At 64.0% G+C, this 228,968-nt stretch carries 196 protein-coding genes and 8 pseudogenes (1 of these 204 running past the window's edge); 110 read left to right on the forward strand and 94 right to left on the reverse strand.

Going from position 1 to position 228,968, the window contains the following annotated elements:
* Together ACFPTO_RS14585 and ACFPTO_RS14590 are read left to right on the forward strand one after the other, a co-directional pair.
* Positions 1-1,218 (forward strand): NAD(P)(+) transhydrogenase (Re/Si-specific) subunit beta (locus ACFPTO_RS14585; protein WP_377712131.1); only part of this gene is annotated, 1,218 nt, incomplete at its 5' end.
* Positions 1,219-1,339: 121 nt separating this feature from the next.
* Complete coding sequence (locus tag ACFPTO_RS14590) at positions 1,340-1,546, forward strand: hypothetical protein (RefSeq protein WP_377712133.1); 207 nt, start codon at positions 1,340-1,342, stop codon at positions 1,544-1,546.
* A gap of 687 nt (positions 1,547-2,233) precedes the next feature.
* Here ACFPTO_RS14590 and ACFPTO_RS14595 read toward each other — a convergent pair.
* Entirely contained in the window at positions 2,234-3,070 is an 837-nt protein-coding gene (locus ACFPTO_RS14595) for a response regulator transcription factor (RefSeq protein ID WP_377712627.1), read from the reverse strand.
* Between the two features lie 173 nt (positions 3,071-3,243).
* Here ACFPTO_RS14595 and ACFPTO_RS14600 point away from each other — a divergent pair, with 173 nt between their 5' ends.
* Entirely contained in the window at positions 3,244-4,089 is an 846-nt protein-coding gene (locus ACFPTO_RS14600) for a carbon-nitrogen hydrolase family protein (protein WP_377712135.1), read from the forward strand.
* Between the two features lie 138 nt (positions 4,090-4,227).
* Entirely contained in the window at positions 4,228-5,568 is a 1,341-nt protein-coding gene (locus ACFPTO_RS14605; RefSeq protein WP_377712137.1) for an APC family permease, read from the forward strand.
* A 123-nt stretch (positions 5,569-5,691) separates the two neighbouring features.
* On the opposite strand, the gene ACFPTO_RS14610 is transcribed toward ACFPTO_RS14605, so the two are convergent.
* From ACFPTO_RS14610 to ACFPTO_RS14645, 8 genes and pseudogenes are all read right to left on the reverse strand, one after another.
* Positions 5,692-6,378, reverse strand: a complete 687-nt coding sequence (locus tag ACFPTO_RS14610) for a helix-turn-helix transcriptional regulator (RefSeq protein ID WP_377712139.1) — start codon at positions 6,376-6,378, stop codon at positions 5,692-5,694.
* A 97-nt stretch (positions 6,379-6,475) separates the two neighbouring features.
* On the reverse strand, positions 6,476-6,865 hold the full coding sequence (locus tag ACFPTO_RS14615) for a VOC family protein (protein ID WP_377712141.1): 390 nt from the start codon (positions 6,863-6,865) through the stop codon (positions 6,476-6,478).
* A 381-nt stretch (positions 6,866-7,246) separates the two neighbouring features.
* Complete coding sequence (locus ACFPTO_RS14620; protein WP_377712143.1) at positions 7,247-8,554, reverse strand: THUMP domain-containing class I SAM-dependent RNA methyltransferase; 1,308 nt, start codon at positions 8,552-8,554, stop codon at positions 7,247-7,249.
* A gap of 163 nt (positions 8,555-8,717) precedes the next feature.
* Positions 8,718-10,889 carry a site-specific recombinase gene (locus ACFPTO_RS14625; RefSeq protein WP_377712145.1) on the reverse strand — a complete coding sequence of 724 codons (2,172 nt, stop codon included), beginning with the start codon at positions 10,887-10,889 and terminating at the stop codon, positions 8,718-8,720.
* 86 nt (positions 10,890-10,975) lie between these two features.
* Positions 10,976-11,818: a PqiC family protein gene (locus ACFPTO_RS14630; protein WP_377712147.1), complete on the reverse strand. Its 843-nt coding sequence runs from the start codon at positions 11,816-11,818 to the stop codon at positions 10,976-10,978.
* Complete coding sequence (locus ACFPTO_RS14635) at positions 11,815-13,452, reverse strand: PqiB family protein (RefSeq protein WP_377712149.1); 1,638 nt, start codon at positions 13,450-13,452, stop codon at positions 11,815-11,817. The genes ACFPTO_RS14630 and ACFPTO_RS14635 overlap by 4 nt, the downstream gene beginning before the upstream one ends.
* Positions 13,445-14,119 carry a paraquat-inducible protein A gene (locus ACFPTO_RS14640; protein ID WP_377712151.1) on the reverse strand — a complete coding sequence of 225 codons (675 nt, stop codon included), beginning with the start codon at positions 14,117-14,119 and terminating at the stop codon, positions 13,445-13,447. Before ACFPTO_RS14640 ends, ACFPTO_RS14635 begins: the two co-directional genes overlap by 8 nt.
* Before the next feature lie 17 nt (positions 14,120-14,136).
* Positions 14,137-14,793: pseudogene (locus tag ACFPTO_RS14645) on the reverse strand (paraquat-inducible protein A); the annotation flags it as partial.
* Between the two features lie 343 nt (positions 14,794-15,136).
* On the opposite strand from ACFPTO_RS14645, the gene ACFPTO_RS14650 reads away from it, so the two are divergent.
* Positions 15,137-15,703, forward strand: coding sequence for a cytochrome b (locus ACFPTO_RS14650; protein ID WP_377712153.1), 567 nt, complete (start codon positions 15,137-15,139; stop codon positions 15,701-15,703).
* A complete protein-coding gene (locus ACFPTO_RS14655) occupies positions 15,700-16,287 on the forward strand; it encodes a YceI family protein (protein WP_377712155.1) in 588 nt (195 codons plus the stop codon). Before ACFPTO_RS14650 ends, ACFPTO_RS14655 begins: the two co-directional genes overlap by 4 nt.
* An 85-nt stretch (positions 16,288-16,372) precedes the next feature.
* On the opposite strand, the gene secF is transcribed toward ACFPTO_RS14655, so the two are convergent.
* The 5 genes from secF to queA all read right to left on the reverse strand — a co-directional run bounded on the left by secF (position 16,373) and on the right by queA (position 22,836).
* Complete coding sequence (gene secF, locus ACFPTO_RS14660; protein ID WP_377712157.1) at positions 16,373-17,323, reverse strand: protein translocase subunit SecF; 951 nt, start codon at positions 17,321-17,323, stop codon at positions 16,373-16,375.
* Between the two features lie 15 nt (positions 17,324-17,338).
* Positions 17,339-19,408 carry a protein translocase subunit SecD gene (gene secD / locus ACFPTO_RS14665; RefSeq protein WP_377712159.1) on the reverse strand — a complete coding sequence of 690 codons (2,070 nt, stop codon included), beginning with the start codon at positions 19,406-19,408 and terminating at the stop codon, positions 17,339-17,341.
* A gap of 143 nt (positions 19,409-19,551) precedes the next feature.
* Entirely contained in the window at positions 19,552-19,881 is a 330-nt protein-coding gene (yajC, locus tag ACFPTO_RS14670; protein ID WP_377712161.1) for a preprotein translocase subunit YajC, read from the reverse strand.
* 347 nt (positions 19,882-20,228) lie between these two features.
* The gene (tgt, locus tag ACFPTO_RS14675) at positions 20,229-21,434 is read right to left on the reverse strand and encodes a tRNA guanosine(34) transglycosylase Tgt (RefSeq protein WP_377712163.1); all 1,206 of its coding nucleotides are present in this window, start codon (positions 21,432-21,434) and stop codon (positions 20,229-20,231) included.
* 133 nt (positions 21,435-21,567) lie between these two features.
* Positions 21,568-22,836 (reverse strand): tRNA preQ1(34) S-adenosylmethionine ribosyltransferase-isomerase QueA, encoded by a 1,269-nt coding sequence (queA, locus tag ACFPTO_RS14680; RefSeq protein ID WP_377712165.1) that lies wholly within the window; start codon positions 22,834-22,836, stop codon positions 21,568-21,570.
* 87 nt (positions 22,837-22,923) lie between these two features.
* Here queA and recG point away from each other — a divergent pair, with 87 nt between their 5' ends.
* From recG to ubiA, 5 genes are all read left to right on the forward strand, one after another.
* Positions 22,924-25,317, forward strand: a complete 2,394-nt coding sequence (gene recG, locus ACFPTO_RS14685; protein ID WP_377712167.1) for an ATP-dependent DNA helicase RecG — start codon at positions 22,924-22,926, stop codon at positions 25,315-25,317.
* Positions 25,318-25,485: 168 nt separating this feature from the next.
* Positions 25,486-26,445, forward strand: a complete 960-nt coding sequence (locus ACFPTO_RS14690; RefSeq protein WP_377712169.1) for a LysR substrate-binding domain-containing protein — start codon at positions 25,486-25,488, stop codon at positions 26,443-26,445.
* Positions 26,446-26,784: 339 nt separating this feature from the next.
* Positions 26,785-26,961, forward strand: coding sequence for a hypothetical protein (locus tag ACFPTO_RS14695; RefSeq protein ID WP_377712171.1), 177 nt, complete (start codon positions 26,785-26,787; stop codon positions 26,959-26,961).
* 194 nt (positions 26,962-27,155) lie between these two features.
* The gene (locus tag ACFPTO_RS14700) at positions 27,156-27,644 is read left to right on the forward strand and encodes a Dps family protein (protein ID WP_377712173.1); all 489 of its coding nucleotides are present in this window, start codon (positions 27,156-27,158) and stop codon (positions 27,642-27,644) included.
* Positions 27,645-27,851: 207 nt separating this feature from the next.
* Positions 27,852-28,718 carry a 4-hydroxybenzoate octaprenyltransferase gene (gene ubiA, locus ACFPTO_RS14705; RefSeq protein WP_377712175.1) on the forward strand — a complete coding sequence of 289 codons (867 nt, stop codon included), beginning with the start codon at positions 27,852-27,854 and terminating at the stop codon, positions 28,716-28,718.
* 206 nt (positions 28,719-28,924) lie between these two features.
* Here ubiA and proC read toward each other — a convergent pair whose 3' ends face one another.
* From proC to ACFPTO_RS14735, 6 genes are all read right to left on the reverse strand, one after another.
* The gene (gene proC, locus ACFPTO_RS14710) at positions 28,925-29,740 is read right to left on the reverse strand and encodes a pyrroline-5-carboxylate reductase (protein WP_377712177.1); all 816 of its coding nucleotides are present in this window, start codon (positions 29,738-29,740) and stop codon (positions 28,925-28,927) included.
* A gap of 34 nt (positions 29,741-29,774) precedes the next feature.
* Complete coding sequence (locus ACFPTO_RS14715) at positions 29,775-30,473, reverse strand: YggS family pyridoxal phosphate-dependent enzyme (protein WP_377712179.1); 699 nt, start codon at positions 30,471-30,473, stop codon at positions 29,775-29,777.
* 165 nt (positions 30,474-30,638) lie between these two features.
* A complete protein-coding gene (glcF, locus tag ACFPTO_RS14720; RefSeq protein WP_377712181.1) occupies positions 30,639-31,868 on the reverse strand; it encodes a glycolate oxidase subunit GlcF in 1,230 nt (409 codons plus the stop codon).
* 18 nt (positions 31,869-31,886) lie between these two features.
* On the reverse strand, positions 31,887-32,975 hold the full coding sequence (gene glcE, locus ACFPTO_RS14725; protein ID WP_377712183.1) for a glycolate oxidase subunit GlcE: 1,089 nt from the start codon (positions 32,973-32,975) through the stop codon (positions 31,887-31,889).
* A gap of 162 nt (positions 32,976-33,137) precedes the next feature.
* The gene (locus tag ACFPTO_RS14730; protein WP_377712185.1) at positions 33,138-34,631 is read right to left on the reverse strand and encodes an FAD-linked oxidase C-terminal domain-containing protein; all 1,494 of its coding nucleotides are present in this window, start codon (positions 34,629-34,631) and stop codon (positions 33,138-33,140) included.
* Between the two features lie 81 nt (positions 34,632-34,712).
* The gene (locus ACFPTO_RS14735; RefSeq protein ID WP_377712187.1) at positions 34,713-36,128 is read right to left on the reverse strand and encodes an FAD-binding oxidoreductase; all 1,416 of its coding nucleotides are present in this window, start codon (positions 36,126-36,128) and stop codon (positions 34,713-34,715) included.
* Between the two features lie 165 nt (positions 36,129-36,293).
* Between ACFPTO_RS14735 and ACFPTO_RS14740 the strand changes: the two genes are divergently transcribed.
* Positions 36,294-36,875: a cob(I)yrinic acid a,c-diamide adenosyltransferase gene (locus ACFPTO_RS14740; RefSeq protein WP_377712189.1), complete on the forward strand. Its 582-nt coding sequence runs from the start codon at positions 36,294-36,296 to the stop codon at positions 36,873-36,875.
* A 180-nt stretch (positions 36,876-37,055) separates the two neighbouring features.
* Entirely contained in the window at positions 37,056-38,261 is a 1,206-nt protein-coding gene (hmpA, locus tag ACFPTO_RS14745; RefSeq protein ID WP_377712191.1) for an NO-inducible flavohemoprotein, read from the forward strand.
* Positions 38,262-38,377: 116 nt separating this feature from the next.
* Here hmpA and aroG read toward each other — a convergent pair whose 3' ends face one another.
* From aroG to ACFPTO_RS14765, 4 genes are all read right to left on the reverse strand, one after another.
* Positions 38,378-39,451, reverse strand: a complete 1,074-nt coding sequence (gene aroG, locus ACFPTO_RS14750) for a 3-deoxy-7-phosphoheptulonate synthase AroG (protein WP_377712193.1) — start codon at positions 39,449-39,451, stop codon at positions 38,378-38,380.
* 419 nt (positions 39,452-39,870) lie between these two features.
* The gene (gene tldD, locus ACFPTO_RS14755; protein ID WP_377712195.1) at positions 39,871-41,364 is read right to left on the reverse strand and encodes a metalloprotease TldD; all 1,494 of its coding nucleotides are present in this window, start codon (positions 41,362-41,364) and stop codon (positions 39,871-39,873) included.
* A gap of 108 nt (positions 41,365-41,472) precedes the next feature.
* Positions 41,473-42,312 carry a carbon-nitrogen hydrolase family protein gene (locus ACFPTO_RS14760; protein ID WP_377712197.1) on the reverse strand — a complete coding sequence of 280 codons (840 nt, stop codon included), beginning with the start codon at positions 42,310-42,312 and terminating at the stop codon, positions 41,473-41,475.
* A 127-nt stretch (positions 42,313-42,439) separates the two neighbouring features.
* Entirely contained in the window at positions 42,440-46,915 is a 4,476-nt protein-coding gene (locus ACFPTO_RS14765) for a YhdP family phospholipid transporter (RefSeq protein ID WP_377712199.1), read from the reverse strand.
* Between the two features lie 323 nt (positions 46,916-47,238).
* Here ACFPTO_RS14765 and glnE point away from each other — a divergent pair, with 323 nt between their 5' ends.
* Positions 47,239-50,025 (forward strand): bifunctional [glutamate--ammonia ligase]-adenylyl-L-tyrosine phosphorylase/[glutamate--ammonia-ligase] adenylyltransferase, encoded by a 2,787-nt coding sequence (gene glnE / locus ACFPTO_RS14770; RefSeq protein ID WP_377712201.1) that lies wholly within the window; start codon positions 47,239-47,241, stop codon positions 50,023-50,025.
* A gap of 90 nt (positions 50,026-50,115) precedes the next feature.
* Here glnE and recN read toward each other — a convergent pair whose 3' ends face one another.
* A complete protein-coding gene (gene recN, locus ACFPTO_RS14775; RefSeq protein ID WP_377712203.1) occupies positions 50,116-51,810 on the reverse strand; it encodes a DNA repair protein RecN in 1,695 nt (564 codons plus the stop codon).
* 58 nt (positions 51,811-51,868) lie between these two features.
* On the reverse strand, positions 51,869-52,780 hold the full coding sequence (locus tag ACFPTO_RS14780; protein WP_377712205.1) for an NAD kinase: 912 nt from the start codon (positions 52,778-52,780) through the stop codon (positions 51,869-51,871).
* 275 nt (positions 52,781-53,055) lie between these two features.
* On the opposite strand from ACFPTO_RS14780, the gene hrcA reads away from it, so the two are divergent.
* From hrcA to ACFPTO_RS14795, 3 genes are all read left to right on the forward strand, one after another.
* Complete coding sequence (hrcA, locus tag ACFPTO_RS14785; RefSeq protein WP_377712207.1) at positions 53,056-54,075, forward strand: heat-inducible transcriptional repressor HrcA; 1,020 nt, start codon at positions 53,056-53,058, stop codon at positions 54,073-54,075.
* Positions 54,076-54,219: 144 nt separating this feature from the next.
* Positions 54,220-55,287 carry a ferrochelatase gene (gene hemH / locus ACFPTO_RS14790; RefSeq protein ID WP_377712209.1) on the forward strand — a complete coding sequence of 356 codons (1,068 nt, stop codon included), beginning with the start codon at positions 54,220-54,222 and terminating at the stop codon, positions 55,285-55,287.
* Positions 55,288-55,329: 42 nt separating this feature from the next.
* Positions 55,330-55,737, forward strand: a complete 408-nt coding sequence (locus ACFPTO_RS14795; RefSeq protein WP_296652346.1) for an RNA-binding S4 domain-containing protein — start codon at positions 55,330-55,332, stop codon at positions 55,735-55,737.
* On the opposite strand, the gene ACFPTO_RS14800 is transcribed toward ACFPTO_RS14795, so the two are convergent.
* On the reverse strand, positions 55,709-55,870 hold the full coding sequence (locus ACFPTO_RS14800) for a hypothetical protein (RefSeq protein WP_293036992.1): 162 nt from the start codon (positions 55,868-55,870) through the stop codon (positions 55,709-55,711). The genes ACFPTO_RS14795 and ACFPTO_RS14800 overlap by 29 nt on opposite strands.
* A 353-nt stretch (positions 55,871-56,223) precedes the next feature.
* Between ACFPTO_RS14800 and grpE the strand changes: the two genes are divergently transcribed.
* From grpE to pabB, 4 genes are all read left to right on the forward strand, one after another.
* Positions 56,224-56,778, forward strand: a complete 555-nt coding sequence (gene grpE, locus ACFPTO_RS14805) for a nucleotide exchange factor GrpE (RefSeq protein WP_377712211.1) — start codon at positions 56,224-56,226, stop codon at positions 56,776-56,778.
* Between the two features lie 226 nt (positions 56,779-57,004).
* Positions 57,005-58,951 carry a molecular chaperone DnaK gene (gene dnaK / locus ACFPTO_RS14810; RefSeq protein ID WP_377712213.1) on the forward strand — a complete coding sequence of 649 codons (1,947 nt, stop codon included), beginning with the start codon at positions 57,005-57,007 and terminating at the stop codon, positions 58,949-58,951.
* 276 nt (positions 58,952-59,227) lie between these two features.
* The gene (dnaJ, locus tag ACFPTO_RS14815) at positions 59,228-60,361 is read left to right on the forward strand and encodes a molecular chaperone DnaJ (RefSeq protein ID WP_293036988.1); all 1,134 of its coding nucleotides are present in this window, start codon (positions 59,228-59,230) and stop codon (positions 60,359-60,361) included.
* Between the two features lie 101 nt (positions 60,362-60,462).
* The gene (gene pabB, locus ACFPTO_RS14820; RefSeq protein WP_377712215.1) at positions 60,463-62,409 is read left to right on the forward strand and encodes an aminodeoxychorismate synthase component I; all 1,947 of its coding nucleotides are present in this window, start codon (positions 60,463-60,465) and stop codon (positions 62,407-62,409) included.
* Between the two features lie 119 nt (positions 62,410-62,528).
* On the opposite strand, the gene panB is transcribed toward pabB, so the two are convergent.
* The 7 genes and pseudogenes from panB to ACFPTO_RS14855 all read right to left on the reverse strand — a co-directional run bounded on the left by panB (position 62,529) and on the right by ACFPTO_RS14855 (position 69,619).
* Positions 62,529-63,347: a 3-methyl-2-oxobutanoate hydroxymethyltransferase gene (gene panB, locus ACFPTO_RS14825; protein ID WP_377712217.1), complete on the reverse strand. Its 819-nt coding sequence runs from the start codon at positions 63,345-63,347 to the stop codon at positions 62,529-62,531.
* Between the two features lie 46 nt (positions 63,348-63,393).
* Positions 63,394-64,083, reverse strand: coding sequence for a deoxynucleoside kinase (locus tag ACFPTO_RS14830; RefSeq protein ID WP_377712219.1), 690 nt, complete (start codon positions 64,081-64,083; stop codon positions 63,394-63,396).
* A complete protein-coding gene (gene folK, locus ACFPTO_RS14835) occupies positions 64,080-64,634 on the reverse strand; it encodes a 2-amino-4-hydroxy-6-hydroxymethyldihydropteridine diphosphokinase (RefSeq protein ID WP_377712221.1) in 555 nt (184 codons plus the stop codon). Before folK ends, ACFPTO_RS14830 begins: the two co-directional genes overlap by 4 nt.
* Before the next feature lie 107 nt (positions 64,635-64,741).
* Positions 64,742-66,421, reverse strand: coding sequence for a polynucleotide adenylyltransferase PcnB (pcnB, locus tag ACFPTO_RS14840; RefSeq protein WP_377712223.1), 1,680 nt, complete (start codon positions 66,419-66,421; stop codon positions 64,742-64,744).
* Positions 66,418-67,104 (reverse strand): histidinol-phosphatase, encoded by a 687-nt coding sequence (locus ACFPTO_RS14845; RefSeq protein WP_377712225.1) that lies wholly within the window; start codon positions 67,102-67,104, stop codon positions 66,418-66,420. The genes pcnB and ACFPTO_RS14845 overlap by 4 nt, the downstream gene beginning before the upstream one ends.
* Positions 67,105-67,832: 728 nt before the next feature.
* A pseudogene (gene hda, locus ACFPTO_RS14850) lies at positions 67,833-68,513 on the reverse strand (DnaA regulatory inactivator Hda); the annotation flags it as partial.
* Between the two features lie 29 nt (positions 68,514-68,542).
* Positions 68,543-69,619 (reverse strand): AI-2E family transporter, encoded by a 1,077-nt coding sequence (locus ACFPTO_RS14855; RefSeq protein WP_377712227.1) that lies wholly within the window; start codon positions 69,617-69,619, stop codon positions 68,543-68,545.
* Between the two features lie 159 nt (positions 69,620-69,778).
* Here ACFPTO_RS14855 and purM point away from each other — a divergent pair, with 159 nt between their 5' ends.
* Positions 69,779-70,840, forward strand: coding sequence for a phosphoribosylformylglycinamidine cyclo-ligase (gene purM / locus ACFPTO_RS14860; RefSeq protein ID WP_377712229.1), 1,062 nt, complete (start codon positions 69,779-69,781; stop codon positions 70,838-70,840).
* 172 nt (positions 70,841-71,012) lie between these two features.
* Here the strand turns inward: purM and kynA are convergent, their stop codons facing one another.
* The 3 genes from kynA to kynB all read right to left on the reverse strand — a co-directional run bounded on the left by kynA (position 71,013) and on the right by kynB (position 74,021).
* Positions 71,013-71,981, reverse strand: a complete 969-nt coding sequence (gene kynA, locus ACFPTO_RS14865) for a tryptophan 2,3-dioxygenase (protein ID WP_377712231.1) — start codon at positions 71,979-71,981, stop codon at positions 71,013-71,015.
* Between the two features lie 57 nt (positions 71,982-72,038).
* The gene (gene kynU, locus ACFPTO_RS14870) at positions 72,039-73,313 is read right to left on the reverse strand and encodes a kynureninase (RefSeq protein WP_377712233.1); all 1,275 of its coding nucleotides are present in this window, start codon (positions 73,311-73,313) and stop codon (positions 72,039-72,041) included.
* Between the two features lie 69 nt (positions 73,314-73,382).
* Positions 73,383-74,021, reverse strand: a complete 639-nt coding sequence (gene kynB / locus ACFPTO_RS14875) for an arylformamidase (RefSeq protein WP_377712234.1) — start codon at positions 74,019-74,021, stop codon at positions 73,383-73,385.
* A 133-nt stretch (positions 74,022-74,154) separates the two neighbouring features.
* Between kynB and ACFPTO_RS14880 the strand changes: the two genes are divergently transcribed.
* A complete protein-coding gene (locus ACFPTO_RS14880) occupies positions 74,155-74,661 on the forward strand; it encodes an Lrp/AsnC family transcriptional regulator (protein ID WP_377712236.1) in 507 nt (168 codons plus the stop codon).
* Between the two features lie 22 nt (positions 74,662-74,683).
* Here the strand turns inward: ACFPTO_RS14880 and ACFPTO_RS14885 are convergent, their stop codons facing one another.
* Positions 74,684-75,196: a flavin reductase family protein gene (locus ACFPTO_RS14885; protein WP_296652371.1), complete on the reverse strand. Its 513-nt coding sequence runs from the start codon at positions 75,194-75,196 to the stop codon at positions 74,684-74,686.
* Positions 75,197-75,380: 184 nt separating this feature from the next.
* On the opposite strand from ACFPTO_RS14885, the gene msrA reads away from it, so the two are divergent.
* On the forward strand, positions 75,381-75,929 hold the full coding sequence (gene msrA / locus ACFPTO_RS14890) for a peptide-methionine (S)-S-oxide reductase MsrA (RefSeq protein ID WP_377712237.1): 549 nt from the start codon (positions 75,381-75,383) through the stop codon (positions 75,927-75,929).
* A 132-nt stretch (positions 75,930-76,061) separates the two neighbouring features.
* Here msrA and ACFPTO_RS14895 read toward each other — a convergent pair whose 3' ends face one another.
* Positions 76,062-77,420: a DUF72 domain-containing protein gene (locus tag ACFPTO_RS14895; protein WP_377712239.1), complete on the reverse strand. Its 1,359-nt coding sequence runs from the start codon at positions 77,418-77,420 to the stop codon at positions 76,062-76,064.
* A 124-nt stretch (positions 77,421-77,544) separates the two neighbouring features.
* Entirely contained in the window at positions 77,545-78,186 is a 642-nt protein-coding gene (pdxH, locus tag ACFPTO_RS14900) for a pyridoxamine 5'-phosphate oxidase (RefSeq protein WP_377712241.1), read from the reverse strand.
* A 194-nt stretch (positions 78,187-78,380) separates the two neighbouring features.
* On the opposite strand from pdxH, the gene ACFPTO_RS14905 reads away from it, so the two are divergent.
* Positions 78,381-79,244, forward strand: a complete 864-nt coding sequence (locus tag ACFPTO_RS14905) for a tRNA threonylcarbamoyladenosine dehydratase (RefSeq protein WP_377712243.1) — start codon at positions 78,381-78,383, stop codon at positions 79,242-79,244.
* Positions 79,245-79,367: 123 nt separating this feature from the next.
* Here the strand turns inward: ACFPTO_RS14905 and trxA are convergent, their stop codons facing one another.
* Positions 79,368-80,216: a thioredoxin gene (trxA, locus tag ACFPTO_RS14910; RefSeq protein WP_377712244.1), complete on the reverse strand. Its 849-nt coding sequence runs from the start codon at positions 80,214-80,216 to the stop codon at positions 79,368-79,370.
* A gap of 176 nt (positions 80,217-80,392) precedes the next feature.
* On the reverse strand, positions 80,393-81,274 hold the full coding sequence (locus tag ACFPTO_RS14915) for a pirin family protein (RefSeq protein ID WP_377712246.1): 882 nt from the start codon (positions 81,272-81,274) through the stop codon (positions 80,393-80,395).
* Between the two features lie 189 nt (positions 81,275-81,463).
* Here ACFPTO_RS14915 and ACFPTO_RS14920 point away from each other — a divergent pair, with 189 nt between their 5' ends.
* Entirely contained in the window at positions 81,464-82,366 is a 903-nt protein-coding gene (locus tag ACFPTO_RS14920) for an EamA family transporter (RefSeq protein WP_377712247.1), read from the forward strand.
* Between the two features lie 116 nt (positions 82,367-82,482).
* Here ACFPTO_RS14920 and ACFPTO_RS14925 read toward each other — a convergent pair whose 3' ends face one another.
* Entirely contained in the window at positions 82,483-84,069 is a 1,587-nt protein-coding gene (locus ACFPTO_RS14925; RefSeq protein ID WP_377712249.1) for an N-acetylmuramoyl-L-alanine amidase, read from the reverse strand.
* Entirely contained in the window at positions 84,051-84,656 is a 606-nt protein-coding gene (gene tsaE, locus ACFPTO_RS14930) for a tRNA (adenosine(37)-N6)-threonylcarbamoyltransferase complex ATPase subunit type 1 TsaE (protein ID WP_377712251.1), read from the reverse strand. The genes ACFPTO_RS14925 and tsaE overlap by 19 nt, the downstream gene beginning before the upstream one ends.
* A 17-nt stretch (positions 84,657-84,673) precedes the next feature.
* Between tsaE and queG the strand changes: the two genes are divergently transcribed.
* From queG to ACFPTO_RS14970, 8 genes and pseudogenes are all read left to right on the forward strand, one after another.
* Complete coding sequence (gene queG, locus ACFPTO_RS14935; protein ID WP_377712253.1) at positions 84,674-86,113, forward strand: tRNA epoxyqueuosine(34) reductase QueG; 1,440 nt, start codon at positions 84,674-84,676, stop codon at positions 86,111-86,113.
* A gap of 77 nt (positions 86,114-86,190) precedes the next feature.
* Positions 86,191-86,664, forward strand: a complete 474-nt coding sequence (locus ACFPTO_RS14940; RefSeq protein WP_377712255.1) for a methylated-DNA--[protein]-cysteine S-methyltransferase — start codon at positions 86,191-86,193, stop codon at positions 86,662-86,664.
* The gene (xerD, locus tag ACFPTO_RS14945) at positions 86,661-87,641 is read left to right on the forward strand and encodes a site-specific tyrosine recombinase XerD (protein WP_377712257.1); all 981 of its coding nucleotides are present in this window, start codon (positions 86,661-86,663) and stop codon (positions 87,639-87,641) included. Before ACFPTO_RS14940 ends, xerD begins: the two co-directional genes overlap by 4 nt.
* Before the next feature lie 107 nt (positions 87,642-87,748).
* Entirely contained in the window at positions 87,749-88,240 is a 492-nt protein-coding gene (gene ybaK / locus ACFPTO_RS14950) for a Cys-tRNA(Pro) deacylase (RefSeq protein ID WP_377712259.1), read from the forward strand.
* A 171-nt stretch (positions 88,241-88,411) separates the two neighbouring features.
* Complete coding sequence (gene plsY, locus ACFPTO_RS14955) at positions 88,412-89,035, forward strand: glycerol-3-phosphate 1-O-acyltransferase PlsY (RefSeq protein ID WP_377712261.1); 624 nt, start codon at positions 88,412-88,414, stop codon at positions 89,033-89,035.
* Positions 89,036-89,350: 315 nt separating this feature from the next.
* Positions 89,351-91,150, forward strand: coding sequence for a methyl-accepting chemotaxis protein (locus ACFPTO_RS14960; RefSeq protein WP_377712263.1), 1,800 nt, complete (start codon positions 89,351-89,353; stop codon positions 91,148-91,150).
* A gap of 24 nt (positions 91,151-91,174) precedes the next feature.
* A pseudogene (locus tag ACFPTO_RS14965) lies at positions 91,175-91,273 on the forward strand (aminotransferase class III-fold pyridoxal phosphate-dependent enzyme); the annotation flags it as partial.
* Positions 91,274-91,433: 160 nt separating this feature from the next.
* The gene (locus tag ACFPTO_RS14970; RefSeq protein WP_377712265.1) at positions 91,434-91,901 is read left to right on the forward strand and encodes a YaiI/YqxD family protein; all 468 of its coding nucleotides are present in this window, start codon (positions 91,434-91,436) and stop codon (positions 91,899-91,901) included.
* Positions 91,902-91,991: 90 nt separating this feature from the next.
* On the opposite strand, the gene infA is transcribed toward ACFPTO_RS14970, so the two are convergent.
* The 3 genes from infA to ACFPTO_RS14985 all read right to left on the reverse strand — a co-directional run bounded on the left by infA (position 91,992) and on the right by ACFPTO_RS14985 (position 93,781).
* Complete coding sequence (gene infA / locus ACFPTO_RS14975) at positions 91,992-92,258, reverse strand: translation initiation factor IF-1 (protein WP_296652404.1); 267 nt, start codon at positions 92,256-92,258, stop codon at positions 91,992-91,994.
* Between the two features lie 457 nt (positions 92,259-92,715).
* Entirely contained in the window at positions 92,716-92,919 is a 204-nt protein-coding gene (locus tag ACFPTO_RS14980; RefSeq protein ID WP_293036946.1) for a cold-shock protein, read from the reverse strand.
* 376 nt (positions 92,920-93,295) lie between these two features.
* Positions 93,296-93,781 carry a YajQ family cyclic di-GMP-binding protein gene (locus ACFPTO_RS14985; protein ID WP_377712268.1) on the reverse strand — a complete coding sequence of 162 codons (486 nt, stop codon included), beginning with the start codon at positions 93,779-93,781 and terminating at the stop codon, positions 93,296-93,298.
* Positions 93,782-94,104: 323 nt separating this feature from the next.
* Here ACFPTO_RS14985 and murB point away from each other — a divergent pair, with 323 nt between their 5' ends.
* A complete protein-coding gene (murB, locus tag ACFPTO_RS14990; protein ID WP_377712270.1) occupies positions 94,105-95,163 on the forward strand; it encodes a UDP-N-acetylmuramate dehydrogenase in 1,059 nt (352 codons plus the stop codon).
* Positions 95,164-95,242: 79 nt separating this feature from the next.
* On the opposite strand, the gene ACFPTO_RS14995 is transcribed toward murB, so the two are convergent.
* Both ACFPTO_RS14995 and ACFPTO_RS15000 read right to left on the reverse strand, forming a co-directional pair.
* A complete protein-coding gene (locus ACFPTO_RS14995; protein WP_377712272.1) occupies positions 95,243-96,070 on the reverse strand; it encodes an EAL domain-containing protein in 828 nt (275 codons plus the stop codon).
* Between the two features lie 231 nt (positions 96,071-96,301).
* A complete protein-coding gene (locus ACFPTO_RS15000; protein ID WP_377712274.1) occupies positions 96,302-97,525 on the reverse strand; it encodes a phospholipase D-like domain-containing protein in 1,224 nt (407 codons plus the stop codon).
* Positions 97,526-97,779: 254 nt separating this feature from the next.
* On the opposite strand from ACFPTO_RS15000, the gene ACFPTO_RS15005 reads away from it, so the two are divergent.
* From ACFPTO_RS15005 to ACFPTO_RS15030, 6 genes are all read left to right on the forward strand, one after another.
* Positions 97,780-98,193 (forward strand): ExbD/TolR family protein, encoded by a 414-nt coding sequence (locus tag ACFPTO_RS15005; protein ID WP_377712276.1) that lies wholly within the window; start codon positions 97,780-97,782, stop codon positions 98,191-98,193.
* Positions 98,194-98,199: 6 nt separating this feature from the next.
* Positions 98,200-98,952, forward strand: coding sequence for an energy transducer TonB (locus ACFPTO_RS15010; protein ID WP_377712278.1), 753 nt, complete (start codon positions 98,200-98,202; stop codon positions 98,950-98,952).
* A gap of 58 nt (positions 98,953-99,010) precedes the next feature.
* The gene (locus ACFPTO_RS15015; protein ID WP_377712280.1) at positions 99,011-101,389 is read left to right on the forward strand and encodes a TonB-dependent receptor; all 2,379 of its coding nucleotides are present in this window, start codon (positions 99,011-99,013) and stop codon (positions 101,387-101,389) included.
* A 53-nt stretch (positions 101,390-101,442) separates the two neighbouring features.
* A complete protein-coding gene (locus tag ACFPTO_RS15020) occupies positions 101,443-102,120 on the forward strand; it encodes a MotA/TolQ/ExbB proton channel family protein (RefSeq protein ID WP_377712282.1) in 678 nt (225 codons plus the stop codon).
* Positions 102,121-102,381: 261 nt separating this feature from the next.
* The gene (gene hmgA, locus ACFPTO_RS15025) at positions 102,382-103,719 is read left to right on the forward strand and encodes a homogentisate 1,2-dioxygenase (RefSeq protein ID WP_377712629.1); all 1,338 of its coding nucleotides are present in this window, start codon (positions 102,382-102,384) and stop codon (positions 103,717-103,719) included.
* A gap of 192 nt (positions 103,720-103,911) precedes the next feature.
* Complete coding sequence (locus ACFPTO_RS15030; RefSeq protein WP_377712284.1) at positions 103,912-104,178, forward strand: hypothetical protein; 267 nt, start codon at positions 103,912-103,914, stop codon at positions 104,176-104,178.
* A 116-nt stretch (positions 104,179-104,294) separates the two neighbouring features.
* Here ACFPTO_RS15030 and ACFPTO_RS15035 read toward each other — a convergent pair whose 3' ends face one another.
* Positions 104,295-106,079, reverse strand: a complete 1,785-nt coding sequence (locus ACFPTO_RS15035) for a winged helix-turn-helix domain-containing tetratricopeptide repeat protein (protein WP_377712286.1) — start codon at positions 106,077-106,079, stop codon at positions 104,295-104,297.
* 168 nt (positions 106,080-106,247) lie between these two features.
* Positions 106,248-107,060, reverse strand: coding sequence for a crotonase/enoyl-CoA hydratase family protein (locus tag ACFPTO_RS15040; RefSeq protein ID WP_377712287.1), 813 nt, complete (start codon positions 107,058-107,060; stop codon positions 106,248-106,250).
* A 130-nt stretch (positions 107,061-107,190) separates the two neighbouring features.
* Here ACFPTO_RS15040 and ACFPTO_RS15045 point away from each other — a divergent pair, with 130 nt between their 5' ends.
* Positions 107,191-107,712, forward strand: a complete 522-nt coding sequence (locus ACFPTO_RS15045) for a plasmid fertility inhibition factor family protein (RefSeq protein ID WP_377712288.1) — start codon at positions 107,191-107,193, stop codon at positions 107,710-107,712.
* A gap of 52 nt (positions 107,713-107,764) precedes the next feature.
* Here ACFPTO_RS15045 and ACFPTO_RS15050 read toward each other — a convergent pair whose 3' ends face one another.
* The 3 genes from ACFPTO_RS15050 to ACFPTO_RS15060 all read right to left on the reverse strand — a co-directional run bounded on the left by ACFPTO_RS15050 (position 107,765) and on the right by ACFPTO_RS15060 (position 111,411).
* Positions 107,765-108,994, reverse strand: coding sequence for an MFS transporter (locus ACFPTO_RS15050; protein WP_377712289.1), 1,230 nt, complete (start codon positions 108,992-108,994; stop codon positions 107,765-107,767).
* A 155-nt stretch (positions 108,995-109,149) separates the two neighbouring features.
* The gene (locus ACFPTO_RS15055) at positions 109,150-109,803 is read right to left on the reverse strand and encodes a 2-hydroxychromene-2-carboxylate isomerase (protein WP_377712291.1); all 654 of its coding nucleotides are present in this window, start codon (positions 109,801-109,803) and stop codon (positions 109,150-109,152) included.
* Positions 109,804-109,956: 153 nt separating this feature from the next.
* Positions 109,957-111,411: a TAXI family TRAP transporter solute-binding subunit gene (locus ACFPTO_RS15060; protein WP_377712293.1), complete on the reverse strand. Its 1,455-nt coding sequence runs from the start codon at positions 111,409-111,411 to the stop codon at positions 109,957-109,959.
* Positions 111,412-111,781: 370 nt separating this feature from the next.
* Between ACFPTO_RS15060 and ACFPTO_RS15065 the strand changes: the two genes are divergently transcribed.
* Entirely contained in the window at positions 111,782-112,042 is a 261-nt protein-coding gene (locus ACFPTO_RS15065) for a hypothetical protein (RefSeq protein WP_377712295.1), read from the forward strand.
* Positions 112,043-112,098: 56 nt separating this feature from the next.
* Here ACFPTO_RS15065 and ACFPTO_RS15070 read toward each other — a convergent pair whose 3' ends face one another.
* A complete protein-coding gene (locus ACFPTO_RS15070; RefSeq protein ID WP_377712297.1) occupies positions 112,099-112,887 on the reverse strand; it encodes a sulfite exporter TauE/SafE family protein in 789 nt (262 codons plus the stop codon).
* Positions 112,888-113,243: 356 nt separating this feature from the next.
* Between ACFPTO_RS15070 and rarD the strand changes: the two genes are divergently transcribed.
* Both rarD and ACFPTO_RS15080 read left to right on the forward strand, forming a co-directional pair.
* Positions 113,244-114,134: an EamA family transporter RarD gene (rarD, locus tag ACFPTO_RS15075; protein WP_377712299.1), complete on the forward strand. Its 891-nt coding sequence runs from the start codon at positions 113,244-113,246 to the stop codon at positions 114,132-114,134.
* 282 nt (positions 114,135-114,416) lie between these two features.
* Positions 114,417-114,797, forward strand: a complete 381-nt coding sequence (locus ACFPTO_RS15080) for a DUF5594 family protein (RefSeq protein WP_377712301.1) — start codon at positions 114,417-114,419, stop codon at positions 114,795-114,797.
* Positions 114,798-114,957: 160 nt separating this feature from the next.
* On the opposite strand, the gene ACFPTO_RS15085 is transcribed toward ACFPTO_RS15080, so the two are convergent.
* The 4 genes from ACFPTO_RS15085 to ACFPTO_RS15100 are packed head-to-tail and all read right to left on the reverse strand — an operon-like array spanning position 114,958 to position 117,825.
* Positions 114,958-116,562, reverse strand: a complete 1,605-nt coding sequence (locus ACFPTO_RS15085) for a bifunctional protein tyrosine phosphatase family protein/NAD(P)/FAD-dependent oxidoreductase (protein WP_377712303.1) — start codon at positions 116,560-116,562, stop codon at positions 114,958-114,960.
* A gap of 27 nt (positions 116,563-116,589) precedes the next feature.
* Entirely contained in the window at positions 116,590-117,012 is a 423-nt protein-coding gene (locus tag ACFPTO_RS15090) for a DUF6691 family protein (protein WP_377712305.1), read from the reverse strand.
* Position 117,013: 1 nt separating this feature from the next.
* Positions 117,014-117,454 carry a YeeE/YedE family protein gene (locus ACFPTO_RS15095; RefSeq protein ID WP_377712307.1) on the reverse strand — a complete coding sequence of 147 codons (441 nt, stop codon included), beginning with the start codon at positions 117,452-117,454 and terminating at the stop codon, positions 117,014-117,016.
* Positions 117,451-117,825: a metalloregulator ArsR/SmtB family transcription factor gene (locus ACFPTO_RS15100; RefSeq protein WP_377712309.1), complete on the reverse strand. Its 375-nt coding sequence runs from the start codon at positions 117,823-117,825 to the stop codon at positions 117,451-117,453. Before ACFPTO_RS15100 ends, ACFPTO_RS15095 begins: the two co-directional genes overlap by 4 nt.
* A gap of 258 nt (positions 117,826-118,083) precedes the next feature.
* Here ACFPTO_RS15100 and ACFPTO_RS15105 point away from each other — a divergent pair, with 258 nt between their 5' ends.
* The gene (locus tag ACFPTO_RS15105; protein WP_377712311.1) at positions 118,084-119,052 is read left to right on the forward strand and encodes a quinone oxidoreductase family protein; all 969 of its coding nucleotides are present in this window, start codon (positions 118,084-118,086) and stop codon (positions 119,050-119,052) included.
* A 90-nt stretch (positions 119,053-119,142) separates the two neighbouring features.
* On the opposite strand, the gene ACFPTO_RS15110 is transcribed toward ACFPTO_RS15105, so the two are convergent.
* A complete protein-coding gene (locus ACFPTO_RS15110) occupies positions 119,143-119,598 on the reverse strand; it encodes a host attachment protein (protein WP_377712313.1) in 456 nt (151 codons plus the stop codon).
* 299 nt (positions 119,599-119,897) lie between these two features.
* Here ACFPTO_RS15110 and ACFPTO_RS15115 point away from each other — a divergent pair, with 299 nt between their 5' ends.
* Entirely contained in the window at positions 119,898-120,593 is a 696-nt protein-coding gene (locus ACFPTO_RS15115) for a pyridoxamine 5'-phosphate oxidase family protein (RefSeq protein WP_377712315.1), read from the forward strand.
* A 50-nt stretch (positions 120,594-120,643) separates the two neighbouring features.
* On the opposite strand, the gene ACFPTO_RS15120 is transcribed toward ACFPTO_RS15115, so the two are convergent.
* Positions 120,644-121,750 carry an MraY family glycosyltransferase gene (locus tag ACFPTO_RS15120; RefSeq protein ID WP_377712317.1) on the reverse strand — a complete coding sequence of 369 codons (1,107 nt, stop codon included), beginning with the start codon at positions 121,748-121,750 and terminating at the stop codon, positions 120,644-120,646.
* A gap of 210 nt (positions 121,751-121,960) precedes the next feature.
* Here ACFPTO_RS15120 and ACFPTO_RS15125 point away from each other — a divergent pair, with 210 nt between their 5' ends.
* On the forward strand, positions 121,961-123,076 hold the full coding sequence (locus ACFPTO_RS15125) for a PLP-dependent cysteine synthase family protein (RefSeq protein ID WP_377712319.1): 1,116 nt from the start codon (positions 121,961-121,963) through the stop codon (positions 123,074-123,076).
* A 72-nt stretch (positions 123,077-123,148) separates the two neighbouring features.
* Here the strand turns inward: ACFPTO_RS15125 and ACFPTO_RS15130 are convergent, their stop codons facing one another.
* From ACFPTO_RS15130 to ACFPTO_RS15155, 6 genes are all read right to left on the reverse strand, one after another.
* Complete coding sequence (locus tag ACFPTO_RS15130) at positions 123,149-124,126, reverse strand: DnaJ C-terminal domain-containing protein (RefSeq protein WP_377712321.1); 978 nt, start codon at positions 124,124-124,126, stop codon at positions 123,149-123,151.
* A gap of 403 nt (positions 124,127-124,529) precedes the next feature.
* On the reverse strand, positions 124,530-125,777 hold the full coding sequence (locus ACFPTO_RS15135; RefSeq protein ID WP_377712323.1) for an NRAMP family divalent metal transporter: 1,248 nt from the start codon (positions 125,775-125,777) through the stop codon (positions 124,530-124,532).
* Between the two features lie 115 nt (positions 125,778-125,892).
* Complete coding sequence (gene tatA / locus ACFPTO_RS15140; RefSeq protein WP_377712325.1) at positions 125,893-126,144, reverse strand: Sec-independent protein translocase subunit TatA; 252 nt, start codon at positions 126,142-126,144, stop codon at positions 125,893-125,895.
* Positions 126,145-126,367: 223 nt separating this feature from the next.
* Entirely contained in the window at positions 126,368-127,108 is a 741-nt protein-coding gene (locus ACFPTO_RS15145; protein WP_293045598.1) for an ABC transporter permease, read from the reverse strand.
* On the reverse strand, positions 127,105-128,091 hold the full coding sequence (locus ACFPTO_RS15150) for an ATP-binding cassette domain-containing protein (protein WP_377712327.1): 987 nt from the start codon (positions 128,089-128,091) through the stop codon (positions 127,105-127,107). Before ACFPTO_RS15150 ends, ACFPTO_RS15145 begins: the two co-directional genes overlap by 4 nt.
* 54 nt (positions 128,092-128,145) lie before the next feature.
* Complete coding sequence (locus ACFPTO_RS15155) at positions 128,146-129,207, reverse strand: FAD:protein FMN transferase (RefSeq protein ID WP_377712329.1); 1,062 nt, start codon at positions 129,205-129,207, stop codon at positions 128,146-128,148.
* Positions 129,208-129,904: 697 nt separating this feature from the next.
* On the opposite strand from ACFPTO_RS15155, the gene nosZ reads away from it, so the two are divergent.
* From nosZ to ACFPTO_RS15230, 15 genes are all read left to right on the forward strand, one after another.
* Entirely contained in the window at positions 129,905-131,875 is a 1,971-nt protein-coding gene (gene nosZ, locus ACFPTO_RS15160) for a TAT-dependent nitrous-oxide reductase (protein WP_377712331.1), read from the forward strand.
* 99 nt (positions 131,876-131,974) lie between these two features.
* Positions 131,975-133,222 (forward strand): nitrous oxide reductase family maturation protein NosD, encoded by a 1,248-nt coding sequence (locus ACFPTO_RS15165; RefSeq protein WP_377712333.1) that lies wholly within the window; start codon positions 131,975-131,977, stop codon positions 133,220-133,222.
* A gap of 1 nt (position 133,223) precedes the next feature.
* Positions 133,224-134,132, forward strand: coding sequence for an ABC transporter ATP-binding protein (locus ACFPTO_RS15170; protein WP_377712335.1), 909 nt, complete (start codon positions 133,224-133,226; stop codon positions 134,130-134,132).
* A complete protein-coding gene (locus tag ACFPTO_RS15175) occupies positions 134,129-134,962 on the forward strand; it encodes an ABC transporter permease (RefSeq protein ID WP_377712337.1) in 834 nt (277 codons plus the stop codon). Before ACFPTO_RS15170 ends, ACFPTO_RS15175 begins: the two co-directional genes overlap by 4 nt.
* Complete coding sequence (locus ACFPTO_RS15180) at positions 134,959-135,483, forward strand: nitrous oxide reductase accessory protein NosL (protein WP_377712339.1); 525 nt, start codon at positions 134,959-134,961, stop codon at positions 135,481-135,483. The genes ACFPTO_RS15175 and ACFPTO_RS15180 overlap by 4 nt, the downstream gene beginning before the upstream one ends.
* Positions 135,484-135,493: 10 nt before the next feature.
* A complete protein-coding gene (locus ACFPTO_RS15185) occupies positions 135,494-135,760 on the forward strand; it encodes a hypothetical protein (protein WP_377712341.1) in 267 nt (88 codons plus the stop codon).
* A 2-nt stretch (positions 135,761-135,762) separates the two neighbouring features.
* Positions 135,763-136,113, forward strand: a complete 351-nt coding sequence (locus ACFPTO_RS15190; RefSeq protein WP_377712343.1) for a toxin-antitoxin system TumE family protein — start codon at positions 135,763-135,765, stop codon at positions 136,111-136,113.
* Positions 136,114-136,188: 75 nt separating this feature from the next.
* Positions 136,189-136,680: a c-type cytochrome gene (locus ACFPTO_RS15195; RefSeq protein ID WP_293036409.1), complete on the forward strand. Its 492-nt coding sequence runs from the start codon at positions 136,189-136,191 to the stop codon at positions 136,678-136,680.
* A 99-nt stretch (positions 136,681-136,779) separates the two neighbouring features.
* A complete protein-coding gene (locus tag ACFPTO_RS15200) occupies positions 136,780-138,912 on the forward strand; it encodes a 4Fe-4S binding protein (RefSeq protein ID WP_377712345.1) in 2,133 nt (710 codons plus the stop codon).
* Between the two features lie 329 nt (positions 138,913-139,241).
* Positions 139,242-139,892, forward strand: a complete 651-nt coding sequence (locus ACFPTO_RS15205; protein ID WP_377712347.1) for a c-type cytochrome — start codon at positions 139,242-139,244, stop codon at positions 139,890-139,892.
* A gap of 244 nt (positions 139,893-140,136) precedes the next feature.
* The gene (gene petA, locus ACFPTO_RS15210) at positions 140,137-140,757 is read left to right on the forward strand and encodes a ubiquinol-cytochrome c reductase iron-sulfur subunit (RefSeq protein WP_377712349.1); all 621 of its coding nucleotides are present in this window, start codon (positions 140,137-140,139) and stop codon (positions 140,755-140,757) included.
* The gene (locus tag ACFPTO_RS15215) at positions 140,758-142,137 is read left to right on the forward strand and encodes a cytochrome b (protein WP_377712351.1); all 1,380 of its coding nucleotides are present in this window, start codon (positions 140,758-140,760) and stop codon (positions 142,135-142,137) included.
* Positions 142,138-142,158: 21 nt separating this feature from the next.
* A complete protein-coding gene (locus ACFPTO_RS15220; protein ID WP_377712353.1) occupies positions 142,159-142,923 on the forward strand; it encodes a cytochrome c1 in 765 nt (254 codons plus the stop codon).
* Between the two features lie 834 nt (positions 142,924-143,757).
* On the forward strand, positions 143,758-145,563 hold the full coding sequence (locus ACFPTO_RS15225) for a methyl-accepting chemotaxis protein (protein ID WP_377712355.1): 1,806 nt from the start codon (positions 143,758-143,760) through the stop codon (positions 145,561-145,563).
* An 86-nt stretch (positions 145,564-145,649) separates the two neighbouring features.
* Positions 145,650-147,632, forward strand: coding sequence for a methyl-accepting chemotaxis protein (locus ACFPTO_RS15230; protein WP_377712357.1), 1,983 nt, complete (start codon positions 145,650-145,652; stop codon positions 147,630-147,632).
* Here the strand turns inward: ACFPTO_RS15230 and ACFPTO_RS15235 are convergent.
* Positions 147,572-148,075, reverse strand: a complete 504-nt coding sequence (locus ACFPTO_RS15235; protein WP_377712359.1) for a hypothetical protein — start codon at positions 148,073-148,075, stop codon at positions 147,572-147,574. The two genes, ACFPTO_RS15230 and ACFPTO_RS15235, sit on opposite strands and share 61 nt — an antisense overlap.
* A 17-nt stretch (positions 148,076-148,092) precedes the next feature.
* Here ACFPTO_RS15235 and ACFPTO_RS15240 point away from each other — a divergent pair, with 17 nt between their 5' ends.
* On the forward strand, positions 148,093-149,661 hold the full coding sequence (locus ACFPTO_RS15240; RefSeq protein ID WP_377712361.1) for a methyl-accepting chemotaxis protein: 1,569 nt from the start codon (positions 148,093-148,095) through the stop codon (positions 149,659-149,661).
* Between the two features lie 140 nt (positions 149,662-149,801).
* On the opposite strand, the gene ACFPTO_RS15245 is transcribed toward ACFPTO_RS15240, so the two are convergent.
* Both ACFPTO_RS15245 and ACFPTO_RS15250 read right to left on the reverse strand, forming a co-directional pair.
* Complete coding sequence (locus ACFPTO_RS15245) at positions 149,802-150,410, reverse strand: Spy/CpxP family protein refolding chaperone (protein ID WP_377712363.1); 609 nt, start codon at positions 150,408-150,410, stop codon at positions 149,802-149,804.
* A gap of 11 nt (positions 150,411-150,421) precedes the next feature.
* Positions 150,422-150,754 carry a hypothetical protein gene (locus ACFPTO_RS15250; protein ID WP_377712365.1) on the reverse strand — a complete coding sequence of 111 codons (333 nt, stop codon included), beginning with the start codon at positions 150,752-150,754 and terminating at the stop codon, positions 150,422-150,424.
* Positions 150,755-150,876: 122 nt separating this feature from the next.
* Here ACFPTO_RS15250 and ACFPTO_RS15255 point away from each other — a divergent pair, with 122 nt between their 5' ends.
* Positions 150,877-151,251 (forward strand): hypothetical protein, encoded by a 375-nt coding sequence (locus ACFPTO_RS15255; protein ID WP_377712367.1) that lies wholly within the window; start codon positions 150,877-150,879, stop codon positions 151,249-151,251.
* A gap of 725 nt (positions 151,252-151,976) precedes the next feature.
* Here ACFPTO_RS15255 and ACFPTO_RS15260 read toward each other — a convergent pair.
* Positions 151,977-152,152, reverse strand: a pseudogene (locus tag ACFPTO_RS15260) (IS3-like element IS407 family transposase); the annotation flags it as partial.
* A 129-nt stretch (positions 152,153-152,281) separates the two neighbouring features.
* Between ACFPTO_RS15260 and ACFPTO_RS15265 the strand changes: the two are divergent.
* Positions 152,282-152,518 (forward strand): annotated as a pseudogene (locus ACFPTO_RS15265) (hypothetical protein); the annotation flags it as partial.
* Between the two features lie 55 nt (positions 152,519-152,573).
* Here ACFPTO_RS15265 and rffA read toward each other — a convergent pair.
* From rffA to ACFPTO_RS15310, 9 genes and pseudogenes are all read right to left on the reverse strand, one after another.
* Positions 152,574-153,734 (reverse strand): dTDP-4-amino-4,6-dideoxygalactose transaminase, encoded by a 1,161-nt coding sequence (rffA, locus tag ACFPTO_RS15270; protein ID WP_377712369.1) that lies wholly within the window; start codon positions 153,732-153,734, stop codon positions 152,574-152,576.
* Positions 153,731-154,600: a class I SAM-dependent methyltransferase gene (locus ACFPTO_RS15275; RefSeq protein ID WP_377712370.1), complete on the reverse strand. Its 870-nt coding sequence runs from the start codon at positions 154,598-154,600 to the stop codon at positions 153,731-153,733. Before ACFPTO_RS15275 ends, rffA begins: the two co-directional genes overlap by 4 nt.
* A complete protein-coding gene (locus tag ACFPTO_RS15280) occupies positions 154,597-155,037 on the reverse strand; it encodes a GtrA family protein (protein ID WP_377712371.1) in 441 nt (146 codons plus the stop codon). Before ACFPTO_RS15280 ends, ACFPTO_RS15275 begins: the two co-directional genes overlap by 4 nt.
* Before the next feature lie 7 nt (positions 155,038-155,044).
* A complete protein-coding gene (locus tag ACFPTO_RS15285) occupies positions 155,045-155,716 on the reverse strand; it encodes an acetyltransferase (protein WP_377712373.1) in 672 nt (223 codons plus the stop codon).
* A gap of 6 nt (positions 155,717-155,722) precedes the next feature.
* Positions 155,723-156,676, reverse strand: a complete 954-nt coding sequence (locus ACFPTO_RS15290) for a glycosyltransferase family 2 protein (RefSeq protein ID WP_377712375.1) — start codon at positions 156,674-156,676, stop codon at positions 155,723-155,725.
* A 2-nt stretch (positions 156,677-156,678) separates the two neighbouring features.
* The gene (locus ACFPTO_RS15295; RefSeq protein ID WP_377712377.1) at positions 156,679-157,368 is read right to left on the reverse strand and encodes a WbqC family protein; all 690 of its coding nucleotides are present in this window, start codon (positions 157,366-157,368) and stop codon (positions 156,679-156,681) included.
* Positions 157,369-157,394: 26 nt separating this feature from the next.
* Positions 157,395-159,455, reverse strand: a complete 2,061-nt coding sequence (locus tag ACFPTO_RS15300; RefSeq protein ID WP_377712379.1) for a hypothetical protein — start codon at positions 159,453-159,455, stop codon at positions 157,395-157,397.
* A gap of 360 nt (positions 159,456-159,815) precedes the next feature.
* Positions 159,816-160,302, reverse strand: a pseudogene (locus tag ACFPTO_RS15305) (NUDIX domain-containing protein).
* Between the two features lie 303 nt (positions 160,303-160,605).
* A complete protein-coding gene (locus ACFPTO_RS15310; protein WP_377712380.1) occupies positions 160,606-160,737 on the reverse strand; it encodes a hypothetical protein in 132 nt (43 codons plus the stop codon).
* 557 nt (positions 160,738-161,294) lie between these two features.
* Here ACFPTO_RS15310 and ACFPTO_RS15315 point away from each other — a divergent pair.
* The 3 genes from ACFPTO_RS15315 (at position 161,295) to groL (ending at position 164,514) form a co-directional block, all read left to right on the forward strand.
* Positions 161,295-161,585 carry a nucleotidyltransferase family protein gene (locus tag ACFPTO_RS15315; protein ID WP_377712382.1) on the forward strand — a complete coding sequence of 97 codons (291 nt, stop codon included), beginning with the start codon at positions 161,295-161,297 and terminating at the stop codon, positions 161,583-161,585.
* A gap of 953 nt (positions 161,586-162,538) precedes the next feature.
* Complete coding sequence (groES, locus tag ACFPTO_RS15320) at positions 162,539-162,829, forward strand: co-chaperone GroES (RefSeq protein ID WP_296655354.1); 291 nt, start codon at positions 162,539-162,541, stop codon at positions 162,827-162,829.
* Positions 162,830-162,873: 44 nt separating this feature from the next.
* Positions 162,874-164,514: a chaperonin GroEL gene (groL, locus tag ACFPTO_RS15325; RefSeq protein WP_296655356.1), complete on the forward strand. Its 1,641-nt coding sequence runs from the start codon at positions 162,874-162,876 to the stop codon at positions 164,512-164,514.
* A 103-nt stretch (positions 164,515-164,617) separates the two neighbouring features.
* Here groL and ACFPTO_RS15330 read toward each other — a convergent pair whose 3' ends face one another.
* Positions 164,618-165,769: a branched-chain amino acid ABC transporter substrate-binding protein gene (locus ACFPTO_RS15330; protein WP_377712383.1), complete on the reverse strand. Its 1,152-nt coding sequence runs from the start codon at positions 165,767-165,769 to the stop codon at positions 164,618-164,620.
* 417 nt (positions 165,770-166,186) lie between these two features.
* On the opposite strand from ACFPTO_RS15330, the gene ACFPTO_RS15335 reads away from it, so the two are divergent.
* The 5 genes from ACFPTO_RS15335 to ACFPTO_RS15355 all read left to right on the forward strand — a co-directional run bounded on the left by ACFPTO_RS15335 (position 166,187) and on the right by ACFPTO_RS15355 (position 170,788).
* Complete coding sequence (locus tag ACFPTO_RS15335; protein ID WP_377712385.1) at positions 166,187-167,146, forward strand: 4-hydroxyproline epimerase; 960 nt, start codon at positions 166,187-166,189, stop codon at positions 167,144-167,146.
* Positions 167,146-168,300, forward strand: a complete 1,155-nt coding sequence (locus ACFPTO_RS15340; protein WP_377712630.1) for an NAD(P)/FAD-dependent oxidoreductase — start codon at positions 167,146-167,148, stop codon at positions 168,298-168,300. Before ACFPTO_RS15335 ends, ACFPTO_RS15340 begins: the two co-directional genes overlap by 1 nt.
* Entirely contained in the window at positions 168,293-168,568 is a 276-nt protein-coding gene (locus ACFPTO_RS15345; RefSeq protein ID WP_377712387.1) for a 2Fe-2S iron-sulfur cluster-binding protein, read from the forward strand. Before ACFPTO_RS15340 ends, ACFPTO_RS15345 begins: the two co-directional genes overlap by 8 nt.
* Complete coding sequence (locus ACFPTO_RS15350; protein ID WP_377712389.1) at positions 168,565-169,854, forward strand: FAD-dependent oxidoreductase; 1,290 nt, start codon at positions 168,565-168,567, stop codon at positions 169,852-169,854. Before ACFPTO_RS15345 ends, ACFPTO_RS15350 begins: the two co-directional genes overlap by 4 nt.
* Positions 169,855-169,993: 139 nt before the next feature.
* Positions 169,994-170,788, forward strand: a complete 795-nt coding sequence (locus ACFPTO_RS15355; protein ID WP_377712391.1) for an AraC family transcriptional regulator — start codon at positions 169,994-169,996, stop codon at positions 170,786-170,788.
* A gap of 84 nt (positions 170,789-170,872) precedes the next feature.
* On the opposite strand, the gene ACFPTO_RS15360 is transcribed toward ACFPTO_RS15355, so the two are convergent.
* From ACFPTO_RS15360 to ACFPTO_RS15370, 3 genes are all read right to left on the reverse strand, one after another.
* Complete coding sequence (locus tag ACFPTO_RS15360) at positions 170,873-171,817, reverse strand: dihydrodipicolinate synthase family protein (protein WP_377712393.1); 945 nt, start codon at positions 171,815-171,817, stop codon at positions 170,873-170,875.
* Between the two features lie 318 nt (positions 171,818-172,135).
* A complete protein-coding gene (locus ACFPTO_RS15365; protein WP_296658029.1) occupies positions 172,136-172,819 on the reverse strand; it encodes a GntR family transcriptional regulator in 684 nt (227 codons plus the stop codon).
* 195 nt (positions 172,820-173,014) lie between these two features.
* Positions 173,015-173,887 carry a hydroxymethylpyrimidine/phosphomethylpyrimidine kinase gene (locus tag ACFPTO_RS15370; RefSeq protein WP_377712395.1) on the reverse strand — a complete coding sequence of 291 codons (873 nt, stop codon included), beginning with the start codon at positions 173,885-173,887 and terminating at the stop codon, positions 173,015-173,017.
* 251 nt (positions 173,888-174,138) lie between these two features.
* Here ACFPTO_RS15370 and ACFPTO_RS15375 point away from each other — a divergent pair, with 251 nt between their 5' ends.
* From ACFPTO_RS15375 to ACFPTO_RS15410, 8 genes are all read left to right on the forward strand, one after another.
* Positions 174,139-174,309: a rubredoxin gene (locus tag ACFPTO_RS15375; protein ID WP_293040836.1), complete on the forward strand. Its 171-nt coding sequence runs from the start codon at positions 174,139-174,141 to the stop codon at positions 174,307-174,309.
* A gap of 228 nt (positions 174,310-174,537) precedes the next feature.
* Positions 174,538-176,127, forward strand: coding sequence for a hypothetical protein (locus ACFPTO_RS15380; protein WP_377712397.1), 1,590 nt, complete (start codon positions 174,538-174,540; stop codon positions 176,125-176,127).
* Positions 176,128-176,455: 328 nt separating this feature from the next.
* Positions 176,456-177,034, forward strand: coding sequence for a YqgE/AlgH family protein (locus ACFPTO_RS15385; protein WP_377712399.1), 579 nt, complete (start codon positions 176,456-176,458; stop codon positions 177,032-177,034).
* Positions 177,031-177,474 carry a Holliday junction resolvase RuvX gene (gene ruvX, locus ACFPTO_RS15390; protein ID WP_296657627.1) on the forward strand — a complete coding sequence of 148 codons (444 nt, stop codon included), beginning with the start codon at positions 177,031-177,033 and terminating at the stop codon, positions 177,472-177,474. Before ACFPTO_RS15385 ends, ruvX begins: the two co-directional genes overlap by 4 nt.
* Positions 177,471-178,001: a bifunctional pyr operon transcriptional regulator/uracil phosphoribosyltransferase PyrR gene (gene pyrR / locus ACFPTO_RS15395; protein WP_377712401.1), complete on the forward strand. Its 531-nt coding sequence runs from the start codon at positions 177,471-177,473 to the stop codon at positions 177,999-178,001. The genes ruvX and pyrR overlap by 4 nt, the downstream gene beginning before the upstream one ends.
* A gap of 119 nt (positions 178,002-178,120) precedes the next feature.
* Positions 178,121-179,134, forward strand: coding sequence for an aspartate carbamoyltransferase catalytic subunit (locus ACFPTO_RS15400; protein WP_377712403.1), 1,014 nt, complete (start codon positions 178,121-178,123; stop codon positions 179,132-179,134).
* 25 nt (positions 179,135-179,159) lie between these two features.
* On the forward strand, positions 179,160-180,437 hold the full coding sequence (locus ACFPTO_RS15405; RefSeq protein ID WP_377712405.1) for a dihydroorotase: 1,278 nt from the start codon (positions 179,160-179,162) through the stop codon (positions 180,435-180,437).
* Between the two features lie 62 nt (positions 180,438-180,499).
* Positions 180,500-181,273, forward strand: coding sequence for a lysophospholipid acyltransferase family protein (locus tag ACFPTO_RS15410; protein WP_377712407.1), 774 nt, complete (start codon positions 180,500-180,502; stop codon positions 181,271-181,273).
* A gap of 36 nt (positions 181,274-181,309) precedes the next feature.
* On the opposite strand, the gene ACFPTO_RS15415 is transcribed toward ACFPTO_RS15410, so the two are convergent.
* Positions 181,310-182,161, reverse strand: a complete 852-nt coding sequence (locus tag ACFPTO_RS15415; protein ID WP_377712409.1) for a symmetrical bis(5'-nucleosyl)-tetraphosphatase — start codon at positions 182,159-182,161, stop codon at positions 181,310-181,312.
* 392 nt (positions 182,162-182,553) lie between these two features.
* Here ACFPTO_RS15415 and rfbB point away from each other — a divergent pair, with 392 nt between their 5' ends.
* The 6 genes and pseudogenes from rfbB to ACFPTO_RS15445 form a co-directional block, all read left to right on the forward strand.
* Positions 182,554-183,615, forward strand: coding sequence for a dTDP-glucose 4,6-dehydratase (gene rfbB / locus ACFPTO_RS15420; protein WP_377712411.1), 1,062 nt, complete (start codon positions 182,554-182,556; stop codon positions 183,613-183,615).
* A gap of 10 nt (positions 183,616-183,625) precedes the next feature.
* On the forward strand, positions 183,626-184,519 hold the full coding sequence (gene rfbA / locus ACFPTO_RS15425; RefSeq protein ID WP_377712413.1) for a glucose-1-phosphate thymidylyltransferase RfbA: 894 nt from the start codon (positions 183,626-183,628) through the stop codon (positions 184,517-184,519).
* Positions 184,504-185,055, forward strand: a complete 552-nt coding sequence (gene rfbC, locus ACFPTO_RS15430; protein WP_377712415.1) for a dTDP-4-dehydrorhamnose 3,5-epimerase — start codon at positions 184,504-184,506, stop codon at positions 185,053-185,055. The genes rfbA and rfbC overlap by 16 nt, the downstream gene beginning before the upstream one ends.
* 9 nt (positions 185,056-185,064) lie before the next feature.
* Positions 185,065-185,964, forward strand: coding sequence for a dTDP-4-dehydrorhamnose reductase (gene rfbD, locus ACFPTO_RS15435; RefSeq protein WP_377712417.1), 900 nt, complete (start codon positions 185,065-185,067; stop codon positions 185,962-185,964).
* Positions 185,933-187,996 carry a glycosyltransferase gene (locus ACFPTO_RS15440; RefSeq protein WP_377712419.1) on the forward strand — a complete coding sequence of 688 codons (2,064 nt, stop codon included), beginning with the start codon at positions 185,933-185,935 and terminating at the stop codon, positions 187,994-187,996. Before rfbD ends, ACFPTO_RS15440 begins: the two co-directional genes overlap by 32 nt.
* Positions 187,997-188,044: 48 nt before the next feature.
* Positions 188,045-188,289 (forward strand): annotated as a pseudogene (locus ACFPTO_RS15445) (integrase core domain-containing protein); the annotation flags it as partial.
* A 64-nt stretch (positions 188,290-188,353) separates the two neighbouring features.
* Here the strand turns inward: ACFPTO_RS15445 and ACFPTO_RS15450 are convergent.
* The 5 genes from ACFPTO_RS15450 to ACFPTO_RS15470 form a co-directional block, all read right to left on the reverse strand.
* On the reverse strand, positions 188,354-189,787 hold the full coding sequence (locus ACFPTO_RS15450) for an ABC transporter ATP-binding protein (protein ID WP_377712421.1): 1,434 nt from the start codon (positions 189,785-189,787) through the stop codon (positions 188,354-188,356).
* Positions 189,777-190,601, reverse strand: a complete 825-nt coding sequence (locus tag ACFPTO_RS15455) for an ABC transporter permease (protein WP_377712423.1) — start codon at positions 190,599-190,601, stop codon at positions 189,777-189,779. Before ACFPTO_RS15455 ends, ACFPTO_RS15450 begins: the two co-directional genes overlap by 11 nt.
* Before the next feature lie 68 nt (positions 190,602-190,669).
* Positions 190,670-192,118: a class I SAM-dependent methyltransferase gene (locus tag ACFPTO_RS15460; RefSeq protein WP_377712425.1), complete on the reverse strand. Its 1,449-nt coding sequence runs from the start codon at positions 192,116-192,118 to the stop codon at positions 190,670-190,672.
* Between the two features lie 90 nt (positions 192,119-192,208).
* A complete protein-coding gene (locus ACFPTO_RS15465; RefSeq protein WP_377712427.1) occupies positions 192,209-193,273 on the reverse strand; it encodes a glycosyltransferase family 2 protein in 1,065 nt (354 codons plus the stop codon).
* A 4-nt stretch (positions 193,274-193,277) separates the two neighbouring features.
* Positions 193,278-194,150 carry a glycosyltransferase family 2 protein gene (locus ACFPTO_RS15470; RefSeq protein WP_377712429.1) on the reverse strand — a complete coding sequence of 291 codons (873 nt, stop codon included), beginning with the start codon at positions 194,148-194,150 and terminating at the stop codon, positions 193,278-193,280.
* A 505-nt stretch (positions 194,151-194,655) separates the two neighbouring features.
* On the opposite strand from ACFPTO_RS15470, the gene ACFPTO_RS15475 reads away from it, so the two are divergent.
* The 7 genes from ACFPTO_RS15475 to ACFPTO_RS15505 all read left to right on the forward strand — a co-directional run bounded on the left by ACFPTO_RS15475 (position 194,656) and on the right by ACFPTO_RS15505 (position 202,343).
* Positions 194,656-195,753, forward strand: coding sequence for a hypothetical protein (locus ACFPTO_RS15475; protein WP_377712431.1), 1,098 nt, complete (start codon positions 194,656-194,658; stop codon positions 195,751-195,753).
* Positions 195,656-195,976, forward strand: coding sequence for a GtrA family protein (locus ACFPTO_RS15480; protein WP_377712433.1), 321 nt, complete (start codon positions 195,656-195,658; stop codon positions 195,974-195,976). Before ACFPTO_RS15475 ends, ACFPTO_RS15480 begins: the two co-directional genes overlap by 98 nt.
* Before the next feature lie 74 nt (positions 195,977-196,050).
* The gene (locus ACFPTO_RS15485; RefSeq protein ID WP_377712435.1) at positions 196,051-196,896 is read left to right on the forward strand and encodes a glycosyltransferase; all 846 of its coding nucleotides are present in this window, start codon (positions 196,051-196,053) and stop codon (positions 196,894-196,896) included.
* On the forward strand, positions 196,893-197,870 hold the full coding sequence (locus ACFPTO_RS15490) for a UDP-glucose 4-epimerase family protein (RefSeq protein ID WP_377712437.1): 978 nt from the start codon (positions 196,893-196,895) through the stop codon (positions 197,868-197,870). Before ACFPTO_RS15485 ends, ACFPTO_RS15490 begins: the two co-directional genes overlap by 4 nt.
* A complete protein-coding gene (locus ACFPTO_RS15495; RefSeq protein ID WP_377712439.1) occupies positions 197,863-198,894 on the forward strand; it encodes an MraY family glycosyltransferase in 1,032 nt (343 codons plus the stop codon). Before ACFPTO_RS15490 ends, ACFPTO_RS15495 begins: the two co-directional genes overlap by 8 nt.
* Before the next feature lie 5 nt (positions 198,895-198,899).
* Entirely contained in the window at positions 198,900-200,783 is a 1,884-nt protein-coding gene (locus ACFPTO_RS15500) for a polysaccharide biosynthesis protein (RefSeq protein WP_377712441.1), read from the forward strand.
* A gap of 480 nt (positions 200,784-201,263) precedes the next feature.
* A complete protein-coding gene (locus tag ACFPTO_RS15505; RefSeq protein ID WP_377712443.1) occupies positions 201,264-202,343 on the forward strand; it encodes an acyltransferase family protein in 1,080 nt (359 codons plus the stop codon).
* 109 nt (positions 202,344-202,452) lie between these two features.
* On the opposite strand, the pseudogene ACFPTO_RS15510 reads toward ACFPTO_RS15505, so the two are convergent.
* From ACFPTO_RS15510 to ACFPTO_RS15520, 3 genes and pseudogenes are all read right to left on the reverse strand, one after another.
* Positions 202,453-202,572 (reverse strand): annotated as a pseudogene (locus ACFPTO_RS15510) (glycosyltransferase family 1 protein); the annotation flags it as partial.
* Between the two features lie 236 nt (positions 202,573-202,808).
* Complete coding sequence (locus ACFPTO_RS15515) at positions 202,809-204,734, reverse strand: acyltransferase family protein (RefSeq protein WP_377712445.1); 1,926 nt, start codon at positions 204,732-204,734, stop codon at positions 202,809-202,811.
* Between the two features lie 151 nt (positions 204,735-204,885).
* Entirely contained in the window at positions 204,886-205,854 is a 969-nt protein-coding gene (locus tag ACFPTO_RS15520; protein ID WP_377712447.1) for a glycoside hydrolase family 16 protein, read from the reverse strand.
* A gap of 333 nt (positions 205,855-206,187) precedes the next feature.
* On the opposite strand from ACFPTO_RS15520, the gene ACFPTO_RS15525 reads away from it, so the two are divergent.
* From ACFPTO_RS15525 to ACFPTO_RS15585, 13 genes are all read left to right on the forward strand, one after another.
* A complete protein-coding gene (locus tag ACFPTO_RS15525) occupies positions 206,188-207,726 on the forward strand; it encodes a hypothetical protein (protein WP_377712449.1) in 1,539 nt (512 codons plus the stop codon).
* Positions 207,727-207,918: 192 nt separating this feature from the next.
* Positions 207,919-209,391 carry a flippase gene (locus ACFPTO_RS15530; protein ID WP_377712451.1) on the forward strand — a complete coding sequence of 491 codons (1,473 nt, stop codon included), beginning with the start codon at positions 207,919-207,921 and terminating at the stop codon, positions 209,389-209,391.
* A gap of 54 nt (positions 209,392-209,445) precedes the next feature.
* On the forward strand, positions 209,446-210,672 hold the full coding sequence (locus ACFPTO_RS15535) for a glycosyltransferase family 4 protein (RefSeq protein ID WP_377712453.1): 1,227 nt from the start codon (positions 209,446-209,448) through the stop codon (positions 210,670-210,672).
* A 325-nt stretch (positions 210,673-210,997) separates the two neighbouring features.
* A complete protein-coding gene (locus ACFPTO_RS15540; protein WP_377712455.1) occupies positions 210,998-211,354 on the forward strand; it encodes a hypothetical protein in 357 nt (118 codons plus the stop codon).
* 176 nt (positions 211,355-211,530) lie between these two features.
* Positions 211,531-212,595 (forward strand): sugar transferase, encoded by a 1,065-nt coding sequence (locus tag ACFPTO_RS15545; RefSeq protein WP_377712457.1) that lies wholly within the window; start codon positions 211,531-211,533, stop codon positions 212,593-212,595.
* A 473-nt stretch (positions 212,596-213,068) separates the two neighbouring features.
* Positions 213,069-214,334: a polysaccharide biosynthesis/export family protein gene (locus ACFPTO_RS15550; protein ID WP_377712459.1), complete on the forward strand. Its 1,266-nt coding sequence runs from the start codon at positions 213,069-213,071 to the stop codon at positions 214,332-214,334.
* A gap of 90 nt (positions 214,335-214,424) precedes the next feature.
* A complete protein-coding gene (locus ACFPTO_RS15555) occupies positions 214,425-216,653 on the forward strand; it encodes a GNVR domain-containing protein (protein WP_377712461.1) in 2,229 nt (742 codons plus the stop codon).
* Positions 216,650-217,690 (forward strand): glycosyltransferase family 2 protein, encoded by a 1,041-nt coding sequence (locus tag ACFPTO_RS15560; protein WP_377712463.1) that lies wholly within the window; start codon positions 216,650-216,652, stop codon positions 217,688-217,690. The genes ACFPTO_RS15555 and ACFPTO_RS15560 overlap by 4 nt, the downstream gene beginning before the upstream one ends.
* Positions 217,691-217,707: 17 nt before the next feature.
* Complete coding sequence (locus ACFPTO_RS15565; RefSeq protein WP_377712465.1) at positions 217,708-218,808, forward strand: glycosyltransferase family 4 protein; 1,101 nt, start codon at positions 217,708-217,710, stop codon at positions 218,806-218,808.
* Positions 218,796-220,019, forward strand: a complete 1,224-nt coding sequence (locus ACFPTO_RS15570; RefSeq protein WP_377712467.1) for a glycosyltransferase family 4 protein — start codon at positions 218,796-218,798, stop codon at positions 220,017-220,019. The genes ACFPTO_RS15565 and ACFPTO_RS15570 overlap by 13 nt, the downstream gene beginning before the upstream one ends.
* Positions 220,020-220,213: 194 nt before the next feature.
* A complete protein-coding gene (locus ACFPTO_RS15575) occupies positions 220,214-220,966 on the forward strand; it encodes a glycosyltransferase family 2 protein (RefSeq protein WP_377712469.1) in 753 nt (250 codons plus the stop codon).
* Between the two features lie 175 nt (positions 220,967-221,141).
* On the forward strand, positions 221,142-222,281 hold the full coding sequence (locus ACFPTO_RS15580) for a DegT/DnrJ/EryC1/StrS family aminotransferase (RefSeq protein ID WP_377712471.1): 1,140 nt from the start codon (positions 221,142-221,144) through the stop codon (positions 222,279-222,281).
* A gap of 153 nt (positions 222,282-222,434) precedes the next feature.
* The gene (locus tag ACFPTO_RS15585) at positions 222,435-223,412 is read left to right on the forward strand and encodes a glycosyltransferase (protein ID WP_377712473.1); all 978 of its coding nucleotides are present in this window, start codon (positions 222,435-222,437) and stop codon (positions 223,410-223,412) included.
* 36 nt (positions 223,413-223,448) lie between these two features.
* Here the strand turns inward: ACFPTO_RS15585 and ACFPTO_RS15590 are convergent, their stop codons facing one another.
* Positions 223,449-224,510: a glycosyltransferase gene (locus ACFPTO_RS15590; protein WP_377712475.1), complete on the reverse strand. Its 1,062-nt coding sequence runs from the start codon at positions 224,508-224,510 to the stop codon at positions 223,449-223,451.
* A gap of 216 nt (positions 224,511-224,726) precedes the next feature.
* Between ACFPTO_RS15590 and ACFPTO_RS15595 the strand changes: the two genes are divergently transcribed.
* Entirely contained in the window at positions 224,727-226,136 is a 1,410-nt protein-coding gene (locus ACFPTO_RS15595; protein ID WP_377712477.1) for a flippase, read from the forward strand.
* A gap of 220 nt (positions 226,137-226,356) precedes the next feature.
* A protein-coding gene (locus ACFPTO_RS15600; RefSeq protein ID WP_377712479.1) for an acetoacetate--CoA ligase crosses the window boundary here: on the forward strand, positions 226,357-228,968 show its 5' portion. It continues 568 nt past the right edge of the window; the window shows 2,612 of its 3,180 coding nt (coding positions 1-2,612); the start codon lies at positions 226,357-226,359; its stop codon lies beyond the right edge, outside the window.

The raw sequence follows: 228,968 nt of genomic DNA on the forward strand, positions 1-228,968 counted from the left end.
GGCGCGTATGTCGCCGCGCGCGTCGAGATGACGAAGATGCCGGAACTCGTCGCCGCCATGCACTCACTGATCGGTCTTGCAGCGGTGTGCATCGCGTATGCGGTCGTCTCCGAACCCGCCGCGTTCGGACTCGTGACCGCCGATGCGCCGTACCCGGACTTCCTGCCGTACGGCAACCGCGTCGAATTGTTTATCGGCACGTTCGTCGGCGCGATCACCTTCAGCGGCTCGGTGATCGCGTTCGGCAAGCTCTCGGGCAAGTACAAGTTCCGGCTCTTCCAGGGCGCGCCGGTGGTGTATGCGGGCCAGCATCTGATCAACCTGATGCTCGCGCTCGGCATGATCGGCTTCGGGGCTCTGTTCTTCCTCACGCAGTCGTGGCTGCCGTTCATCATCATGACGGTGATCGCGTTCGCGCTCGGCGTGCTCATCATCATTCCGATCGGCGGTGCAGACATGCCCGTCGTGGTGTCGATGCTGAACTCGTACTCGGGCTGGGCGGCGGCGGGCATCGGCTTCTCGCTGAACAACGCGATGCTGATCATCGCAGGGTCGCTTGTCGGCTCGTCGGGTGCGATCCTCTCGTACATCATGTGCCACGCGATGAACCGTTCGTTCTTCAACGTGCTGCTGGGCGGCTTTGGCGCGGAAGCGAACGGTGCGGCGGCGGCGGGCGGTGCGAAGGAACAGCGTCCGGTGAAGTCGGGTTCCGCCGACGACGCCGCGTTCATGCTCGGCAACGCCGAATCCGTGGTGATCGTGCCGGGTTACGGCTTGGCTGTCGCGCGCGCGCAGCATGCGTTGAAAGAACTGACCGACAAGCTCGTGGACAAGGGCGTGGATGTGCGCTACGCGATTCATCCGGTCGCCGGGCGCATGCCGGGCCACATGAACGTGCTGCTCGCGGAAGCCGAGGTGTCCTACGACATGGTGTTCGAGATGGAGGACATCAACAACGAGTTCGGCCAGACCGACGTCGTGCTCGTGCTCGGCGCGAACGACGTGGTCAATCCGGCGGCGAAGAACGATCCGAAGTCGCCGATTGCGGGCATGCCGATCATCGAGGCGTACAAGGCGCGCACGGTCATCGTGAACAAGCGTTCGATGGCGTCGGGCTATGCGGGACTCGATAATGAATTGTTCTACATGGACAAGACGATGATGGTGTTCGGCGACGCCAAGAAGGTGATCGAGGAGATGGTGAAGTCGGTTGAATGATGGTGTTGTAGTGCTTTATTGCGGCAGGGAAAGCGCGCAGCGATGCGCGCTTTTTTTTGGTTCGTTCCAGCGAATTTCCTATACTGCTCCCACTACAACAAAGAACGACCGGGGTGCACGAGTGGACAACAAAGACTTTGTCGATGATATTGCGACTCGATTGAGCGAGATACGCCGGAAGAAATATCGCGAAGACCTCGATCTATTGTCGATGGCGCTCACGGCGCTGACGATTCTCACGGGGTACTGGGCCTTGACCGGTGATCGGTTGATGCTGCCCGTTTCGGTCGTGTTCCTGCTGAGTTCGGCTATTACCTGGTGGTGGTGATCCTGGTGTCGAAATCATGCTGCTTCATCCGGTTCATCCAGGCGTATTTCAGTTTGGGACGTCTCCGAATCCCGACCTGCTCTCCGGCTCCTCGTATGCGCATGGGCCGGTGTGACGATGGTCGGGTTTTTCGCATACTTCGGGGGCTTTTCGCCAGCGCCCTCTTTATATCCCGTCATCGCGGTATCGGGAATTGTCTGGACGGGTGCGTTCCTTCTTCTCGTACGCTCCTCGGTGCCGACGCTTCGGACGGCGCACTCGATGTCGTTCCTGATCTTCTTTATAGCGTTCTTCCTCGCAAGCTCAGGACTCGGCACCGGATACACCCTTGGGTGGGCCTATACGCTGAGCTATGGTGCCGCCACTTTTCAGGATCGCACGGTCAGAAATAAGTGGGAGTCAGTGGGCAGGTATATGTGCAGATATCGCATCTCTTTAGTCGCGGACACTCTGCTCGCACCCGTCCACTGCGTTTCAAGATCAGCCTGGGAGCAACTCACGCCCGGCTCGATAGTTCAGGTAAGGCAGGTGAGTTCGGCTTGGGGCAGTGCGACTCGGGTCATCGACTCGCCGAAAGAGTAGTTGCCGCAGCGTCGCCCGGACGGGAATGCCAATGCGCGTCACTCCGGCGTGCGCGCGGGCAAAGCGCACATTCAGCTTGCACGGCTGCCCCGACGCCCCGGCACATCACTCAGCCTCACCCGCTTTCCCCGGCTCGTAGAACAGGGCGAACAGTTCGGACTGTGAGCCGATCCCGAGTTTTGCGTAGATGTGTTTTCTGTGTGCGCGCACGGTCTCGAATGAAATAGACAATTTCTCCGCCATCGCACGCGACGAGAATCCGCTCAACGACAGCATGGCCACTTCGATTTCGCGCGTCGTCAACGCGCCGCGTCCGCTCTTGTCCGTCAACATCCCAAAGCGCGCCTGCGGGTCTGGCCCCACACTTTCGGTGGCCCGCGCCTCTCGTGCCTCTTGCGGCGCTGCTTTCACCGCGAATTTTTCGAAGCGCAAACGCTGCTGCATCAACGCCCGCACCCAGGGCGAGTACAGCGTGAGCATGGCGATTTCGCGCTCCTCATACCTGCTCGTTTTGCCGAGCGAAAACCCCATTGTGTGATCTCGATCAATCACGACGTTGAAATGCACTTCGTCGCCGACGATATTTTTCTTGAAGTACCGTTCGTAGTATTCGGTCATCCGGAAATTGTCCGGTGCGACATCGGCGAGCGTGTAGAAACCCGACTCCTGCGCTTCGAATGCGGTGAGATAGAACGGATCGAGCTGATAGAGCGCAGCCAGATAATCCTGGAACATCAGATCAATCTTGCCGTCGGGCATCGCCTGCTCGGCGAGTACGATCGGCGCGGCATCGCGCACGAAACACAGCGCAACCCAGCTGTCGAATTCGATATGTCTTTCGAGCACGCGCGTGAGGCGCGCCCAGAAGTGCGGGCCATCGAGGGCATCGATGACCGAACCGATCTCCCGATGAAACGCGAGATCTCGCCACTCCAGGTCCATCATGTCCTCCGGTGAGGGTACCCCTCGTGGGTAATTCCAGGAAAAAAATAATACCTCGATAATCCATCATATTACGAGGCAGTGGCGCAATCCGTTTCGTGCGGCGAAGAGTCGTGCGAACGTGCGTACGCAAGTGACATGCTGCCGAAAGGTGTTTGGAAGGAGACGTTTTCATGCAGGTAGAACTGGCACAACTCGCGCTCATCGATGGCGACGTCGCGCACAACACGCGCAAGGTGATCGAGGCGATCGAACGGGTTGATGCGACGGGCGGCACGAAACTGATCGTGTTCCCCGAAACGACGTTGTCGGGCTTCCCGACGCGCGAAAACGTCGCCGATATTGCACAAACGCTCGACGGTCCCGCATTATCCTCGGTGCGCGACGCGGCACGAAAAAAAGGTGTCGCCGTTGCAGTGGGCCTCGCGGAACGCGACGGCAACGCGTTCTACAACACCTCCGTGCTCATCGATGAAAGTGGCGCCATTGCGTTGCGCTATCGCAAGACGCATCTGTGGGCATCGGATGTCGGCGTGTTCACGCCGGGTGATCGCTTCGTGACCGGCCAGTGGAACGGCCTCACGGTAGGTCTCCTGATTTGCTACGACATCGAATTTCCTGAAACGGCGCGCGCGGTCGGTGCGCTCGACGCCGATCTGCTGATCGTCACGAACGGCAACATGGATCCGTTCGGTCCGGTGCATCGCCGCGCAATCGCGGCGCGCGCGATGGAAAACCAGATGTGCGCGCTGATGGTGAACCGTTGCGGTTCCGGCGACGACAACCTCACGTTCGCGGGCCTTTCCGCAGTCGTCGATCCGTTTGGCGAGACCGTCATCGAACTCGGTCGCGACGAGATGGTTGCGAAGGCGAAGATCGATCTCACGCGTATCGAAGCCAGCCTCGAACATTACAACTATCTGCACGACGCACGCGTGCCGCTCGGTCTCGTGCCGGTCGAACAAGCAGACGGGAATCGCGCGTTGTTGATCGAAGCGACTCGCCGCCGCTACACGTAAGCACGTAAGCCCTTTAGCCGTTCTTCCGCGACATCGCGCAAGGCCATGTGCCCTGCGCGTGTCTGCTTACTTTCATTAAATGCCGGCTGTACGACAAAAAGGCATTCGTATCGGCCTCCCAAAGGCCAAGGAGACATAATGCAAACGTCGTCATCTTCTGAACCGTCTCGCCTTAAGCGCACGCTCGGCTTGCCGTCCGTGCTGCTTTTCGGTCTCGCCTACATGGCGCCGCTGATCGTCTACGGCACCTACGGCGTGCTCGCCAAGGCCAGCGACGACACCGCCGCTCTCGCCTATCTGCTCGCACTGATCGCGATCGGATTCACCGCACTCAGCTACGGCAAACTCGCGCGGCTATTTCCGGTCGCGGGTTCCGCTTACACGTACACGCGCAAGACGTTCAACCCGCACCTCGGCTTCATGATCGGGTGGGCGACGCTGCTCGATTATTTCTTCCTGCCGATGGTGATCTGGCTGATCGGCGCTGCGTATCTCAACGCCGCGTTTCCGCATGTGCCGACCTGGATCTGGATCGTTGCGTTTATCGTGCTGACGAGCGTTTTGAATATCGTCGGCATCGAACTGGCCGCGCGCTTCAATATCGTGCTGATGATCGTGCAGCTGGCAATCACCGCCATGTTCGTCGTGCTGTGCTGGCATTACGCGTCGGCGGCGGCTGGCCCTGGCGGCATCGCGATGGCCGAGCCGTTCTTCAAGCCGCACGTGCCGTTCGGCGCGACGATGGCGGGCGCCGCAATTGCAGCCTATTCTTATCTCGGCTTCGACGCGGTTTCTACGCTCACGGAAGAAACCATCGATCCGACCAGAAACATGCCGCGCGCGATCCTGCTGATTGCGCTGATCGGCGGCGCGATCTTCGTGATCGCGGCGTACACGATGCAGCTCGCGCACCCGGGCGTCGAATTCAAGGACACGGATTCGGCCGCATTCGAAGTGGCGAAGATGATCGGCGGCGATGTGTTCGTGACCGTGTTCCTCGCAGGCCTGATCCTCGCGCAGTTCGCGTCGGGCATCTCGGCGCAGGCGAGCGTCGGCCGGTTGCTCTACGCAATGGGCCGCGACGAAATTCTGCCCAAGCGCGTGTTCGGTTTCATTCATCCGCGCTTTAAGACGCCCGCGTTCAACATCGCACTCGCAGGCATCGTCGGATTGATCGCGCTGAAACTCGATGTCGCCACATCGACCTCGTTCATCAACTTCGGTGCGTTCCTCGCCTTCACGGCTGTCAATCTGTGCGTGGTTCGCGTGTACCTCTCGGGCAATCACGGCGGGCTCAAGATCGGCCTGATCGGCGGCATGATCTTCCCGCTGATCGGCGCGGTGGCCGATATCTGGCTGCTCGCGAGTCTGGAGAAGACTGCGCTCGTGCTCGGCGCCGTGTGGTTCGTGCTCGGGCTTGCGTATCTGTGCTGGATCACGCGCCTGTTCCGCCAGGCGCCGCCCGAAGTGGCAATCTGATCTGAAATCCAGAATCGCTTCGGCGGATCTCGCGATGTGAGCGCGCCGGGTGCACGTGATACGTGCACCCGGCGCATGCGCTTCACGTCCCGGCGCTAATGCCCAGCCTTTAACGCACAGCCTCTAACGCGCAGGCGCATTCACGCGCCGCAAGTAGTCGGCGAGCCTGCGTCCGCTCATGTCGGGAAACGGCTCGAGCACTTCGACGCCGGTCATGTGCGCGATGTCGAAATTGCGGAAATCCTCGCGCAGTTCGCACCACGCGCCGACGGTCCAGCGCGCCCCCCAGTAGACGAGCCCGAGCGGCCACACGCGCCGTTCTGTGTGCGCGCCGAGCCGGTCGCAATAGGCGAAGCGCACGACGAGCCCCGTGTCGACGGCGCGGTGCAGCGCATCCACTTTCTCCGAAAATGCCCGGTCGACGTGATACGACGGCGCGAACACGGCGAGGCGTTCGAGCACCACGCGCTTGTCCGCCGGCATGGCCGCGGCGATTTTCGCGAGCGCGCCGCGTGCGCCGCCCGCGAGCGCTGCGCCGCCCCACGATTCGGCCATGCGCGCGCCGACGGCGAGCGCGGTGAGTTCGTCGGCGGTAAACGTGAGCGGCGGCAGGCTCGCGGTGCGCGCAAGACGGTAGCCGATGCCCGCTTCGCCTTCGATCGGTACGCCGGACAACTGCAGGTCGCGCACGTCGCGGTAGACGGTGCGCGGCGAGACTTCGAGCCACTCGGCGAGTTGCTGCGCGGTGGTGAGACGCCGTCCGCGCAATAGCTCGGCGATGCGGAACAGCCGGTCGGCACGACGGGACATAAGGGCGCGAGGAATCGACGGAGAAAGGGACGGATGGCCGTCTGGCCGCTTTTCTACGGCCATCCGCCCATGGCGCGATCATAGCGCCGCGCGTGCGTTAGCCGAGTTTCGGTGCGTGCAGCCCGACGCGGTTGCCTTCGGTGTCGATAAAGAAGCCGATATAGCCGAAATTGTTCGGTAACTCCTGCGCCGGGCCTTGCTTCTTGCCGCCGGCCTTTTCGATGCGGTCGAGCACCGCTGTCACCGAAGGCTGTGCGTTCAGATAGACGAGCACGCCCTTGGGATCCGGCTTCGAGTCGCGCGGATTGAACACGATGCAGCCGCCCGTGTGGGCTTCGGCGTGGGCGAACAGCGCCATCGGCACGCCGCCGACCACGTCGCGCTGCAACGGCGTATCGAGCGCTGTTTCGTAGAAGCGGGCGGCGCGCTCCAGATCGTACGCAGGGATTTCGAACCACGAGATGACATGGGACATTTCGGTCGACATGATGCGTTCCTCGATTGCGGACTGCTGACGGTGAGTGTTGCGGCTTCGCCAGATGGCGTAAGCGAAGTGTGCGGGGGCGCTGCTGACAACGTACTGTCAGCAGAGGGGCGGGCGGCTGGCAGTATCCATCCGGTTTATTGAGGCTGGGCTTTGCTACGTAGCTACGTAGCGATGGTTCGACGCCGCGCCGGTCACGGGCACGATTCGATATCGGCGGTTGCTACGGGAAAATAAAGTGTGGAGTACGAAACGAAGCGGGCGGAAGCCGCAGCGATCTTTGCAACTCCAAGTACGCTGCGCCGCGCTCAGGCGGGCCAGCGTGCGGCGCGCATCCTTTGGGGATGCGCGCCGCCGTTGAATCGGGCGCTAATCAAGCGCTAATCAGGCGTTCCCGCCCGGGTTCGCATTGTCCTGCACGGGACGCTGACGCACGCTGCCCGCGATCAGATCGAAGCGGAACAGGCGGCATTCGAGTGCGCCGTTGTAGAGCGGCGTCTTCGCCGATTCGCGCAGGCGCAGCTGGCCCGGCAGCTTGCGGTCCGAGGTCAGCACGAACGCGCGCCAGCCGGTGAAGCGCTGCTTGAGCGCATCGCCGAGCGCCTGGAAGAATTCGGCGTCGGGTGCGTCGGCGTCGGTCTGGGCGCGGCGAAAGCCTTCTTCGGCGTCGTCGCGGTCGCGCGACGTAGGCCGCGCTTCGCCGCGCGCGTTGCGCCCGCGCACTTCGATACGCTCGCCATACGGCGGATTCGCGACGAGGATGCCCGGCGCGTCTTCAGGCGGCGTCATGTTGCGCGCGTCGAGCTGCTTGAGCGGCACATTGCCGAAGCCCGCGCGCGCGAAGTTGGCGCGCGCCTTTTCCAGCATCACGTCCGAAATGTCGCTGCCGTAGATGTGCAGACCGGACGTGCGGCTTTGCGCGGTGTTGCGCGCCGTGTTCGCCTCGCTCTTCAGATAACGCCAGGCGGCCGTGTCGACTTGCTTGAGGCGCTCGAAGCCGAAGCTGCGGGAGAGTCCCGGCGCGATGTCGAGCGCGACCTGCGCCGCTTCGGCGAGGAACGTGCCGCTGCCGCACATCGGGTCGTAGAGCGGCGTGCCGGGCGTCCAGCCCGTGAGACGCAGGATGCCGGCGGCGAGGTTCTCGCGCAGCGGCGCCGCGCCCTTGTCGAGACGCCAGCCGCGCTTGAAGAGCGGCTCGCCCGACGTGTCGAGATAGAGCGTGCAGTCGCTGGCGGTGAGGAACGCGAATACGCGCACGTCGGGATACGCGGTGTCGATGCTCGGACGCGCACCCGTTTTCGAGCGCATGCGGTCGCAGATCGCGTCCTTCACGCGCAGCGTGGCGAATTCGAGGCTGCGCAGCGGCGATTTGATCGCGGTGATGTCGACGCGCAGCGTTTCGTTCGGCGTGAACCACTGCTCCCAGCGCTGCTCGGCGGCGAGCGCGTAGATGTCCTGCTCGCTGCGATACGGGCGCTGGGCGATCTTCAGGAGCACGCGGCTCGCGATGCGCGAATGCAGATTCGCGGCCATGCCGCCGGCCCAGTTGCCGCGGAAGTGCACGCCGCCAGGCACATCGGCGCCGACCTCCAGCGCACCGGGCGGCAAGCGCCGTTGCGCGGTTTCGGCCAGTTCGGCGGCGAGCGCGGTTTCGAGCCCGCGCGGGCAGGGAGCAAAGAATTCGAAGGACATGAAGAAAGACGGGACGCTGCGGGGAAGGCGCTATTGTACGCGGGTTGCGGCGGCGGGCCGCCCGGATGTCGGGCGGCGTGGCCGGACCGCCTACCGCGCTCCTAAACGGTGCTGCACTGCCGTGCGTCAGTGCGGCACCTCAGTGCCGCCCTCAGTGCCGCCCTCAATGCCGCCCCGCCTTCGCGCCGTCCCGGCTCTTGCGCATCGGCCAGAAGAGGTCGATCGGACGGCGCACCACGCGCCGCTGCAGCGCGCGCATGAGCGGCCGCACGTCCTTGTGCCGCAGGCCGCGCGAGCGCAGCGCCATCTGCATTGCGAGCCCGAAGCTCACCGTCACGTTGAGCACCGCCATGCTGGCGACGCCCGCGGCGGCCCACCAGAGTTCGGCGGTTTCGAGCGTCGCGGCGCCGAGCACGCCCATCGCGACGCCGATCGCGCCCGCCGAGAGCGTCACGTGGCGCACCTCGAACTGGAACGCGAACGCGGACACGATGGCCGGAACCAGCCCGAGCAGCATCCCGAGCACGACGTTGCCCCAGACACCTCCGGCGTTCGCGCGGCAGAAGCGGGCGAAGCGCGCCGCGCCCGAGGTGCCGAGGGTGAGGCGCAGACGCCGGTTCCACGCGAGCGCGTCCTCGACGCGATGCAGCACGAACCAGTTGTCGGCCCAACCGGCGAACACGCTCGATGCCCACAGCAGCACGCCGGTCAGCGCGGCGTAGAGCGGCGTCGGGCCCGCGAGCGAGAACGACTGCAGCGTACTGTGCGCTTTCTCGGGCGAGATCAGGCTCGCATCGAAAAGCCAGCCGAAGACGAGCTGGATCGCGAGGCACGCCGGAAACACGATCAGGACGTTGCCGAGCACCGCCGCCGCCTGGGTGCGGATCAGCGCAACCACCGACGAAACGAAGCGCGCGCGCCCCGGTGCCTTGCCGGTGCCGTCGAGTTCGCGTGCGAGCGTCGGCGCGGTCATCGCGGGCTGCTTGGTCGCGAGCGAGAAGTGGCAAAAGTGGATCGCGAGAAAGCTGAGCGCGTAGTTGAGGCCCGCGAACACCCCTTCGACAATCGACGGCAGGTGCGCCCCCGTGATGCCGAACTTCACGTACACCGTCACCGCCGTGACGAGTCCGCCGCCCGCGGCCATGCGCAGCATGGTCAGATACTCGGCGCGGTTGCGGGCGATGTAGTGTTCGCCGGTGTCGGCGCTCAGCTCGACGACCTTGCGCGAGAGCAACGCGAAGTTGCTGCGCAACAGGTGCGAGACGCTCTGGCTGGCCTGGTTCGCGCTCACCAGATCGGCGACGAGGCGCGCCTGAAGGCGCACGTCATGCGACGCCATCCATGCGTCGAGCAGCCGCTCGGCGCGCTGTACCCGCATGCGCATGCGATCGACCTGGAACACCGTGTCGACGCGCACGCCGTGACGATAGAGGTGGGCGAACACGTCGTCGGTGGCCGCGCGGCAGCTGTCGAGCAGCAGGCGCAGCCAGCGCACTTCCTGGAGCAATCGCTCCGGTTCGCCCGCGTCGCGGGCGTTCTCCACGGCGAGCATCGCGCGGTTCAGGCGGTAGAACGGCAGGCGTTCGACGTCCGCCGGGGCATCGTCGTCCAGCAGGCGGCTGCGGACCGTCGACGAAAGGCCCGTCGAGCTGATCTGGCTCGTGAGGTTGTGAAGCGCCGTCAACAGATCGACCGGGAAGTCGCTGCGCTGCCGCCCGCGCGGCGTGGTTGCGGCCGCATCGGGTTCGTCTCCCGCAAGGGCGGTGCTGGGAAGCGGCGCGCGCGCTTCCTCCGGTTCGACGATCAACGCGTGCAGCCGGGTCAGCAGATCGAGCGGCAGCGTCGCAATCCAGTCGGGATCGTTGTCGTTCGGAAACATCAGCGTGAAGAGCGCCGCGAGGTCGCGCCGGCTCGGCGCGGGCGGGATCAACTGCGCCTGGATGCGCTCGACGAGCGCGCCGGTCAGGCCCGAATGCACGGGCATGCCCGCGTCGCAGAGCAGCGAAATGCTGTCGCTCTCTCGCAGCAGCTTGCGGATGATCGCGCCGACGTTCGCCCGCCACGCGGGATTGCGCTCGAGCACGTGCAGCAGGTAGCGCACGCGAGCGTGCTCGGGCGGTGCGGAGCGCGGTTCGTCGTCGGAAGCCGCGCGCGCGAGGTCCGTGGCGTCGAGCGTGCCGCGCCGGTGAATCCAGTGCATCAGCTCGATCAGCCAGTCGCTGCGTTCGGCGTAAGGGGCGTCGGCATCGGCGGTGGCGAGCAGCGCGTCGAGTTGCTGCACTGTGCCGCGCGATGCGCGCCATTTCTTCCAGAGAGATTTGAACGAATGAATCATGGGGCGTAACGTGCCTGCGTTGCGCCTCGGGAGGAGGCAGGTGGCACCTGCGGCACGGTCTGTCCCGTGCAGCAGGCGTGGTGGGATTAGCCGGGCGTCGTGCCCGGCGCGGCGGAAGAGGTGGACGATCCGGCTGCGGCAGCGGGTGCCGTGGCCGGGCAGGGGATGAGGGCGGCGGGCTGTGTGTGGCGGGTGTGCTTCGCGCCGCCAGGAGCCGGTTGCTGTTGTGTCTGCGTCTGCGCTTGCGGCTGGGCCGCGAGCGCGCGCACGCCGCTCGCGATTGCCGTCGACAGCGCCGCGACCGCGCGCCGGTGCCCGGTGACGAGCGCGTCGTAGCCGTCGCCGACCGGTTCGTTGAGCACGCTGCGGCAGGTCATGACCGTCTGCGTCGCGAGTGAGCGCACGCTCCATACGGCGTCGACGAGCGCGTGCGAGCCGGGCCACGATTCGAAGCGCTGCACGTTGACGCTCACACGGTAGACCGGCACGCCTTCGGGATGCGGCGAGCCGTAGACGTCGATGGTGCGGAGCTGCTGCGTGAGGTCGCCCGACAGCGCGCGGCGGATCTCGTCGCCCGGCATCGACGCCCAGCGCTGCTGTTCGAGCACGAGGACCCGGGTCGCGTCGGTCTGCACGACGAACTGCGGTTTCGCGACTTGCGGCGGCACGTTGACCGGCGCGAGTTCGATCAGCCACGCGGGGTTGCCTGCGGTGACCGATGCTGCCGCAGGTGCGGCGTCGTCGCTCGGGCTCAGCGTGTAGAAGTGGCTCGGCGGCGAGGCGCAACCGGCCAGCAGTGTGGCCGCCGCCGCCGCGGTGGCGAGCACCGCCGCGCGGGCGGCGTGCGTGGCGATTGCTGCGATTGCGGCAGTTCCAGCGCGGCGGCCGGTCCTGCCGGCGTGCCGGGGAGGGAGCCGGTCGAACGTCATGGCTTGTCTCCTGATTTGCCGCGCAGCAGCGATTCGGGATGGCGCTCCAGATAATCCGAGAGCGAGTTGAGCGACTGCAGCGTGCGCGTCAGTTCCTGCATCGCCTGATGCACGTCGGACTGCAGCGGCGAATCCTGCTGCAGCGTCGCCTGGGCCGCGCTGAAGGTCTTCTGCGCTTCGCCCAACGTGCCGCGCAACTGCGGCAGCAGTTCGGTGTTCACCTGGGCGAAAAGCTGGTTGGCGCTCTTGAGCGAATCGTTCAGGTTCGAACCGATCTGGTCGAACGGTATCTTGTCGAGCTTCTTCGCGATGTCGGCCACCTGGAGCTGCAGTTCTTCCAGCGAGTTCGGAATGGTCGGCAGTTCGAGCGGGTCGTGATCGAGATCGGTGTGCGACGGCGCGGCCTTCGGGAAGATGTCGAGCGCGACGTAGAGCTGGCCCGTGAGCAGGTTGCCGGTGCGCAACTGCCCGCGCAGTCCGCGTGCGACGAGGCGCTTCATCAGTTCGTGGGCCTGCGGCGTATGCGGCGGGGGCGGCTGGCCCCGGCCGCGACGCGACAGACGCAGCGGATACAGATCCATCGCGACCGGCATCGTGAAGTTGTGCTCCTTCGCGTCGTATTCGATGCCGATGTCGGTGACCTGGCCGAGCACGATGCCGCGGAAGTCCACGGGCGCGCCGACCGCGAGCCCGCGCAGCGACTGGTTGAAGTACATGACCACGTGCAGCGGCGCGCCGTCGGGCTCGCGCATCGCCTCGACTTCATCGGAGGCGAGCGTGAACACCGAACTGTCGGGTGCCTGCGGCCCCGCCGACTGACCCGGCGGCGCCTGGAACGCGAGGCCGCCCACCACGACGGTCGCGAGCGACTGCGTGTTCACCTTGATACCGTTCGAATCGAGTTGCACGTTCACGCCGCTCGCGTGCCACCAGCGCGTGTTGGTGCCGACGTACTGGTCGTACGGCGCGCTCACGAACACGTGCACCGTGACGCCGGTGCCGTCCTTGTCGAGCGAGTAGCCGGTCACCTGGCCCACCTGGATGCGCCGGTAGAAAATCGGCGTGCCGATGTCGAGCGAGCCGAGCGTTTCGCTGTGCAGCGTGTAGCGGTGGCCTTTCTGGTCGATCGTGACGGCGGGCGGCGCGTCGAGCCCGACGAAGTCCGTGGCGGATTCGGTCGAGCGGCCCGCGTCGGCGCCGATATACGAGCCCGACAGCAGCGTCGAGAGCCCCGTAACGCCGCTCGCGCCGATGCGCGCGCGCACGACCCAGAAGCGGCTGTCCTTCACGGCGAACGCTTCGGCGTCCTTGGTCAGCTCGACGGTGACGAGCACGTGCGAGAGGTTCGGCGAGAGTTTGATCGCGCGCACCGAGCCGATGTCGACGTCCTTGTACTTCACCTTGGTCTTGCCGGGTTCGAGGCCTTCGGCGTTCGCGAAGCTGATCGTGATGGTCGGACCGCGCATGGCCACCGACTTCACCACGAGCGCCACGCCGATCAGCGCCGCGACGAGCGGCACGATCCAGACGAGCGAGGGCAGCCAGCGCTTCGGTCTGACGATTTCCGGCTCGGGCAGATCGGGCGGGAGCGGGCCGCCCCCGCTGGGTGGGGTCGGTCCTTTCGGGTCACTCATGAGGATGATCCTGAGTAGATGGCTCGGGTGTGTGCGTGCCTGTTTGCCTGTCTTCGTCGACGGGGTCCCAGATCAGGCGCGGATCGAACTGCATCGACGCCATCATGGTCAGGACCACCACCGAGCCGAACGCAATCGCGCCCGGACGCGCCGTGATCACGGCCAGCGACTGAAAACGCACGAGCGCGACGGTCAGCGTGACGACGAAGACGTCGAGCATCGACCAGCGGCCGATGAACTCCACGAGCCGGAAGAGCTTCGCGCGCTCGACAGGGCGCCACTTCGAGCGGCGTCCGGCGGTGAGCGAGAGGAGCACGAGCACCGTGAGCTTGAGCATCGGCACGAGGATGCTCGCTATGAACACGATGATCGCGAGCGGCCATGAGCCCGAGGTCCAGAAGTAGACGACGCCGCTCATGATCGTGTCGTCTTCTTCGCCGACGAGCGTGGCCGTGTGCATGACCGGCAGCAGGTTGGCGGGAATGTACAGCACCGCGGCGGCGATGAGGAGCGCCCACGTGCGCGTGAGGCTGTCCGGGTGGCGCTCGTGGAGCGTTGCGCCGCAGCGCGCGCAGGGTGACGGGGCGGCGCTGCGCGGGCGTGGCTGGACGCGCCCGCAGGAGCGGCACGAAACGAGCCCGGCAACGGAAGCGGTCAGGTATTTCATCGGTCGCCTCAGTGCGGGGACGCGCCCGTCGGGTTCGGACGGGGGCGCGGCGGCCTGGGCGCGGCGGGGGCGCGCAGGGCGTCGGCGATATCCCAGAGCGTGCGCGCGTCGAACGTGACGACCACGGTGAACATCAGCGTGAGCGCGCCGAATGCGAAGAGCGCCGTTTCCGGAATCACGCGCGCGAGGCTCACCATCTTTACGATCGTGATCAGCACGCCGAGCATGAACACTTCGAGCATGCCCCAGGGCCGCACGAATTCGATCGCGCGCAGCACGCGGTTGAAGCCCGGCGGCACGACGCCGCGCCGCACGGGCAGCAGCACGTAGAGCAGGGCGACGAGTTCGGTGAGCGGAAAGAGGATCGTGGCGCAGAACACCATCAGCGCGACGATCTGCATGTCCTCGCTCCACAGCACGAGGAGCGCGCCGAAGAGACTCGATTCCGTCGTGATGCCGTTGGCGTCGAGTTCGAGGATAGGAAACGATTGGGCGATGATGAACGTGACGAGCGCGGCGAGCGTCATCGCGCAGATGCGGTCGAGCTGCGCGGAGCCGCTGCTATAGAGGGTCGCACCGCAGCGGGAGCAGCGCGCGGTCTGCCGGCCGAGCAGACGCGGCTTGCGATAGAGCGCGTCGCAGTCGTGACACGCGATCAGGTGTTCGTAGGCCATGCTCGCAGATGACGCAAATCGACGTGAATGGGACGAACGGCGCGGGTGCGCGCGAAACAGGTTCGGGGTTCGCCGCAGCTTCGTGCAATGTTACCAAACGCGGGCTGCGGCGTGCCGTGGCGCTCTCCGCCCGCGCCCCGTCTGCAGAACGTGCCGCCGGGCGCTGCTGGAGTAGCATGACGGGCCAGGAGTGTGCCACGTTTAGGCGTTTGACGCTTGTAACCCTCGCAGGCGAGCCGCGTACGAGGTCCGCAACTTGCGAATGCGTGGAATGGTGCAGCCCGCTGCCGCGTTAAATGACAATAACCGATCAACAAGCTGGCTGGAACGGCTAACGATCCCTATGTCGCACGATTTGGCCCCGCCCGAAGACTACACCCGCACCGCGATTGCGCTGCACTGGGTCATGGCGCTCCTCATGGTGTGCGCGTTCGCGCTCGGCTGGGTGATGACGGGTATTCCCGGGATCACGCCCAACAAACTCCGTTATTACGCCTGGCACAAGTGGATCGGCGTCACGATATTCGGCCTCGCCGTGCTGCGCGTGGCCTGGAGCGCGACGCACCGCGCACCCGCGCTGCCGCCGGGCATGTCGCGCTGGCAGCGCGCGGCGGCGCAAGGGGCGCACGTGCTGCTGTATTTCCTGATGTTTGCCGTGCCGATCACCGGCTACCTTTTCAGTTGCGCGGCCAACGTACCTGTCGTCTATCTCGGGCTCGTGCGCCTGCCGATGCTGATCGGCCCCGACCCGGTGCTGAAGCCGATCCTGCGCCTCGTGCACGTCGCGCTGAACTACACGCTCGCCGCGCTCGTGGCGGTGCATGTGGCGGCGGCGCTCAAGCATCATTGGCTGGACCGCGACGGGTTGCTTGCGCGGATGATTCCTGTGCTCAGACGAGGGCGATCATGAATGCGAGCTTCGGAGGGACAAGATGCCGTCCTGCAGCCGTGCTGGCGCTCGCGGCGGGCTGTGCCGCGGCGCTTGCCTGGGAGGGCGACGCGCAGGCGCAGATCGATGCGGCAAAGAGTACGTTAGTCGCCGTCTCGCGGCAGATGAGCGTGCCGGTGGAAGGCCGCTTCACGAAGTTCGACGCGCAGATCGCCTTCGATCCCGCGAAGCCGCAAGCGGGCACGGCGCGCATCACGGTCGATACCGGCAGCTACGATCTCGGCGACGCGAGCTACAACGATTCCATTCGCGGTCCTGAATGGTTCGATGCGAAGGCCTGGCCGCAGGCCACGTTCGTTTCGACTTCGGTTGCGCCGACCGGGCCAAACCAGTTCCGCGTGAACGGCAATCTCACGATCAAGGGGCACACCGAGGCCGTGGTCGTGCCGATTGTGCTCACGCAGCAGGGCACGACGAAGATATTCGACGGCACGCTGCCCATCCATCGGCTCGCGTTCAACGTCGGTACCGGCGAGTGGAAAGACACGTCCACCGTCGCCGACGAAGTGTTGATCAAGTTTCACATCGTCGCCGCGCCGAAATAGCGTGGCGGCGCGCAAATGAAAAAGCCGGTTCGCGAGAACCGGCCTTTTCGTTGATCGAACCGAACGGGCTTAAAACCGAACAGGCTTAAACCTGCGCGCCCGCGTTGGGATCGTTCGGATCGTACTTGTCCTTCTTTTCCTTGACGAGGTCTTCGCGCTTCACGCCGAGCCACATTGCGATTGCCGCCGCGACGAATACCGACGAGTAGATGCCGAAGAGAATACCCACCGTCAGCGCAAGTGCGAAGTAGTGGAGCGTCGGGCCGCCGAAGAAGAACATCGAGAGCACCATCATCTGCGTACAGCCGTGGGTGATGATGGTTCGCGACATCGTGCTCGTGATCGCGTGGTTGATGACCTCGGCAACGGTCATCTTGCGTTCGCGCCGGAAGGTTTCGCGGATCCGGTCGAAGATAACGACCGATTCGTTCACCGAGTAGCCGAGCACCGCGAGCACGGCGGCCAGCACCGAGAGCGAGAACTCCCACTGGAAGAACGCGAAGAAGCCGAGAATGATCACGACGTCGTGCAGGTTCGCGATCACGCCGGCCACGGCGTACTTCCATTCGAAGCGGAACGACAGGTAGATGATGATGCCCGCCACCACGCACGCGAGCGCAAGCAGGCCGTCGGTGGCGAGTTCCTTGCCGACCTGCGGGCCGACGAACTCCACGCGCTGAAGCTGCACCTGCGAATCCGCGGCCTTGAGCGCGCCCATGACCTGGTCGCTCTGCTGCGCGGATGTGAGCCCTTGCTTGAGCGGCAGGCGGATCAGCACGTCGCGCGAGGTGCCGAAGTTCTGCACCTGGGCGTCGCCATAGCCGAGCTTCGTGAGCGTGCCGCGCACGGGCTCGAGTTCGGCCGCCTGCGGATACTGCACTTCGATGACCGTGCCGCCCGTGAACTCGATCGACAGATGCAGGCCGCGGTGGAACAGGAAGAACACCGCCGCGATGAACGTGATGAGCGAGATCGCGTTGAAGATCAACGCGTGCTTCATGAAAGGGATGTCTTTGCGGATGCGGAAAAATTCCATGATCTTGACTCCGTATCAGCGGGACGAGCCCGGGTTGCCTGGGCCGCTCGGCCCGTTTCTGCGGCGCACGACCGGTTTGGCGCGCGCCGGGCCGCTCGCGCTGCCTGCAGCCTTCGCGGCCTTGCCGGCCTTGGCGGTCTCACGGGTTTGGGTGGCGCCGACGATGGCGCGGCCCGTGTCGGTGTCCGCGTCGTCGTCGCTGGTCAGCGCGGCAGCGCCCGCCATCTCCGGCTGCGGACGCCACACTTGCCCCACGGCCAGCGACTTGAGCTTCTTCTTGCCGCCGTACCAGAGGTTCACGAGCCCGCGCGAGAAGAACACGGCCGAGAACATCGACGTCAGAATGCCGATCACGTGCACGATCGCGAAGCCGCGCACCGGACCCGAGCCGAACGCGAGCAGCGCGAGACCGGCGATGAGCGTGGTCACGTTCGAGTCGAGAATCGTCGCCCAGGCGTGCGCGTAGCCGTTGTGGATCGCGAGCTGCGGCGGCGCGCCGTTGCGCAGTTCTTCACGGACACGCTCGTTGATGAGCACGTTCGAGTCGATCGCCATACCGAGCGCGAGCGCGATAGCCGCGATGCCAGGCAGCGTGAGCGTGGCCTGCAGCATCGAGAGCACCGCGACGAGCAGCAGCAGGTTCACCGAGAGGCCGATCACCGAGATCAGGCCGAACAGCATGTAGTAGCCGATCATGAACACGGAGATCGCGGCAAAGCCGTAGATCACCGAGTCGAAGCCCTTGCGGATGTTGTCGGCGCCGAGGCTCGGGCCGACCGTGCGTTCTTCGATGATGTCCATCGGCGCCGCGAGCGAGCCGGCGCGCAGGAGCAGCGCGAGGTCGGCGGCGGCCTGCGCCGTGGGCTGGCCCGTGATCTGGAAGCGGTCGCCCAGTTCCGACTGGATCGTCGCGACCGTCAGCACTTCGCCCTTGCCGCGCTCGAACAGCACCATCGCCATCGGCTTGCCGATGTTGTCGCGCGAGACGCTGCGCACGGCGCGCCCGCCCGCCGAGTCGAGACGGATGTTGACGGACGGACGCTGATGTTCGTCGAAGCCCGCCGACGCGTCGATGATGCGGTCGCCGGTGAAGATCACCTGCTTTCTGAGCAGCACGGGCGCCTGGTTGCCCTGCGTGAAGAGTTCGTCGCCCGGCGGGACCGGCGCGTTCGGATCCGGGTGCAGGCCGAGCGGGTCGGCGAGGCGCGCTTCGAGCGTCGCCGTGCGGCCGATGATGTCCTTCGCCTTCGCGGTGTCCTGCACGCCCGGCAGCTCGACCACGATGCGGTCGTTGCCCTGCTGCTGGATCACGGGCTCGGACACGCCGAGTTCGTTCACGCGGTTATGCAGCGTCTGGATGTTCTGCTTGAGCGCAGCCTCCTGAACCGCCTGCCTGACCGTGGGCGTGAACGTGCCGACGAGCTGCACGCCGCCTTCCGGCGCGGTTTGCGTGGCCCACTGGAGTTCGCTGACGCCGCCTGCGAGCACCTTGCGCGCGCCTTCGGCGACTGCCGGATCGGCGAAATTGATCACCACCGACTGGCCGACGCGGTTCACGCCGCCGTCGCGGATGTTCTTCTCGCGCAGCAGCGTGCGCGCATCCGATGCGTCCGAATCGAGCTTCTTGCTGAGCGCGCCGTTCATGTCGACCTGCAGCAGGAAGTGGACGCCGCCGCGCAGATCGAGGCCGAGATACATCGGCAGCGCGCGCATGCCGGTCAGCCAGCGCGGCGAGGCGCTTTGCAGGTTCAGCGCGACGATGTACTGCGGATCGGTCGGGTCGGCGTTCAGCGCCTTCGTGAGCACGTCCTTCAGGCGCAGCTGCGTGTCGGTGTCGGCGACGCGCACGCGGATGTTCGCGTTCATCGCCGAGTTGTCGAACGTGACGTCGGCGGCGGCGATGTTGTTCGCGGTGAGCGCGGCCTGCACCTGGGCGAGCGTGCCGCTGTCGAGCTTGACGGTGGCCTTGCCGCTCGACACCTGGACTGCGGGCGCTTCGCCGAAGAAATTGGGCAATGTGTACACGAGGCCGATGGCGAGCGCCACGACCATCACGACATATTTCCAGAGGGGATAACGGTTCATTGGTTGACCCAACGGGGGAGGGGAATTGCGTGCTCGATGCGCGCGCGTCCGGCAGGGTCTGGGCTGGAGGAATTCAGCCGGGACAGTGCCGGACGCTTGAGGCTGCTTTAGGCTTGCGGCTTGCGGAGTTCGCCAGCGAGCGCTTACAGCGACTTGATCGTGCCCTTCGGCAGGATCGTCGAAACCGCCGACTTCTGCACGGTGACTTCGGTGCCGTCCGCCACTTCGACGCCCACGTAGGCTTCGCCGACCTTGGTCACCTTGCCGACGATGCCGCCGCTCGTGACGACTTCATCGCCCTTGGCCATGTTCGCGAGCATGTTGCGGTGTTCCTTCTGACGCTTCATCTGCGGACGGATCATGATGAAGTACAGCACCGCGAACATCAGGATCAGCGGCAGGAAGCTCATCAGACTGGATTCCGCGCCACCCGCTGCGGAGCCTTGTGCGAAGGCATTGGAAATGAACGACACGTTGGTCTCTCCGTTTGTACGATCGAAAATCAAGCCGGTTATTCTACCACCGGCGCCCGGCGCGACGGCTACCCAAAATTGGCTTTCCTATCAAGCTCTTAATGCGACAAATGCGCATTGCGGGCGGTGATGGGAGCGGCCGATCCTGGTTCAGCGTGGTTCGTCGGCGCTTCGCGCTTGTTGCGTCGCGTCGCGCGACGAACCGGTCCGTCCGCTTTGTGTTGGTGAAAGCTGATTGTAATGTACTCCGGGTGCATGCGGTGCACGGTCAACGGCGGTCAACGGCGACCGGGGCGCACAACGCCGTGCCGCCGCGTCTTGCGCCCTTATTGCGCTCTTACGCGCCCTTATGGCTCCACGCCGCGCGCGCGGTTCTCGTGAAAACGCTGACGGAACGCCGCGAACGTCTTCGTCTCGATCGCCTGGCGGATCTCGCTCATCAGTTCGAGGTAGTAGTGCAGATTGTGGATCGTGTTGAGCTGCGCGCCGAGAATCTCGCCCACGCGATGCAGGTGATGCAAATAGCCGCGCGTGAAATTGCGGCAGGTGTAGCAGCCGCACTGCTCGTCGAGCGGACGCAGCGAGTTGCGGTGCGTCGCGTTGCGGATCTTGATGTCGCCGAAGCGCGTGAAGATCCAGCCGTTGCGCGCATTGCGCGTCGGCATCACGCAGTCGAACATGTCGATGCCCGACGCCACGCCCGCCACGAGATCCTCCGGCGTGCCGACGCCCATCAGGTAGTGCGGCTTGTCGGCGGGAAGCTTCGGCGCGATGTGCTCGAGCACGCGCATCATGTCTTCCTTCGGCTCGCCGACTGAAAGACCGCCGATCGCAAAGCCGTGAAACGGCATCTCCGAGAGGCCGGCGAGCGACTCGTCGCGCAGGTCCTCGAACATGCCGCCCTGCACGATGCCGAAGAGCGCGTTCGGGTTGCTCAAGGCGTTGAACTCGTCGATCGAGCGCTTCGCCCAGCGCATCGACATGCGCATGGAGTCGGCGGCATCCTTGTGCGTCGTCGGCACGCCGTTGGTCGCGTAGGGCGTGCACTCGTCGAACTGCATGACGATGTCCGAGTTCAGCACCTTCTGGATCTGCATCGACACTTCGGGCGAGAGGAACAGCTTGTCGCCGTTGACGGGCGACGCGAAGCGCACGCCGTCTTCGGAAATCTTGCGCAGGTCGCCGAGCGAGAACACCTGGAAGCCGCCCGAATCGGTGAGGATCGGACGGTTCCAGCCCATGAAGCGATGCAGGCCGCCGTGCGCCTCGATCGTTTCGAGCCCCGGGCGCAGCCAGAGGTGGAAGGTGTTGCCGAGGATGATCTGCGCGTTCATCTCGACCAGTTCGCGCGGCTGCGTCGCCTTGACCGTGCCGTAGGTGCCCACGGGCATGAAGATCGGCGTTTCGACGACGCCGTGGTTGAGCGTGACGCGCCCGCGCCGCGCGAGGCCGTCGGTGCCGAGCAGTTCGAATTTCAGGCCATTTTGCGGGCGTTCGCCAAGGTAGGCGCCGTGTTCGGCGCGTGCATCGTTTTGTTGATGACCGTCGGTCATGCATGAGCTCCTGTGCCACCGGAAAACAGTCCGGCGCAGATGGTGGTGACCGTCGCGTTCGTGTTCGCGCTTTTGATCGCGTTTGTGTTCGCGTTCGTGCGCGGCGGTCGAGGGAAATTTGTGTGAGTGTTGGTTACTCGTCGAGCGCGTTCTCGCTTCGGGTGAGCAGCATGGCGTCGCCGTAGCTGAAGAACCGGTAGCGCGCCTCGATTGCGTGACGATACGCCGCGCGGATCGTTTCGACCCCCGCGAACGCCGACACGAGCATGAGCAGCGTCGACTTCGGCAGGTGAAAGTTCGTGACGAGCCGGTCCACCACGCGGAATTTATAGCCCGGCGTGATGAAGATGTCGGTTTCCGCCGAAGTCGCCGCGAGTGCGAGGCCTTCGCGCTCGGCGTCGCGCGCCGCCGCTTCGAGCGCGCGCATCGACGTCGTGCCCACCGCGATGACGCGGCCGCCGCGCGCACGCGTGGCCGCGATCTTGTCGACGAGCGACTGCGGCAGCTGGTACCACTCGCTGTGCATCTTGTGCTCGGCGATGTTGTCCACGCGCACCGGCTGGAACGTGCCCGCGCCGACGTGCAGCGTGAGCGTCGCGTGCTCGACGCCCATCGCGTCGAATTTGGCGAGCAGCGCGTCGTCGAAGTGCAGGCCCGCCGTGGGCGCGGCCACCGCGCCCGGATTTTGCGCGAATACGGTCTGGTAGCGCGTCTCGTCGGTCGAGTCGGCGTCGTGCGTGATGTAGGGCGGCAACGGCAGGCGGCCGTGCTGCTCGATCAGCGTCAGGCAGTCGTCGGGGAAATGCAGCGTGTAGAACGGCTCGACGCGCTCGCCCACCGTCACGTCGAACGCGTCGGCCAGACGCAGCGTCGTGCCCGGCGCCGGGCTCTTGCTCGCGCGGATCTGCGCGAGCGCCGTGCGCGCGCCCGTGAGACGCTCGACGAGCACCTCGATCTTGCCGCCGCTCGCCTTCTGGCCGAAGAAGCGCGCCTTGAGCACCTTCGTATCGTTGAAGACGAGCAGATCGCCGGGCGCGAGGCACTCGGGCAGTTCCGCGAAGCGGCGGTCGGTGAGGCGCGCGGGCTGCACGCGGTTGTCGACTTCCAGTAGACGGCTCGCGCTACGCTCGGGTAGCGCGGTCTGCGCAATCAGTTCTTCGGGGAGGTCGAAATCGAAATCGGAAAGCTTGAACATGCGGCCTGATGAAACGGAAATGCGGCTGATGGCTTTAGGCGGCGCTTGCGCGAGAGGCGGCTTGCGTGCCGCGATCAGAACCACGATGCCCGCCGCGGTGCGGCGAGCGGCTATGATGGCGGGACCGTTCGCGCTCGCGTTCGTGCTTGTGCAGCACGCGTTGCGTGCCACGCGCTCGCGCGCGAGCGGCAGTGGGTCTTGTCGCACAACGCGCGCCTGGGGCCTGCTGCGCCACGCCGGAAAGCCGATATTGTACTTGCGAAGCCGCCTATGCCCTCATCTGTGAGCCGTCCGATGCCCGAAACCGATTCGTCCGCCGACGCGCGCGAGCACGTCGGCGCGAGCGTTGCGGCTGCGGACGGCAAGCACGCGGCTGCGGAACGCTCCGCTGAGCGCGCTGGCCGCACTGAACGCGGCAGGCGCGCGGCGAGCGAGCCAGCAGACAGCGAAAGTAACGACGGCAGCGAGAGCAGCGAGACCACCGAAGGCGGCGAGAGCAGCGAAGGCAGCAAAAAGCGCGGCGCAACGGCCGAGGTTCCGAAGGGCAAAAAGAGCGCGCGCGCGAAAGAGAAAGAGAAAGGCAAGCCCGCCGTCACGAAAACGGCCGACCGTCTCGCCAAACTCGGCCTCTCGCGCGACATCGACCTCGTCCTGCATCTGCCGATGCGCTACGAGGACGAAACCACGCTCACGCCGATTGGCGAGCTGCTGCCCGGCGGCATCGCGCAGACGGAAGGCGTCGTGTTCGACAACGAAATCGCGTACCGTCCGCGCCGCCAGTTGCTGGTGAAACTGCGCGACGAGGGCGGCGACGAACTCGTCCTGCGCTTTCTGAACTTCTACGGCTCGCAGGTCACGCAGATGGCGGCGGGCCGCCGCCTGCGCGTGCGCGGCGACGTGCGCGGCGGGTTCTTCGGCATGGAAATGGTGCATCCGGCGGTGCGCGTCGTCGACGACGACACGCCGCTGCCGCAGGCGCTCACGCCGGTCTATCCGTCGACGGCGGGCGTGAGTCAGGCGTATCTGCGCAAGGCGATCGACAACGCGCTCGCTCGCGCGTCGCTGCCCGAGCTGCTGCCCGAGGCCGTCGAGCGCGAATTCATGGCGCCGCTTGGCCTGCCCCCGCTGATGCAAGCGGTGAAGACGCTGCACCATCCGCCCATCGACGCCGACGAGGCCGAGCTGATCGACGGCACGCATCCGGCGTGGACGCGCATCAAATTCGAGGAACTGCTCGCGCAGCAACTGTCGCTCAAGCGCGCCCACGAAGAGCGCCGCACGCGCGCCGCACCGGCCATGCCGTTGCGCGAAACGGCTGCGCAGGATGCAGCCAGTGCGCCGCTTGTCGAGCCGCTTGTCACCCGCTTACGCGCCTCGCTGCCGTTCCAGTTGACGAACGCGCAGCAGCGCGTCGTCGCCGAGATCGCGCGCGAACTCGAACTGCCGCATCCGATGCAGCGTCTCCTGCAGGGCGACGTAGGCAGCGGCAAGACCGTGGTGGCGGCGCTGGCGGCGGCGCAAGCCATCGACGCGGGTTATCAGGCGGCGCTGATGGCGCCCACCGAAATCCTCGCCGAGCAGCACGCGCGCAAGCTGCGCGGCTGGCTCGAACCGCTCGGCGTGCAGGTGGCCTGGCTCGCGGGCAGCCTCAAGGCAAAGGAAAAGCGCGCCGCGATTGAAGCCGCGGCGCTCGGCACCGCGCAGCTCGTGATCGGCACGCACGCGATCATTCAGGATAGCGTCGAATTCGCGCGGCTCGGCCTCGTGATCGTCGACGAACAGCATCGCTTCGGCGTCGAGCAGCGGCTCGCGCTGCGCGCGAAAGCGAAGAACACGAGCGCCGCCGCGCCCGCTGGGCAGGCGTTCCAGCCGCATCAGCTGATGATGTCGGCGACCCCCATCCCGCGCACGCTCGCGATGACGTATTACGCGGACCTCGACGTATCCACCATCGACGAACTGCCGCCTGGCCGCACGCCGATCCTCACGAAGCTCATCTCCGACGCGCGCCGCGCAGAAGTCATCGAGCGCGTGCGCGCGGCGGCGCTCACGGGGCGCCAGGTCTACTGGGTTTGCCCGCTGATCGAGGAGAGCGAGACGCTGCAGCTGCAAACGGCGGTGGAGACATACGAGACGCTCGTCGCCGCGCTGCCGGAATTGACGGTCGGGCTCGTGCACGGGCGCCTCTCGTCGACGGAGAAGGCCACCGTGATGGACGCCTTTTCGCGCGACGAAGTGCAGTTGCTCGTGGCGACGACCGTGATCGAAGTGGGCGTGGACGTGCCCAACGCCTCGTTGATGGTGATCGAGCACGCCGAGCGCTTCGGCCTCGCGCAGCTGCATCAACTGCGCGGACGCGTGGGGCGGGGCAGCACGGCGTCGGTGTGCGTGCTGCTCTACAGCGGACCGCTTTCGCTGACCGGCCGTGCGCGGCTGCAGACGATGCGCGAAACCACCGACGGTTTCGAGATTGCGCGCCGCGATCTGGAGATCCGCGGCCCCGGCGAATTCCTCGGCGCGCGTCAGTCGGGCGCGGCGATGCTGCGCTTCGCGAACCTCGAAACGGACGGCTGGCTCATCGAACCCGCGCGCGGCGCCGCCGACTTGCTGCTGCGCGACTGGCCGCACGTCGTCGCGCAGCACCTGAACCGCTGGCTCGGCGCGCGCGAGCAGTATCTGAAGGCCTGAACGAAGGTCTTCAGTCGGGCTCCGATGCGCTATGGAACCCGCACGCTCCGGCATCGTCTGAGGAATGCCGTTCCTGCCCGACGATGTATGTTGAATATTGGCGAATCGCTGCCATAGGTGTATAAGTACAAACTATCGAATTATCTATTCTGATTGGTCCCCAAAGAAATGACGCTCACTGAATTGAAATACATAGTCGCGGTTGCCCGCGAGCGCCACTTCGGACGGGCTGCAGAAGCGTGTTTCGTGAGCCAGCCGACCTTGTCGGTGGCGATCAAGAAGCTCGAAGACGAACTCAACGTGCAGATTTTCGAGCGCGGCACGAGCGAAGTGAGCGTCACGCCGATCGGCGAGCAGATCGTCACGCAGGCCCAGCGTGTGCTCGAACAGACGCTGGCCATCAAGGAAATCGCCAAACAGGGCAAGGATCCGTTGATCGGACCGCTGCGGCTCGGCGTGATCTACACGATCGGGCCGTACCTGCTGCCGACGCTCGTCAAGCAGATGATCACGCGCTTCCCGCAGATGCCGCTCATGCTGCAGGAGAACTACACGCTCAAGCTCATCGAACTGCTCAAGCAGGGCGAGATCGACGTGGCGATCCTGGCGCTGCCGTTTCCCGAGACCGGCCTCACGCTGCGCCCGCTCTACGACGAGCCGTTCGTCGTCGCGCTGCCGTCCGGCCACGCGTGGGAGAAGCGCGAGAAGATCGACGCGGGCGACCTCAAGCAGGAAACGATGCTGCTGCTCGGCAGCGGGCACTGCTTCCGCGATCACGTCCTCGGCGTGTGTCCCGAGTTGATGCGCTTCTCGCAGAACGCGGACGGCATCCAGAAAACCTTCGAAGGCTCGTCGCTCGAAACCATCCGCCATATGGTGGCGAGCGGCGTCGGCATCACGGTGCTGCCGCGCATGTCGGTGCAGGAGGTGAAACCGCACGCGGGCGGCGTCGATTCGGGGCTGCTCTCGTACGTGCCGTTCGATGAGCCTGTGCCCGACCGGCGCGTCGTGCTCGCATGGCGCAAGAGCTTCACGCGCATGCCGGCAATCGAGGCGATCGCCGACGCAGTGCATGCCTGCGATCTGCCGGGCGTCAAGAAGATCGAGGTGTCGGCCGAACCGGCCTGACGTCTTTTCGGGCTCATTCGCCGCTTATTCGGCACTCATCTGCCGCTTCGCTTCCACTTCGCTGCCACGTCGCTGCCGCCCGCTGATGCTGGCGGCGGTGTCCATCTTCCCTCTGGATTGTCTGCTCCGCGTTCCCGTTTGACGACGGGAGCCCGATAGCGGAAGACTATTTGATAGATTTCATTAATCAAATATCTTCCATCAATAGCTGTTGATATAGTCCCTCCCATGCGTCGCGCCCCGGAACCACGGGGCGCTGTGAAGTCACCGCCACTGCGGCGGCAACGGCGGTGCGTAAGGACGCTCCACCGTCTTCAGGACCAGTCAAGGAGAACGATCATGACGAGGATTGCAACGATGACGCTCGACGCCATCGGCATCGCCCGCCCAGGCGATACGGGGCAACGGTTCGCTCGCGCGACGTTGGCGCTGCGCCGCGCGAGCGGCTTCACGATCTTCACAGGCGGGCTCATCGTGCTCGCGAGCCAGGCGCTGACGCGTCTGGCTGGCGGTTGACTGCAGGCTGCCGCGCGCTGTGGTTTCGGTGCGGTTTCACCGTCCGACAGACAGGGCCAGATGAGCGTGGCCGCCGTTCCATCTACGCTAAACTGACACCCGTCCGATCATTTGCGGTTCGCTGCCGATGCGGCGCGACCGGCCCCGACCCGACTGGCATCGACGGTTCGTCTCACTTCAAACAAGGAGTCGCCATGGCTAAGAAAGCAAACGTGCAGCATCTGAATATCGGCATCAGCGACAAGGATCGCAGGAAGATCGCGGAAGGCCTCTCGCACCTGCTCGCGGACACGTACACGCTGTACCTGAAGACGCACAATTTCCACTGGAACGTCACGGGGCCGATGTTCAACACCCTTCATCTGATGTTCGAGACGCAGTACACGGAACTGGCGCTGGCCGTCGATGCGATCGCCGAGCGTATTCGTGCGCTGGGCGTGAACGCGCCGGGCAGCTACAAGGAATTCGCGAAGCTTTCGTCGATTGCGGAAGCGGACGGCGTGCCGGCGGCGGAAGAGATGATCCGCCAGCTGGTGGAAGGCCAGGAAGCGGTGGTGCGCACGGCGCGCGAGATTTTCCCGGCGACGGAAGCGGCCTCGGACGAGCCGACCGCCGACCTGCTCACGCAGCGCATGCAGACGCATGAAAAGACGGCGTGGATGCTGCGCTCGCTGCTGGCGTAACGGTTGATTTGCGGTTGAATTGCAGCGCGGTGCGCTGCGAAACGATTCTCAAAGGGCCTGCCGGAACCTCCGGCGGGCCTTTTTTTGCGGCGTGCACCGATGTTTTGCCTCGCGCGCCTGGGTTCACGTCGCGGCGGCATGAAAGCTGGGCGGTGGGTGGTGTGCGCGCTGTCCTACAATAGCGGCATTGTTTTTCCCACACCGATCATGTTCGCCCGACTCCCGCTTTATCTGCGGCTCGTCCGCATGGACAAGCCGATCGGCAGCCTGCTGCTGCTCTGGCCGACCCTCAACGCGCTGTGGATTGCCTCGAATGGCCGTCCGTCGCTGTCGCTGCTCGTGATTTTCACGGTTGGCACCGTGCTCATGCGCTCGGCGGGCTGCGCGATCAACGACTACGCGGACCGCGACTTCGACCGTTACGTGAAGCGCACCGCCGAGCGGCCCATCACGTCGGGCCGTATCCGCGCATGGGAGGCGGTGGCGATTGCGGCAGGGCTCGCGCTCGTTTCATTTCTCCTGATCCTGCCGCTCAACACGCTCACGAAGCAGCTTTCGGTGGTCGCGCTTTTCGTTGCGGGCTCGTATCCGTTCACGAAGCGCTTCTTCGCGATTCCGCAGGCGTATCTGGGCATCGCGTTCGGGTTCGGCATTCCGATGGCGTTCGCCGCCGTGCAGGATCATGTGCCGCTGCTTGGCTGGATCATGCTGGCCGCGAACGTATGCTGGTCCGTCGCCTACGACACCGAATACGCAATGGTCGACCGCGACGACGACATCAAGATCGGCATCCGCACCTCCGCACTGACGTTCGGCCGCTTCGACGTGCTCGCCATCATGCTGTGCTATGCGGCGACGCTCGGCATTTACGTCTGGGTGGGCATTGCGCTCGGCCTCGGGCTGCTTTACTGGATCGGCTGGGCGGCTGCGGCAGGCTGCGCGGTATACCACTACACACTCATCAAGGACCGTGAGCGTATGCCGTGCTTCGCCGCCTTCCGCCATAACAACTGGCTGGGCGGAGCGCTGTTCGCGGGCATCGCCGCGCATTACGCGTTCGCTGCGGCGATGTAACGGTGCGGGCGGGCGCTGGAACGCGGCCCGCTACGCCCGTGCGATTCCCTCGGTGAAAGCGGAAACGGTCGCGCAACGTGCGTGACGTGCTGCGCACGCGGGAACGCGCGGCGCTTCACGTAGTGTCGGTGGCAGCACGTCGCACGACATCGGCCACTTGACCGGCGCACAACCCGCACACAACCCTGCGCGAGCCGTCCGGCTCGCTACTGCTTGCCGAACTCTTCGCCCATTTCCTTCGCGCGCGCATCAGCGGCCAGGGCGCCGCGCACGATCGCATCCTTCACGCCCGAATCCGCGAACGATGTAAGTGCCGCAGCCGTTGTTCCGCCCTTCGACGTCACACGCTCGCGCAGCACCGCGGGCGATTCGTTCGATTGCAGCGCGAGTTGCGCCGCGCCCGTGAAGGTGGCGACAGCGAGCGCGCGGCTTTGCTGCTCGTCCATGCCGAGCTGGCGTGCCGCCTCTTCCAGCGCTTCGATGAAATAGAACACGTAGGCCGGGCCGCTGCCCGAAATCGCGGTGACGGCGTCGATCTTCGCTTCATCGTCGAACCAGACCGTCTGGCCGACTGCGCCGAGCGCGTCGGAGGCGAGCTGGCGGCCGGTTGCATCGACGCCTTCGCTCGCGACGAGCCCCGTTGCGCCCATGCCGATCAGCGCGGGCGTGTTGGGCATCGTGCGGACGACGCGCGCATGGCCGTTGAGCCAGCGCGACAGATCGGCGATCCGGATGCCGGCCATGATGCTGATGACGACCTGATGCGGCGCGAGATGCGGCGCGAGCCCTTCGGCGACGGCCTTGGCGACCTGCGGCTTGACCGCGAGCAGCACGGCGTCGTACTGCGCGAGTGCCGTGTCCGCGCTCGCGCCGGTGCGCACGCCGAACTGTTCGCTGGTGCGCTTGCGGGCATCCTCGTTCGGATCGACCGCGTACAGATTGGCGGCGGGCACGCCTTTGCGGATCAGTCCGCCGATGAGTGCGGCGGCCATGTTGCCGCCGCCGATGAATGCGATTTTCATGGTGAGGGAGAGCGTGAGTGGTTCAGCGGGAATATCAGTGGGAATAAGCGCGCGCGCCGAAGACCGCCGTACCGATTCGCACGATGGTCGCGCCTTCCAGCACGGCGGCTTCGAGGTCGGCGGACATGCCCATCGACAGCGTATCGAGCGCAAGACCGCTCGCGCGCAGCGCGTCGAACAATTCGCGCAGCACGCGGTGCGGCGCTCGCTGCGCTTCGAGGGTGGTTTCGGGTTCGGGAATCGACATCAGCCCGCGCAGCCGTAGATTGGGCAGCGCCGCGATTTCATGCGCGATCCGCGCCGCTTCCTGCGGCGCGACACCGCTCTTGCTGGCTTCGCCGCTCACGTTGATCTGCAGGCACACGTTGAGCGGCGCCATGCTCGCGGGGCGCTGTTCCGAGAGACGCTGAGCGATCTTCAGGCGGTCGACCGAATGCACCCAGTCGAAGCGTTCCGCGACGGGCCGCGTCTTGTTCGACTGCAGCGGCCCGATGAAATGCCATTCGAGGCTCGCCCGCAGATCGGCCAGCGCGTCGATCTTCTCGACGGACTCCTGCACGTAGTTCTCGCCGAACGCACGCTGCCCGGCAACGTGTGCCGCGCGCACGTCCTGCGCGGGGAAGGTTTTGGAGACCGCGAGCAGCGCGACCGATTGTGGATCGCGGCCGGCGTTACGGGCGGCGGCGGCAATGCGTTGCTGGACGGCTTCGAGATTGTGGGCGAGATCGGTCATGGGACTTGTAGCGAGCCGCGCTGCATTGCAGGCGGCCATTGAATCGAACCGGAAAGAACGAGGGCAATTATACGGACTGCGCCGGACGCGAAACATAGGCCGAACGGCCAGCTATTTTCGCGTCCGGCGTTTCGCTAAGCTGGCCCGACGTTCAATCTTTCTCGTTCAGTTCGCTGCCAGCATATGTTCGACCAGCTCGATCCAGTGTGTCACCGGAATCGTCGTGCCGCTTTGCAGATGCGCGATGCAGCCGATATTCGCCGAAACGATCAGTTGCGGCTCAAGCGCCTTGAGGCGCTCGATTTTCTGGTTGCGCAGCGTATAGGACAGGCGCGGCTGCGTGATCGAATACGTGCCGGCCGAGCCGCAGCACAGGTGGCTGTCGACGGGCAGGCGCACGTCGAGGCCGAGCGCGCCCAGCACCTTTTCCACGCCGCCGCGCAATTGCTGTCCATGCTGGAGCGTGCAGGGCGGGTGCCACGCCACCGTCTGGATGCCGCGCCGGCGCGTCGCCGCGACGAGCTGTTCTTCGAACGCGGGCAGGATTTCCGAAAGATCGCGCGTGAGCTCGACGATGCGGCGCGCGCGCCCGCTATAGGCCGGATCGTTGCGCAACAGGTACGCGTATTCCTTCACCGTCGCGCCGCAGCCCGAGGCGTTCATCACGATCGCCTCCACGCCTTGCTCCACATACGGCCACCAGGCATCGATATTGGCGCGCGCGTCGTCGAGCGCGTCGTCGACGTAGCCCAGGTGCAGGCGGAACGCGCCGCAGCAGCCGGCGTCGGGCGCCACGATCGTTTCGATACCGAGCGCATCGAGCACACGCGCCGTCGCGATGTTGATGTTGGGCATCATCGAAGGCTGCACGCAGCCCGAGAGCATCAGCATCCTGCGTGCGTGCTTCTCGGTCGGCCAGGCGAGCGGGCGCTGGCGCACGGGCACCTTGTCGCGCAGGCGCCGCGGCAGGAGCGGGCGGACCTGCTGGCCGAGCCGCATCACGGGCGAAAACAGCGCACGGCGCGGCAGCACGGTGGCGAGCACCCGGCGCAGCGCGCGCTGGCGCAGCGGCCGTGCGACCTTCTCTTCGGCGTGCTTGCGGCCGATCTCGACGAGCCGGCCGTACTGCACGCCGGACGGGCAGGTGGTTTCGCAACTGCGGCAGGTCAGGCAGCGGTCGAGGTGCGTCAGCGTGCTCCTCGTCACGGGCGCGCCTTCCACCATCTGCTTGATCAGATAGATGCGCCCGCGCGGGCCGTCGAGTTCGTCGCCGAGCAGATGATAGGTCGGGCAGGTCGCCGTGCAGAAGCCGCAATGCACGCATTTGCGCAGGATGGCGTCGGCTTCGTCGCCGTCTGCCGTGTTCCGGATGAAGTCCGCGAGATTCGTCTGCATTGCGGCGTGTCGATGGGTTCAGAAATCGGAGTACAGGCGGCCGCGATTGAAGATGCGGGCTGGATCGAATGCGGCCTTCAGACCGCGGTGGATCTTCATGACCGGCGCGGGCAGCGGGGTGAATACGCCCGCGCTGCGGTCGTAGTCGCGGCCGGTGCGGAACATCGTCGCGTGGCCGCCCGCCTGCCTGGCCGTGATGCGCACGGTTTGCGCGTCGGTTTCGGTGATCCACCAGCGTTGCGCGCCGCCCCATTCCATCAACTGGGTGCCGGGCAACTGCAGCGTTTCGGCGATCGAGGGCAGCGCAACGCGCCAGAGCGCCGCGTTCGGCGCGATGGCCGAGAAGAACGGATCGGTCTGCTCGCGCAGACCCGCCCAGAAGCGCTCGGCTTCCACCGCGTCCACGACCTCGCCGCCGAGTGTCGTGCGCGCGGCCTTCACCGCGGCTTCCGCGCCCGCGAGCCTCACCGCGAGTGTGCGGTTGCGCCAGGCGCTTGCCGTCATAGGCAGCGGGCGGCCGCCCCATTCGTTGAGCTTGCGTACGGCGTCGCTGCCGCTCATTTCGAACTTGAGCGTCGTTTCGGCTTGCGGCGCGGGCAGCACTTTCACCGAGAGTTCGAGTATCGGCCCGAGCGTGCCGAGCGAACCCGCGAGCAGGCGCGACACGTCGTAGCCCGCCACGTTCTTCACGACCTGGCCGCCGAAGTGCAGCACGTCGCCGTGGCCGTTCATGATCACCGCGCCGAGCACGAAGTCGCGTACGGCGCCCGCGGCTACGCGGCGCGGTCCCGCGATGCCGGCCGCGATGCAGCCGCCGAAAGTGGCCTGCGCGCCGAAGTGCGGCGGCTCGAACGCGAGCATCTGATCGTGTGCGGCGAGCGCCGATTCGATTTCGGACAGCGGTGTGCCCGCGCGCGCCGTGATGACGAGTTCGGCCGGATCGTAGGAAATGACGCCGCGATGCGCGCGCGTATCGAGCACGTCGCCCTCGAGCGCCTGGCCATACCAGTCCTTCGTGCCGCCGCCGCGTATGCGCAGCGGGCGGCCGTCGGCGGTCGCCGCGCGCACGCGCTCCGACCAGACGGCGACGATATCGTCCTCTTTCATGACCTGAGTGTCGCTCTCGCTGACGTTTTCGTTGTGGTTCGTTCGATTGTACTGACCGGACCCGTGCTGGCAACCCGGAGCGGACCCGTAGCTCCGGGTGAAACGGGTGGGCCGGATGCCCCGGCGCACAGCGGTGGCCGTGCGCAACGGGGCGCCGGATCGTCAGAAACGGGGCAGCTCGGGATGCGGCAGCAGGTTGCCGCGTACGCGCAGCTTGCCGTACTCGGCGCAGCGTGCGCGCGTCGGAATGCCCTTGTCGGGATTGAGCAGCCCGGCGGGATCGAATGCGTGTTTCACGGCATGGAATGCCTCGCGTTCCTGCGGCGAGAATTGCACGCACATCGAATTGATTTTTTCGATGCCCACGCCATGCTCGCCCGTTACCGTGCCGCCCAGCTCGACGCAGGTTTCGAGGATGTCCGCGCCGAACGCTTCGGCGCGGTGCCATTCGTCGAGGTCGTTCCCGTTGAAAAGAATCAGCGGGTGCATGTTGCCGTCGCCCGCATGGAATACGTTGATGCAACGCAATCCGTATTGCGTCTCCATCTCGTGGATGCGCGCGAGCAGCGGCCCGATGCTGCGGCGTGGCACGGTGCCGTCCATGCAGTAGTAATCCGGCGAAATGCGGCCTGCCGCCGGGAACGCGTTCTTGCGGCCCGACCAGAAGCGCAGCCGCTCCTCCTCGGTGCGCGAGATCTGGATGCGCGTCGCGCCGTGCTGGCGCAGCACGGCCGTCGTGCGCGCCACTTCGTCGGCGACTTCCTCGGGCGTGCCGTCCGACTCGCACAACAGGATCGCCTCCGCGTCGAGGTCGTACCCCGCGTTCACGAACTCTTCCACGGCGCGCGTGGCCGGTTTGTCCATCATTTCGAGACCGGCTGGAATGATGCCCGCAGCAATGATGGCCGCGACGGCCTCGCCGCCCGTCACGACATCGTCGAAGCTCGCCATGACGACTTGCGCGGTTTGCGGGCGCGGGATCAGCTTGACGGTCACTTCGGTGACGATCGCGAACATGCCTTCGCTGCCGATCATCACCGCCAGCAGGTCGAGCCCCGGCGCATCGGGCGCGAGCGAGCCGAACTCGATGATTTCGCCGTCCATCGTCACCGCGCGCACGCGCATGACGTTATGCACGGTGAGGCCGTACTTCAGGCAATGGACGCCGCCCGAATTCTCGGCGACGTTGCCGCCGATCGTGCAGGCGATCTGCGACGAAGGATCGGGTGCGTAGTAGAGCCCGTAGGGAGCGGCCGCCTCCGACACCGCAAGGTTGCGCACGCCGGGCTGAACCGTCGCGGTCCGCGCGTACGGGTCGACTTCGATAATGCGCCGGAAGCGCGCAAGCGAGAGGACGATGCCATGGCGGATCGGCATCGCGCCGCCCGAAAGACCTGTACCCGCGCCGCGCGGCACAACTGGCACGTCGAGCCGGCGGCAGATCTGCACGATGCGCTGCACCTGCGATTCCGTTTCCGGCAAGGCGACCGCGAGCGGCAGGCGCCGGTAGGCGGCGAGGCCGTCGCACTCGTACGCGACCGTGTCCTCCTGCCGATACAACAGGCAGTGCGCGGGCAGTACCGCCATCAAGGCCTGTACCACTTCGCGCTGGCGCTGCGCGAGCAATTCCGGCGACATTTCTGCCGGTTCGTCCATGTCTCCTCCCGCTGGTCTGTCGTGCCGCTGGGCGGCGGGCCGTGGCTTTCGCTATTCGGACGGTCAGGCCTGTCAGGCCTGTCAGGCCGTCCACGCAAATATTTTGCCCGGGTTCATCAAGTTATGCGGATCGAGTGCGTGCTTGATTGCGCGCATTGTGTCGACGGCATCGGCACCGTGTTCTTCCGCGAGAAAGTCCATCTTGTGCAGCCCAACGCCGTGCTCGCCCGTGCAGGTGCCGTCCATGGCGAGCGCGCGCTCCACGATGCGGCGGTTCAGCCGCTCGGCTTCCTCGATCTCCTCGGGCTTGCCCGGGTCGAGCAGCATGAGCACGTGGAAGTTGCCGTCGCCCACATGGCCGACGATCGGGCAGAGCAGCGGCGAGGTCTTCAGGTCGGCTTCCGTTTCGATCACGCATTCGGCGAGGCGCGAGATCGGCACACAAACGTCGGTCGTCACGGCGCGGCAGCCGGGCTGCAGTTGCAGCATCGCGAAGTACGCATTGTGGCGGGCGTTCCACAGGCGGCTGCGCTCTTCGGGGCGGGTTGCCCATTCGAAACCCTCGCCGCCGTTGTGCGCGGCGATCTCCTGTACTTGTTGCGCCTGTTCCTCGACGCTCGCGGCCGTGCCATGAAATTCGAAGAAGAGCGTCGGCGCTTCACGCAGTGTCAGATTCGAATGGCGGTTGATCGCGCGCACGGCGAGCGAATCGATGAACTCCACACGCGCGATCGGCACGCCTGTCTGGATCGTCTCGATCACCGCGCGTACGGCATCGGCCATCGAATGAAACGCGCAGACCGCCGCCGACACCGCTTCCGGCTGCGGGTAGAGCCGCACGGTGATTTCGGTGATGACGCCGAGCGTGCCTTCGGAGCCGACGAACAGGCGCGTGAGGTCGTATCCCGCCGACGACTTGCGCGCGCGCGTGCCGGTCTTGATGACGCGGCCATCGGCGAGCACGGCAGTGAGGCCGAGCACGTTCTCGCGCATCGTGCCGTAGCGCACGGCGTTGGTGCCGGAGGCGCGCGTCGCGGACATGCCGCCGATGCTCGCATCCGCGCCGGGATCGATCGGGAAGAAGAGGCCGGTGTCGCGCAGCGATTCGTTGAGCTGCTTGCGCGAGATGCCGGGTTCGACGGTCGCCGTGAGGTCTTCCGCGTTGATCGACAGCACGCGGTTCATCCCCGAGAGGTCGATCGACACGCCGCCCTCGACAGCCAGCAGGTGGCCTTCGAGCGACGATCCGCTGCCGTAGGGGATGATCGGTGCGCCATACTGCGCGCACAGCTTGACCGCGGCCAGGACGTCTTCGGTGCTGCTCGCGAACACGACGGCATCGGGCAGTTGCGGGTCATAGCGCGACTCGTCGCGGCCATGGTGGACGCGCACGGCTTCAGAAGTGGAGAAGCGGTTGCCGAACGCTTCACGCAGCTTGTCGACGAGTTCGGCGGCGAACGGCCGGCGTGCGGCTACCGGTGGCGCAGGGTGATTCACGCGGAGGTCTCCTTCGTGTGTAGACGTCGCTCTATGCCCGGGCCATTCTACGCTGAACGATCGTGCACGGCCGTCGCCGCCATGCGCGAAACGCGGCGAAATCTATAATGTCGGCCACGCGCAGCGGCGCGGTAAAACACGTTTCAGGATTCAGGAGGACACATCATGGGCAATCGGCTGAGCAAGATCGCGACGCGAACCGGTGACGACGGCACAACCGGACTTGGCGACGGCAGCCGCGTGCGCAAGGACGACTTGCGCATCGCTGCGATCGGCGACATCGACGAACTCAATTCGCAGATCGGCGTACTGCTCTGCGAGACGCTGCCCGACGACGTGCGCGCAGCACTCACGGCGATCCAGCACGATCTTTTCGACCTTGGCGGCGAACTCTGCATTCCCGGCCACACGCTCGTGACCGATGCGCATCTGGCGCGGCTCGATGGCTGGCTGGCCGACTACAACGCGGCGCTGCCGCCGCTCAAGGAATTCATCTTGCCGGGCGGCTCGCGCGCAGCGGCGCTCGCGCATGTGTGCCGAAGCGTGTGCCGGCGTGCCGAGCGCGCCGTGGTCGCGCTGGGGGCGCAGGTTGCATCGGCGGGACAGAGTGCGCCCCTTGCCGATACGCCGCGCCGCTATGTGAACCGGCTCTCGGATCTGCTGTTCGTGCTGGCGCGTGTGCTCAATCGCGTGAACGGTGGAGACGACGTGTACTGGCACCACGACCGTGGCGCATCGGCGGGTTGATGAGTTGAAATGCGCGGTTGAAACGCGGGGGCGAAGGCCGGCTCGGGTGCCCCGACAAAAAGGGGCGAATCCCTTAGCATAGTCGGGGTCGGAGCGGGTGGGACATGTGCGGCAAAATGCCCTGATATTGAGCCACGTCAAAGAAGTATCCTATTCGCATCTTTCACGCGGAGAAACTGAATGACTGCGCTTACCGCCGACCAGATGGCCCTCGTCAAGGCCACGGCACCTGTATTTGCCGAGCACGGCGCCACGATCACCAAGCATTTCTACAAGCGGATGTTCAATGCGCATCCCGAGCTGAAGAACCTCTTTAACCAGACGCACCAGCAAAGCGGCACTCAGCCCGAGACGCTTGCGCGCGCCGTCTACGCGTACGCGGCGAACATCGACAATCTGGGCGCGCTCGGCGGCGCGGTCACGCATATCGCTCACAAGCACGCGAGCCTGAACATCCGTCCCGAGCACTATCCGATCGTCGGGCGCCATCTGCTGGGCGCCGTCGCCGACGTGCTGGGCGACGCCGTCGATCAACCGACGCTCGACGCCTGGACGCTCGCTTACGAACAACTCGCGCAGATCATGATCGGCACCGAGGCGAAGCTGTACGACGGCGCGTCGTGGAGCGGCTTCCGTCCGTTCAAGGTGATCCGCAAGCATGTGGAAAGCAGCGAAATCACGTCGTTCTATCTCGCGCCCGCCGACGGGTCGTCCGCAGGCGGCTTCCAGCCCGGCCAGTACGTGAGCGTGAAGCGCTTCGTCGACCAGCTCGGCGTCGACCAGCCGCGTCAGTACAGCCTCTCGGATGCGCCGCACGGCCGCTGGCTGCGCATCTCTGTCAAGCGCGAAGCGGGCCGCGCCGACACGCAGCCGGGCCACGTTTCGAACCTCATGCATGACGGTGTCGAGGTGGGCACCGTCGTTCACGTCAGCGCGCCGATGGGCGAATTCACGCTCGACCGCTCGAACGACACGCCGGTCGTGCTGATGAGCGGCGGCGTCGGCATCACGCCGATGGCGTCGATGCTCGCCACGCTCATGATCGAAAGCGACACGCGCCCCGTCACGTTCGTGCACGCCTGCCGCAATGCGAGCGTTCACGCGTTCCGCGACTGGCTGCACGAAGTTGCCGATGGCCATCCGAACTTCCGTCGCGCGGTGTTCTACGAGAACGCGAGCGCGCAGGATCGTGCGGGCGTCGATTACGACTTCGAGGGCCGGCTCGATATCGGCCGCATCGAAGAGGCCGTGCTCGTGCCCAACGCCGACTACTATCTGTGCGGCCCGGTCGCCTTCATGCGCGAGCAGCGTGAAGCGCTCGTCGCGCGCGGCGTCGACGAGCAGCGCATCCACACGGAGATCTTCGGCTCGGGCATGCTCGATTAAACGCCGTTCGTAGCAGCACAAAAAACGAAAGCCCCGGCGCGAGCCGGGGCTTTTGCACATCTCATTGCCGTGCCGGGCAAAACACCGGCAAAACACGGGTGAAAAGGATCCGCGGCTCAGTTGCCGCTGCCGCGCGCGACGCGCCGCAGCTTGACGCTTTGCGCGAGCCCTTCGAGCAGCGTCACGCTTTCGTCCCAGGCGATGCACGCATCGGTGATGCTCTGGCCATAGGTGAGCGTGCAACCTTCTTTCAGATCCTGGCGGCCCGCCACGAGATGCGACTCGACCATCACGCCGATGATGCGCTCGTCGCCCTCCGCAACCTGGCGGCCGATCTCGGCGCACACGGGAATCTGGTTCTCGTGCTTCTTCGAGCTGTTCGCGTGGCTCGCGTCGATCATCAGGCGCGTGGCGAGCCCGGCCTTGCCGATGTCGGCGCAGGCGGCGTTCACGCTGTCGGCGTCGTAGTTCGGAACCTTGCCGCCGCGCAGGATCACGTGGCAATCCTCATTACCGGCCGTCGAGACGATGGCCGAATGGCCGCCCTTCGTGACCGAGAGGAAATGGTGCGGCTGCGAAGCGGCCTTGATCGCATCGACGGCGATCTTCACATTGCCGTCCGTGCCGTTCTTGAAACCGACCGGGCACGACAGCCCCGAAGCCAGTTCGCGGTGCACCTGCGACTCGGTCGTGCGCGCGCCGATGGCGCCCCACGAAACCAGATCGGCGAGGTACTGCGGGCTGATCATGTCGAGATATTCGGTGGCGGCGGGCAGGCCCAGGTCGTTCAGGCGCACGAGCAGTTCGCGCGCGGTGCGCAGGCCGTCGTTGATCTTGAAGCTGTTGTCGAGGTACGGATCGTTGATGAGGCCCTTCCAGCCCACCGTCGTGCGCGGCTTTTCGAAGTACACGCGCATCACGATTTCCAGTTCGCCCGCGAAGCGCGAGCGCATCGGCAGCAGCTTTTCGGCGTATTCGACCGCGGCCTTCGTGTCGTGGATCGAGCACGGGCCGATCACGACGATCAGGCGATCATCCATGCCGTGCAGGATGCGGTGCAGCGCCGCGCGCGTGTCGTGAATCAGGTTCGATGCGGTCTCGGAGCACGGGAACTCGCGGATCAGGTGCGCGGGCGGCGTGAGTTCTTTGAGTTCCCGAATGCGGACGTCATCGGTATTGTGCGGGGGCATGGCGGTTTCTCCTGATCCTGTGCGTAGCGTGCCGGCGGTCGAGCTTTGGCCTGCGGCGAAATCGGTTTAGATGAAAATTGCTGCTCGGTTGCGTGATAGCTAAAAATGCGGAGTAAAAAAAAACCGCCAGGTTCGCTGGCGGTTTTTCGTGTATTCGGGTCTTGCACGTGCAATCAACCCTCTCGATCCGCCAGCGGTCTGAGATGCCAGTAAAAGCTAAAGTAAAACTGGTTGGCGAACATGGCGGACTGCGTTCCGGAACGTAAGGTTCGTCGAAAAGGTTAATCGACTTTATAACCCGATCGAGTTGGCACTGACAAGTGCTGCGGCGAAAAAACGCGGCATTCGCGCGGCAATTGTGAACCAGATGCGGAATTCTCGCATCCGGATGCGCAATTTCCGCGTTACCGTGCATGGACTCAAACGGTGCCGCCGACAGTCATGCGGTCGATGCGCAGCGTCGGCTGGCCGACGCCCACCGGCACGCTCTGGCCTTCCTTGCCGCACACGCCCACGCCCGAGTCGAGTTTCATGTCGTTGCCGATCATGCTCACGTACTTGAGCGACTCGGGGCCGCTGCCGATCAGCGTCGCGCCCTTCACCGGATAGGTGACCTTGCCGTTCTCGATCATGTACGCCTCGGAGGCCGAAAACACGAACTTGCCGTTCGTGATGTCGACCTGACCGCCGCCGAAGTTCACCGCATAGAGGCCGTTCTTCACCGAAGCGATGATCTCCTGCGGGTCCTTGTCGCCGTTGAGCATGTAGGTGTTCGTCATGCGCGGCATCGGCAGCGCGGCGTACGACTCGCGGCGCGCGTTGCCGGTCACCGGCATCTTCATCAGGCGCGCATTGAGCGAATCCTGGATGTAGCCCTTCAGGATGCCGTCCTCGATGAGCGTCGTGCACTGCGTCGGGTTGCCTTCGTCGTCGATGTTGAGCGAGCCGCGGCGGTTCGGCAGCGTGCCGTCGTCCACGACCGTCACACCCTTGGCGGCGACCCGTTCGCCGATGCGGCCCGCGAATGCCGACGAGCCCTTGCGATTGAAATCGCCCTCCAGCCCGTGGCCGATCGCCTCGTGCAGCAGCACGCCGGGCCAGCCCGGTCCGAGCACGACGGTCATCGCGCCCGCAGGCGCCGGGCGCGCCTCCAGATTGACGAGCGCCGCGTGAACGGCGTCGTCCACGTACTTCGAGAGCACGTCGTCGGAGAAGTAGCCGTAGTCGAAGCGGCCGCCGCCGCCGCCGTTGCCGATTTCGCGGCGGCCGTTCTGCTCGGCGATCACCGTCACCGACACGCGCACGAGCGGGCGGATGTCCGCCGCGAGCACACCGTCGCTGCGCGCGACGAGCACCACGTCGTATTCGCCCGCGAGCGCCGCCATCACCTGCGTGATGCGCGGATCGCGGCTGCGCGCCATCTGCTCGACGCGTTCGAGCAGCTTGACCTTTTCGGTGGCTTCGAGCGAGCTGAGCGGATCGGCCGGCAGATACAGATCGCGGCCCGCGATGCCCTTGAGCGACGTCGCCACCTTGATCTTCTGCTTGCCGCCGCCCGCCTTCGCGATCGAGCGCGTGGCGATGGCGGCCTGGCGGATCGCCTCGGGCGTGAGGTCGTCCGAATACGCGAACGCCGTGCGCTCGCCGGACACGGCGCGCACGCCGACGCCCTGGTCGATGCTGAAACTGCCCGATTTGACGATGCCTTCTTCGAGGCTCCACGCTTCGCTGCGCGTGGTCTGGAAGTAGAGGTCGGCGTAGTCGACGCGATGCGTGAAGATCTCGCCGAGCGTGCGCGTGAGCACCGCCTCGTCGAGGCCGTAGGGCGCGAGGAGCAGGTCCTTCGCGGTCGCCAGATTGCGAGCGCCCTGGAGGAAATCCCCTCGGGGGAGGCCGGGTTCGATGATGTTCATGCGTGCGGTATGGATGGTCCGATAGGGTAGATTCGGGCGGGGCGCCGCTTTATCAAGCCGGGCTGCCGGTGCGCCGTTTGTCTGGTCGTTTTTGTCGTTTCAGTGCGCTCAGTTGCAATCGAGCACGCGATGCCGCCACGCGGGCAGGCTGGCGCGCACGGCGGCGATGCGCTCGAGGTCGATGTCGCCCGCCACGACGCCGCAGCCCTCGTCGAGCACGTCCATCACTTCGCCCCACGGGTCGATCAGCATGCTGTGACCCCAGGTGCGGCGACCGTTCTCGTGCTGCCCGCCTTGCGCGGCGGCCAGCACGTAGCACTGGTTTTCGATGGCGCGGGCGCGCAACAGCGTCTGCCAGTGGGCGCGGCCCGTCGTATACGTGAATGCCGACGGCACCACCACCAACGCGCAATCGCCCATGCGGCGGTATAGCTCGGGAAAGCGCAGATCGTAGCAGACGGACAGGCCGACACGGCCAAAAGGCGCATCGAACGTGCGCACCTCGTTGCCGGGGCGGATCGTGCGCGCTTCGTCGAACGATTCCGCGCCTCTTTCGAAGCTGAACAGGTGGATCTTGTCGTAGCGCGCGACTTCCTCGCCGCGCGGGTCGAAAACGAGCGTCGTGTTGAGCACGCGGTTTTCGTCCGGAGCCGGGTCGGCCGCGAGGAGCGGCAACGTGCCGCCGATTATCCAGACCCGATGTTGCGCCGCCATAGCGGCGAGAAAACGCTGGACCGGTCCGTCGCGATAATGCTCGCGGACCTTCAGCTTGTCGCTGTCCTTGTAGCCCATGAAGCAGAAATATTCGGGCAGCAACACGAGCTGCGCGCCGTTTGCGGCCGCCTCGGCGATCAGGCGCTCTGCCTCGGCGAGATTGCGCTCGGGCTCGGGCGTGCTGACCATCTGCAGTGCGGCGACGCGAAACGGCGAAATGCGGGAAAGACTCATCGACGGATCTTGAACTTGCTCTGAAACGAGGCCGCGCAAGGCGGCCGGATGGCTGACGGCGCGGCCGGGCGCCACGTCGGCCGGCACGGCAGGCGTGGCGCCCGCACGGCTTCGGCCGCGGCGCGGATCACTTCGCGGTGGCGGGCGTCAGCGGGTTCATCTTACCCTGATCGCCGCGCAGCCGCTCGACCTGAGGTTTGGACCATGGCCCCGTTATCGTGTAGTCGAGCGTGAACGCCGTTTCGATCGTCCGCGACAGCGCGAAATCGGCCACCAGGGCGCCGAGGCCGATCAGCGGATTGACCACCGCCGCCGCGACGACCCCCGCACCCGCGCTGAGCGTCGGTACGACATGAACATGCAGATCCTGGGTCTGGTGCACGAGGTCCACGGTGCCGGTCATCCGGGCGCGGGCCGGCGCGGCGACGAGCTTGAAATCGTCGGTGCGGCCGATGCCGTCCTCGACCCGGCTCGTTCCCGTGACGCTCGTGAAGGGCAGGCCTTCGCCGATCACGTCGCGGAAATCCATGGTCGCGAAGCGCGCGACACTTTGCAGGCTCAGCACGCCGAGCAGTCTCGCCAGGCCCGGATTGACGCGCAGGATCTGGCCGTGGCGCAGATCGACCGCGAGGCTGCCGTTGAGTGACGGGTAATCGATCTTCGTTGGCCCGCCGTGCCAGGCCACCTTGCCCGAGAGCGTGCCTTCGCCGCCCTTGAGCGTGCCCGGCATGCCCGCGCGTTCGAGCAGCGCGCCCCCGTCCGTGACGTCGAGGCGGAAGTCGAGCGCGGTGCGGCGCGGCGTCGGCATCTCCATGTCCGGGCCGATGTCGCCGACCGTGCGCCAGTTCCCCGTGGCGCTCAGGTGCGCGGCCGGGTTGGTGATGTCGAGTGCGTCGAGCTGCCAGACCGGCACGCCGTTTTCGTCGAAATTGTGCGCGTTGACCTGCAGGCGGCCGAAGTCGTGGCCGCGCACGATCAGCTGGTTCACGATGAGGTCGACCGCGGGCATGTTCTGCACCGGCGCCGAAATCGCCTGGCCGAGCAGATCGTTTTCGGTGGCGGCGGGCACGACGAGGCGCGCGAGGCGCGCTTCTAGCGTGCCGGGCGAGCCGCGGACGGCGCCGGGTTTCCACGAGAGGTGGCCGGAGACCTGGTTCGACGCGAGGTTCGCCTGCCAGTCCCGGCCGCTGCGCGTGGCGCCGACGACGACGTTTTCCCAGTGGCGCTTGAGCAGCGTGAGCGTGCCGACGTGGACGGCGAAGCGCGACGGCACGTATTGCGCGAACGCGCCGCCCGGCATGAGCTGGGCGACGGCTGACGAAGCGGCGTCCGCAGGCGCCGCGGCAGCGGAGGTGGCTGGAGCCGTCGTGCTTCGTCCTGCTGCCGGGGGGCGGATGGCGGCCGGGTTTGTCTGCGCTGTGGCGGGATTTGGCGAAGCGCGGCGCTCAGGCGCTGCGCCGCCAGCGGACTGGCGCGCAGCCGTGGCGCTCGCGGCGGGGAGCGTGCCGGTGCCTGGCCCGCTGGACGTAGCCGCGTTCACGCCCGCAGCACCAGTCGCAGCAGCAGCGCCCGCACCCGCACCAGATGCCCCGCGAATCTCCAGTACGACACGCCGCCAGGCATCGGCATCGAAGGCGGGCGTGTCGATGGCGGCGATCACCCCTTCCTGAGGCAACTCCAGAGGCCGGTTCATCGCGATCGCCCCGCGCACCACGTCCGGCACATGCCCCGGGACGCGCCGCAGCACGTAGCGCGCGACGAGCGGACCGAGCGTCACGTCCGCGTGCTCGAACGGCGCCGGATTCCCCGCGTCGCTGCCGTCGCCCGCGCCGGGCTGCAGTTCGGCGCGCAGCGGCATCGGCGTTCCGGCGGTCTTGCCGAACGGCGCGGGCAAGTCGAGCGCGAGGTCGGTCAGATCCGAACTCGCCTTCACGTCCGGCAGATGGCCCCGCGCGCCGCGCACGGCGAGCGTATACGGCGCCTGTCCGCTCATGCGGCCGAGCACGGCCGCCGCCGTGCCGTGCAGATCCAGCCTGCGCGCGGCATCGACGGCGACGTTGCCCGCCACATTGAGCGCGTAGCGGCCGTTTTCGCGCAGCCCGCCATTCGCGCTCAGCGCGCCGCCGAGAAAGCGTGCCGTCAGCCGGTCGGACTGCACGCTGCGGTTGGTGAAACGCAGACGCCCGGTGAGGTTCGAAACCGGCGGGATGTTCTCGAACGCAAGCTGGTTGCCCTCGAAACCGATCGCGCCCTGCGCGCGCACCTGCGGCCTCGGCAAGCGCGGGATGGTCAGCGTGAGCGCGAGCGTCGCCGGTCCTTGCGCGCGCACCTTCTCGCCCACGTGTTTCGACATGTAGCCAAGCGAGCTCTTGTTCGCGTAGTCGAGCAGGTCGGCGAGCGGCCCGCGGCCATCGCCCGCGATGATGAGATCGGAGCCTTTCGTGCCGAGGTCGTCGATGCGGCCGTTCACGTCGCGCAACACGAAGTTGCGATAGCGGCCGCGCGCGACGTCGAAGCGCAGCTTGTTTTCGTGCAGCCGGAACACGCCGTCGATGTCGGTGAACGTGGGCCACACGTTCGGCATGCCGTTGTGCAGCCTGCGCGGCGGGAACGGCGACGGGTCGAAGCTGCCGCCGGTAAACGGCGCGACGATGCGGAACTGGCCCGCGTCGGGCACGCGCGAATAGGGGAACTGCGTCAGGTCGCCGTGGACCTCGATCGTGGCGCCCCGCGAGATGCCCGCTTGCAGACCATGGCCGAGATAGTTGCGCGTGTGCTCGCTCATGCTCGTCGGCAGGTAGCGCGGAATCGCCTTGACCTGCGCCCGCGCGAAATCGGCCTTCAGGTCGAGCGCGCCGCGTCCGTGGCCCGGATTTTCGTAGCGCGCCGTCATTGTCGCGCTCGCGTCTTCGTTCTCGACGCCGAGCCTGGAGACATCGACTTCGAACCCCTTGTGCTTGTCGCCTGGCTTGCGCTGGTCCGCGACCGTCCACTTCGCCGCGCCGTAGAGCCGGTCGAAGGTGAGGCGCGGATTGTCGAACACGCCCGGCAGCGTCACGGCGGCGCTCGCGGCGTCGAGCCGGATCGTGCCGTGCTTTTCGTCGGCGTCGATATGGCCCCAGAGATTCTCGAAACCGGGCAGGCCCGCGCGCGGGTGGCCGCGCGGCGTGAGGCCCGGCCCCGGCTCCTGGGCCGCCACGCTGATGCCCTGCAGGTCGGCCTTGAAGCGGTAGCGGATCACCGGCTCGACGCCCTTTGCGCGCTGCTCGGCGGCGGCTTCGCCCGATTCCGGCGCGGCGCGCTCGAGCGCCAGGTCGTAGTCGGCGACGAGCCCCTGCGGATTGAAGCGCAGCAGCGCATCGAGCACGCGGCCCGGCAGTGGCAGCGCGCGCATGAATTCGGCGAGGATGCCGAGGTCGATGCGGTCGCCCGACACGCTAATCAACTGGCCGTGCTGGAGTGATTGCTGGCGAAAGCGTCCGTCGAGCGTCGTGAGTGCGAGCGTGCGCACGAGCGGCGTGCCGTCGTCGAGCGGCGGCTGGCCGAGTTCCGCGTGGAAATCGCGCAGTTGCAGCGTGAAGTCGTTGGGCGCCACGTCCGCGCCCACGCGCCACTCGAAGTGCGCGACCGGCAGATCGAGGCGCGGCTGGGTCGGACGCACCTGCAACGCGACGTCGGTGCCGTCGAGCACGCCATTCGCGAAGACCAGCCGCCCCGAGCCGAAGTGCGCCCAGATCGCGTTGTCGATGCGGCCCGCGAAGGTGGCGATCGGCAGGTGGACGTAGCGGGCGAGCGTCGGCAGATCGACCGGCCCGGTCGAGAGGTACGCGTTGCCGCTCCAGTCGGCGGGTTTGCCGGCCTGCGAGTAGCGCGCATGCGTGAAGTGCGCGCGGAAGTCGAGCGGACCGTGGAACACCGTGCCCTCGCTCGGCGCCTGGAGTGCGATGCGGTGGTCGTAGCCGTCGTTGAGAATCGCGAGGCGGATGTCGTGCAACGCGAGTTCGGGCACGTCGCGCGTCGCATCGTGCCAGCGCAGCGTGCCGCCGCGCAGCACGATGGCCTGCTGGCGCATGAGCCAGGTCGTGAAGGTGGCGTTGCCCGTGTGCGCGGTCGGCACGGGCACGCCCGCGACCGTGAGCGTGCCGTCGTCCTCGCGGGCGAGCAGCACATCGGGACGCTCGACGATGACGCTCGACAGCAGCGGCTCGAAGCTCACGAGCGAGCGCCACGAGACCGTCGCGGTGGCGTGCGGGACGTTGAGCGCGATGGCGCCGTGGCGGTCCCGGATCGTGAGGCCGGTGATGTCGATGCCAGGCTGGAAGCCGAGCCAGTGTGGCCCGAGCTTGCCGATGCGGAAATCGGCGTGGATCTTCTCGGAGACGAGGGCTTCGATGCGCGGCCGGAAATTGTCGACCTGCGGCAGCACGATGTAGCGCAGCCCGAGCAGCAGCGCGGCGACGATGAAATAGAGGACGAGCGCCACCGCTGCGAGCACGCGCAGCGTGTGGCGAAGCACCGGGTGATGGTGCGCGGGCGCATCCGGGGGTGTCCGGCTGGCATGTCCGGTTTGACGCGGACCGGCGGGATCGTTTCGCTCGGACATGCTGCTGCGGGTGCGGTATGGTAGCGTTGCGTTCTAACCACGAAATGTATCACAAGGGGCAGTCGCGCCGACCATCCGGAGATGCCTGGAGACCGGTATCGCGACTTGTTTGCAGTCTTGCAGGCGGTCTTGCCAGCACGCTTGCAGACGCGCACTTGCGCCGGGTTTTGCGGCTCGCGTCGATGAGCCGCGCCATCGGGCCGTGCGCCTGCACCGCGCGCGCCGCTGCCGCGCTCTTATCGAGCGTCTGCGATATCGAGCGTCAGCGCGCCCCGGCGAGACCTGACCGAGCCCCGAGCAAGCCCCCACCGAGCCAAGCATCCATGACCGACACGCCCCTTCTCAGTGCCAGCTATTCCCGTTACGCGGCGCGCGCGTACGCGGCCCGTCCCGGACTCGCGGAGCAGGTCGCGTCGCTCGCCGCCGAACCGCTTGCGCGCGAGCGCATCGTCGCGCGGCTCGATGCGCTTTGTGCGCAGGCGGGAGGCGGGTCCGGCGCGCCGCTCACCGACGACCAATTGAAGAAAGCGCTGCGCCAGTTGCGCGTCGAGGTGATCTGCGCCGTGATGGAGCGCGACCTCGGGCGCATGGCCGACGTCGGCGAAGTCACCGGCACGATGACCGATCTGGCCGAAGTCGCGATCCAGCGCGCGCTCGCGGTCGTCAGCGCCGACCTCGAAACGCTTTTCGGCGAGCCGCGCGGGCCGAACGGCGAGCGTCTCACGCTCGGCGTGGTCGGCATGGGCAAGCTCGGCGGGCGCGAGCTGAACGTTTCGTCGGATATCGATCTCATCTTCGTCTACGAGGACGACGGCGAGACCACGGGCGGCGAGCGCTCGCCCATCGCGACGCAGGACTTCTTCACCCGCGTGGGCAAGCGCCTGATCGGCGCGCTCAGCGACGTGACGGCCGACGGCTTCGTCTTTCGCGTCGACATGCGGCTGCGGCCGAACGGCGATTCGGGGCCGCTCGTGTGCAGCCTCGGCATGCTCGAAGAGTATTTCTACGTGCAGGGCCGCGAGTGGGAGCGCTACGCGTGGATCAAGGGGCGAATCGTCTCGGAGGAAGAGAGCGAGAGCGCGCTGCGCCTCGTCTCGCAACTCGAAGCGCTCGTGAAGCCGTTCGTCTACCGGCGCTATCTCGACTTCGGCGTGATCGGCGCGATCCGCTCGCTGCATGCGCAGATCCGCCAGGAAGCGCAGCGCCGCGCGCGTATGCGTCCCGACAAGGCCGACGACATCAAGCTCGGGCGCGGCGGCATCCGCGAGATCGAGTTCAGCGCCCAGGTGTTCCAGTTGATTCGCGGCGGCCAGGACGCGGGCTTTCGCGTGCGGCCGACGCTGGCCGTGCTCGGCTACGCGGCGGCGCGCGGGCTGATCGCCCCGGAAGTCTGCACGGATCTCACGCGGGCGTACAACTTCCTGCGCGAACTGGAGCACCGGCTGCAATACCGCGACGACGCGCAAACGCACGCCATGCCGGTCGATCCGGCCGAGCGCGCGGCACTCGCGGGCGTGATGGGCTCGAGCGACTACGCGGCGCTGATGGAGACGCTCAACGCGTATCGCGACACGGTGGAGCGCCAGTTCGACCAGATCTTTGCCGACAAGCTGAACGGCGAGAACGGACGCGCCGAGGACAGCGCGGCCGCCTGGGTGTGGAGCAGCGTGCTGGCCGAGGACGGCGCCGACGACGAACTGCTCGAACGCCTGAACGAGCTTGGCATCGACGACGCCGCGCCGCTGCTGGTGCGGCTGCGCGGGCTGTGGAGATCGTCGCGTTATGCCGGGCTGCCGGAGAAGAGCCGCGAGCGCTTCGACACCGTGGCGCAGCGCGCGCTCGAAGCCGCGCGCACGCTGGAGCCGCGCGCGCGGCGCGGCGACACGCTCGCGCGCATGTTCGACCTGCTCGATTCGGTGGGCCGGCGCGGCGCTTATCTGGCGCTCCTCACCGAATACCCGGACGCGCTGAGCCGCGTGCTCAAGGTGCTCGGCGCGTCGCGCTGGGCGGCGGGTTATCTGATCCGCCATCCGCAACTGCTCGACGAACTGCTCGACGACGAAGCGATCGCGACGCCGTTCGACTGGCCCGAGTTCTCGCGCCAGTTGCGCGCGCGGCTCGCCGCGGCCGCCGACGTCGAGCAGCAGATGGACCTCCTGCGCCACGCGCACCAGGCCGAAGTGTTCCGCATCCTGTTGAACGACCTGGCGGGGCGGCTTTCGGTGGAGCACATGAGCGACCGGCTCTCCGAACTCGCCGATGCCGTGCTCGACGTGACCATCGAAACGGTCTGGCAGCAGTTCTCGAAGCGTCACTGCGACGTGCCGCGTTTTGCGGCGATCGCGTATGGGAAGCTGGGCGGCAAGGAACTCGGCTATGCCTCGGATCTCGACCTGATCTTCCTCTACGACGACCAGGACGAGCGCGCCTCGGAGATTTACGCCATGTTCGCGCGCCGCCTGATTTCGTGGCTGACCACGGCGACGGGCGCGGGCACGCTGTTCGACGTCGATCTGCGCCTGCGCCCGAACGGCGAATCGGGGCTGCTCGTCACCGATCTGGACGCGTTCCGCCGCTACCAGTTGCGCGAGGGCGACGCGGCGAACACGGCGTGGGTGTGGGAACACCAGGCGCTCACGCGTGCGCGCTTTTCGGCAGGCGATGCGGCAATCGGCCAGGCGTTCGAGGCGATTCGCGTGCAGGTGCTCACCACGCCGCGCGATGCGGCGCCGCTCGCGAAAGAGATCGTCGAGATGCGTCAGCGCGTGGGGGACGGCCATCCGAACCGCACCGAACTCTTCGACCTGAAGCACGACCGCGGCGGCATGGTCGACATCGAGTTTCTCGTGCAGTACTGGGTGCTGCTGCACGCTGCTCAGGACGCCGAACTGATCCGCAACACGGGCAATATCGCGCTGCTGCGCGAGGTGTCGCGCTTCGGGCTGATGAGCGAGGAAGAGGCCGATACGATCGGCTCGGCGTACCGGCTCTATCGCAAGCTGCAGCACCAGTTGCGGCTCGACGGCATGGAGGTGGCGCGCGTCGAGCCGGAGCGCGTGGAGGGCGAGCGCCATGCGGTGCTCGCGTTGTGGAAGCGGGTTTTTGGCTAGTGTGGTCGACTGCTTTCGACGCAACTGCAGTCGACCACGGCTGACGCGGCGTGCGTTGGCGCCGCAATGGAGCCCAACGCTCGCAAACGCTTACGCCGCGAGCATTTCCTTGGCGTGACGCCGTGTCGTGGCGGTGATTTCGAGCCCGCCGAGCATGCGCGCAACTTCCTCGACGCGCCCGGGCTTGTCGAGCGGCGTGACGAGCGAGAGCGTGCCGCCGTTGCCGTCGCCGGACTTCGAGACCTGGAAGTGGTGATCGCCGCGCGCGGCCACTTGCGGCAGGTGCGTGACGCACAGCACCTGACGCTCGCGCCCGAGCTGATGGAGGAGCCGTCCGACCACTTCCGCGACGCCACCGCCGATGCCGGTGTCGACTTCGTCGAAGATCAGCGTCGGCGTGAGGCTCGCGGCGCTCGCGATCACGGCGAGTGCGAGACTGATCCGCGCGAGTTCGCCGCCCGAGGCGATCTTGGCGAGCGGCCGCAGCGGCACACCCGCGTGGCCGGCAACGCGAAATTCGATCTGCTCCAGACCGTGCGCGCCGCCGCCCGCGCTGCGCGTGCCGTCGGCGGCATGCGCCGCATTGGTGATTGGCACGAGCGCGACTTCGAAACTGCCGCCCGCCATCGAGAGTTCCTGCATGCCTTGCGTGACCGCTGCACCGAGCGCGTGCGCGGCGTGCGCGCGCGCCTTCGATAACTGCTTCGCTTCGATCAGGTACGCCTCGTGGGCGCGATCCGCTGCCGCGCGCAGGCCGTCGAGGTCGGCGGCGGCGTCGAGCGTCGCGAGTTGCGCGCGCCGCGCGGCGTGTTCCTCGGGCAGCGTCTCGGCCTGGAGCCGGAACTTGCGCGCCGCCGAGTGGAGCGCTTCAAGACGCTTTTCCACCTGCGCGAGCCGGTCCGGGTCGAGTTCGAGCCGCTGCGCGTAGTGCGAGAGCGAGTAGGCGGCTTCCTGCAACTGGATCGCCGCCGGTTCGAGCGCGGCGAGCGCGTCGCCGAGCGCCGGGTCGATCTCCGCGAGATCGCGCAGCTTCGAGACGACCGAGTTCAGGTGCGAGATCATCGCCTCGTCCGACTCGGAGAGCGCGCCGAGCGCGCCCTGGACGCCGTCGATCAGATTGGCCGAATGCGAGAGCCGCCGATGCTCGGCGTTGACTTCCTCCCACTCGCCCGGCTGCGGCGCGAGCTTGTCGAGTTCCGCGAGCTGCCAGGCGAGCCGTTCGCGTTCGAGCTGCAGTTCGCGGTCGCGCGACTGCGCGGTTTCGACGGCCTGGCGCGCGTCGCGCGCGGTGCGCCACGCGCGCATGACGGCGGCGGCGAGGTCGGTGAGTCCCGCGTGCGTATCGAAGAGTTCGCGTTGCGCGTCGGGACGCATCAGCAACTGGTGCGCGTGCTGGCCGTGGATGTCCACGAGCATCTCGCCCACTTCACGCAACTGCGTGAGCGTGGCCGGCGTGCCGTTGATGAACGCCCGCGAGCGTCCGCCGCTGTCCACCACGCGCCGCAGCATCACGATGTCGTCGCCGTCGGGGCTCGCGAGCGCGTGCTCGTCGAGCCAGGCGGCGACCTGCGGCGGCGCGTCGAATTCGGCGGTGATGTCGGCGCGCGTCTCGCCCGTGCGCACGACGCCCGCGTCGGCGCGCTCGCCGAGCGTGAGCGCAAGCGCATCGATCAGGATGGATTTGCCCGCGCCGGTCTCGCCGGAAAAGACGGAAAAGCCGTTGTCGAATTCGAGGTCGAGCGCCGCGACGATCACGAAGTCGCGAATCGAGAGATGGCGGAGCATGGGTGCGCTGGATTCCGGCTGCTGGCGGTGTGAGTGGGTTGGGCGGATTGTCGGGCGCTCAGTCTTCGGCGTCGTCCTGCAGTGACGGATGTTCGTTCCAGTGGAGCTTTTTGCGCAGCGTCGCGTAATAGCTGTAGCCGACCGGATGCAGGAACGGCACGATGTGGCGCGAGCGGCGCACCTCGATCACGTCGCCGAGTTCGAGCGCCGTGAACGATTGCATGTCGAAATTCACGTTGACGTCGCGGCCCGCGACGATCTGGATGCTGACCTTGCAGTCGTCGGGCAGCACGATCGGGCGGTTCGAGAGCGCGTGCGGTGCGATCGGCACGAGCACGATGCCGCGCAGCGTCGGATGCAGGATCGGCCCCTGCGACGAGAGCGCGTAGGCGGTCGAGCCCGTGGGCGTGGCGACGATCAGGCCGTCCGAGCGCTGGTTGTACATGAAGCGCCCGTCGACGTTGACGCGCAGTTCCGCCATGCCCGAGAAGCCGCTGCGGTTCACGACGACGTCGTTGAACGCGAGCGCGTGGTAGATCGGTTCGCCGTCGCGCGTGATACGCGACTCCAGCAGCGCGCGCTCCTCGCGTTCGTAGTGACCGGCGAGCAGCTGCGGCACGATTTCCTGCATGTCCGAGAACGGAATGTCGGTGATGAAGCCGAGCCGCCCGTGGTTGATGCCGATGAGCGGCGTGTGGAACGGCGCGAGCTGGCGGCCGATGCCGAGCATCGTGCCGTCGCCGCCCAGCACGACGGCGACGTCCGCGCGCGCGCCGATCTCGGCGGGCTGGAGCGCCGGGTAACCGCTTGCGCCGATCTCGGCGGCCGTCTGGGCTTCGAATACCACCTCGGATCCAAGCTTCGCGATGGTCTGTGCGAGCGCGATCAGCGGCTCGCCGATGCCCTGCGTGTTGCTGCGGCCGACGAGCGCAACGGTCTTGAACTGGTTGTGAATCTTCTGGGTCTGCATGGCGGCATTACACCATAGTCAGGTTACGAAAAGAACATGGCGGCGCGGGTGTCGGACCCGTGTCAGCCCCGGTGGCAGCCCCGGTGGCAGCCCCGGGGCGGGTGCGCCAGGGGCTTGCAGGCAGCGGCGCCTCGCGGATTTCCCGATGAAATCGGTGACGCCCTGATGACAGCGCTGCACGCCGCTGCACAGACGTCGCGCGGGCGACATGCCGGGGCGGGCGCCGCCGGGCGCGCACTCGCCGTCGGAGCGCCATTAGGCTAAAATTTTCCGTCATGCTAGATCCTCGCGCACAAACCCTCCTCAAGACGCTGATCGAGCGCTACATCGCCGAAGGCCAGCCGGTCGGTTCGCGCACGCTTTCGCGCTACTCGGGCCTGGAGTTGAGCCCGGCGACGATCCGCAACGTCATGTCGGATCTGGAGGAGCTGGGGCTGGTGTCGAGCCCGCACACGTCGGCGGGGCGCGTGCCCACGCCGCGCGGCTACCGTTTGTTCGTGGACACGATGCTCACCGTCGAGCACGCCGCCGACGACGAGGCCGTCACCCGCGCGGTCAAGACGACGCTGCGGCCGGGCGAGCCGCAGAAGGTGGTGGCCGCCGCCGCGAGCGTGCTTTCGAATCTTTCGCAGTTTGCGGGCGTCGTGCTGACGCCGCGGCGCAGCCACATATTCAAGCAGGTCGAGTTCATGCGCCTGTCCGACAAGCGCATCCTGCTCATCATCGTGACGCCCGAAGGCGACGTGCAGAACCGCATCATGGCGACGCAGCGCGACTTCACGCCGTCCGAGCTCATCGAAGCCTCGAATTACATCAACGCACATTTCGCGGGCCTCTCGTTCGACGAAGTACGCCAGCGCCTGCGCGAGGAAATCAACGCGCTGCGCGGCGACATGACCACGCTCATGCACGCGGCGGTGACGGCGAGCACCGACATCACCGACACCGGCGAGACCGTGCTGATCTCGGGCGAGCGCAACCTGCTCGAAGTGGCCGACCTGTCCTCGGACATGGCGCGGCTGCGCAAGCTCTTCGACGTGTTCGACCAGAAAACGAGCCTGCTGCAGCTGCTCGACGTGTCGAGCCACGCGCAGGGCGTGCAGATCTTCATTGGCGGCGAGTCGAACCTCGTGCCGATCGAGGAAATGAGCGTCGTCACCGCGCCGTACGAGGTGAACGGCAAGATCGTGGGCACGCTCGGCGTGATCGGCCCGACGCGCATGGCGTATAACCGCGTGATTCCCATTGTCGACATTACCGCGCGCCTCCTTTCGCTCACGCTCAGCCAGAACTGAGCACGTATTCATCATCCGGCAAGCGCGCGCCGCGCGCCATTGGCCGAATGGCCGGGTGGGCGGGTGGGCGGGCACGACCCGGCCGCTATAATGTTTGCTTTGTGCAACTGTTGCTGCGCTCGCGCGCGGCGCAACTGATCGCCTATGCGTTTCGATCTGGAACGGCCGCTGCAGTCCGCGCTCGCGCATCGTGTCGCGGTGCTGCTCATCAATCTGGGCACGCCCGACGCGCCCACGCCGCGCGCCGTGCGCCGCTACCTGGTGCAGTTCCTGTCCGATCCGCGTGTGGTCGAAATTCCCGCGCCCGTCTGGCAGGTCATCCTGCGCACGATGATCCTGCCGTTTCGCAGCAGTGCGTCGGCGAAGAAATACGCCACCATCTGGACGCCCGAGGGCTCGCCGCTGCGCGTTCACACGCAGAAGCAGACCGACGGCTTGCGCCATCTGCTGCACGCGAACGACTACCCGGTGATCGTCGATCACGCGATGCGCTACGGCGCGCCGGATATCCCCGCGATCCTGAACCAGCTCAAGCTCGCAGGCGCGGAGCGCATCCTGCTCGTACCCATGTATCCGCAGTATTCGTCGTCCACCACGGCCACCGCGTTCGACGCCGTGTTCGCCGCGCTGCGCCGCATGCGCAACCAGCCGGAAATCCGCACGGTGCGCGCGTATTACGACCATCCTGCCTATATCGCGGCGCTCGCCGCCCAGGTCCACCAGTACTGGCACGCGCATGGCCGGCCCGATTTCGCGGCTGGCGACCGGCTCGTGCTGAGCTTTCACGGCGTGCCGAGCCGCACGCTCGACCTTGGCGACCCGTATCACGACCAGTGCCAGCAAACCGCCTCGCTGCTCATGCACGCGCTCGAACTGACGCCGGTGGAGTGCCGCGTCACGTTCCAGTCGCGTTTTGGTCGTGCGAAGTGGCTCCAGCCCTATACCGCGCCCACGCTGCGCGAACTCGGCCAGGGCGGCGTGCGCCGCGCGGACGTCTTCTGCCCCGGCTTTACCGCCGACTGCCTCGAAACGATCGAGGAAATCGGCATGGAAGTGCGCGACGAGTTCCTCGGCGGCGGCGGCAAGGAGTTTCACCGTATTCCGTGCCTGAATGCGTCAACAGCCTGGATTGCGGCGCTCGGCGAAATCGTTGCGCAGAACCTCCAGGGCTGGCCGGTTCAGACCGCTTTGCCCGCGGGCGCGGTTGCCTGAGTTATTGCATGAGCGCGCAAACGTCTGCTGCGGATTCCTCGTATGAACTACAAGATCTCGACTGACCCGTCCGCCCGGCTGCGCATCGACAAGTGGCTGTGGGCGGCCCGTTTCTTCAAGACGCGCTCGCTCGCGTCGGACGCGTTAGGCAAGGGCCGCGTGCGGATCGGCGGCGAGGTCGTGAAGGCGTCGAAGGACGTGCGCGTGGGCGACCTCGTCGAAATCGAGATCGAGCACGTGGTCTGGGAAGTTGAGGTGCTGGGCCTGTGCGATCTGCGCGGCCCGGCGAGCATCGCTCAGACGCTCTATGCGGAGACCGAAACCGGGCGCGCGCGGCGCGCGGCCGAACAGGACCGGCGGCGGCTCTTTCGCGAGCCCGCGTCGGCGCTGCACGGCAGACCGACGAAGCGCGATCGCCGCACTATCGACAAACTTGGGCGTGGGAGTTGAACAACGCGTCCATCGTGGCGTGAATGGCACCGTATTCCGTCGTGTTGTCGGTCACGGCGCCGGACATGCAGATGGTGGTGGTTCCGGCAATGAGTACCAGTGCGACCACCGCAGTTGCAAAGGTCAGTTTCACGGTACTCCCCCGGGAGATTGCACGGCGAAACGGCTGGATTGCAGCCAACTCGGTGTGGTGCCTGGCTCGGCAAAAACGTGCTTTGCGCAGGACCTGTTCCTGAGTTTAGGTCAGTGCTGTCGCCCACTCAATTTCATTCGTGCGGCACTGCGTTAATGGTTGTAACGGCGGGTTTCCGTTGCCTTTCGGCGGCGGAAAAAACCCGCGAGAAGCCCTTGAAATCGGCGATCCGGCATCCATGTGCATCTGCGATGCGCAAAGCGGATGTCGCGCCGGAGCAACATGGCGCGAGTCGCCGGGCCGGTGGTCCGAGGCTTTGCTCCCTTTTTTAAATTTCAACGACGTTCAGCGACATGGAAAACACGCAAGAGAACCCGACGAGCCAGAACCCCACGCCCGCGGACGATCCGTCGCAAGCCGCCGGGGCGGCTGCTGCAGACGCGGCGACGCAGGGCGGCGTGGACGCCGAACTCGCACAGGCGCAGGCGAAGGTCGCCGAACTGCAGGATGCGTTCGTCCGTGCGAAGGCGGAAACCGAAAACGTGCGCCGTCGTGCGCAGGAAGACGTCCAGAAGGCGCACAAGTTCGCTATCGAGAGCTTCGCCGAGCACCTGCTGCCGGTCGTGGACAGCCTCGAAGCAGCCGTCGCTCACGGCTCGGACGACCTGGCGAAGGTGCGCGAGGGCGTCGAGCTCACGCTCAAGCAACTGACCGGCGCGCTGGAAAAAGGCCGCGTCATCGCCATCGATCCGGCTGGCGAGAAGTTCGATCCGCACCGCCATCAGGCGATTTCGATGGTGCCGTCCGAGCAGGAGGCGAACACCGTCGTCAACGTGCTGCAAAAGGGCTATGTGATCGCCGATCGCGTGCTGCGTCCGGCGCTCGTCACGGTTTCACAGCCGAAGTAAGCAGCTGAAGTAAGTGTAATGAAAGCGTCCGTGCCCGCCGCGATGGCCGCCGCACGGACGATTGAAAAAAATTAATGACCGGATAGCGCCCGGGGTCTTGAAAACGCCGCAGTGGCACTTATTTGGGCAGCAGTTCCGGATTGAAGCGGATGGCCGGCGCAGCAGGCGAAAGCCGTAGCGCGAGCGGCGCTCCGCACAGCGACCAAACATTGGAGATTAGATAAACATGGGCAAAATCATCGGTATCGACCTCGGCACCACCAACTCGTGCGTGGCGCTGATGGAAGGCAATCAGGTCAAGGTGATCGAGAACTCGGAAGGCGCCCGCACGACGCCGTCCATCATCGCCTACATGGACGACAACGAAGTGCTGGTCGGCGCGCCGGCCAAGCGCCAGTCGGTCACGAACCCGAGGAACACGCTGTACGCGGTCAAGCGCCTGATCGGTCGCCGCTTCGAAGAAAAGGAAGTGCAGAAGGACATCGGCCTGATGCCCTACAAGATCGTCAAGCACGACAACGGCGACGCGTGGGTCGAAGCGCACGGCTCGAAGCTCGCACCGTCGCAGGTTTCGGCTGAAGTGCTGCGCAAGATGAAGAAGACCGCTGAAGACTATCTCGGCGAGCCGGTCACCGAAGCCGTGATCACGGTTCCCGCGTACTTCAACGACAGCCAGCGCCAGGCAACCAAGGACGCGGGCCGCATCGCCGGTCTGGAAGTCAAGCGCATCATTAACGAGCCGACGGCAGCCGCGCTCGCGTTCGGTCTGGACAAGGCCGAAAAGGGCGACCGCAAGATCGCCGTGTTCGACCTCGGCGGCGGCACGTTCGATATCTCGATCATCGAAATCGCGGACGTGGACGGCGAAATGCAGTTCGAAGTGCTCTCGACGAACGGCGACACGTTCCTCGGCGGCGAAGACTTCGACCAGCGCATCATCGATTACATCATCGGCGAGTTCAAGAAGGAGCAGGGCGTCGACCTCTCGAAGGACGTGCTCGCGCTGCAACGCCTGAAGGAAGCCGCTGAAAAGGCCAAGATCGAACTGTCGTCGGGCCAGCAGACCGAAATCAATCTGCCGTACATCACGGCGGACGCCACCGGTCCGAAGCACCTGAACCTCAAGATCACGCGCGCCAAGCTCGAAGCGCTGGTCGAAGAGCTGATCACGCGCACCATCGAGCCGTGCCGCGTGGCGATCAAGGACGCGGGCGTGAAGGTCGGCGACATCGACGACGTGATTCTCGTCGGCGGCCAGACGCGCATGCCGAAGGTCCAGGAAACCGTGAAGGAGTTCTTCGGCAAGGAACCGCGCCGCGACGTGAACCCGGACGAAGCCGTGGCCGTCGGCGCAGCGATCCAGGGCCAGGTGCTCTCGGGCGACCGCAAGGACGTGCTGCTTCTCGACGTTACGCCGCTCTCGCTCGGCATCGAGACGCTCGGCGGCGTGATGACGAAGATGATCAACAAGAACACCACGATCCCGACGAAGCACGCGCAGGTGTATTCGACGGCGGACGACAACCAGTCGGCCGTGACGATCAAGGTGTTCCAGGGCGAACGCGAAATGGCGGCGGGCAACAAGCTGCTCGGCGAGTTCAACCTCGAAGGCATTCCGCCGTCGCCGCGCGGCGTGCCGCAGATCGAAGTGACCTTCGACATCGACGCGAACGGTATTCTGCACGTCGGCGCGAAGGACAAGGCGACCGGCAAGGAAAACAAGATCACCATCAAGGCGAACTCGGGCCTGTCGGAAGCCGAGATCGAGAAGATGGTGAAGGACGCCGAAGCGAACGCGGAAGAAGATCACCGTCTGCATGAGCTGGCCGACGCGCGCAACCAGGGCGACGCGCTCGTTCACAGCACGAAGAAGGCCGTGGCCGAGTACGGCGACAAGATCGATGCGGGCGAGAAGGAAAAGATCGAAGCCGCGCTGAAGGACCTCGAAGAGACGCTGAAGAGCTCGTCGGCGGACAAGGCGGGGATCGACGCGAAGGTCGAGGCACTGTCGGCGGCGTCGCAGAAGCTCGGCGAGAAGATGTACGCCGACATGCAGGCGCAGCAGGCGGGCGCTGCCGGTGCTGCGGGCGCGGCGGCGGGCGGTGCGCAGGAAAGCGCGCAGCAGGCCGACGACGTGGTCGACGCCGACTTCAAGGAAGTCAAGAAAGACTGACGCCAGAGGTTCCCGACCGCGGCGATGAAGTAGCTGTAAAGCGCGGCGGGAACCGGCCGCATCGGTTACGATGCGCGCAGTATTTGCACACGCCTGGCGAGCCTCGACGGCTCTCCGGGCACATTTGTTTTTTGGAGCCTGCTCTCGACGGGGGCCGCAGGAGGTGCCGCAACGCGGCGCCACGGCGATCGACGGGAGTGGCATACGGGTCACAGACTCCAGCATTCACGAGGAGCCGGTGCGCGCGACCTGACGCGTGACCGGCGTTGAACCGATATGGCGAAACGGGATTACTACGAGGTTCTGGGCGTTGCGAAGAACGCGAGCGACGACGAAATCAAGAAGGCGTATCGCAAGCTGGCGATGAAGTATCACCCGGACCGCAATCCGGACAGCAAGGATGCGGAAGAGCATTTCAAGGAGGTGAAGGAAGCCTATGAAATGCTGTCGGACTCGCAAAAGCGCGGCGCGTACGACCAGTACGGGCACGCAGGCGTCGATCCGAGCATGGGCGGTGCGGGTGCGCAGGGCTTCGGCGGTTTCGCGGATGCATTCGGCGACATCTTCGGCGACATCTTCGGCCAGGCCGCGGGCGGCGCACGCGGCGCGCGCAGCGGCCCGCAGGTGTATCGCGGCGCGGACCTGCGCTACAGCATGGAGATCACGCTCGACCAGGCGGCGCACGGCTACGAAACGCAGATCCGCGTTCCGGGCTGGAGCGGCTGCGAGGTCTGTCACGGCTCGGGCGCGAAGCCCGGCACCAAGCCGGAAAGCTGCCCGACCTGTCACGGCTCGGGTTCGGTGCGCATGTCGCAGGGTTTCTTCAGCATCCAGCAGACCTGCCCGAAGTGCCACGGCACCGGCTCGTATATTCCCGAGCCCTGCACGAACTGCCACGGCGCGGGCAAGGTGAAGGAAACCAAGACGCTCGAAGTGAAGATTCCGGCGGGCATCGACGACGGCATGCGGATCCGCTCCGCCGGCAACGGCGAGCCGGGCATCAACGGCGGGCCGTCGGGCGATCTCTACGTCGAGATTCACATCAAGTCGCACCCGGTATTCGAGCGCGACGGCGACGACCTGCACTGCCAGATGCCGATTCCGTTCACGACGGCGGCGCTCGGCGGCGAGATCGAAGTGCCCACACTGGCGGGCCGCGCGAGCTTCACGGTGCCCGAAGGCACGCAGTCGGGCAAGACGTTCCGTCTGCGCGGCAAGGGCATCAAGGGACTGCGTTCGAGCATCGCGGGCGATCTTTACGTGCATGTGCAGGTCGAAACGCCGGTCAAGCTCACCGACCAGCAGCGCGATCTGCTCCAGCAGTTCGAGAAGTCGCTGGTGGAAGGCGGCGCGCGTCACAGCCCGCAAAGCAAGAGCTGGTTCGACCGCGTGAAGAGCTTCTTCGACTGAGTTTCAATCGAGCAGGGCACTGAACCGGCGGCTGGCAGCAGCGCCGCTGGCCAGGCCTCGCCAGGCTGGGTTAGCCCGTAGGTAGCCGGTAGGTGGCGTTTATGGCAGTGAACGACGGCGGCGCGGTGTTCGCGCTGCTCGACGATGGCAATTCCGATGGTGACTCAGGCGCGGCGCGCCGCACGAGTCGCCTGTACACGGGGTTCGTGCGTGAGCGCGTGTGTGCCCGGGCGCAGGATCTCGACGCGGTGTGCCGCGATGTCGACGACGATCTGCGCGCGGGGCTCCACGCGGTCGTACTGGGCGATTACGCGTTCGGCCGCGCCCTGCAGTTTGCCGCACCCTCCGATTGCGACTCCCACGAAACGCAGCATGGCGACGCCGTGCTGCGTTTTTTATTGTTCGAACGCTGCGAGCGCTTCGCGCGCGAAGAAACCGATGCGTGGCTCGCGGCGCGCGAAGGCGCCGACGCGCCCGCACCGGCCGGTATCGCGGGCGTTGTGTCCGGCGTCGATCGCGCACGGTTCGAAGCGGATATCGAAGCCGTGCAGGCCGCACTACGCGCGGGCGAGTCGTATCAGATCAACTACACGTACCGGCTTCAATTCGAGGCGTTCGGCGCGCCGCTCGCGCTCTATCGGCGCTTGCGCGCGCGCCAGCGCGTGCCGTATGGCGCGCTGATCGCGCTGCCGGGCGACCGCTGGGTGCTTTCGTGTTCGCCGGAACTGTTTGTCGAGAAGCACGGCGACACGCTGCGTGCGAAACCGATGAAGGGCACCGCCGCACGCCCCGCCGATCCCGAAGCTAATCCCGCAGCCGATCGCGCCGCAGCGCAGTTCCTCGCGAACGACCCGAAGAACCGCGCCGAAAACGTCATGATCGTCGATCTGCTGCGCAACGACCTCTCGCGCATTGCGCAGACGGGCTCGGTGCGCGTGCCCGCGCTCTTTTGCGTGGAGCCGTATGGGGCCGTGTGGCAGATGACGTCGACCGTCGAGGCGAACATGCGCGCGCACACGACGTTCGCCGATATGATGCGCGCGCTCTTTCCGTGCGGATCGATCACGGGCGCGCCTAAGCACCGTACGATGGAACTCATCGATGCGCTGGAGCATGGTCCGCGCGGACTCTACACCGGTACGATCGGCTGGCTGGAGGCTGCGGGTGCTGCGGGTGCTGCGGACGCAGCCGCGCGCGATGAAGGACGTGCCTTCGCCGTAGATGCATGCGGGGACTTCTGCCTCTCGGTCGCGATCCGCACGCTGACGCTCGACGCGCCCGCTGCGCGAGGCGGCATGCGGCGCGGAGCAATGGGCGTCGGCGCGGGCATCGTGCTCGATAGCGTTGCCGCCGACGAATACGAGGAGACCCGTTTGAAAGCACGTTTTCTGACCGGAGCCGATCCCGGCATCGCGTTGTTCGAAACGATGTACGCGACGCGTGCCGACGGCGTACGCCACGTCGAGCGGCATCTCGCGCGGCTCGCGGGCAGTGCCGCGTGGCTCGGTTTCCCCTGTGACGCCGATGCGTTGCGCGCGCGTCTTGCGGCGACCTGCGCCGGTCTGCCCGAGGGTGTGCCGCATCGCATGCGTCTTGCGCTCGGCAAGGACGGCGTGGCGCAACTGACCTTCGCGCCGCTTGCAGTGCTGGCCGGGCAGCCGGTCGGCGTGATGCTTGCCCCCGATCACGGCTTCGCGCCGGTCGAATCGGCCGATGCACTGTTGCTGCGCAAGACTACGCGCCGGGCCGAATTCGACCGCGCCTGGCGCGAAGCCGAAGCGCACGGCGCGTTCGACATGCTGTTCTTCAACGAGCGCGGCGAACTGACCGAAGGCGGGCGGTCCAACGTGTTCTTGAAGCTCGATGAGAAGTGGTGGACGCCGCCGCTGTCATCGGGCGTGCTGCCGGGCGTGATGCGCGGCGTGCTGCTCGACGATGTGTCGCTGGCTGCGAAAGAGCGCGTGCTCACGCGCGAGGATGTCGTGAATGCCGAGGCGCTGATGCTCACCAACGCACTGCGCGGTGCGGTGCCAGCGCGGCTTGTCTGATGGTTTTCTGAGGATCCCGGGCGGTCGCTGCACCGGAAGAAGGTGCGCGGTCAACGAAAACGAAAGAGCAAACAAAAAGGGCGCGGCGCTTCAAGCGCCGCGCCGTTCTTCAAAGGCGCTTACTGAAACCCGTGCTCGGCGCCGGGGAACGAGCCGTCCTTCACGGCCTTCACATACGCGACAACGGCCGATTCGATATTCGGCTGTCCCTGCATGAAATCCTTCACGAAGCGCGGACGCTTGCCGGGGAAAATACCGAGCATGTCGTGCAGCACGAGCACCTGGCCCGAGCAGCCCGCACCGGCGCCGATCCCGATTGTCGGCACGCGCAACTGGTTCGTGACCATCGCGCCGAGCGAAGACGGCACCGCCTCCATCAACACGATCTGCGCGCCTGCGTCCTGCAGCGCCTGCGCGTCGCGCAGCAGCTGCGCCGCGCCGCTCTCGGTCTTGCCCTGCACCTTGAAGCCGCCGAACGCATGCACCGACTGCGGCGTGAGGCCGATGTGCGCGCACACGGGCACCGCGCGTTCGATCAGCATCTTCACAGTGGGCGCGAGCCATTCGCCGCCCTCGATCTTCACCATCTGCGCGCCCGCACGCATGAGCTTCACCGAGCTTGCGAACGCTTCTTCGGGCGTGCCGAACGTGCCGAACGGCAGATCGGCCATGATGAGCGCGGACGGCTGCGCGCGCGCGACGCACGCCGTGTGATACGCGATGTCGTCGAGCGAGACGGGCAGCGTCGTCGTGTGCCCCTGGAGCACATTGCCGAGCGAATCGCCGATCAGCAGCACGTCGACGCCCGCGCGGTCGCACAGCGACGAGAAGCTCGCGTCGTAGCAGGTCAGCATGGCGATCTTTTCGCCAGCATCGCGCATGGCCTGGAGTTTGGGCACGGTGACGGCGCTGCGGCTCGTTTCCTGCAGGTAAGTCATGGAGCAGTCCGTTGGAAAGCAAGACAGAAAGGGAAAGGGTCGCAGCTTACAGCAGCGTGCCCTGGACGTTGGACTCCTTGCGGCCGCGCATGGTCTCGATGCGTTCGGCGATGAGCGCAAGGTCCGCGTCGGAGTCGAGCGGATTCAGGTTTTCTGCGCCGACGGTCAGCACCGGCGCGTGGTCGTAATGATAGAAAAATTCGTTGTAGCTGTCGCAGAGGGCGCGCAAAAAGGTGTCGGAAATCGGCAGTTCGGCGGGATTCGCGCGTTTCTGGATGCGCGCGTAGAGCGCCTCGGGGCTCGCCTGCAGATAGACGACGAGATCCGGCGGCGGCACCCGGGCGACGAGCCGTTCGGCGAGCGCCTCGTAGAGCGGCAGTTCGTCCGGGGCGAGCGTGAGGCGCGCGAACAGATCGTTGCGCGCGGCAAGGAAGTTGGTCACGATCGGCGTGCCCGCCGCCCGGCACGCGGCGATGTCTCTCGACATATGCTCGCGGCGTAGCGCGAAATGCAGCTGCGCGGCGAGGCCGTGACGCGACGTGTCGCGATAGTAGCGTTCGAGAAACGGATTGGCCGCGCTCGATTCGAGCAGTGTGTGCATCGACCAGCGGTCGGCGAGACGCGTGGCGAGCGCCGACTTGCCCGCGCCGATCGGCCCTTCGATGGCGATGTGGGACAACGGCGGACGCGCCGTGCGTGCGGTGCGCGTGGTCGCGAAGAGCGAAGGCGCGTTCATCGGCCGATGCCGTCCGGCGCCGGGTTGTCCTGTGCGCGGTCGATGGCCGGTGCCGCGCCGAAGCACTGGCACAGCGGTTTCAGCTTCTCGATGCGCTGGTCGGCCACGGCGGGCAGCAGCGCGCTGGCCGGACCGTGGCCGGGAATCACGAGATCGGGCTCGATCTCGACCGCCGGCACGAGCACGAACGCGCGCGCCGTCATGCGCGGATGCGGCACGGTCAGGTCGGCCGTGTCGATCACGGCGTCGCCGAACAGCAGGATGTCGATGTCGAGCGTGCGCGGGGCGTTGCGAAAGGGACGCTCCCGGCCGAAGTGGTGTTCGATGCGCTGGCACAGCGCCAGCAGTTCCGGCGCGCCGAGGCTCGTGTCGAGCTTGACCACGCAGTTCAGGTAATCGTCGCCGTCCGCGTCGATGGGGGCGGTGCGATAGATGCTCGACTTGGCGAGCACCGCGAGGGTGTGCTGCTGTGCAAGGCACACCACCGCGTCTTTGAGGGTCTGGCGCGCATCCCCCAGATTCGCGCCGATTCCCAGCCAGGCAACCGTCATGGCTTCACTTCCTGCGACTGTCGTTTCCGGTTCGTCAAAATCGCGTCATGCGCGAGGCGCCGCGCCGTTCTCGCCCGGTCCTCGCTCAATCCTTGCTCAGTCCTTGCTCAGTCCTCGTACTGACCGTCGTGGCCGGCACGCTCCGGCGCACCGGCGCTTTCGCCGCCTGCGTCGCCCGAGTCGCCTGGATCGCCAGCGTTATGTCCGGCTTCACCGGCAGACTTGCGGTTCTTCGCACCGCCGCGGCGGCGGCGCTTGCGCGGCGCGCGTTCCTTGCCGCCCGCGGCGAGCAGCGTTTCGCGCGCGGCCGGGTCGCCGCTGATGAAATCCGTCCACCAGGCGCCGACCTCTGCGTCGAGTTCGCCCGACTCGCAGCGCAATAGCAGGAAATCATACCCCGCTCTGAAACGAGGGTGTTCCAGCAGCTTGATCGCGCTGCGGCCGCGCTTTTCGAGGCGCTGCTGCAGGCTCCAGATCTCGCGCATGTCCGACGAATAGCGGCGGTGGATCGCGAGCTTTTCGGTTTGCGCCTCGATCACGTCGTCCATCGCGTGATGGATCGCGGGCACGGGGAATTCGCCCTCGGCCGTGTATTGCTGCCAGCGCTGCTGGACGTCGTGCCAGAGCAGTGTCGCGAACAGGAAGCCGGGCGACACAGGCTTGCCCGCGCGCACGCGCGCGTCGGTGCTCGACAGCGCGAGCGAGATGAAGCGCTCGCCTTGCGGCTGTTCGAGGATCACGTCGAGCAGCGGCAAGAGGCCGTGATGCAGACCTTCCTTGCGCAGCCACTTGACGCAGTCGAGCGCGTAGCCCGACAGCAGCAGCTTGAGCATCTCGTCGAAGAGACGCGCGGCCGGGACGTTGTTGATGAGGTCGGCGAGTTCCTTGATCGGCTCGCGCGTGCGGTCCTCGATCTCGAAGCCGAGCTTCGCCGCGAAGCGCACCACGCGCATCATCCGCACCGGATCCTCACGATAGCGCGTGACCGGGTCGCCGATCATCCGCAACAGGCGGGCGCGCATGTCGGCCATCCCGTTGTGATAGTCGAGCACGGTTTGCGTGGCCGGGTCGTAGTACATCGCGTTGATCGTGAAGTCGCGGCGCGTGGCGTCTTCGTGCTGCTCGCCCCAGACGTTGTCGCGCAGCACGCGGCCGCTCGCGTCCACCGCGTGCGTGCGGCGGTCGAGTTCGTCGCGGTGCAGGCGTCGCGCGGGCGCGGCGCTCGCCGACGGTGCAGAGGGCGCGGGCGGATCGACCAGCGCGCGGAACGTCGAGACTTCGATGATTTCCTGGCCGAACTGCACGTGCACGATCTGGAAGCGCCGGCCGATGATGCGCGCGCGGCGAAAGAGCTTCTGCACCTGGTCGGGCGTGGCGTCCGTGGCGACGTCGAAGTCCTTCGGCGCAACGCCGAGCAGCAGGTCGCGCACCGCGCCGCCCACGATGAACGCGCGAAAACCGGCTTGCTGGAGCCCTTCGGTCACGCGGACCGCGTTCTTCGAGATCAGTGCGGGGTCGATGCCGTGAATGTCGGCGGGAAGGACGACCGGCACGACCGGATCGGCGTTCCTGCCCGATCCCTTCGCGGCTGTGCGGGACCGGGAATGCTTAGTCGCGGCTTCGCCAGCGGCGGTGGTGGCAGTGGCAGCAGCGGCCGGCTTGCGGCGGGTGCGGGGAGCGGTGTCGTCGTGCGCCGGCGCGGACGCCGCGCCGGTCGATGCATCGTCGGCGGCCGTGGCGGACGTGCTGTCCTGGCCGAATAGCTTGCGGATGAGTTTTTTGATCACGATGCCTGGAACAAATCGAGGATGCGCCAGCCGGCCGTCTGTGCGTGCGCGCGCAGCGTGGCGTCGGGATTGGTCGCGATCGGGTCGGTCACTTTTTCGAGCAGCGGGATGTCATTATGCGAGTCGCTGTAGAAATAGCTGTGCTCGAAGTCCGACCACGTCTTGCCGAGCGACGCGAGCCACGCCTCGGTGCGCACGATCTTGCCTTCGCGGTAGCTCGGTGTGCCGGTCGGACGGCCCGTATAAGGCGAGTCCGGATGGCCGTCCACCGTTTCGGCCTCGCAGGCGATCAGCTTGTCGACGCCGAACACCCCGGCAATCGGGCCCGTGATGAATTCGTTGGTCGCCGTCACCATGCAGCAGAGGTCGCCCGCGTCCTTGTGCTGGCGCACGAGTTCGATGGCCGCCGGAACGATCGCCGGCTTGATGACTTCGTGCATGTACTGATCGTGCCATTCCTTGAGCTGGGCGCGCGAATACTTCGAGAGCGGCGTGAGCATGGCGACGAGATACGCGTGGATGTCGAGCACGCCGGCCTTGTAGTCGGCGAAGAAGCGGTCGTTCTGCTCGTTGAAGCGCTCGGCGTCGACAATGCCGAGCTTCACCATGAAGCGGCCCCATTCGTGGTCGCTGTCGGTTGGGATCAGCGTGTGATCGAGATCGAAAAGTGCAAGGTTAGCCATGGGCGCTCATTTTACTTGAAGCGGATAAAGCCGTTGGCCGCCGCCGGTTTGCCTGCTTGCTGCGCGTCGGAGGCGGGTCCGGCTGACGGGCTGTCGCCGACGCGCGTGCGGGGCTCGGCGGGCGCGTGCGGCGTGCTTTGTGCTGATGCTTCGGTTGCTGCTGCGTCGGGGCCGCCGCCGGGTTCCGCGCTCAGGTCACCGCTCGGTTCCCCGCCCGGTTCGCTGCCCGGTTCGCCGCCGAGTTCGCTGCCCGGTTCGCCGCCCGGTTCGCCGCCCGGTTCGCCGCCCGATTCTCCGCTCAGTTCGCCGCCCGATTCTCCGCTCAGTTCGCCGCCGAGTTCGCCGTTCATTTCGCCGCTGACGTCGGCTTCGACTTCGCCCGTGAGCTCGCCGCCCAGTTCGCGCTCGACCACGTCGCGAAAGCTCGCGCCGAGTTCGCCGTCGACGCTGTCGGTGGGGGTGGCAAACGGCGCCGGTTGCGGCGCGCGCGGCTGCGAGGCCGGTGCACGCGCCGGTTCGTAGGGTGCAGCGGGGCTGGCGGGAGCGTCGGCTTGCGCGGATGGCGTGCGCTCGCCGGGGCTGTCATCGCTTGCCGTGCCGCTTTCCACGCCCGGAACCAACGCTGGATCGACGGAGAACAGGTCGAGTTCGCCGTCGATGCCGTCATCGAAACCGCCTGCCGCTGCTGCCGCCGCGGCGACGGCCGCACCGCCGTCCGTGGGCAGCCCTGCCGCGAGCATCGTGCGCAACAGCGGCAGCGTCACCGCGCGCTTCTGTTCGAGCGAAAAGCGGTCGAGCGCGTCGAGCAGCGCCATCAGGCTCGGCATGTCGCGCCGGAAGTGCGTGAGCAGGTAGACGGGCACGTCGTCGGCGAGCGCGATGCCGCGCTCGCGCGCCGCGCGCTTCAGCACGCTCGATTTGTCGGCGTCGGCGAGCGGCGCGAGGTGGAACACGAGCCCCCAGCCAAGCCGCGTGCGCAGGTCCTCGCGTACCGCGAGACCCATCGGCGCCGCGCTGCCGGTCGCGACGAGCGCGCTGGTCGGGTGGGCGCGCACTTCGTTGAACAGGTTGAAGAGCGCGATCTGCTGCGCGCCCGAGAGCGCGTCGCAATCGTCCACGGCGTAGATCGCCACGCGCGGATCGAAGCCGAACGCCGCGAGCGCGCTCTGCGGCCCGAGATACCGCGCCCCGCCCGACGGCGTTTCGTGGACGAGCGCGTGCAGCAGATGGCTGCGCCCGCTGCCGGGCTCGCCCCAGACGTAGAAGGTGCGGTCGGCGACGGGACCGGCTGCGAGCGCGCTGTCGAGCCCGCGCAGGCGCGCGACCAGCTCCGTGTTGGCGCCGGTGTGGAAGTTGTCGAAGGTCGATGGCGGCGGGGTGCCGAGATCGAGCGTTAGCTGTCGCTGCACGGTGGGACGAGGCGTAAATCAGTTCTTGATCAGTTCTTGTAGAGCGCGCTATCGAGGTAACTGCGGCGCAGCTCGCGCAGCGCGACCGAGAGGATCGCGCTTGCGGGCAGCGCAAGCAGCACACCGAAGAAACCGAAGAGTTGCCCGAATGCGAGCAACGCGAAGATCACCGCGAGCGGATGCAGCCCGATGCGCTCGCCGACGAGGCGCGGCGTGAGGAAGAACCCTTCGAGGATCTGTCCGATGCCGTAGACGAGCGCGACCGCGCCGAAGCCGTACCAGTTGCCGAACTGCAGGAGCGCGGCGATCAGCGCGAGCACGAGGCCGGTCGCGTAGCCGAGATAGGGGATCAGCACGGCGAGGCCCGTGAAGATGCCGACCGGCAGCGCGACTTCGAAGCCCGCGATGGAGAGCGTGATCGCGTAGAACGCCGCGAGAATCGCCATCACGAGCAACTGGCCGCGCAGGTATTGCGCGAGCATGCGGTCCATTTCACCCGCCAGTTCCAGCGTGCGCGCGAGCCAGCGGCGCGGGATGATGGCCTGGATGCGCGCGAGCATCGCGTTCCAGTCGTAGAGCAGATAGAACAGCACGAGCGGCACCAGCACGAGGTTGCTGACGAGCGAGATCATCACGTCGCTGCTGGTGCGCACCGACGCCCACGCGTAGAGCGCGATCGACTGTGCGCTGGCTTCGAGCTTGCTCGTCGCGAGATCGCGCAGGCTCTGGAAGTCGAGCGTGTCCTGCATGCCGAGCAGCGCGAGCTTGGGCGTGAGCCAGTCGTGCAGGTGGTTGAGCATCACCGGCACCTGTTGCTTCAACTGTGGCCCTTCTTTCTGGATCACGGCGAGCAGCAGCACGACCAGCATCGTCACGGCGAGCGCGAACAGCAGGATCATGACGAGCGCGGCCAGGCTGCGCGGCACGCGGCGGCGCACGAACCACGCCACGCCCGGCTGCAGGATGTAGGCGATGATCGCGCCGAGCAGGAACGGCGTGAGGACCGGCCGCAGCAGCCACAGCACGATGCCGAAGGCGAGTGCCAGCCCGGCCCAGATGAGGGCCTGGCGCTGGTACGGCGTCAAAATCGGTGTATTCGGTGACAAAGGATGGCTTTCCGGTCGTTGGGCGGGCCGCGATGGGACTATTCGGGCCATTCTGGTCATTCGGGACGCTGCCGCGCATGCAATTTGCGGCCAGGCAGCGGCGGCGAGGTGCCGTCAATCGGTTAAAATCGCATTTTACCGACCTTCTGGCACTTCCCCATGAATCAACCGAAATCCGACCAGGCCGCCGGCGCCCAGGGCCTCTCGTACCGCGATGCCGGCGTGGACATCGACGCGGGCGACGCGCTCGTCGATCGCATCAAGCCCTTCGCGAAGAAGACGCTGCGCGAAGGCGTGATGGGCGGCATCGGCGGGTTCGGCGCGCTGTTCGAAGTGCCGAAGAAGTACAAGGAGCCCGTGCTTGTGTCGGGCACCGACGGCGTCGGCACGAAGCTGCGCCTCGCCTTTCATCTGAACAAACACGACACGGTCGGCCAGGATCTCGTCGCGATGAGCGTCAACGACATCCTCGTGCAAGGCGCCGAACCGCTCTTCTTCCTCGACTATTTCGCGTGCGGCAAGCTCGATGTCGACACGGCCGCGACGGTCGTGAAAGGCATCGCGCACGGCTGCGAGCTGTCGGGTTGCGCGCTGATCGGCGGCGAAACCGCCGAAATGCCGGGCATGTACCCGGACGGCGAATACGACCTCGCGGGCTTCGCGGTCGGCGCGGTCGAGAAAAGCAAGATCATCGACGGCAGCACGATCACCCCGGGCGACGTGGTGCTGGGTCTCGCTTCGAGCGGCATCCATTCGAACGGCTTCTCGCTCGTGCGCAAGATCATCGAGCGCGCAAATCCGGATCTCAACGCCGACTTCCACGGCCGCTCGCTCGCCGACGCGCTGATGGCGCCCACGCGCATCTACGTGAAGCCGCTGCTCGCGCTGATGCAGCAGGTGACGGTGAAGGGCATGGCGCACATCACGGGCGGCGGGCTGGTCGAGAACATTCCGCGCGTGCTGCGCGAAGGTCTGACCGCAGAACTCGATCACCAGGCCTGGCCGCTGCCGCCGCTCTTCTCGTGGCTGCAGCAGCACGGCGGCGTCGCCGATGCGGAAATGCATCGCGTGTTCAACTGCGGCATCGGCATGGCCGTGGTTGTGTCCGCTGATCAGGCCGATCAGGCCGTCGCGCAGCTTGCCGCCGCAGGCGAGCAGGTGTGGAAGATCGGTGTCGTGCGCGAGAGCAAGGCAGGCGAAGCGCAGACCGTGGTGGTCTAAAACAGCCAGGCCGCGGCGCGTCCACGCGCCATCGGCCCGCTGAAATCGCCGAATTCGCTTGATCGGCTCGAAAAAAATTCGCGCCGGTGAGGTTGGCCCATCAGGGCTTGCCTCACCGGCGCGAAGTCGTTTCAGGGCGTTTCGGGACGTCTAAGAGCCCGCGCTGGCTGCGTTACAGCACGGTGCGCACGTGCCAAAGCTCGGGGAACAGCACGATATCGAGCATCTTGCGCAGATAAGGCGCACCGCTCGTTCCGCCCGTGCCCTGCTTGAAGCCGATGATCCGCTCGACGGTCGTCACGTGGCGGAAGCGCCACTGCCGGAACGCGTCTTCGAGATCGACGAGTTCCTCGGCCATCTCATACAAGTCCCAGTACTGCGAAGGGTTGCGATAGATTTCGAGCCAGGCCGCTTCGACGGACGGATCGTGCGCGGTGGGCAGCGTCCAGTCGCACGTGAGCCGCTCCGGCGCGATGGCGAATCCGCGCCGCGCGAGCAGGCGGATCACTTCGTCGTAGAACGACGGCGCTTCCAGCGTGTCTTTCACCTGCTTCAGAATCTCGGGCCGGTGCTCGTGCGGCTTGAGCATCTGCACGTTCTTGTTGCCGAGCAGAAATTCGATCTGCCGGTACTGGTACGACTGAAACCCGGAAGAACTGCCGAGGTAAGGCCGCATCGCCGTGTACTCGGAGGGCGTGAGCGTCGACAACACGCTCCACGCCTGCACGAGCTGCTCCATGATCCGCGACACGCGCGCCAGCTGCTTGAAGGCGGGCGGCAGTTCATCGCGATGCACGTTCGCGAGCGCCGCGCGCAGTTCGTACAGCGCGAGCTTCATCCATAGCTCGCTCGTCTGATGCTGCACGATGAACAGCATCTCGTTGTGGTCGGGCGAGAGCGGATGCTGGGCGTTCAGCACCGCATCGAGCGAGAGATAGTCGCCGTAGCTCATCGACTTCGAAAAGTCGAGCTTTGCGTCGTGCCAGCCAGCTTCGCCTGCTTCTCCTGCTGTGCCCGCTGCACCCGCCGTACTCGCTGCGGCCGCCGCCGCCGGAGCGCTCGCGACGGGGCAAGTGCCGCGCGGCGCAGCCGCGGCGTCGATGGCGTCCGGCATACCGGGAATCTGCATGTGATCGGTCAAGTTCGTCTCCTCTCGACGGGATCTGGCGCTTCGGCGCCACGTCCCATTCCATGTCAATCAGGTCACCGCGCCGCGCGCGGCGAATTCGGGCTTGCGCCAGGATTCGGTCGTGAGCACGTCGCGCAGCGTCTCGACGGCGTCCCACACATCCACGAAGCGCACGTAGAGCGGCGTGAAGCCGAAGCGCAGCACGCGCGGCTCGCGATAGTCGCCGATCACGCCACGCGCGATCAGCGCCTGCATCACCTCATAGCCATGCGGGTGCTCGAAGCTTACGTGCGAGCCGCGCTGCGCGTGCTCGCGCGGCGTGACGAGCGCGAGGTCGAGACCCGCGCAGCGCGTCTCGACCAGTTCGATGAAGCGATCGGTCAGCGCCAGCGACTTGCGGCGCACCGCTGCCATGTCGGTCTGCAGGAACACGTCGAGGCCGCATTCGACGAGCGCCATCGAAACGATCGGCTGCGTGCCGCACAGGAAGCGGCCAATGCCGTCGTCCGGGCGGTAGTCGGGGCTCATCTCGAAGGGCTTCTTGTGGCCCCACCAGCCGGATAGCGGCTGCGAGAAGGCGTTCTGGTGCCGTTTGGGCACCCAGACGAACGCGGGCGAGCCCGGGCCGCCGTTAAGGTACTTGTAGGTGCAGCCCACGGCGTAATCGGCGTTCGCGTCGTTCAGCGCGACGCCGACCGCGCCCGCCGAATGTGCGAGATCCCACAGCGCGAGCGCGCCGCGCGCATGGATCAGTTCGGTGAGCGCGGCCATGTCGTGCATGTAGCCCGTGCGGTAGTTCACGTGCGTAATCATCGCGACGGCGACATCGTCGGTGAGCGCGGCGGGCAGCTCGGTGGGATCGTCGACGAGGCGCAGTTCATAGCCGCGGTCGAGCTGTTCGATGAGGCCCTGCGCGATATAGAGGTCGGTCGGGAAGTTCGCGCGCTCGGAGACGATCACGCGGCGCTTCGGATCGCGCTGCGCCTGCACGCGCAGCGCCGCCGAGAGCACCTTGAAGAGATTCACGGAGATCGTATCGGTGACGACCACCTCGTCCTCGCCCGCGCCGATCAGCGCGCCCAGCTTGTTGCCGAGCCGGCGTGGCAGCGCGAACCAGCCTGCGGTGTTCCAGCTGCGGATCAGGCCGTTGCCCCATTCCGCGCCGATCACGGCCTGCGCGCGCGCGGCGGCGGCTTTGGGCGGCACGCCGAGCGAGTTGCCGTCGAGGTAGATCGTGTCGGGCGCGAGCGCGAACTGGTCGCGCAGGGCGGCGAGCGGGTCGGCGCGGTCGAGTGCTTCGGCTTCGGTGCGCGTTTCGTTCCGCGCTTCGTTCCTGTTAGTCATGGGTGGTTGCGTTTGCGGTTGGGCGGTTGGCAATGTGGATGAAACTCAGGGATGGTTCGTGCAGCGTGTTTATGCCGTGCGAGGCAGCGCGCGCAGCACGGCGCGCACGGGGCTCGCATCGAGCGTGGCGAACTTGAGCGGCAGCGCGATCAGCTCGTAATCGCCCGGCGCGACGGCGTCGAGCACGATGCCTTCGAGAATCGCCATGCGATGCGCGCGGATCCGGTGGTGCGCGTCCATCGTCTTCGAATCCTGCGGATCGAGCGACGGCGTGTCGATGCCGATCAGCCGCACGCCGCGCGCGGCCAGCAGGTCGATCGTCTCGGGCGCGACGGCGCAGAACGCGCTGTCCCAGCGCTCGACGCTCGCCTGCGCATAGGTGCGCAGCAGCACGCGCGGCGGCAGATCGTCGAGTGCATGTGCGATGTGCGCGGGCTGCACGAGCGGCGCCGCGCCGATGCAATGGATCACGCGGCATGCGCCGAGATAGGCGTCGAGCGCGACCGCGCCGATCGGCGCGCCGTCCTGGTCGTAATGCAGCGGTGCGTCGGTGTGCGCGCCGGTATGCGGCGAGAGCGTCACGCGTGCGACGTTCACAGGCGAACCAGCCTCCATGCGCCAGATGCGTTCCACGCCGACCGGCGTATCGCCGGGCCAGACGGGCGTGCCGGGATGGATTGGCGGGGAAATATCCCAGATATTGTTCATGACATTGATCGATATGCGCGGCCTATGCTATCGAATGATAGGCAAGCTGGAGTGAAATGTGCTTGCTTAAAAAACGCCGCCGACTATAACTGTTGGCAGATAATTCAAAACAAGTCGGGAATGGGGACCAAATATGAATGCAATCTCGCTCGATGCTACCGATTGCCGTATTCTCGCCGTGCTGCAAAACGAGGGCAGAATCAGCAACCTCGATCTTGCCGAACGCATTTCGCTCTCGCCATCGGCGTGCCTGCGCAGGCTGCGGCTACTTGAAGAACAGGGAGTGGTGGAGCGCTATCGCGCGTGCCTGAACCGGGAGATTCTCGGCTTCGAGATGGAGGCGTTCGTGCAGGTCTCGATGCGCAACGACCAGGAAAGCTGGCACGAGCGTTTCGTGAGCGCGCTGCGCGACTGGCCGGAGGTGGTGGGCGCGTATGTCGTGACGGGCGAGACGCATTATCTGCTGCGTGTGCTCGCCCACAATCTCAAGCACTATTCCGATTTCGTGCTCAACAAGCTGTACAAGGCGCCGGGCGTGATGGACATCCGCTCGAACATCGTGCTCACGACGCTGAAGGTGGAGTCGGGCGTCCCCGTCGATCTGATCCAGCAGCGCGAGCCGAAGAGCGCCGCTGCGTGAGGCCGGCCGTACCCGCGTGCGCTCAGAGCGGCTCGATCTGGTGGAAGCCGCCGCCGTGGTAGACGAGCGGCGGCGCATGGGCGAGGTCCTCGCGCACGCCGCAGCGCTCGACCTCGCCGACGAAGATCACGTGGTCGCCTTCGTCGTAGCGGCTGCGGTTGTGGCACTCGAACCAGGCGAGTGCGCCGTCGAGCACGGGCATGCCGCTGTCGCCGGCCGCGTGCGCGACGCCTTCGAACCGGTCGCCCTTCACTGTCGCAAAACGCTTGCACAGGTCGAGCTGCGACGCGGCGAGCACATTCACCACATAATGGCTGTTCGCGCGGAACACCGACATCGAAGCCGAACGCGTGGCGAGGCTCCACAGCACGAGCGGCGGATTCATCGACACGGAGTTGAACGAACTCGCGGTGATGCCGATCAGCGGGCCGTTGGGCACGCGTGTCGTGATCACCGTGACGCCGGTCGCAAACTGGCCGAGCGCGCGGCGAAAGGCGGCGTCGTCGAAATTGGGCGGGCTGGCGCGGCGGGTCATCGGAGCGCGGCTCCGTTTGCGGGGCGCGCACGCGGCGCGATGGAAGCGAAAGTCGGAATCAACATCATGTGAAAGAGCGGCGAATTGTCGCAATTCTAGCGGAAGCAGCCGATGGCCGCCCGGCTGGCACGGCTGTTTCCAGCCCCGGTCGCGTCTGGCGGACCGCATTCAAGGAGTGAGCAGCATGAATCAGACAGTCGAAACGGCCACGCTTGGCGGCGGATGTTTCTGGTGCCTCGAAGCCGTGTATCTGCGCGTGGAAGGCGTGCTTGCGGTGGAGTCGGGCTATGCGGGCGGCCACGTCGCCGACCCGAGCTACGAGCAGGTCTGCGACGGCCAGACGGGGCATGCGGAGGTCGTCAACGTGACGTTCGATCCGGTGAAGATCGGCTACCGCGAGATCCTCGACATCTTCTTCGGTATCCACGATCCCACCCAGCTCAACCGGCAGGGCAACGACGTCGGCCAGCAGTACCGCTCGGTGATCTTCACGCACTCCGAGGCGCAGCGCGAGACGGCGCTGCAGGCGATCCGCGAGATCGCGGCGGAAGGCGTGTTCGACGGGCAGATCGTCACCCAGGTGCTGCCGCTCGACGGCAACTATTTCCCTGCCGAGGCGTATCACCAGAACTACTTCGCGCAGCACGCGGATCAGGGCTATTGCGCGGCGGTGGTCGCGCCGAAGGTCGCCAAATTCCGCCAGAAGTTCGTGCACCGGCTCAAGCCGGAGTGACGTGATGTGATGTGACGCTGCGCTTTGCGCGGCGTTCGCGGGTCCGAAGGAGCGGGGCGCATGGGCGTTTCCCGCTCTTTTTTTGTGCCGACGCGGGGTGCGCGTGCAGCCGCACTTGTCGGTCGCCCGTTTTCAGTCGTCTGCCGCGCCCGGCTCGTCGTGGCCGGGCCGCGCGGTCGCGTGGTGCTCTTCTTGAGTTGCGTCGGCGTCGCCGCTTGCCGTTTCCCCCTGTAACCGCAAAAACTCGTCGGCGATCGATTGCGCCAGCTTCGCGCACGACAGCGGCGACGAGCCCTCCGCCTTGTTGTTCGTCGAGATCAGCACGCTCTGCCCCGCAAGCGCGTAGCGCGCGGCCAGTTCCGCGAGCGCGTCGCGCGTGTGCGGGTCTTCGTCGACGAGCTTGTCGAACGGTTCGTAACGCGCCTTCGCCTGTTCGTAGCGAAAGCCGCTGTGCAGGCTCCAGCGCACGATCAGCGGACCGGCGGGCGTTTCGCCGTCCATCAGCGCGAGCGCCGCGGCCTGTCGCAGCGGGTCCGGCATGCGCGCGTGCAGCCCCACGCAGTAACGTGCGCCTGCCGCGCGCAGCATGCGCACGAAGCGCGGCGTGAGCAGGCTCGCATCGCGGATCTCGACGGCGTAGCACGGGCCGTCGGGTGCGGATCGCAGCGGCGGCAGCGCCATCAGGAACGCTTGGAGGCGCTCGACGAACGCGGCTGGATCGGCGAGCAGCTGATCGGGCAGCGGCGGGAACTGGAACACGAGTGCGCCGGCCTTTGCGCCGAGTCCCGTGAGACAGGGCTCGACGAACTCGCTCGCCGCCAGTTGCGCGTTCAGGAAGCACGGGTTTGCCGCGACCGGTTCGCCGCGCTCGCCGCGCACGCTGGCGTCGGTGATCGAGGCGGGCGCCTTCACGATGAAGCGGAAGTCGTCAGGCACCTGCTGCGCGTAACGCAGATATTCGGCGATGGAGAGCGGTGCGTAGAACGACCGGTCGATGCTGACGGATCGCAGCAGCGGATGCACGGCGTAGGCCGTCAAACCGTCGCGGGCCAGTTTGGCGTTGCTGTAGTCGTCGCTGTAGACAATGCCGCGCCAGCCCGGAAACGACCACGACGACGTGCCGAGGCGCACCTGCGGCGGCAATCCGGCGGCGAGGGCGAGCGTGGCCTCGTCGGCCACGACCGGGAGGACGCCGCGGGCGCAGCGCTTCGGGGCGGCCGGCGCGGCCGGGCGGGTTGCGCTCGCTGCGGGAAATCCTGAGAATTCGGCGAATTCAGCGGTTATGGGCGCGGGCTCAGGGTCGCGCTTCGCGCGCGCGGGCCGTGGCGCGGGCGTTTTAGGCGCCGGTTCGGGCGCGACGAAGCCGAACAGATCGGCTTGCGGCTTATCCGACGTGTTGGCCGCGTTGGCCCTGTTGGCCTCGGCGGCGCTATACGCTTCGGCCGTCGTGTCGATGGTGGCTGCCGGGGCCGGGGCGTCTCGGTCGTTCATACGTGTGCGCTTCGAAGTTCTGCGCCCAGATGTCGAGCGTGTGCGCATGGTGCGGTCGTGTGCGTCCGGCGTCAACCGCCCGTGGTTCGCCGGATTGCGCGGCCAGCCCGCCGATGCCGGGCGCTTACGGCGCGAGGCGCTCGATGCGCCACGCAGCGCCTTCGCTCTCACGCGAGTAACGGATGCGGTCGTGCAGCCGCGACGGGCGGCCCTGCCAGAATTCGACGGTATCCGGCACGAGCCGGAAGCCGCCCCAGTGCGGCGGGCGCGGCGGATTCTCGCCGAACTTCGCGCCGAACTCGCGCTCGCGCGCTTCAAGCTCCGCGCGGCTGCCGATCACCGTGCTCTGTTGCGACGCCCACGCGCCGATGCGCGAACCGAGCGGCCGGGAGTGGAAATACTCGTCGCTTTCGGCGTCGGTGGTCTTCTCGACCTTGCCGTTGATGCGCACCTGGCGCTCCAGCTCGATCCAGTAAAAAAGCAGGCACGCGTGCGGATTGGCGGTGAGATCGTGGCCCTTGTGGCTCTCGTAGTTCGTGTAGAACACGAAGCCGCGCTCATCGACACCCTTGATGAGCAGAATGCGCGCGCTCGGGCGGCCTTCGGCGTCGACGGTCGCGACGGTCATCGTGTTGGGCTCGGGCAGCTTCGCGTCGAGCGCCTGGGCAAGCCAGGTCTGGAACTGGCGGATGGGATCGGGATCGACATCGGCGGCGTCGAGCGAGCCGAGCGAGTAGGTTTTGCGGAGGTCGGCGAGAGTCGTCATGTTTTAGGCAGGCACTTCCATGCGGACAAATAGGGCGAAGGACGCAAAACACTGCGCACCGCTGCGGCGTGACATGCAAGGCGCGGGGCCAGGCAAGTACCGGTGCTCAGCGAATCGCGTCCGATCAGGCAAAATACGGGTCTCGCATGGACCGCGGCAGTATGCGTGCGGTCCGCTTTTGAACTGCTACCGACATGTCCAGTACCCCGATTTCGCCGCAAACGGATCTTACCGCGCTCCCGGCGGCTGAAGAAGCCGACCGTGCCCGCCGCTTCGGCGGCGTCGCGCGGCTTTACGGCGCACCGGCGCTCGCGGCGTTCGAGCACGCGCACATCGCCGTGATCGGCATCGGCGGAGTCGGGTCGTGGGTTGCCGAGGCGCTCGCGCGCAGCGCGATCGGCACGCTCACGCTGATCGACCTCGACAACGTCGCCGAAAGCAACACCAACCGCCAGATCCACGCACTCGACGGCAATTACGGCAAGCCGAAGGTCGAGGCCATGGCCGAGCGCATCAAGCTGATCGACCCGGCCTGCGACGTGCGGCTCGTCGAGGATTTCGTCGAGCCGTCGAATTTCGATGCGGTGCTCGGCGGCGGCTTCGACTACGTGATCGACGCCATCGACAGCGTGCGCACGAAAACGGCGCTGATCGCATGGTGCGTGGAGCACCGGCAGCCGCTCATCACCGTGGGCGGCGCGGGCGGCCAGCTCGACCCGACGCGCATCCGCATCGATGATCTCGCGCTGACGATCCAGGACCCTCTGCTCTCCAAGGTGCGCGGCCAGTTGCGCAAGCACCACGGCTTTCCGCGCGGGCCGAAGGCCAGGTTCAAGGTGAGCGCCGTGTATTCGGACGAGCCGCTCATCTATCCCGAAGCCGCGGTGTGCGACGTCGATCCCGAGGCCGAGCACGTCGTGACGTCGCCGGGGCATCACGCGCCGGTCGGCCTGAACTGCGCGGGTTTTGGATCGAGCGTCTGCGTGACGGCGAGTTTCGGTTTCGCGGCGGCGGCGCACGTGTTGCGCACGCTTGCGCACGCCGCGTCGGCGCGCTGATCGCGCTGACCGGCCGCGCCGTTTCCTCGCGCGCAAAAAAACGCACAAAAAAACGCACGGCCCGTGCAAGGCCGTGCGTGTTTCGTTTCGACTGAGTGCCGTGCTGCGCGGCGGTGCTTCAGTTCAGTTGAGCACCGCGCTCAGCTTACGGCGCCATTCGCTCACGAGCTGCGGCTGATGCGCCGCGAGATCAAACACCGAAAGCATGGTCTTGCGGCCAATGTCGTCGCGGAACGTGCGGTCGCGCTTCACGATTTCCAGTAGCTGCTCGAGCGCGCCCGGAAACTTGTGCCGCGCGATCAGCGCGTTCGCGAGGTCGAAGCGCGCCTCCAGATCCGCCGGATGCGCGGCCACCTGGGCTTCGAGCGCGTCGGTGGGCGGCAGGTCGAGCGCGGCGTCGAGTGCGTCGAGGCGCGTCTTGATCGCGTTGAAACGCGGATCGATGCCCTGCGTGATCTTCGGCGAAAGCAGATCGACTTCCGCGCGCGCTTCGTCGCCGCGATTGTCGGCGAGCAGTAGCTCGATCAGGTCCATGCGCGCTTCGTCGTGGCCCGGATCGTAGGCGAGCGCGGCTTGCAGCGCTTCGTAGGCTTCGTCGCGGCGGCCCTGCGCGAGCGCTTCCTGCGCCGTGCGGCGCTCGGCTTCGGCGGCGTTCGGGATCAGCCCGTCGATGAACTGGCGCAACTGGCCTTCGGGCAGCACGCCGATGAACTGGTCGACGGGCTGTCCGTCGACGAATGCGACAACGTGCGGAATGCTGCGCACCTGAAAGTGCGTGGCGAGTTCCTGGTTTTCGTCGACGTTGACCTTCGCAAGCTTCCATTTGCCCGCGTATTCGGCTTCGAGCTTTTCGAGCATCGGCCCGAGCGTCTTGCACGGGCCGCACCAGGGCGCCCAGAAGTCGATCAGCACCGGCGCGAGCGTCGATGCCTCGATCACGTCTTTTTCAAAAGTGGCCAGCGTGGTATCCATTGCGTCCTCGTTGGGTGGAATCTGTCTCGCCTTCAGTTGGGGACGAAACGTTCGAGTTCAATCGGCACCCTGCACCTGTACTCTGCACCCGGCAACTGGCGCGCGCACGCGCGCCGTTCGTCCTGCGGTTGTCCAGCCCTCCATCTAGCCCTCCATCTAGCCCTCCGTCCGGCCATTCACCGCGGCTTCTTTTCCGGCAGCGGAATCCATTCGGTTTCGCCGGGGACCTGTCCCATTTCCTGGCGCGTCCACGCGGTCTTCGCGGCCTCGATCTTCTCGCGCGAGCTGGCCACGAAGTTCCACTCGATGAAGCGTTCGCCCTCCAGCCTTTCGCCGCCGAGCAGCATCACGCATGCCCCGTTCGCGCTCGCGAGCGTGACGGTCTCGTCCGGTTCGAGCACGGCCATCGTCGTGGCTTCGAGCGGTATGCCGTCGATCGACAGATCGCCCTCGACCAGATACACGCCGCGCTCCTCGTGCTCAGGTTCGAGCGCGATGGCGCTGCCCGGCGCGAAGTCGGCGGCGACGTAGAGCGTGCCCGAAAAGGTCTCGACAGGCGATGTTGCGCCGAACGCCGTGCCCGCGATCACGCGCAGCGTGACGCCGTTGCGCCGGATTTCGGGCAGCGTGGCCGCGGCGTGATGGAAGAACGACGGATCGGCGTCCTCGTGATCGAGCGGCAGCGCCACCCAGGTCTGGATGCCGTGGATGGTCGAGCCCTTCGCGCGATCTTCCTGCGGCGTGCGCTCCGAGTGAACGATGCCGCGCCCGGCGGTCATCCAGTTCACATCGCCGGGGACGATCTTCTGCTGCGAGCCGATGCTGTCGCGATGCATGAACGTGCCGTCGAAGAGATAGGTGACGGTGGCGAGGCCGATGTGCGGGTGCGGCCGCACATCGACGCCCGCGCCCGCTTCGAGCGTGGCCGGGCCCATGTGATCGAAGAAGATGAACGGCCCGACGAGGCGCGCAGCCAGTGCGGGGAGCACGTGTCGAACGAGCAGGTTGCCGATGTCGCGCGTGTGAGGCTTGAGGACCACTTTGATCGATGAGGACATGAAAGCTTCCTTGACGGTCGGACAGCACGGAAAGGGGAGACGGCGGCTGGCGCGCCTTGCGCGCGGGCGCGGCCATGCGGGCGAGTCCACATTCTAGCGCCCGCCCATACAGGCTGCTGCGGGGATGCTGCGGGGCTGCGCCGCTCCCGGTACACTCGCCAATCCGGCTGGAATGACTTGGAGCGCGCGATGTCGCCGAAGGATCTGTTGCTTGCGCTGGTGGTGGTGCTGGCGTGGGGCGTGAATTTCGTGGTGATCAAGGTCGGGTTGCACGGCGTGCCGCCGATGCTCCTCGGCGCGCTGCGCTTCTTGCTGGCGGCGTTTCCGGCCGTGCTGTTCGTCAAGCGTCCGAATGTGCCGCTGAAGTGGCTGCTTGCCTACGGCGCGACGATCTCGTTTGGCCAGTTCGCGTTTCTGTTCTCGGCGATGTTCGTCGGCATGCCGGCCGGTCTTGCCTCGGTCGTGCTCCAGGCGCAGGCGTTCTTTACGCTCGGCTTCGCGGCGCTCTTTCTGCACGAGCGTTTTCACGCGCGCAACGTGATCGGCCTGTCGATCGCGGCGCTCGGCCTTGCGCTGATCGGCATGCAATCGACGGCGGGCGGCGGCGCGCAGGCCATGACGATCGCGGGCTTTGTCCTCACGCTTTGCGCATCGGTCATGTGGGCGCTCGGCAATATCGTCACGAAGAAAGTCGGGAGGGTCGATCTGGTGGGGCTCGTCGTCTGGGCGAGCCTGATTCCGCCGCTGCCGTTTCTCGTGCTGTCGTACTTCTTCGAGGGGCCGCTGCGCATCGGGCACGCGCTGGAGGGCATCGGCATGTCTTCCGTGCTCGCGGTCGTCTATCTCGCCTTTGTTGCGACCGTGCTCGGCTACAGCCTCTGGGGGCGACTGATCTCGAAGTATCCCGCAAGCCAGGTCGCGCCGTTCTCGCTGCTCGTGCCGATCATCGGGCTCGCTTCGGCATCGCTCATGCTCGGCGAGCGCCTCACCGTCGCCGAAATCGGCGGCGCCGCGCTCGTCATGATCGGGCTCTTCGTGAATGTTTTCGGCGGCTGGGTGCGGCAGCGCTTTGCGGCCGCGCGGGAGATTTGAACGGCGGGTGTTAACTGCGGGTGTGAGCTGCGGCGCGGGCGCTTTTGTGGACGTTTTCGCGGCGAGGCGGGGCGCGTCGGTTTCGCGCCCCTCGTGTACCTCGCGCCCCTCGCGCCTCAGGTCATGCGGCTTTTCGCGAGCGGCGGATTCGCCGCGAAATAGCGCTTGATGCCCTTGAGAATCGCGTTCGCCATCTTGTCGCGATAGGCATCGTCGTTGAGCTTCGTCTCTTCTTCCGGGTTGCTGATGAACGCGGTCTCGACGAGGATCGACGGAATGTCGGGCGCCTTGAGCACCGCGAAGCCCGCCTGTTCGACCGAGCCCTTGTGCAGCTTGTTGATGTCGCCGATCTCGTTGAGCACGAAGCCGCCGTAGCGCATCGAATCGCGGATCTGCGCCGTGGTCGACATGTCGAAGAGCGCGCGGTTCACAGCCGCGTCGGCGGTCTGCACGTTGATGCCGCCGATCTGGTCCGACGAGTTTTCCTTGTTCGCCATCCAGCGCGCCGCCGCGCTCGACGCGCCGTGCTCGGATAGCGCGAACACCGACGAGCCGCGCGCGGCCGGCGTCGTGAACGCGTCCGCGTGAATCGACACGAAAAGGTCCGCGCCCACGCGCCGCGCCTTCTGCACGCGCACGTTCAAGGGCACGAAGAAGTCGGCGTCGCGCGTCATCATCGAGCGCATGTTGGGCTGCGCGTCGATCTTCGCGCGCAGCCGCTTCGCGATGTCGAGCGCCACGTGTTTTTCGTAGGTGCCCGCGCTGCCGATCGCGCCCGGATCTTCGCCGCCGTGGCCGGGGTCGATCGTCACCGTCAACAGACGCACCGTGCCGCTCTTGCCGGATTTCGGCGCGACGAAGCCGTAGTTGTCGTCGCCGCTCTGTGCGCCGTCCTGGGCGAGCGCGGGCGCCGCGGGTGACGTGGGTGCGGCGGGCGACTTTAGCGCCGACTTCGGCGTGCGTTGCGCGACGACCGGCGGCGCGGACGGTGCAGGGCGCGCAGCGTGTACGCGAGGCGCAGCGGGTGAAGGATTTGCCCCGTCGTTTTGCGCGTAACGCTCGAAGAACGCGTCGCTGTTATCGGCCGACGGTCCGTTTGGCGCGGCCGAGGGGCCCGCGAGCGTCGAAGGCGGCACGTCGTGCCGCATCGTCTCTCCCGCGTCGAGCTGTTCCTGCTTCTTCTCGGTCTGCGCGAGCAGTTCCATCAGCGGATCGGGCGCGACGGCGGGGTACAGGTCGAAGACGAGCCGGTAACGGTACGTGCCGACCGGCTGCAGCGTGAACACCTGCGGCTTCACCGAGCCCTTGAGATCGAACACCATGCGCACGACGTGCGGCTGATACTGGCCGACGCGCACGGACTGGATCTGCGGATCGTTCGGCGCGATCTTCGAGACGAGATTCTTCAGGGCGTCGTCGAGGTCGAGACCGTTGAGGTCCACGACGAGACGGTCCGGGCCGCGCAGCGTCTGCTGCGTGGTCTGGAGCGGCTGATCCGATTCGATCGTGACGCGCGTGTAATCGCGCGCGGGCCACACGCGCACGCCGACCACCGAGGTCGCGAAGGCGAGGCGCGGCGCCGCGAGGCCCAGCACCAGCGTGGACGCGCCCGCCTTCAGGATCTGCCTGCGCCGCCAGTTGTGCGTGGCGGTGGCGGCCGATTCGATCGTGCGGAACGGTTTGATTAACAACTTTCTAGACATGCCTTTCCCGATGCGCTGTATGCATAGGCGGTGAGTACGCGGCCCTCGCCGTAGTTCCCGGGTTCGAGCGAGAACACGAGGTCCGGTACGCCGAGCAGGCCACCCGCGCGTTGCGGCCACTCGACGAGACACACCGCGCCGGCCGCGAAATACTCGCGAAAGCCGGCGTCGGCCCATTCGGCCGGATCGCTGAACCGGTACAGATCGAAGTGATAAAGCTGAAGTTCGCCGCTCGCCGTCTCTACCGTGTAGGGCTCGACGAGCGTGTAGGTGGGGCTGCGCACGCGTCCGGCGTGGCCGAGCGCGCGCAGCGTGGCGCGCACGAGCGAAGTCTTGCCCGCGCCCAGCTCGCCCACCAGTTGCACATGCAGGCCGTCAAAGCGTGGTGTCCGCGCGTCTTGCGCGTTCTGCGCGGCTTGGGCTGCCTGGGATGTTTGTGAGCGGTGCACTTCGAGCGCATGGGCAAAGCGTGCGCCGAACGCATCGGTGGCGGCTTCGTCCGCGAGGTCGAAGCGGCGCTCGAGCAGGATGGCAGCGAACGGTTGCTGTGCGTGTTCGAAACCGGACGTGACGGACTTAAGGGACATTCTCGTAAAATGACGTGATGAACCGCAGTCCTCAGCCTTCCTCTTCAGACTCCGCGCCCGGCTTCACGGACGCGGCAGATCCTTCATCCGGCGCGGCAGATGCTGCAGCGTCGTCGTGCGAAGCGCACGCGAGTGCTTTGCCGCATTCATCGTCTTCGGCGCCGCTCGATGCAGCGGCGCTTGCCGCGCTTGCGACGCGCATCCGGACATGGGGACGCGAACTGGGGTTCGGTGCGATCGGCATCAGCGACACGGATCTGTCGCATGCCGAAGCGGGCCTCGCCGCGTGGCTCGAAGCGGGCTGCCACGGCGAAATGGATTATATGGCCAAACATGACATGAAACGTGCGCGGCCAGCCGAGCTTGTGGCCGGTACGCGACGCGTGATTACCGTGCGGATGTCTTATTTGCCGGCGGCGGCGCTCTCGCCCGACGCGGCCAGCGCAGGCGCGTCGGCGGCTGCAAGCGGGACGCAAGATTCAGTCCAGACCGCACAAACCGTGCAGACCACACACGGCGACTGGCGCGCACGCGAGCGCGCTCGGCTCGCCGATCCGCAGGCCGCTGTCGTGTCGGTCTACGCGCGTGGCCGCGACTATCACAAGGTGCTGCGCGCGCGCTTGCAGCAGCTTGCGGAGCGTATCGAGGGCGAGATCGGATCGTACGGGCATCGCGTGTTCACCGATTCGGCGCCGGTGCTCGAAGTCGAACTCGCGCAAAAGGCGGGCGTGGGCTGGCGCGGCAAGCACACGCTGCTCCTGCAGCGCGACGCGGGCTCGCTCTTTTTCCTCGGCGAGCTCTATGTCGACGTGCCGCTGCCCGTCGATGACCAAGCGGACGACGAAGCGAACGACAAAGCGGACGACAAAGCCGCAACGACGTCCGGGCCCGCGAAGGAAACGGCGGGCGCGCATTGCGGCAGTTGCACGCGCTGCATCACCGCGTGCCCGACCGGTGCGATTACAGCGCCGTATCGCATGGACGCGCGGCGCTGCATTTCGTATCTGACGATCGAATTGAGGGGCAGTATTCCCCTGGAAATGCGCGAGCTGATCGGCAATCGTGTGTATGGCTGCGACGACTGCCAGCTCGTGTGTCCGTGGAACAAGTTTGCGCAGGCCGCACCCGTCGCCGATTTCGACGTGCGGCACGGACTCGATCGCGCGACACTCGTCGAGTTGTTCGCCTGGAGCGCCAAAGAATTCGACGAGCGCATGCAGGGCAGCCCGATTCGCCGCATCGGCTATGAGTGCTGGTTGCGCAATATCGCGGTCGGAATGGGCAACGCGTTGCGTGCGCCGCGCGTCCCCGCCGGGCAGCACGAGGGCGTGTTGCGCGCGGACAAGCCACTCGACGCCGAAGCACGCGCGGCCATCGTCGCGGCGCTGCGGGCGCGCGAGCACGACGAATCGGAACTCGTGCGCGAGCATGTGCAGTGGGCGCTCGAGGCGGCGTAGATTACACAACGCAGCGAAAACGAAGTGGCGAACGAGCCGCGCGCTGCACCCGCGCCGCGGCGCAGACGGAGGCAAGCATGTTTAATGCAGTAATCGACGCACCGTTCGGCAAGGTCGGCATCCGCACCGGCGGTGCGACGGTGCGCGAGATCGTCTATCTGCCCGAAACGGCCGCGAACTATGCGCCCGACTGCGCGCTCGCGGCGCGCACGGCCGCGCAGATCGTGCGCTATTTCGAGGACGCGTCCGCGGGCTTCGACTTGCCGCTCGCCGCACTCGGCACGCCGTTCCAGCGGCGCGTGTGGCACGGCATCTGCGCGATCGGGCCGGGCGCGGTGCTCACCTATGGCGAACTGGGCAGGCGCATCGGCAGCGAGTCGGCGCGCGCGGTCGGTCAGGCGTGCGGCTCGAATCCTTTTCCGCTCGTGATCCCGTGTCACCGCGTGGTGTCCGCGAGCGGCATCGGCGGCTTCGCGCATCACGGCGGCGACGGGTTTTTCCGCAACGTGAAGCGCTGGCTGCTCGCACACGAAGGCACGTCGATCCGATGACCGGTGCGAACCCGCAGGCCGACGCGCTGGCAACCGGGGCCGCTGCCGATACAGCCGACACCTCGACGCCCGAAGCTTCCGCCGCGCTCAACACGAGCCTCCTGTGCATCGACACGTTTTGCGACGCGCTGTGGCTCGAACACGGCCTCTCGCGCAACACGCTCGATGCGTACCGGCGCGATCTGCGCCTGTTCGCCGAGTGGCTCGCGAGCGCGCGCGCGGGCACGCTCGATACCGCGCGCGAAGACGATCTCTTTGCGTACAGCGCGCGCCGCAAGGAAGACAAATCGACGTCGGCGAACCGGCGGCTTTCGGTCTTTCGCCGCTACTACGGCTGGGCGCTGCGCGAGCAGCGCGTGCATGCCGATCCGACCGTGCGCATCCGCTCGGCGAAACAGCCGCCTCGGTTTCCCTCGACGCTCAGTGAGGCGCAGGTCGAGGCGCTGCTCGGCGCCGCCGACGTCACGACGCCGCTTGGCCTGCGCGATCGCACGATGCTCGAACTGATGTACGCGAGCGGCCTGCGCGTGACCGAACTCGTGACGCTGAAGACCGTCGAGGTCGGGCTGAACGAAGGCGTCGTGCGCGTGCTCGGCAAGGGCGCGAAAGAGCGGCTGATTCCGTTCGGCGAGGAGGCGCATGCGTGGATCGAGCGCTATCTGCGCGAGGCGCGGCCCGTGCTGCTCGGCGCGCGCACGGCCGACGCGCTGTTCGTGACCGCGCGCGCGCAGGGCATGACGCGCCAGCAGTTCTGGCACATCATCAAGCGCCACGCGGCGGCGGCGGACGTGCATGCGCCGCTCTCGCCGCATACGCTGCGCCACGCGTTCGCGACGCACCTGCTCAATCACGGCGCGGATCTGCGCGTCGTGCAGTTGCTGCTTGGCCACAGCGACATCTCGACGACGCAGATCTACACGCACGTCGCGCGCGAGCGCCTCAAGCTGCTGCACGCGAAACACCATCCGCGCGGGTAACGTGACGCGGCGGCTCGGCAACGCGGCGACGCGGCGACGCGCCGTCCCCGCATCGATGTAGCCCTGCATCGATGCAGCCCTGCACGCGTGCGCATTACAATGCGCCGATGAGCAAATCGAAACACGTCTCCGAAACGCCCGCCACGCAGATGCTGCGCCGCGCGGGCGTCGCCTTTGGCGAACATCCCTACGAATACGTCGAGCATGGCGGCACATCCGAATCGGCGCGTCAGCTTGGCGTGGACGAGCACCGCGTCGTCAAGACGCTCGTGATGGAAGATGAGCACGCGAAGCCGCTGATCGTGCTGATGCACGGCGACCGCACGGTATCGACGAAGAATCTCGCGCGCCAGATCGGCGCGAAGCGCATCGAGCCCTGCAAGCCTGAAGTCGCGAACCGGCATTCCGGATATCTCGTCGGCGGCACGTCGCCGTTCGGCACGAAGAAAACGATGCCGGTCTACGTCGAATCGTCGATCCTCGAACTTGACGCCATCTGGCTCAACGGTGGACGCCGCGGCTATCTCGTGAGCCTCGCGCCCGCCGTGCTCGTCGAACTGCTCGGCGCGAAGCCCGTGCAGTGCGCGAGCGTCGAGTAGCGTTGACTAACGTCGAGTAACGGCGCGCGGGCGGAGGCTGTAGCGCGCGCCTCGGCAGGTTCCCGGGTTCGCGCGCACCGCGCGCTTCGGTAGAATGGGCGGCCTCGCGCATCCGGCGCGGCCACGATGGCCGCGCCGCGCGCCACGTTCAACCTCCACCGGGTCTCGTGCATGTACAACTTGTTCGTCGCCGTTCTGGCCTATCTGATCGGCTCGGTTTCGTTTGCCGTGGTCGTGAGCGCCTCGATGGGCCTCGCCGATCCGCGCTCCTACGGCTCCGGTAATCCCGGCGCGACCAATGTCCTGCGCAGCGGCAACAAGAAGGCCGCGATCCTCACGCTGCTCGGCGACGCCTTCAAGGGCTGGCTGGCGGTGTGGCTCGTCGCGCACTACGGCCCGCGCTTCGGTCTCGGCGACGCAGCGATCGCGCTCGCCGCCATCGCCGTGTTCCTCGGCCATCTCTATCCGGTGTTCTTCCGCTTCCAGGGCGGCAAGGGCGTGGCCACCGCCGCGGGCGTGCTGCTTGCGATCCATCCCGTGCTCGGCGGGGCGACGGTGCTCACCTGGCTCATCGTTGCGTTCTTCTTCCGCTACTCGTCGCTCGCGGCGCTCGCCGCAGCCGTGTTCGCGCCGCTCTACGACGTCTTCATGTTCGGCCCGAATGTCATCGCGCTCGCGGTTCTCGGCATGAGCTTGCTGCTGTTCTGGCGCCACCGCTCGAATATTTCGAAGCTGATCGCGGGCACCGAAAGCCGCATCGGCGACAAGAAGAAAACCGCCGAATCTGGCCAATAAGCCGGTCAATAAGCCGGTCAATAAGCAGATCAACAAGCCGGCCGATAAGCCGGTTTTGCAGCAAGAGCGGGCCTGCGTGCCCGCTTCGTCATTCACAGCGGCATCCGCGCCGCTGCCCGCCGCTTTACACCCCGCCTGCTTCGTCTGTTTCGTCCGTTCGGTCCATTTCGGCCGATTCGTGGATTCGTGGATTCGTGGATTCGCGCGCCGTTTATTGATGAGGCTCAAGTTTGCCGTGGGGGGTGCCGTAAACCCGAGGCATGGCCCAGACCATTCCTGGCGGCCAACTCGCTTTTTGCAGGAGCCGACTTCCCCATGCTTTCCACCCTCCGCGCGCGCATCGTCGCGCTCGCCGCCGCCATTGTCGTCGTTGCGCTCGGCGTGAATACGGCCCTCGAATACTTCGTCGCCAGCTCGTACAACACAAGTGCGGTGAACAGCACGCTTTCGGCAGTCGAGGGCAGCGAGGCTTCCGGTATCGGCGGCTGGGTCGCTTTACACGCGCAGATGATCGACTCGCTGCAGGACGCCGTGCTGGCCGGGGATCCCCTTCCCGCGCTCAAGCAGGTTGCGCTGGCGGGCGGCTTCATGAACGTCTACGCCGGCTTCGCGGACAAGACCTCGAAGTTCTCCGATCCGACCGGCATTCCGCCCGATTACGACCCGACCGGGCGCCCCTGGTACAAGCAGGCCGTCGCGGCAGGCAAGGGCGTCGTGACGGCGCCGTACGTCGATGCCGCCACCGGCAAGCTCGTGGTGACGTTCGCCGTGCCCGTGATTCGTGACGGCGCGGTGAAGGCCGTCGTCGCGGGCGACGTGACGATGGACAGCGTGATTGCAAACGTGCGCTCGATCCGCCCGACGCCGAACAGCTTCGGCATGCTCGTCGACAGCACGGGCCAGATCGTCGCGCACCCGGACGAGAAGCTCACGCTCAAGCCCATCTCGGACGTCGCGTCCGAACTGACCGGCGATCGCCTCGCCGCGCTCTTCGCCTCGACGGACCCGCTGGCCGTGGACGCGGGCGGCAGCGTCAAGCTGATGCGCGCACAGCCCGTCGCGGGCACCGACTGGCACGTGATCGTCGCGCTCGACCGCACGGATGCGACAGCGGACATGCGGTCGCTGCTGACCGCTTCGCTGATCGCGCTCGTCGTGATCGCGGTGGTGGCGGCCGCGGTGGTGGTGGCGGCGACGTCGGTGACCTTCAAGCGGCTCTCGAACGTGCGCGATGCGATGGACGGTATCGGCGCGGGCGAGGGCGATCTCACGCATCGCCTGCCCGACGAGGGCAACGATGAAGTCGCGCAGATTGCGCGCTCGTTCAACGCATTCATGGACAAGATGCGCCTGGTGATGCGCCAGATCCGCGATGCGAGCGAGTCGGTGCGCACCGCGAGCGACGAGATCGCCGCGGGCAACATCGATTTGTCGAGCCGCACCGAATCGGCGGCGTCGAACCTGCAGCAGACGGCCGCGTCGATGGAGCAGATCACCTCGACGCTCGCGCAGTCGGCCAACGCGGCGCGGCAGGCGGACGTGACGGTGGCGTCGGCGTCGCAGGCGGCGTCGCGCGGCGGCGTGGTGATCGGCGACGTCGTGCGCACGATGGACGCCATCGAAGAGGCATCGGTGAAGATCGCCGACATCATCGGCGTGATCGACGGCATCGCGTTCCAGACCAACATCCTCGCGCTCAACGCGGCGGTGGAAGCGGCGCGCGCGGGCGAGCAGGGCCGCGGCTTCGCGGTCGTGGCGGGCGAGGTGCGCAGCCTCGCGCAGCGCAGCGCGCAGGCCGCGCGAGAAATCAAGGAACTGATCGAATCGACGGTGGCGAGCGTGAAGTCGGGCTCGCAACTCGTGCACGATGCGGGCGACACGATGGACGAAATCCTGCGCAACGTCGCGAACGTCACGAGCATCATCTCCGAAGTGACGGGCGCGGCAGCCGAGCAGACGCGCGGCATCGAGGAGGTGAATCGCGCGGTGAACCAGCTCGACGAGATGGTGACGCACAACGCGTCGCTCGTCGAAGAATCGACGGCGGCGGCCGCCGCGCTGCGCGGCCAGGCCGCGAATCTCGCCGATTCGGTGGGACAGTTCAAGCTCGACTGAGCGGAGCGGCGCAGGCGGAACGGCGCGCTGCTTGTCTTCGACGAGATCCCGCCCGGGCTTGGGAAGACCGGTCGCATGTTCGCATGCGACCACGACGGCGTCGTGCCGGACAGCTGGCGGTGATCAAAGAAGCGATTGCGGCCGGGACATCGGCTGCTTGAACAAAAACGCGGAAAACCGGACGTCCGCTCGCGAAGTCGCGCGGGAAAGATCCGTGGCGTCGCCCGGCATCCCGGCAAGCGCCTGGTATATGATCGCGGCCTAACGTACTGGGATGATCTTCATGCAAGTGCTGGTCGACGCCGACGCCTGTCCTGCCGTCATCAAAGACATGTTGTTCCGGGCCGCGCGGCGTGCCGAAGTGCGCGTGACGCTGGTTGCCAACCAGTTTTTGCGCACGCCGCCGTCTCCGTTTATCAAGTCGATCCAGGTGCCTGCGGGTTTCGATGCAGCCGATGCGCGCATCGTGGAACTTGTCGCATCGGGCGACCTGGTGATTACCGCGGATATCCCGCTCGCCGCTGCGGTAATCGAGCGCGGCGGACACGCGCTCGATCCGCGCGGAAACTGGTTCACGCCTGACAATATCCGCGAGCGCCTGACCATGCGCGACGTCATGGAGCAACTGCGCAATTCGGGCGTCGAAACGGGCGGGCCGACGCCCTTCAGTGCGCGTGACAGCAAGGCGTTTGCGGGCCAGCTCGACCGGTTTCTCGCACGCCACAGCGCGCCGCCTCGCGGGGCGGCTTAGTTTCCGCTCAGTTTTCGCTTAGTCGTTGCTCAATCGCCACTCAATCGCGGCGAGCAGAAGCCAACGCGTGCGTTCAGGACCGCTGCACGCTTATCGGCGGTACGTGCCGGTTCGCGGTTGTCCACTCGGCGCGCGCTCGTCCTTGTGGCGGAAGTTGATCCGTCCTTTCGTCAGATCGTAGACCGACAACTCCAGCGTGACCCGGTCGCCGGCGAGAATGCGAATGTGATTCTTGCGCATGCGGCCCGATGCATACGCACTGACCACCACGCCGTTCTCGAGCGTGACGCGGTATTTGCTGTCGGGCAGCACTTCGTCGACGACTCCGTCGAGTTCCAGCAGTTCTTCCTTTGCCAAATCAATGCCTCCAAAGAGCGTCGTGTCGCGTCGATGCAAGGCGTCGGCGTATACGGCCGGTCACTGCATCGCTTTCGCGCAGGGTGATGTAGAGCGTTGTCCGGCGCAATTCGCCTGTTTCGCTTATGCGCGCGAAAGCGCATGGGCGCGAACCGGGCCAGGGAACAACGATGTTTCGGGGCGGCGAACTCCGGCAATCCAGAAGAGCTGCGGATTTTCCGGGGACTACGCCTGAGTGACGCCGTCGATCTGCATCCGGTTCTGAGCCAGCTGGCGCGAACCCGATATCGACCGATAGACGCGAAGACGAGACAAACCACGAACACCACACCTTTCAACAGCAGGTGCGGCACAAACAGGAATGCCAGAAAAGAGGAATGCCTTGCCGTGGCGCGCGAGCGCCACGGCAAGGCAAGAGAATCGCTCCGCCCCAACGGGCGGACGCCATCAGACAGCTTTACAGCGGCGTGATGTTCGAAGCTTGCAGACCCTTCGGGCCGCGCTTCGTTTCGTAGCTGACCTTCTGGCCTTCGGCCAGCGTCTTGAAGCCCGTGCCCTTCACTTCGGAGAAGTGGGCGAACAGGTCGTCGCCGCCCTTGTCCGGGGTGATGAAGCCAAAGCCCTTGCTATCGTTGAACCACTTAACAGTACCGGTTTCCACTAGTAAATCCTTAAACAGACGAACAAAAATTCACGCCCCAGAAAAGAAGGCGAATGAAAAATCAAAAAAGAAGAGGTCAACGAGAGTCGCATGAAGCGACAAAAGATGAGCAATCAAGCATTTTGGCGATTTTGCCCGGTGACGGTACCCGGTGTCCAGTGGCGCGTCAAGTGCTTTTTTTGGGGCAGTAGGGTTACTTTCCTGCTTTTTCCGCCGCAAGCACGCGTCTTTACGCGCTGCGACCGCCTGGCGAGCGGCACAACATCGGGACAATGATTGCCGGATTCGCACGTCGCGAGAGGTCGCGAGCGGCGAAGGCGCGGCAACCGTAGCGCGTGCCTTCAGCGTATGCATTTCGCCTGTGCGATCAGTCCGGTCAGTCGCGGAAGTTGTTGAAGTCGAGCGGGGTGTCGGTGACATCCTTGCGCAGCATGGCGATCACGCTTTGCAGATCGTCGCGCTTCGTGCCGGTCACGCGCACGGCGTCGCCCTGGATGCTCGCCTGGACCTTGATCTTGCTGTCCTTGACGAGCCTGACGATCTTCTTGGCGAGATCGCCCGACACGCCCTTTTTGACGGTGATGACCTGCTTGAGCTTGTCGCCGCCGATCTTCTCGATCTTGCCGTAGTCGAGGAAGCGCACGTCCACGTTGCGCTTGGCCATCTTCGAGAGCAGCACGTCCTTTACCTGACCGAGCTTGAAATCGTCGTCGGCGAACGCGGTCAGCTCGCGCTCCTTTTGCTCGACACGCGCATCCGAGCCCTTGAAGTCGAAGCGCGTCGAGATCTCCTTGTTGGATTGCTCGATGGCGTTCTTCACTTCGATCATGTTGGCTTCGCTGACGACGTCAAACGATGGCATTGCTTTCTCCCAGTAGTGCGGGTGCTGTAGCTGCGGGCGGCGGCCATCCAGACGGGCGCCGCGCCGCACACTCGCTATAATCACGGACCGACGCCATTCTACCGGCGCCATTGCGTTTGCCCAAGGCCGCGCGGCCGCGGGCGCGTGAGCGGGTGTTGGCCCGGGTGTTGGTCCGGTTGTCGGCCTGGTTGTTAGCCTGCTTGTCGACCTGGATAGAGGCCCGATCCGTCCTGCCGGTGCAGTCCGCTTTTTGTCCTGGGTTGTCCGTTTTCGTCCCGTGTCATCCGTTTTTGTCCGTCTTGTCCGCTTCTCCGTTGGCTGCGATGTCCGCCCCTGACCCGATCACCGTCGATTTGTCCACCGTCTGGTTCGCCGCCGGATATGCGCTGCGCGCGCACAACACGTTCGGTTTCGACGTGCGCGCGCGCCTTGCCTGCCGCATCGACAGCGAAGCGGACCTGATCGAAGCCGTACGCGACCCGCGCGCGGCGGGGCTGCCGATGCTCGTGCTCGGTGGCGGCAGCAACGTGGTGCTCACGCGCGACTACGACGGCCTCGTACTGCTCATGGCGCTGCATGGCCGCCGCGTGGTGCGCGAGGACGCCGACGCCTGGTATGTCGAGGCCGCAGCGGGCGAGAGCTGGCACGAGTTCGTTTCGTGGACACTCGAAGCGGGCATGCCGGGCCTCGAAAACCTCGCGCTGATTCCGGGCACGGTGGGCGCGGCGCCGATCCAGAACATCGGCGCCTATGGGCTCGAAATTGCCGATCGCTGCGCGTCGGTGCGCGCAATCGAGACGGCGACGGGCGCGGTGACCGAATTCGACGCCGAAGACTGCGCGTTCGGCTACCGCGACAGCTTTTTCAAGCGCGAAGGGCGCAATCGCTACGTGATTACGTCGGTGACGTTCCGGCTGCCCAAGGCGTGGCAGCCGAACGCCGGTTATGCGGATCTGTCGCGCGCGCTCGCCGAGCGCGGCGCCGATGGCGCACCCGATGCGCGCGCCATCTACGACGCCGTGGTGGCGGTGCGGCGCGCGAAGCTGCCGGACCCGCTGCTCATCGGCAACGCGGGAAGCTTCTTCAAGAATCCGGTGATCGATGCGCCGCAGTTCGACGCGCTTTTCGCACGCGAGCCGCAAATCGTCTCGTACCGGCAGGCGGACGGGCGCGTGAAGCTGGCAGCGGGCTGGCTGATCGACCAGTGCGGCTGGAAAGGCCGCGCGCTGCGCGCGGCGGCCGTTCACGACCGCCAGGCGCTGGTGCTCGTGAACCGGGGCGGCGCGACCGGCGCCGATATTCTCGAACTCGCGCAGGCGATCCAGCGCGACGTCGCGGCGCGCTTCGGCGTGGCGCTGGAGCAGGAGCCGGTGAGCCTCTAAGCCGGTGAGCCTCTGAGCCTCTGAGCAGGCTCGCCGCCGGACGCCAATCGCGGCGGTGCAATACCGCCCGCGCGCCACCTCACACCGTCTGATTCCCGGCCGCGAACACGGGCCCTTGCACGAACCGCACGTCGTATTGCAGCAACTGCTCGAACTGCGCGGCATCCGCGACGCGGTTGAAAATGAGCGGAATACGCAGCCGCGCCGCGTAGCTCACGAGCGGCTTGACCATTGAATCGCGCAGCGCCGCGCGCGCGTCCATCTTCACGAAATCGAGCCGCGCCATATCGGAGATCGACAGGATCTGCCCGGCGTTCGGCAGGTTGCCCGCCACTTTGAACCCATAGCGCTGATAGCTTTTCGTCAGGTAGCCGACGAACGTCCGGTGCGCGACTGCCGAAGCCGGCAATTCGATCACGATGCGCCCGGGGTTGAGCCCGAACGACACGAGCACGTTCGAAAAATGGTGTCCGTGGTCGTATTTCACGCTTTTCAGCAGCCGCTCATGGACGCGCAGGAATAGCAGCCCGTGCTGCTGCGCGCCGAGGAAGTTGATCGTGTGCAGCGCGCGCACCATGCGGTCGAGCGCGACGAGTTCCTGGTCGTCGCGCGAGTCCTCGAACGGGTCGAACGGCACGGTGCCGCCGTTCTCCTCGCGCAGCGTCACGGCCTGGAAGCCCAGTTCGTCGCCGAAGCGCGACGCCTTGGCGAGATCGGCCGTCAGCGATTGCACGCCGCTGTGCACGGAAATGTCGTAGATCGGCTCATAGGCCGAGAGCAGTTCGATGCCGTGGCACGTCGCGACGGCCTGGGCCGCGTGCGGGCCTGTTCCCATCGCGAGATGGTCGGCAAGAAACGGGTATTCGGTCGCGCGGGCGACAAGCTCGGAAATGGTCGGAGCAATCATGGTGGCGTCAATGGCGGCGCTGGCCCCCAGGCGCAGGAACGGGGCCGCATGACGCGATGGTAGCAAGTCGGCGCGTTCGCGGCTTCTACTTCCTCTGCATATCGATATGGTTGCTGCGCGCGGGCGCGGTCTTCGGAGGAAAGTTCAGGGCCGCAAAAGGCTGGGGCGACGGCACGACCGTTCGGCCTTTGGGGAGAGTTGCGCTGCGGAGCACGTTTCCTGCGGCGCTTTTCAGGGCTCGGCGGGATGCGGCGCCGGATAATCGCGCGCCACGTCAATGGGTGACGTATGCGGCGAATTCCACCACACCTGCTGCAGTTCGCGTACACGCTGCGCCATCTTCGGATCACGCATCACGACTTCGAGGTTTCGCGAGTTGTCGAGATAACCGCCGCTCCAGTTGCTCGTCCCCACCCAGGCGATTTCGTCGTCGATCGACATGATCTTGCTGTGGACGACGCGCGCATACGGAATGAACCCACTCGCCGCGGGCGGCACGGTAACAAACCGCACCTCGACATTCGGCACGAGCGCGAGACTCTTCAGATAACTGACGTCGGGCTTTTTCAGATTCCAGTTTGCAACCAGAAGTTGTACGCGTACGCCGCGCGTGGCTGCGGCTCGCAACGCCGTGTCGATCACGGGGTAGTACACGCGCTTGCGCGTCTCGCTGTATTCGAGCGGCGCATAGGTCATCACCTGCACCTGGATCGAGCGCTTTGCCGAACCGATGAGTTGCGGCAGAACCTTCCCGGAATCCGCCACGCACGCGGGGTTGTAGGCAGCCGGACTCGCCACGAGGAACGATGCGCGGCTTTCGCACGCGCCGCTGCGAGCGGCTGTCGGGCGCGGCGGAACGCGTCCTGCCGCGAACGCCTCCTGCGCCTTCCAGTCCTGCTCGAAGATCGCCGAGATCTGGCGCACCGTCACGGGATCGCCGATTCGCAAGCCCGTTTCGTCGATGTGTTCCAGCGCACGCCAGTCGAAGTTCTGGCTGCCGAGGAACGCCGTACGCCGGTCAACCACGAAATACTTCGCGTGGATGATCCCGCCGCTCAGCCTGCCGAAGTCCATCGTGCGGAATGCCAGGTTCGGAATGTTCCGGATCCGCGCGAGCGTCGGCGCATCGGATATCTTCAAACCCTTCTCGTCCATCAGAAAGCGAATCTTCACGCCGCGTCTGCCGGCGGCTTCGAGGCTCTCCAGCACCTTGTCCAGCTGGCTGCCCGGCTGGCCCGCTACGTAGAATTGCCCGACGTCGATTGTCTTACTGGCCTCGTCGAACATCCGGGTCCACACGGTGACGGGGTCGCGCAAATCCGGACTGTCCGCGTTGCTGTTCACTGGCGCGTTGTGGACCAGTTCGAAGCCTGGGATCGTGAACGGATCGACTTGTGCGCAGTGCGCCGCAGCGCTGCATAACAGCAGGGCGAGGCAGGACAGGTGCTTGCGCATGGGGCGTTTTCTCCAGGGCTTTCAATGGCATCGCATTCTGCATTCGTTTCTATTTCATTAAGCAGTGAAACGATGACGAATTCGTTCAATTCCGAAATATTCGTGCTCGCCTTCGAAAAGCGTGCCGGTAAGTGCCGGGCGCATAGGGATTGTCCCGTCGCTGCTGCTTGTCTTTCACAGTCCTTTCATTTCTGCTTCATGGATATTTCGTTTAGCTAACGAATAATGCGGGCTGCATCCAATCCGGAGCAGTCGTGATCCACTTCGAAGAGCCTCAACAGCGTCGCGCCCGCCTGGAAATCATCCCGATGATCGACGTGATGATGTTCCTGCTGGTGTTTTTTGTACTGCTTAGCATCAACGTGATTTCCGCGCGCGGCGTACAGACCAACCTGCCGCAGTCGTCGACCTCTACCTCCATCGATCCCGAGAAGCCTCTGGTCGTCACGGTGACCCGCGAAGGTCCGTTGCAGGTCAACGGCGCCGACACGACACTCGCCGCGCTCGCCGAGGCTGTGCGCGGCGAAGCCCGCGACAATCGCACGCCGACCGTGACGCTCAAGACGGACGAGGCTGCCACGATGCAACGCGTCATCGATGTGATGGACGTGCTCAAGCACGCGTCCATCACCAGGGTCGCGATCGCCACGCGCAGCAAGCCGGAGTAATGCGCGATGTCGACGCACCGTCTCATGTACGCGCGGCGCGATTCAGTCGCGGCTGGGCTGACCGTCATTCTCGCGCTGCTGTTTCAGGCCGGACTGCCCAGCTGGACGCCGAAGCCGCCCGAAGCCGGGCAAAAGGCGGAGGAGAGGATCGAGCTTTCGCTTGTCGAACTGCCGGAGCCGAAGCCGACGCCGATTCAGTCAACGCCTGAAGTTACGCGTCCGCCCGAGCCGGTGAAGCAGCCGCCACCGAAGCCGCAATTGCAGAAGCCGCAGACGCAGAAGCAGACGCAGAAGCCAATAAGGACACCGACGCCCGCGCCTGAGCCGACGGCAACGGAGGCGAGCACGCTTGAGCCCGTCACGGCGCCTGCCGCACCATCAATCGACGCGGCGCAACAGGAGATGGCGCAAGCCCAGCCGAGTGTCGCTGCGCGCGAGGCGCCAAAGAATCCCCATGCCGATCAGGACTACGAAAAGCGTGTACGCGCGCTGATCGAGTCGAGAAAGCGCTACCCGACGAGCCGCCAGGCGTCGATCGAGAAGCCCGCCGGCACTGTTGGCGCTTGCCTGACGCTCGGTCGGGACGGCGCCGTCAAGGAATCGAGCATCGCCACCAGTTCAGGCTCGGTGTTGCTCGACTCAGCAGCGAAACGCCTGATTGAAGGCGTGTCGTATCCGCCGTTCGACGAGGCTCATTTCAAGGGACAACCGTCCCGTGTTTTTTGCATGAGCATCGATTACCAACTCCCATCAAGCTAGACATACCAAAGTGACCCACGCTACTTCTCGCTCCAGACGGAGCGTGCACGCGCTGCGCGTGACCGTCGTTGCTGTAAGCCTGCTTTTTGAAGTCGCCGCCGCTCATGCACAGGAGGCCAACTCCGCCGAACCGGCAGCCAAGTCGTCTTCGGATATCGGCACCGTCACGATTACCGGCGAAGGCGACCAGCTCGGTAACGGCCTGCTCGTCCGCGACGACGAGCCGAAAACGCGCAGCAACATTACGCGCGCGGAGTTCGAAAAGGAACGTCCGACTGGCAATCCGTTCCAGTCGATGAACATGTTGCCGGGTGTTGTGACCTACAGCCACGACGGCACCGGTCTGTTCGGCGGCGGCCTGTCCGTGCGCGGTTTCAAAAGCGACCAGATCGGTTTTACGGTCAACGGCGCGCCGATCAACGATTCGGGTAGCTACGAGGTTTACCCACAGCAGTTGGGCGAGATGGAGAACATCTGCTCGCAGTCGGTCACGCAAGGCGCGACCGATCTCGACGCGCCCCACATCGGCGCGAGCGGCGGCAACATCAGCCTCGTGACGTGCGAACCGGAAGACAGGCATCGTCTGCGCCTTGCGCAAACCGTCGGCGGCCTGAACCTCCTGAGGTCGTTTGTGCGGGTCGATTCCGGCCGCTTCGCCAACGACATGGCCAAAGTGTTCCTGTCGTACTCGCACAGCAGTGCCGACAAGTGGAAGGGGCTGGGCAAGGCCGACCGCGATCACGTGGATTTCGGCGTGCGCTTCGACTTCGACAAGGCGAACTACATCACCGGTACGCTGAATTACAACCGCATTCTGAACAACAACTTCCTGGCGCCGTCGCTCGCGCAACTGAACGAGTACGGCTACTACTACGACTACTCGCCGACCTTCATCGGGCACCTGCCGCCGGGTAGCGGCACCGCGCAGAACGAGGGCGCACTGAAAAAGGGCGAGCAGCCGTACTACAAGCTCGCGCTCAACCCGTTCGAAAACGTGCTGGCGTCGGTCACCGGCGTGTTCCGGCTGACGCCGACCACGAAGCTCAAGCTGCAACCGTACTACTGGTATGGCTACGGCACGGGTGGCAGGCAACAACAAAGACTGTGGGAAAACGGTTTCCTGCCGGTCAATCCGGATACCGGAAAGCTCGGTGGCTCGGTCGACCTCAACGGTGACGGCGATACGCTCGACACGAGAATCGTCGCCAGCAGCCGCATCACGCGCACCGATCGTCCAGGTATTACGGCCACCGTGACCCAACAGCTTGCCAATCACCAGATCCAGGCCGGCCTGTGGTTCGAGCGCGCGGTACACCGCCAGACCGGTCCGGCAGTGCACGTCAACGAAGACGGCACCTCGTCCAACGTGTGGCTCGACAGCGGCTTGATTACCGGCCCGACCGGCGACCCGTTCCAGTCGCGCAACTGGAACACGGTCACCACGGCGTGGGAATTCTTCATCCAGGATTCCGTTTCGATGCTGGCCGACAAGCTGAATGTACAAGGCGGCTTCCGCATCCCGACCGCTCGCCGTGATTTCACTAACATCGCAAGCGAAGGTGACTTTGCCTCGCCAACCTCTCAGCCGAATTCGCTCAACTGGCGCACGTATAACATCAACAAAAGCTACACGGCCTTCTTGCCGCAACTCGGCGTTCGCTACTCGATCAACGACGCGCTGCAGATCTATGCCAATGGCGCGCGCAACTTCCGTGCGCCGCCCAACTTCGCGTTTTCGCCGACTAACGGCAACGTGTCGATCGTTGGCGGCAACGCGGTCATGACGGGCAACGTCAAGGCCGAAACCTCGAACATCTTCGATATCGGCGCGCGCTACCAGACGGACTGGGGGATGCTGTCGGGCTCGGTGTTTTACGTCGACTACCAGGATCGTCAGGCCAATTCGTACGACCCCAACACCCAAAAATCGAGCTACACGAACGCGGGGGCGGTCCGTAACGTCGGTTTCCAGCTTGAAGCGGGCACGGCGCCGATCCACGGGTTCTCGCTCTACGGCTCGGTGACGAATAACCACAGCCGGATCAAAGAAGACGTGCGCGTGTCGAAAAAGGTCACGGCGCCGACCGCTGGCAAGAAGTACCCGCTGGACCCGGACTGGCTGCTGGCGCTGTCCACGCAGTACGCGCGCGAGCGCTGGTACGCGCGTGCGCAGACGAAGTTCATAGGGCGCCAGTTCGCGACGCTAACCAACGACGAAGCGGTACCGTCGTACACCACGGTTGACCTCGATGCCGGTTATCGCTTCAACGGCAACACGTTCCTGAAGAATCCGACGCTTCGCATGAACATCAGCAACCTGTTCGACAAGCGGTATCGCCACCCTTCCAGCTTGCAAACCGGTAACGGCAACGGCACGGTGATTTACTACCTTGGCGCACCGCGTCTGATTTCGGCGACGCTGACCGCCGACTTCTAAACGCCGAATTTTGAACGCACAACGGTACAGACGAATTTCTCTGGAGTCAGAACATGACCTCGCAACTACTGCACGATTCGACCTTTTACCTGATGTACGGCTGCCTCGCGCTGTCTGTATTTATCAGCGTGGAACGGATCATCTTCTATCGCTACACCGGTCGCCATGCGCGCGAACTGAACCAGATGCTGTCCGGCGACACAGCATCGCTCGACGATCTGGCCATGCATCTCGAGAGCAATGACAGCGTGCCCGCAGCGGCGCTGAAGTCGCTCGCGCGTGCGCGCCGCAAGGCGCGCACGGTGGAAGAGATGGAAAACCTGTCCCAGGCGCTTTATCTCGCGATGAAGACGCGCCTCAAGCATCGCCTGTGGATCCTCGATACGATCGTGACCGCGGCGCCGTTGCTCGGTCTGCTGGGGACGATTCTCGGCATCATCGAGACGTTCACGTCGCTCGCCGCGTTTGGCATCTCCGATACGAAGGGGGTGTCGGCGGGGATCGGCACCGCGCTGTACGCCACGGCCCTCGGTATCTCGACGGCGCTCTTCGTGCTGCTGTTCCTCAACCACTTCAACGACCGTATCGAGCGCATCGGCGATCACCTCAAGATCCTGCTGCTGCGTGCGAACGTCGGGTATCGGACGCTTGAGGGCAGCGGTGGAAACGACAAGGCGGCTGGCTCGCTTCACGCCGTACGCGGCGCGGTCGAGCCGGAATTCGCCAACTAAATACGCTGGCTTCCGTTTCTGCCGCCACGGGTAGCGACATGCATTGACCCGCCCCCGACGCCTTCGCTTGCGAGGGCGTCGGGGGCGCAGCTTTTGGAGCCAATCGACGATCGGCGCATACTCTCTCCTGACCTGCCGTATCGGAAGGACAACGTGAGCGAGAAGCCAGCGATGAATGCATCCCAGCGGCACCATAACGAAGCTGTCGACGCCGGGCGCGGCGACGCGAACGACACCAACATCGGCCACATACATGGCGACATGCGCGGCGACACACGCAACTACATGAGCGGCTTCGCCAACGAATTCGCAACGGAAGCGCTACCGGGCGCATTGCCCGAGGGACGGAATTCGCCGCAGCGCGTCGCCTACGGCCTCTACGCCGAGCAGCTTTCGGGCACCGCCTTTACCGCGCCGCGCTCGCACAATCGCCGCTCCTGGCTCTATCGCATTCGCCCGGGCGCCGTGCATCGGCCATTCACGCCGGTTGTTTCACCGGTCGCCGCACCGGTCGTCTCATCATCGCCGCGCCTCGTTGCCGACTTCAGCGCCGTGCCGCCGACGCCGCCCAACCAGCTTCGCTGGGATCCGCTGCCGATGCCGAACACGCCCACCGACTTCATCGACGGCTGGGTGACGATGGCGGGCAACGGCTCGGCTGCTTCGATGAGCGGCTGCGCGATTCACCTCTACGCGGCGAACCGTCCGATGGTCGACCGCTTCTTCTACAACGCGGATGGCGAATTGCTGATCGTTGCGCAGCATGGCCGCCTCGCGATTGCCACGGAGATGGGCCGGCTCGATGTCGAACCGTTCGAAATCGCCGTGATTCCGCGCGGCGTGCGCTTTACCGTGGCGCTGCCCGACGGCGAAGCGCGCGGCTATCTCTGCGAGAACTTCGGCGCGCTTCTGCGTCTGCCGGATCTCGGCGTGATCGGCGCGAATGGTCTCGCGAATTCGCGCGACTTCCTCACGCCGTGTGCGGCCTATGAGGATCTGGAAGGGCAATTCGAACTCGTCACGAAGATGAACGGCGAACTCTGGCGTGCGGACATCGGCCATTCGCCGCTCGACGTCGTGGCCTGGCACGGCAACTACGCGCCGTACAAGTACGATCTGCGCTGCTTCAACACGATCGGTTCGATCAGCTACGATCACCCGGATCCGTCGATCTTCCTCGTGCTGCATTCGCCAACCGACACGCCGGGCGTCGATTCGATCGACTTCGCGATCTTTCCGCCGCGCTGGCTCGCAGCCGAGAACACGTTCCGTCCGCCGTGGTATCACCGCAACGTCGCGAGCGAGTTCATGGGGCTCGTGCACGGCGTCTACGACGCGAAGGCCGAAGGCTTCGTGCCGGGCGGTGCGAGCCTGCACAACTGCATGTCGGGACACGGACCGGATGCGCAGACGTTCGAGCGCGCGTCGCAGGCCGACACTTCGAAGCCGCACAAGGTCGCCGATACGATGGCGTTCATGTTCGAAACGCGCACGCTGATCCGCCCAACGCGCTACGCGCTCGAATCGCCGCAGCTTCAGGCCGGCTACTACGAATGCTGGCAGGGTCTCGCGAAGTATTTCGACCCGGATAAGCGCTGACTTGCACGTATCGGCAGGCTGCCCGGCCCGCGATCCTCCACGATTTCTTCAGCTTGCGTCCATGGTGCGGGCAAACGGCGCGTCGCACGATCCTCCTACGATCCAGTCCGCGCCCGCCGGGTGCGGTACGCCCCGATCGTCCGCTACGCGCATGGCGGACGGGATTATGCGCAACCCTTCCGGAGCGATGAAATGAGCAAGTCAAGCACAACACGTATCGCGCTGGCCTGCGCGGCTGCCAGCTTCGCAGGATTTGTCTTTGCCGCTGATTCGCAATCCGACCCGCCGCAGGCCACGAACCCGCCGGCGGCACAGGATGTGGGCGGCGCGCCGATGTCGACTGGCGCCGCTGGCGGCCCGATGGCCATTACCCATGAACAGGTCTATCAGGAACTTATCCGTTCCGAACAGACTGGCGAACGCGATCGCCTCGACAGGTCCGTTTATCGCGGACAGTAAGTGTCGTGCCTGCGCAGCGACGCGTGTCTGCGCCCGCCGCTGCGCTGGAATGCAGTATATGGTTGCCACGGTTCAATACCGTGTGCACCATCGGCACGATGAGACACGATGAAGCACTAAGCCAGCCCGGCGCCGATGTGCTTTTCGATCATGCGCATGCGGCCCGTGGGCCGGTAGGGCTGGAACCAGGGATTCGAGCGTAGCTCGCACAGTCGCGAACTGCGTTCCGCGAGCGCGGCTTCAAGCCAGTGGAACATTTCATGCGGTTGCGCGAGCCGTGCATAGGCCTCGGCAATCACGAGCGGCGACGTGTAGCGGCTGCGCCGCCGCACGAGCAGATCATCCAGATACCAGCGCAACACCGCGTCGTAACCGCCCGCTTCCCATTGCGCGCGAATGGCCGTTGCCCGCGTTTGCTGTCCGCAGCTCACGAGCGCTTCGACGGTTGCATCGACGGCCTCCGCAAAGAGCTTCTTCACTTCGAACGCCGTCGCAAGCAACTGATAGACGAGCGGCGGATGTTCCAGATGTCCCGGTGACAGATATTCGCTAACGACCTGGGCATGCTTGCCCGAAAGCACCATGCCGAACGCGCGTGCGCCCTGGAACGCGAGCGGATCGATTCGCTCGGCGCGCTCCATGGCGGCGTCGCCCTCGGCGCGGCGGCCCATGGCGGTCAGCAGGCGCGCATAGAGGCGATGCGAGTCCGCATAGGTCGGATTGCGCCGCAACGCTTCCTTGAAACCCGCTTCGGCCTTGCTCCAGTCCCACTCGAAAAAGTAGTGGACCGCAGCGAGCGCGTGGTGCGCTTCGGGCAGATCCGGGTCGAGTTCCAGCGCGTTTTCGGCCAGCTCGCGTGCAAGCGGCCAGCCTTCGAGCGGTGCAATGAGGCCGTGAACGACCGTCGATCCGTAGTAGTTCGAAAGGCCCGTGTAACCGAGTGCGTAATTCGGATCGCGTTCGACCGCGGCTTCGAAATACATGCGGCTGCGGAAGAAATCTTCGCCGTCGATTGCGTGATGCGCGCTGAAGCCCGCGTCGAAGTGCACGCGGCGATACCAGTAGAAGCGCCCGCGCAAGTAGGCGTCGTGCGCTGCCGGATCGACCGGCAGGCGGCGCGTGAGCGTGATGCGGCGCTGCTCGCATAGCGTCGGCGCGAGATCCAGTGCAAGCGCGGCCGCCACTTCCTTGGGAATGTCGAGCGCGCCCAGTGCAACGGGCTCGTGCGCGCTGCTCCAGATCTGCACCTCGTCGACACAGCGGATCAGGCGCGTGAGGACGCGCATCCGGCTCGCTTCCTTCGTGAGCGAGCCTTCGAGCACGTAATCCAGTTTCAGTTCGTGTGCGATTTCGCTGATGCTTTTTCGCGCGTCGCGATAGCGTGCGGCCGTGGTGCGCGCAAGCAGCAGGAGCCGTTCGGGATGGAGTGCGCCGAGCGTCGCCGAAATTTCGTCGGCGAGCGCGTCGCACAGGCTTTCCTGCGCCGCGTCGCCGGTGAGGTTTGCAAACGGCAGCACGAGCGCGCGTGCCGCTGCGGGCGGCGGCGTGGCGGGATCGTCCATGGCGGGTTCGGGTGCGGCCCGCTGTGCGCCGTCGAGCCGATAGCCCTTGCCCTTCACGGTGATGAGATGGCGCGGCTGCGCCGGGTCTTCTCCGAGTGCGATGCGGATCTTGCGGATCGCCGTATTGATGCCGTTTTCGGTGTCGCGAAACAGGCTGCCGCCCCACAGACGGTCGACGATATCCGTGCGCGCGACGAGTTCGCCATGGCGCGATGCGAGCATGATCAGCAGATCCATCGGCAGGCGTTCGAGCCGGATCTGCTGGCCCGCGCGTCGCAATTGATAACGTTCGACGTCGAGTTCGTAATCGGCGAACCGGATAACTCGATCGGTCGGCATGGGCTCCCCCGTGATGCCGATTCAAGAGCGCGCGATAGTGCGGTTCATTAGAGGAATGCCGCGGTATCGCGCGGTATGGCGCGGTATGCGCAAGGGCGGAGCGGCGCAGCGTGGGCGACGTCATCCTCGTTCCAATCTAGTGGGTCGCGCGGGCGCCTTCAACCCGAATCAGCTATCGAATGCGCTGCCGTGACGACCTTTACCCAATGCGAATAATTCGGCGCCCGCGAGTCCTTCGTCGAGCACTGCGCGATAACCTGCCGCGCCTTCGCGGCGCAACGCGTCGGCCATGTCGTCAAGCAGACTGTAATCGAGCGCCGAGCGGCGATCGGCGAGCAGCGCCGCCTGCGGAAATGCCGCGATTTGCGCGGCCAGTTGTTCGGCTTGCGTGCGTGCCTCGCCGCGCGCGACGACCCGGTTCGCGAGTCCGAACGCGAGTGCTTCATGCGCGTCGACGGGACGGCCCGTGAGGATCAGATCGAGCGCGCGCGAGAGGCCGATCAGACGCGGCAGCCGCACGGTGCCGCCGTCGATCAGCGGCACGCCCACGCGGCGGCAAAACACGCCGAGCACCGCGTCTTCCTCCACGACGCGAAGGTCGCACCACAACGCGAGTTCGAGTCCGCCCGCGACGGCGTATCCTGTAATCGCTGCGATCACCGGCTTGCTGAGCGTCATGCGTGTCGGGCCGAGCGGGCCGGGTCCGCTGCCATCGGCATGGATTTCGTTACGGCGGTTCTCGTCGCCGAGCGCAGTCAGGTCCGCGCCCGCGCAGAACGTTCCGCCCGCGCCGAACAACACCGCGGCGCGCCATTGCGGATTCGTTTCGAAACGCGTAAAGGCGCTTGCGAGTGCGTTCGCCGTTGGCCTGTCGATGGCGTTGCGCCGCGCGGGACGGTCGAGCACGATGGTCGCGACGTGGCCGTTCGCTTCGATGCGCACCTCTGTGCCGGAATCGGCGCCGAACCTTTCGATTTGCATGGCGGGTTTCCTTGATGGCCTGCAATAGCTTCAAGTCACATTCAGGTCACACGAAATTCATGATTCACCCGTAGCGTAAGCCACTTTTAGCTCGGGAAGCCGTTCCCTCTTTTGCATGCAGTCGCTGCCCATGTTCGCGTCCGCTTCCAGGCTCTCGCCGCCGTCTGTTTCCGCATCGCTGTGGGTCGTGCCGCTGCCTGACCATCATGCTTACGATCATGTATGCCTTCAGCGCGTCTTCACGGCCGATGGTCCGCGCCACGAGGTGGTGATCGTCGATCTCTACAGACTGCTCCAGTGCGCCGACCGCGACGACACCGACTACGTGCTGCGGCCCGTGGGCGACTGGCACACAGGCAAGGTGCGCGGAATCCGCGAATTTCTCGATCCGCACAACGAGCGTGTGCCGCAGATGCCGTATGTGACGATCTCGACGCGCCGTGCAACCGGCCTCGCGGGCTGGCTGCGGCTCGCGCATGTGGGGGTCGTGGCGTTTCACAACGGACAGCACCGGGCGCGCTATCTGGCGTGGGCGGGCGCCGAGTGTCTGCCGGTCGAGGTGGACGAGCGCGAAGCGCCGCTGCTGCGCGCGCTGTGCGGCGTGAGTGACGCCGCCGAAGCCGTCACCGTGCAGTATGCGGGCGGCGTGTAGGCATCGATTCTCGTGTACTCCTATTCGAAATATTCCGGCGCGAATAGCGGGCCTATTCGGCCGTTGGCGCGGCTGCGTCGGCAGCCGGCGTCGCTGCGCGCAGGCTGCGCCGATGCAGCGACACGGAAAGCGCGACGGCGGCTGCCGCCGCGAAGGCCGCGAACAGGAACACCGAACCGAAGCCGAAGCGGTTCGCCACATAGCCCGCGAGCGGGCCGGTGATGCCAAGCGACAGATCGAGGAACACCGAATAAGCCGAGAGGGCGGCGCCGCGGCTCGCGGCGGGCACGAGCCCCACGGCTTCGACGCCGAGCGCGGGGAACACGAGCGCAAAGCCGAAGCCCGTGAGCGCCGCGCCTGCGAGCGCGATGCCCGGCACGGGCGCGAGCCATAGCAGCAGCAGACCGGCGCACTCGCACGAGAACGACGCGATGGCGACGCGAAAGCCGCCGAATCGTTTGATCGTGTGGGCAAAGAGGAGGCGGGCGCCGATGAACATGAGGCCGAACACGGTCAGTGTGAACGCGGCGTTGGGCCAGTGCTGCGCGGCGTAGTAGAGCGTGATGAACGTGGCGATCGAGCCGAAGCCCGCCGAGCCGAGTGCAAGGCCGAGCCCGTGCGGGAGGACGCGCGTGAACACGCTGCGGTACGACATGCGTTCGCCGTGGACGACGGGCACGGCCGGGACCGGTTTCGCGAGCCAGTAGCCGAGCGCGGCGAGCGCGATGACGGCGACGCCGAGCGTCCAGTAGCCGACGAAATGCGCGAACGCGACGCCGAGCGGTGCGCCGAGCGCGAGCGCGCCGTAGGTGGCGATGCCGTTCCACGAGATCACGCGGGCGTTGTGCGTTGCGCCGACGCGGCCGATGCCCCAGAGAATCGCGCCCGTGCCGCACAGGCTTTCGCCGCAGCCGAGCACGAGACGGCTCACGACGAGCAGCGTGAGCGAGAGCGCGGGCCAGTGGGCGACGAGCGTCGCGAGCAGGAGCAGCACGCCGCTTGCGCCGCAGCCGATCAGGCCGAGGGCCACGGTGCGTTTCGGGCCGATCGTGTCGGCCGAGCGTCCCGCGAGCGCGCGCGAGGCGAGCGTCGCGAAATATTGCACGCTGATGGCGCCACCCGCCACGACGGTGCTGAATCCGAGGTCGGTGTGTACGAAGCCCGGCAGAACCGCGAGCGGAATGCCGATGGTGAGGTAGCAGAGGAACGTGAAAAAGACGACCGGAATGATCTGCAGGGTCGCGGCGAATGTGCTGCGCTCAGGCGCCGTGTCAGCGGACATGGGGAAAAATACGGGTGGAAGACGGCGAATAACGCGTGATTCTCCCACGGAACCGGTTTGTGTGCAGACGCACATCAACCGGTTCGTGCAGCAGGACGGCCCCGGACGGCGCGCCGCGCCGCGCCGGGTTTCAGTCAGTCAGGGAAATCAGGACATCATGCTGCGTCGGCGTCCACGAGTCCCGTAGGCAGCGCGCTGATGCGCTCGACCTCGTGCGACTGGAGCCAGCTTGGCGAGCGCGCGCAGTAGAGCACCATCGGCAGCGCGTCTTCGCCCCAGAACAGTTGCTTGTTCATCAAGAATGTCGGTACGCCGAACACGCCGAGCGCAATGGCGTCGTTGGTGTTGCGGCGCAACTGGGCCCGCACGGCTTCCTGCTCGATCAACGCTTCGCCGTTCGCGATCCCCACGTGCGCGCACAACTGCTCGAAGCCTTCGTCGGTCGACGGATCGCGGCCATCGCGCCAGATGAAACGGAAGATCTCGCGCACGAACGTGATGTCCGCGCCCCCCGCGATGGCGAGCAGCAGCGGCTTGACCGGATCGAACGGATGCGCGGGCGGCATCTTGAACGGAATGCCGAGCTGTTCCGCGCGAAAGAGCGCGTGGCGGTAGGTGAAGACGCGCTTCGCGCCAATGCGATAGCCGAGCGGCTGGCCCCAGTGGCGGTAGAGGTCGGATAGCAGCACCGGGCGCGGTTCGAAGTCGATCCCCGGCCACTTGTCGTACTGCTCGAGCAGCAGGTACGAGAAGGGCGACACGAAGTCGTAGAACCACGTCGGCTGGTTGGCGTCAATGCCGCTGATCATGCTGTTCCTCCCGTTCTGTTTTTCATGCGTGCCGCCTGATGAGCGGCCCTTCGTTTCGATTGTGTTGTTGCCCGCATGCAGGTGCGTGGCAGGGGGCACAGCCGGGTGCCGATGCCCGATCTTGCGCGCGCCTCGCGGCGTGCGCCATCGGTGTCACTCCGGGCTGCCCGCGCCTGCGTGCCCGCTGGCGGACTGTGCCGTCTCGCCGCCGTGTTCGCCGTGTTCCCCGTCCGCCGCGGCTTCGTCGCGCTCGCTCCTGCGCACGCGCGCGTGGGCCAGCCGGGCGCGCACGAAGCCGATGTGCTCGCGCAGCACGTAGAACTGGTCCGCGTAGGCGAGCGGCATTTTCATGGCGTTCACCGAGTCTTCGATCGCGTCGACCTGGCGCACGAGCGCGTGGCGCTCGGCGGGCGTCGGCTCGTTCATCGAGGCCCGTTCCAGTGCGATGAGCGAGCCGTACCAGCGGTAGATCCGCGATTTGACCCGCCAGGCATAGAGCGACGGCACGAGCCGCAAGCCCGGAATCAGCACGACGATGATCGGCACGAGCAGGACGATCAGGCGGTCGGCGAGGCTCGCGAGCCAGAACGGCATCATGCGGTAGAGGAAGCTCTTGCCCGACTTGTAGTAGCGTGCGGCGTCGTCGCTGATCGGGAAGTCGTGCGAGCGCGGTGCGGGGAATTCGCCCGCTGTCTGCAGGAGCGTTGCGCCGCCGTGCACTTCCTTCGCCGCCTCGATCAGCAGGTCGGACAGCGCTGGATGCAGGGAGTCGCGGGCGATCAGTTCGACCGTCGGAGCGATGATGCGGATCGGCGCGGGCGGCAGGTTGTGGCCGAAATCGAACGCACCCATCGGGATCGTGAGCGCGGTGAGGTAGGCGAAGCGCCGCGCGTAGGCATCGGCCTGGGAGAAGTCGAAGAAGTGGACGCCGGGCATGTGCACGAGGCGCGCCATCACCGGCGGCTGCGCCGAGTCGCCCGTGAGGAACGCCGCGTCGATCTCGCCTTTGACCAGCGCGCGGGCCGCGTCGTCGCCCGAAAGCGGCAGGAGCGTGGTCGCGCCGCCCGGCTCGATGCCGTTGGCCTTCAGGAGCGCGAGCGCGAGCTCGCGCGTGCCGCTGCCTTCCTGGCCGATGGCAAGACGCTGGCCTTCGAACTTCGAGAGGCGCGTCACGACCGGCCCGTGATAGAACACGGCGAGCGGCACATACGCCACGCTGCCAAGCGAGACGAGCCCGGCGGGCGCCTTGCCCGTCTTGGTCGCGAGGCCGTCCTGCACGAACGCGACGTCGACCGTCGATTTCGGATCGGCGAGACGCTGGAGGTTCTGCACCGAGCCTTGCGATTCGAGCACGTCCAGCGTGATGCCGTTGCGCGCGAGGATCGTCTTGTACTGCTGCGCGGCGTTCCAGAAGGTGCTGCCCTGCGGCCCCGCGCTGATCGTGAGCGTTCTGGGCGGCGCGGGCTGGATGAGCCGCACGGCGACCCAGATGGCAGCGATGCTCACGAGCAGGATCGGACCAAACGATACCGCCAGGTCGCGCCACGAAATCGCTACGAATCGCGCGACGAGACGGCGAGGAGGTTTGCGGCCGGTGCGTGGCTTCATCTGCGAAATGCGTGCCTCGGAGTTCCGTGGGTGGGCGGCGCGAGCGCCGGGTTTGACTGCGCGTCTGACAGCCGATGGTACATGAGATTGGCCGTGGCGGCGCCCGGGCACGGGCCGCTGCGCGTGGCAGACGTGACCTCGGTGACGAACAAATTCACCGTGGTTCAGCAATAACGGACGTCGTACTCGGTGGATGGCGTGCGGCAGCAGGACGAACGGGGTGCGGCGCACGGCCGCAGTCCGTTTTTTTATCTGCATCGCGCACCGAGCGTGTGGATTGACACACAGATTGCTGCGGAAACGGCGTATACCTTAAGAGTGCTGTGCAAGAACCCGAGGCCGCCGTCGGCCTCACTGCCGGACTACTGACATGGCCATCCGCACCTACACCGATCTGCCGCTCGACGACCGCGCCGCCTTCGAGCTTGCCTGCGCCCGGCACGGCTTCGCGCCTATTCACTTCGACATCAGCGGCCAGGCCGATCCCGACGATCCCGCGCATAGCGAACTGCTGGTCGTGCGCCGCGGCGCCTGGGCCCAGGCTTACCGTGTCGACTCGCGCGGGCAATGGCTGCGCCAGTTCGAGGTCGATCTGAACGGCCGCTTTTTCCGACTTGCGCCGCACGCATAAGCGGAAGTAAGCGGATATAAGCGGATCGCCGAGGCGCCGGGCCTCGGGCGAATGGCTCAGGCCATGACGAGGCGCACGCCGACGAGCGAGAGCGTTGCCGCGAGCAGCATGCGCAGCAGCCGTTCGGGCGCGCGCGCCGAGAGCAGGCTGCCTGCCACGACGCCCGGCAGCGAGCCGCACAGGAGCGAAAGCAGCATCGACCAGTCGATCGAGCCGAGCAGCCAGTGGCCGGCCCCCGCGAGCAGCGTGAGCGGCACGGCGTGCGCGACGTCCGAGCCGACGATGCGCACGGTCGGCAACGCAGGATAGAGCAGCAGCAGCACCGTCACGCCGATCGCACCGGCTCCGACAGAAGTGAGCGATACGAGCACGCCGAGCACGGCTCCCGTGAGCACGGTCAGCAACAGCGTGCGCGCCTCGCCCGGCGCGTGGCGGTGGCGCATCGCGAAGGCCGTGAGCTGCTTCCGGAAGACCAGTGCGGTGGCGGTGACCAGCAGTGCGACGCCGAGCACCAGCTGGATCAGACGACCGGCGCGCGGCGTATCCATGCCATAGCGGTGCAGCAGGATCAGCGTGATCGTGGTGGCCGGCACGCTGCCGGTCGCGAGGCGCAGCGTGACGCCCCAGTCCACCGTTTTCTTGAACCCGTGCACGAGCGTGCCGACCGACTTGCTGGCGGCTGCGTAGAGCAGGTCCGTGCCGACGGCCGTCGCCGGGTGAACGCCGAACAGCAGCACGAGGATCGGCGTCATCAGCGAGCCGCCGCCCACGCCGGTCAGGCCGATCAGAAAGCCGACGAACAGGCCGGAAAGCGAATACAGCGGGTCGATATGAGGTAGAGACATCGCTTGCGCACCGGGCCGGGTCAGAGTTGTCGTCCGCCACGACGGATGCACAACGATCGCAACGATCGTATATGCGCCACTCGATGCACCTTACGGTGGACAGCGGCAAAGTCGGGCGGCGAAAATCGGCTATTGTCGCAAAACTGGCGAATCGGCGCAGGGTTAAACGAAGCCGGGTTGGTCGCGAATCGCGTTTCGAGGCTCGCTGCGATCCGCTTGCGCGCGCTGCTTCCGGCGCGTTTTTCCCCGCTTGAGCCGGGCATTTCAGGACAAAACCAGCAAAAAAATCAGGGCAAAGCAAGCGGCAAAACGCCTATAAAGCGGCTGCGAAGCCGCGTGCCCAGTCACGGAAAATCATGAATCCCGGCATCCTCTACGCTTTTTGCGCCTTCGTCATCTGGGGCCTCTTTCCCGTCTACTTCAAGACGCTGCATCAGATTCCCGCACTCGAAATACTTGCGCACCGCATGGCGTGGTCGCTGCTCTTCGTGCTCGCCGTGCTGCTCGTGCGCCATCACTGGCGCTGGCTCGGGCCGGTGCTGCGCGACCGGCGCCTCGTCGGCCGTTTTGCGGCGAGCGCCCTGCTGCTCTCGGCGAACTGGGGCACCTATATCTGGGCCGTCAATGCCGGACACATCGTCGAAGCCAGCCTCGGCTACTTCATCAATCCGCTCATCAACGTGCTGTTCGGCTACGCGTTTCTCCACGAACGGCTGCGGCCGGTGCAGTGGACGGCCGTCGGCATCGCCGCCGCTGGCGTCGCGTGGCTCACCTGGCAGAACGGCGCGCTGCCGTGGATCAGCTTCGCGCTCGCCTTGACCTTCGGCGGCTATGGGCTGCTGCGCAAGACTGCCCAACTGGGCGCGCTCGAAGGCCTCGTCCTCGAAACGCTATTGCTCTTTCCCGTCGCACTGATCTATCTGACGATGCTCGGCGTGAGCGGCGCGAGCCACTTCATGCATGCCTCGCGGCCTCTGCAACTGCTGCTGGCCGCCGCCGGTCCGGTGACCGCCATTCCACTGCTCCTGTTCGGTGCGGCGGCGCGGCGCATCCCGCTCTCGACGCTCGGACTCATTCAGTACGTCACGCCCACGCTGCAACTGCTCACGGGCGTGCTCGTGTATCGCGAGCCGTTCGGCGCCGTGAGCGCCGTGGGGTATGGCGCGATCTGGGTTGCGCTCGCGCTCTATTCGCTCGAAGGGGTGCGCCGCTCCGTGGCCACGCGCCAGGTGCGCGGCGCGCCCTGATCGTTGGCTTTCGCGTAAGCGTCGCACCGACGGCGGCCCGGAGAGTGGCTCTCCCCGTTATGGCGCGGTAGCATGTTCGGACGACTGGCGATGGGCTTCGCGATGACGTGTAACCGCAGGCCGCGCTCTTTGGCGTGAGCGGCTGCGGCTGCACGCCGTTGTGCCGTTGCGCTGTCGTGCCGTCGTGCCGTCGTACCGTCGTACCGTCGTACCAGCGTGCCAGCGTGCCAGCGTGCCGGTGACGACCGTCCCGGCCGGAACGATCCGTGGAGTGAGTCACGCATGAGCCATGAGGTTGTCCACCGCTTCGAGGTGGAATTCGCCCCGCGTATCGCGGCGAAGCTTGCGAGCCAGTTCGGCTCGGCCGTGCGGGTGGAGGTCGTGCCGCGCGAAGGGCGCGGGCATCCCACGCGTGTACGCCTCGTCGGCGCGACGCACGGGCCCCGGCATGTCTATCCGTATGCGCTGAACGTCTCGCTGACGTGGGATGTCGACGAAATCGAGCGTCTGATGGAGCCTGGCGGCGAGGCGCGCTTCGAGCACTATCTGGAGGCGACGGTGCGCAAGATGGCGTCGTGGGAGTCGGCCCGTTCCGTGGATTTCGCTTCGTGCACGCAAAACGAGCCGGAAGTGCTGATCGGCGGGCTCGATTTCGAAGGGTAAGTTTGGCGCCGCGGCGCCTGGGTGCGCGCCCCAGGCGCCCATCACGAATCCGGCAAGTGACGGTTTGAACCGTGCGCCGCCGATGGCCCGGCGGCGCATTTCACGCCTTGCGCGTGTCAGTCCCGCGTTACTCCGGCGTCAATCCCGCGTTTGTCCCACGTTAATCCCGTCCAGCCCGCGTGAGCCACTCGCGGCCCTTGAGCACGCCAGACCAGTAGAAGCGCGGCAGCACGCTGGCCTTGAGGAACCACATGAACCGGCTCGGGCGCGTCGGGTTCAGCGGGAACGTGGGCAGCAGCTTGCCGCCGTAGCCGAATTCGGCCAGCACGACCTTGCCGCGCTCGACCGTGAGCGGGCACGCGCCGTAGCCGTCGTAGCGATAGGCGAGCGGCTTGCCGCCGCGCGCGGCGAGCAGGTTCTCGGCGACGATCACGGCCTGCTTGCGTGCCGCCGCGCCCGTCTTCGCGTTCGGCGCGGAACACACGTCGCCGAGCGAGAACACATTCGAAAAGCGCGGATGCTGCAGCGTCGCGTGATCGACTTCGCACCAGCCGCCTTCATCGGCGAGTTCGCTGTCGCGGATGAAATCGGGCGGCACCTGCGGCGGCACGACGTGGATCATGTCGAAGCGCTTCTCGACGCGCGCGACCTTGCCGTTCGCGTCCTTCGTCTCGAACGTCGCCGTGCGCGACGGGCCGTCGATAGCCACCAGATTCGACGAGAACGCGAGCTTCGCGTTGTAGCGCTCCACGTATTTCATGAGCGGCGGCACGAAAACCGCGACGCCGAAGAGAACCGCGCCCGCGAGATTGAACTCGACGTTGACCTTCGACAGCACGCCGGTGCGCCGCCAGTAGTCGCACGCGAGGTACATCGCCTTTTGCGGCGCGCCCGCGCACTTGATCGGCATGACGGGCTGCGTGAAGAGCGCGGTGCCCGCTTTCATTTGCTCGACGAGCTGCCACGTATAGGGCGCGAGGTCGTAGCAGTAGTTCGACGTGACGCCATGCTTGCCGAGTGTTTCCTCGAGCCCCGGAATGCGCTCCCACGCGAGTCGCAGCCCCGGCGTGACGATGAGGTCGCGGTAGGTGACGGTCTCGCCGCTGTCGAGGCGCACGAGGTTGTTGTGCGGCTCGACGCGCGTCGCCGCCGCGCGGATCCATTTCACGCCCTCGGGAATCACGCTCGCCATCGGACGACGCGTCTTCTTCGCGTCGTAGACTCCGCCGCCAACGAGCGTCCAGGCCGGCTGATAGTCGTGATGGTCGGCCGGCTCGACGATCGCGATGTTCAGGTAGGGCTGGCGGCGCAGCAGGCTCGCGGTGACGGCGATGCCCGCGAAGCCCCCGCCGATCACGACGATGTCGAATCCGGCGCCGTCCCAGTCGCATGCGGGCAGGACGGCCGGCGCACTCGGCGCCTGCGCGGCGGCAGGCGAGGCGGCGAGCTGATATAGCGTCGTCGCACGGTTGCCGCTGCGGCAGTACGCAAGGATCGGGTCAGGCAGATCGTCGAGCAGTTGTGCGAAGCGTTCGGCGTCGCTCGCCGTGATCTGGCCCGGCTTCACCGGCAGATAGGCGAACTGCAGGCCGTGCTTCAGCGCGGCGGTGCGCAGGTCCTGCGACGTGGGCTGATCCGCGCCGCTTTCGCCATCCGGGCGGGTGCAGATGATCGAGCGGTAGCCTGCGGCGGCAATGCGGGCGACGTCGTCAGGGGTGATCTGGCCGGCGCTGGCGAACCGGTCGCTGTGCGGGACGATTTGCATGGTGGGGAAGACTCCTGATCAAGATGACTAGGATCGTTGACGACGGCGTTCGAGGACGGTGTAGAGCGCCATCCCGGCGAGCATGGCGGCCACGAAGAGCCACGCGCCGGGCTGGCCGCTGCCCACGTTGACGAGCGCGGGGCCCGGACAGAAGCCCGCGAGTCCCCAGCCGGCGCCGAACAGCAGACTGCCGCCGACGAGGCGGAAATCGACGCGCGTGGCCGTGGGCAGATGCATCGGCGCGCCGAGCACGCTCGTGCGGCGCGTGCGCGCGAAACGAAAGCCGAGCGCGCCGAGCGCGATTGCGCCCGCCATCACGAAGGCGAGCGACGGGTCCCAGTGACCGGCCAGATCCAGAAAACCCAGCACCTTGGCCGGGTTCGCCATGCCGGAGAGGATCAGGCCAACGCCGAACACGAGGCCGCTGACGAATGCGTTGACGACCTTCATTTCAACCTCCAATCAGGTGGCGCACCACGAAGACCGTGATGAAACCGGCTGCCATGAAGCTGCCGGTCGCCACGAGCGAGCGCAGCGAGCCGCGCGAAAGACCGCACACGCCGTGGCCGCTCGTGCAGCCGGAGCCGTAGCGCGTGCCGACGCCGACCAGCAGGCCTGCGGCGATGAGCGTGACGGGCGTCGATTCGATCACGGGCGCGGGCAGGGGAGCGGCGAGCCGCCAGAGCCAGGGCGCGGCGAGGAGACCGGCGATGAAGGCCGCCCGCCACGCACGCTCGCCGCGCACGGCGTTCAGTAGTCCGCCGACGATGCCGCTGATACCCGCCACGCGCCCGTTGCCGAGCACGAGCAGCATGGCGGCGGCGCCGATCAGCAAACCGCCCGTGAGCGAGGCGACTGGTGTGAAGTGTGCCAGATCGAGACTGAAATTCATGAATTCCCCTTGGGCGGGCTGCAATAGAGATCCGAGAGTGTTTGCATGATGCGGATGATGTCGGAGCCGGCGAGGCTGTAGTAGATGTACTTGCCTTCGCGGCGCGTCTGCACGAGGCCTTCTTCGCGCAGCACGCCGAGGTGCTGCGAGAGGCTCGGCTGATGCACGCCGACGAGCGCTTCCAGCTCGCCGACGTTGCGCTCGCCTTCGGTGAGCTGGCAGAGCAGGACCAGACGGTCCTCGTGTGCGAGCGCCTTCAGGAGCGCGCAGCATTTCCCGGCGGATTCGCGCAGGGCGCCGAGGGCGTCGGGTGTGAGCTGGGGGGGCTTTCGTTGCACGGATCGATCACGGAGTACTTTGTCGGCGAACATTATATATATTTCTAATATGTTGCTCAATTCGGCCCTGGCGGCGGTACAGGTACAAAATCACATCGCCACATCTGAAATCCGCTCCGCCGCATGCAACGCGGCTGCGCGTGCGTTTGCCCTGCCAGCCCGGCACGCCAGGGCGGCCTGCCTGCACGGCTCTCGGCCTCCGTTTAGACTTCGTTGCAGTTCGACGCTGCAGTTCGACGCACCTGCGAGTGCGTCGCCGCCGCGTGCAATCCGCCCTTGAGGAGTCGTGTCATGAAAGCCATCCAGTTCAAGTCCTTCGGCAAGCCGGACGTGCTCGAATACGTCGATCTGCCCACGCCCGTCCCGGCCGCGGGCAATGCGCTCGTGCGCGTGCTCGCGGCGTCGGTGAATCCGAGCGACGTGAAGAACGTGTCCGGCCACTTCGAACACACGGTCCTGCCGCGCGTGCCGGGGCGCGACTTCAGCGGCGTCGTCACGGCGGGCCCCGACGACTGGATGGGCGCCGAGGTCTGGGGCACGGGCGGCGACATCGGCTTCACGCGCGACGGCACGCACGCCGGGTTCATCGAGATCCCCGTGGCCGGGCTGGCGCGCAAGCCGGCGTCGTTGAGCCACGCGCAAGCGGCGTCCATCGGCGTGAACTTTGTCGTGGCGTGGCTGGGCGCCGTCGACTACGCGCGCGTCGCCCAAGGCGAGACGGTCGCGGTGATCGGCATTTCAGGCGGGGTGGGCGGCGCTGCGGCGCAGATCGCGCATGCTCGCGGCGCGCGCGTGATCGGCATCGGGCGCGAAGCGCCGCACCCCGAGTCGCCCGCGGCGCGCGTCATCGACGCGTTCGTGCCGCTCGACGACGGCACCACGGCGCGCGTGCTGGAACTGACCGGCGGCGCGGGCGCGGAGGTGGTCTACGACGCGGTGGGCGGCGTCGCGTTCGAGCTTGCGCTGTCGCTTGCGAAGCGGCGCGCGCGCGTGATCGAGATCAGCGCGACCGGCAAGCGCCGCGTGGAGTTCGATCTGATCGACTTCTATCACAACGAAACGCAGCTTTTCGGCGCGGACAGCGCGAAGCTCGGCGTCGCGGACGCTGCGCCGATGATGGCGGCCATCGCCGAAGCGTTCGACGCGGGTCACTTCGAAGCGCCGGTCGTCGCGCTGCGGTTCCCGCTCGAACGTGCGCGCAAGGCCTACGAGGCCGTGGCGGGCGGCACGCGCGGACGTGTCGTGATCGAGATGACCTGATGTGATGGTGTGAACGCACGATGGCCCGTGCGGCGGCATCGGTCGTGGATGCGCGCCGCCGCCGATCCTGCTTGCCGGTCTGCCGGTCTCTCAGGTTTCGCTGCGCACGAGCCGCTCGGGCAGGCGTGCGCGCAATGCGCGCGCGTCGAGGTGCGCGAGATCCTTGTCGAGTTCGAGCGTCACGGTGTTTTGCGTCTGCGCATCGAGCGCCTTGCGCAGCACGCCGAGAAAGGCGGGCGGCGCTGCGATCACGAGCGTCCCGTAGCGCGCTTCAGTACGTGCCCGCGCGAGCGTCGCCGCGATCTGGGCCGCGAACAGCGCGGCTTCGCGCGCGTGCTGTGTGGTGTCGGGATCGCTCGATTGGCGGCCGGGGCCCGCGCGGTCGGTCGTGCGGCCCGGCTTGTCGCTCACGAGGCTCTGCTCGGGCACGCGGCTTTCGGGGTGCAGCAGCGTCTCCACTTCATCGATTGCGCCGAGCGGATTGTCCGCCGCGAAAATGCGCGCCGTCACGCGGTTGGCGACGACGATCCAGATCGTTTTCGACATGTTTCCCTCTCTGCCTTGGCTCGCGAGACGTGCCGCCGCGAGCCGCATGTGGGCATGTGCCTCGTTTGCGCCTCGCCCGTGCCTCACTTGCGTGTTCCGTGAACGCGCGGCGCTGCGCGAATTTAAAGGGTAGCGCGATCGGGTCGCACGCGTTCAGGAAGGTGCCCAGCCTTGCAGCGCGCCCATCGGGCAGGCCTCCCGAAAACCAGGAGGATGATTCCCGGCTTTGACGGATTATCTTTCGAGGTGGAAGGGACTACGCTGCAGACTCCAACCGGTCCGAACCGAAGGAGCACGCGATGACCTCCGCTGTCCGTCACTTTCCAGGCGATGCCGTCTTCACGACCAGCGTAAAGGCCATGCAGCAGCGTCTGGGCTCGCGCGAGATGTATGAGCAGGTCGAGGCGGAGGGCGGCTGGCCCGCCGCCATTCCGCCCGCGCTGAAAACCTTCATCGAAACGCAGACGAGCGTGTTCCTCGCCACCGCGAATGTCGAGGGCCAGCCGTATATCCAGCATCGCGGCGGCCCGGCGGGCTTCCTGCAGGTGCTCGACAAGCGCACGATCGGATTCGCCGATTTCAGGGGCAACCGCCAGTACATCACGCTCGGCAACCTCGCGGACAACCCGCACGCGCATCTGTTCCTGATGGACTATGCGCGCCGCTGGCGCGTGAAGATCTGGGGCACGGCGCGAGCCGTCGAGGATCGCGAACTGATCGGCAAACTGATGCCGCAAGGCTACGCGGCGCTGCCGGAGCGGGCGATTCTTCTCACGGTCGAGGCGTGGGATCGCAACTGCTCGCAGCACATCCCGCAACGCATCGATGCGGCGGATGTGGCGGCGGCGCTTTCGGAGCGCGACGCGCGGATTCAGGCGCTTGAAACGGAAGCGGCGCAGCGCGAACAACGCGTGCACGCGCTGGAGGAGGAAGTCGCGCAGTTACGCGCGCGCAGCGCGGGCCAGATCGGCGCGAACCGGCCTGCCTCAACTTGAATGGCTTTAAATCGGCTTGAATCGACTTGAATGCGCGTCGCCGGGTTGCGTCAGCTGCGCCGATGGGACTTGCGCACGACGAGCCACTTCGGCGAGCGAAAGCGCACGATGCTCACGTAGAGCCAGACGTAGGTGATCGCGAATACCACCACGAAGCAGAACAGATGGAGCGTGTGGCGCCAGAAGAGCGTCGCGGGGATGACTGCGAGCAGGCACAGCAGCCACAGGTAGGGCGACGTGAGCGAGTTGCGGCGCGTGAGTTCGTGCGCGGTGCGCGCGCCCACGGCCCAGCGCATCAGCCGCTTGTAGACGAGCATGTGCAGATGCACGCCATCGGGAATGCCCGGCGACATGCCGCGCACGAACTTCTTCCGGTAGATCGAGAAGCAGGTCTCGAAGATCGGGTACATGAAGAGCAGCACGGGATACCAGGCCGACACGTCGCGGTTGCGCATCACGAGCAGGATCGACAGCTCGGCGAGCATGAAGCCGATGAAGTACGCGCCGCCGTCGCCGAGGAAGATCAGCCCGGCGGGGAAGTTCCAGATGAAGAAGCCCATGACCGCGCCCATCATGATGAGCGACGCGGAGAGCACAACCGGATCGTGGACCTGGAAGGCCACGTAGGCGAGCGAGGCGAACATCATGAACGCGACCATCGAGGCGAGGCCGTTGAAGCCGTCGATGATGTTGACCGCATTGGCGAGTGCGGCGACCGCGAGCACCGTGACCGCGAACGAAACCGGCGCGTAAGAGAGCAGGAAATCGAGCGGCGGCACGCTGATGCGCGTGACCGCGATGCCGAGCAGAAACCACGCGAGCGCGGCGGCAGCCATCGTGCAGATGAGGCGCGCGAGCGGCGAAACCCGCTTCGTGAGGTCTTCGGTCAGGCCCGACGCGAACGCGGGGATGCCGCACGCGATGATGCCGAGGATGCCGCCCGAAACGGCCGGATAGGCGCCGTGCAACTGCACGGCGGCCACGACCAGTCCCGCGACGATACCGGTGCCGCCGATGCGCGGCACGGGGCGCGCGTGGAATTTCTGCACGCCCGCGAGATCCGAATCCACGGAAAATTTTTCATGCAGGTGCGCGTACCGCACGATCAGCAGCGTGACCAGCAAAGAAACGAGGAAACCAAGCGCGAAGCTAAGCATGAAAGCGGGCCGGGCACGAAGAAGGGATGCGCGATTATACAAAGCCAGCGGGGCGTCTTTGCGTACAGTTCCCGTGGAGCGTTGCTTAAATTATGGTTCGGCGCCCGCGCGTGCGGCGTTGTGCCATGATGGCGATGCGGCGTGCACGATGGTTCCGGCGCGCCGCAATTCGTTTGCCGGTTGTCCTGCCAGTTCAAGTCGGGAGTCTCCATGCCCCACAAAGAATGGATCCGCGACGCGATCCGCAAGATCGACGCCGACTTCAACCGCTCCGCCGATACGCACCTCATCGCGCTCGATCTGCCCGGCTTTCCGGGCATCCGCTTTTACCTCAAGGACGAGTCGAGTCACCCGACCGGCAGCCTCAAGCACCGGCTCGCGCGCTCGCTCTTTCTCTACGCGCTATGTAACGGCTGGCTCAACGAAAAGAGCACCGTGGTGGAGGCATCGAGCGGTTCGACCGCCATTTCCGAGGCCTATTTCGCGCAACTGCTCGGCCTGCCGTTCGTGGCCGTGATTCCGGCAAGCACGTCGCGTATGAAGATCGAGGAAATCGAGTTCTACGGCGGCCACTGCCATCTCGTCGCGAATCCTGCCGAGATTTACGCGGAGTCGCACCGTATCGCGCAGGAGTCGGGCGGGCATTTCATGGACCAGTTCACTTACGCCGAACGCGCGACCGACTGGCGCGCGAACAACAACATCGCCGAATCGATTTTCAAACAGATGGCCGACGAAGCGTATCCGGTGCCGACATGGCTCGTCTCGAGCGGCGGCACGGGCGGCACGATCGCGACGCTTGGCCGCTATGTCGCTTATCGGCGGCACAAGACGCGCGTGATGTGCGCCGATCCCGAGCACTCCGTGTTTTTCGATTACTTCAAAAGCGTGCTCGCGGGACATCCCGATAGCGGTCTCACGCTCGACGTCGGCTCGCGTATCGAGGGGATCGGGCGGCCGCGCGTCGAGCGCTCGTTTATCCCGACGTGCATCGACGCGATGGTGAAGGTGCCCGATCCGCTTTCGTTCGCGGCAATGCGCTATCTGGCGGCGCGGCTCGGCAAGCGCGTGGGCGGCTCGACGGGAACCAATTTCGTCGGCGTGCTGTTTCTCGCCGGGCGCATGAAGGCGCAGGGCGAATCGGGTGCGATCGTGAGTCTGCTATGCGACAGCGGCGAGCGCTACAGGACTACTTACTATCATGAAGCGTGGTATGAGGCGCAGGGCATCCGGATTGCCGAGGCCGATGCGCTGATCGCGCGTGCTGTGCGTGGCGAGCCGATTTTTGCGGGGCCGGAAGCAGGCGTGCTCGCGGCGCAACGGTGAGATGCGCCGCGGCGCTTTACGTCCTGCGCTTCACTTGCTGCGCTTCACGCGCTGCGCTTCACACGTGCGGCTTCACTGCCGCCGCGTGCGGTACGACGTATCCCGGATCGGATCTTGCACGCTTGCGGGCATGGCCTGCGCAGCGCGGCGCTTCGCATCGTCGAACATCTCGCGCAGTTGCTGCCGTTCGTCGTCGGTGAGAAACGCAGCAGCGTCGGGAATCGTCAGCACCAGTTGCAGCGTCAGGGTGCCGCGCGTGCCGTGACGGTCCGCGAGTCCAAGGCCGGGCAGACTGATGGCGGTCCCCGGCTGTGCGTTCGGCGCAATCGTCACCTGCAGCGTGCGGCCGAGCATGTTGGCTTCGATGGTGCCGCCGAGCGTGGCCGTCACGAAATCCACTTCGAACTCACGGGCGAGATCCAGTCCGTTGCGGCTGAACGCCGAGCCGCAGACGATGGCAACCGAGAAAATCGCGTCGCCCGCCGGGCCGCCGTTGACTCCCGGATGACCGCCGCCTTCGACGACGAGCCGCTGGCCGTCCCATGCGCCCGCCGGAATCGGCACGATTTCGGATTTGCGCCAGGTCCGCATGCCGGTGCCGAGACACCGCGCGCATTGCAGGTTCCCTTTCGTTTTCTCGCACGGATGACACGGTCCCTTCACGGGGAAGCTCGCATCGACTTCGCCGCCATCGATCGCAACTTCGAGCGGCACGAAGAGCTCGACCAGACAGTTTGCGCCGCGCATCGGCGGCGCGCTGCGGCGCTCGCGCGCTGCAGTCTCTTTGCCGTGATTGCCGTTCTGTGCCGCTGCCGAATCGGATGCAGTCGAAGCGGACGCAGCCGGACCCGATGCGGACGGCGTGCGCTTGCCGGTCAGAACCTCGAACGCCTCCTGAATGCGCTTGAACACCGGCTCGACCGCCTCTTCGCGCCCCTTGTTGCGATCCGGGTGGTACTTCGCCCTCAGTCGCCGGTATGCGCGCTTGACCTCGGTCAGCGACGCCGTGTTCGGCAGTTTTAGCTGGCGGTAGTGTTCGTCGAAGCTCAAGCGTTTTCCCGTTCGTGTTTTTTTCAGCCCGAATTTCTGCTGTGACGCTGCTGAGATGCCGCTGTGACGTGTTAATCGCCGCGCATCATGAATCGTTTGTCTCGTGCGCGGCCATTGTGCCATCCTGGCGAAGCGCTACGTTGACCTGAGGCGAACCGAAAGCGTCAATTGCGTTCCAGATCGAATCAGGTCGGGCGTCAGCTTACGCAATCGCGTTCTGAAGCGCCATGATTTCCTGCGTTAACCCGGGCGTTTTATTCTGTTTGCTACAGGCACGCACGATGTTGCGATTCGACGGCGGTTTTGTCTTCAGCGGTAAAGCTTTTGCGCAAACGGTGTTGCGCAAAAGTTGAATGCGCGGCTGCGCGTTACGCATTGCGCGTCGACCGGATTCACGCAGGCATCAAGACCAGAATCCAGCCATCGCGCCCACGAAGCCGGCGATGCACACCAGCGCGGCGGTTACGCACAGCAACTTGAGATAGGTGCCGGTTGGGCGCCGCCCGGGCGGGAGCGCCTTGACGCTGATAACGATCAGCAGCCCGATGACGAGCGGCAGCATGACGGCGTTCACGACCTGGGCCGCCACGTTCAACCACACGAGATCCGGAACGAACCCGACCACGAGTGCGCTGAATGCAACGGCGAGCGCATAGACGCCATAAAACCAGGGCGATCTCGACCGGCGTCCATCGAGCGACCGGCTGCGGCCCGTCACTTCGCACAGTCCCCACGCCAACGCGAGGGAACAGATAATGGCCGCGACGAGCGAAGCGCCGAGCACCCCGGCGCCGAAGATCATTTGCCCCGCGCGCTGGCCTAATTCACTGGTAAGCGCGTTGCTGATTTCGCCCACGCTTTGCAGGCTCTGCTGCCCATGCGGCCCCGACAATCTGGCTGCGGCCGCAACGAGTACGGCGGCGGTCAAAAGCTGTGTCAATACCGCACCGGCTGCCGTTTCGATTCGCGCTGCCCGATAGTCGCGCGTGGTCAGCTTTTTATCGGCCACCGCGGCCTGCTGATAAAACAGCATCCACGGATTGAAAGTCGCGCCGATGAGCGCCGCCGCGAGCCACCCGAACTGCGGCGTTCTGAACGGCATGTCGCGCAACTGGTAGCTCATGGCGCGCAGATCGGGCCGCGCATGCCAGGCGACAACGAAAAAAGCGAGCTCGAACGCGCCGATAAACATCGCCACGCGGTCCACCCGCTTGTGCGAGCCCGTGAGGATCACGAACATCAACAGGCCGACGGCTGCGGAAAGCGTCATGCCGCGCGGCACGCCATACATCTCGCCCACGCCCGCGACACCCGTGAATTCGGTGACGAGCGAGCCCAGTACGGCAATCACGAGGCCCGCTGTCGCGACCCACGCCCAAACGGGGCCAATGCGCGCACGGATCAGTTCGCCGTGTCCTTCGCCCGTAAAAATGCCGAGCCGGACGGTCAGCTCCTGCGTCATGTAGAGCAGGGGAATCAGCGCGATGAGCAGCGGCAGGAACCGGATTCCCCACTGCGCACCGCTTTGTGCTGCGGTCACGACGTTGCCGGCGTCGCAGTCCGCGAGCATGACGAGCAACCCCGGCCCGATTGCGGCTGTGCGGCCCAGAACCCCGAGCGTCTTCTGCCTGAACGATATCGAATGACGCATAAACCGCAAATCGGATGCCATTTGGAAAACAAGCTCCCATTATCGCCTGAGGTCGTGCCGTGCTTTCCAGTCATCGACTCGTTTTAAACGCCCGGCCGCGAACCGGGCCCGCGCGTTAGCGGTACTCGCTCGCGTGCGACACTTTTTCCCGGGCGTCGACATCCGTGACGTTCGCGTTCGCCAGTGCGCGCGGCGCTGCGCCCGAAGGCGTTTCGGCAGCAGGCATTTCGCCTTCGCGCATGCCGTCCTTGAATCCCTTTACCGCGCCACCGAGGTCGCTGCCGATATTGCGCAGCTTCTTCGTGCCGAACACCAGTGCCACGATCAGCAAAACGATCAGCCAGTGCCAGATACTCAACTCACCCATGACATTTCCCAGACTTCGCTGTTGCCTTGAGACCCGGTGAAAAAAACGATCTCTCGACTCGGCAAAAATTAAAACTCGCGAAAACCGTTCGCGCGACGGTTATCCTGCACGCACCCTTGCAAAAAAACGCGGGTGACGAATTCCCGCGCGAAATGCGCAGGCGGATGTTACGGAAAACTATTTAGTCACGTTCTACGTACTCCTTCGCCGAACGTCAATGCGCTTACGCGTCGCGGCGGCTGATCCGCCACACCACGAAAACACCCGCTACGGCGAGACAGGCTGCGAGCGTCGCCACCGAGCGTACCGGTGCGATGGCGTATTGCATCGTCAGCGCGCCGCGCATCAAGTCGACGCCGTAGGCGGCGGGATCGAATGCGGCGGCGAGTCGAATCCAGCCCGGCGCGAGATCGAGCGGATAGAGACCGCCCGACAAGAAAAACATCGGCAGGAGCAGCGTGTTCGACACGACCGGAAACACGATCACCGAGCGGAACGGCAACGCGAGCGCGAGCCCGAGTGCCGAGAACACGAGCGCGGCGAACGCCATCGCAACGACGACGAGCACGAGATTCATCGCGCTCAGTCCGATCCCGATTGTCGGCGCGAACGGCAACAACAACAGACTCTGTATCCATGCGACGACAGCGCCCGCGCCGATCTTGCCCGCCGCGATTTCGACGCGGCCCACGGGCGAGACGAGCAACGCTTTCAGAAAACCCGTTTGCCGGTCGTGCACGATGCCGACCGCAGCCGAAATGGCGGTGAACATCAGCGACAGGCCAACGACGCCGGGAAAGATGTACGCCTGATATCCGCTGACCTCGGCGTAAGTGCCGCTTCTGAGCGCCGCGCCGAGCACGAACAGATAGAGGAGCGGTTGCGTGAGACCGAACAGGATGCGCAGCGGCGAGGCCCAGAACCGTTTCAGGTCGAACCAGACGATGGTCAGTGCGTTGCTCATGCGGCCGCCTTTCCTGCAACCTTCGCAGCCACCTTCGCGGCGAGATGCGTGGCAGGGTGCGCGGCGTCGCCCGATTGCGCGGCGATCCAGTGGCCGACCACGTCCATGAGGTCGGGCGCCGCAATGTCGGCGCCGAGCACGCGGCACGGAATGCGTTGCAGCAGCGCCGGCAATACGGCCTGCGGATCCGTGCCCGAGACGATGATGCTGTTGTCGTTGCCGATCTCGACCGGATAGCCCTGCGCGGCGAGCCAGCGCTGCGCTTCGGCGATATCGGGCACGCGCAGCCGGATCGTGCCGGACACGGGCGCGTGCATCGCGGGCCACGGGCCGCCCGCGAGCAGGTGGCCTTGATGCAGCACGACGACGCGGTCGGCGTCGCGCGCCTCTTCGGTATGGTGCGTCGAGCACAGGACCGTGTGGCCGTCGTCGACGAGCGCTCTGATTTCCGCCCAGAACGCGCGGCGCGCGGCGATATCGAGGCCGAGCGTCGCTTCGTCGAGCAGCAGCACCGGCGGACGCGCAATCAGTGCACGCGCGAGTTCGAGCCTGCGGCACTGGCCGCCCGAGAGCCATTGAACCGGCGTTTCGGCTTGCGCCTCGAGGCCGAAGGTCGTCAACAGTTCGTTGACCCGCTGCTGCACGGCACGCCCCTTCAGTCCCTGGCAACGCGCGATGAACCACAGATTGTCGCGCGCGCTCAGGCGCGGTTCCAGCGCCGACGTTTGAAACACGACGCCGATTCGCGTACGCGCCTCGGCCGGATGGGCAACCACGTCGACGTCGTCGATGAAGATGTGCCCGCTTTCCGGCACTGCGAGCGTGGCAAGCAGCGAGAGCAGCGTGGTCTTGCCTGCGCCGTTGAGCCCGACCATCGCGACGAGTTCGCCGCGTCCGATCGACAGGCTGATGTCGTGCAGGATCGTGCGGCCGCCGCGCTTAAAGCTCACGTTGCACAGATCGATGCTGGACTTCTCCGGCATGGCAGTCGCCTCAGGTCGCTTATTAGTGGCTAATCGGATTGCTAATCAGGCCGCTTAGTGCAGGAGCGCGGGTTGCACGGACGGATCCGTGAAGCGTACGCGCGCCGCCATCGGCGCAGTCGCCCACACTTTCCCGTTGCTATCGACCATCAGCAGCGACTCGACGCCCGCCTTGCGGGCCATCGCCAGTGCTTGTGCGGGACCGGCGACGAACGGCGGCTTGCTCGCGCCATCGGACAGCGCGCCCGCGTGCGGCCCGGGTTTCACGAGCACGGTGACCGACTCGCTGACTTCGACAGGAAACCCGGTGCGCGGATCAATAATGTGGCAATACCGCACGCCTTTGGACTGATAGAAGCGTTCGTAGTCGCCGCTCGTGCCGATCGCTTCGCCGTCGTGCAGTTCGAGCGTTGCGAGCGCACCGGGTTTGCGCGGATCCTGGATGCCGACTTGCCAGGGCATGCCGCCCTTGCTGCCGATCGCGAGCAGGTTGCCGCCGACGTCGATCAGCGCGTTTTCGACACCGCGCTGCTTCAGGATGGCCGCCGCTTCGTCGAGCGACCAGCCCTTCGCATAGCCGCCGAGATCGAGCGAAACCGCGCGGTTCGTGCTCGTGACGACGCCCGATGGCGAGATCGTGAGGTCCGCGATACGCGGGCGCAGCGCCGCTTCGCGCAGCACCGCGTCGCGCGGCGGCGGCTTCACGTCGAACTGGTCGGCCTGAAAGCCCCACAGCCGGATGAGTCTGCCGATGCCGGGCTCGAAGAGGCCGTCGCTTTCGATCGACAGCTGCTGCGCCGCGCGCAGGATCTGCGCAAGCTCGGGCGACGCCTGGAACGGCTCGCCGGCCGCGATGCTCTGATTCAGGCGCGTGACTTCGGACGGCTGCCACGCGTGCAGCTCGCGGTGCATCGACTGGAAATGGGAAAACACGGCGTCCGCGTCCTGCTGCGCGTCTTTGAGCGGCACACCGTAAAGCACCAGTTGCACGCGGGTGCCGAACACGTAAGTGCCCTGAACGTACACCTCGGGGGATCTGAGCGTGAGCCACAGCCCGACTGCAATGGCGGCGGCGAGCACCAGCACGATACCCGCGGCCTTTCTGAAATTAGACAATTTTCTGGTACTCAATCAGCTTCAAATCAGAGTGGCCTGCCGATCAGGTGCACACCGGTCGATGAAGGAACATACATAAAAAAATCATGTTTTGAGGTTATCTGTATATCTGATATCCATCAACGAGGCGGGGAGCCGCAGTGCGACATTTGGACTGCGTCAGACCGCCGCATTCGGGGTTTGAGTTTCGTTGCGACATTTTGCCCAAATACCTGAATCAATGGCTTATCGGGCGGGAGCGTATTGCTGCGGCAATTTGCCGGGAGTTGTCACACGAAATAAAGCGTAAAACGCATCTGCAACAACGTGCTTTGCCTGGCCTTATCCGGCGGCCGTTGTCGTAAGTGGTTGTCGTAAGTGGTTATAAACAGTTGGCAAGGCGCAGATCAACGTCATCCCGTTCACCAGTTTGTGCAAAAAGGCCCCTATGTTATGCTTTTTTATGCGTAATAAGGCTGGCTGGCGGGTAGACCACCCAACTACGCGGACTGAACCTTTCAGTTCAATTACAAAGAAGGACGAGGCTAAAACTTCATACACGTGACGAAGGGTTGTTATCCGGAGTCATTTTCGGGGTCTGCAGCCGTGGTTTTAACGCGCGACATTGTGCCGCATTGCGGTCACGGTCCCGGAGCGTATTGCGTTATTCCCCTCCAGCGCAAGAAACCCAGTGGTTGCCTGGCGTTGAAACGAATCGATGAGTGAGATTGTCATGACGAATGCAAAAGGAAAAACTGAAGAAACCGTAGTCCCGGGCCGTCGCCGCTTCCTGGCGTCGTCCGCTGTGGCGGGTCTCGCGGGTGCGAGCCTGTCGCTGGGTCTGGCTGGTTGCAACAAGGGCAGCAGCGATGCAGCCCCCGCGGCAGGCGCCGCGAGCGCGGCAAGCGGCGCGGATCCGCAGGCGAACATCAAGTGGGATAAGTATGAAGTGCATCCCGGCAAGCTCGACACGTACTACAGTTTCTCGAGCGGCGGTCACTCGGGCGACCTGCGCATTCACGGCCTCCCGTCCGGCCGTGAAATCCGTCGCGTTCCGGTCTTCAACGTCGACTGCATGTCGGGTTGGGGCATCACGAACGAATCGCGCGCGATCATCGGCACGAAGCCGAATGGCCAGCTGAACTACAACACCGGCGATACTCACCACGTCCACCTGTCGTACACGGACGGCGTCTACGACGGCAAGCACCTTTTCGTCAACGACAAGCTCAATGGCCGTATTGCGCGCGTGAAGCTCGACACGATGGAGTGCGATGCCATCACGCAACTGCCGAACGTGCAGGGCTTCCACGGCATTTTCCCGGACAAGCGCGACCCGGTCGACGAGAAGATCAACTACACGACGCGCGTGTTCTGCGGTAGCGAATTCCATATTCCGCATCCGAACGACGGCCGCGACATCAACGATCCGTCGAAGTACTCCTGCCTGTTCACCTGCGTGGACGCAGTCACGATGCAGCCGCGCTACCAGGTCAAGATCGACGGCAACATGGACCTCGTCGCGACCTCGTACGACGGCAAGCTCGCGTGCTCGAACCAGTACAACACCGAGAACGGCGTTCACTACGAAGAGATGATGTCGGCCGAGCGCGACTCGTGCATCTTCTTCAACGTTGCGCGTATCGAAGAAGCGGTCAAGGCCGGCAAGTTCACCCACATCGGCGATTCGAAGGTGCCGGTTGTCGACGGCACGAAGGCCAGCAACACCGACCCGAAGACGGCGCTCGTCGTGTACGTGCCGGTTCCGAAGAATCCGCACGGCGTGAACGCCTCGCCGGACGGCAAGTACTATGCGTGCTCGGGCAAGCTGTCGCCGACCGCCACCCTGATCGAGCACGATCTGGTGCTGAAGTGGTTCGACGGTGGTCTTAAGGATCCGCGCGACACGGTTGTCGCCGAGCCGGAAATCGGCCTCGGGCCGCTCCACACGGGCTTCGACGGCAAGGGCTTCATCTACACGACGCTCTTCCTCGACAGCCAGATCGTCAAGTGGGACCTCGAAGCCGCGAAGAAGGCGTACCAGGGCGACAAGAACGCGAAGGTCGTGGTCGACCGCATCGACGTTCACTATCAGCCGGGTCACGGCTTCACGTCGATGGGCGAAACGGCTCAGCCGGACGGCCAGTACTTCATCTCGGACAACAAGTTCTCGAAGGACCGCTACCTGCCCGTCGGCCCGCTGCACCCGGACAGCTCGCAGTTGATCGACATCAGCGGCGAAAAGATGCTGCTCGTCGCCGATCACCCGCTCTATCCGGAGCCGCATGACTCGATCGTGGTTCGCCGCGACATCATCAAGACCCGGCAGATCTATGACCTGAACGAATTCCCGCTCGCGACGAAGAGCGTGAAGGACAACCGCGTCGAGCGTAACGGCAAGAAGGTCACGGTCCACCTGACGTCGCAAGCGCCGGCGTACGGTCTGCGTGAATGGACGGTGAAGAAGGGCGACGAAGTCACGATCATTCTCACGAACCTGGACAAGGTCGAAGATCTGACGCACGGCTTCGGTATCCCGAATTACAATATCAGCTTTGTCGTACACCCGCAGCAGACTCAGTCTGTCACCTTCATTGCTGACAAGCCGGGTGTGTTCTGGTGTTACTGCTTGAACTTCTGCCACGCACTGCACCTTGAGATGCGTTCGCGGATGCTCGTCGAAGCGTAAGCGCGCCTGAGTACGCACCGCGCGGGGCTGCAGGTTTTTCCACCCCGCGCGGATCATGCTGCCTGCGATCCGTATAAACCCTGAAGTCAGAAGTCGAGCATGTTGAAGTTCCCACTTGCTGCGGTGCCGATCACAGCGTTGCTGCTGATGCGTGCCGTGGCTGCCGCTACGCTCACGGTTCATCCTGGAGAGCGAATCGGGGCAGCCGTCGACACGGCGCAGCCCGGGGATACGGTCGTCATTTACGGCGGCCACTATGCCGAAAACCTCCGCATCACCAAGCGCCTCACGTTGCGCGGAATCGATCGACCGGTGGTCGACGGCAACTACGTGGGTGACGTTATCCGCGTCGCCGCGCCCGATGTGACGATCGACGGCCTCGACGTCGTCAACAGCGGCGCCGATCTCACCGCGCAGAACGCGGGGATCTACGTGCAACCCGGCGCGGACCGCGCCGCCATCAGCCATTGCCAGCTCGCCTACAACCTGTTCGGGATGTGGCTCGAGGGTTCGGCTGACCTGCGAATTTTCAATAACGTGATCGTCGGCAAGCGCGACCTGCTGTCGCCGAATCGCGGCAACGGCATCCAGCTGTACAACACGACGGGCGCGCAGATCGTCGGCAACACGATCAGCTACTCCCGCGACGGCATTTATGTCGACGTGTCGCACCATGCCCTCTTTAAGGGCAACACGATTCATAACGTGCGCTACGGTACGCACTATATGAACTCGTATTTCAACACGTGGGATGGCAACGACGTCTTCCACAACCGCGGCGGCCTCGCGATCATGGAGGCGCGCAACCAGACCGTGAGAAACAACCGGGTCTGGGGCAACAGCGGTCACGGGATCATGCTGCGCACGGTCCAGGATTCAGTGGTCGAGAACAACGTCGTGGCGGGCAACCAGAACGGTTTCTTCATCTACGACGCGGAGTACAACAAGATCCACGGCAATCTCGTGGTGGGCAACGAGGTTGGCGTGCATCTGTGGGGCGGTTCGGTCAGGAACCAGGTGAGCGGCAACGATTTCATCCAGAACCGCCAGCAAATCCGCTACGTCGCCGCGTATGACGTGGCATGGCCCGGTAACTACTGGAGCAACTATTACGGTTGGGACAAGCGCGGCCGGGGCATCGGCGATATCCCGTACAAGTCGAACGACCTCGTCGACCGGCTCACGTGGCGTATCCCGGCGGTGAAGGTGCTGATGAACAGTCCCGCCGTGCAGTCGCTGAAGTTGATCGCACAACAATTTCCGCTGATGACGGTACCGAGCGTCGTGGACGACGCTCCGCGGATGCAGCCGGCGCATACCGGCTGGTCGCAGTGGATGGGGAAGTAGCATGATTGAACTTAAAGCCGTCGCGAAATCGTTTGGCTCGCTGCGCGCAGTCGACGGTGTAGACCTGCACGTCCGCAAGGGCGAACTGTTCGGCCTCATCGGCCGCAACGGCGCGGGCAAGAGCACGCTGTTCCAGCTCATGCTCGGCCTTCTCGTGGCCGACGCAGGGCACGTGCACGTCGACGGCGGGCCCGTCGCCGGTGCGCGCTTTCGCGCCGTCAAGCGCATGCTCGGCTATCTGCCCGAGAACGTGGTGCTGTACGACAACCTGTCCGGGCTCGAGACGCTGCGTTTTTTCGCACGCCTCAAGGGCGTCGGCATGGCGCAGTGCGAGCCGCTCCTCGAACAGGTCGGGTTGAGCCACGCGTCCGGGCGCAAGGTGCGCGAGTACTCGAAAGGGATGAAGCAGCGTCTTGGCTTCGCGCAGGCGCTGCTGGGCGATCCGCAGCTCCTCTTTCTCGATGAGCCGACCAACGGCCTCGACCCCGAAGGCATTCGCGAGTTTTATCAGATCCTGAAGACGCGCCAGCAGGCCGGCACGACGATCGTCATCACGTCGCACATCCTTGCCGAAATCCAGCAGCGCGTCGATCGCCTCGCGATCCTGCGCAGCGGCCGGATTCAGGCGGTGGGCAGCGTGCAGGCGCTGCGCGCCGAAATGAATCTGCCGCTGTCCTTCGAAATCGTCGCGAAGGGGGACGACACGCAGGCAATCGAAGCGGCGCTGCGTCGCGCGCCGTTCGGCGAGCTGACGATTAACGCTCGCAGCATTGCGTTCTCTTGCCCGCGCGACGCGAAGATGAGCGCAATTGGCGCGCTGGCGCCGCTGTCCGACCGGATCGCCGATCTGCAAATTCATGAACCGTCGCTTGAAGACGTGTTTCTCGGCTACACCGGGGTGAACGCATGAGCCTGTCCAACTTTCCGCACTGGGCGCAAATCCGCGTGATCGCCGGCAAGGAGTTCCACGACCGCATCCGCAATCGCTGGGTGCTCGCCGTGTCGATCGTCTTCGCAGCGTTCACGCTCGCCCTTTCGTACTTCGGCGCTGCCGCGCAAGGCGCGGTCGGCTTTCAGGGCATCGAGCCGCTGATTGCAAGCCTCGTCAGTCTCACGATTTATCTGCTGCCGCTGATCGCGCTGATTCTCGGCTTCGATGCGCTCGTGGGCGAGCGCGAGCGCGGCACGCTGAATCTGCTGCTGTCGTATCCGATCAACCGCGTCGAGCTGCTGCTCGGCAAGTACGTGGGCCTCGCCGCCGCGCTGACCTGCGCGACGCTCGCGGGCTTCGGCGTCGCGGGCGTGGCGATCGTGCTGCGCGCGCCCAACGCCGACTGGTATCAGTACGTGGGCTTCGTCATTAGCGCGGTGCTGCTCGGCTGGGTGTTCCTGAGTCTTGCCGTGTCCGCCTCGGTCTTTTGCGCGAGCCGTACCTCGGCGAGCGGTGTTGCGATTGCGTTGTGGTTCTTCTTCGTGCTGGTCTACGACCTGCTGCTGCTGGGTGCGCTCGTGCTCACCGGCGGCGCGGCGCTCGGCCCGATGTTCCCGCTGTTGCTGATGCTCAATCCGGCCGATATTTTCCGGATTCTGAACATCTTCGGACCGGGCGACCTGCACACGATGTTCGGCTTGATCAGCGTCTTTCCCGCTACGCTCGCGGAGCCGTTCTTTCTCGGCCCGGTGATGCTCCTGTGGATCGTTGCGCCGCTCGGCCTTGCAGCATGGAGATTCAATCGATGAACCGCACTCTCACCACACTTCTCCGGACGACGGTTGCCGCATTTGCGCTCGTACTCGTCGCCGCATGCCAGAACAGTTCGGGCGTGCCGCCGGCGCCGCACGAAGTCACCGATTCGACCATCAGCGTGCTCGACGGGATGAGCCTGAAGGACTATCCGGGTCCGAAGGCACAGATTATTTACGCGGACGGCCACACGGATTTCTTCTGCGACACGCTGGGACTTTTCTCGGTGTATCTGCGCCCGGAAACCGACCGCAAGGTTGGCGCGATGTACGTGCAGGACATGGCGGTTGCCGACTGGCAGCATCCGGCCGGGCACTGGATCGATGCGAAGCAGGCGTTCTACGTGGTCGGCTCTAAAAAGCTTGGCGCGATGGGCCAGACATTCGCGTCGTTCGCGAAGGAAGGTGACGCCGCACAGTTCGTCAAGGAACAGGGCGGCAAGCTGTATCACTTCGAACAGATCACGATCGACATGGCATCGTTCGATGGCGGCGTGTCTAAAGACGAAAGCATGTAAGGGAGCTGAGATGTCTAATTTTTTCCATAATGTGCCTTCCGAGGCCGCAGTGCAGATGAACGCACTAAGCCGTCTGATTTACGATTTGCGCGAAGATCGCAAGCTCCTGCTTAAACAATACGACGCAGCCGACGAAGCGGAACTGCTCGCCAAAATCACGTCGGGTGAAGTTGCAGAACACCCGGCCTACGATCACTACCTCGGCGCAAAGATGCTTGCAGACACGCGCGAAACCATTCGGGAACAGCTGCGCGAGCTGCTGGCAACGGGACTCTGATCATGCTGCATATCGAATTGAAGGAACAGATCGAAGCGACCTTCGACAACACGCAGGTCGTGTCGGTCACGCTGTGCCGTGACGCGCTCGAAGTGAAACTCGCCAACGGCGTCGAGATGGTGCTGCGGGTCGTGAGCCCGACCGAATACGCCATGAACTGGCTCTGGGGCGACGCGGCGCAGATGAGCATCGACACCGCGCCGGTGCACAAGTCGCTGAAGACTTTTCCGAACCATTTCCACACCGTCGACGGCAAGGTCGTCGACGATCCGGTCACCGAGATCGGCGCCGAACCGTGGCGCAACGTTCGCACGCTGATCGAACGGTTGCTCGCGCAACCTTTGCTGGGCTAGATGCCTTCGTTTGCGCCTCGCCCCCGAGGGCGCGCAAGCGGACGCATCCTGAAGATTTTTAACGAGGAAGGACCCATGAAGACCCGTAACTTGATGCTTGTTGGACTTGGATTCGCACTGACCCTCGGCCTCTCGGCCTGCGGCAAGAGTGATGATGCTTCGCAATCGGCCAGCGCTGCTTCGGCAGCGGTTGCACCTGTCGCGTCCGTCGCGGTCGAGGCGTCCGCGCCGGCCGCAGCGCCCGCAGCAGCAGCCGCCAGCGACGCAGCACCCGCTGCAGCTGTGGCAACCGCCGCAGCCGGTGGCGACAACTCGGCGGTTGGCGAGAAGACGTTCAAGGGCACCTGCTTTATGTGCCACCAGACCGGCGCTGCCGGCGCACCGATGTTCGGCAACAAGGCCGACTGGGCACCGCGTATCGCGAAGGGCAAGGACACGCTGTACAAGCACGCGCTGGAAGGCTTCACCGGCAACAACGGCACGATGCCCGCGCACGGCGGCAACCCGAGCCTGAAGGACGACGAAGTCAAGGCAGCCGTCGACTACATGGTTGCGAAGGCACAGTAACACCGGCCACAACACCGCGCTTTCTGCCCACGGGCCGGCGCGCGGTGTTGCGTTCGTAAATGGAGGTGTTCCGACACCGGCTGTCTCTAAGTGGCAAAAATGAAAGTATTGCTCCGGATCATGCTGTTAGTACTGCTCCTCGTAGCGGCCCGCCCGGGTTTCGCTTCGACTTACGAGCAGGAGTTGCCAGACCAGTTGTTCAGTCAGCCCGAGATGTGCAAATGGACCGACTGCGCCGGCGTATTGCCGGGTGCGAACGAGTTCTCGGCACGCAAGGGTAACCCGCCGTATGTGGAGGGTTGGGCGAACGATGGCCATACGCGTGTGCTCAAGGGCTACGTGTTCCTGTCGACCGACATCGTCGACATCATGGGCTACTCGGGCAAGCCGATCGTGACGCTGATCGGCATGGACACGAAAGGCGTGATCGCGGGCGTACGTGTGCTCCAGCACAGCGAGCCGATTCTGCTCGCCGGGATTCCCGAGGGCAAGCTGCTCGATTTTCTGCATCAGTACGTCGGCAAGTTCGCCGGCGGCCGTTTCGAAATCGGGCATGGCGAAGGCGGCGCTCCGGGGCTTGACGCCATCTCGGGCGCAACCGTGACGGCCATTGCCGAAAACCAGCTGATCGCGCGCACCGCGGTCGCGATCGCAAGCCAGGTCGGCATCGTCAAGAAAACGGTCCTTCCGCAAGCGAAGCTGGTGCAGTCGGATACGATTTATAGCTGGAACGATCTCGTCGACATGGGCGCGGTCCAGCATCTGGAAGTGCATGCGAAAGACGTCGGCGAGGCGGATATCGGCCGCCCGTACCTCGATCTGTACTTCGGATATCTGAATTCGCCGTCGATCGGCAAGAGCGTGCTCGGCGCGTACGATTACGCGCAGATCATGAGCCGGCTCAAGCCCGGCGAGCATGCCATTTTCGTCGTCGCGAACGGCACCGAATCGTTCAAGGGTTCGGGCTTCGTGCGCGGCGGCATCTTTGACCGCATCCAGGTCCGCCAGGGCATCAACGCATACACGTTCAAGGACTCCGACTTCCTGAACCTCTACTCGCTGGAAGCGAAGGGTGCGCCGTCGTTCAACGAAACCGGCATCTTCATCCTGCGCGGCCCCAGCTTCAGCGCGGCCTATCCGTGGAAATTCGTGTTCCTCGGCCACAAGGTCGACAAGGAAACGGGCGCGAAGTCGTTCTCCGCGTTCAACACGCCGTACTGGCTCCCGGCCCGCTTCCTCGAAGGCGGCCGTCCGCACGTCGAAGAGGAAAAACCGGCCTGGTACAACGCATGGCACGGCAAGACGGTCGAGATCGGCTTCTTCGCGGCCTGGGCGCTGGCCGTCATCGGCTTCTTCATCACGCGCGACCGCTGGGTGCGCAAGGCGAAGCGCGTCGACAAGCGCTGGGTTTCGTGGCCGAAGTACGCGAGCTGGATGATCGCCATCGTCTTCGCGGGCTGGCATGAAATGGCGCAGCCGTCGATCACGCAGGTGCTCACGTTCGTCCATTCGCTGTTCGGCGGCTGGAATATCGGGCTCTTCCTGTCCGATCCGTTCATCTTCATGTTCTGGATCGTGATCGCCGTCACCGTGCTGGTGTGGGGGCGCGGTCTCTTCTGCGGCTGGATGTGTCCGTTCGGCTCGCTGTCCGAGTTGCTCTTCAAGATTGCGGCCGCAACGGGTCTGAAAAAACTGCAACGCAAGTTGCCGATGAAATGGCACAATCGCCTGCGCAAGCTGAAGTACGTCGTGTTCGCCGTGCTGCTCGTCGTGTCGGTCTTCTCGATGCCGTGGGCCGAAAAGCTCGCCGAAGTCGAGCCGTTCAAGACGACGTTCCTCGTCGGCGTGCTCAACCGCTCGTGGCCGTTCGTGCTGTTCTGGACGGTCGTGATCGGCGCGTCGATCTTCGTCGAGCGGCCGTTCTGCAAGTATCTGTGCCCGCTCGGTTCGAGCCTCGCGCTGCCGGGTTTCCTGCGGTTCCTGCAGCTGCGCCGCAAGCCTGAGTGCACGTCGTGCCACGCATGCGCGGTTGGCTGCGGTTCGCAGGCGATCGACGAGAAAGGCAAGATCGACCAGATGGAGTGCATGCTCTGTCTCGACTGTATGGTGTTGTATTACGACGAGCATGTTTGCCCGCCGCTGTCGAAAGAAAGAAAACGCCGTGAGCGCGAAGGCCTTCCGCTCACGCCGGTGGCAGGCAACGGGCATTACATTCCGATCAAGAAGATCTGATCGACCTGTATGATCGAGGTTCGAGGCGGCGCACGAAGGTACGTCGCCTCGCTTGCTGTCTGGACCACGTTACCCTATTCGTAAGCTCCGGGCAAGGCATGACGCGGCGCGATTGGCAAGTACGGGCATGTGGATATATTTGTAATTCACTTTCGCGCGCAACCTTCGCGAACAGCTTGCTATCGGTCAACCGTTCTACCTCAAGGTTTTTTTAAAATACGCATTGCATTGGTGTCTTTTAGGGACAGCACGAGCGCTTCTGTGGCAGTACGGTCGTCGTCGTGTTTTGCAATACCTCTAACTCCCACAGAATGAAACGGGGCGAGCGAATGAATCGGATGTGCAAGATCTGGATGATGTTTCAAGTGATGGCAGGCCTTTCGGGCGGTGCAGTTCTCGCACACGCAGCAGATCTGGCCAAACCCGACGCGAGCCGTGGGCAGCAAGTCGTATCGACGGTTTGCGTGGCGTGCCACGGCGCGGACGGCAACAGCGCGAGCGAGTTGTATCCGAAGCTCGCAGGTCAGCAGGCCGAGTACATCGCGAAGCAACTCAAGGATTTCAAGCCGCAAGCCAGCGGGCAAGCCGCGCGCGTCAATCCGATCATGGCGGGCATGGCAGGCGGACTGACCGATCAGCAGATCGCCGACATCGCCGCGTACCTCTCGTCCCAGACGATGAAGCCGGGCGCCGCGCATAACGCGGATACGGTCGCGCTTGGACAGAAGATCTACCGCGGCGGCATTGCGGAGAAGGGCGTGCCGGCGTGTGCAGGCTGCCACGGACCGGCAGGTCAGGGCATTCCCGCGCAGTATCCGCGCCTGTCGGGTCAGTGGGCCGCGTATACCGCGAATCAGCTGGGCGCGTTCACCCAGGGTGCGGGCGCGCGCAACAACAGCGAGCCGATGCATGCGATTGCATCGCGTCTCTCGGACAACGAGATCAAGGCGGTGGCCGACTACATCTCGGGACTGCACTAAGGATCTCCGGCTAGCCCAGACAAACCATCGATACGGCGCGACGGCCGCGACGAAGGGGCGACACGCTCCTGCGTCGTGCCGGTTCGCGTGACGCACGATGCCCGCATTACGGCATTACGTGCGCCTCCAGCACGAAAACTGGTAGCGCTTCGAAGGTTTGTCGCGCGGTGTCGCGCCAGGCACGCGAACGCGCATTCGGCAAAAGCGGCTGAAGGAAACATTCAATTTTGAAGTGGGGGTTGTAATGAAAAACCAGGAAGATGATCACGTCGACGGCAGCCGCCGTACATGGCTGGTTGCGGCGACCGTGGTGGGCGGCGTTGGCGGGGTGGCGACCGTTGTGCCCTTCGTCAGCTCGTTCGCGCCTTCGGAGAGAGCCAAAGCGGCAGGCGCTCCGGTGGAAGTCGATATCAGCAACTTGAAGCCCGGTGAAATGATGACCGTGGCATGGCGCGGCAAGCCGGTGTGGATTTTCAACCGCACCGACGAGCAGCTCGCCGACGTCAAGAAGGCCAACAACGACGTTGCCGATCCGAACACCGCGAAGCCTTTCTCGATGCCGGATCCGGACTACTGCAAGAACGAATTCCGCTCGCGTCCCGAGCGCAAGAACATTCTCGTCGCCGTTGGCGTGTGCACGCATCTGGGCTGTACGCCGACGCCGCGCTTTCAGGAGGGTGCACAGCCCAACCTGCCGGACGACTGGCCCGGCGGTTTCCTGTGCCCGTGCCACGGCTCGACTTACGACCTGGCAGGCCGCGTGTTCAAGAACAAACCCGCGCCGCAGAATCTGGATATTCCGCGCCATATGTTCGCGTCCGAGCACCGGCTCGTGATCGGCAAGGACGAAAAGGGAGAAGCGTAAATGGCGACCGAAAAGACCGTGGAGACGACAGGCCTTGTCGGCTGGATCGACAGGCGGTTTCCGCTCACCGCGATGTGGCGCGACCATCTCTCCGAATACTACGCGCCGAAGAACTTCAACGTCTGGTACTTCTTCGGCTCGCTCGCGCTGCTGGTGCTGGTGAACCAGATCGTCACGGGCATCTTCCTGACGATGAACTACAAGCCCGATGCGACGCTCGCGTTCGCCTCGGTCGAGTACATCATGCGCGAAGTGCCGTGGGGCTGGCTGATCCGCTACATGCACTCGACCGGCGCGTCGATGTTCTTCGTGGTGGTGTATCTGCACATGTTCCGCGGGCTGCTGTACGGCTCGTATCGCAAGCCGCGCGAACTCGTGTGGATCTTCGGCTGCGCGATTTTCCTGTGCCTGATGGCCGAGGCATTCTTCGGCTACCTGCTTCCCTGGGGGCAGATGTCGTACTGGGGCGCACAGGTGATCGTGAACCTGTTCTCGGCGATTCCGTTCGTCGGCCCGGATCTGTCGCTGTGGATCCGCGGCGACTACGTGGTCTCCGACGTCACGCTGAACCGCTTCTTCGCCTTCCACGTGATCGCGATTCCGCTCGTGCTGGTGGGGCTCGTGGTTGCTCACGTCATCGCGCTGCACGAAGTGGGCTCGAACAACCCGGACGGTATCGAGATCAAGGCGAAGAAGAACGAGAAGGGTATTCCGCTCGACGGCATTCCGTTCCATCCGTACTACTCGGTGCATGACTTCCTCGGCGTTTGCATTTTCCTGATGGTCTTTGCAGCGATCGTGTTCTTCCTGCCGGAGATGGGCGGTTACTTCCTCGAAGCGAACAACTTCATCCCCGCGAACCCGCTGCAGACGCCGCCTGAAATCGCGCCGGTCTGGTACTTCACCGCGTTCTACGCGATGCTGCGCGCCACGACCGATCCGTTCAAGCTCGTGCTGATGATCGTGATCGCGCTGCTCGGCGTGCTCGCGCTCGTGCGCGCACGCGGCAAGTGGAAGCTGGCCCTGCCGGGTCTCGCCATCCTCGTGGTCCTCGCGATGTACTTCACGCAGTCGAAGTTCTGGGGCGTCGTGGTGATGGGTTCGGCCGTGGTGTCGCTGTTCTTCCTGCCGTGGCTCGATCAAAGCCCGGTGAAGTCGATTCGCTATCGTCCGTTCTTCCACAAGGTCTTCTACGCGATTTTCGTGGTGGTGTTCCTGACGCTCGGGTACCTCGGCACGCGTCCGCCGGCGCCTGTCGCGACGCTGATCGCCCAGGTTTGCGCGCTGATCTACTTCGCCTTTTTCCTTGGCATGCCGTACTGGACGCGGCGTGGCACGTTCAAGCAGCCGCCTGAGCGTGTGAACTTCAAGGCCCATTAATTGAGCGAGGAGAACGTAAAGATGAAAAAACTGCTTACGAGGCTGGCGCGCGCGGGCGCGGCGTCGGTCGCCCTCGCATTCGCGCTTGGCAGCGCACCGGTCCACGCGGAAGAAGGCTTTCCGCTCGACCGTGCGCCCGAGGCCGCCAATCTGGCTTCCTTGCAGCATGGCGCGCAATTGTTCGTCAACTACTGCCTGAACTGCCACAGTGCGAGCCTGATGCGTTATAGCCGCCTGCAGGCTATCGGCATTCCGAACAAGACGATCGAAGACAATCTGCTGTTCACGACCGACAAGGTCGGCAACACGATGACTGTCGCGATTCGCCCGGACGATGCGAAGGCATGGTTCGGCGCGCAACCGCCCGATTTGTCGGTGGAAGTGCGCGCACGCGGCCGCGACTGGCTGTACACGTATCTGCGCAGCTTCTATCGCGACGAGTCGCGTCCGACCGGCTGGAACAACATGGTCTACCCGAACGTGGGCATGCCTCACGTGCTGTGGCAGCTGCAGGGCCAGCGCACGGCGAAGTTCGAGGACGTGGTCGACGCGAAGACGGGTGAGAAGAGCCACAACTTCGTGGGCTTCGAGCAAGTGACGCCCGGCACGCTGTCGCCGGTTCAGTACGATGCGGCGGTGGGCGATATCGTGGCCTACCTGTCGTGGATGTCCGAGCCGGAGCAGCAAACGCGCAAGCGCGTCGGCGTCTGGGTGCTGTTGTTCCTCGCCGGTTTGACGCTTGTCGCCTGGCGCCTGAACGCAGCCTACTGGAAAGACGTGAAGTAACGCTGCAGTAAACGGGGTGGAGCCGGTACGCGTACCGGCTCCACCTTCTACCGGGTGCCGTGGCGTTCGCCATCCATCGCCACCCATCGCCATCAGTAGCACCCGTCATCGCGCGACGACGCACCTTGCGTCGCGAATCGGCCGGACATCGCCGCCACGGCTGACGATCGAATCGATACAGCGCTGAACCCGTCCAGAATCCCCGAAGTTTCGAAGCGCCGGTCTAGCGCCTTTCGCAGTCCTTTCCACACCGTAATCGACCGTTCGTTCTAATCCCGCTTCTGCCTCGCATCCGGCTTTCAGGCTGGTTCGCCGACGTTCGGCAGCTATTTTTCCAGTGCATTTCTATTGCGGCGTTTTTCGCACGCCCAGTTTCGCGTGGCGGGACTCAAGCAATCCTCAATGATCGAATTATGCGGATCCGCACTGCGCAGGCAGTGCGGCCGTGTTGCGCCATGGGTAAGTTGCCGCGCCGACCTTAAGTTTCAAGCCTTGCGACCGTTATACAAAAGGGGCGTCATTCGGGCGACCATGTTGCGTGCGTGTACAACCGGCAATTGAGCGTAATGACATGACCGGGTTGCGCCCGAAAGTGCACAACAGCCGTGTCACCCCGCAGTAATAATTCGCATTTCCAGGCGATGCGCTGCGAATTCAAGAACAAACGTTTGCAGTCGGCAGGCCGATACAGCCAGATGCAGCCGATGAATTGGTGCGACGACGATAAGCCGGGCCGCAGAGCCAGTCGCACCGAGGGTGTGGTCCTCAAGGAGAACCGTACCCGGCATTCGGACGCAAGTTTATTGATTAGAAAGTCTCGTGGGGGGTAAGTAAATGGGCTTTAGCTTGAACAGCGTGCGCATTGGTGCACGGCTAGGCGCCGGTTTCGGAATACTGCTGGTGTTGTTGTGCGCAGTCGGCGGTTTTGCGACGTTCGAGGCGTCGCGCATCAACGCGAGCACGGTCGATATCGCAGACAACTGGCTGGTAGGCGTGCGGACTCTCGCTCAGGCACGTATGGCGGGGAATGCCGTGCGGCACTCGACCCTGGATTCCGTGCTCGAAAGTCAGGCCGACAAAAAAGTGGCGCGGCGTACGGCACACGACGAGGCGCTGAAGCAGTTCGACACCGCAATGAACGCGTATGAAAAGACCGTTCGCGGCGGGGAAGAGGGGCAACTGACGCAGCAGATCAAGTCGGCCTGGAACGACTATCTGGCACTCGACAAGCAGGTGCTCGACCAGTCGGAGGCGAATAACGATGCGGCCGCGCGAAGTCTGTCCGTCGGTGCATCGGAAAACGCGTTTCAGGCCGTGACGGAAGCCTTCAAGGCCGATATCGCGTTTCAAAAGAAAGGTTCCGATGCTGCCCGCGACGATGCTGCTTCCACCTATCGCACTTCGCTCGAAGCGACTGTCACGCTAATTGCCATTGCCGTGGTGTTCGGCATTTTCATGGCCATTCTCATCACGCGCTCGATTACGAATCCGCTGCAGACTGCTGTCACGATTGCGCAAACGGTTGCCAATGGAGACCTGACCTCGCGCATCGAAATCAGCGGACGCGACGAGACATCGCTGTTGCTTCGTGCCCTGCGCACGATGAACACGAATCTCGCCAATCTCATCGCCTCGGTGCGCAACAGCAGTGAAAGCATCGCGACCGGGGCGGCGGAAATCGCCACGGGAAATACCGATCTTTCCTCGCGCACGGAGGAACAGGCTGCATCGCTCCAGGAAACGGCGTCGAGCATGGAGGAATTGACGGCGACCGTTCGTCAGAACACCGAAAGTGCGAAGCAGGGCAATATGCTGGCCGCGAACGCGTCCGAAGTCGCGGTGCGCGGCGGCGACATCGTGGGGCGCGTGGTCGAGACGATGCACGACATTTCGGATAGCTCGGCGCGGGTGGCCGAAATTATCGGCACGATCGAAGGCATTGCTTTCCAGACCAATATCCTCGCGCTCAATGCCGCCGTTGAAGCTGCGCGAGCGGGTGAGCAGGGCCGTGGTTTTGCCGTGGTGGCGGGCGAAGTCCGTACGCTTGCGCAACGCTCCGCCGTTGCGGCGAAAGAGATCAAGGAACTGATTCACGCATCGGTCGAACGGGTCGATGCGGGAACGGCTCAGGTGGACGAGGCGGGACGCACCATCACGGATGTCGTGTCGGCCGTGCGCCGCGTCACGGATCTGATGGGCGAGATTTCAGCCGCTTCTCACGAGCAGCATACGGGCATCGAGCAGGTCAGCCAGGCCGTCGTGCAGATGGATCAGGTGACGCAGCAGAACGCGGCGCTGGTGGAGCAGGCGTCGGCAGCGGCGCAGTCGCTGGCCGAGCAGGCTGGGGGTTTGCGCGACGCGGTTTCCGCATTCAAGGTCGCGGATTCGCAGATTGCAGGCCGCAACGTTGCTGGCACAACAACTCATCGCACAAGCGGCTCATCGGCCAAAGCGACGATCGGCGCTGCACCGCGCGCTGCTGCGAAACCGGTCGCGAAGAATGCTGTCGGGAAGAGCGTGGCGGAGCAGCCCATGGAAGCGCTTCCGGTTGCACAGATCTCCCGGCCCGGCAGTACACCCGGTAGTACACCTGCTAACAAGCTCGATAACAACCAGACGGACGATTGGGAGACGTTCTGACGACGGTCCCATTGAGCTTGAGCAGAAAGTAAAAGCTCGATTTGCCGCCCATCCGCTGGGCGGCCATTTATTTGAAAGCACGAACCATGAAGACGCTACTCGCCCGGATCGGGCTACCTGCAAAATTCGGCATTCTCGCGGCGCTGGCGCTCAGCATGGTCGCGATTCCAACCGCGCTCTTCATTTACAGCGCGGACATCGGCGGCACCAATGCGGCCATCGACCTCAAGCATCGCGAGGCTGGCGGCATTCCTGTCGAGCGTGCCCTGCTGCACGCGGTGCAACTGACGCAGAAGCATCGTGGCCTGTCGAGTATCGCGCTTGCGAGCACGGATGCAGGCGTGGCGGAACAATTGCACGCGAATACCAGCGAGGCCGATGCCGCCTACAGCGAAGTGACCAGCCGGCTGCAAGGGATGAATGCAAGCGGCCCCGCGCTCGCGCAATGGAACAGCGTGATGCAGGCCTGGCAATCGTTGCGCGACAAGGTCGGCAACCATCAGATCGATCCTGAGGGAAGCGTGGTCGGTCATGGGAATCTGATTGCGCAGCTTTTGAAGGTCAACGGGTTGCTTCTCGATGAGTCGGGTCTCGCCGTCGATCACGATATCGACAGCTACCGGATGATTCTGAGCGCACTCGTGGACGTACCGGCGCTGACCGAGGAACTGGGGAAGACGCGCGCAAAGGGGGCGAAGATTCTGGCGCAGGGCACAGCCTCGCCTGCCGACATCGTGGAGATGACGAATCTCGTGAATCGCTCCAACGAGCGCTCGGACGCGGTCAAGTACGATCTGGACACGATGATGCGGGAGAATCCGAAGCTCGGTGCGTCGCTGAGTGCGCCGCTTGCGCAGGCACAGCGGCTTTCGGAGACGGCGCTGGACGCGGCGCAGCAGCGCATTATCCATGCGTCGACATTGGACCTGCCCGCGAAGGAGTATTACGGCGCGTTCACCCGTGCCATCGATGAAGACTTCAAGGTCGATGGCGCCCAGATCGGCACATTGGAAGACCTGCTGAACACGCAGGCGTCGAACATGCGCTTCTCGCAGGAAGCACAGGAAGCCGCGCTGGGCGTTCTCGTGATTCTGATTGCCGTCGCAACGTTTCTCGCGATTGCGATTGTCCGGTCGGTGGCCGGTCCGATTGCGAGCGCGGTGACATTCGCAAAAAACGTGGCGCAGGGCGACCTGACCGGACACATTACGGTGGTCGGCACCAACGAGAGTGCACAGCTTCTGCTTTCGCTGAACGATATGTCCGGCAACCTGCGCCGCCTCGTCGGTCATGTGCGGACGAGCGCCGATTCGATTGCCGCGGCCGCCCGGCAGATTGCTGCGGGAAACAGCGACCTGTCACAGCGCACGACGCAACAGGCCGCGTCGCTGGAAGAAACGGCGGCGAGCATGGAGCAACTGGCCACGACCGTCAATCAGAACGCGCAGCGCGCGAGCGACGCGAGCCAATCGGCGCAGGGCGCTTCGGACGTTTCGCGCGAAGGCGGCATGGCAGTCGATTCGATGATCGACATGATGGAGAAGATCATCGCCAGCACCCAGAAGATCAGCGAGATCATCGGCGTGATCGACGGCATTGCTTTCCAGACCAATATCCTCGCGCTCAATGCCGCAGTCGAGGCTGCGAGAGCCGGCGAGCAGGGCCGCGGATTCGCGGTGGTCGCGAGCGAAGTGCGTGCGCTCGCTCAACGCAGCGCCGTGGCGGCCAAGGAAATCAAAACGCTGATCGAAAACACGGTCCAGACCATCCGCACCAGCTCCGACACGGTGAATACCGCAGGCGAGGCCGTCAAGCGCGCGGTGGGCACCATCGGGAATGTGTCGACCATTGTCGGCGAGATCGCCGTGGCATCGGTCGAGCAGGGTAAGGGCATCGACCAGGTGAATATCGCCGTGTCGCAGATGGACAAGGTCACGCATCAGAATGCCGCGCTGGTCGAAGAGGCGATGGCTGCGTCCACCTTGCTCGCCGATCGGGCCGGGGAACTTCAGACTGCGGTATCGGTATTCGTCGTCAGCGGCGGCAAATCGGCGTTTGCAGCAGCCTGATCGTCATCGGCATGCGTCGACCCGCGAGGGTCGACCTGCGGCGGGTCGGGTTCGTCTTTCGGGAAGAAGACGAACGCCCGCCGTGTTTGGATCCAGAAGAAACACGCGGCCACCCGGATTGTCCTCGATCGTGACGGGTAACCCCCTTTTGTGAAATTTATCTGTTTAATCAGATCTTTTTGCGCTCCAGATAATGCTGCGCAATTTTGTCCGTGTTCTCGGCAAACGCTGAAAATATTTCTCGTGAATTGATTCGTTCTCGCAAACGTTGACGTAAAAGCGAAATTGATTTTCGTCAGTTTGATTAAAAGAGGATGCTGTAGACTCAGGATCGAGAATACTTGTGTTCGCTTTTGATGGCCGTGGCGCGCCAATGCGCCGGACAAGCCCGGGCGCAAGGCTGGCGGGGCTGCTTCCGTACCGGAGCGGAGAATCCAGAACATCGATAAAGATTAAAACCATGCGTATTAATCAGCCGGTCACGAATCACGAGTATGTGTTGCCGCAGGACGATATCATCATTACTCGCACGGACCTGAAGGGCAGAATCGAATACGCGAATGACGCATTTCTTCGCGCCTGCGGGTTCTCTCGCGAAGAGGTGATCGGCAAGGCACAGAATATCGTCCGGCACCCCGATATGCCGCCGTGCGCGTTTGAAGATCTGTGGGCGACGATCAAGCGCGGCCGTCCGTGGACCGGCGTCGTCAAGAACTGGCGCAAGGACGGCGGATTCTACTGGGTACGCGCCAATATCACGCCCTCGGTGCGCAATGGCCAGGTCACCGGATACATCTCCGTTCGCACGCGTCCGACCGAAGCGGAGATTGCGTTATCCGAGCTCCTGTACGAAGACCTCAAGCGTGAGCACGGGGGCAAGTGGCGACTGAAAGGCGGGCGCGCTATCCGCAAGGGCATTCGCGGCATTCCGCAGCGCGTGCTCAATCTTCCGGCCAGTGGGCGCCTCACCGCACTGATGGCGCTTCAGGCAGTGATGATCCTGCTGGTGCCGATCAGCACGGCATCCGGGCTTCTCGCGCATACGGTGGGCGTGCAGCTTGGATGGTCGATTGCCATTGCAGCCGCGTTGTTGTGCGGGGTGATGGCCGTCTACTTGTCCCGCAATATTTTCGCGCCGCTTGCCGAGATGAATGCAAGCGCACTCAAGGTTCTCGCGGGCGATCTGCATCATCGTTTTCTGGAGCGGGGCGACACGAACACGCAGCGTCTCGGGCGCGTGCTGAACCAGATGAACGGCAAGTACATCGGCGTATTGATGGACACGCGCGTATCGATCGACAGAGTGCGCGGCGCCTCTTCGGGGCTCGCCACCGGGAATGCCAATCTGTCAGCGCGCACGGAGCAGCAGGCAAGCGCAATCGAACAGACCACCGCAACGCTGAGTCAGATCACCGATACGGCGAAGCACAACGCCGAATCGGCGAAACAGGCCAGCTCCGAAGGTGAGCGCACGGCTGAGGCAGCCTCGGCTGCCGCCGAGGCCGTCCGCCGTTCGGCGCGGCTCACGGACGAACTGGCCGGTCACTCGCGGCGGATTTCGGAAATCACATCCACCATTGACGGCATCGCGTTTCAGACGAACCTGCTGGCCTTGAATGCAGCAGTTGAAGCTGCGCGCGCCGGGCAGAACGGACGCGGATTTGCCGTGGTCGCGAACGAGGTGCGTACGCTCGCGAAGCAGTCGGAGGCTGCGGCGCGCGAAATCAAATCGCTGATCGACAACTCGCTCGAACTGATGACGGCAAGCGCCCAGGCTGCGGCCAGCGCCGGGGGCGACATGGGCAAGGTCGAGCAATCCATTGCGGGCCTCACGCGCACCATTTCAGATATTGCGCGCGCAAGCAGTGGACAAAGCGTCGAGATCGGCGAGTCGCAGATTGCCGTGGAGCAGCTTGCCCAGATCACCCAGATGAACGCGGCGCTCGTCGAGGAATCGACTGCTGCGTCGGCCGCGCTCAACCAGCAGGCCCAGGCGCTTGAAGACGCCGTGAATGTGCTGATGGCGTGACGAGGCGAGTTGCGTCGATAAAACGGCTATGTGTGGATGCCGGGGCAGTGGGCCGTCGTCGCGCGTCGAGATCGTCGCCGCGCGCCGGACGCCACGGTACGGCGTGCGACTGCACAAGCTGCCGTCGGTCCCGAGCCGGATCAGTTCGATGCCGGAGCCGGGGCCGAAGCCGCGCCGGACGATGCCGCTGGTTTGCGCCCGGAATGGCTCATATGCGAGCGCGCACGCTGGTTGCGGAACAACTCGTCGGCAATCGCCTTTTGATCGTCGGACAGCGCGGCGTACAGCGTACTGAACGCGGTCGCGAGTTTCTGCATGTTATCGGCATGCAGCTGAGCGAGCGATGCATAGGATTTCATTGCGTCGTCGGCGTTCAGCGAATGAAGTTTTTGCGCGCGATCCCGTATCGCCGAATCGGTGCTCCTGGCGTTGTCGCGCATGACCTGTGCATATGCATCCCACTGCTGCGACTGCTGAGCGGTGATCTTCAATTCGGCATGGAGCCGGTCGATCCGTTGCTCCACGAAATCGGCATGTTTCTGCGCTCGATTTGCAGCCACGGACGATGCCGCGTCCGGACTGCTCGTCACCGCTGTTTGCGCCCACGCGGAAGCGGTGCACAAGCCAAGGACGAACAAGGCGGGAACAACAGTGTTACGAACCGTTTTTTTCATGGTCGGAAGCTCTCTGATAGACGGGCTGCAGAACTGCGCGTCGCCCCGGCATTGCGTGCGTGGGCGTTGCGCCATGGCACGCCAGCTTAGTAGCCGGGAGGGTAGTTGTTCGGATAGTAGTAGGCGCCTGGAGGAGGTGGCGGCGGGGGCGCGGAATAGACATCGGCGGGCGGCGCCTGCGTTGCGTTCGAAATGACCGCGCCAGCGACCGCGCCAAGGAGCGCACCCACAACCAGGCCGCCGACCAGGCCGTTGTCGCCGTGTCCGCCGCCGTCATGTCCACCGCGATAGCCGCCATGTCCGCCACGATAACCGCCACCGCGATACTCGGGTCGGCCGTGACCGCCGTAATCGCGTCGGTCGTGCTGTGCTTGCGCGGGTAGTGCCGATGTCGCTGCAACGATGGCGACGATCGTCATCGCAGACCACCGGCGTAGAGAAATACGGGAAATCTGGATCATCGATTCAAGATTCCTGGCGTTGGATGAAATCAAATGATACGACGGACTGAAGCTGATGCGTTGTCAAACGATTTGCGCTTGTGCCAGCCGCTTTTCAGTTTCCCAAGCTGACCGATCCCGTGCCCGATTGCGTCGATGAGTCTGAACTGGCCGTGCAGACCGCCGAACAGGTTTCCCGGCAGCGAGCTTTCTTTTATCCAGCGAATCCGCTCAAGCGCGCAACGCCGCAGGCGCCCGGAATGTCCGGCCGGGCATCCGACCCTTCGGATCGGGAATTTCCCTGGCGCGGCTACGGCTATCGCGGCGCGTTGCAGCCTGCGTCGCAGGCTTCAATGGCTGGCTTGAATAGCGCGCCGATTGTCGGGGCTGGCCTGCCGGGCGGCGTGTTTTTATTATTTAACTCTATGTTTCAAATGAGAAAAATAATAAATGCGGCTGCTTTTGCGAGTGCCTGAAGTTCCAGATCAAGTGAATGGAGTTCCAGATTGGGTGAATCTCAACCATCCCTGTCGAGATTCATTTAAGTTTGAACTGTTCATGACCCTAGCGTAAGGCTTCCGGCCCTGGTTGCTCAGCTAGGCTTGAATGTGCGATTCACTTAACTTTGAACTATCCCGAGTTTGGTTCACTCAACTTTGAACTTTCTGTGTGAGGTGGATTTTGCTCTGGCGAACCCCGGTGTGTCGGGCTTCAGACGGCGATGGGACGAAATGATAATCGGCGTTTTGGTCGCAGGTAGAAGGGTAGGGAAGAGTCGTGACCGCGCGACGGCCCCGTATCGAAAGTGCGGACGCGCCCGACTGGAGGGTGCTTTTGCGGAATGTGTGCTCATGAGCGGCACAGGAAAGGCTGATCCTGAAGCCGTCCGGCTGGAACCGGCCAGTCGCAGTGGTTCGTAAGAGTCCGTCCACGGTCATCGGAAAGTCTGCGTCACCTCGAAACCAGGCGGAGCATCGAGACTCGTGGTCGCAAAGTGGAACCAGGCCGAATTTGCACGTGACTTGGATCAAACTAAACGGTGAGCTTCCCCCTTCGATAGGGCCTTCGCGTTCCACAGGGCGTGCAGTCGGCGGTAGCCGAATCGACGACGTTCGTGCGTCAACTCCACCGGACGCGCCGCTAGCACCTCGATCTCGTGGCCCGGCTTCGCGTCGTAATGCAACACGCTGCGAGAAGGTCAGACAAGCCGGCAGGCGCGGCGCTCAGAGATGTTGACCTTCTCCCGAATCGCCGCCACTGCTTCGTGCTTGGCTTGCGGCCTCAGTGCTTTCCCTTGACGACGACCTTCAACGCTTCCATATCGAGCATTGCTTCGGCCAGCAGCTTCTTCCGCCGGGCATTCTCCACCTCCGTCGCCGGGCCGCGCGTGACGGCCGCCGCGCTGATCCGCCCGCGCAACTATTTCCGCTTCGTGACGAGTGCGGTGATCGCTGCACCCGTCATTCCCGGCGTCCGCGATGTCGCTGCTCGACGGCTGATCGCGCGGTGCATTTCAGCGGTCATCCGGGGCTGGAGATCGGGCGCGAGGCGCTGGTGTCGTGTCTGCTGCTCGCGCGGTGCGGGCATCTCGTGAAGATGCCGTCTTATTTGCCGGCGTGGTCGAAAATTTTCAACGCCGATCTACCGGTCTCGCTCGCCGCGCCGCCGTGCCCCGATGCGTTCTGGTTTCCCGACAGCCAGATTTGGATCGCGCAGGAACAGGCAATGGGCGGCAAGGCGGCCTGGCGCGAGCGGGCTCTGCGCGCGCGATGCATCACGCCGACGCGCTCAGGCCGCGTCACGCGTTGCCCGCTTGCGCGCCCACACGAAGCGCGCGCTTGAGCACGTCCACCACTTCCTCCTGATTCGCGCGCGTGAGCCCGACCCACAGCGGCAGGCGGATCAGCCGGCCGGCGAGGGCGTCGGTGACGTCGAGCTCACCCGCCGCTCTGCCGACGGCCATGCCCGCGCGCGACGAATGCAACGGAATATAGTGGAACACCGCGCCGATGCCCGCCTGCTTCAACGTATCCAGCACGACCTGCCGATTCACGTGCGGCGCGACGAGGATGTAGTACATGTGCGCGTTGTGCACGCAGTGCTCGGGAATGACCGGCCTGCGGAGCCAGCAATCGGTTTCGAGGTCGGCGAGCAGCGCATGATAGTGACGCCAGCTCGCGAGCCGCTCATCGGTGATGCGCCCGGCCTGTTCCAGTTGCGCCCACAAAAAAGCGGCGATCAGCTCGCCGGGCAGAAACGACGAGCCGATGTCCTGCCACGTGTACTTGTCCACTTCGCCGCGAAAATAGCGGCTCCGGTCGGTGCCTTTCTCGCGGATGATCTCCGCCTGCGCGGCGAACCCGGGCGCATTCACGAGCAGCGCGCCGCCTTCGCCGGAAATGACGTTCTTCGTTTCGTGAAAGCTGTACGCGCCGAGATCGCCGATACTGCCGAGCGCGCGGCCCTTGTACGTCGAGGTCACGCCCTGCGCGGCATCTTCGATCACGAGCAGACCGTGCCGCTTCGCAATGTCTGTGATGGCGTCCATCTCGCACGACACGCCCGCGTAATGCACGGGCACGATCGCGCGGGTCTTCGGCGTGATCGCGGCCTCGATGCGGGTTTCGTCGAGATTGAGCGTGTCCGGGCGAATGTCGACGAACACCGGCACGCCGCCGCGCAACGCGAACGCATTGGCCGTCGACACGAACGTGTAGGACGGCATGATGATTTCGTCACCAGGCTTGATCGCGGCGAGCAGCGCTGTCATTTCGAGCGCGGCGGTGCACGAGTGCGTGAGCAGCGCGCGGCGCGCGCCCGTGTGCTGTTCGAGCCACGCGTGGCAGCGCTTGGTGAACATGCCGTCGCCGGCCAGATGCAGATTGCCATGCGCCTCGGCGATATAGCCGAGTTCCTGGCCGGTCATGTACGGCTTGTTGAACGGAATATGAATCGTCATAATTTTCTTGCGATTACGAGTCGGGAGCCGCCCATGGCAAAGTTGAAACCTGCACGGATCAGCCGTATTTCGACGGCCAGTATTTTTTCGAAGAGTCGATTCAGCCATGGCGGCATGCTCAGTTCTGCGCCCTCGTCCGCAGCCTGCTCCTTGCCTTTTTTCGCCAGACGCGCCGCCATCATGGCGGGCAGTAAAAACGAAACGAACGATGTGCTGCGCACGATCTCGAAGCCCGCGTCGCGCAGCTTCGTGTGCAGATCGCTCGCGGCGTAGCGGCGCACATGACACGCGTATTCATCGGTTGCGCTCCAGAGCCATGCATGCTGCGGCACCGTGAGCAGCAGCGTGCCGCGCGGCGCGAGCGCATTGCGCGCTTGCTGCAGAACGAGGTCATCTTCCTTGATGTGCTCCAGCACGTCGAACATGCCGATTGCATCGAACTCTTCGACGAAGGGGATATCGCGCGCATCCATTTGTATGAAGCGCGCGGCGCTTTGCCGTGAAGCCGCAAAAGCGAGCCCCGCCGAGAAGATTTCGCTGCCGGACAGATTCGCGCGCGGAAACGCCTGCGCGATCGCAGCGAGCACATAACCCGTGCCGCAGCCGACTTCGAGAAACGAAGCGAAGCCAGGACAGTATCGGCGCAGCGACCAGATGATGAGCCGATTTCGCGCGCGGAACCAGAAGCTGTCCGATTCGAGCGCGGCGAGTTCGGCGAAATGTGTGGCGCGGAAGCCTTCGCTGGCGTCGCTCAAGGCGGGCGCGTAGGCGGGAAGCGCGTCGCGCGTGGGCGGCGTCCAGTGGCAACGCGTGCAGGCGTCGGACGCCGCCGGAAAGAGATGCTGGCAGGCGAGGCATCGTTTCATCGGTGCTTCTCCTGCATGGTGGCGGGCTGCATGAAAACGAGCAGCTTGAGCGTGACGAACAGAAAGGCCGCCACCACGAACACGGCGATGAACTGAATCACGCGCGGCGAGTAATGCAGGTAATCGACGAACACCAGCAAAAGGCCCAGATTGAGCAGATAGCCGAGCGCATACGCGCTCCCGTATCGCAGGCCCGGCCCCAGCACGTTGCCGCGATCCTTGAAGGTCCAGTTGCGATTCGCCCAGAAGCTGGACGCGATACCGGCAATATACAAAAGCGTCATCGTCAGTTTCGGCTCCGCGCCGTGCGTGGTCGCGAGCACGAAGATCAGATAGCCGGCGAGGTTGATCGTCACGCCGACCAGACCGTAACGAAGCAGTTGTCCGAACGCGTTGCGCAAGCCGTGGGTCATCGGAGTCTTTGAGTTGGCTGGCATCGTGTATTTATGCATCGGCGACGGCGACGCCCACTTCCGCTTCCAGCGCGCGAATGCGCTTCGCGGGGCTGCCGTAGTAGAGCGAGAGATCGGCCGTGTCGTGATCGATGAGCGACTGCGCGCCGATCAGCGTTTCATTGCCGATGCGCCGCCCTTGCAGCACGACCGACGAAAAGCCGATGAAATTGCGATCGCCGAGCGACACGCCGCCGCCGAGCGTCGTATTGGCCGCGATGAAATTATGGTTGCCGATGACAGTATCGTGGCAAACGGTCGCGTTGGACCACAGCACGTTGTTCGATCCGATCGTCACGCCCGGTTCCACGACGACGCCGGGCATCACGATATTGTTCTCGCCCATGACCGTGTCTTTCGCCACATAGCCCGACGACGCGACGATATTCGTCAGCGCATAACCGCTTTGCCTGATGCTCTGATACGCCGCTTGCCGCGCGCGCATGTTGCGATAGCCGACGGCGACGAACACCGACACCTCATGCACGGGAAAGCGCCGCATGGCGTCCTGCCATTCGATGACAGGCAGCGACTCGAATTCGTCCACGGTCTTGTACTGCCGATCGACGGCGAACGCATGCACTTTCAGACCCATGTCCTGTTCCGCATAGCAGCGCACCAGCCGGGCCAGACTGGTCGCCCCGAATATGATCAGACCATTCATTGCGCTTCATCCTGCATGATTTTGCCGCGGTGCTTCGCGATCGGCCTGATAGATCTTTCTAACGATCGAATTGGGTCTCGCCTTGACTTCGAGATAGATCTTCGACACATAAATGCCGACGACGCCAAGCGAAAAGATGATGATACCGCCGATCAAAAAGAGCCCCGCCATCAACGAAGTCCATCCCTGGAATACGCGGCCCATGAAGAGCTTTTGCATCAGCAGATAAACGATGACGAGCGACGCGCCGACCGAAAACAACAGCCCCACGTAGAAGATCATGATGAGCGGCTTGCTGCTGAACGACGTGATGGCTTCGACGACCATCGCGAGGCGCTTGCGGAAGGTGTAGGACGACACGCCGTCGAAGGTTTTCGTCGCGACGATGCGCTTTTGCTTAAAGCCCGCATCGACCCAGACGGCGGGCAGGAAAATCTCGGTCTCGTGATAGTCGAGCAGCGCGTTCACATAGTTGCGCTTCATCAGCCGCGCGATGATGTCGCGATCGGACAGCCTTACGCTCGAAAACGCGTTGAAGAGCTTGTAGAACAGATCGCTCATTGCGCCCTTGAAAAGCGGCATGGTCTTCTCGGTGAGTTGCCCGACGATCACATCGGTTTCGGGGTCCTCGTTCATCGCGTGCCAGAAGCGCCCGAGATTTTCCGGCAGCTCTTCCAAGTCCACGTCGATGATGAAAACCCGCTCGCCGATGGCATGCCGAATTCCGCACATGAGCGCGCGATGCTGACCGAAGTTGCGCGCGAGATCCAGCACCTTCACGCGCGGATCGCGCTCGCACACCGAGCGCGCCACATGCAGCGAATCGTCCGGCGAACCGTCGTTCACGAAAATGATCTCGAAGGTCTGCGTGAGCTTCTCCGCGTCCGCCGCGATGCGACGGTGAAACTCTTCGATGTATCGCGACGACCTGTACAACGTGGTGACGATCGAGATATCCATGATCAGGCTTGCTTCATATAGGTTTTACATTGCGGACCGGCATTGAAGAGCAGGTCGAGAACCGTCACGCCGTGCTCGAAAGGCGCGTGCAATTGCTCGTACTCGGGATAGCCGTCATAACTCATCCATTCCACGCCGACGCCCGCTGCTGCGAACAGGCGCTCGTCGAGATAACTTTTCGCAGCGGGCCCTGAAAGATAGATGTTTGCGCCCGCCTGACAGCACACGCTGACAAGACGCGCGACGCGGTCGCCGCTGAGATCGTAGTCGCGCGACGAGGTGATGTTCGTCGTGACGCCGAGCAAGTCGCAGAGCTTGCGGATGAACAGCAGATTGATCTCGCTCAGCCATTCGAGCTGTCCCGCCTGCCGATAAAGCGCTTCGACGGCGCCCGCGTAATGCGCGAAATATGGCGCGCGCGCATAGTTGTTCGCGATGGCCTTCCAGTGCTTGACCGCCCATCGCTCGTTGAGCACGCGCGTTTCGCTGATCTTCTGATCGAGCCTTTCCTGCTGAACGGGAATCGTGATCCACTCGCTGCCGTTGCGCGTCTTGATGCGGTTACGGTTGCGCCAGTCGTTCTTCGTGAACTGCACTTCGTCGTAAATCACGAATTCGTCGACGGCGGCGATCAGATCGAAATAGCCCTTCCACGGGATGTAGTTGGATTGCAGTATGGCGACTTTCTTCATGTCGGTGATTGAACGGCGCGTCGCGCTCAGCGCGTGCCGGGTAGCACATGGTAGACGAACAGTCCCGCGTTTTTGTACGACGCATGTTCGCCCTGTGGGTCCGATTTCACCGGATGCTCGCGCGGCACGACATACCACGTTACGTGCGCATCGCGCAGCAGGCGCTGCGCCTGATCGACGGTATCGGCGCGATCGATCGACTGAATCATGGCGATGCGCTCCTTCGCCAAGCGCGTCTTGATGCCGCCGAGCGTCAGCTGAAAAGCGGTGCGCGACAGATACGCGGGAAGATCGGTGAGGCTCGTCAGCACGGTGGCGGAATCGAGAATGCGCTGGTTCGCGTCCGGGCCGCCGATCGCGAAGGTGTCGCCGACGGCGCTGTGTTGCCGGATGTGCTGCGCGGCGTCGATCAACTCACGATCCACCGGCACTTCGTAGAAGATTTCTCCGCCGCCCGGCGATGGTTTCGCCGGATTGAAGCCGCGCGCGCTCACGGCGCATCCCAGCGCGATCAGCACGAACGCAATCGATGTCGCGCGCAGTGGCAGCGTGAAACGGCGGCGCGTTTCGCTGTCGAATAGCCGCGCGAGCAGGCACACAGCATAGACGCCGAAAACCGCGTACAGCAGCACGAAATGCCGCTGCTTGTACTCCGACAAATCGCCGTTGTACGCGACGGGCGCGAACACGATCAGCAGCAGGTAGCACGCGAGCATCAGCAAGGGCAAGGCGTCGCGCATGTGGAACGCGTGGCGTCGCGCGAGCAGTGCGCCGGCGACTGCATAAACGGCCAGGAAGACGCCGAGCGGTGCCACGGCCAGCATCGCGAGTCCAATTATCGAGGCCGCCACGCGGCCGTACTGGCTCAGCAGATTCGCGTAAGTCGCGGCGAGTGTCGGCGTGCTGAACTGCGTCAGCATGAAATCGAGGAACTGCGGCGTTTGCGAATAGGTGAGCCAGATATCGCGCACGTGCGTATCGAGCGCGAGCAAGGCGGCGAGCGCGGCGAGCGCCAGAACCACGATCGCGATGAGGCGCGCGCGCAGCTTCGGCCATGCGGTGAGCGCGATCATCGCGATGAGCGCGGGCGCTTGCAGCAGAAACATATGCGCGCGGAACATGACGAGACCGAAGGTCAGGCACGTCGCCAACAACGGCCATCGCCAAGACGCATCGCGCGGTCGCCCGCTCGTCCATCGCACGGCGAGCGCCAGCGCAACGAGCCCGATGCCCGTCGCATAGCCCGATCCCGGCGCGGCGAATAGCAGCCAGTGAAATCCGTAGAACCAGTTCTTTACCCAGTAATGCGATGCATCGGGCAGGCACATCACAAGCAAAGCCGCGAACATGCCGATGCGCTGGCCGCCGAGTTCCACCGCGAACACGTAGATGCCCAGTACACCGACGAGTAATCCGATGGGCAGCAGCGCGGCGGTCGCGAGTCCGAGCGCGGGTGTGCCGGCAAGCGGTAAAAGCGCCGCCGCCAGCATGAAGAAGCCGTAGTGATAGAACGCGCGCGGCGAACCGAACATCCCGATATCGCTCGGACCGATGGCGAGCGGATCGCCGAACTTCGCGACCTCGCCCGCGTGGATGAAGTAATCGCTCGAGGCGGGAAACGTACCGGTTTCGATCAGATGAGGAAGTGCGCCCGCCGCGTCGCGACAAAACCAGCACACCAGCGCCGCGAGCGTGAGCGTGACGATGACATCGGTCCAGGCGGTTTCGGATGCAGCGGATGTAGCGGATACAGCGGTCCGCGTTCGTCCGCGTTTGAAGAACACGCATGCCGCGACCGCGGCGCCGACCACGACGAAGGCCGTCGCCGCCGCGATATTCGCGAACCAGACGATCGGCAGCATGGCGAGACTGACCACCGTCACGCCGATGCAAAACGCGGCGGGCAATCGCGCGCCCAGCGAATCGGCGTTCGCGGCTTTCAGCACGAGTTCGCCGGCCTGCACGATCACGATCGCGCCGACGAACGAAGCAAGCGCCGCAGCAACGCCCACGGAGCCGCCCGCCAGATGCAGCAAAACAAGCGTGAATATCGCGATGCCTGCGCAGAACACGGCGTGCTGACTCACGTTGCGGGACGTCGCGAAAGAACGAAGCCGATTGGTGCTGCGGCGCTCGTGCGTCGCGGTTCGCGTCGCATCCTTGCCGGAAGGTGCTATGTTGTCGGGAATCTTCGCTGTCATCGTCTGGCAACGGCAGTGGACTGCCTTTGTAATGGAAGTGCGACTACGCACCCGGCATCGTCCGAGTCTTACGATGCGTGAAAGACGTGACGTCCGGTTTGGAACTATCGGCGGATCGGATGGCGGCGGCCGGCAGACCCGCTCATTTAGCCAGGAACAATGCCGCGTCCGTGTCGATTTTCATGCAAAAAGAAATTATACCCGATGGGTGTCGGGCCTCTGCGATGCGGCCAGCGCATCGACGCTCTACGCGCCGAGCCGTCCGTTCAGATACGCCGCGACCGGTCTGGTCAGCGCGATGCCGCGCAATTCTTCCGGCGATGCGAGCTGCGCGGCGACGATCTCGCGATGATCGATGCGCAATTCCGGAATGGCGTCGAGATGAAGATCGAAGAAATGCACCTGATCCTGGCGCCCGTCCCAGTCGCCGCGCACGCTGCCGACCGCGCGCAACGGATACGACGCCAGACCGATCCCCTTGTCCAATTCCCGCTGCGCCGCCGCGTCTGGCGATTCGCTGGCGTTGAGGCTGCCGCAGGGAAAGCTCCATTCCGACCGGTACGACGACTTCACCAGCAACAGCGCGCGCTACATAAATCGCGACGAGCGCGCCTTCGTGATGCGGCCGCCGAAGGCTCCGCCACGCGCGCGCGAGCGGAAAGCCCAGGCGAAGCACCGCGCGCCAGACGGCGTCAATGACGATGGTCGCTCCGCTGCGCTCACGATTCGGCACGAGCTTGCTCCTTTGTCTGCATGTTCGGTGGATGTTCCGGCGCGCCGCGCTCACGTGCGGCAAAGTAAACTTCGACGTGACTGACGCTGGCCTTATTCATCAACTAGTCTTACGGCGAGTTCTGGTTTCGCGAGGAATGAACGAGAGAATAGTCGTCGGCCATCGGCACGATAAGATCGAACTGCCTAACGAGTTCACTGGCCTGTAGCTCCAAAAAAAAAGAAACCCTTGCACGAGGACTACGCCAAGTCCGGCCTCCGCGTCAATTACGAGCACCAGGAACATCTTTTTAGCATTGTCCCTTCATGCTTTGACATCGTGAAAGTCCGCTGTGGACAGCCACCGCCGCCACGCATCCGGGCGCGATGACAACGCGTCGAGAACGCCGGGCCAGTCGAGCGCCGACTGGATCTGCTGCGCGGAGATGATCTGCATGTTTGCCGTTCCTGCTGTTTTGGCCAGATGTCCCCAAGCGTGTAGCCCGCGGCATCGCGACGAGCCCCTTGGTACGCTCGTCCAGGACCAGAAACGCGGCCTGCTCCGACGGCAACGGCGGGGCGGAGATTGCATCCATTCATGCGGCCAATGGCGCTTCATCGGGGATTCGAGCTTCGTCCTTTTCAGCCGGGGCGTGATCCTGCCGGGCCGGGGGCGGGGTCAAATGTTGTCGAGCAATTGAAAACGCGCAAATCTGCAAGCCCGGCGCCAGATGGCGTGGAAGACCGGTTCAGCCGGTTTGCCAGCGTTTTCTGTAGTGACTTCGATGACCGTTGTGCCCTGGAAGCTGCCATTGACGGCCGCTCGTGACGAACGGCTCAGGCCGGGTCGCGATGTGCCGGCCGTGGGCGTCGAGCATCGGCTATTCGAGCCAGTCGCATACATGTGGCTTGAGGGGGAGGCTGCTGGCCGCAACGGTCGGTTCGCCGGATGGCTGACTATGATCAGCCATATACTCTGCGCTATTGGTACAAAGCAACCAGCGATCTATACCCGTGAAACCATCTGTCGCGCTGAACGCGCATCGAGCTGATATCCGCAGGATCGTTGCGGCCAATAAGGCCACGAATCCGGGCGTGTTTGGATCGGTTGCTCGTGGCGAGGACGAAGACGGGAGTGACTTGGACGTCTTGGTCGACGTACTACCGGGCGCGACACTGTTCGATCTGGGCGGTATCCAGTTTGAACTGCAGGAACTGTTGGGGGTGCAGGTCGACTTGTTGACGCCGGGTGATATTTCCGCGACGTTCAGAGGCCAGGTGCTGGCCGAGGCAGTGCCTGTATAAGGCTGGGTCAACTACCAATAGTCCGCGAAGGTTCCTGCCGACGCTCGCGTTCGTCGTCGTCGATTGTCATAGCTCGTTCCCTGTAAAGCACACGCGCTAGCCTCTCCGCACATAGTGCAGCATTTGACTCACGATAATGGATATCACATGGGCATCTGCCGTGGCGCAGTTTGTCGGCGCAACCCGCGGGCCATCCCACTGATAATTTTTTCGTAGTCATAGGAGGAAGTCGAGGTCGAACCGCTTGGCGAACCCTTCGATGAAGAAGTGCCCGTGCAACACCGCAGATACCAGGAAATTCTGGACTTCCAGTTCCCGGTCCTCAATGGTTGACGAAGGGCCGGCGGGACCGCCATGAGTTCTTGATTGTCCGCAAAGGTGACTGCCCGCTTTATGGTCGACCACTGCGCGACGCGGTCGGCAGTGCTAGATCCTGAAGCGAGCCGGCCTGCGACAGGTCGGGCGCGCTTGGCCGAGACGATCTTCTCTGTGCCGCGTTCCTGGTGATTGAGCGCGTCCCCTCAAGCGCAACGCTGGAGGCCAACGGAATGGTCGGCAGGGCTGTCACGCTCTTCGGCTCGGGGATTTCCCTAGGACCGCTACAGACGCCGCAGCACGCTGAAATCTGTGTCGCAGGCTTTTCCAGCCTATAAGGCAGCGCCGTTGGTTTGCGAAGTGGGGCGTTGGCAAATGTTTGTTTTTGTTGGGGAAAATTGTGTTGTGCGCCGTTTTTACAGGTGACGAATAGTTCCAACTTAAGTGAATGGAGTTCCAGATTGGGTGAATCTCAACCGTCCCGAAGGCAACTCCCGCCCCCGTTCTTGAATTTGTCATTCCTCGTCCATATAATTAGCACTCGTCGCACGAGAGTGCTAACAATTTTCTGGTGGGCCTTGCCCGCCAGGTGTTCTTGAGTGTCTTCAAGTCCCAATCAAGAGAGAGAGGATCTATCCATGAACCTTCGTCCTTTGCATGATCGCGTGATCGTCAAGCGCCTGGATCAAGAAACCAAGACCGCTTCGGGCATCGTGATCCCGGACGCAGCGGCGGAAAAGCCGGATCAAGGCGAAGTCCTGGCCATCGGCCCGGGCAAGCGCGACGACAAGGGCGCACTGATCGCCCTCGACGTGAAGGTCGGCGACCGCGTTCTGTTCGGCAAGTACGCTGGTCAGACCGTCAAGGTCGACGGCCAGGAACTGCTGGTGATGCGCGAAGAAGACATCATGGCTGTGGTGAACCGGTAAGTTCATTGCACCGCACACTATTCGAGAATTCAAGGAGTTAGAAGATGGCAGCTAAAGACGTCGTGTTCGGCGATTCCGCCCGTTCCAAGATGGTTGAAGGCGTGAACATTCTCGCCAACGCAGTGAAGGTCACGCTGGGTCCGAAGGGCCGCAATGTGGTGCTCGAGCGCTCGTTCGGCGGCCCGACGGTCACCAAGGACGGTGTCTCGGTCGCGAAGGAAATCGAGCTGAAGGACAAGCTCCAGAACATGGGCGCGCAGATGGTCAAGGAAGTCGCTTCCAAGACCAGCGACAACGCCGGTGACGGCACCACGACCGCCACGGTGCTGGCCCAGTCGATCGTCCGCGAAGGCATGAAGTACGTCGCCTCGGGCATGAACCCGATGGACCTGAAGCGCGGCATCGACAAGGCCGTCGCAGCAGCGATCGAAGAACTGCGCAAGATCAGCAAGCCCTGCACGACCAACAAGGAAATCGCGCAAGTCGGCTCGATCTCGGCGAACAGCGATTCGTCGATCGGCGACCGCATCGCTGAAGCGATGGACAAGGTCGGCAAGGAAGGCGTCATCACCGTCGAAGACGGCAAGTCGCTGCAAGACGAGCTGGAAGTCGTCGAAGGCATGCAGTTCGACCGCGGCTACCTCTCGCCGTACTTCATCAACAACCCGGACAAGCAAGTCGCCGTTCTGGAAAACCCGTTCGTGCTGCTGCACGACAAGAAGGTCTCGAACATCCGTGATCTCCTGCCGGTTCTGGAACAAGTCGCGAAGGCTGGCCGTCCGCTGCTGATCATCGCTGAAGACGTCGAAGGCGAAGCGCTCGCAACGCTCGTCGTCAACAACATCCGCGGCATCCTGAAGACCGTCGCCGTCAAGGCTCCGGGCTTCGGCGACCGTCGCAAGGCGATGCTGGAAGACATCGCGATCCTGACCGGCGGTCAGGTCGTTGCGGAAGAAACCGGTCTCACGCTCGAAAAGGCAACGCTGCAAGAACTGGGTCAAGCCAAGCGCATCGAAGTGGGCAAGGAAAACACGACGATCATCGACGGCGCTGGCGAAGCCGCAAGCATCGAAGCACGCGTGAAGCAGATCCGCACGCAGATCGAAGAAGCGACCTCGGACTACGACCGCGAAAAGCTGCAAGAGCGCGTGGCGAAGCTGGCTGGCGGCGTGGCAGTGATCAAGGTCGGCGCTGCGACCGAAGTCGAAATGAAGGAAAAGAAGGCACGCGTCGAAGACGCGCTGCACGCCACCCGCGCTGCCGTTGAAGAAGGCATCGTCCCCGGCGGCGGCGTTGCGCTGATCCGCGCTCGCACGGCAGTTTCGGGCCTGAAGGGCGCCAACGCCGATCAGGACGCCGGTATCAAGATCGTCCTGCGCGCAATGGAAGAGCCGCTGCGCCAGATCGTCACGAACGGCGGCGAAGAAGCCAGCGTCGTGGTCGCGGCAGTCGCTGCTGGCAACGGCAACTACGGCTACAACGCAGCGACCGGCGAGTACGGCGACCTGGTTGAAGCCGGCGTGGTCGACCCGACGAAGGTCACGCGCACCGCGCTGCAAAACGCAGCTTCGGTTGCTGGCCTGCTGCTGACGACGGACGCAGCCGTCGCGGAAGTGCCGAAGGAAGATGCTCCGATGCCTGGCGGCATGCCGGGCGGCATGGGCGGCATGGGTATGGACATGTAATTTCGGCTTAGCCGGCATTACATAAAAATGCGGGGGATGCGCCGTAAGGCGCATCCCCCGCATTGCATTCAAGCACTGCATTCAAGCAGTATCTGATCTCGCCTTACTTCGTGCCCACCGTCTGCAACGGCACCCACTTGCCGTCGGTGACCTTGTACACGGTCACGCCGCCATACTTCAGGTCGCCGTACTGGTCATAGGAGAGCTCGCTGGTCGTGACGCCCTTCATGTTCGTCGCCTTCAGCGCCGTGATGAACACATGCGGATCGGTCGAGTTGGCCTTCTTCATTGCGTTGAAAACGGCCATCGTGCCGTCGTAAGCATACGGCGCATACAGTTCCACCGGCTGGTTGAAGCGCGCCTTGTAGTGCTCCGCAAACGCCTTGCCGCCCGGCATCTGGGACAGCGGGGCACCCTCCGATGCGGCCAGCGTGCCTTCGCTCGCGTCGCCCGCGACCTTGATCAGATTGTCGGACTGGAGCATGTCGGGGCCGAGCAGCGGCGACTTGATCGCCAGCGAACGCATCTGCTTGAGCATGGGCGCGGCCTGGGTGTCGGCGCCGCCGTAGAACACCGCATCGACGTTCGCCGCCTTGATCTTCGTGAGAATCGAGCGGAAGTCGACGGCCTTGTCGGTCGTGTATTCCTGATCGACGATCGTTGCGCCCGCAGCCTTCGCGGCCTTGGTGAACTCCTCGGCCACGCCCTGACCGTAGGCCGTGCGGTCGTCGACGATCGCGAGGCGCTTGAACTTCAGACCCTTCACGGCGTAGTCGCCGAGCACGCTGCCCAACTGGGTGTCCGAGGTCAGCAGGCGAAACGTGGTGGGCAGGCCGAGGCGCGTGTAGGTCGGGGCCGTCGCCATCGCAATTTCGGGGATGCCCGCCTTCGCGTAGATCGGCGCGGCCGGGATGCTCGTGCCCGAGTTGTAGTGGCCGATGACGGCGACGACGCCGTCGTCGACGAGCTTTTGCGCCACCGTCGTGCCCGTGCGCGGATCGGCCTGGTCGTCCTGGGCGTCGAGCACGAAGTGCACGGGCTTGCCGCCGATGACCGGGTTCGTGGCGTTCATGTCATCGATCGCGAGTTGCACGCCGCTGCGGAAGTCTGCGCCGTAGTGAGCCTGGCCGCCGGTGAGCGGTGCGGCAAAACCGATCTGGACATTAACCGGCGACGCGGCAAACGCACTCGGCGCGCTCGTCAGGGTTGCCCCCAGGATCATCGCGGCGGATAGGGGTGTCAGACGAAAGTTCATTGATTTGGACTCCTCGTTCCTCGTTATATGGGGCGGTGCCAGTGTCTGCACCCTCAATGGCCTTATGGGCGCTCAAGTCCAGTGCTCCGGATCTAGCGGTGATGGGCTAGCTCAATATACGAATCCAGAAGTTGCCGAGTCTTGGGGAAAATAAACAGCGGCGATGCAGAAATCGGCATAGTCGCGAAGCCGCGCTCACGGGCTCACCAACTGGCCTTTCTGGCTACTCGGGTAATCCCGGCAGGGCTGTGCTTACCGGCACCACGTGACACCACCTGGCACCACTGATTTCGCTGCCGGCCGCAAAAGCGGCTGCCCGAGCGGTCGGCAGATCGTCCGGGCACTATGCCGAAATCATCAGCGGAGCAGGTGTGTTCGGCCAAGACGGCAAAATCGTTGCCGCTTACGATTACCGCCATGAAAACACTCTCTCACATCGACGTCATCGATTCGCATACCGGTGGCGAACCCACCCGCCTCGTGATCTCGGGCGGCCCCGATCTCGGCCACGGCCCGCTTGCCGAACGCCTCGAAATCTTCCGCCGCGACTTCGACCACGTGCGCGCCGCCATCGTCAACGAGCCGCGCGGTTCGGACGTGATGGTCGGCGCGCTCCTGTGCGAGCCGCATGATCCGACCTGCTCGGCGGGCGTGATCTTTTTCAACAACGTCGGCTTTCTCGGCATGTGTGGTCACGGCACGATCGGCCTGATCGTTTCGCTCGCGCATCTCGGGCGTATCGCGCCCGGCGTTCACCGGGTCGAGACGCCCGTGGGCGTCGTCGAGGCCGAACTGCATGCCGATGCCAGCGTGACCGTGCGCAACGTGCCCGCGTATCGCTACCGCGCGGGCGTGCCGCTCGATGTGCCCGGCCACGGGCGCGTGCATGGCGACATCGCGTGGGGCGGCAACTGGTTCTTCCTGGTCGCCGATCACGGGTTGCAGCTCACGTTTGCCAACATCGAAACGTTGACCGACGCGGCCTGGGCGATGCGGCGCGCGCTGGAGGCGAACGGCATCACCGGCGCGGACGGCGCGCTGATCGATCACGTCGAGCTGTTCGCCGAACCCGATCGCGCCGGTATCGACAGCCGCAACTTCGTGCTGTGTCCCGGCAAGGCGTATGACCGTTCGCCCTGCGGAACCGGGACGAGCGCGAAGATCGCGTGCCTGGCCGCCGACGGCAAGCTCGCGCCGGGCGCGTCGTGGCATCAGGCCAGCATCATCGGCAGCGTGTTCGAGGCGGGTTATGCACTGGAGCCGGGTCTGCCCGCGGGCTACGTGCGTCCGAGCGTGCGAGGCACGGCGCATGTGAACGCCGAGGCGCGTCTGCTGTTCTCCGACGCCGATCCGTTCGCCTGGGGCATTCGCGCGTGATGAAAGCGGGGGAAGGTACGCCGGATGTGGTGGTGGTCGGCGCAGGCATTGTCGGTGCGGCGTGCGCGTACGAACTGGCCGCTCTCGGCGCCGATGTGCTCGTCCTCGAGCGCGGCGTGGTGGGCGGTGGCGTGACGGCGGCCGGTATGGGCCATCTCGTGGTGATGGACGACACGCGCGCCGAGTTTGCGCTGTCCGCGTGGTCGCGCCAGCTGTGGCTCGATCTTGCTCCGCGCCTCGATGCGCGCCACGCGTTCGTTCGCTGCGGTACGTTGTGGGTCGCCACGGACGACGACGAATACGTCTATGCGCAGACCCGCCAGCAGTCGCTCGCGCGCGATGGCGTGGCGTGCGCGATGCTCGACGAGCAGGCGTTGCGCGCAGCCGAGCCCGCCTTGCGCGAGGACTTGCGCGGCGCGATGATCGTGCCCGACGACGGCGTGGTCTATGCGCCGGCCGTCGCCGCGTGGCTGCTCGACCAGCCGGTGAAGGGGCGCATCGCAACCCGGCTCGACGCGAACGTCGAGTGCGTGACTCGCACGGGCGTGCAGCTTGCCGACGGTGAGTCGATTGCGGCGGGCGCGGTGCTGGTCGCCAACGGCTTCGATGCCGCGCGGCTGTTGCCGGGTCTGCCGTTGCGGCCGAAGAAGGGGCATCTGCTCATCACCGACCGCTATCCCGGCACCGTGCGTCACCAGATCCTCGAACTCGGCTATATCAAGAGCGCGCACAACGCGAGCGGCACCTCGGTCGCGTTCAACGTGCAGCCGCGCCCGACCGGGCAGTTGCTGATCGGCTCGTCGCGCCAGTTCGACACTGTCGATCCGGCAATCGATTCCGCCGTGCTGGCGCGCATGCTGGCGCGCGCCACGCACTTCCTGCCGGGTCTGCGCAACCTCAATGCGATTCGCGCGTGGACGGGCTTTCGTCCCGCTTCAAACGACGGCCTGCCGCTGATCGGCCCCGCAGGCCCGTTCGCCGCCGGTCTTCATCCTGCGACCTGGCTCGCGGCCGGGCACGAAGGGCTCGGCGTGACGACGGCGCTCGCGACAGCCAGGCTGATCGCCGCCCAGATGAGCAATGGCGCGACGCCGATCGACGCTGCCCCGTATCTGCCCGCGCGCTGTGCGCCACAGGAGGCCGCGCATGGCTGAGACGCTTTTGGCGGTGACGGTGGACGGGCAAACGGTGCAAGTTGTGCCGGGCAGTTCGGTGGTGGCCGCCGTCGCGCAGGCGGCGCGGGTCGCGAAGACGGGCGTGGTCACGCGCCGTTCGGTGAGTGGCGAGCTGCGCGGTCCGCTGTGCGGCATGGGCGTGTGCCAGGAGTGCCGCGTGACGATCGACGGCGTGCGCCATCGCCTCGCGTGCCAGACGCTCTGCGCAGAAGGCATGACCGTGTGCACGGGAAGGACCGAATCATGAATTTCGACATTCTTGTCGTCGGCGCCGGACCGGCCGGACTGAATGCGGCCTTGACTGCGGCGCAGGCCGGTGCGCGTGTCGGTCTCGTCGACGATAACGCGCTCGCGGGCGGACAGGTCTGGCGTCAGGGCCCGCACCATCGTGCCAGCGCTCACGCACGTGCGGTGTTCGACCAGATCGATACGTTTGTGCGGCGCGGTGCGCTCACGCACCTGACCGGTACGCGTATCGTGCAGGCGCTGCCCGAACGGCGACTGCTGGCCGAAGATGCGCACGACGCGCGCGTGCTCGGTTATGACCGGCTCATCGTCGCAAGCGGGGCGCGCGAGCGCTTCCTGCCTTATCCCGGCTGGACGCTGCCCGGCGTGACCGGAGCGGGCGGTTTGCAGGCGCTCATGAAGGGCGGCATGGACGTGCGCGGAGAGCGCATCGTGATCGCGGGCAGCGGTCCGCTGCTGCTGGCGGCTGCAATCACCGCGCGCGCCCAGGGTGCCAGCGTTGTAGCGCTGGTCGAGCAGGCGGGCTCCGCTTCCGTACGTCGCTTCGCGGCGCAACTGGTCCGCACGCCAGCGAAGCTCGGCCAGGCGCTGCGCATGCGTTTCGATCTGCGCGCGACGCCGTACTGGTGCGGTTCGTACGTGATCGAGGCGTGCGGCGAGACCCGGCTTACGCATGTGCGCGTGCAGCGCGGCAACGAAGCGGTCAGCGTGGCGTGCGATCGTCTCGCATGCGCGTACGGGCTCGTGCCGAATGCGTCGCTGGGGGCCGAACTCGGTTGCCGGATCGACGATCAGCCGCTCGCCGGTGTGCGCGACGCCGTGATCGTCGTCGATGACTGGCAAGCGACGTCGGTCGAGCACGTGTATGCGGCCGGCGAATGTACGGGCGTCGGGGGGATGGAGCTGTCGGCCGTGGAAGGGTGTATCGCGGCGCACGCCGCGCTGGGGGAGCGCGCACGCGCGCAGGCGCGCTTTGCCGGGCGCGAGCGTTACCGGCGTTTCGCCGCGCGTCTGTCCGAGGCTTTCGTGCTTGACGCGCGTCTACGCGATCTCGCATCCCCGCAGACGACGTTCTGCCGCTGCGAAGACGTGGCATTCGGCGACGTTGCGCAGCATCGCTCGTGGCGCGATGCAAAACTTCATACCCGTTGCGGCATGGGACCGTGCCAGGGCAAGATATGCGGCACCGCCGCATCGTTCTGTTTCGGCTGGACGCAGGGCATACCGCGTCCGCCGCTCGCGCCGGCCCGGATCGGCACGCTGCTGGCGGCCCAGGCCGAGGACTGAACGCGACGCGCGGCGTATGCGTCGGTGGAGAAATGCGGGCTCGGCTCGTTGAGGCAAGCGGCACAATAAACTGCCGGTGTGCCCGCGTTTCGCCACCCCTTTCCATTCGTCGCCGCGTTCCTCACCGCGTTCTTCACTCATGGCCGATCAGGCGTTGCTCGTCGTCGCTGAAAACACCACGCTCGCGCAGATGGTGGCGCACTATGCGTTGCTGGAGCCGGTGTTCGACACCATGCCCGACGTGGCGTTTTTTGTGAAAGACCGGGAAGCCCGCTACGTGTTCGCGAACACGACGCTCGCGGCGCGCTGCGGCTTCAGGGACAAGCGTTCGCTGCTCGGCAAGACGGCCGCAGAGGTGTTTCCGTTGCGTTTCGGCGCGCTCTACACGGCGCAGGACGAGGCCATCATGCGCGCGGACAGCAAGCTCATCGACCAGCTCGAACTGCATCTCTATCCGGGGCGCCAGCCCGGCTGGTGCCTGACCACGAAGGTTCCGCTGCACGACGCGCAAGGCAAGGTGCTGGGCCTTGCGGGCATTTCGCGCGACCTGCAGGCCGCGAAGGGCACGCATCATGCGTATCAGCGCCTCGCCATCGCCGCGCGCCACATCCAGGACAACTACGCGCAACCGCTCAAGGTTTCCCATCTCGCCGCGCTCGCGCATCTGTCCGTGGCGCAGATCGAGCGCTATTTCCACAAGGTGTTTCATCTCACGCCGCGCCAGATGCTGCTGAAGACGCGGCTCGACGTGGCCTCCGATCTGCTCGCGGGCGATCTGAGCATCACGGATATCGCCACACGTTGCGGCTACAACGATCACAGCGCGTTCACGCGCCAGTTCAAGGCCACGGTCGGCATCACGCCGAGCCAGTATCGCGCGTTGCGGCATCCACGGGCGAAAGGCGACAAGCCCGCCGATATCGCCGACGCCTGAGTTGTTTTTTTTCGTTCTAGTCGGCGTGCCTATGCGTGAAGCGGCCCATGACGAGCCGCTTCACTTACGGTTCAGCAGGACAATTTAGTCTTGCAGAGATTTGGACCATTCGCGATACCAGTTGCGGAACAGGGCATATTGGCTTTCTGCGTAGTTGCGTTGCGCGTCGCTGAGCACGTCGGTTTCGTTGAAATGGAGCGTGTATTCCTTGTCGCCATTCAGCACCATCAGATACTTGTAGAAGAGGACCAGGTCCGTGCCTTCGTCGAACGACGACAAGACGGCGAGTGCCGTATCCAGTTCCATCGCGAGGCGCCGGGCAGTGACATCACCCGCAGCCGCCTTCTTGCTCAACTTCACCAGTTGCAGCACTTCGCGCGGCAGTGCATTGCCGATGCCGGTAATCGCACCCGTCGCACCGCAGTTCACGAAGCCATGGACGACCTGGGTATCGACGCCCGCCATCAGAATCACGTTGTCGTCTTGCGACGTAATGTTCTCGGCCGCGTAGCGCATGTCCGCTGCTCCGCCGAATTCCTTGAAGCCGACCAGATTGGGGAACTGGCGACGGAGTTCGAAGAACAGATCCGCGCGCGTGGCAAAGCCATAGTAGGGGCTGTTGTAAATGACCGCGGGCAGCGCCGGTGCGGCTGCGAGAATCGCGGAGAAATGCGCCTTCTGCGCAGCAGGAGACGATCCGCGCGAGAGCACGCGTGGGATGACCATCAAGCCCTGCGCGCCGACTTTCGCCGCATGGGCCGCGTGCGAAACCGCCTCTTTCGAGTTCACCGCGCCGGTGCCGACGACCGTCGGCACGCCAGCCGCCACGAGGCGCGCGACGCCTTCCTGGCGCTCGGACTCGGTCAGGAGCGGCCAGTCGCCCATCGAGCCGCAATACACCACCGCGCTCATACCGAGATCCACGAGTTCCCGTCCTTTGGCCACGAGAGCGTCGAAGTCCGGCTTGCGCGCGGCGGTGCAGGGGGTCATGAGTGCGGGGATCGTACCTTCGAAAATATTGGAAGACATCACGCGTTCCTGAATAGTCTGAAGAATCGGGAATAAAGGCCAATCACAGGCGCATCGGTGCAGTGATGCAGGGGAAGCGGCCGCGATGTGCCGATACTAATCCGCGCGTATATTTTATACAATCTATTTTTTTGAAGGCTGCCGGAGCGGGCCTGAACGGAGGCCAGCTGACAAAAACGGCGGCGATTATGGATTAGCCCTCGGCAGACGCGAAAGCCAGGGTCGTCCGCGCTTCGCGCGGGTCAGACCTCGTCGTCGCGTAAAGAGAAGCGGCGGGAGCGGCGGGGCGCTAGAAGAGGCCGATTTGGCCTTGAGAACTCACGCCGAAAGACGTCGCCGCGACGCGATGAACTGCTTGAGCTCTTCGCAGGCGTTGTCGATGTGACGCTTCAGTAGCGCGGCCGCACCCCGAATATCGCCTGTTTTGCACAGCCGTACCAGTTCGTCATGTTCTTCTTCAGCGCGTCTGGTGCTTTGCGCACTGAGCGAGAGCTGGAGGCGTGTGTAGCGGTCCGTTTGCTGCAGAAGAGAGTTGACGATCGCCAATGTGCGAGGCTGATCCGCCTTCGACATCAGGATCGCATGCAGACGTGTGTTCAGCTCGCCCCATCGCGCCTGGTGCTGGGCATGCAACTCGCGTCGATATTCGGCGATGATGCCATCCATCTCATCGAAATCCGCTGGCGTGAGCTTCGGTACGGATTTCTTCAGAAGACGCGGTTCGAGCAAACCGCGCAACTCGAATAGCTCGGCGATTTCGGAAATCGAAAGTTCCGACACCACAGCGCCCTTGTGAGGCACGCTCTTGACGAGCCCTTCGCCTTCCAGTTGTACGAGCGCCTCGCGAATCGGAATACGGCTGATGCCCATTTCCACTGCGAGTGCGTCCTGCTTGAGCTGGAATCCCTCCGGATACTCGCCGGACATGATCCTCCGGCGCAACTCGTCGGCAGCCGCGTCGGCGACCGTGATACTCCGAAGTTTGGAAGATCCGCCTGCCATCGACATAGGACACACTCAATTCGTGCTGTTGGAAAATTCGGGTCGGCCCGAAGCGATCGTTGCAATCGTCGATCGCTCTGGAAATGTATAAATTATATCCAGGCCGTTTGCGGGTATCGACGGCCCTCCGCCCGACACTTTCATCGACAGCGTTGCAACCGCTCTGGTGGGCAAGCCTGCGTGAAGACGGCGTCTTCAGTGCGGTGCGTCGCCTGCGGGAGGCACGTCGCCGGCGGGTTTCTGCGATTTTTCGTTGTCGTCGTCGTCGTTGCTGCGTGCCCAGAAAAAGCGATCCGGCAACCAGGCACCCATGCCGGGCCGAAACGCGCTGCGCACGGCCTGATACACGTACTCCTGCGCCTCGCGCACGGCTTCGGGCGGCTCCTGGCCGTTGGCCAGCAGCGCGGCGATTGCCGCGCCGAGCGTGTCGGTCAGGCCCAGCATCGGCTGCGTCGCACGGTCCCACAGATCCTGGCGCAACTGGCCGTCCTCGCAGAACAGCGTGTTGACCAGACGATGCGTGCCCGTTTCCATCGAAAGGATGTATTCGCAACCAGTCGAGAGCAGATGTGCGATTGCGGCATCGACGCTGGGCGCTTCGGCGTCGCCGTCGGGCTGCGCGAGCGCAAGCAGCGTCGCGGCGTCTGCGACGAGCAGCGTGGTTTGCGGCGCGAGCAGATCCGCAATGGCTTCGCGCAGTTCGTCGGCGGCGAGCACGTGTTCGTCGTCGAGCGTGAAGTCGGGGGCGAGGATCAGCGGAATGTCGTCGTAGTCGGCCACCACTTCGGCGATGGCGCTCACCACTTCGGCGCGCGTCGCCGCGCCCACCTTGAAGGCTGCGACGGGCATGTCCTCCAGCAGCATGCGGGCCTGGGTCGCGACGACTTCGGGGTCGAGCCCGGTGACTTCGTCGCAGCCCGCCGAATCGCGTACGGTATAGCCGGTGAGCACGCTCACGCCGTGGCAGCCCATGCTGGCGAGCGTGAGCAGGTCGGCTTGCAGGCCGCCCCCGCCGGTCGGATCGGAAAGGCCGAAGGTGAGGACGATGGGAGGCGTGTCGCTGGGCATGTGCGTGACGAGTGTGGAGTAGCGTGGCGCGGGAGCGCGCCGCGTCTCCAATTATGCGCATTATCGGCGCGTCCGGGGACGGATGAAGTCTGCGGCGCGCCGTTTTTTGGGCGGCGCGGGGCCGCGCGCCCCGCAACTGATGCAAGACGATTCCCGCAGCCGGGTTTGCTAGGCACAAAATCGGCAACACGGTACCATCATGGCTCTTGTCTCCCGACCATTTCTTTTGGACTTTTCGACGCGGCATAAGAATGGAATATAGAAGCTGGATGTGCCTGATCTGCGGCTGGATCTACGACGAAGCAGCCGGTTTGCCAGAGGAAGGCATCGCGCCCGGCACGCGCTGGGAGGATGTTCCGATCAACTGGACCTGTCCTGAATGCGGTGCACGCAAGGAGGATTTCGAGATGGTCCAGATCTGACGACGTGTAAGTAGGGCGCGCTGCTGGCGCGCCCTACTTACACACGTCTTTTGAGATAGCCGCTCAGATAGCCCGATTGCCGGCTGTCCCGCTGGTGTAAAACCGCTCTTCGTCCGATTGCGAGCCGGGCTGTCCGGCACCCGGCGTGCTGCGCCGGGAGGCGGCACGCAGGCCGCCCTGGTCACCCTGGCCGCCGCATCGGTCCGCAATCGCTTTCGGCGCTGTCCCATGAACCTTCGTTCAACGTCCGTCGCCCGTTTCGAAGCCTTGCCCAATCCGCGCGGTGCGCACGTGCCGCTCGCGCGTGCCGCGCTCGCCGAGGCGCAGCACGCGTTCGACACGCGCGGCGACGTCACGGCGCCGCTGCGCCATGCCGGGCGTGCATTGCGCGAAGCCGGATGGCTCGCAGCGGCGCGTTTCGCCGACACGCTTCTGCTCGCGTCGCCTTTCGCGCTTTCGGCGCTCGGCGGGACGGTCGCGCCGCATGGCCAGCCGTCGCGCCACGCGGCGGCAGACGAGGGCGATGAGGCGGTGCGCACGCTCTTTCGCGATGCGATCGCCGACCTGATGGGCGCGCTCGAGCGTCACAATCTGCGCGAGCTGTCGTGCTCACCGGCGCTCTATGCGCGGCAGCGGGCACTTTTCGAACTGGTTGCCGAGCATACACCGGGCGTGTCGCTCGCTTACGACGATGTCGCGCTGCTTGGCCGGCCCATCGCGTCGGCGACGCTGCGTGCACAGCCCGCGCACAAGCTCGCACAGATCCGCGCGCGTTACGAGGCGGCGCTGCTGCCCGCGCTCAAGATGCGGCACGCCAATGGCGGCCGTGCGGTGGCGGCGCTGGCCAACGCGGCGTTCGACGAGATGGACGCCTGCTTCGCCGAACTCGCCAGCTCCGATCCGTACGATTACTGGCGCCTCGCGGCGGCATGCGCGCGTGCGGTGCGGCGCGGTGCGGCCTTGTGGGGCGACGACGAAATGCGGCGCTTCTACGCGCGCTGCAATCTGCTGCTCGCGGATCAGTCGCATGGGCTGCGCGTCGCGCCGCAATCGCTCGTGCGCACGACGCTCGCGCTTTTGTGGCGCGATTACGCGCTCTTCGGCGCGGCGGCTGAAGACACTGCCGATGTCGAACTACTGCACGATTACGGCCTGACTGTGGACTGGCATGTCGCCGGTACGCAGGCATCCGAGGCGCTCTGGGAGGCGGAAACCGCGCAGGCCGACGCCACGGCGTCGCGTGTCGCGCACACGCGCGAACTCGGCGTGCTCGCGCTCAACGCGAATGCGTACGAGGATTTCCTGCAGACGGCCGACGCTTCGATGGTTGCGCTGGCGGACCATGCCCGCGCGTGGTCCGGGCACGCGCAAAGCGATGCCGCCGAAGCGTTGCTCGCGGGCGACGCGGCATACCAGCTCGGCGCGGCGGCCTGGGCGCTTGGTCTTGGGCATGTCGGGCTGCTCGCCGATGCGCTCGGACTCGCGTGGCGGCGCACCGCGCACGCGGCCGCAAGCGGGGCTACGACTGGGGCGGCAAGCGGGATGGCAGGCGGGGCGACAAGCGTGGCGACAACCGGGGCTGCAAGCGGGGCGGGCGAGCCGTCGCGGGCGGCCAGTGCGACTGCGGCACCGGATAGCGCTGTGCTCGAGCAGGCAAGCGAAACGCTACGCGCGATGCTGCACAAGATCGCGGCGGGCATCGCGCAGCCGGATGCGACAGCTGCTGTGCGCGCACTCGGCGCGGCGATCACGGGTGCGGGGGCGGCAGCGGGGCCTGCTGCTGCGCCAGTTGCTGCACCAGGCAATCCACAGCACTAGCGCGCGTATTCGGCCACATTCGTGCACATCTGCGCACACGCGGGCATCGAGCTTGCAGACGAGAAGCATTGCCCGCCGCCTTCTCGCGCTCTTTCAACGTAGATCCGACGAAATGCTCCGATCGGCGCCATCGCGGTTCCCCGCTCTGCGGGCGCGGTGCCCCTGCGTGTTAGAGTGAGCACCCAGCGGTAAGTATCGTGGCGGCAGGGCGCGGGGCGCTGGCACCTTCCAGGCGCGCCGGGCGGTCCCGCACACGGCGGCATAAGTTCCCCCAAGGCACCCCGGCACGCCACCGCCATTCCGCATCGTCTTTGCTAGAATTCAAACCATGTCCAAGAGTAACGATCGCATCAATTTGACCAACCAGTTCCTGATCGCCATGCCCAACATGGCGGACCCCACGTTTTCAGGAACGGTGGTCTATCTTTGCGATCATTCCGAGCGCGGCGCGCTCGGTCTCGTCATCAACCGTCCCACGGACATCGATCTGCAGGCCCTCTTTTCCCGCATCGACCTCAAGCTCGAAATCGAGCCGCTCCTGCACGTACCCGTCTATTTCGGCGGCCCGGTGCAGACCGAGCGCGGCTTCGTGCTGCACGCGCCCGAGGAGGGCACGAGCTACACATCGTCGATGTCGGTCCCGGGCGGCCTCGAAATGACCACGTCGAAGGACGTGCTCGAAGCCGTCGCGAACGGCAAGGGCCCGGAGCGTTTCTTGCTGACGCTCGGCCATGCCGGATGGGGCGCGGGTCAGCTCGAAGACGAAATCTCGCGCAACGGCTGGCTCACGGTCGAGGCCGATCCGAAGATCGTCTTCGACGTGCCCGCCGAAGAGCGCTTCGACGCGGCGCTCGCGCTGCTCGGCATCTCGTCGACGATGCTTTCGGGCGAAGCGGGTCACGCATGAGCGTGGCTACCGGGCGTGGCGCTGCTGAAGCCACCCTGCTCGCATTCGACTACGGCGAAAAACGCATCGGCGTCGCGCTCGGCAATGCGCTCACGCATAGCGCCCGGGCGCTCACCGTGATCCAGAACCGCAGCCGCGACTATCGTTTCGAAGCCGTCGGCGCGCTGCTGCGCGAGTGGCAGCCGGATCTGCTCGTCGTCGGCTTGCCGTCACATCCCGACGGCACGCCGCACGCCATGACGCAGCAGGCCAAACGCTTCGGCAATCAACTGAACGGACGCTTCAATCTGCCGGTGGTGTGGGTGGACGAGCGCTATTCGTCCGTCGATGCCGAGGCGCGCCTGCGCGAACGCGGCGAAGGCAAGAACCAGCTCGACGCCGAAGCGGCCTGCGTGATCCTCCAGCAATACCTCGACGAACTCTCCGCTCCCACGCCATGAGTCCCAGCGACACGCTTGACGCCGAGGCGCTCTATCGCGCCGTTCTCGACCAGATCCGCGCCGCGTATTCCGCGGATGCATTCAGCGCGCCCGATGGCGTCGCGCTCGCGGGCATCCATAGCGGCGGCGCGTGGATCGCAGCGCGGCTCGCGCACGATCTCGGCGCGAACGGATGGGGCGTCGTCAACGTCGCGCTCCATCGCGACGACTACGCCAAAAAAGGCCTGCACAGCCAGGCGAGCCCGACTTCGCTGCCGTTCGAAGTGGAGGGCCGCCGCATCGTGCTGGTCGACGACGTGCTGTACACGGGCCGCACCGTGCGTGCGGCGCTCAACGAACTGTACGACTACGGCCGCCCCGCCTCGGTCGATCTGGCGGTGCTGGCCGATCGCGGCGGCCGCGAGCTGCCGGTGGCGGCGCGCTTCGCAGGCGGCGTCGCGGAGGTGGCCGCCGACGCGACGCTCGTGCTCGAACGCGACGCCGACGGCCGTTTCGCGTTTCACGTCACGCCGGCGGGCGGCGCCTGATGGTGCGCGATGGTGACTGATGGCGTCAGTTCGATCCGCGTGTCGCGCGCGCGTTGCTACCGTAGCGACGTCGCGCGCATTTCGTATGATCCCGGCCCTGCATGCAAAGGACCTCAGCGATGAATTCCCAGTCCACTCCAGAATCCGCCGATAACGAACCGTTTCGCTACGGCTTCCTGAAGGGCAATCCGCAACTCACGAAGAACGGCGAACTCAAGCATTTGCTGACGATCGAGGGCCTGCCGCGCCGGATCGTCACGCACATTCTCGATACCGCCGAGCAGTTCGTGAGCGTGACCGACCGCGACGTGAAGAAGGTGCCGCTGTTGCGCGGCAAGTCGGTGTTCAATCTGTTCTTCGAGAACTCGACGCGCACGCGCACGACCTTCGAAATCGCGGCCAAACGCCTTTCGGCGGACGTGCTGAACCTGAATATCAATGCATCGTCGACGAGCAAGGGCGAATCGCTGCTCGATACGATCGGCAATCTCTCCGCGATGCACGCCGACATGTTCGTCGTGCGCCATGCGTCGAGCGGCGCGCCGTACCTGATCGCCGAGCATTGCGCGCCGCACGTGCATGTGATCAACGCGGGCGACGGCCGTCACGCGCATCCGACGCAGGGACTGCTCGACATGTACACGATCCGCCACTACAAGCGCGATTTCACGAACCTGCGCGTGGCGATCGTCGGCGACATCCTGCACTCGCGCGTCGCGCGCTCGGACATTCATGCGCTCACCACGCTCGGCGTGCCCGAAGTGCGCGCGATCGGGCCGCGCACGCTCTTGCCCGGCGGGCTCGAACAAATGGGCGTGCGCGTCTTTCACAACCTCGACGAGGGGCTGAAGGACGTCGACGTCATCATCATGCTGCGCCTGCAGAACGAACGCATGAGCGGTGCGCTTTTGCCTTCGGCGCAGGAGTATTTCAAAAGCTGGGGCCTCACGCCCGAGCGGCTCGCGCTGGCCCGGCCCGATGCGATCGTGATGCATCCGGGGCCGATGAACCGCGGCGTCGAGATCGACTCGCAGGTCGCGGACGGTCCGCAATCGGTGATCCTCGATCAGGTGAGCTTCGGCATTGCGGTGCGCATGGCCGTGATGAGCATCGTTGCGGGCACAAGCGAGTGAACCGGTCAAACAACAAGGGCAGCGCATGAAGATCCATATTCAGGGCGGGACGCTGATCGACCCCGCGGCCGGTACCGAAACGAAGCAGGACGTGTATATCGCGCACGGCAAGATCGTCGCGCTCGGCGCGGCTCCAGAAGGCTTTGAGGCGGACAGAACCCTCGACGCGAAAGGGCACTACGTTGCGCCTGGCTTCGTCGATCTGTGCGCGCGTCTGCGCGAGCCCGGCTACGAACACAAGGCGACGCTCGAATCGGAAATGGCCGCGGCGCTCGCGGGCGGCGTGACGAGCCTCGTGTGCATGCCCGACACCGATCCCGTGCTCGACGAAGCGGGCCTGATCGAGATGCTCAAATATCGCGCGGGCAAGCTCGAACGCGCGCGCGTCCATCCGCTTGGCGCGCTCACCGTGGGGCTGAAGGGCCAGGTGATCACGGAGATGGTGTCGCTCACCGACGCCGGTTGCATCGGCTTCACGCAAGCCGATCAGCCTATCGCCGACACGCAGGTTTTGTTGCGCGCGCTCCAATACGCGAGCACGTATGGTTACGCGGCGTGGCTGCGTCCGCAGGACGCGTATCTCTCGAAGGGCGGCGTGGCGGCGAGCGGCGCGGTGGCGTCGCGGCTTGGCCTCGCAGGCGTGCCCGTGAGCGCGGAGACGATCGCGCTGCATACGCTTTTCGAACTGATGCGCGTGACGGGCGCGCGCGTGCACGTCATGCATCTCTCGTCGGCGGCGGGCGTCGAGCTTATGCGTGCGGCGAAGGCCGAAGGACTGCCGGTGACCTGCGATGTGAGCGCGAACCACGTGCATCTGATCGACATGGACATCGGCTATTTCGATGCGCAGTTCCGGCTCGACCCGCCGCTGCGTCAGCAGCGCGACCGCGAAGCGATCCGCGCGGGACTCGCCGACGGCACGATCGACGCGATCTGCTCGGACCACACGCCCGTGGACGACGACGAAAAGCTCTTGCCGTTCGCCGAAGCGACGCCGGGTGCGACCGGCCTCGAACTCCTGCTTTCGCTGACGGTGAAGTGGGCGCAGGAGGCGCGCGTGCCGCTCGCGCAGGCGCTGGCGCGCATCACGTCGGCGCCCGCGGCGGCCATGAAGCTTGACGCCGGCCGTATTGAAGTTGGTGCGGATGCGGATCTCTGCGTATTCGATGCACACGCGCACTGGCACGTGGCACCGCGCGCGCTGAAGAGCCAGGGGCACAACACGCCGTTTCTCGGTTACGAACTGCCCGCTGTCGTGCGCGCTACGCTCGTTGCCGGGCGAATCGGTTTCGAGCGCAACTGAATCCGTTTGCGACACATCCCTCGACACGCACTTCAATCGATATCGTTTTCGCCTGATTCGCCATGAGTCTCTTCGTTCGCAAGGCCCGATTGCTCGTCCATCTGCTGCGCGGCGCGTTGACTGTCGCACTGCGCTTTCCGCGTGCGAGCGCCGACGAACGCCACGCCATGAACCGCGCGTGGTCGCTCAAGATGCTCGCGCTGTGCGGCATGAAGCTCGTCGTCCACAACGACGCGGCCCGCATCGACGCGGGCGCGCTCGTGGTGAGCAACCACATTTCGTGGATCGACATCTATGTCATCAACGCGTGGCGGCCGACGCCGTTCGTCTCGAAGGCCGAGATCCGCCGCTGGCCGCTGATCGGCTGGTTCGCGCAGAATCTCGATACCGTGTTCGTCGAACGCGAAAAGCGCAGCGACGCGCGGCGCATCATGCACGAACTGGCGGCCCGGCTCGAACGCGGCGAACTGATGTGCGTGTTCCCCGAAGGCACGACATCGGACGGGGGCGCGCTCAAGCCGTTTCATACGAACATGTTTCAGGCGGCGGTGTCGGCGGGCCGGCCGGTGCAGCCGCTGTGCATATTCTACGAGGATGCGCAGGGGCGGCAGTCGCTCGCGCCCGCGTATATCGACGACGTGTCGCTCAAGGCGTCGCTCGATGCGATCCTGAATGACGGGCCGCTGACCGCGCATGTCTACGTGGGTGAGCCGATTCCGCCGCAGGACGACCGGCGCAAGCTGGCGGCGCAGGCGGAGGCGGCGGTGGGGCTGGCGTTGGAGACGATGCGGGCGGAACCGTCGGCGCATCTGCATGGCGCGGCGCAGACGATTTGACGCCGGAAGGCGTGCGCCTGCGCGAATTCGGGTGATTTAGCCGTTCGCCGCGCGGCAACTCTCGCACGGGACCTGCGTGAGGATGCGCCCGCACGGATCGTCGACGAGATGGATTGCCGAAAGCTGCTCACCCCAAACGCAGCCGGAGTCGAGACCGATCACGTTTTTGCGCAAGGTGAGGCCAAGCGCGGCCCAATGGCCGAAGACTACCGTGATGTTTTCGGTTTTGCGCCCGGGCACGTCGAACCACGGCATGAAACCCGGCGGCGCGGAATCGATGCCGCCGCTGGACGAGAAATCCATTACGCCGTCGCGATCGCAAAAGCGCATGCGCGTGAGCGCACTGCACGTCACGCGCAGACGATCGATGCCTTTCAGATCCTTTGACCAGCGGTTCGGCTCGTTGCCGTAGAGGCCTGCGAGCGTCTCGCGCCAGCTGTCGCGGCGTAACGCTTTTTCAAGTTCGCGCGCGAGTTCCATCGTGAGGCCGACGTCCCACTGCGGCAATACGCCCGCATGCACCATCAGCATGCCGTTTTCGTAGTGCGCGATTGGGCGGTGGCGCACCCAGTGCAGCAAGTCTTCCGCGTCGGGCGCGTTCAGGATGTCGTCGATGGTGTCGCCCTTTTTCGACTTGCGAATGCCCGCCGATACCGACAGCAGATGCAGATCGTGATTGCCTAGCACGGCTACGCCACGCTCGCCGAGATCGATGACTTCGCGCAGCGTCTCAAGAGACGCGGGCCCGCGATTGATCAGGTCGCCCGCGAACCAGAGCGGCGTGTCGGGGGAGGGTGCGGCCTTGGCCAGCAGTTCGCGAAATGGCGAGAGGCAGCCCTGGAGGTCGCCGAAAGCGAGGGGGGGCGGAAGCGGATCGTGCTTGATCATTGAAGCGAAAACGGATGCGAATTAGGCTTAGCGCGGTGTGGCGGAGCGCCAGAGGATCTGGGTGACGGTATCACAGGAGAACGATGGGGGTGTGATGGACGTCGGCTGAATCGTTTGCGTAAGGCTATTTTGACATGATGTAGCTCCCGCCTGCTTTCAGGCAGGGTGGGGTCGGGCGGAAATTATCAAGCTGTTTCTGGATGTTAGGGCTATGGCGTTCGCTCGACCGCCCCGTATAATTGCCGTTAATAAATCAGAGTCAGAGTATGCGGTTTGGATTAACCTCGGCGTTGTCTCGCGAATAGTCCATTTTTCAGCATTCGTCTGTGCGTCTGGCGGCGGGGGGGAAGCGCTGGATGTGTCCGCGTATTCGCGCCAACAAAGGGAGTTCCATGATTCTCATAACGGGTGGTGCCGGTTTTATCGGCGCCAATTTTGTGCTTGATTGGTTGCGTCAATCCGACGAAGCCGTTTTGAACGTGGACAAGTTGACCTACGCGGGCAATCTGGGAACGTTGCAATCGCTGCGGGGCAATCCGAAGCACGTATTTGTGCGCCAGGACATTTGCGACGCTGCGGGGCTGGATGCGCTTTTTACGGAACACCGGCCGCGCGCCGTTCTGCATTTCGCGGCGGAAAGCCATGTCGATCGCTCAATTCATGGCCCGGCGGACTTTGTTCAGACCAATGTGGTTGGTACTTTTGCACTGCTAGAAGCCGCGCGCAAGTACTGGAATGGACTGCCCGAGGGCGAAAAGACCGCATTCCGTTTCCTCCACGTCTCGACGGACGAAGTTTTCGGTTCGCTTTCGGCGACGGACCCCCAATTCTCCGAAACGACTCCTTATGCGCCAAACAGTCCGTATTCGGCAACCAAAGCCGGTTCGGACCACCTCGTGCGCGCGTATCACCATACGTATGGGTTGCCGACGCTCACCACGAACTGTTCGAACAACTACGGTCCGTATCAGTTTCCAGAAAAGCTCATTCCGCTGATGATCGCCAACGCGCTTGCCGGCAAGCCGCTGCCCGTATACGGCGATGGTCAGAACGTGCGTGACTGGCTCTATGTGGGCGACCATTGCAGCGCGATTCGCGAAGTCCTCGTGCGCGGAGCGGTGGGCGAGACGTACAACGTGGGCGGCTGGAACGAAAAAAAGAACCTCGAAGTCGTGCATACGCTGTGCGACCTGCTCGACGAACTGCGCCCGAAGGCTGAGGGCTCGTACCGCGACCAGATCACGTACGTGAAGGACCGCCCCGGCCACGATCGCCGCTACGCGATCGACGCACGCAAGCTCGAGCGCGAGCTGGGTTGGAAGCCGGCGGAGACGTTCGAAACGGGCATGGCGAAGACCGTGCGCTGGTATCTCGACAACCAGGCGTGGGTCGACGAAGTGGCTTCCGGCGATTACCGAAAGTGGGTTGAGACCAACTACGCGCAGCGCGCGTAAAGGCACCGTCATGGCGCGCAAGGGCATTATTCTCGCTGGCGGGTCGGGAACCCGTCTATATCCTATAACCCACGTCGTATCGAAGCAGTTGTTGCCGGTCTACGACAAGCCGATGATCTACTATCCGCTGTCCACGCTGATGGTAGCGGGTATTCGTGAGGTCCTGATCATCTCCACGCCGCAAGACACGCCGCGCTTCGAGGCGATGCTCGGTGACGGCAGTCAGTGGGGCATGAGCATCCAGTATGCGGTGCAGCCGTCGCCCGATGGTTTGGCACAAGCGTTCATCATCGGCAAAGACTTCGTCGGCAACGATCAGTCCGCGCTGATTCTCGGCGATAACATCTTCTACGGCCATGATCTCGCGAAGCAACTGGAGCGGGCGAATGCCCGGGACTCCGGTGCCACAGTGTTCGCGTATCACGTGCATGATCCCGAGCGTTACGGTGTCGTGGAATTCGACAAGTCGTTCCGTGCGGTGTCGATCGAAGAGAAGCCGGCTACGCCGCGCTCGAACTATGCGGTCACGGGACTCTACTTCTACGATAACCAGGTGTGCGACATCGCCGCCGATATCAAGCCTTCCGCACGCGGCGAACTCGAGATCACTGATGTAAACTCGCGCTACCTGTCGCAGGGTGCGCTCAATGTCGAAATCATGGGCCGCGGCTATGCATGGCTCGATACCGGCACCCACGATTCGCTGATCGAGGCGGCAACGTTCATTGCCACGCTGCAAAAGCGGCAGGGACTCGTGGTAGCCTGCCCCGAAGAAATTGCATATCGCTATCGCTGGATCGACGCCGAGCAGTTGGACAAACTTGCACAGCCGCTGGCGAAGAACGGTTATGGGCAGTATTTGAAGAATCTTCTTACGGATCAAGTTGCATGGCCATCCAGGTAACGTCTACGGCTCTCCCCGAAGTCAAGATCATCGAACCTAAGGTGTTCGGTGACGCGCGCGGCTTTTTTTTCGAAAGCTTTAACGCGCGAGAGTTTGCCGAGCAGGTCGCGATGGGTGTTGAATTCGTACAGGACAATCATTCGCGCTCGACCAAAGGCGTGCTGCGCGGATTGCACTATCAGATTCAGCATGCACAGGGCAAGCTGGTCCGCGTGGTCGAGGGCGAGGTGTTCGACGTCGCGGTCGATGTCCGCAAGAGTTCGCCCAATTTCGGCAAGTGGGAGGGCGTAGTGCTGTCGGGTGACAATCACCGGCAGCTCTGGATTCCTCCGGGCTTCGCACACGGTTTCGTCGTGTTGTCCGAGGCGGCGCAGTTCCTTTACAAAACCACCGACTACTGGTTTCCCGAGCACGAGCGTAGCATCGTCTGGAACGATCCCGATATCGGCATTGAATGGCCGATCGCTATGGAACCCATACTCGCCGCAAGGGACGCGCAGGGAAAGCGGCTTGCTGACGCTGAATGCTATGAGTAAGGGAGTCGAATGGTGAAGCGTGCACGACCGACCATTCTGCTGACTGGCGTGAGTGGGCAGGTGGGATTCGAGTTGATGCGTACCTTGCAAGGACTGGGCAAGGTCGTGGCGGCGGATCGAAGTGTTCTCGATCTTGGGGATATGGATCAGATTCGCCGCGTGCTGCGAGACTTGAAGCCTGCATTGATTGTCAATCCGGCAGCTTACACGGCGGTCGACCAGGCGGAATCGGACGTCGCCACTGCCATGCGGCTCAATGCCGAAGCGCCCGCCTTGCTGGCCGAAGAGGCGAAGCGCCTCGGCGCTCGCATCGTCCACTACTCGACTGACTATGTTTTCGACGGAACCCAGTCGGCCCCTTACGTCGAGGATGACCCGGTCAATCCGCAAAACGTCTATGGCGCCAGCAAGCTTGCAGGCGAGCAGGCAGTGGCTCAGTGCGGGTGCGACTATTTGATTTTCCGGACTAGTTGGGTCTACGCCGCACGCAGCAAGAACTTCCTTCGCACGATGCTGCGCCTCGGCGCCGAGCGTGATGAGTTGAGCATAGTCGACGATCAGTTTGGCGCGCCCACTTGGGCCAACACCATCGCTGCACTCACGTCCAACGTGCTGGCGCAAGCAATGGTCGGGGCAGCGGAAGACTGGGATAGCTGGTGGAACGCACATTCCGGGATTTACCATTTGACTGCGTCCGGTGACACATCGTGGCACGGCTTTGCGTCTACGATCTTTGAGCTGTCTGGACTCGATCGAAAGCCTGTCCTCAAGCCGATTCCAAGTGCGGAGTACCCGACACCCGCAAAACGGCCGGCCAATTCCCGGTTATCGTGCGACAAATTGGAAAAGGTATTTGGCTTGCGCGCGCCGGACTGGCGTGACGCCCTTCAGCTTTGCATGGCTGGTTGACGCGACACGGCGCGTTCGTGCGTTGCAGCGGGCTTCGCCTTCGGCTGGCGTTCGCGGGGCCTTCCCCGGTTTCACCTTAGGGCATTTATGCCCGAGCGTCGCGGTCCACACGGCGTTTGCACTTGCGTTGGCGGCGGGCAGTGAATTGCGCCGTGTTCTGATTCGACGTTTTTACCCTATGATCAACTTGTCTGACCTGCCGACGATCGATCTGTCGATCGTGACCTTCAACTCGCAGCGCTGGCTTGATGGCTTTTGGCGCAGTCTAATGCAGCAAAGCTTTCCGCTGCACAAGATTTCTCTGTTGATCCGGGATAACGGTTCAGAAGACGGCACAGTTGCAGCAATTCGCGAGATGCTCGCGGAGCATCAACACCGTTTCGCGTCGGCCTCATTGGAATGTGGTCAAAACATAGGATTCGGCAGGGGACACAATGCCAATCTTGCCCGCGGCAGCGCGGTGTTCTGTCTCGTTTCGAACGTCGATCTCACGTTTGACGAACGCGCGATTGAAATAGCGGTGCGTACAGCTATGCTCGACGCCGAGAATGTCGCCGCGTGGGAGTTCAGGCAAAAGCCCTACGAACACCCGAAGAACTATGACGCGGTGACGCTGGTAGTCGGATGGGCATCCAGCGCGTGCATCCTTTTCCGGCGATCCGCGTTCGAGAAAATAGGCGGGTACGAGCCGCGGCTATTTCTTTACGGAGAGGACGTCGAAATTTCGTACCGTTTGCGCGATTTCGGCTTTATTTTGCGCTATTGCGTTAACGCCGTCTGTTGGCACTACTCCTACGAGACCGCCAACGAGATCAAGCCCGCACAGTTCTTCGGCAGTACGCTGGCCAACGTCCTGCTCAGGCTCCGTTACGGAACGATGCGCGAGATCTTCGCAGGCCTCGTGATGTACCTTGGCCTCCTGATGATTCCCGTGCCGGTGCCGGGACGGTTGAAAGGGTTGCTGGCCGGCTGGAGAAAATTGCTGCGGGATGGCCTGTATTTCTTGCGTACGCGCAAGAAGTCTGCAATCAGATTTTCATTTTCCGGCTGGGATTACGATCTCTCTCGTGAGGGGCAGTTCATCGAAGCCGGCCCGCTGCCGGCCGATTTACCACTGGTCAGCATTGTCGTACGCACTTATGCCGGCCGCCTTGGCAAGCTCAAAGAGGCGGTGCAATCAGTACAAAACCAGACCTACCCGAATGTCGAGCTTGTCGTGGTGGAGGATGGCTCGAACACTGCACAGGCATTCATTGATTCCGTTGCGAAGTCCGGTTTGATTGCGGCCGTCCAGTACCGGTCGTTACCGAAGGGCGGGCGTTGTCTTGCGGGCAACGCGGGTCTCGCCGCTGCGAAAGGCGTCTATGCGTGTTTTCTGGACGACGACGATTTGCTGTACGCGGACCATGTCGAACTCCTGGCGGGCCGACTGACGGAGCGACATGACCTTGCTGCCGTCTATTCGCTTGCTTTCGAGATCGAGACCGAGGTCATTAGTCACGATCCTTGGGAATACCAGGAGGTCAATCGCTTCGTCGCGTATCGTGAACGTTTTTCGCGACCAGCCATCTGGCATCACAACTTTATTCCAATCCAGGCAATCCTCTTTCGGCGTGAACTCTTTACGCGTTACGGCGGATTCAACGTCGAGCTCGAACGGCTTGAGGATTGGGATCTCTGGGTTCGATACTGTCAAAAGGACGACTACGAATTGATCGAGAAAGTCACGTCCGCGTACCGGGTACCTGCGCGACATGGTCACGCTACGACGCGCCAGCAGGAACTCGACGATTACTATCAAAAGGCGCTTAGAGCACGTGACAATCTGATCATCGAGACGACGCCCAATCAGGTTTACTCGTATGCCGCCGAGATCGCCAAAATGATGTACCCGGTGGCCGTGTCGCGAAGCCGCTTGCTCAGAATCGCCAGACGTATTCCTGGAATCTGGACGCTGCGTCGAGTGTATCTGGTGGTCAGAGGTACGGCGGCGCGGGTTAAACGGAAGGTGACTACGGGACGCGCGCGGTAGTCCACCCCGAAATTCGTTTTGCACCGCATCCTGCGTCAAGCCCCCTGCAAGATACCGATCGACTTCAGCCGACCAGGCAAGCCAACGAACAACCGCTGGAGACGTTCAACGGTTCACTTCGGGATGAATGTCCGAACCTGCACCGGTTTGAATCCCCGGCTGAGGCGAGATGCGAGATCGATGCTTGGCGCCGGGACTACAATGAGACCCGGCCTCACCAGGTACTCAATGATTTGACGCCGGGTGAATTCGCCCGGCACCACAGCCTTCGACCCGCGGTCGAAGACTCATAAAAGACCGAACACTAACGCCGCAGTGGGTCCAGAAAACCGGAGCGGTTCACGCGTGCGGATCGCTTCAGATTCGATCTGTCCAAATTTCCGCCGCGACTTCTTTCTGCGACGTCGTCGGCTTTAAGTCGATGTTGAGCATCGGTATGCCGACAAGGCCCGTCGATACGCTCGATGCCTCCGACTTGAAAATAAGCGCGTCGTGCATCCAGTGCAACTGCACATGATTTTCCTGCGTACCTTCGGCAACGGCGGCATTGACCGAATAGTCTCCACCGGGCAGCACGGGCATCAGGAAAGTAAAATAAGCGCTAATCGTGCTGCCTGCTTCGCACGCGACCGGGCTGTCACAAAAAGACAGGAATGTGTTGTCGCCAAACAGCGTCTGGCCTAGCTTATCCTTGATATGAAATCCGATAATCGGCGAGGCAAGCAGAATCTCGGAGTGGACGGAAATACACAACGTTACCAACTCTCCGCCGACTATCCACGAGAGTGGTGAGCCGCTCTCGTCGAAGAACTCGACTCCGGTAATATGCGCTCCGCCTTTGCCGAATGCCGCAGCATCGGGGTTGAATTTAAACAGGCGGATATCATTGCGCAAAGTTGTGTTATTGATGAACGCAAGACGCTGATCTTTCTCCGGTTTTCGGGCGGCAGCTGCGACGACATCGGCGCGCGACTTCATGCGCGTGGTTGTTCCTTTGCCCTGCTGCGCTTCGTAGAATGCCTCAAGGTAGAGATTGCAAACGTCCTTTGGCTCCCCTTCCTGTTGCATCTGACCGCGTTCAAGCCAGATTGCGCGCGTGCACAGATTGCGAATGGCGTTCGTGTCGTGACTGACGAACAGCACAGTGCCCGTCTTCATGAATTCGCGCAGAAAGCGCATACAGCGCTGCGTAAAGAATGCATCGCCGACCGCGAGCGCTTCATCCACGACGAGAATGTCCGCGTCTACGTGCGCAATGACCGCAAACGCAAGGCGAACGAACATCCCACTCGAGTAGGTCTTCACGGGCTGCTCGATGAAGTCACCGATATCCGCGAAGCCGATGATGTCGTCGAAGCGCTCGCGGATCTGTTCGCGCGTCAGCCCGTGCAGTTGGCCGTTTAGATAAATGTTTTCGCGGCCTGTGAACTCCGGGTTGAATCCCGACCCGAGTTCGAGCAGTGCGGCGATTCGTCCGTGCGTTTCGATTTCCCCGGTCGTCGCGCCGAGGGTGCCGCAGATCATCTGCAAAATTGTGCTCTTGCCGGAACCATTGCGCCCGATGACCCCCACAGTTTCACCGCGCCGTACCTCGAAGCTGACATCGCGCAGCGCCCAGAATGTGCGCGAGCACGATTGAGCTTTGCGAGCGAACTTGTCGCGCAATACGGGGAGTGGTGCGAGCCTGGCCGCCAGCCCATAGAGGCTTTGGAGAAGACGATCCTGGGGCCGATTGTAGGCCTGGAATCCCTTGGAAACGCCGCTTACGCGGATGGCGATCTCAGACGACATCAGCAAATCCTCCACGCGTCCGCTGAAACCAGGCGAAACCAAGCCAGGCACAGAGGATGCAAGCGATCGAGTAGACGATCCAATACTGCCAACTAATGGACTGGCCCCAAATGAGCACGTTGCGTCCCTGCTCGATCGGAAATGTCATCGGGTTCAAGTATACGAGGACCTGGAAGCGATGCGGCAACGACGTGATCGAATAAAACACCGGGCTGAGGAACATCATGGCCGTAATGACGATGCCGATTGTCTGCCCGATATCTCGCAGGAACACGCCGGTCGCTGCGAGAAACCATGAGACGCCGAGTATGAATAAACACAAGGGGGCGACGATGAGGGGGATGAGTAACGCGGTCCAGGGTACGGAGCCGCGGACGATCCACTCGGTGACCAGCAGAATAATCAGGCTGACGGTGCCGTGGAATAGCGCCGAGAACAAATTGACGCAAGGCAGGATTTCGAGCGGGAAGACAATCTTTTTGACGAAATTGCTATTGGTCAGAATAAGTGTCGGGGCTCGGCCGATGCATTCGGCAAATAGATTGAAGAGAATCATCCCGGAGAAGAGCACGACCGCGAATTCGGCCTTGGACGCTTGGGCTCCGCCGTTTTGCCAGCGAGATTTGAACACCTCGCTGAACACGAGCGTGTAGACCGTCAGCATCAGCAGAGGTGTGAGAAGCGACCAGAAGATGCCCAGCACCGAACCCTTGTATCGCCCGACTGCGTCGCGGCGTGCAAGATCGAATAGGAGGCGGCGATTCTTGATCATCGACCTCATGAGCGAGGCGGGCGATGCGCTATGACGTTGCATGTTGCTCTATATGAGGAGGGGCTGCGCGAACAGCCGGTTCGGTCGTCGCGCAGCAGGCCAGCTATGGATTAGGAGAATACCCGCTTGATCGCTGAGGCCGCCAGTCGGAGCGGGGCGCTTACTCGCGATGCAAATGAACTGCGCATGGCCGACGCCTCATTGTGAGCGGCACGCAGCGAGCGCTTGTTCTGAGTCAATTCATTTTCGATGAGCCGTCGGGTGGCCGAAAGCTCTTCGCTCAACAGTGCTATGCGGTAGTCCATCGTGCGCATGACCATCGCGCTGTCGGACTCCACAGTAGCCGTCAGCGTTACGACAAACTTCCAGGTTGGACCGATGCGCTGAGTGAGGTCGTCGGGCAATTCAATTTCGAAGCCGGGATCGTCGCCCAAAGTGGCGATCGCGAGTTGTCCGGCTTCCCTGCGAATCAGGACTTCGCGGCGCGTGGCCAGGTCTGCTTCGTTTCCCGACCATCGCCATTGCTCGACATCCGCACCGTCGATCAGCTTCAGCGAACTCAAGTGAATCACTGCAGGGCGATCAGCGAGATCGTAGCGAAGACGCTCGACAGGACCCCGCAACTCAGTCAGCGCGAGTTCAATATCCTGCTGGACGCCATTTGCACGAATTACCTTGGACGTCGAATCTGCTTCGCTGTATTGTCCGTCCACGGGGCGCCAATATAACTTGGTCTCGAATTGCGCGATCATGTCGTCGAGCACGTCATTGGATTCGAGAATCGACGTATCCAGGGATGGCAGTGCCTCGTCGGATGCGACGGCGATAAAGTAGAGCGGTTTGCGCAGTGCTTGCGTCGCGGCGCCGCTATTCGTGATCTGCGTGACAGCCGGGAAGTGACCGAAGTGGCTGGCTTGTCCGTCGATCGGCGCGATCACCGAACCGCTCAAGATGCGTTGTCCCCACAGGGCATGATGTGCGAAGGTGCTGGCGAGCAGGGCTCGGAACTCGTCCAGATACAGTTCCTTGACGTGGAACGGATTCGATGTGCCTGGTACGTCTGAGTATTCGTACTTGTTGGGGCTGGACATCACGAGCACGCCGCCGGGCTTCAGGACCCGCTTGATTTCTGCCATCATTTCCGCGTGCTGATCATGATGCTCGATCGTCTCGAAGCTCACGACGAGGTCAATCGAATGTGTGTCGACGGGAATTGCGGCGGCATTGCCGGTGCGGTACTCCAGATTGGATGCTTGATACGTGCGGCGCGCGTGTAGTACCGCTGACTCGGAGATATCGACTCCGATCGCGTGCGCGGCGTGTCGTGCGAGGTTTGCCGTTCCATAGCCTTCGCCGGAGGCAATATCCAGGACGCGAAGTCCTGATGCGAGCGGCGCCACGAGCATGTACCGATGGTAGTGCTCGAGCATGATCGATTGATACATACCCGGAATGAAGCGCTCCCCATCTAAAGCGAGCGCTTCGACGTTGTCATAAGTGTCGACTGGTTTGGTCGAGTCGGGAGCGTGTTGGTCGACGTTTTCTTGTGTAGTATTCACTGCAATAATCCTTCTCTATGCCTTCCGTCTGGAACGATTGCTCGCGCAAGGCGTGCGCGAAAGCGAGTTGACGCGGTAACGGTGATCTGGTTACCGTGCCCGCCGCACGCGGCTGACGGCTCGCTTGAGGAGACGAAGCGGGGCTGTGAGCTCCCATGAAAACGATGAATGAATCGCGAGCAGTGCAATCAGAGCATCCTCTTCGGTAGACGGCAGGTTCATCGTCTCCCTGGGTAATCCGGCGAACCGCCGCTTGAGATTGCGCAGCGGTCGTGTCAGACGCCACGACGTCGACTGATAGTAGTCGCGCAGCGTGTCGCGGAAGCTGGTGCTCAAATGGGGCTTGCCGGCAATTGCCGTGGCTGGGAGGTCAAGTACCTCGCGCAGCCACCAGCCGACGAGCGCGTATTTTTTTTCTTGCAGGCTGGTACGGGCGGCATTCCAGAGTTGCTGCTTCTGGAGCATATCCTGGACTTGTGCGGTCCCATCCATCACCGAATTCGAGCCGTCGTCGCGAATGCAGTATTCGCAGCCCACGTGGGGCACGTACACGGGCTCATGCGACGCTGCCAGACGAAGCAGGAAATCATAATCTTCAAGCCGGCACAGTGATTCGTCTACGCTCGGCAAGTCCGTTGCGCGCTTGCGGTCGATCAGGAACGAGTGGATCGGAATGAAGTTGTCTTGCAGATGGAACAGGAATGAATAGCCGCTGCGGTGAAACGGCATCGTTCGGGAAACGAGTTGGCCGTGCGCATTGTATCCAGCGCGCACGACGTCCGAGTAAGCCCACGCGAACTGGCTTTCTCGAAGTGCGGAGATGAGAACCTCGTAATGAGCAGGGTAGACTTTGTCGTCGTCGTCAAGGAACGCCGCGTAGCGTCCGTGCGACTGCTGGAGCCCCAGGTTCAGACTGTGTGCACGCGCATCCGTTTGCGATTCGTTTAACACGATCTGCAGATTGGAGAATGCATGCTGCCAGCGCTTCGACACGTTCTGAATCTGCGCGAGTTCACTCGAGTCGCCGAAGTATTGAACGACTACGGTGACCTCAATCTGTTCGTGAGTCTGACCGCTCAATACGAACAAACACCTGTCGAGGAAGGCCTCGCGCCCGGGCATCGTTCGAACGATGACGGAAACTAACGAATTCATCAATTTACGACCAAATCGGAGTGGCAAAAACGAGATTGTGCTCGAAGTCGGGGCGCGCTCTGAAGACCGCTTCCATAGGCATTTCCGTAACGTGGCCTCGCAACTCGTTCAGAGCTGGCGCGTTGGCATCCAGCATGTCGGTCAGATTCTTGAGCGCGACTTGCTTGAATTGCCCCGCTCGCCACTTGCGAGCAAGCAAATACGCCGATTTCCACATTTCGGGCGAACGCCCCGAGCGCTCCACTGCGTAGTGGAAGAAGAGCGCGCCGGCTACCGTGTAGCAGTGCATTCCGAGCGCCTTTACGCGCCACGACAAATCGACGTCCTCGCAATAGAGGAAGAAGCTATCGTCAAAGCCATCGATCGCCTCGTAGACGGACTTCGGAATCAGAACACAAGCCCCCGAGCACCATGCAGTCAAGCCGGACTGCGGATCGAAATGCTTCGGGTGCATGATTGGCTCTTGAAGCGCCTCGAAGATGCCGTTCCACGAATGCATCTCGGCGAAGCTCATTAGGCTCTTAACGCAGGACGGATGCAACGTGCCGTCCGGGTTCAGGCACAAATACGCATCTGACCCGCTGCTCATTTCGCGAAACAGGGCGTTATGCCCTGCGCCAAACCCGCGGTTCTCGCCGGTCCACGTGCGCACCTCGAATCGAGGTTGATGGGTATCGGTCCAGGCGTGTACGTGAGGAAGGCAGTTGCCGCTTTGGTCGCGAAACAGGACTTCTGCAATCTGCTCCGGCCCGTCCTGACGCGCGATGGCATCCAGGCAGCGATGGATTTCTGCCGGGCTGTTTTCGTACAACACCACGCCAATCGCTACGCGTTTGGGCTCCGAACTCGTTCGAGGATCGAGAGAATTGACGTCCATGTTCTCTGAATAGATAGTGTGGGCGCGAATGTAAGCGGTTTAACGTGCCGGGAATTAAAGGGGTCCGAGCCGGGTTAAGCCTCGACGGCGACGGCGCCGAAAGTCGACCGGGCCAATTCGGGTCGCGTCCGAGAACGGCGCGCGATGATTCCTGCGAATTCTTCTTGTCTTCGTCGCACTCGACTGTCGCGCAATTATACAGAACCCGCGTGCGGCAAACGGAGAACCGACTGGTGCCGATACTCGTGCTTGACACGGGTTGCCGGAACCGCCGCGACGGCCTCCGGAGTCTGCAGGAGCATTTGTTACAAGCTTTGTGCTTCCTGCTTACGGATTTGACAGGTGGTGCGGGCTTCAGAAATTATCCTGCTGTCCATTACCAGCAGTTACAATGGAAAGCTTGAGCCCGTCAACCTGCTGTAGGCGGATTATGATTCCGGGAAGGGGATTCCCGTAACCGCGATTCAGTGTATCAAATCGGTTGCAAGTACGTAGAGGGTTTTGCGTGACGACGTCACACATAAAAGTAAAAACTATTTATATAGATCTGTTGTTTGTCGCGGCAACGGTGGGGTTTTTTCATTTCGTTTTGCACGGCTGGACGGTTGCCTCTTCGGCGCAGCAAATGGCGAGCTATTTCCCGTGGCGGACCCCCCTTGACAATGCCATTCGGACAGGGTTTCCCCAGTCCGATTTCGCAGACAGTTTCTGGCCGCATTGGAATTTTCTCGCGACACAACTCAAGCTTCACCATTTACCTCTATGGTACCCGTTCGATTTCGGCGCGACGCGCGCACCCGAAACCGGACTGTTCGGATTCTACTATCCCATTCGTCTTGTGATTTCCAGTGTTCTGGGGACAATGAGTGCGCACACGGCCATGATTATGCTGCATGAATTCCTTTCCCTGGCGTTCATGTACAGATTTTTGAAATGGCTCAAATGTTCTACGTGTGCAGCCATAATGGGCGCGCTGATCTGGGCGTTCAATGGGCACAATATCTACTACATGTCGCTGGAATTTCCGCTTGTTTTGTCCGCATGGCTGCCGCTTGCGCTTTGGGCTGCCAGGCGCGCGGCCGAATCGGGGCAGTTGCGGTGGGCGGTAGTGTCGGGAGTCGCGACGGGGTTAACGTTCTTTTGTGGTTACGCGAACTACATCTATGCCTTTGGCCTGGTCTCGGCATGCTGGTGGATCTATGTGCTCGCGACGACGCGAACGAATCAGGTGTCTGTAAAGTCGTCGGTGACGATTTTGGCAGGCGCCGCCATTTCCGCGCTGTGCGTGGGCGCCGCATATTGGCTGCCATTTGTCGACGTGTTTCGCACATCGATCCGGGCGCCAGCGTCGATGGCCAGTCAACTGGGCGAGGCAATCACGCTGATGCAGTTCCTGCGAGGAATGGTGGCCAATGCGCAGCACGGCCGCGAGGGCAATGCCGCGAGTCCTGCGATTTCTCGTAGGGGGCGGGATCAACACAATCGTGACGTATATCGTCTACCTGATGCTGATACGCTTCATGAACTACAACCTCGCGTATGCAATCTGCTACGTCATCGGCATTGTGGTGTCGTATTGGTTCAATCTGAAATTTGTGTTTAAAGAATCGGGGTCGGTGTTGAAATTCGCGCTTTACCCGCTCGTCTATCTCATCCACTATGTGGTAGGGGCGGCGGTTCTGAACGTTTTCGTCAGCACTTTGGGGGGCGCAAAGGAATATGGGCCCGTGGTTGTGGTGATCGTCACGCTGCCAGTCACGTATATTCTCTCCCGGGTCGTTCTAACGCGAAACGGCAGCACAGAAGACGCGCGGCAACGCAGTTGACTACCGCAATTCAGCTCTTTTTAGCGTTCAATCATCGAGACAGTCACCGAGACGACGTCTAACTCTTCTTCCCTATGAGTGCTACAAGCGTGCCGTGCAGCGTGGGCCACGGCTTGTCCGTGTCAATCGTCGTATACAAGCCAGATCCGGCGCTGCTCGCGCAGACGTTGGCGAGCCTGGCGGCCGCATGCGCATTGGCTCGCGCCAAATATCCCGAATTCGCGGTGAATCTGTGTCTGATCGACAACGGCGGACTGCCGGACATGGCTGCTGAACTAGCTGCGCTGAGCGCGCACGGCGTCGTCCACACGATCATCAGTGGTCACGGAAACGTCGGCTACGGCCGCGGTCACAATCTTGCGATTCAGCAGGCTGCGAGCCGCTATCATCTCGTGCTGAATCCCGACATTGACATGGAAGAACACGCACTCGTCGTGGCGCTGGACTTCTTTGCCGACCATCCAGAAGTCGGCCTGCTGAGCCCGTGCATCGATGATGGCGAAGGGCAGATTCAGTACTTGTGCCGTCGCTACCCTACGGTGTTCGACCTGTTCGTGCGCGGCTTCCTTCCCTCTTCCGTGCGCACGCTTTTCGCGCGCCGACTCGCGCGCTACGAGATGCGCGACCTGATTAACGAGCACGACATCCTCTGGGATCCGCCGATCGTCAGTGGCTGTTTCATGTTGTTTCGCACGGAGGTGCTGAAAAAGCTCGCAGGTTTCGACGACCGCTATTTCCTGTACTTCGAAGATTACGACCTGAGCCTGCGCACACATGGTGCGGCACGCATTGCGTACGCTCCGTCGGTAAGGGTGATGCATCACGGTGGAGGCGCAGCGCGAAAGGGCTACCAGCATATTCGGATGTTCTCCGCGTCGGCCTTCAAGTTCTTCAACCGCTTCGGCTGGAAGTGGGTATGAACCGGGTCCTCGTTTCTGGCGCCAACGGCTTCGTGGGGCGGGCGCTTTGCCACGCGCTGATGGGGCAGGGGCATGCGGTGACAGGCCTCGTCAGACACGCGGGCGGGTGCGCCGAGGGCGTACGCGAATGGGTTCAACCGAGCCCGGACTTCATCGGCCTCGACGGAGCGTGGCCTGATTCGCTGCAAGTCGACACCGTTGTCCACCTGGCAGGACGCGTCCATGTGATGCAGGATCGCGCGGCCGATCCTCTGTCGGCGTTCCGGGCCACGAACGTCGATGGCGCCTTGCGCGTGGCGCAGGCCGCGCATAGAAGCGGCGCGGTGCGGTTTGTTTTCGTAAGCAGCATCAAGGCCTTGGGCGAAGCCGATCCGGGAAGGGCTTTGCGCGAGGACGATCCGCCTCGGCCGCAGGATCCGTATGGCCGCTCGAAGCTCGAAGCCGAGCAGGCCCTCGTTCGTTTCGGCGAAACGTCCGGCCTCGACGTCGTGATCGTCCGCCCGCCGCTCGTTTATGGTCCGGGGGTGCGTGCAAACTTTTTGCAGTTGATGAACGCGATCGCCAAGGGCTGGCCCTTGCCGCTCGGGGCGATTCCGGCGAGGCGCAGCCTCGTTTATGTCGGCAATCTGGCGGACGCGCTGCTGCGCTGCGCGACCGACCCGCGCGCCGCGCACGGGCGCTTTCATGTCGCCGACGGCGATGACCCTTCCGTGACTGAACTCGCACGAGCACTTGGCAGGCATCTGCAGAAGCCCGCACGCCTTGTTCCGATGCCGACGGGCCTGCTGCGTGCAGCCGGGCGCCTCACGGGGCGCTCGCCGCAAGTGGAACGGCTCGTTGGCGATCTCCGTGTCGATATCTCGCTCATTCGCACCGTGCTCGGGTGGCAGCCGCCGTATTCTGTCGACGATGGTCTGGCCGCGACCGCGAGCTGGTACCGTTCGACGCATTTAGACAACTTCACTGATGCCTGACTACGACAACTGGCTTCATTCCTGGCCCGGCGTTCTGCTTCTTGCCGTAGCGTCCGCCCTCGCGTGCGCAGCGATTCTCGGCGCGTTGCTGAAAACGGGGTTGGCCTGGCGGCTCGCTACCGACATCCCGAACGATCGCTCGCTCCATGTACGCCCGACGCCGCGCGTGGGCGGGTGGGGGATCGTCCCCGTTTGCCTCGTGGCAATCGTGTTAGCAGTGCCGTCGCTGTGGCTAGTGGCGGCCTGCGCGTTTTTCCTGGCTGCGGTGTCCCAACTCGACGACCGGCGAGGTCTGCCGGCGCGCGTGCGCTTTGCCGCCCATTTTGTGGCGGTAGTCGTACTGATAGTCGCCTATCCCGCAACCGCGCCCTGGTGGGTGCTCGCCTGCATTGCGTTTTTGATGCTGTGGCTCGTCAATCTTTACAACTTTATGGACGGTTCCGACGGTTTGGCGGGCGGCATGGCGTTGTTCGGATTTGGCGGTTATGCGCTAGCCTCGTTGATGAGCGTGCATCCTGCGCCTGAGTTGGCGCTGGCCTGCGCGGCCGTGGTCGGCGCCGCGGCGGGTTTCCTGTACTTCAATTTCCATCCGGCTCGAATTTTTCTCGGCGATGCCGGTTCAATTCCGCTGGGCTTTCTTGCCGGGGCCTTCGGCTATTGGGGCTGGCGCAGCGGCACATGGCCCGACTGGTTCCCCGCGATGGCATTTGCGCCCTTTATCGGTGACGCGTCGGTCACGCTCGCACGCCGCCTCGCCCGCGGCGAAAAAGTTTGGCAGGCCCATCGGGAGCACTACTATCAACGAATGGTCCGCTCCGGCATGGGCCATGCGCGGACCGCGCTCTGTTGGTACGCAGTCATGTTCACCGGCGTCATACTTGCTCTCTCTGCTCTCGGCCGCACCGCGGCGATTCAGTGGAGCTTCATTGCCGTATGGGTTGTGGTGCTCGTGTTGATCGGCGCCGCAATTGACTCCCGCTGGCGCCGTTTTCAAGCAACAGTTTCCGAACAACCAAAGGTTTGACGCCGATGCTTCGACACAAGTCTTCATGGCTGTCGTTCAGCGCCTTTCTGTTTGACCTGTGTGCCGTGATTGGCGCATGGCTCTCCGCTTACCTGATCCGCTTCAACGGCCCCATTCCGCATGCCTTCTGGTTGGGCGGGTTGCGCGCGCTGGTGTGGGTCATTCCGGTCTATGGCCTGATGTTCCGCATCTACGGTCTGTATCGCGGCATGTGGGTCTTCGCGAGCCTGCCCGATCTGATGCGGATATCGAAGGCCACCGTCTCCGGTGCGCTCATCGTGATGGTGGCTTCGGTCATGCTGCAGCCGTCGCCGATCGTTCCGCGTTCAGTGCTGATCCTGTCGCCGCTCCTCCTGTTTCTCACCATGGGCGGTGCGCGTGCGCTCTATCGGGCGACCAAAGAGTTTTACCTGTACGGCGGCCTCGTTGCACAAGGTAAGCCTGTCATCGTCGTGGGGGCGGGCGGGGCCGGCGCAAGCCTTGCGCGTGAGCTGTCGCGCTCGGCGGACTGGCGTCTCCTAGGCCTGCTCGATGACGATCCGTCCAAGAAGGGCCGCGAAATATACGGCTACAAGGTGTTGGGGCCGATCGGCGACATCGAGCACTGGGCCAGCACGCTGCGCTGCGAGTACGCCATCATTGCCATTCCATCGGCGTCGGCCGAGGTGCAGCGGCAGGTTGCCTCGCAATGCCTGCGCGCGGGTGTGAAGGCGCTGATGTTGCCGGCGTTGACGGAGCATGCCGCCGGCCAGGGCTTCCTTTCGCAGGTGCGCAATATCGATCTTGAGGATCTGCTCGGCCGTGACGCGGTCAATATCGATACGCCGCACGTCGAGGCACTGCTGGGCGGCCGCGTAGTCATGGTGACGGGGGCGGGCGGGTCGATCGGTTCGGAGCTTTGCCGTCAGATTCTGCGTTTCGCGCCGGCGCAGCTCGTCGCGCTCGATCTGTCCGAGTATGCGATGTACACGTTGACCGAGGAACTTCGCGAGCACGCCCCCGATCTGCCGGTCGTGCCCATCATTGGCGACGCGAAAGACGCACTGTTGCTTGATCAGGTGATGGCGCGCTATACGCCGTACATTGTGTTCCATGCGGCTGCATACAAGCACGTCCCGCTAATGGAAGAGGTCAACGCATGGCAGGCAATCCGCAATAACGTGCTGGGCACGTATCGCGTTGCGCGTGCGGTGATCAAGCATCATGTCCGGCATTTCGTACTTGTTTCGACTGACAAGGCCGTCAACCCGACGAACGTGATGGGCGCGAGCAAGCGCCTCGCGGAAATGACCTGCCAGGCACTGCAGCAGACGAGCGAACATACCCAGTTCGAGACCGTGCGCTTCGGCAACGTGTTGGGTAGTGCGGGAAGCGTGATTCCGAAGTTCCAGCAGCAGATTGCGAAGGGCGGGCCGGTGACGGTCACGCACCCGGAGATCACGCGTTTCTTCATGACGATTCCAGAAGCTTCGCAGCTCGTGCTGCAAGCCTCCAGCATGGGGCATGGCGGCGAGATCTTCATTCTGGACATGGGCAGGCCGGTCAAGATCGTCGACCTCGCACGCGACCTGATCCGCCTTTACGGCTTCACCGAGGAGCATATCCACATCGCTTTCACGGGGCTACGCCCCGGCGAGAAGCTCTATGAAGAACTCCTCGCCGATGACGAAACCACGACGCGTACTCCGCATCCCAAGCTGCGTACGGCAAAGGCGCGAGCGGTGTCGGAGCATTTGCTCGACGAATTGCTGCCCTGGCTGATGCAGCACCGCGTGCCAAGTGACGATGAAGTGCGTCGTGATCTGCGCCGCTGGGTGCCCGAGTATCAGCCGTCGAGTGCTCCGAAGCTGCAGAGCGTAGGTGAAGCGCCGGCACGCGCGGCCGGCTGAAGTCGAATGCGAGGACGCGCGGTCCTCGCTTGCTGACGCGCGGCGCGTGGTGCCGCTCGTTCTTGTTCATATCCACTCGGATTATTCCTGCCAACAGCAGTGATCGACACACATACGCTCGGTCACAACCTGCGTCTTTCACCCAATCGAAAGTGCCCGGCGATGTCACCTTGAATGATCGGAGTAACGGTGGCAAGTCTCGGCATCCACGTTACGGACGGCATTGGAATATCCCAGCCGAGCCCCTATTAGCGATCACCAGCCACCCACCAGGCCCGGTGACAACACCCCCCGGATCATGACTGCGACTGGGGGCGAGAATCATGCCGGGCCTGGCTGGCCAAAGCCTCGATTATCGAGGCGGGAAGATATAAACGGGGGGGCGGGATCTCACGCCGTGGTGGGACTCGGCAGATAGGGGCAATCATGCTAATCTCGCGAGATTCTAATTTTAACCTTTCTGTATGAAAGGTTTATAACATGAAACATCCATCTAATAATTTCGACTTCCTTCGACTGCTTGCGGCGTCGCTTGTCATCGTCGGTCATGCGTTCGCGCTTAACGGGGCGACGGCTCCGACGATCCTCAGCATCCCGGTGCATGGCTACGGCGTCGCGATTTTCTTCTCAATCAGCGGATATCTAGTGGCATCGAGTTGGCTGAGCGATCCAAACGCGGCGCGATTCTTCGCGAAACGCGCGCTTCGAATTTTCCCGGCGCTCATCATGATTGTCCTGGTTACCGTCTTCATGTTCGGGCCAGCCGTGACAACGTTAAGCCGCTCGGACTATTTCGCGAACCCAGCGACTTACGGTTACCTGCGGAATATGCGGTTGTTTATTGTCTATTATCTTCCTGGCGTATTTGAGCACAGCCCCATTCCCAATGCAGTGAATGGATCGCTCTGGAGCCTGCCAGCTGAATTCCTGATGTATATCGTGACGCCTATTGTCGCAGTTGTTGCGATGGGCCGGAAGGCGATTGCGTTTGGTGCGCTTTCCGCTGCATTTGCCTGCGTGGCGGCCTATCTGCAGTCCGGGTACAAAGGCCCGATGGTGGTCATCTACGCAACCGACGTGCGAGCAGCCCTGGAAATGGGGGCATACTTTCTTGCTGGCGGCATGTTTTCTGTGCTCAAGAGACGCATTCAATTCTCGGCGAAGTACGCAGCGGCCGCCCTGCTCGTATATTTCATCTCGGCCAGACTCTGCACAACACCACATGAGTTTTATATTGTCTCAGTGGTATCGGCGTTCGTGTTCCCCTATCTTTACATCACGGCTGGACAGAAGGCGACTCCGATCCTCTCGTCGGCTGGCAAGTACGGTGACATCTCCTACGGTCTTTACCTCTACGCCTTCCCGATCCAGCAGCTATTGCAATCGAAGTTCTCGTCGATGCCGGTGATCGGTCAGATCGTCTTGGCATTCGTGTTCACGATTCCGTGCGCGGCGCTATCGTGGTACCTTGTCGAGAAGAAGGCGGCGATGTTCAAACCGGAACGCCGTCGGAGCCAAGATAGATCGATCGCCATATCAGCGGTAAAGAAAACAGAATGACTCAGAAATCATGGATGGCTGTCATACCTTGGCTATCCCATCAATGAGGAATCGGAATCGTCCAGTTCCCCTACCCAGGACGGGGGTGCGGCTAAATATAACCCACCCCCGTACGGTCGCGCGGTGCGATGATGGTGACTTGCGCGCCGGCATCGGTGAGTGCGCGCAGCAAACCTTGCCGATAGGTGTAGATCGCCCGGTCTGTATCGCGGACGAGTATGACTTGCAGCGAAGAGGCAGACTTGGGGGGAAGTGGCTGAGGCGTTCACAGAGGGGATGTCAGGGTGGATTCGGGTGTGCACACGTGGGCCTTCGCGTCGCTCGCGTGGGCAATCGACGGGGCGGGCGCGGAGCACAATTTAGCCGACGTTCGCCTTCAGTCGATCGATCTGGCTTGAGCGGGACTGCTTACGTGACACGTTTCTTGCCGATGCACGAGCACCGGAAATCGAAGCACGTCCCGCATCAGAATACGATGCCTCCGCCGCGATCGAGATCGATCGCCACAAGCCGCGAACCGTAACCGGAGAGATGCGCGGAGTCCCAGTACAGCGGGTGGTCATTCGATTCGACTTCGCAATAACCGCCGTTTTCGCACAGCGCGGAAGCCGTGTCCAGGTAGACGAAACCACGCGCATGCGCTTCGGCTTGCAGGAGCGCACTCACTGCTTCGTGGCTGTTCTCGTAATCGGCGGTGCGCTCGAGTTCGAACGGCACGTTATACGCGGCCTTCTTCGCGAGACCGATCGGCACATTCGCGCTTGCGCCTGGCGTATCGCCGATCAAATAGACGTGCACCTTTTGCGCAGCAAGCCAGTCAAGCGTTTTGGCGAGCGCGGCTTCGAACGCCTGAGGCGTCTCCTTATAGTACGCAGGCCATGCGGCGTGCAGGATCACCGTTTCAGGTTTTGTCGCAGCGACCAGGGCGGGCATCGCCGCCTGATTGTCGGCGCAGCGTTTGCGCGCGGGCGCATAACTCGACGGAAAGCCGAGAAACGGCGGGCAGCCGTCTGCCACTGCGAGCACACCGGCTTTGCCGTGTCGACTCGCAAGCACGGAGAGTCCTTCAGCGAGCGCCGCCGCGTGTGAATCGCCGAGCACGACGAACGTACGCCGCGCGCGAGACGCGCCGAGCCTGCATAACCCGCGAGCATCGCCGTCGACAGGGGCCGTCCGCGTGAGGCAGGACCGAAACGCTCCCACGTCCGCGGAACCTTCGGAGAGAAGCGTTACCGCACCCGGAAACCGCTGCGGCAGGCCGCTTGTAGCAGCGATGACGAACGCGGTCAGCAACGGCACGGTTGCGAACGTCGATATCGCAGCGAGCCGTTTGCCGCAGAGGCCGTCGGGGCGGCGGAACGGCAATTCGATGAAGCGCCACGAGGCGAGGCCGCACGCGAGCGAGAGCAGCACTATCGTCACTGCCCTGTAGACGAACGGATAATCAGAAAAGTGCACGAATCCGTAGTTGAGGAACACGATAATCGGCCAGTGCCACAGATAGATCGAATACGACGCCTGACCCAGGAGACGAACCGGCTTCCGGGTCAAAAGCGAATGCAGGATGCCGGGGCGGACGCCTTCGCGCACGAGGATGGCCGTCGCGATGCATGGCACGAGCGCCGCGGCGCCAGGAAAGAGCGTGGAGACGTCGTAGCGCACGGTGCAAAACGCGATGGCGCCAACCGCGGCGGCGGCCAGGACGCGCGATACCGCAGGCGGCAATGTGCGGGCCGGGGCGAGTGCAAGCAGGCCGCCCACAGCGAACTCCCACATGCGCCCAGGCAGCAGATAAAACGCCGCTTCCAGTTTGAAGAAGGCGAGCAGTGCGACCGAGAGCGCAAATGACGTCACTGCCATGAGCGCGAGTGTCGTCAGGTCGCTGAGTTTCATCCTGCGGCACACGATGAACGCAAACGGGTAAAGCATATAAAACTGCCATTCGACGGCAAGCGACCACGTGTGCAGCAGTGGGTTGTACAGCAGATCTGGGGAAAAGTAGCTGGTTGCCCGGTAGAAGACGATGTTCGACACGAAGCCAATGCACGAGACGAGCCCGGGACGCAGCATCTCCAGATGGATCGGCAGAAAGACGAAAGAGGCAACAACCCCGATCGTGGCCACGGCAGCCAGGTAAGTCGGTCCGATACGGCGGAACCGGCTCGCGTAAAAGTGAAGGATTCCGCTGCGGTCCAGCTGCATCCTCGACAAGATGCGGGTAATCAAAAATCCGGATATGACGAAAAATAGATCGACGCCGATGAAGCCGCCTGAAAATCCCGGCATACCGACGTGATAGAGGAGCACCAGCGTCACGGCGACAAAGCGCAGGCCATCGATATGGTCGATGTAGTCGCGGTTGGTCGTTGACGAATGCAGATCGTACGTCATGCTTTTCCCCGACGTGTCACGGTCGAAAAGCGGACCGAACGTTTGGCTGGTTTGGACCTTCACCAACGGAAGCGATCACCTCGACCCGGTGCGGTGAACAGCCCGGTGGCAAGCCGATCGGACCGATGCATTTTGCAATTGCTGCATCGTATCAATGGGCACGCCGGGAATCTGTTGCCGATCGAACAGAAGCGACGTCCCGTTTTTGGGGCAGTGAATAGACGCGAACCCAATCGATATCGAAGCTCGAACCGTCTCTAACTTCGGCGATGGGCCAACCGCCGCCCAACGCATAGTCGAGCATGATGTAATACGGCCCGGTCATATAGTCTGAGGACTTTGCGGCCGAAATCTGATTCGTCTGAACGCCGTCGATATACCAGGTGATGTGATCCGGGTCGATCTGGCAGCCGTAGATATGGAAGTCCTCCCAGGGTTTCGCTCCGTTCGGCATCGGTGTGGCGGGTGAATAGAGTTGTGCACCCTCACCTGGAGTGCTGTCGGCTTTCCAGTTGTGACTCGCCTCCTGAATAAATGCACCCTTTTCGGTGTACGCATTGCCGTACCACTCGAAAATATCGATCTCCGAATAATTTTTTTTCGACCTGTTGTTTATCGACGTAGAACTCAACAGCCAGAACGCCGGCCATGATCCGGTGCCGGAGCGGGGCATCCTCGCACGCACTTCAAAGTACCCGTAGCGCTGGGCAAATCCCTGGCCGGTTGCGTCCATGGACGAAATGTTTCCCGAATGCCAGGCGCCATTGGCGTCCGTGAAGGCCTTGATGGACAGCACGCCGTTGGTGACGCCGAGTGCGCCGATGTCCCACATGGATGCCGAGTAGTTTCCGGCCGGACCGTACGGCGGAATGTAGTACCACGCAGCATTGCCCTTGGGCGAGTGCGTCGTTACGCTGAGATCGTCGAATTCGTCATTGAAGGTCAGTGTGTATCCCGTCAAATCGATGTCGCCCTTGCCGGGCGCAAGGGCGGGGTCCGGAACAGTTGCGCGTGCAACGTGAGGATCCGCCACGGCGGCCGGGGTCGCGTTCGCGAAGTAAGCCGCGATCGACAGGACGAATATCGAAATCGGGATCAGGAACCTGCTCGAACGGCGCATCGCCTGTCCCTCGTTTCGCTGGGGTTGGTTTGCCGGTTTGCACCGCCGTCCCGATTGCCGGCCTGTATTGCCTGGTCAATGACGCACCGTTGTGCGCCGATTGTCAGACGAAAGGTGTGGGTTCAGCGCATGGCGGTCGAGCGCAGCCGACGGTGTCCGGTCCTCTGACGCATCATGCGGTCTTTTGAATTGCGCTTACGTGGGCTACCGCACGATTTGTCATTCGGCGTCGCGGTATTAATTGCAGGTGTTACAGGCAGGTAGCCTTGCGGCCACACGGAGGTTGCGGCGGCGCGTACCGTCGTCGGCGAGGCCAACGAAGGATTGGAAAACATGCAAATTCAAATCTTCGGCGTGATTGTGCTCGTGTTAGGTCTGCTGTCGCTGAACCTGAACTACCAGTGGGCAATTTACTTTCTCGTCCTCTGCTGCCTGTTCGCGTGTACTTCCGCCATTGCGTTTCCGGCGATCGGCGGACTGACGATTCTTCCGGCCAATCTCTTCCTGCTCTTCTTCGCCCTGCGCGCCTTCAACATCGGCGGCGGCGCAGCGTTGTGGCGACCGGTGGCGCCGGGCAGTCCGGGGTTTCCGCTGCTTTGCCTGTGTGTATTCGCCGTGGTGGGAGGCCTGTTCCTGCCGCGCGCCATGGCGGGCGCCACGTATGTGTATGCGATCAATCGCGGCGCCATCGACCCCAATGCACCCGATCTGCAGCCGCTCGGCCCCGTGTCCGGAAACCTGACGCAGTCGATTTATTTCATTGGGGAAGTCCTTGTCTACTGCTGCATGGCGGTTTTTCTCTCGAAGAAGAACAGCTATAAGCATTTTGCCAACGCCATTCTGCTGATTGCCGCATTGAACGTGATCGCGGCCATCGTCGATATCGGTTCTTCGTCGGTCGGCATAAACGTGCTGGGCGTGATCAAGACGGCCAGTTACACGTTGCACGATGGGGAGGAAGTGGGCGGTATGCGGCGAATTGCGGGGACATTTGCAGAAGCGTCCGCATTTTCCGGTTTCACCCTGTTGCTCTTCGCCTTCTCAGCCAATCTATGGTTGTTCGGTTACCGGCCGCGCATCACCGGGATGCTCACGTTTGCGTCCGGCGTGTTGCTCGCGCTGTCGACTTCCGCGACGGCGTACGTCGGGTTTGCGGTCTATCTTGTCGTACTGCTTCTTGGCCGTTGCGGTCGCATCGCGCCGCGCAGCGAGTCGCGCAAACTCCGTTTGTGCGCTGTCGTGATATGTGTCGGCATCATTGCGCTGCTGTACGCCATTGTCTTCAGGCCCAGTCTGCTGGAGTCACTGGGTGATTTTTTCAACGATGCGGTCCTGAACAAGGTGGATAGCGCCTCCGGTATCGAGAGGGGGGCATGGAACAGGCAAGCTTTGGTCAATCTTGTTGAGACGTTCGGGTTCGGTGTGGGGATCGGCAGTTCGCGGACGTCGAGCTTTATCCTGGTCCTGCTGTCGAATCTCGGCATCGTCGGCACCATGCTGTTCGGTGTTTTTGTCTGCAAATGCACGGTCTCGCCGATTCCCACGCACGGTCCGATGCTCGACCGTGTCGTCTGCTATGCGTCGAGGCAGACCATGCTGGCAATCCTGGTTAGTGCGTCGATCTCCGGCACGGTGTTCGATCTGGGCCCGTGCTTCTACATGTTTGCCGCCGCTGCGGGCATGTTGTCATCGTCGGTTCGCAGAGTTTCCCTGGTTGGGGGCGTTGATCGCCCAGGAAACCGGGCTTCCCCCGAAAAGGCACAGCCTTCGCGCTCCGGCGTTTTGGTCGGCCATGCGCGTGCGCCTGCGACGCCACTGCTCGACTCGCACAAACACGAGAGCCGCATACCGGCTTGGCCACACCGGGGATGAGCGGTCTCCGGGCGGCGAATGCACACTGCGGACCGGCTATGGTCTGCCATCGCGAAAGATCACACGATTTCCCTGAACCAACGTCGGATCTAGGTGCGGTTGCGAACGATCGCAACATGAAGCAATCGTCAAGATAACGGGAGCGGGAAGTTGCTGCTTCCTGCTTCCTTGATCCCTGGCGCACGAAGGACCATGAATTCACGCCCCAGTCTGGCGAGAAACGCAATATTCAACTTCCTCGGCAGCGTGCTTCCGCTCGTCGTTTCGCTCGCAACGGTTCCGATGTATCTGGAGCGCGTCGGCACAGCACGCTACGGCGTGCTGGCGATCGTCTGGATGGTCCAGGGCTATTTCGGCTTTTTCGATCTCGGACTCGCCGCGGCCACGTCGAACCGTGTGGCCCAACTTTCCGATGCGGTTGAACGTGAATCGCTGATCTGGACGGCGCTCATATTGAACGCCGTGTTCGGCGCAATGGGCGGTCTCGTGTTGCTTGCTGTGGGTGGCTTCCTGCTGGTGCAGTTTCACATTGACGCGGCGCTCCTTGCGGAGGTCATGACGGCGCTACCGTGGCTCGCCTGCGCCGTTCCGATCGCAACAGTCAGCGGGGTACTTTACGGCGCGCTGATCGGCCGCGAGCAGTTCGGCGCGCTCAACGCCGTGCAAGTACCCGCCGGCATGCTCTTCCAGATCGTGCCGCTGGTGGCGGCGGTCATCGTCGGGCCGGATCTGCGGCATCTCATTGCCGCTGCGATCCTTTCCGGTGCCGCCTCGCTTCTATTGCTTGTTGCGGTGGTCTGCCGGGCGGCGCCGTTGCGCTTTTCCGGCGGACCACGATTGCGATTCATCCGGCCACTCTTTTCCTATGGCGCCTGGGTGACGGTGACGAATCTCCTGAGCCCGTTGCTCTCGACAGCCGACCGGCTCCTGATCGGCGGCACGCTGGGCGCTCAGGCGGTGGCCTATTACCAGGTTCCGTTTAACCTGGCCCAGCGCGCGCGCATCTTGCCCGGTGTGATTACGCGCACGCTATTTCCGCGTCTGTCCGCACTCGAACCAACGAGCGCGAACGAACTGACCATCGCCGCCCTGCGTGGACTGACGGCTGCCACCACACCGATGATCGTCTTCGGTATCTTTCTGATGCGGCCTTTTCTGTCGCTCTGGACCGGCCACGATTTCGCGTCGAGATCCGCTCCGGTAGGCGAGGCGATCCTGGCCGGCGTCTGGGTGAACTCACTGGCGTTCCTTCCTTCGAGCCACCTGCAGGCCATGGGACGACCAGGCATGATTGCGCGCCTTCATCTGATCGAGCTGGTCCCGTTCATCGCGTTGCTCTGGTGGGCGCTGCACGCGTTTGGCCTTGTCGGTGCGGCGCTGGCGTGGAGTACGAGATGCGCCGTCGATGGCATTTTGCTCTTCAGGGCTGCGGGGTTCGGCAAACCGGCGGCACGATACCTGTGTGTACCGGCACTGCAGATTCTCGCCACCTACGCCGCGGCCGAGGTACTGAACGCATCGTCATGGCTGCGCACGGCGGTCTGGCTACTCTTTACGCTACTGGCTCTGGTGTGGGCCGCGCGGGCGGAGCCGAAAGCTTATGACCGTCTGATGCGTGCCACGTCGAATGCGGTACGACAGACGCTGCGATGGCGAGCCGGATGATGTGTAGCTTGTGTCCGCGCTAAAACGACTTACAACCATGACCCGTTGAATGCCATGTTTGCCTGGATTCCTCACCTGTGCATCCAGAGCGACCCGATGGTAGTCGCTAAAAAACTGTTGTGCGCGCTACATCCGCTCGCGATGCTCATTTCATGGACTGCGTCGAATGCGAATGTGCGTGCGAGGCCACAAAAACTCGCCGATGCCGATTTGATCATCCTGCATGAGTATGGCGAGCCATCCCACTACACAGGTGCAGTGAGCGCCGCTGCGGCGCTCGATTACTCGACCGTCGAGCAGGTGGAATTCACGCCGCTGCGCAAGCTCAAACAAGGCCTTCAGCAAGGCGATCGCTACAAGGTCAGGAAAGCGCTTCGCGACGCCTGGTTACTCGCGCTCTGGACGCTATTTCCGCAAGCATTGAAGGGTAAGACAGTGATTCTGGGGATAGCGCCGCTCGACTGGCGGATCGCCATTCTGTCTCGCGCATTGCGGCACGCGCGAATTATCTATCATTCGTCCTGGACCGATTGGGAGGGCGCACGCTTTGCAAAGAATCCGGCCGTTCTCACGGGCGCAATTCGCAAGGCGTGGTCGAACTTCCTGACCCGAAGAGTCGATCGTTTCGCCCTTGTGACGCCGCGCGTGGCGGAGCAACTTCATCGATTGTTCAAGATCGACTGCGGGCGGCTCTTTGTTGTATTTCATGCCTATGACCCAACGATATTTCATCCGGCTCCGTATCGGCCGCCGACGCCCCTGAAGGTCGTATTTGCCGGCCGATTCGAGGACTGCAAAGGGGTGGAATATGTGATTGAACTCGCGAGGCGCCTGCCGTCGATCGAGTTCGGCCTGGCCGGCGATGGTCTGCTCAGGAAAAGCATTGAAAGCGCCGGTTTGCCGAACGTCACGCTGTTTGGACGCGTCAGCAGTCGCGCCGAAATTTCCTCGATCTTCATGCGGCATCACGTTGTCGTTCTTCCATCAAGACGCACGATCGCCTGGGAAGAGCTGTTCGGTATGGTTCTCGTCGAAGCGATGGCTTGCGGATGTATTCCGATGGCGACGAATCACACCGGCCCCAACACCATCGTGCGCGATGCCGAGCTGCGGGATTTTATTTTCGCCGAGGAAGATTTTCTGGCAGGGGCCGTGTCAGCGCTTACGAGGCTTGAGCGCGACGTTGATCGACTCCGGGTGCTGGAGCGGAAGTCGATTCAGGATGCGCGGCGATTCGCGCTGTCCGAGGTCGAGAAAATCTGGATGGACATCTTGCAGTAAACCCGGTTGCTCGTTCTCGCGTTCGCGGCAGCAGCCTCGCTGCTCTGTGCCACGAGCGCCTCGTTGAGAAGAGCAAGGGCAATCCTCCGGATTCGTATGCCTAAAGCCGAAGGCACCCTTTCCAGGTCATGTGTTGAGGACCGCACACTTACCCACCGATAGCGGTAGTGCTGGTTACGGGCTCTACGATATAAATCAATTGAAGCCACAAGAATGGCAATCGCGCAGCAACTGAGCTGCGCAAATTTCTGCCTACGACGTGTTAGCGCCAACGGGCAGAGGGTTTCAACGTTTTTCTGGATGCGCGACCGTGCACGCTACGACCATGCCGATCTACGGATCGCCTACGCCGCGTGAAGCATTCAAGCCTGCTGTTCGTCAGGTCGGTGTCGTTGTATGTGACGGTTTCTCGCTGCTTGTCGCCGATTCGTGCGCACATAAGCTGTACGAACTGGTGCGCGGTGCACTGGCGATCGTGTCGCGGAAATTTGGAGGGGCGGTCTCGCGCGAGATTGCCGGGCAGCTTCTACCGGGCGCGGGTGACCAACTGCTTCCGGTAACGGGCGACATCGATGCTGCCAAATATAAAGTGCACAAGGGTGCGCAATGGCTCGCCGAAAATCGTGCCCGGCCGGTCACGATTGAAGATGCGGGTCGGAGCATTGCCGCGGGACAGACGTAGTCCCCGGAATGATGGCGATTTAGCCAGTTGGCTCGCCAATCTATCCGGGAATCGATGATTTCGTCATCTCATTTTCATTCAATATACATAGACATACTAAATTAAGGATGAGTTGTTGGGGGTTCGTTACCTGATCAAATTTCGGCGGACGAACTTGCTGGTTTGGAGTTGAAGAAATGCCTGGACTAATTCATCGAGCTATCGACATTGCGTTGATCGTTCTTGGCGCCTTCGGTGCATTACATCTGCAGATTCCGGTTGCCGTTCACCCGCACGAGACAGAGCTGTCGCTGGTGGCGTTTGTTTCGGCGCTCGCGCTGTCTGTCTTCCCTGCTTGCGGAACATACCGTGCGGAGCAAAGCGGGTCGATGGCCAGTGTCGCGGGCAGAACCGCTATTGCGTGGATGTTGGTTCAACTTTGCGGACTCGCGCTGCTTTATGCGATCAATCGGATGCCGCTAGTTTCAATGCCGTGGTTTATTTACTGGACCTTGGTGACGGGCGTCTCGCTGCTTGTCTTCCACGCCATGACGTTTGTTTCGATGCGGGTCGTATGGCCGGTTGTTCAACGTACGTGGCTGCACAAGACCGCTGTCGTGTCCGCTTTCGTGGCCGTGACCGGGGCAGTGGTTTCGCGGCAGATGGTGAAGCAGGTATTCGATCTGGTGCTGGGCATTGCACTGCTCGTTTTGCTGTCGCCCGTGCTGGGCGTTTTGGCGCTCGTCGTGAGGAGCGATGGGGGGCCCGCGTTCTTCGCACATCGGCGAGTCGGCCGCAACGGTCAAAAGTTCATGTGCCTGAAGTTTCGGACGATGGTTGTGAACGCCGATCAGGTTTTGAAGGAAGTGCTGGAGCACGATCCTGAGGCCCGGTCGGAATGGGAGCGGGATCTGAAGCTCAAGCACGACGTACGGGTGACACACGTTGGGCGATTTCTGCGGCGCACGAGCCTCGACGAATTGCCGCAGTTATGGAATGTGGTGCGTGGCGACATGAGCCTCGTCGGCCCGCGGCCGATCATCGATCAGGAGCTCGCCCGCTATGGCGATGACGTGGACTACTACCTCATGGCGAAGCCGGGAATGACGGGTTTGTGGCAGGTCAGCGGGCGAAGCGACACGGATTACGCAACGAGAGTGTCGCTGGATGTTACGTATGTGAAGACCTGGTCGCTCTCGCGTGATATCGCGATTCTGTTCAAGACGTTCAAGGTCGTATTCCACGGAAGCGGCGCGTACTGACCTGTGCGTCAGCAGTTTGCAGAAGTGAGGCAGGACGGCGAGCCGGCGCTGCCGTTGCTGATGTTGCGATATCTACCGCATGTGTTCCGGTGTTGCATCTGCCGGCGAACGGGTTGACCACGGGTCATTGAGCGCTGGACCGTCCAGCGACGGCGCCTGGTAGGTCCTGCCGTTCCAGCCGTCGTAGGAGTACGGGTCGGCGTCGCTTGCGGCGGCGTCGTGGGTCTGAAGCTGGCGCTGTGCGTGCGGGGCGGCGGCGTGTGGCCGCGATGGACGTGACAGCGGCGAGGTGGGGTAGGCAAACCGCGGGTACCCGCTGTAACCCGCGCCGGAGCGTTGGGTTGCGCGAGCGGGGCTGCTTGCCGGGTTGGGTTGTGCAGGGGCGAATTGTGCATGGGCGCCTGAAAACGCCAATGCCGCGCACGAACCCGAAACGATAAGGAGAAGCCTCTTGCCCATGAGCGTTGGCGCCGTTGCTGAAGGTCTTCGGGAAAGAACGAAAGATACGTGGGGTGATGACAATGTTACACACAGGACCTTTTTTTGCACAGACTGCGTCGCGTAAAGCCAGGTGGTGGCGCGGCGTGAGCGCCGTCGCGGCAGTCGCCTCGCTGCTTTCCGGATGTGCGATTGCACCGGGCATGACGTACGCGACGATGGGGCGCAACCTCGACAGCCCGCGCGCAGGTACCAGTGGTGGCACCAGCGGCGGCACCCGCGGCGGCACACCGGCGCAGGACGCAGACGCTCCGCCGCCAGACAAGCTCATCGAGATCAACAGCCAACTGATCGAGCAGGAGCGGGAGCGACGTTCGACCGCGATTTCGCAGAGCGTTCAGTCGCTTTTTGCCGACGCGGGACCGTACACGCTCACGGTGGGCGATGTGCTCAACATCACCGTGTGGGATCACCCGGAGATGAACCAGTCGATCATAACGGGTGGCAATGGAGCGGATCCGGGAACGAGTTCGGTTGTCTTCGGCTATACGGTCGATTCGAACGGAATCATCCAGATTCCTTACGTCGGCCCGGTCAAGGTGACGGGGCTGACCGAGTTGCAGGCTCGCGATCTTGTCGCGCAGAAGCTTTCGCGCTATCTGCGCGATCCCCAGGTCACCCTGCGCATCGCGGCCTATCGCGGCAAACGGATCTATCTCGACGGCGAGGTCCGCACCCCGGGCCTGCAGGTGCTGAACGACATGCCGATGACCTTGCCCGAGGCGATCAATCGCGCCGGCGGCTTCACGACCACCGCGGACCGCTCGGACGTCAGCATCACACGCGGCAAGCAAACCGTGGTCGTGAACATCCCGGACATGATCAGGAAGGGCGTAAACCCCGACAACATTCTTCTCCGAAACGGCGACCTGGTGCGTGTTTATGCGCAGAACGACAGCAAGGCGTATGTGCTCGGCGAGGTCGGTCATCCTGGCAGCGTGCTGTTCAATAACGGCCACTTGTCGCTGAGCGACGCAATCGGCGGTGCTGGCGGGATCAGTCAGGCCTCGGGCGATCCTTCGCAGGTGTACGTCGTGCGCCGGCATGAGGGTGCGGATCCCACTCTGTTTCATCTCGATGCGACATCGCCGATTGCGATGGCCGTTGCGGATGGCTTCGACCTCAAGCCGAGCGACGTTGTATTCGTCGACGCGTCGGGCCTGGTCAAGTGGAGCCGTGTCATCAATCTGATCTTGCCAAGTACGCAGGCAGCCGCGACCAGCCGCATGGTGGGCTATTGAGCGGCGCGACGCTTGCGTGCGCGAGGCTCGCGCGTCACACACGCAAGCGTCGCCGGACTTCCGGAAAACTGGCGGAACTGGAGAACTCGTATGAAATACTCAGCCGCGCCCGTGATCGACCTCGAAGCAGACCAGGGTGGACCGGCGCGTAACTCCCTCGAGGTGCTCTATCAGAGTCGTTATCTGGTAGGCGCGGTGACGGCAGTTTTTCTGCTGGCGGGATTGACGTATGCGATGCTGGCCGAGCCCGTTTACCGGTCCGATATTTTGATTCAGGTGGAGGAGAACCAGGGTTCGTCGAGAAATGCATTAACCGATCTCTCGTCGATGTTCGCAGTCAAGACGGCAGCGTCCGCCGAAATCGAAGTGCTTCGCTCGCGCGCGGTGATCGCGCGCGCGGTAGACAGCACACGGCTTTACCTGAGCGCCGAACCGCGCTATTTCCCGGTCGTCGGGAAATGGATTGCCAGGCATGTGAATGGTCTCCTCTTTTCCGGGCTCGGCGGTTTCGCATGGGGATCGGAGAGCATCGACGTTGCGTCAATGGAAGTTCCGGAGGCGCTGGAGGGGTTGCCGTTCACGCTCACCGCGCTGGGTGACGGAGCATTTGCGCTCACGGAAGACACGCATGGCGTCAACCTGGCCGGGCACGTCGGGCAACCGTTGAACGTGCACGTCGCGGGGGGGGATCTCTCTTTGCTCGTGACGGACCTGGTCGGCGCGCGCGGTGTGCGCTTCACGGTCGTCAAGAATTCCCGGCTCGCGACGATCCAGCAGCTTCAAAACAACCTGCTGATTTCGGAAAAGGGACACGACTCCGACGTGATCGGCGTTGCTCTGGAAGGACGCGATCCGCTGCAGATCAGTCAGGTGCTCAATGCAATCGGCACCGAGTATGTGCGGCAGAACATCCGGCGCACAGTGGAGGAGGCTGAGAAATCCATTGCGTTCCTCGGGCAGCAACTGCCTGAGTTGAAATCGCAACTCGAGGTGGCGGAAAGCCGCTACAACCAGTTTCGCGCCCAGCATGGCACGGTCGACCTGAACGCCGAGGCAAGTTCGCTGCTTGCGCGCTCGGCCCAGGCGAAAGGTGTGGTCGCGGATCTCGAACAAAGACGTACGCAATTGCTCGAGCGCTTCACGCCCCAACACCCGGCGGTTCGCAGCATTGAGGATCAGCTGGCTGAAGCGAGACGCCAGGTCGGCAGTCTGGATACCGATACGCGGAAATTGCCGCCCCTCGAACAGGGTCTTCTGCGTCTGCAGCGCGATGTGCAGGTCAGCACCGATCTGTACACGAACCTGCTCAATACGCAGGAGCAGCTTCGGTTGCTGAAGGCGGGCAAGGTCGGCAACGTTCGGATGCTCGATCCGGCAGTCGTGCCGGAAAGCCCCATTCGTCCGAAGCGCGTGATGGCCGTGTTGGGGGCATTGCTGTCCGGCATCTTCGTCGGCGTTGCGCTTGCGCTTCTGAAGCGCGCAGTGATCGACCGTGTAGCTGCCGCACAGGAAATCGAGTTCGGCACGGGGCTCACCGTCTATGCGAAGGTGCCGCGCAGCAAGACCCAGGAACTGCTCACACGCGGTGTACCCGCGGGAGGCGGAGGGAGTCTCGTGCTCGCGCACGCGTCGGCCGATGACGCGGCGATCGAGAGCTTGCGCAGCTTTCACAGCGCATTGGACTTTGCCTTGATGAATGCGCCAAACCGCATCGTCCAGATTGCCGGACCGACGCCCGCCGTCGGCAAGTCGTTTGTCTCCGTCAATCTGGCTGCCCTCGTTGGCGCGTCGGGCCAGCGTGTGCTGCTCGTCGATACCGATCTGCGCAGGGGCACGTTGCACGTTTCCCTGGGGGCTGAACAGGGACCGGGCCTTGCCGAAATCGTGATGCACAACCTGGGGTTCGAGGAGGTCGTGCGGCGCGCGGTGCTGCCGGGCGTGGACTTTATATCGTGTGGCGCATACGGCGAAAACCCGAGCGGCATCCTCCTTCATCGCAACTTCCAGGCGTTCCTGCGTCAGGTTGAGGCTGAGTACGACCTCGTGCTGGTCGATTCGCCGCCGATTCTGCCGGTCGCGGATTCGGGCATCGTCGCGAAGCTCTCGGGTACGGTATTCATGGTCGTGCGGCACGGTTTGTCGAGCCTTGAGGACATCCGCGAATCCGCGCGCCGACTGGCGCAGCTCGGCGTGCCCATTCACGGCGTCATCTTCAACGACATGTCGCAGCACACCCGGTACGGACGAGATTACGGAACGTATCGGTACGGCACCTCCGCTAACCAGCCGAAGCTCACGGACGGAGGGGGCGCGCTGTGAAAGACATCACGATCGTGATCTGCAGCTACAACTATGAACGGTTCCTGCGCGAGGCCATTGATTCGGCGTTGGCTCAGGAACCGGACAGGACAGTTGTCGTGGTGATCGACGATGGTTCGACCGACGGGTCGCGGGCCATCATCGAAAGCTATGGAGACCGCATTGTGCCGGTCATCAAGGAAAACGGCGGCCAGGCGAGCGCATATAACCTCGGCCTCGAAATGGCCGACACGCCCTATCTGCTTTACCTCGACTCGGACGATGTTCTGTATGAGGGGGCTGTCGCACAGGTACTCCGTGCATTCGAAAGCGGCAACTACGCCAAGGTGCAGTTCCGGTTGAGCGTGATCGATGGCGAAGGCGTGCGCACGGGCGCGCGCGTACCGAATTCGACACCGCCCGCCGGGTGCGGCGAGCTGCTGCGGCGCGGGTGGCTCTATCCGTCTCCGCCGGCGTCGGGCAACGCCTATCGCGTGAGCGCGCTCAGGCAAATCCTGCCGGTGCCGAAGGCGAAAGGGCGCGGCATCGCCGCAGACTTCTTCGCAATCTATGGCATTGCCCTGCTCGGCGATGTGATGGCGATCGAAGAGGAACTCGGCGGCTATCGCGTTCATCGCAAGGAATCCGGCGCGGCACCCGCAACGAATCGCGAGGTAGGGCTCTCGATTGCGAATTGCCAGGATATCAGCGAGGTGGTGCATGCATTTCCACATCGATGGGCTGCGCTGCGTCAGCTCGTCAGCGAGCGGCTAGGCGAAGAACTTCCGGAGCGTGCGATCGACTTTTCGTATGAAAAGGCGCATCTGTGCATGCGCGTCTACGACGCGACACTTTGGAAGCGATGGCAATGGATTCTGTGCGACTCAAGGCAATACTTCCGCTCGATCGTCGCGAATCCTTTCTGGACAGTGGGCAAGAAGGTTTCCGCGATTGCCCTGACGCTCGTTTGTCTCGTGCCGTCGCGCAGGATCAGCGATCAGGCGGTGCTGTACATTGCGAATCCGCTCGCGCGCGGGGCGCAAGGCGCTCGCTCATGAAGTGGGGAGCATGGTCCATGAGCCCTTTGGCAACCCGACGACTGGTGATCAATGGCCGATTTCTCGGGCGGCCGGCCACGGGCGTGGATCGCTTCGCGTTCGAGACGGTGCGGGCCATCGACGCGCTGCTGGACGCGCAGGATCCGATCGCGACGGGACTGAGTGTGGAGCTTGTCGCGCCGGTGCACGTCGGCCGCGCACCGAGTCCCTTTCGTCACATTCCGGTCAGGTCGGCCGGACGTGGCCGCGGAACGTACTGGGAACAGCTCAGTCTGCCGTTCGCCGCGAACGGTTCGCTGCTGCTGAATCTCTGCAATTCCGGGCCGCTCGTGTACCGCCGCCAGGTGACGGTGCTCCACGACGCCGCGCCCGTGCGCGTTCCGCAGAGCTACAGCAGCGCGTTTTCCGCCTGGTACCGCTGGATGGCGCCCACCATTGGCCGCGTTGCATGCCGCATCGTTACCGTCTCGGAGTTTTCGCGAAGCGAACTCTACGAAGCGTACGGTATTCCGGCGAACAAGATTGGCGTCGTTCACGAGAGCGGAGAGCACATGCTCCGTGTGCAGCCCACGCAGCGTCATCCTTGCAGCGATGCGAAGCGCCCGTACGTGCTGGCGGTCGGCAGTTCGAACCTGCACAAGAATTTCAGGCTCATCGTCGAGTCCGCCCGGCTGATGTCGGGCGCGCCGTTCGACATCGTCGTGGTGGGCGGTACGGATCCACGGGTCTACGGCAGCGGCCAGGCCGCGCTGCCTTCGTTCGTCCGCCATCTTGGCTACGTGAGCGACGCGGATCTGGGCGCGCTATACCGCGACGCCGCGTGCTTCGTCTTCCCGTCACGCTACGAGGGCTTTGGACTGCCTCCCGTCGAAGCCATGGCGCTCGGCTGCCCGGTCGTTGCTTCGCGCCTGCCTTCGATTGTCGAGGCCTGTGGCGACGCCGCACTTTATTTTTCACCGGACGACCCGCACGAACTCGCTGACGTGCTGCATCGGGTGGCATCGGACGAGGCGTTGCGCGATCGCATGCGCAGAGAAGGGCGTGCCCGCTCTGCTCAATTAACCTGGCGTGCCACTGCCGTCGGACTACTTGAAGAGATTTCGCCATGGCTGAACTAGCCAAAATCGGTGCGGTAGCCGTTGATCGGCGGCGCTTTGGCCGCGTGGCACTCGTGCATGACTGGCTCGCGAGCTATGCCGGCTCGGAGCGCGTGGTGGAGCAGATCCTGAAGCTGTGGCCCGACGCGGAGCTGTTTAGCGTTGTCGATTACTTTCCGGAAGAACTGCGTGCCGACGTGCTTCGCGGCAAGCGCGCCACCACGTCGTTCATTCAGAAACTGCCGCGGGCGCGCACGGCGTTTCGCCTTTATTTGCCGCTGATGCCGCTTGCCGTCGAGCAGTTCGACCTGTCGGGCTTCGACCTTGTTATTTCTTCGAGCCATGCTGTTGCGAAGGGCGTGATTACCGGCCCGAACCAGGTACATGTCAGTTACGTGCATTCACCGATCCGGTATGCGTGGGATCTCCAGCATCAGTATCTGGCGCAGGCGCGCAAGCTGCGCGGTCCGAAGAGCTGGGTTGCGCGCGCCGCTTTGCATTACATGCGGATCTGGGACATGCGCACCGCCAATGGCGTTGACGAATTTGTCGCCAACTCGGCATTTGTCGGGCGCCGCATCCGCAAGATCTACGGGCGTAGCGCACAGGTCGTCTATCCGCCGGTCGACGTGGAGCGATTTGCGCCGACCGGGCGAGCGCGGGGGGATTTCTATCTGACCGCATCGAGGATGGTGCCGTACAAGCGCATCCCGCTCCTTGTCGAGGCCTTTTCGAAAATGCCGGACAGACATCTGGTCGTCATCGGTGACGGTCCGGATTTCGAAACGGTGCGTGAGCTGGCAGGTCCGAATATCTCGGTGCTTGGCTATCAGCCGTCGAATGTGCTGATCGATTACATGCAACGCGCACGCGCTTTTGTGTTCGCCGCGGAAGAGGATTTCGGCATCTCGGTTGTCGAGGCGCAGGCGTGCGGTACGCCGGTGATTGCCTATGGGCGGGGCGGTGCGCTCGAAACGGTGATCGACTCCGGCGATCCGCGTTTTGGCACCGGACTGTTCTTTTACGAACAGAGCGTCGAGGCCATCGTCGATACGATCAAACGGTTCGAGGCCCGTGCGCCATTTGACGGCGAAGTCTGCCGGCTGCATGCCGCGCGCTTTTCCGCCGCGCGGTTCCGGCAGGAGTTTCTCGGCGTCGTCGAGCGGGCAGTGGAACGATATCCGACGGCACTGCTCACGTTTGAACATCGTGCAACTGCCGAAGCGAGGTGAACGAACCTTTCCGGCCAAGGGGAGCCATGCGAAGCTTTGTGATCGTTGCTACGCGAGGAAGGGCAGCAGAGACGGCGATTCTGTTCGACTACCTGCTCGTTCAGGTTCGTCGTCCCGACGCGGTCTACGTGGTGGGCGCAGCCCAGGCCGACACGGCGGGGCTCGCCACACACCCGTTGTGCGCCGCCTTGCCGGTGTTCCTGCTGCTGTCCGGGACAGCCGGGCTCACCGCGCAGCGCAATTACGGCTTGACCGCCATGTTGCGCGATGCGGACCGCCTGAACGCGGACGAGCGATGGTTCGTCACCTTCTTCGACGACGACTTCCGGCCAGACGATGCGTGGCTGTCGAACTGCGAGGCACTCTTGTTGCAGGAGTCGGGTGTGATCGGCATGACGGGGCAGATTCTCGCGGACGGCGTGAAAACGGCCGGGGTTTGCGAAGACGATGCACGCCGGTATCTGAGCGGGGCACTGGCGCCATGCGAGCATTGGGCGTCGGGTGCCGAACGCAGGGAAATCACGTCGGCCTACGGCTGCAACATGGCGTTCGTCGACCGGGTTGCACGCGCATGCCGATTCGAAGAAGCCTTGCCGTTGTATGGCTGGCAGGAGGACCAGGATTACACGTCGCAGGCACTGCGTTTCGGCCAGTTCGTCTATGAGCCGGCATGCCGCGGTGTGCACCTCGGCACCAAGCGAGGGCGGATTTCAGGGATCCGTCTTGGCTACTCGCAAATTGCCAATCCGGTATTTCTCGTCAAGAAGAACACCATGGCGCGCAAAACGGCCTTCCGGTTCATCAGCCGCCACATTCTGTCGAATCTTTTTCATAGCCTGCGTCGCGACCCGCTGTTCGATTACCGCGGGCGCCTGTGGGGAAACCTGCTGGCTTTTGCGCATCTTGTGGCTGGAAAGAGCCACCCGCAGCGCATCCTCAAATTGTGAACATCGTGGGGCGCGTAGCGGTAGTTGTGCGGCCGCGCACATATGAGATTTTCTGAACGGTGGAAAGTCGAGGCGAGCGGTTGCGTGCACGGAATCGATTGGGCAGTTGCGTGGCGGCCTTCAATCGTCTGTGGGATGAGCGTTGCCGGATCGATCAGAGACAGCGAGAAAAATCATGATGAACGATGTGAAGGCTACTGTGGTGCCCGTAACACAGCCGTACCTCCCGCCGCTTGTCGAGTTCATGCCGTATCTCGAGCAGATCTGGGCGAACCGCTGGGTGACCAACGGCGGTCCGTTTCATAGCCAGCTGGAGGCCGCGCTTTGCGAGTATCTGGGCGTTCGGCATGTGAGCCTGGTTTCGAATGGCACGATTGCGCTGATTCTCGCGCTGGAGGCGCTCGAGATCACCGGAGAGGTGATTACCACTCCCTTCTCGTTCGTCGCGACGACACATGCGATTCACTGGAACGGCATCAAGCCCGTCTTTGCCGACATCGATCCCGTGAGCATGAACCTTGATCCGTCCAGGATCGAAGCCGCGATCACACCGGAAACACGCGCGATCGTTCCCGTCCATGTGTACGGCAATCCGTGCGACGTCGAACAAATCCAGAAGATTGCCGACAAGCACGGTTTGCGGGTGATTTACGATGCGGCTCATGCGTTTGGCGTGCGCCGGCACAACCAGTCGATTCTGAATTTCGGCGATATGTCCGTGCTCAGCTTCCACGGCACCAAGATATTCCATACGTTCGAGGGCGGCGCCATTGTTTTTAGCGACGCGGAAATGAAGCGTCGCGTCGACCGGCTGAAGAATTTCGGCATCGAAGACGAGGTGACAGTCACGGCCTGCGGCCTGAACGGCAAGATGAATGAAGTGCAGGCCGCATTCGGGCTGCTCCAGTTGCAGCACATGCCGCGCGCACAGGAGGCGCGTGCGCGCATCGATCAGCGATATCGTGAAGCGCTGGGCAACATCCGCGGACTGCAATTGCTGGAGGTCGACGCGATCAATAGCCGCAACTATGCCTATTTTCCGATACGCGTGACGCCGGAGTTTCCGGTCAGCCGGGATACCCTGTACGACGAACTTCGCGCGCGGCAGATTGCTGTGCGGCGATATTTCTATCCGTTGATCAGCCAGTTCGCCGACTATCGCGCACTGCCTTCCGCGAAACGGGAGAACCTTCCGGTGGCGAACGCCGTTGCCGAACAGGTCTTGTGTCTGCCGATTTTCTCGATGCTCGAAGAGCAGGTGCAGGCGCGCATTATCGATATCGTTCTGGCCATGGCAGGTGTTGCGACGGTGTGAGCCACACGGACGGGGCAGGTTGACCTTGAGCGCGGGACGGATTGCATGCGGCACCACGAAACGGACGGGAAGGGGATACCTGCACATGAGCCGCGTATCCTGCTTTCGCCATTCACCAATACGACGAACGCCTATATCGATCTGCTGAAGGCGTTGCTGGCCGATATTGGCTACGACGTGCAGCCGCTGTCGATCAGGGGGTTGTTGCGGGGCGGCCTTGTCGACCTCTTTCGTCCCGGCACCGTCGTTATGTTTCACTGGATCGAATTGCGCGCGTTCACGAGCGGCGCCGGACGCGTGTCGTTCTCGCTGCGGGGCGCACTGATCTTCCTCTTCTATTGCCTGCTCATGGTCGTCGGTCGTGCGAAGATCGTTTATTTCGTCCACGATCACGCAGTCCACAATGCGCGCGGAAAAGTGCGGGAACTCTCGGTTCGTATGATGTCCCTCGTACGCCGGCTTGCGGATCATCGCGTCGTGCATGCACCGGATTTCGAGGCGAGATATAAAGCGCGCTATCTTCCTCACCCGCTGTACTGGGATGCGCCTGGCCGGAGCGCCGCCCCGGCGGCGCAAACGCATGCGTCGCCAACATTCGCGCTGCTCGGGACAATCGAGCCCTACAAGGATATCGCTGCACTGCTTGAAGTGTGGCCGCAGGAGCAGACGCTGGAGATTGCCGGGCGGGGCGATGCAGCCTATATCCATTCCTTGCGCACGATAGTGAGCAAGCGGGACATGGCGGGCACGGTGACGATCGACGCGCGGTTTCTGAGCGACGCCGAGTTTGAGGCGAGAATTTGCGCCGCCGATGTGATCATTCTTCCGCATGTCGCGGATTCGATGCTCGTGAGCGGTGCCTTTTTCGAGGCCATCGGCCGGGTACCGGTGTTGATCGCACGCTCGGTGCCGTTCATGGTCTGGGCGGCACAGCGATTCGACAATGTAGTCCTGTTTGACACGATCGAGCAGCTGCCAGGCCTCATTCGGTCGGTCGTGCAGGAATGGCCGGATCGCGTGGAGGGGCGAGCCGTGCAAGCGCGGGTGATCGATGAGTTCGGCTGGCAGGTGTGCAGGCAGCGCTACAGCGAGTTTCTCCAGGAGGTTGTCGGCGCCCCGGTCACCAGGTAATGGCGTGCGGTTGCGGATGACGGTACTGCGGGACACTCAATATCCGCGCAGCCTGGTCCGCGCCGCAGCCGGGATCAGGTGGCTCAGGCGAAATACGCCAGCCAGCAGATCCTTTACGGCGCTCTTCGGTCCTTTCGCCCACACGTTTGCGCTCCGGTAGCCGCCCGACGCGATGATGCGTGCGAACAGCCTCATCCGATGGACGAGGGTGTTGCTGCTGTACAGTTCGACTCGCTTGCGATAGAGCCGCGCAAGCGCACGATATTTTTCTGCACCCGCCCGCGCGGCAGCCGCGTGTGAACATGCGGGCCGGCTCGCAATGTCCTCCAGAATCTCCGCTCGCCGCTCGAAGGCGAGCGCATGCATTTCCCAGCGCGGCAGACACTCAAAGAGAAAATGTACCGCCTGCGATACCTGGGACGCACCGGCCCACCGGGTCGATGTCGCGGTGGCAGCATGCCGGCGGTAATGGGCGAGCGGCGACTCGATGTAGACGACCGGGCCGAACACACTGCCGAGAAAGAAGAACCACTGATCGTGGCCTTCATGGCTGCGGAAATCGTTGAGATCGACAGAACGGTCCCACAGGGTGGAAAACTGGATGAACTGCCGGTCGAAGACCAACGTGAACCCCAGCGCATGCCGCATCGGGTCGATGCTGAGCGGCGGGTTGTAAGGCCTCGCGAGCGCATCCCTCGTCAGGGTATCGATGGGATTCAGGACGCTGTCCGTGACGATCGCGTTATGGCACACCATGAGCGCGTCAGTGGATTCGAGCGCGTCCGCGCAGCGCCGGAGTTTGTCGCTCGACCACACGTCATCCTGATCGCAGAACGCGATGACTTCTGACTGGCACAGACCGGCTGCGTGCATGAAATTGGCTCGATAGCCAAGGCGCTGCACATTGGCGTGAACGCGCACGGGAAAGGGTGCTGTGCGGGTGAATTCGGCAAGGATGGCCAATGTGTCGTCGGTCGAACCGTCATCCGTGACCACCAGCTCCGCGGGCAAGCGCTGTTGTTTTGCCAGACTGTCGAGTTGCGCCTGCAGATAAGCGGCACCGTTGTACGTGGCCATTGCGACGGATACCGACTTCATGACTCTAGCTCCTGTAGCAGCACGAATATGCCGTTGCGCGCGTCGTCGTCTACGGCCTGCCGGTCGCAAAGCGAATACCAGTCCGGTGGCAAGCGACGAAAAAGGACGTCCTGGCTTTTCTATCACGAAGGACTACGGCTGGTATGTGGCGTAGCCCGCATCAGCGGGGCGAACCCGTACGACGCGGGATCATTGCCGGTGAAGGCGAGGGGGAGTGTGGGCATACGAACGGAGCGCCCCCGGCAGGTTTGTTCCAATGCCGTACCGGTTTGCATTCGGGGCAGCGCGCGACGCACGCGCCGAGGCTGCATTGCCAGCCATCCGTCCTTCGTTCGTCACGAGGTTCCCTTGTCGGCAAGAAAAGACGCAATTGCGCTGTATGTGATACAGGGGTGCAACTTCCTCGTGCCCTTGCTGGCGCTGCCGTGGCTGTCCCGTACGCTCGGGCCTGAGAAATTCGGCCAGCTCGGTTTTGCCCAGGCGTTCATCCAGTTCTTCATCATGATGACGGACTTCGGATTCGATTTGACCGCGGCGAGAAAAGTGTCGATCAATCGCGACAACCCGGTTGAACTGGCCCGTCTCTACTGGACCGTCACGATAGCGAAAGGCGGGCTTGCGGCGCTGAGCATCCTGGTGGTCGTCGTGATGCTGCTATGCGTTCCCTCCCTGTACCCGGACCGGTGGGTGATCGCGATCGGCTTTCTGTCCGTGGTGGGCACCGTGCTCAACCCGCTGTGGCTCTATCAGGGCCTCGAAAGAATGCCCAGAATGGCGCTGGTCAGTCTGCTCTCGCGCGTCGCGTGCCTTGTGCCGTTTTTCCTCTTCGTCAGATCTCCGCAGGACTATCTGATCGCCGCAGCGACGATCTTCCTGCCGCTCATGCTGTCCGGCCTGTGGCTGACGGGTGCGGCGCATGTGAACGGCATGGTGACGTCCTGGCAGCGGGTCACGTGGGCCGATCTCAGGGAGCAGTCGGCGGACGCGTTCCAGATTTTTTCCGGGTCGGCCCTGACGTTTCTCTACACGTATGCCAATACCGTGGTTCTGCGATTCATCGGCGGCAATGTTCAGGTGGGTTACTACGTGACAGCGGACAAGCTGACGAGCCCGATACGACAGTTGTTGTGGCCGCTCGTCCAGACCTTGTTTCCGCGTGTCTGCAAGCTCTATGCGCAAGGCGACACCGCTGCCGCCGAGGAAATCGTCAGGAAGTTGATTTCGGCTGTCGTGCTGGTCAACGCGCTTGCGATTCTGACGATCTACCTGGTCGGCGACCGGTTGGTGCTGCTGTTATTCGGCGCGCGTTTCATGCCGGCGTTGCCCGTACTGAAAGTGCTGATCTTTCTACCGTTTATCCTGGCGCTCGCCATTATCCTTCTGCAACTGCGGCTGGTCGCACGGGGAGAACTGCGCTCTCTCAAGCGCATCTACGCGATTGGCGCGGGGTTTCACGCGATCCAGCTGATCTGGCTGGTTACGTGGCTCGGGGCGCTCGGAACAGCCATCGCGGTGGTATCGACCGAAACGCTCGTGACCGGGCTCGTCTACTACGAGTGCCGCAAGCTGCGCCACCGCGGCCGGGCCGTCGAGCCCTCCCTTCGCATCGGAGACGGGCCTGCTTGATTGACATGGATAAGCGGCCTGAATGAACGGTCCGGGCGAACGGTTGGCTAGCGAACAGATCGCGCGCACTTCTGATCTTAAGGTCGGAAGTCTATACATGCCTGATCCAACTGGGGCGCTGCCTGTGTGAGCACCGCGTTGCGTACGCGAGGTAGCCGGATATCCAGCCAGGCGTCGCGGGGCAAGGGTTGTTCGGATTGTTCGGGAAGGGAGCACGGAAATGACCAATCAGCACGACTTGACCGACCACCACGCACCGGCCGACGGTCCAGTTTATGTACCGCCCGCAGAACGTATCGCTGCATCGCAGTTGACAGCGTTCGCGGCGGCGCTGCGCGCACATACCGGAGAGGCGCTGAAGGACTACCACGAGTTGCATGCATTTTCGGTGCGGGATTACCGGACTTTCTGGCGGTTTTTCATCGACTGGGTGCCGGCGTTGAATTACGCTGGCGATCCCGACCCGGTCTGCGTTGGCGATGCGTGTGAACAGGCGGTGTTTTTTCCGGACATCGAGCTGAATTACGCGGATAACCTCCTCAGCTTCGACGTTGCGCCCGCAACGGCGCCCGCGATTACCGCATGCCATGCGGACGGAAGCCGCACGCGCCTGACGCGCGGCGAATTGCGCGAACGCGTCGAGCGCCTCGCCGCCGCGCTGGAACGATTCGGCCTGCGCAGCGGCGATCGCGTCGTCGCGGTGATGCGCAACGACGAGAATGCCGTCATCACAGCGCTCGCCGTCACGGCGCTTGGTGCAATCCTCTCCACTGCGTCGCCCGAAATGGGTACGGAGGCCCTGCTCGAACGCTTTGGACAACTCTCGCCGCGCCTGCTGTTCGCCCATACCACACCCCTGCCGTTCGACACCGGCGTTGCGCTGATCGACAAGGTTGCAGCCATCGCCGCATCGACCGTAACGCTCGAGGCCGTCGTCAGCGTCGATGACGGCCCGCTTCCTCAGGGCCTCGGGCAGGCCACCTGGACATCCAGCAGTCTCGCCGCCAGCACCGATGCAGGCGGTTTTGCGTGGCGGCGCTTTCCGTTCAATCATCCGCTGTTCATCATGTTTTCATCGGGCACGACCGGCAAGCCGAAATGCATCGTGCACGGCGCTGGCGGCGCGCTGCTCGAGCATCTGAAGGAACACCGCCTCCACAGCGACCTGGTGCCCGGCGACAAGATGTACTTCCACACATCCTGTGCATGGATGATGTGGAACTGGCAACTGTCGGCGCTCGCGTCCGGCGTGGAGCTCGTCACCTACAATGGTCCGCTGGCGGGCGTCGACACATTGTGGCGCCTCGTCTCCGAAGAGCGCGTAACCGTATTTGGCACGAGTCCCGCGTATCTGAAGATGTGCGCCGAATCGGGACTCGCACCGGGCTGCAAATTCGATCTGCGCGCGCTTCGCGCCATGATGTCGACCGGCGCCGTTCTGTTCGACTCGCAGTTCCGCTGGGTGCATGACCATGTCAAGCCGTTGCAGCTGCAGTCGATTTCGGGCGGCACGGACATACTGGGCTGCTTCGTATTGGGCAATCCGAATCTGCCTGTCCATGTCGGCGAAGCGCAGTGCCGCTCTTTGGCACTCGACGTGCAGGCGTGGGACGGTAACGGACCCGCGCAGGGCAGGGGGGAACTCGTCTGCACGAATCCCTTCCCGTCGCGTCCCCTCGGTTTCTTTGGCGATGCGGATGGCACACGCTTTCATGCGGCGTATTTCGCGGCGAATCCGGGCATGTGGACGCACGGCGATCAGCTCGAATTCTCCTCGCAAGGCGGTGCGCGCATGCACGGCCGCTCGGACGGTGTGCTCAATGTACGGGGCATCAATGTAGGCCCGGGAGAAATCTATCGCGTCCTGAGCGACATCCCAGGCGTCCTCGAATCCATGGTGGTTGAGCAGCGCATTGCGCCCCGGCGGACGGCGGCAGCGTCATGCGCGATGTCGGTTCAGGCGGACACGGACGATGCCTTTGATAAACGCGTCGTCCTGCTGGTGGTACTGGATCGCGACATCACCCTGAACAGCACGCTGATCGCCGATATTCGGCGGCAACTCGGCAGACGCGCCTCGCCTGCGCATGTGCCCGATGTCGTCCTGCAGGTCGACGCATTGCCCGTCACCCATAGCGGCAAACCCTCCGAGGCTGCCGTGCGCAATGCAGTGAACGGGCTGCCCGTCGGCAATACGGCCGCACTGCGCAATCCGGAATGCCTCGATGCGATCCGTCGCCATCCGGCCTTCAACGTGACGAAGTGCGAACTTCCGCCCGTGGGCGAAACGCTGGAGCAGTTGGAGCGGTACCTGCAGGCGGTATGGGAGCATCTGTTCGACTTCGGGCCAATTGGCCGCGACGACAATTTCTTCGATATCGGCGGCGATTCGCTGATGGCTGCCGCCATGATCGCGCAAGTGCAGGACGCGACCCCGTGTTCAATTTCGCTTGCAACGCTCATTGCCGCGCCGACCATCGCGCGCCTTGCTGCAACGATCCGCGAAAGCGACAGTGCGCCGGATCGGTCAAACGATATCGTCGTGCCGATTCGAGCCGGCGTGGGTTCTCCGGTGTACTGGGTCCACAGCATGGCTGGTTCGGTGATGGAATGCCTGAAGGTGATCAACGAGCTGCGAAGCGAACGTCCGCTGTATGGATTGCACGCGCGTGGACTCGACGGCCGTGAGGCGCCGCAGAGCAGCGTGGTCGAGATGGCCTCGCATTATGTCGACGAAATCCGCCGCGTGCAGACGCACGGTCCGTACGCCATCATCGGATTTTCGTTTGGCGGACTCGTGGCGCTCGAGATGGCGCAGCAACTGCATCGTGC

Origin of the sequence: Paraburkholderia denitrificans (assembly GCF_042655705.1) — a bacterium.
In the GTDB taxonomy this organism is placed as follows: Bacteria; Pseudomonadota; Gammaproteobacteria; order Burkholderiales; family Burkholderiaceae; genus Paraburkholderia; species Paraburkholderia denitrificans.

What these genes read in the sequence shown, in the direction of transcription:
- ACFPTO_RS15190 (WP_377712343.1), top strand. Translation starts at nt 135,763, where the DNA reads ATGCTGCATATCGAATTGAAGGAACAGATCGAAGCGACCTTCGACAAC.
- rarD (WP_377712299.1), top strand. Translation starts at nt 113,244, where the DNA reads ATGAATCCCGGCATCCTCTACGCTTTTTGCGCCTTCGTCATCTGGGGC.
- ACFPTO_RS15380 (WP_377712397.1), top strand. Translation starts at nt 174,538, where the DNA reads ATGAACCTTCGTTCAACGTCCGTCGCCCGTTTCGAAGCCTTGCCCAAT.
- ACFPTO_RS14885 (WP_296652371.1), bottom strand. Translation starts at nt 75,196, where the DNA reads ATGACCCGCCGCGCCAGCCCGCCCAATTTCGACGACGCCGCCTTTCGC.
- ACFPTO_RS15495 (WP_377712439.1), top strand. Translation starts at nt 197,863, where the DNA reads ATGCCTGACTACGACAACTGGCTTCATTCCTGGCCCGGCGTTCTGCTT.
- ACFPTO_RS14795 (WP_296652346.1), top strand. Translation starts at nt 55,330, where the DNA reads ATGAACTACAAGATCTCGACTGACCCGTCCGCCCGGCTGCGCATCGAC.
- ACFPTO_RS15145 (WP_293045598.1), bottom strand. Translation starts at nt 127,108, where the DNA reads ATGAGCAACGCACTGACCATCGTCTGGTTCGACCTGAAACGGTTCTGG.
- rfbB (WP_377712411.1), top strand. Translation starts at nt 182,554, where the DNA reads ATGATTCTCATAACGGGTGGTGCCGGTTTTATCGGCGCCAATTTTGTG.
- ACFPTO_RS15520 (WP_377712447.1), bottom strand. Translation starts at nt 205,854, where the DNA reads ATGCGCCGTTCGAGCAGGTTCCTGATCCCGATTTCGATATTCGTCCTG.
- ACFPTO_RS14650 (WP_377712153.1), top strand. Translation starts at nt 15,137, where the DNA reads ATGTCGCACGATTTGGCCCCGCCCGAAGACTACACCCGCACCGCGATT.
- groES (WP_296655354.1), top strand. Translation starts at nt 162,539, where the DNA reads ATGAACCTTCGTCCTTTGCATGATCGCGTGATCGTCAAGCGCCTGGAT.
- kynB (WP_377712234.1), bottom strand. Translation starts at nt 74,021, where the DNA reads ATGAACAATATCTGGGATATTTCCCCGCCAATCCATCCCGGCACGCCC.
- ACFPTO_RS15085 (WP_377712303.1), bottom strand. Translation starts at nt 116,562, where the DNA reads ATGCAAATCGTCCCGCACAGCGACCGGTTCGCCAGCGCCGGCCAGATC.
- ACFPTO_RS15385 (WP_377712399.1), top strand. Translation starts at nt 176,456, where the DNA reads ATGTCCAAGAGTAACGATCGCATCAATTTGACCAACCAGTTCCTGATC.
- murB (WP_377712270.1), top strand. Translation starts at nt 94,105, where the DNA reads ATGTCCGCCCCTGACCCGATCACCGTCGATTTGTCCACCGTCTGGTTC.
- kynU (WP_377712233.1), bottom strand. Translation starts at nt 73,313, where the DNA reads ATGACTAACAGGAACGAAGCGCGGAACGAAACGCGCACCGAAGCCGAA.
- ACFPTO_RS15000 (WP_377712274.1), bottom strand. Translation starts at nt 97,525, where the DNA reads ATGCGCAAGCACCTGTCCTGCCTCGCCCTGCTGTTATGCAGCGCTGCG.
- msrA (WP_377712237.1), top strand. Translation starts at nt 75,381, where the DNA reads ATGAATCAGACAGTCGAAACGGCCACGCTTGGCGGCGGATGTTTCTGG.
- ACFPTO_RS14925 (WP_377712249.1), bottom strand. Translation starts at nt 84,069, where the DNA reads ATGTCTAGAAAGTTGTTAATCAAACCGTTCCGCACGATCGAATCGGCC.
- ACFPTO_RS15100 (WP_377712309.1), bottom strand. Translation starts at nt 117,825, where the DNA reads ATGTTCGCCGACAAAGTACTCCGTGATCGATCCGTGCAACGAAAGCCC.
- ACFPTO_RS15525 (WP_377712449.1), top strand. Translation starts at nt 206,188, where the DNA reads ATGCAAATTCAAATCTTCGGCGTGATTGTGCTCGTGTTAGGTCTGCTG.
- ACFPTO_RS14610 (WP_377712139.1), bottom strand. Translation starts at nt 6,378, where the DNA reads ATGTCCCGTCGTGCCGACCGGCTGTTCCGCATCGCCGAGCTATTGCGC.
- tatA (WP_377712325.1), bottom strand. Translation starts at nt 126,144, where the DNA reads ATGGGTGAGTTGAGTATCTGGCACTGGCTGATCGTTTTGCTGATCGTG.
- ACFPTO_RS14880 (WP_377712236.1), top strand. Translation starts at nt 74,155, where the DNA reads ATGAATGCAATCTCGCTCGATGCTACCGATTGCCGTATTCTCGCCGTG.
- ACFPTO_RS15240 (WP_377712361.1), top strand. Translation starts at nt 148,093, where the DNA reads ATGCGTATTAATCAGCCGGTCACGAATCACGAGTATGTGTTGCCGCAG.
- ACFPTO_RS14730 (WP_377712185.1), bottom strand. Translation starts at nt 34,631, where the DNA reads ATGGACGAACCGGCAGAAATGTCGCCGGAATTGCTCGCGCAGCGCCAG.
- ACFPTO_RS15470 (WP_377712429.1), bottom strand. Translation starts at nt 194,150, where the DNA reads ATGGACGTCAATTCTCTCGATCCTCGAACGAGTTCGGAGCCCAAACGC.
- ACFPTO_RS15150 (WP_377712327.1), bottom strand. Translation starts at nt 128,091, where the DNA reads ATGCCGGAGAAGTCCAGCATCGATCTGTGCAACGTGAGCTTTAAGCGC.
- ACFPTO_RS15070 (WP_377712297.1), bottom strand. Translation starts at nt 112,887, where the DNA reads ATGTCTCTACCTCATATCGACCCGCTGTATTCGCTTTCCGGCCTGTTC.
- ACFPTO_RS14715 (WP_377712179.1), bottom strand. Translation starts at nt 30,473, where the DNA reads ATGACCGATCTCGCCCACAATCTCGAAGCCGTCCAGCAACGCATTGCC.
- ACFPTO_RS15490 (WP_377712437.1), top strand. Translation starts at nt 196,893, where the DNA reads ATGAACCGGGTCCTCGTTTCTGGCGCCAACGGCTTCGTGGGGCGGGCG.
- ACFPTO_RS14845 (WP_377712225.1), bottom strand. Translation starts at nt 67,104, where the DNA reads ATGGCTAACCTTGCACTTTTCGATCTCGATCACACGCTGATCCCAACC.
- ACFPTO_RS15215 (WP_377712351.1), top strand. Translation starts at nt 140,758, where the DNA reads ATGGCGACCGAAAAGACCGTGGAGACGACAGGCCTTGTCGGCTGGATC.
- ACFPTO_RS15365 (WP_296658029.1), bottom strand. Translation starts at nt 172,819, where the DNA reads ATGGCAGGCGGATCTTCCAAACTTCGGAGTATCACGGTCGCCGACGCG.
- ACFPTO_RS15165 (WP_377712333.1), top strand. Translation starts at nt 131,975, where the DNA reads ATGTTGAAGTTCCCACTTGCTGCGGTGCCGATCACAGCGTTGCTGCTG.
- ACFPTO_RS15330 (WP_377712383.1), bottom strand. Translation starts at nt 165,769, where the DNA reads ATGAACTTTCGTCTGACACCCCTATCCGCCGCGATGATCCTGGGGGCA.
- ACFPTO_RS15280 (WP_377712371.1), bottom strand. Translation starts at nt 155,037, where the DNA reads ATGCCAGCCAACTCAAAGACTCCGATGACCCACGGCTTGCGCAACGCG.
- glnE (WP_377712201.1), top strand. Translation starts at nt 47,239, where the DNA reads ATGACCGACACGCCCCTTCTCAGTGCCAGCTATTCCCGTTACGCGGCG.
- ACFPTO_RS15275 (WP_377712370.1), bottom strand. Translation starts at nt 154,600, where the DNA reads ATGAAACGATGCCTCGCCTGCCAGCATCTCTTTCCGGCGGCGTCCGAC.
- glcF (WP_377712181.1), bottom strand. Translation starts at nt 31,868, where the DNA reads ATGCAGACGAATCTCGCGGACTTCATCCGGAACACGGCAGACGGCGAC.
- ACFPTO_RS14625 (WP_377712145.1), bottom strand. Translation starts at nt 10,889, where the DNA reads ATGATTCATTCGTTCAAATCTCTCTGGAAGAAATGGCGCGCATCGCGC.
- ACFPTO_RS14700 (WP_377712173.1), top strand. Translation starts at nt 27,156, where the DNA reads ATGGCTAAGAAAGCAAACGTGCAGCATCTGAATATCGGCATCAGCGAC.
- ACFPTO_RS15045 (WP_377712288.1), top strand. Translation starts at nt 107,191, where the DNA reads ATGTTCGCGTCCGCTTCCAGGCTCTCGCCGCCGTCTGTTTCCGCATCG.
- ACFPTO_RS15340 (WP_377712630.1), top strand. Translation starts at nt 167,146, where the DNA reads ATGAAAGCGGGGGAAGGTACGCCGGATGTGGTGGTGGTCGGCGCAGGC.
- panB (WP_377712217.1), bottom strand. Translation starts at nt 63,347, where the DNA reads ATGACTTACCTGCAGGAAACGAGCCGCAGCGCCGTCACCGTGCCCAAA.
- ACFPTO_RS14695 (WP_377712171.1), top strand. Translation starts at nt 26,785, where the DNA reads ATGACGAGGATTGCAACGATGACGCTCGACGCCATCGGCATCGCCCGC.
- ACFPTO_RS14915 (WP_377712246.1), bottom strand. Translation starts at nt 81,274, where the DNA reads ATGTCCTCATCGATCAAAGTGGTCCTCAAGCCTCACACGCGCGACATC.
- ACFPTO_RS15500 (WP_377712441.1), top strand. Translation starts at nt 198,900, where the DNA reads ATGCTTCGACACAAGTCTTCATGGCTGTCGTTCAGCGCCTTTCTGTTT.
- ACFPTO_RS15485 (WP_377712435.1), top strand. Translation starts at nt 196,051, where the DNA reads ATGAGTGCTACAAGCGTGCCGTGCAGCGTGGGCCACGGCTTGTCCGTG.
- glcE (WP_377712183.1), bottom strand. Translation starts at nt 32,975, where the DNA reads ATGAAAGAGGACGATATCGTCGCCGTCTGGTCGGAGCGCGTGCGCGCG.
- ACFPTO_RS15345 (WP_377712387.1), top strand. Translation starts at nt 168,293, where the DNA reads ATGGCTGAGACGCTTTTGGCGGTGACGGTGGACGGGCAAACGGTGCAA.
- proC (WP_377712177.1), bottom strand. Translation starts at nt 29,740, where the DNA reads ATGAAAATCGCATTCATCGGCGGCGGCAACATGGCCGCCGCACTCATC.
- ACFPTO_RS14635 (WP_377712149.1), bottom strand. Translation starts at nt 13,452, where the DNA reads ATGAGTGACCCGAAAGGACCGACCCCACCCAGCGGGGGCGGCCCGCTC.
- queG (WP_377712253.1), top strand. Translation starts at nt 84,674, where the DNA reads ATGAACCGCAGTCCTCAGCCTTCCTCTTCAGACTCCGCGCCCGGCTTC.
- secF (WP_377712157.1), bottom strand. Translation starts at nt 17,323, where the DNA reads ATGGAATTTTTCCGCATCCGCAAAGACATCCCTTTCATGAAGCACGCG.
- ACFPTO_RS15590 (WP_377712475.1), bottom strand. Translation starts at nt 224,510, where the DNA reads ATGAAGTCGGTATCCGTCGCAATGGCCACGTACAACGGTGCCGCTTAT.
- ACFPTO_RS15175 (WP_377712337.1), top strand. Translation starts at nt 134,129, where the DNA reads ATGAGCCTGTCCAACTTTCCGCACTGGGCGCAAATCCGCGTGATCGCC.
- ACFPTO_RS15355 (WP_377712391.1), top strand. Translation starts at nt 169,994, where the DNA reads ATGGCCGATCAGGCGTTGCTCGTCGTCGCTGAAAACACCACGCTCGCG.
- grpE (WP_377712211.1), top strand. Translation starts at nt 56,224, where the DNA reads ATGGAAAACACGCAAGAGAACCCGACGAGCCAGAACCCCACGCCCGCG.
- ACFPTO_RS15225 (WP_377712355.1), top strand. Translation starts at nt 143,758, where the DNA reads ATGGGCTTTAGCTTGAACAGCGTGCGCATTGGTGCACGGCTAGGCGCC.
- ACFPTO_RS15120 (WP_377712317.1), bottom strand. Translation starts at nt 121,750, where the DNA reads ATGCTTAGCTTCGCGCTTGGTTTCCTCGTTTCTTTGCTGGTCACGCTG.
- dnaJ (WP_293036988.1), top strand. Translation starts at nt 59,228, where the DNA reads ATGGCGAAACGGGATTACTACGAGGTTCTGGGCGTTGCGAAGAACGCG.
- ACFPTO_RS15415 (WP_377712409.1), bottom strand. Translation starts at nt 182,161, where the DNA reads ATGATCAAGCACGATCCGCTTCCGCCCCCCCTCGCTTTCGGCGACCTC.
- ACFPTO_RS14690 (WP_377712169.1), top strand. Translation starts at nt 25,486, where the DNA reads ATGACGCTCACTGAATTGAAATACATAGTCGCGGTTGCCCGCGAGCGC.
- ACFPTO_RS15530 (WP_377712451.1), top strand. Translation starts at nt 207,919, where the DNA reads ATGAATTCACGCCCCAGTCTGGCGAGAAACGCAATATTCAACTTCCTC.
- ACFPTO_RS15350 (WP_377712389.1), top strand. Translation starts at nt 168,565, where the DNA reads ATGAATTTCGACATTCTTGTCGTCGGCGCCGGACCGGCCGGACTGAAT.
- ACFPTO_RS14985 (WP_377712268.1), bottom strand. Translation starts at nt 93,781, where the DNA reads ATGCCATCGTTTGACGTCGTCAGCGAAGCCAACATGATCGAAGTGAAG.
- ACFPTO_RS15480 (WP_377712433.1), top strand. Translation starts at nt 195,656, where the DNA reads ATGCTGATACGCTTCATGAACTACAACCTCGCGTATGCAATCTGCTAC.
- ACFPTO_RS15565 (WP_377712465.1), top strand. Translation starts at nt 217,708, where the DNA reads ATGAGCCCTTTGGCAACCCGACGACTGGTGATCAATGGCCGATTTCTC.
- ACFPTO_RS15030 (WP_377712284.1), top strand. Translation starts at nt 103,912, where the DNA reads ATGAGCAAGTCAAGCACAACACGTATCGCGCTGGCCTGCGCGGCTGCC.
- rfbC (WP_377712415.1), top strand. Translation starts at nt 184,504, where the DNA reads ATGGCCATCCAGGTAACGTCTACGGCTCTCCCCGAAGTCAAGATCATC.
- ACFPTO_RS15545 (WP_377712457.1), top strand. Translation starts at nt 211,531, where the DNA reads ATGCCTGGACTAATTCATCGAGCTATCGACATTGCGTTGATCGTTCTT.
- xerD (WP_377712257.1), top strand. Translation starts at nt 86,661, where the DNA reads ATGACCGGTGCGAACCCGCAGGCCGACGCGCTGGCAACCGGGGCCGCT.
- pabB (WP_377712215.1), top strand. Translation starts at nt 60,463, where the DNA reads ATGGCAGTGAACGACGGCGGCGCGGTGTTCGCGCTGCTCGACGATGGC.
- ACFPTO_RS15535 (WP_377712453.1), top strand. Translation starts at nt 209,446, where the DNA reads ATGTTTGCCTGGATTCCTCACCTGTGCATCCAGAGCGACCCGATGGTA.
- ACFPTO_RS14960 (WP_377712263.1), top strand. Translation starts at nt 89,351, where the DNA reads ATGCTTTCCACCCTCCGCGCGCGCATCGTCGCGCTCGCCGCCGCCATT.
- ACFPTO_RS14595 (WP_377712627.1), bottom strand. Translation starts at nt 3,070, where the DNA reads ATGGACCTGGAGTGGCGAGATCTCGCGTTTCATCGGGAGATCGGTTCG.
- ACFPTO_RS15065 (WP_377712295.1), top strand. Translation starts at nt 111,782, where the DNA reads ATGGCCATCCGCACCTACACCGATCTGCCGCTCGACGACCGCGCCGCC.
- ACFPTO_RS15540 (WP_377712455.1), top strand. Translation starts at nt 210,998, where the DNA reads ATGCCGATCTACGGATCGCCTACGCCGCGTGAAGCATTCAAGCCTGCT.
- ACFPTO_RS15465 (WP_377712427.1), bottom strand. Translation starts at nt 193,273, where the DNA reads ATGAATTCGTTAGTTTCCGTCATCGTTCGAACGATGCCCGGGCGCGAG.
- tgt (WP_377712163.1), bottom strand. Translation starts at nt 21,434, where the DNA reads ATGACCGACGGTCATCAACAAAACGATGCACGCGCCGAACACGGCGCC.
- ACFPTO_RS15455 (WP_377712423.1), bottom strand. Translation starts at nt 190,601, where the DNA reads ATGCAACGTCATAGCGCATCGCCCGCCTCGCTCATGAGGTCGATGATC.
- ACFPTO_RS15055 (WP_377712291.1), bottom strand. Translation starts at nt 109,803, where the DNA reads ATGATCAGCGGCATTGACGCCAACCAGCCGACGTGGTTCTACGACTTC.
- ACFPTO_RS15400 (WP_377712403.1), top strand. Translation starts at nt 178,121, where the DNA reads ATGAATTCCCAGTCCACTCCAGAATCCGCCGATAACGAACCGTTTCGC.
- ACFPTO_RS15245 (WP_377712363.1), bottom strand. Translation starts at nt 150,410, where the DNA reads ATGGCGCAACGCCCACGCACGCAATGCCGGGGCGACGCGCAGTTCTGC.
- secD (WP_377712159.1), bottom strand. Translation starts at nt 19,408, where the DNA reads ATGAACCGTTATCCCCTCTGGAAATATGTCGTGATGGTCGTGGCGCTC.
- ACFPTO_RS15105 (WP_377712311.1), top strand. Translation starts at nt 118,084, where the DNA reads ATGAAAGCCATCCAGTTCAAGTCCTTCGGCAAGCCGGACGTGCTCGAA.
- ACFPTO_RS15020 (WP_377712282.1), top strand. Translation starts at nt 101,443, where the DNA reads ATGACCTCGCAACTACTGCACGATTCGACCTTTTACCTGATGTACGGC.
- tsaE (WP_377712251.1), bottom strand. Translation starts at nt 84,656, where the DNA reads ATGTCCCTTAAGTCCGTCACGTCCGGTTTCGAACACGCACAGCAACCG.
- pyrR (WP_377712401.1), top strand. Translation starts at nt 177,471, where the DNA reads ATGAGTCCCAGCGACACGCTTGACGCCGAGGCGCTCTATCGCGCCGTT.
- ACFPTO_RS15040 (WP_377712287.1), bottom strand. Translation starts at nt 107,060, where the DNA reads ATGCAAATCGAAAGGTTCGGCGCCGATTCCGGCACAGAGGTGCGCATC.
- ACFPTO_RS15235 (WP_377712359.1), bottom strand. Translation starts at nt 148,075, where the DNA reads ATGTTCTGGATTCTCCGCTCCGGTACGGAAGCAGCCCCGCCAGCCTTG.
- ACFPTO_RS15370 (WP_377712395.1), bottom strand. Translation starts at nt 173,887, where the DNA reads ATGCCCAGCGACACGCCTCCCATCGTCCTCACCTTCGGCCTTTCCGAT.
- ACFPTO_RS15375 (WP_293040836.1), top strand. Translation starts at nt 174,139, where the DNA reads ATGGAATATAGAAGCTGGATGTGCCTGATCTGCGGCTGGATCTACGAC.
- ACFPTO_RS15135 (WP_377712323.1), bottom strand. Translation starts at nt 125,777, where the DNA reads ATGCGTCATTCGATATCGTTCAGGCAGAAGACGCTCGGGGTTCTGGGC.
- ACFPTO_RS15285 (WP_377712373.1), bottom strand. Translation starts at nt 155,716, where the DNA reads ATGAATGGTCTGATCATATTCGGGGCGACCAGTCTGGCCCGGCTGGTG.
- rffA (WP_377712369.1), bottom strand. Translation starts at nt 153,734, where the DNA reads ATGACGATTCATATTCCGTTCAACAAGCCGTACATGACCGGCCAGGAA.
- ruvX (WP_296657627.1), top strand. Translation starts at nt 177,031, where the DNA reads ATGAGCGTGGCTACCGGGCGTGGCGCTGCTGAAGCCACCCTGCTCGCA.
- ACFPTO_RS15035 (WP_377712286.1), bottom strand. Translation starts at nt 106,079, where the DNA reads ATGCCGACCGATCGAGTTATCCGGTTCGCCGATTACGAACTCGACGTC.
- ACFPTO_RS15115 (WP_377712315.1), top strand. Translation starts at nt 119,898, where the DNA reads ATGACCTCCGCTGTCCGTCACTTTCCAGGCGATGCCGTCTTCACGACC.
- ACFPTO_RS15360 (WP_377712393.1), bottom strand. Translation starts at nt 171,817, where the DNA reads ATGTCTTCCAATATTTTCGAAGGTACGATCCCCGCACTCATGACCCCC.
- ACFPTO_RS14905 (WP_377712243.1), top strand. Translation starts at nt 78,381, where the DNA reads ATGTCCAGTACCCCGATTTCGCCGCAAACGGATCTTACCGCGCTCCCG.
- aroG (WP_377712193.1), bottom strand. Translation starts at nt 39,451, where the DNA reads ATGCCCCCGCACAATACCGATGACGTCCGCATTCGGGAACTCAAAGAA.
- ACFPTO_RS15110 (WP_377712313.1), bottom strand. Translation starts at nt 119,598, where the DNA reads ATGTCGAAAACGATCTGGATCGTCGTCGCCAACCGCGTGACGGCGCGC.
- ACFPTO_RS14600 (WP_377712135.1), top strand. Translation starts at nt 3,244, where the DNA reads ATGCAGGTAGAACTGGCACAACTCGCGCTCATCGATGGCGACGTCGCG.
- ACFPTO_RS15505 (WP_377712443.1), top strand. Translation starts at nt 201,264, where the DNA reads ATGAAACATCCATCTAATAATTTCGACTTCCTTCGACTGCTTGCGGCG.
- ACFPTO_RS14920 (WP_377712247.1), top strand. Translation starts at nt 81,464, where the DNA reads ATGTCGCCGAAGGATCTGTTGCTTGCGCTGGTGGTGGTGCTGGCGTGG.
- ACFPTO_RS15515 (WP_377712445.1), bottom strand. Translation starts at nt 204,734, where the DNA reads ATGACGTACGATCTGCATTCGTCAACGACCAACCGCGACTACATCGAC.
- ACFPTO_RS15250 (WP_377712365.1), bottom strand. Translation starts at nt 150,754, where the DNA reads ATGACGATCGTCGCCATCGTTGCAGCGACATCGGCACTACCCGCGCAA.
- ACFPTO_RS15095 (WP_377712307.1), bottom strand. Translation starts at nt 117,454, where the DNA reads ATGAATTTCAGTCTCGATCTGGCACACTTCACACCAGTCGCCTCGCTC.
- hmgA (WP_377712629.1), top strand. Translation starts at nt 102,382, where the DNA reads ATGCGCGGCGACACACGCAACTACATGAGCGGCTTCGCCAACGAATTC.
- ACFPTO_RS15200 (WP_377712345.1), top strand. Translation starts at nt 136,780, where the DNA reads ATGAAAGTATTGCTCCGGATCATGCTGTTAGTACTGCTCCTCGTAGCG.
- ubiA (WP_377712175.1), top strand. Translation starts at nt 27,852, where the DNA reads ATGTTCGCCCGACTCCCGCTTTATCTGCGGCTCGTCCGCATGGACAAG.
- hemH (WP_377712209.1), top strand. Translation starts at nt 54,220, where the DNA reads ATGCGTTTCGATCTGGAACGGCCGCTGCAGTCCGCGCTCGCGCATCGT.
- ACFPTO_RS15220 (WP_377712353.1), top strand. Translation starts at nt 142,159, where the DNA reads ATGAAAAAACTGCTTACGAGGCTGGCGCGCGCGGGCGCGGCGTCGGTC.
- pdxH (WP_377712241.1), bottom strand. Translation starts at nt 78,186, where the DNA reads ATGACGACTCTCGCCGACCTCCGCAAAACCTACTCGCTCGGCTCGCTC.
- ACFPTO_RS15090 (WP_377712305.1), bottom strand. Translation starts at nt 117,012, where the DNA reads ATGAAGGTCGTCAACGCATTCGTCAGCGGCCTCGTGTTCGGCGTTGGC.
- ACFPTO_RS15410 (WP_377712407.1), top strand. Translation starts at nt 180,500, where the DNA reads ATGAGTCTCTTCGTTCGCAAGGCCCGATTGCTCGTCCATCTGCTGCGC.
- ACFPTO_RS15185 (WP_377712341.1), top strand. Translation starts at nt 135,494, where the DNA reads ATGTCTAATTTTTTCCATAATGTGCCTTCCGAGGCCGCAGTGCAGATG.
- ACFPTO_RS15570 (WP_377712467.1), top strand. Translation starts at nt 218,796, where the DNA reads ATGGCTGAACTAGCCAAAATCGGTGCGGTAGCCGTTGATCGGCGGCGC.
- ACFPTO_RS14765 (WP_377712199.1), bottom strand. Translation starts at nt 46,915, where the DNA reads ATGTCCGAGCGAAACGATCCCGCCGGTCCGCGTCAAACCGGACATGCC.
- ACFPTO_RS14940 (WP_377712255.1), top strand. Translation starts at nt 86,191, where the DNA reads ATGTTTAATGCAGTAATCGACGCACCGTTCGGCAAGGTCGGCATCCGC.
- ACFPTO_RS15050 (WP_377712289.1), bottom strand. Translation starts at nt 108,994, where the DNA reads ATGTCCGCTGACACGGCGCCTGAGCGCAGCACATTCGCCGCGACCCTG.
- ACFPTO_RS15310 (WP_377712380.1), bottom strand. Translation starts at nt 160,737, where the DNA reads ATGCAGATCATCTCCGCGCAGCAGATCCAGTCGGCGCTCGACTGGCCC.
- ACFPTO_RS14605 (WP_377712137.1), top strand. Translation starts at nt 4,228, where the DNA reads ATGCAAACGTCGTCATCTTCTGAACCGTCTCGCCTTAAGCGCACGCTC.
- ACFPTO_RS14970 (WP_377712265.1), top strand. Translation starts at nt 91,434, where the DNA reads ATGCAAGTGCTGGTCGACGCCGACGCCTGTCCTGCCGTCATCAAAGAC.
- purM (WP_377712229.1), top strand. Translation starts at nt 69,779, where the DNA reads ATGAATCAACCGAAATCCGACCAGGCCGCCGGCGCCCAGGGCCTCTCG.
- ACFPTO_RS15290 (WP_377712375.1), bottom strand. Translation starts at nt 156,676, where the DNA reads ATGGATATCTCGATCGTCACCACGTTGTACAGGTCGTCGCGATACATC.
- rfbD (WP_377712417.1), top strand. Translation starts at nt 185,065, where the DNA reads ATGGTGAAGCGTGCACGACCGACCATTCTGCTGACTGGCGTGAGTGGG.
- tldD (WP_377712195.1), bottom strand. Translation starts at nt 41,364, where the DNA reads ATGAACATCATCGAACCCGGCCTCCCCCGAGGGGATTTCCTCCAGGGC.
- nosZ (WP_377712331.1), top strand. Translation starts at nt 129,905, where the DNA reads ATGAGTGAGATTGTCATGACGAATGCAAAAGGAAAAACTGAAGAAACC.
- ACFPTO_RS15125 (WP_377712319.1), top strand. Translation starts at nt 121,961, where the DNA reads ATGCCCCACAAAGAATGGATCCGCGACGCGATCCGCAAGATCGACGCC.
- ybaK (WP_377712259.1), top strand. Translation starts at nt 87,749, where the DNA reads ATGAGCAAATCGAAACACGTCTCCGAAACGCCCGCCACGCAGATGCTG.
- groL (WP_296655356.1), top strand. Translation starts at nt 162,874, where the DNA reads ATGGCAGCTAAAGACGTCGTGTTCGGCGATTCCGCCCGTTCCAAGATG.
- ACFPTO_RS15580 (WP_377712471.1), top strand. Translation starts at nt 221,142, where the DNA reads ATGATGAACGATGTGAAGGCTACTGTGGTGCCCGTAACACAGCCGTAC.
- recG (WP_377712167.1), top strand. Translation starts at nt 22,924, where the DNA reads ATGCCCGAAACCGATTCGTCCGCCGACGCGCGCGAGCACGTCGGCGCG.
- hmpA (WP_377712191.1), top strand. Translation starts at nt 37,056, where the DNA reads ATGACTGCGCTTACCGCCGACCAGATGGCCCTCGTCAAGGCCACGGCA.
- ACFPTO_RS15180 (WP_377712339.1), top strand. Translation starts at nt 134,959, where the DNA reads ATGAACCGCACTCTCACCACACTTCTCCGGACGACGGTTGCCGCATTT.
- ACFPTO_RS15080 (WP_377712301.1), top strand. Translation starts at nt 114,417, where the DNA reads ATGAGCCATGAGGTTGTCCACCGCTTCGAGGTGGAATTCGCCCCGCGT.
- ACFPTO_RS15555 (WP_377712461.1), top strand. Translation starts at nt 214,425, where the DNA reads ATGAAATACTCAGCCGCGCCCGTGATCGACCTCGAAGCAGACCAGGGT.
- ACFPTO_RS14830 (WP_377712219.1), bottom strand. Translation starts at nt 64,083, where the DNA reads ATGAACGCGCCTTCGCTCTTCGCGACCACGCGCACCGCACGCACGGCG.
- ACFPTO_RS14655 (WP_377712155.1), top strand. Translation starts at nt 15,700, where the DNA reads ATGAATGCGAGCTTCGGAGGGACAAGATGCCGTCCTGCAGCCGTGCTG.
- hrcA (WP_377712207.1), top strand. Translation starts at nt 53,056, where the DNA reads ATGCTAGATCCTCGCGCACAAACCCTCCTCAAGACGCTGATCGAGCGC.
- ACFPTO_RS14640 (WP_377712151.1), bottom strand. Translation starts at nt 14,119, where the DNA reads ATGAAATACCTGACCGCTTCCGTTGCCGGGCTCGTTTCGTGCCGCTCC.
- ACFPTO_RS14740 (WP_377712189.1), top strand. Translation starts at nt 36,294, where the DNA reads ATGGGCAATCGGCTGAGCAAGATCGCGACGCGAACCGGTGACGACGGC.
- ACFPTO_RS15205 (WP_377712347.1), top strand. Translation starts at nt 139,242, where the DNA reads ATGAATCGGATGTGCAAGATCTGGATGATGTTTCAAGTGATGGCAGGC.
- ACFPTO_RS15010 (WP_377712278.1), top strand. Translation starts at nt 98,200, where the DNA reads ATGTCGACGCACCGTCTCATGTACGCGCGGCGCGATTCAGTCGCGGCT.
- ACFPTO_RS15195 (WP_293036409.1), top strand. Translation starts at nt 136,189, where the DNA reads ATGAAGACCCGTAACTTGATGCTTGTTGGACTTGGATTCGCACTGACC.
- ACFPTO_RS15335 (WP_377712385.1), top strand. Translation starts at nt 166,187, where the DNA reads ATGAAAACACTCTCTCACATCGACGTCATCGATTCGCATACCGGTGGC.
- ACFPTO_RS14995 (WP_377712272.1), bottom strand. Translation starts at nt 96,070, where the DNA reads ATGATTGCTCCGACCATTTCCGAGCTTGTCGCCCGCGCGACCGAATAC.
- ACFPTO_RS14780 (WP_377712205.1), bottom strand. Translation starts at nt 52,780, where the DNA reads ATGCAGACCCAGAAGATTCACAACCAGTTCAAGACCGTTGCGCTCGTC.
- trxA (WP_377712244.1), bottom strand. Translation starts at nt 80,216, where the DNA reads ATGGATACCACGCTGGCCACTTTTGAAAAAGACGTGATCGAGGCATCG.
- ACFPTO_RS15295 (WP_377712377.1), bottom strand. Translation starts at nt 157,368, where the DNA reads ATGAAGAAAGTCGCCATACTGCAATCCAACTACATCCCGTGGAAGGGC.
- petA (WP_377712349.1), top strand. Translation starts at nt 140,137, where the DNA reads ATGAAAAACCAGGAAGATGATCACGTCGACGGCAGCCGCCGTACATGG.
- ACFPTO_RS14615 (WP_377712141.1), bottom strand. Translation starts at nt 6,865, where the DNA reads ATGTCGACCGAAATGTCCCATGTCATCTCGTGGTTCGAAATCCCTGCG.
- folK (WP_377712221.1), bottom strand. Translation starts at nt 64,634, where the DNA reads ATGACGGTTGCCTGGCTGGGAATCGGCGCGAATCTGGGGGATGCGCGC.
- ACFPTO_RS14630 (WP_377712147.1), bottom strand. Translation starts at nt 11,818, where the DNA reads ATGACGTTCGACCGGCTCCCTCCCCGGCACGCCGGCAGGACCGGCCGC.
- ACFPTO_RS15450 (WP_377712421.1), bottom strand. Translation starts at nt 189,787, where the DNA reads ATGTCGTCTGAGATCGCCATCCGCGTAAGCGGCGTTTCCAAGGGATTC.
- dnaK (WP_377712213.1), top strand. Translation starts at nt 57,005, where the DNA reads ATGGGCAAAATCATCGGTATCGACCTCGGCACCACCAACTCGTGCGTG.
- rfbA (WP_377712413.1), top strand. Translation starts at nt 183,626, where the DNA reads ATGGCGCGCAAGGGCATTATTCTCGCTGGCGGGTCGGGAACCCGTCTA.
- ACFPTO_RS15230 (WP_377712357.1), top strand. Translation starts at nt 145,650, where the DNA reads ATGAAGACGCTACTCGCCCGGATCGGGCTACCTGCAAAATTCGGCATT.
- recN (WP_377712203.1), bottom strand. Translation starts at nt 51,810, where the DNA reads ATGCTCCGCCATCTCTCGATTCGCGACTTCGTGATCGTCGCGGCGCTC.
- plsY (WP_377712261.1), top strand. Translation starts at nt 88,412, where the DNA reads ATGTACAACTTGTTCGTCGCCGTTCTGGCCTATCTGATCGGCTCGGTT.
- ACFPTO_RS14895 (WP_377712239.1), bottom strand. Translation starts at nt 77,420, where the DNA reads ATGAACGACCGAGACGCCCCGGCCCCGGCAGCCACCATCGACACGACG.
- ACFPTO_RS15060 (WP_377712293.1), bottom strand. Translation starts at nt 111,411, where the DNA reads ATGAAGCCACGCACCGGCCGCAAACCTCCTCGCCGTCTCGTCGCGCGA.
- ACFPTO_RS15405 (WP_377712405.1), top strand. Translation starts at nt 179,160, where the DNA reads ATGAAGATCCATATTCAGGGCGGGACGCTGATCGACCCCGCGGCCGGT.
- ACFPTO_RS15170 (WP_377712335.1), top strand. Translation starts at nt 133,224, where the DNA reads ATGATTGAACTTAAAGCCGTCGCGAAATCGTTTGGCTCGCTGCGCGCA.
- ACFPTO_RS14620 (WP_377712143.1), bottom strand. Translation starts at nt 8,554, where the DNA reads ATGTCCTTCGAATTCTTTGCTCCCTGCCCGCGCGGGCTCGAAACCGCG.
- ACFPTO_RS14760 (WP_377712197.1), bottom strand. Translation starts at nt 42,312, where the DNA reads ATGAGTCTTTCCCGCATTTCGCCGTTTCGCGTCGCCGCACTGCAGATG.